Below are 230,686 nucleotides of genomic sequence, written 5' to 3'. Positions count from 1 at the left end.
ATCGGCACGCGAGCCAGGCGTGGATGAGAATCGACAGATGTTCGGGTGTCGCTAGGGCGCTAGCCGTCCGGTTTGAGGATCGAAACGAGCCCCAGTGCCTAAGCGCGGGTCGACGGCGAACTCCGTGGCTTACTTGTACTTGCTGTAGACGACGCCGAAGTAGAACAGCGGGCCGCCGGCGTTGCCGATCAATGGTCCGTCCGGCCGCGGGGCGTGGTCCTTCCCAGGCCGCGACGTCAAAGCCTCTGCTGTGGCACGTCGAGCACGCTCAGGAAGCGCGTGTACGACTCGTCCACCCCGATGCCGGTCGTATCGAGCCGGATCGCGCGCGGGCGTTCGGCCAGATACTCGACGAAGTGACCGCGTATCCTGTCGAGCAAGTCGGAATCGGGATCGTCCAGCATCGTCTGGAGCTGTGCCTCGACATCGTTGGCCGGACGCTTCCCGTGCAGGCGTTGCAGATGTTCGTGGTCGTCGACGAGGAGGGCGACCTCGACGTAAGTGGCTCCGGTGGCGAGGGCTACCGCTTCGAAGGCCGGGTCCGGGTCGCGGTCGTGAACGGTCACAAGTTGCGGGAGGACCACGTCGTGTCCGTCGCGAAGATGACGTGCGGCCATGTCCCGTCCGTGACCGCGGGCGATCTCCAAGGCCCCGAAGAAGTTCTCTTTCCAACCGCCGATCAACCCCGTGAGCACATCCAGATCGAGGGCGAGCGTTCCTGGGTGCTCGTCGGCGTAACGGCGGGCGAGGGTGGACTTTCCCACCCGTGAGAGACCATTGATGTGGATCAGACGCGCCATGAGTCGACCCTATGTCCTGGCTCCGGTCGGTGGCAGGTCGGTCGATCTATGATCACCGCATGCACGTGCTCGGGCCAACCGATCCTCTTCCTCGGCAGCCGGTCCGGCGGGTCGCGGTGGCGGGCCCTGCGGGATCGGGTAAATCGACCCTCGCGCGAACGCTGTGCGAGCGTATGGGCGTGCCGTATGTCGAGTTCGAGTCCTTCTACCACGGTCCTGGTTGGACGGTCCGGGAGACGTGGCAGGCCGACGTTTTGCGGTTCCTCGACAAGGATGTCTGGGCGATCGAGTGGCAGGGCGAACAGGTCCGGGAGTACATGACGGCGAGGCTCGACGTGTTGGTGTGGCTTGATCATCCGCGTGCCTTGGCCACGACTCGCGTCGTCGTTCGCACGCTTCAACGTCGTGTCGGGCGGGGTTCGAAGATCGCCGGGGGAAACGTCGAGGGCCCGCTGCACACGTTCTTCACCGACCCGCAGCACATCGTCAAGATCGCGTGGCGCCACCACCCGATCATGCGCGCGCGGGTCCGCAAGGTGATCGACGAGAATCGCCACCCCGATCTCGTCGTCGTCCGGCTGCGTGGCCAACGGCAGGTCGATCAGTGGCTTCGAGGGCCGTTCGATCAGAGCACAGTGTGAACCGGGAGGTGCTCGATCCCGTCAGCCGTTCAGCGCGGCCTCGTACTCCTTCGCCTGATCCGGCGTCAGGAACCGAGACACCCGCACCAGGACGGGGCCTTTCAGATAGTCGTATTCGCCGACGGCGGGCAGATTCTTGGCTACCGACTGGATGAAGTCCATCCGCGCTTTCGCGCCGGCCTCGTCCGGGAACACCTCCACCGAACCGCCGCGTTCCACCGAATCCGCGCCGAGATACTCGACGTCGGACGGCTTGACCCGGGAATCGCCGAACGCGGTCTTCGACGTGTAGCCGTTCGGGCGGCCGAGGAGGTGATTCGGGTCGTCCTCGGCGGTGTACACCTTGATCAGTTTCGTTGTCGCGATCTTCTCGCCGAGTGTCTTCGTGACGTCTTCGGCGGTCTTCGGCGCGGTGACCGTGGCGGATCCGATCGCCGACGGCGAGCTGTCGCCGCATGCGGCCAGTGAGAGCGTGGCCAGCGTGACGGAAACGGCGGCTACGGTACGGCGGATGATCACGAACCCCTCCAGCGTGGTGACGGTCGACGCCGGTATGTCCCGTGAAACCGATCTTCTGTTACCGGACGAGGCCGGATCGTGATTGTCGTTTCACGGCACGGCGGGCTGAGTTCCGGGGACTCCGGCACTCAGTGCCAAGGCCGCGGCTTCACCCCGCGAGGTGACGTTCAGCTTCTTCAAGAGGCCCGCGACGTGGAATTTGACCGTGCTTTCGGTGATGCCGAGCGCGGCGGCGATGGACTTGTTGCGTTGTCCTTGTGCCACAAGGCGGAGCACTTCGAGTTCGCGCGGGTTGAGGTCCGCCAGCTGAGTTTCGTCGACCCGGCCCGAGGTCGGCTCGAACGGGAGGTCGACGGTGACGCGGCTGCCCCAGCCGGGGACGGCGTCGATCTCGACGGTGGCTCCCAGCGTTTTCGCGCGTCCGTCGAGCTGCGCTCGCAGACCCTGGACGTCGAGGTTCCCGGATTCCTGGTCCCGGATATCGAGGTGCAGCGCGGTGCTGTCGCTCGACCAGGCGATCCGGAGGCGGGTCAAGTCCGGCTGGCCGGTGAAGGCCAGGACCGCCGCACACGTCATCGCCCTGGCGGCATGGGCGACCTCGCCCGGCACCGGCTGCCCGTTCTTCGCCGGGGCCGTGAACTCCAGTTCCGCGTCGTGATGGCGCAGCATCTGCCGGATTTCCCGCCGTAGCCTGCCGAACGCGGCGTGCGCGGGCTCTTCGGATTGCGCGAGATCGGTTTCCCGAGCGGATCGGAGCGCGACCAGCGCGGCCGAGGCGGAGTCGGTCGCCACGAGCCGGGCGCGGTGGTCGTCCAGCCGGGCGGACCGCAGGGTGGTGAGGACCGTGACGAGCGCGGTTTCGTGTGCCGCGGCCATTTCGGCGATCGTCCGGGCGCGTTCGCTGGAGGCCGCGCGGGATTCGGCGAGGTAGTCGGGGCTGGCCTGGGTCACCTGCTGGCGGATCGAGGTCGCGACGATGCCGAAGACCTCGGCCAGCACAGCGGGTTGCGGGAAGCGGGTACGGCTCGACCGGGGGACGAGGACGAGCAGGGTGCCGATCGGATCCTGCACGGCCCAGACCGTCCGGGTGCTACCGCCGAGGGCAGCCGTCGTGGTCAGCTGATGGCCGGCGGGCACACTCGCTTTGAGCGCTTCGAGTTCGGCGATGGTGACCTTGTCGGTGATCTCCCGGGCACCGGTGACCTTGCGAGGCCGCCCGGTGCACTCACGGGTGAAGATGACCAGGGCCTGGTGTGGCCAGCCGTCGGCGAGGAACCGCGAGAACCGGTCGGCGATTTCGCGCAGCGGGCCCTCGATGACGTCGCGCAGTGCGGTCAGGTCGGCGGAGTCGGGCATCGGATGAGCCTAGCCACCGGCTCGCCTGGTCGAAAGGACAGGATCCACTGGACCGATGGCCAGGTCGCTGCCGCCTGCTTCCGGCCTAACCTCACGTGAAGCATGCGCTCAGGTGCATGCCTGTGTCGTCGAACGGTGGAGGAAACAGGGAATGCCACAGCAGGTGCGCGGGGTGATCGCCCGGTCCGAGAACGCTCCGGTGGAGCTGACGGACATCGTGATCCCGGACCCCGGCCCGGGCGAGGTCGTCGTGTCGATCGCGGCCTGCGGGGTCTGCCACACGGATCTGACCTACCGCGAGGGCGGCATCAACGACGAGTTCCCGTTCCTGCTGGGGCACGAGGCCGCGGGCACCGTGGAAAGCGTCGGAGAGGGCGTGGCTTCCGTGCGGCCGGGGGATTTCGTCGTCCTCAACTGGCGCGCGGTCTGCGGACAGTGCCGGGCCTGCAAACGCGGACGTCCGCAGTACTGCTTCGACACCTTCAACGCGACACAGAAGATGACGCTGACCGACGGCACCGAGCTGACGCCTGCCCTGGGCATCGGCGCCTTCGCGGACAAGACACTCGTCCACGCCGGACAGTGCACCAAGGTCGATCCCGCCGCGGACCCCGCCGTCGCGGGCCTGCTCGGTTGCGGCGTGATGGCCGGGCTCGGCGCGGCGGTCAACACCGGCGCCGTCGGCCGTGGCGACTCGGTCGCGGTCATCGGCTGCGGGGGCGTCGGTGACGCCGCCATCGCCGGGGCCCGGCTTGCGGGCGCCGGCACGATCATCGCGGTCGACCGGGACGAACGGAAGCTCACGTGGGCCCGTGAACTCGGCGCGACCCACACCGTCGACGCGAGTTCCACCGACACGGTCGCCGCGATCCAGGAACTGACCGGCGGTTTCGGCGCCGACGTCGTCATCGACGCGGTCGGCCGTCCGGAAACGTGGAAAGCGGCCTTCTACGCCCGCGATCTGGCGGGCACCGTGGTCCTGGTCGGCGTCCCGACCCCGGACATGCGGCTGGAGATGCCGCTGATCGACTTCTTCTCGCGCGGTGGCTCGCTGAAGTCGTCCTGGTACGGCGATTGCCTGCCGGAGCGGGACTTCCCGATGCTGATCGACCTGTACCTCCAGGGTCGGCTGCCGCTGGAGCGGTTCGTGACCGAGCGGATCGCGCTCGACGGTGTCGAGAAGGCCTTCCACGCCATGCACGCCGGTGAAGTGCTGCGTTCGGTGGTGATCCTGTGAGCGGGAACCTGCGGATCGAGCGCGTCGTCACCGCCGGGGTCTTCGAACTCGACGGCGGCAGCTGGGACGTCGACAACAACGTCTGGCTCGTCGGGGACGACGACGAGGTCGTGATCGTGGACGCCGCGCACGACGAGAAGACCATCACCGAGGCCGTGGGCGGTCGCAAGGTCGTCGCCGTCGTCTGCACCCACGGGCACAACGACCACGTCACCGTCGCTCCGCAGCTCGGCGAGCACCTGCACGCGCCTGTCGTTCTGCATCCGGGGGATCGGGAGCTGTGGGAGATGACCCATCCCGGCGTCAGTTTCCGGAGCACGGAGGACGGTGCACGGATCGCCGTCGCCGGTACGGAACTCGAGGTCATCCACACGCCGGGACACTCGCCCGGATCGGTTTGCCTGCATCTTCCCGAGGCCAAGGCGCTCTTCTCCGGGGACACGCTCTTTTCGGGCGGACCTGGCGCGACGGGACGCTCGTTCTCCGACTTCCCGACGATCATCTCCTCGATCAAGGAACGGCTCTTCGCCTTGCCCGAGGACACCAAGGTCCACACCGGGCACGGCGACCCCACCACGATCGGCGCCGAAGCCCCGCACCTGGCCGAATGGATCGCCCGCGGACACTGAACCGCCCGTCGCGCGACATTGATGTTTTCTTTACGGCTGGATCGGCGTTTCTTAGCGCTGGGTCGTTAGTGTCCGCGTCGGTGCGCGGCCGCCCTGTCCCGGGGAGATGGCGTGCGGGTACGTGCACGCGACACGGGGAGGCCAGGAGAATGACCGAGGTGCCGGAATACGCTGTTCCGGATCGGGTGGACAGTCCGGATCGGCAAGTGGCGCCGACGGGCAAGTTCGGCCGGTGGCTGATGGAGCACCGGGTGCAGCCGGTGGGGCCGGAAAGCCACGAGGAGCACACGACACCGCAATCGTGGTGGAAGGTCATGTGCCTGACCGGCGTGGACTATTTCTCCACGTTGTCGTATTTGCCCGGTATCGCGGCGCTGGCCGCGGGTGCGCTGTCGCCCCTGGCGACGTTGCTGATCGTCGCGCTGACCCTGCTGGGGATGTTGCCGATGTACCGGCGGGTGGCGAAGGAGAGCCCGCACGGTCAGGGGTCGGTCGCGATGCTGGAGAACCTGCTGCCGTTCTGGCGCGGAAAGATCTTCGTGCTGGTACTGCTGGGTTTCGTCGCGACGTCGTGGATCATCACGATCACGCTGTCGTCGGCGGACGCCACGGTGCACGCGTTGGAGAACCCCATCACCCCGTCGTTCCTGCACGGGCACGAGGTGCTGATCACGGTGATCCTGCTGCTGATCCTGGGCGGGGTGTTCCTGCTCGGGTTCAGCGAGGCGGTCGGGGTCGCGATCCCGCTGGTCGCGATCTTCCTGGTGCTCAACGCCGTCGTCGTGGTCGCCGGGGTCGGCGAGGTGTTCACCGAACCCGGCGCGTTCGACCGCTGGATCGACGCGCTCACCTCAGGGGGAGGCGGGTTCGGCGGTGTCGTCGGCCCGGCGATCCTGGCGTTCCCGTTGCTGGTGCTCGGATTGTCCGGTTTCGAGACCGGTGTGAGCATGATGCCGCTGGTGGCGGCCAAGGGGGAGAACGCCGAACAGAAACTGGCGAGCCGGATCCGCAACACCCGCAAGCTGCTCACCGCCGCCGCGCTGATCATGTCGGTGTACCTGATCGCGACGAGTTTCGTCACCACGGTCCTGATCCCGGCCGACGCGTTCAAACCGGGTGGTGAGGCGAACGGCCGGGCGCTGGCGTATCTCGCGCACGAGCTGCTGGGCGAATGGGTCGGTACCGCCTACGACATCAGCAGCATCCTGATCCTGTGGTTCGCCGGGGCGTCGGCGATGGCCGGGCTGATCAACATCGTGCCGCGTTATCTTCCCGCGTACGGGATGGCGCCGGACGGGGCCCGCGCGGTCCGTCCGGTGGTGCTGGTCTATACCGCGATCTGCGTCCTGGTGACGATCATCTTCAAGGCCGACGTCAACGCCCAGGCCGGGGCGTACGCCACCGGGATCCTCGCGATGATGGTGTCGGCGTCGGTCGCCGTGGCGATCTCGGCGGCGAAGAAGCGGCAGCGCAAGGCCGCGATCGCGTTCGCCGTGCTGACGCTGATCCTGATCTACGCGTTGGTGGAGAACGTCATCGAGAAGCCCGACGGCCTCACGATCTCCGCGTTCTTCATTCTCGGGATCATCGTGGTGTCGCTGATCTCACGGGTCACGCGCACCACGGAACTACGGGTGGAGCACATCGAATTCGACGAACCCGCCCGCCGGTTCGTCACCGATTCCATCGCCCACGACGGCGCGCTGACCATCATCGCGAACCGCCGCCAGGCCGGGGACGCCGACGAGTACCGGGCGAAGGAGGCCGAGCAGCGCGGCCTGAACCCGGTGCCGGGTGCCGCCGACGTCCTGTTCCTCGAGATCGACGTCATCGACCCGTCCGGGTTCAGCGACGTGCTGAAGGTCCGCGGTGTCGAGATCGAAGGTTTCCGTGTCCTGCGAGTGGAAAGCCCGGCCGCGCCGAACGCGATCGCGGCCGTCCTGCTCGCGTTGCGCGACGCCACCGGTGTGCGGCCGCAGTGTCATTTCGAATGGAGTGAGGGCAATCCGCTCGGGCACCTGTTCCGCTACCTGATCCTCGGCCGCGGCGACACCGCCCCGGTGGTCCGCGAGATCATCCGCACCAGCGAACGCGATCCGGCGCTGCGGCCGGGCATCCACGTCGGCTGACGACGCAGTACTGGTCCGCGCGGCCCGGAAGGGGGCCGCGCGCTCAGTCGTCCGGGCCGCGCAAGGTCAGAACGACGCGGAGCACGTGTTCCACCGCGGCGGGGAACACGGCTCCGCGTAGTTCGCCCCGGCTCGCGAGGGTGTGCCCGGCGAAGTCCAGCATCCGGTCCTCGCCGAGCCGCCGGACGGTCAGTGTGGCCACTTCCTCGAGGTCGAGGCCGGGATTGTCCATCCGGGTCAGCGCGAACTCGATGAGCAGTTGCTCGTCCGTCATTCCGCACCTCCGCCTCGCTTAGAGGATACGGCGGCCGTGATCAGGACAGGACGCGTCCGAGGAAGTCCCGGATGAGGGCGGCGATCTCCGGGCCGTGCGTCTCCAGGGCGAAGTGCCCGGCGTCGAGAAGGTGCAACTCGGCGTCAGGCAGGTCGCGGAGGAAGGCACGGGCTCCGTCGGGGCCGAAGATCTCGTCGTGTTCGCCCCACGTGATGAGCGTCGGCGGCCGGTGCTCGCGGAAGTACTCCTGGACGGCGGGGTAGACGTCGAGGTTGAACTGGTAGTCCCAGAACAACTGCAGTTGCACCTCCTTGTTCCCGGGACGGTCGAGGAGGGCCTGGTCGAGGGTCCAGGTGTCCGGGGAGAGCCGGTCCAGCCGGTCGGCGGGGACGCCGTGGGTGTACTGCCAGCGGGTCGCCGCGGGCTCCAGGAGTTCGCGCACGGCCTCTTCGTGGGTTTCGCGGTCCTTGGCGTGGGCGAACAGGACGTCCCAGAACGGCGTGAAGCCGTCGACATAGGCGTTGCCGGACTGCACCAGCAGCGCGCTGACCCGCTCCGGGTGTCTGCTCGCGATGCGGAGCCCGATGGGCGCGCCGTAATCCTGGATGTAGAGGGCGAAGCGGTCCAAGCCGAGCGCGTCGAGGAGACCGAGGGTGATCGCGGTCAGGTTCTCGAACGAGTACTCGAACCGGTCGACGGGCGGGGCGTCGGAGTGGCCGAAGCCGATGTGGTCGGGGGCGATGACGTGATAGCGGTCGGCCAGCGCGGGGATCAGCGTGCGGAACATCTGAGACGACGTGGGGAAACCGTGCAGCAGGACCACCGTCGGCGCGCTGGGGTCGCCGGCTTCCCGGTAGAAGACGCTCCGGCCGTCGATGGTCGCGGTGCGGTGGAAGACCTCGCCGGCGGACCGGCTGACTTCGGACATGACAGGTGCTCCTTGGCTCTAACCGTCTAAATACTTTTGAACAGTTAGACTCAAGCATGCGGCGACCTAACCTGTCAAGCGGTCGACGGAGGGTAGAATGGCTCACGTGCTGCAACGTCCTCTGACCGGTGAACCCCTCGCGCTGGATCTGCTGAACACCACGTGGCCCGACCGTGGTGAGTGGCGCGACGTCTTCGACGAGCCCGGGGGAGTCGGCGCATGGCTGGCCGAGCGAGGCCTGCCGGAGCCTTCGGGCGCGGAGAAACCTTTGCGCCACACGCGTTCCGTCCTGCGCGAGGTGCTCGAAAACCCCGGTGCTCCCGCCGAGAGTGCGCTGAACGAGGTGCTGGCGCGTGGGCGTCTGCGGCCGGAATTGCGGGAGGGCGGCGTCGAAGAGGTGATCGAGGTCGACGACGCCGCCTGGCGGCCCGCGTGGCTCGCGGCATACGGCTACTTGGGCCTGCTTCGCACGCGTCCGGACCGGATCAAGCGGTGTTCGGCGTATCCGGCGTGCACGCTGTACTTCGACGACGCGACGCGGAACGGCACCAGGCGGTGGTGCTCGATGGAAACCTGCGGCAACCGCGCGAAAGCCGCTCGTCACTATCGTCGCGAACAGTCGGTCTAGCGCCGGCCCGGCCACGAGTATCGAGGGGTAAGGCGAACGGTTCTGATAGGGCGGACCGGTATTTGTTGATCTACGTCTGACTTGTGCGTGGGCGGGATTCGCTCCCGTTCCAGGCCGAGTCGAGCGTTATTGATGAAGGATTTGGGACATTCACTGTCCCAAATCCTTCATCAACGAATCCATGTAGAGGAGCCAGGATGTTCAACGCCCCGAACCCCACTGGCTCGGCCCATGCCGGCGGGTAAGCCGTCGCCGCGGGCGAAGGCCCCCTTCGTCGCATCACACGCGGCGAAGGGAGCCTTCAGTCCACTTGTGGACTGCCACGGTCGCCTTGTCCCACGCATGGAATCCGGCAAAACGGGTAAAAGGCCGGTATGACTGAGGGTCGAGTGGCGGTGTTCGCGCCGTCTCCGCAGCTGACGGTGACGGTGGAGGAACTGGACGGGGCGCCCGACGTCCACGTGCACGCGGGCGGGCAGGGCGTGTGGCAGTCGCGGATGATCGACGCCCTCGGCGCGCGGGCGGTGGTGTGCTGCGCGCTCGGCGGGGAGACCGGGCGGGTGCTGCGGCATCTGATCGGCGTCGACGCGGAGGTCCGCGAGGTCGCGGCGCGCAACGGCGCCTACGTGCACGACCGGCGTGACGGCCGCCGCGACGAGATGGTGCGGATGCCCGCGGACGCGCTGACCCGGCACGAACTCGACGATCTGTACGAGCTGACCCTGGTCCAGGCCTTGCGCGCGGACGTGGCCGTACTCAGCGGACCGGACGGGGACGACGTCCCGGTACCGCATTCGGTGTACGAGCGGCTCGCCCGCGATCTGGGCACGCACGGCACGCCGGTCGTGGTGGACCTCTCCGGGGAACGGCTCGCCAAGGCGCTCGCGGGAAATCCGGCGGTGATCAAGGTCAGCCACGAGGAGATGGTCGAGGACGGGCTGGCCGAGTCGGACTCACTGGCCGATCTCGCGGACGGTTGCCGTGAGCTGGCGTCGGGCGGCGCCCTGGCGGTCGTCGTGTCGCGTGCGGCCGAGGAGACACTCGCCTGCCTGGAAGGGCGGTTCGTCCTGGTGGAGTCGCCCGATCTGACGCCGGTCGACACCAGAGGCGGCGGGGATTCGATGACCGCTGGGCTCGCGGTCGGCCTGGCGCAGGGCCGTTCGCTGGAAGACGCGGTGAAGCTCGGGGCCGCGGCCGGCGCGATCAACGTGACACGACATGGTCTCGGTTCGGGTAGTGACGGCGCCGTGCGGGAACTCACCGGACGCGTACGCCTGAAACCGTGGGAGGCCTCCTGATGCGTGCCCTGATCACCAACGACGACGGCATCGACTCGCCGGGTCTGGCGGCGCTGGCCCAAGGCGCCGTGGACCACGGCTGGACCGTGGTGGTCGCCGCGCCCGCGGCGGAGGCGAGCGGGACCAGCGCGGGCCTGACCGGCGCCGGGGGAGCGGGGCGGGTCGCGATCGAACGACGTGAACTGCCCGGACTGGCCGGTGTCCCCGCCTTCGCCGTGGCCGCGCACCCCGGTCTGATCGCCTTGGCGGCGGCGCAGGGAACGTTCGGCGAAGCGCCGGAGATCGTGTTGTCCGGGGTGAACCACGGGGCGAACGTCGGGCGCGCGATCCTGCACTCGGGCACGGTGGGCGCGGCGCTGACGGCCTCGATCAACGGCGCGAGGGCGCTGGCGGTATCACTCGACGTGGGACTGGACCCCGGCCCGCGACCCCATTGGGACACCGCGGTCGCCGTCGCCGCGACCCTGTTCGACCGGCTGACGGAACTGCCCGCCGGTACGGTCCTGAACCTGAACGTGCCGGATCGCGCCGAGGTGGGACCGCCGAAACGCACCGGGCTGGCCGACTTCGGCGCGGTGCGCAGTCACATCCAGAACGGCGAGGACGGCGCGTTCACCCTGACCGCGGTCACGGTCGAGGGCGAGTTGTCGCCGGGCAGTGACGCCCGCCTGCTGAGCGAAGGCCACGCAACCGTGACCGCGCTGAACTCGGTCGCCGAAGATCCCGATCTGGACTGGTGACGTCCGGCGTTCTCACCGCCGGAACCAGCTCCGCCGCTTCACGGGGGTTTCCGGCCGCAGACCCAGACTTCCGGTCAGGAAGAAGGTCCCGTTCACGATGTTGCCGCGTGCGGGTGGCCGTTCGAGCTCGGTGGTCGCGATGGCGACGTCGAGTTCGATGGCCGCGATGGTGCGGACCCGGATCCGGTGGAATGCCGTGCCGGTGACGGTGTTCACGGGGGTTTCGACTTCGACGACCTCGCCGGCGAACAGCGCGTGGGCCGAGGGCACCCAGCCTGGCGCGGGTTCTCCCGGCGAGAAGGTGCCGGACGGGATGAAATGGTCGGCGGCGAACTCCAGCTCACCGTCCTGCGAGGCCGAGTACGCGTCGGCGTCGGCGTGCACGGTGACTTCCTCGGCCAGTGCCGCCAGCACCAGGGAGCCGGACTCGAGCCGCCCGCCGGAGTGGGCCAGGATCGCTCGGTCCTCCAGTTCGACCGCGATGGGGCAGATCATTTCCCCACCGACACCGTCCAGCAGGTCGAGCATCGCGGTCTCGTCGTCGACGAGGCGAACGCCGCCCACCGGAACCGCGGGCGCTTTGCTTGCCAGACAAGGCAGAAGGAACTCGATCTGACCATTGTGGACCTGCGCGACCAGCCGGGCACCGGACGGGTCGGTCCAGACGTGCTCGCTGATCTTCTTGGTGATCCGGCGGGCGGTGCCCGCGCCGATCAGGGAAACGACCCGTTCCCCGAACTCTTCCTGGCTCGTGACGTCGATCCCGATCGCCCCGAAGTGGCTGGACACGCTGGCTCCCCCTGTTTTCCGGTTCGGGTGGAGACTACTGGCCGGACCGGGCCAAGGTCATCCGGATTTGCCCGGCCGTGGTGAATACTGGCCGCCATGAACCAGACCGCCCGCGAGTTCGCACGGTTGCGGCGCATCATCGAGCGGGAACTGCCCGGCACCGCACCGTTCCTGCCCGGCGCGTCCGAGCCGGAACTCGACCGGCTCGCCACCGAGACCGGGCTCGCCCTACCCGTCGAACTGTGTGACCTCCTGCGCGTGTCGGCGGGTCAAGACGACCCCGACCAACTGAACGGCCCGCTCAACTTCCACCATTTCCTGACCATCGACGAAATCATCGATATGCACCGGATGCTCACCGAGGTGGTCAGCGACATGGCCGAACCCGTCGCGCAACCCGCCTGCCTCCGGTGGACGGTATGGTCGGAATCCTGGTTGCCGTTCCTCGCTTTCCAGGGCGATTGCTACTTCCTGGACCTGGATCCCGGCGAACTCGGCACTCTCGGACAGGTCGTGTCCCGCCCCAACGTGCCGGACCTCGGTGAGCCGATAGCGCCGTCGCTGGCCGCGTTCCTCGCCCGTGCCGCGGATCTCGTCGAAGCCGGACACGTCAAGGTCGAAGAAAGCACGCTCGTCCTTCTCGATCTTTATTGACCGGCTGCCGGGCCCTGTGAAGCCCGCACGGCCACCCGAATGACTGATTCTGTTTCGGACTATCGCTATCTGGCTTCCTGCAAATCAAAATAGGGTCACGGGTCCACAAAGTACGAAACCGACCCAGCCGCCCACCGGAAGGCCCGAAAGCCGTGACCAACCTCCGCACAATGGCCGCCGTTTGCTCGGCGGTACTGGCCGCCGCCCTGCTGACCGCCCAGCCTGCCTCGGCGGTGATCGACTCGCCGATAGTCAGCGCGTTGAACGGCCAATGTCTCGACGCGCACGGCAACGGGCCCAAGGCCACGCCCAAAGGCGCGAAAGCCATCCAGTGGCCTTGTCATGGGGACACCAACCAGCTGTGGCACTTCTCCCAGGACTTCAACCGGGAGAACACCTTTCAACTACAGGTCAGAAGCGGAAACTCCAAGTGCCTCGACGTAACCGACAAGAGCACCGCCGCCGGAGCCGAAATCCACCTCTGGGACTGCCGATCCGATTCCGGCGGCAGCCAGTTGTGGCAGTTCCGCCACATCCGTTCCGAGGGCGGCTGGCACTACCACTACATCCAGAACGTACGGTCGGGTAAGTGCCTGGACATACCTGGCAGCTCCACCACCAGCGGGGTCCAGCTCATCCAGTGGCCGTGCAGCCTCGCGGCGCGCAACCAGGTCTGGCGCAACCGGGCCTGACCGGAGGCGGCCGCCCGGGTGGTGACTAGGTCGGTTCGGGGGAGCGTCTGGGATCCCGTTCGGGCATGGCTGCCTCGACGCGCTCCATCAGCAGCGCGAAGGACATGAGCAGCAGCGGGATCACCAGCACCATCCACATGATCCTTCTAGTACCCGGATCGGCCGAAACGCAATCGCGCCATCGATCTGACGGGAGTCAGTGTCCTGGGGTGGCGAAGCAGGCGCGGACGGTCGTGCCGTGTGGGCCCGTGTGGACTCGGACGAGGTCGCAGAGGTGGTTGATGAGCAGGAGTCCTCGGCCTCGTATCTGCCCAGGGGGAGCGGGCTGCCGTCCGGCGAGCGGGTCGGTCAGGTGGCCGGCGTCGTGGACTTCGCAGACCAGCAGGCCGTCCTCCGGCCAGATCGCGAGCCGTCCTTGCCCGCCGCCGTGGTCGACGCTGTTGGCGACGAGTTCGGCGACCACGAGTTCGACGTCTTCCACTCGCTCGTCGGTGAGACCGGCCCGGCGTGCCTGGTCGCGGGCCATCGCGCGGGCTTGGGCCAGGGAGACGGTGTCGCCGGTGACGGCGTCGAGAGTGGTGTGTCGGGAGGGTTCGATGGGCGCGGGATCGGGCAGAGGGGTGTTGTAGCCGTCGATGATGCGGCCGGGGTCGTAGCCGCTGCTGGCGCGTTCGCCGGTGGAGTCGATCAGGAGCGGGTGGGTGGCTTCGGCGTCGGTGAGTGCGCGGGCGTCGAGGCGGGTAACGTCGTAGGGGCAGAGGATGGTGACCTCGCGGCCGGTGAACGCGAGGTTGATCAGCGCTTCGTGCTGGGCGCAGGCCGGATATTCGAGCTCGGACCGTTCCGCCCAGATGGGCTCGCCGATGATGCGGACGTGCCGGCCGGGATAGGCGTCGGCGAACGCCCGGAGGACGCCGGGGATGATGCGGCCGGGGTTGCGGCCTTCCTCGGTCATGTCCAGCAGCCGCACTCGTTCGGCGTCCTGGCCCAGCGCGGTGCGCAGGAGTTCCAGGTTGGGACCAGGCACGGAGACCGCGACCGGTTCGCCGCGGTCCAGGCCTTGCCGGATGAAGGGGACGGTGCCCGCGAGGTAGTCGTCCTGTCCGCGGTAGAACAGCGCGGGGTGGACGAACGGGTCGGTGCCCGCGGTCTCGGTGGTCGGGCTCATCACGGGCGCATACCCTCGTTCAGGAGTTTCATGTACTCCTCGGCCCAGAAGAGGCGCAGCACTTTCCGTACGGGTTCGGGCGCGTGCCGGACGGTCAGCGAGCGCGGCGGCCGGATCCGGCGGGCGGCGTCGACCAGGGCACTCACTCCTCGCACGTCGGCGAACGCCAGCCGGGACAGGTCGATCGTCCCGCCACCGGCCGCCACCAGCATGTCCAACCTCTGCTCCCACCTCGGCCGGGTCGCCGGATCTATCACTCCGATGACCTGTATCCCGGACGTGCCGGTCAGGTCCACGATCCGCAACCCGGCCCCGTCCGGTCGCTCGTGGCCGCTGACCGTGGTGTGTTCCACGTCCGTGCCCTTCAGCCGATGCCTTCCTTCTTGCCTGAAGCGTAGTGCTCCGCGATTCCGCTTGTTCGTCGAGGAGCTGTGACTGTGTCGAGATCAGACGGAACCGAGTCCGTCTTCGCCGGTCGGGCGCGGTCGCCGTGACCGGCGTTGTGCCTTGGTGATGAGGTCGAGGACCTGGCGATACTGCTCGATGCCGTCGAGTTCGGGCGACGGCGGAGGTTTCGGGGTGCCTGGCGGCGGGTCTTCGTCGACCGAGACGAGCGGTGCGCCCGGTCCGCCGAAGGTGATGGTCCCGGTGCCGTTCTTGTGCTCCTTCACCTGTGGCGGCCCGAGCTCGCCGAGAGAGCGTGAGATGGTCTGCTGTCCGCGGGCCCAGGCGACCACGCGCCTGTCGGTCACCATGTAGGCGCTCGCGCGCATGGCCAGGTAACGGTGCACCCCTTTGACCACGATCATCCCCGCGGTGAGGCCGAAGATGAACCATCCTCCTGGTTTGTCGAAGGTGGGGAAGAGGTAATAGAGCGGCACGATCAGGAACGAGACGACGACGAGATCCTGCTTCCTGGCGATCCGGACGTGTTTCGGCGCGCCTTCCCAGAGCAGGCGTTCGCCGGGAGCGAGGGCGAAGTCGTCGTCGGCAGGCGAGGCGGCCGAACGCGAGTGTTCGTCGCTCGGCGGGACGCGGTCGTAAACGAGAGTGCTCCGTTCTGGAGGCCCGGCAGCGGACATCCGAGCGAGAAACCTGCGAGGGACGGGAAACCCGGCCCTCCTGCACAGACGATATCCGTCACAGGCGTGTGTCGACAGGTGTTTTCGGCTCCGCAGATCCGATCGGCGGTATGGGTGACGATCATTCGTGGATAACGTCGGAGTCGGCGAGAGCTCCGGCCGCAGCGCGCGTGCGGAGCCGATTCGCACACTGGGGAAGCACTGAAACGACTCGGCCGGTTTGCCGCGCCTGGAGGTATCGGAGTGCCCGAAACACTTGCCCGTCTTCCGTTGTCCCAAGACGTCGTATCCGAAAGCAGGTCCCATCGCTGGGCCGTCTGGCGTTCGCCTGCCGATCAGCCGCGCTGGGCCCGGCCGGTATTGCTGGGCATCGCGGCGGTGGCAGCGGTGCTGTACGCGTGGAATCTGCCGACGGTGGACTTCGCGCCGCTGTATTCGGACGCCGTGAAGACCATGTCCGGCAGCTGGAAGGCGTTCCTGTTCGGGGCCGTGGACGAGACGTCCACTTTGGACAAACTGGCCGGTTCCTTCGTGCCACAGGTGGTCTCTGCGAAGATCTTCGGGTTTCACGCCTGGTCGCTGGCGTTGCCGCAGGTGATCGAGGGCGTGGTCTCGGTACTGGTGATGTACCGGGTGGTGCGGCGCTGGGCTGGTGTGGTGCCCGGTCTGCTGGCGGCCGGGATCTTCGCGCTGACGCCGGTCGCCGCGTCGATGTTCGGGCACAGCATGCAGGACGGCGCGCTCGTGATGTGCCTGGTATTGGCTGTCGACGCCTATCAGCGGGCGGTGCTGGAGGGGCGGTTGCGGTCGCTGGTCTGGGCCGGGGTCTGGGTGGGGCTGGGTTTCCAGGCGAAGATGCTGCAGGCGTGGACGATCTTGCCCGCGTTGGCGATCGGTTACCTGCTGAGTGCGCCGGCCGGGTTGCGTCGCCGGGTGAAGCACGTGGTGGTCGCCGGTGCGGTGACGTTGGCGGTATCGCTGTCGTGGATCGCGCTGTACACCTTCACCCCGCCCGATGCCCGGCCGTACGTCGACGGCAGCACGAACAACAGCGCCGTCGCCATGGTGTTCGGCTACAACGGCCTCGGGCATCTGGGCATCCAGTTGCCCGGCGCCAGGAAGTTCGACAACGACGGCGGCGAGATCGACCCGCGGCGGTCGTCCGGGCAACGTGACATCCTTCCCGCCATGCGGGGAAATCCCGATGAGGACCCGACGAAGGCGACGAGCAGACCGGTCCAGAAGGGCTGGGTCAAACTGTTCGACGGGCACCTCGCCGTCGCGGTCGGCTGGCTGTATCCGCTCGCGTTGCTGGCCCTGCTGTGCGGATTGTGGTGGCGGCGCGGGGCCGAGCGCATCGATCCGGTGCGCGGCGGGCTGGTGATGTGGGGAGTGTGGCTGCTGACCTTCGGTCTGGTCTTCAGCGTCGCCGATGTCCCGCACACCGCGTACGTGGCCTCGCTCGCGCCGGCGGTCGCCGCACTCTCCGCCCTGGGCCTCGTATTGTTCTGGCGGGCGTACCGGAAGGGCGGCAAGCAGTCCTGGCTGTTGCCGATCGCGGTGACGGCCGAAGTGGTTTGGGCCGCGTGGCTCTGGTCGCACTACCCGAATTTCCTGCCGTGGGCGAAATGGGGCGCGCTCGCGCTCGGCGTGACCGCTGTCGTCGCACTTGTCCTGGTGCGCGTGGTCAGGACCACCTCGCCCCGTCTGGTCACCGCCGGGCTCGTCGTCGGGGTCGCGGCCGTGGTGGCCGCGCCCGCCACGTACGCGATCTCCGTGCTGGACCCCGATTACTCCGGCATGTCCTTCGACGCCAACGCCGGCCCGGAGTCGGGCCGGATTCCCGCCGCGCCGCCCGCCCCGGCCAACGGAATAGGTGGGTGAGCCGGGCTCCCAGAACGGGAACTGGGCTTGGGTTCACGCGTGGGCCAGGTCCAGGCGTACCGGAGGATGAGGGCGAGAACGATCAATTCCAGCGCGACGCCGAGGCCGTAGAAGTACCTCCAGGATTCGCCGACCGCGTTGAACGCCGCGAAGGGGACCTGTATCGAGGCCACGATGAGGTTCGTGGTGCGGTTCGCCCGGGCGGGCAGGGTCATCGACAGCACGACCATGAGGGTCGGGATCGCCATGAGCGTGAGGAAGACGGTGAACAACGTCTGGCTGATGTCGAACTCGAAGACGACGCCGGCCTCGATGTCTTTGATGACACCGGGTTTGAAGAAGGCGAGGATGTCCACGTAGGCGTACAGGAGCACGAGGCTCGTCCACGCTGTGGCGAGCTTGGCTCTCACCGGGATCCGCTGCTCGTCCAGTGCGGTCGTGGTGGGTCGACGTGTTCTCATCGTGGGCTCCGTTGTCGTGGTGTGGACCGGTGGGCCAACGATCGCCGAGCCGGGCGGCGGGCACATCGTCGTCGAGGCCGGACCCGTCCCGGCCGTGGGGAGGAGCGGCGTCTCGTTCTTTCGGTCGGTCCCCGACGCCTCGGCGGTCCTTAGGCTGGGCGCGTGACCACCAATGCCCTGCGCTCACTGTGGGCCGAGCCGCGCGCCACGGACGCTCCCGAACGGGTTTCGCGCGACTGGGTGCTCGTCGGGGCGTTGATGGTGACGGCGCTGCTCGAAGGAGTCCTCCGGGACGACGTCGCTTGGCGGCCGTTCGCGACGATCGTGGCGGTCGGACTCGCGCCGGTGCTGCTGTGGCGGCGTACCCATCCGTTGGCTTGTGTCGTGGTGGCTTTCGGCACCGCGATGGCGTTGGGACTGGCGAGCCTGCTGGGCGGGATCCCGAGCGTGGGCCTCGACACGATGATCTACGTCCTGGTGTTCGTCTACGCGCTGGTTCGCTGGGGCTCGGGGCGCGAGATCGTCATCGGGCTGGTGGTCGTGGCGGTCGCGGCGGGAATCGGTATGGTCCCCGACCACGTCGGGCCGACCGAGACCTTCGGCGGGTTCGCCATCCTCGCGGCCGCGGCGGCGGGTGGAGCGGCGTTCCGCTACCGCGCCGACAGCCGGCGCCGGGAGGCGGACCAGATCCGCGGCCAGGAGCGGGTCGGTCTCGCGCGCGAGTTGCACGACATCGTCGCCCACCACGTCTCGGCGATCGCTGTGCAGGCGCAGGCGGGCCGGGCGATCGCCGGGCAGCGACCCGAGGCCGCGCTCGAGGTGCTGGCGGCGATCGAAGGGGAAGCGTCGCGGACGCTCGCGGAGATGCGGGCGATGGTCCGCGTGCTGCGCGACGGAGCGCCGGCGGGGTTCGCGCCCCAGCCCGGCGTTGCCGACCTGGTATCCCTCGCCAGACGCGCCCCGGCCCCGATCGTCGACGTGGAGTTGCCGAACGAGCTGGACGAACTTCCGCCCCAGATCGACGCGGCGGTCTACCGGCTGGCGCAGGAGGCGCTGACCAACGCGCTGCGGCACGCCCGCGACGCCTCGCGGGTGGAGATCCGGGTCGTGGACGGCGCGGGAATGCTGCGGCTGCGCGTGACCGACGACGGACGGATCGACCCGGCGCGGTCGGTGAACCACGGTTTCGGGCTGCTGGGGATGACCGAGCGTGCGCAGCTGCTCGGCGGCACGCTGCATGCCGGCCCGGCGCCCGAGGGCGGGTGGACGGTCGACGCCGAACTGCCGACTAAAGTACGCCGATGACGGTGCGCGTGCTGGTGGCCGACGACCAAGATCTGGTGCGCACCGGCCTCTCGATGATCCTTGAAGCGCAGCCCGGCATCGAGGTCGTCGGCCAGGCCGCCGACGGCCACGCCGCCGTCGAACTGGCGCGTCGGCTCCGCCCAGACGTGTGCCTGGTCGACATCCAGATGCCCGGCCTCGACGGCATCGAGGTGACCAAGCTCCTCGCCGGGCGGGGTGTCCCGGACCCGATCGCGGTGGTCGTGATCACGACGTTCGACCTCGACGAGTACGTCCACGGCGCGCTCCGGGCCGGAGCCCGGGGCTTTCTGCTCAAGGACGCCGGGACGGAGCTGCTCGTCCAGGCCGTCCATGCCGCCGCCGTCGGCGATGCCCTGATCGCGCCGAACATCACCCGGCGGCTGCTGGCCACGCTCGCCGGCAGGGAACCGTCGAGCCGACGGATCCAGCCGATCGAGCCGCTCACCGAACGCGAAGAGGAGGTGCTGACGCTGGTCGCCAGTGGCCGCACGAACGCCGAGATCGCCGCCGAGCTGTTCATCGGCTTGACCACCGCCAAGACCCACGTCGCCAGCCTGCTGACCAAAATCGGCGCCCGGAACAGGGTCGAGATCGCGATGTGGGCCTACGACACCGGTCGGGTGGGGGCCTCGTGAGCACGCCCTGGCAAACCGAAGACCCGAAGTAGCCACCCTGGCGAGAAAACAACGGGACAAAGCTGTGGGCGACACGGGGCTGGTGCTGCGAGCCCACAGCGGAGGGCGATGGCACGATCAGGGGACGCCGCCGGTCCCGCTCACAGGAAGTCACGTCAGTCCGATGAGTCAGCCAGTCGCCGAACCCAGCCCGGTACCGGGCATCATCGCCGCCGAGTTGCAGGTCGCCGCGCGTGGCAGTGCCGGCGGATGGTCGGGGCAGATCCGCTCGTGGCCCGGCAAGGTCGTCCCGGGCAACGACCGGCAGATCACCGCGGCGGTCCTGACGCTGATCGGGAACGCTCGCTGGCCCCGGGACCAGGCCCGGGAGCTGACCGCGTTGTTCGCTCCGCTGTATCGGGCGGGCTGGTGCAACGAGGCGATCGTGCGGATGCTGGACACCGACCCGGACGGAACCCGGCGGCCGCCGTGGCTGAGCGATCGCGACACACCGACGATCGGACCGCTGAAGAGCTACCTCGCGCGGCGGCTGCATGCCTGGATCCCGGCCGATCCCGACGAGCAGGACGACACACGCGACATCACCCGCCTACCTTCCGAACTGCCTGATCCGCCCATCGCGGGAACCACCTTCCGATCGTGGGCCGAGCGGATGCGTCTCGTCTACGGCGACGCGGAACGCCGCGCCCCGGCCGCACCCGGGAGTGCCGGGCCGGATCGCCGCGGTGGTCAGGTGACTCCGCTGGAGCGGCGGCGGGAGGCAGTGCGGCGACGGCAGCGCGCGCTCGGTGCGCTGTGGGAGGGTGGCGAACGCGAACGGTACGAGAACGATCCGGCCATCACCGCGGACACCGCGCTCCTGCTCGACCCCGGCGTCTACGACGCGGTGGTGATCGCGGCGCGCACCGGCGACCGTGCGCAGATCGCGCGACTTCGCCGTGCGGTCCGGCTCGCCCGTCTCGACGCCGCCGCCCAGCCGGCGCGGGAGGTCGACGCGGGCAGGGCCGCGGAGATCCGGCAGCTGGCCCAGACGATCACCCGGCGCGACGGAAGCGTGATCCCGTTGGGAAGCTTGGCGTTGCTGCTGGCCGACATGGCGTAGCGCCTGGCCGGAACACGAACGCTCTTCACGGTGCTCGACTACCAGGACTTGGCCTATTCCTTCTGTGGCAACGCTCATCGGGCGGCCAACCGGAAACGCATCCGGCAGACGACGGCGTCCGAGTGGCGGCGCAGGGCACGGGCGAGTACGCCGCCGCGCTGGTTCTGCAGGATCCGCTGCCACCAACGCTCCGGTTCGACCTCGGCGATGAGCACGAAGACGTGCCGGTCGGCGACCGTGCGGAGGTGTTCCACCAGCGGTTCGCCGAGACGGCGTCGTTCGTCGTGGAGTAGGACCAGTGCCACTTCGGGGTGCCACTTCTCCCAAGCGGCGACGAAGTTCCGCGCCGATTGTTCGTCTTCGGGGTGGATGACGTGCACGGCCTCGACGTGGTCGCCGAGCGACAATGCGGCGGCGAGCGCGTCACGGGTCAGGCGGGAGACGGTGTGGACGGGGACGACGACGAGTGAGCGGTGTGGTCGCGGGGGAGCGGGGGTCAGGCCGAGTTCGAGCCGCTCGCCGATCCGGCGGTAGCTTCGTTCCACCCATTCCATGGCCGCGACCAGGACCGGTAAGGCGACGACGATCAGCCAGCCGCCCTCGCCGAATTTGGTCGTCGTGACCACGATCGCCGCGGCTGCGGTGAGCAGAGCGCCGAGGCCGTTGAGCGTGGCCTTTCCCCGCCAGCCGGACGGGCGGTTCCGCCGCCAGTGCCGGACCATCCCGATCTGGGAGAGGGTGAACCCGACGAACACCCCGATCGCGAACAGGGGGACCAGAGTGTTCATGTCGCCGTCGGTGATGACGAGCAGCAGAGCCGCGGTGATCGCGAGGAAGCCGACGCCGTAGCGGTACACCTGGCGTTCGGCGCGCAAGGCGAACACATGTGGCAGTTTGTTGTGCTTGGCGAGCAGCTGGGCCAGTACGGGCAGGCCGCCGAAGGACGTGTTCGCGGCCAGGGCGAGCAGGACCACGGTCGAGAACTGGACCAGGTAGAAACCGAAGCCGTCGCCCAGTGCCGCGGTCGTCACCTGCGAGAGCACGGTGACGCCGTCCACCGGATGGATGGCGAATTTGCCGATCAGTACGGCGATCCCGAGGAGCATCACGCCGAGCAGGCCGCCCAGTGCGATCTCCGCGTGCTGCGCGCGCCGTACCCGGGGCTTGCGAAACGACGGTACGGCGTTGGCGATGGCCTCGACTCCGGTCAGTGCCGCGCAGCCGTTCGCGAAAGCCTTGAGCAGCAACAGAATGCCGACCGTCTGCAGGTTCTGCGCGTGTTCCGGTGCGACGACCGCCGCGGCGGGGCCGGACCGGAACAGGCCGGCGACGATGACGGTCAGGATCGCGCCGACGTAGATCACAGTGGGCACGACGAACATCCGGGCGCTCTCGGCGATGCCGCGCAGGTTCACGCCGGTGACCAACGCCAGCACACCGAGGCACAACCACAGCGTGTACGGCAGGAGCCCGGGGAAGGCCGATGTCAGCGCGGCCACCCCGGCGGCCACCGATACCGCGACGTTGAGCACGTAGTCGACGATCAGCGACGCCGCCGCGACCAGTGAGGCCCGGCGCCCGAGGTAGGTCCGGCTGACCCCGTAGGCGCCGCCACCGTCGGGGAACGCGGCGATCACCTGACGGTAGGACAGCGTCAGCACGCCCAGCAGGACCGCGATCTCGAGCGTGACTGGAACGGTGAAGCCCAGCCCCGCACCACCGGCGACCGCCAGCACGATGACGATGGCCTCGGGTCCGTAGGCGACCGACGCCATCGCGTCCAAGGACAGCGCGGCGAGCCCGCCGACGACGGAAAGGCGGTGGCGTTCGGAGCGGTCGGTCCCGCTCTCGGGGCGGGTGAGTGTCGTGGTCACGCCGTCAGCGTGGGGTTCCGCTGGTCTTCGGTTCGAGGACGTTGACGGGTTCTTGACACCGAATCGGGTGAACCCGATGCCGCGCTGACGCCCCGGGACAGGAACGCGAAACCGGTGGCGCCCAAGGAATTCAGCGCGAACACGAGAGCGGCGTGCCCGGACGGATGCCCCAGTATCAGCCAGGAGTGCAGGAGCCAGCAGATCGTCGCGGTGACGAAAGCGGCCCGTGCGGTGCCGAGCAAGGCGACGGCGTCGATCACCGCGACCATGAGCAACACGGAAACGAGCGGCTGAGGTGAGCCGTCGCCCGCCCGTGCGAGGAAGACCGCGACGAGAGCACCGGCGAAACCCAGAGGACAGCTGATCAAGGCGGAGACCGGTCTCCGGCACACGGTACGCATCCAGATAGCCGAGCCTGACTTAGGCACCGGCTGAAGAGCCGCTTACGTACTTCGCATGCCGGATGGTCCGATTTTGACGTCGCCAGTTCGGTGCAGGGGAAGAACAGGTGATCGTCGGCGGGGTAAACGCGGAAGGTGACATCGGGTCGGCCGGCGAGACCGGCGCGCCAGCCGGGGTGCATGCCGCCGGCAGAAACAGCCAGGCATCGCCGGGCCGGGATCATCGCGTCCAGTTTGGCGTCACGGTGCGGTCGAGACCGCTCAGCGCTTACCTCGAGTACTGAAAACAATTCCATGGTGGGAGTGTTCCGGTAGCCGTGATCGCTGGTTCCGTCGTTGTATTGTCGGAGGTGTGAAGCGGTTCGTCGACGAGACACGACGTCGGCAAGTGATCGACGAGTTGCGGCCGCTTCTCCACCAGGTTTCCCTTCCCGCCGCTGATCTGCGGCTGGATGGAGGCCGGCCTGTGTCGGCTGTGGCGTCCTATCTGGCTGGTCATCCTTACCTGCCTGAAGGTGCGCCGTGGCCGCAATACAATGACGTACCGATGTTCTGTGTTGTTCAGGTCAATTTCGCCGATGTCGGCCCGTTGCCTGGCTTCCCGTCGGCAGGGTTGTTCCAATGGTTCGTCGGCGCCGACAGCCCGAGTTTCGGTCTCACACACGGGGAGACGAAAGGGACGCAAGGGTTCGAGGTTCGCTGGTATCCAGACACTGCTGCGCGCTCGGTGGCGTCGCCGTCGTCGCCGACACCATGGCATATGGCGAGCCAGGATCCCGGTGTGCACGCCCCCTTCATCCCCGTCGAGGCGCGTGGCGTGAGGTTCACAGTCGGCCGGGCGCTTCCGCAGCTGGCCGAGTTCGACCTTGCCGAGGAAGGGGATCTCGCGAGGCTGGTCCGCGAACTGGCCGTGCTGGGCGGTGAACGCAGTGACCACGCACTGGATCTTTTGCATAACGGATGGAACTTCCATGTCCTCGGCCGTCACGGCTCGTTCGGTGACGACTTCGTCCACGGTAGTTCGCTGGGGGGCAGTGCCGGCTTCACCCAGGAAGACCCACGCGGGCGGCGCGCTTATCCTTCGAGCAGTGAGCCTGCCGGTCAGGTCTTGATCACGATCGACGAGGATGTGTACGACACTGGATGGGGCGACCACGGCATCGCGCATCTGTTCGGCGACCCCGCTGCTCTAGCCCGAGGTGATCTGTCGACGGTGCGCTACTACTGGGACGCCACCTAGCGCACCGACGAGACCACAGCGAACCGCTACCCCGGCCGGGATGAGTCAGCGGATCTTGTCGCCCGGTCGATGGCACTGAGGGCGAGATCGGCGTGTGTTCGGGCGTCGGCGGACCAGTGGGGGGCGTTCCACCGGTCGGCGATGGTGGCGGCTTGGGTGAAGTGGGCGGCGGCTTCGTCGGCGCGACCGAGGAGGAGGGCGAGTCGGCCGAGGGTGTGGGCGACCGGACGCAGGGCCAGCGACAGGCTCACGGCGCCGGCAGGGGGGCCGTCGCGGTGGGGGAGCAGTTCTGCGTAGATCTCCTCGGCAGCGTCATGGTCGTTCAGGGCGACGATCGCCATCGCGCGCAGGCTTGTGAGAAAGGTGAAGAAGAAGTCGGGCCGGATCGGGCTCGGTGACGTGCGAGCCCGGCGTGCCTCGTCGCCGCGGCCGGCGGCGTGGAGGGCGAGCGCGAGCAGGTCGGCGACCATCGGGCCGAGCGCCTCGTGGAGAGTGCGCACGTCGTCCAGGTGGTCGCCGAGCGTGCCGTCGTTCAGCCAGATCGCCGCCTGCACGAGAGGGAGGAAGCCCACGTGTACCGATCCGGCACGGTCCATGCGTTCGGTGGCCTCGATGTAGAGGCGCTCGGCGTCGGCGTACCGGCCCTCGATGAGTACAAGGGTCGCCAGCGCGATCTCGGCGGCGCCGATCGCCTCCGGCATCCGGTAGGCGCGGGCGAGGCCGAGTGCCTCCCCGGTCACGCGGCGCATGGTCGCCGGGTCGTTGGCCGTGGCGGCGTTCACGGCCTGGTTGAGCAGCCCGCTCACGCGGTAGACGGGCAGGTCGTGCTCGACGCCGATCTCCACCAGCTCGCGGGCGTAGTCCTCCCGTCCGGGGTCGCGGGCGAGGACCCAGAGCGCCGCGGCCCGGAGGCGGGGATCGGTGGCGAGGTCGAGTGCTTCCCGCGCCGCCGCCATGACCGTCGGGTCGTCCTCGCCCACCAGCTCGTTGGCGTACGCGGTGAGCAGGCGGGACCGCACGTCGGGGGCGAGGTCGGTCCGCCCGAGCAGGTGGCGGAGGCGGCCGACGATGGGACGGTCGATCGTGCCGTACGTGCGGGCCTGCCAGGAGGTGGGCTCGGTCCAGGCGGTGAACGCGGCGATCATCAGGTCGTCGCGGCCGATCGACTCGGCGTACTCCACGGCCTGCTCGCGCGTGTCCCTGGCCGCGGCGACGGCCCCGGCCCTGATCTGCGCGCGCAGCAGCCTGCCGAGCAGTCCGACACGCTCGTCCGGTTCGCTGGAGTTGGTGACGGCGTCGGTGAGGAGCGTGGCGGCCACGTCGTGGGCGTAGCGCGCCTCAGCGAGCTCGGCGGCCCGTACGCAATAGCCGACTGCCTTCGGTGATCCCGCTCGCGCATAGTGATAGGCGAGCGCCGCGACGTCGCCGGTGCTCTCCAGGGCGGCGGCGATCCGGGCGTGCATCCTGGTGGCCCGCAGCCGGCTGACGTCGGCGACGAGCGTGTCCCTGACCAGGGCGTGAACGAACCGGACGCGCCCGGGCGCCGGCTCGTCGAGCAAGCCGGCGATGATGCCCGCGTCCAGCGCGTCCAGCACGCCGTCCTCGTCGGCGTCGGCGGCCTTCACGAGCACGTCCACCGAGCTTTCCCGGCCGGCCACCGCCGCCAGCCGCAGGACGGACACGCCGCTCTCGGGGAGCCTCGCCAGCCGGCGCCGCAGCACATCCCGTACGCCTTCGGGGACCTCGGACAGCGCGACCAGCGCGCCCTCGCCGCTCAGCAGCCGCGCGCTCTCCCGCACGTAGAACGGGTTGCCGCCGGTCCGTTCGGCGATCCCGGCCACGGTCGCGTCGTCGGCCTCGCACTCGGCGCGGACGAGCTCCGCGACGGCGTCGCCGTTCAGCCCGGGCAGATCCAGCCGGAGGGGCGCGCTGCGGGCGAGTGACCCGAGCGTGTCGGTGAGGTGCTCGCTCTCGTCCGCGCGGTAGGCCGCGACGATCAAGATCGGGGCCTGCGCGCCGACACCGCCGCCGAGCAGTTCCAGCGTGGCGGCGTCCGCCCAGTGGAGGTCGTCGAGGACGACGGCGACCGGCCGGTCGGCGGCGACTGCCGCGAGCCAGTTCCACACGGCCTGCCGCAGCCGGAACCGCCCGGCCGCCGCGTCGCCGTCCACCGGCACGGAGTCGGAGAGCAGCGGCGCCAGGTCGTCCGCGAACTCCCCTGGAGGGACGTTCACGGCCACCCTGCGCAGCGCCTCGACCCACGCCCACGCGGGCGGCGCGCTGTCCACCTCGGGACAGCGCCCGGTGGCCACGAGCCACCCGTCCTGTCCGAGTCGCGTGCCGAGGTGCTCCAGCAGCGTCGACTTGCCGAGCCCCGCCTCCCCGGTGACGAGCGCGACGCGCGCTCCCTCGGTGGCGGCCTCCCCAGCGGCCGCCACCAGCGCCGCCAGCTCACCCTCCCGCCCCACGAACGCCGGCGCGCCTGGCCTGTTCGAACGCGTCGGCTCGGTTGCCCGGAGCGGGTCGGCTGGGGATGGGGGGACGGCTGCGCGGAGGACGTCCGTGCGCTGGGTGAGGATCGCCTCTTCCAGGGCCACCAGGTTCGGCCCGGGGTCGAGGCCCAGCTCGTCGGCGAAGGTGGCGCGGGCGCGGCGGAGCGAGGCCAGGGCGTCGGCTTGGCGGCCGCTGCTCCACAGTGCGAGGGCGTGCAGGCGCCAGCCCGCCTCGCGCATTGGATCGTCGCGGGTGAGGCGCTCCGCCTCGGGTACCACCGCCGCGGGGTCGCCGAGCCGCAGTCCCGCCGTGATGTGCAGTTCGCGGGCGATCAGGCGCAGCTCGTTCAGCCGGGCGGTTTCGGCAGTGGCCCACGGCTCATCGGCGACCTCGGCGAACGCTGGTCCCCGCCACAGCGCCAGTGCCTCGTCCAGCCGGGCGCGGGCGGCACGGGGATCGGTGAGCGTGCGGGCCTCGTCGAGCAGCTCCTCGAAGCGCCATGCGTCCACCGCCCCCGGTGGCAGCCGTAGTGCGTAGCCGGGCGCCGCGGTCACCAGCAGGCGGGCCGGGACCCGCGGCGGGCGGCCGGGTTCCAGCAAGCGGCGCAGGTTGGACACGTACGCCTGCAACGACACCAAGGCGCGCGACGGCGGTTCGCCGCGCCACAGGTCCTCGACCATCCGGTCGACCGACACGACCTGCCCACGCGCAGCCACCAGCAGGGCCAGCACGCCACGCTGCCGCGGTCCGCCGAGGGGAACGGACTCGCCGCCGGCCTCGGCCGCGAACGAGCCCAACACCCGGATCAACACCATGACGTGGCACATCGTATGCGCGGCCCGCCTCAGGCGTTCCAAGTCGGCTCCAAATGCCTTCCAAACCCCCGGAAGCAGGCTTGAGCGCGTCGAACAGATGAAGGGCAGGAACAGATGACCGTCAACACCCAGGACATGGAGATCGTCCACCGCGCCTTCCGCCGCGAGTCGCGGCTGCTGAAGGAACTCGTCGCGGCGGTCGCCCCGGGCGACACCGCTCGCGCCAAGGTGATCGCCGACCACTTCCGCGACTACCGGCTGGGACTGAAGAACCACCACGAGGGTGAGGACGAGCTGCTGTGGCCGCCGCTGCTCTCCCGGGTCGATCTGGAGGCGGACATCGTCCTGCGCATGGAAGCCCAGCACGAGCGCATCGCGGCCACGCTGACCAGGCTGGACGCCGCGGTCCCGGCGTGGGAGGCCACCGCCGGCGCCAACGAGCGCGACACCCTCGTGGCGGTCCTCGCCGATCACCAGGCGGTCCTGCTCGAGCACCTCGACGACGAGGAGACCACTCTTCTTCCGCTCGCGGCCAAGCACAGCACCGACGAGGAATGGGCCTCCCTGGGCGATCACATGCTGGCCAACACGCCCAAGCTCACCATGCTCACGCTCTTCGGCCTCGTCCTGGAGGACGCGAACCCGGCCGAGCGCGCCACGCTCCTGGCCGCCCTCCCCGCACCGGTACGCGGCATCTGGCACCTCGTCGGCCGCCCCCGCTACGCCCGCCACATCCGCCGCGTCCGCGCGGCCTGACCCCGCACCTCGCAAGGAGACGACAATGTCGCTGAAGAAGATCAACACCGTCCTGACCGCCGCCTTCGTCCTCTTCATCCTCTGGTTCGGGGCGGAGTTCATCCTGAGCCCGGACACGACGGCGCCGGGCTTCGGCCTGCCGAGCTGGCCGCCCGGCGACGGCGGCGGCTTCCTGATCATCAAGGGAATCCGCGACGTCGTCTTGGCACTGGTCCTCGGCATCCTGCTGGTGACGGGCCACCGCCGGGCGCTGGGCTGGGTGCTGCTGGTGGAGGCCCTCGCCGCGTACGGCGACATGACCACCGTGCTGGCCCACCACGGCTCCGTGGCCACCGCGTTCGGCGTTCACGGCCTGACCGCGACCCTGATGGTGGTCACCGGCCTGCTGATCCTCCGCGAGACCCGCGAGGTCACCGCCGCCCCGGCGGACCGTCAGACGCTCAAGGACAAGCCGACGGTGGAAGGCGGCGATTCACGAGGAGAGGGCGTTGCTCACCCGTACGCGCGCGGTGTCGATCATCGCCCGTGAACGCGGGAAGTCGTGCAGTTCGGCGCGCAGGAGGTCCAGCGCGGGCAGCAGGGAACCGGCCGGGACCCGGCGTGCCGACAGGATTTCCGCGGTCCAGGCGAGGAACTCGGTGAACAGTTCTTCGTCACCCACGTAGAGCGAGACCGCCAGGTATTCGACGATGTGAGCGAGGTCTTCCGCGGTGTGCTGCCGCTGGCGGCTCGTGTACTCGCGCATCGCCGGGAGACGGTCTTCGAGGCCGGCCAGAATCGCCTTCACCAGCGCGCTCGAAGTGCTGGAAACGAGGGTGTACTCCTGATCGGCGAGATGCGGCAGGTCGTCGAGCGGCTGATGCCCGGCACGGGGCCGGGGCAGGGGAGAGGCCAGCAGATCGGCCGCCGCCCGCGCTTCCGGCGCCCAGGCGTCCGCTCCGAGCAGGCGCGCGTACCGGCCGTCCGGCCCGAACGCCGCCCCGCCCGCGATGACCGGGGTCGCGGCCGCTCGACAGGCGGTGATCGTCGCGTGCGCGGCGGGCAGGCGGGTGGCCAGCGAAGCCGACAGTGCCACCGCGTCGGGCCCGGTGCGGTGCAGGTGCGCGACCAGCCGCGGCGCGGGCACCTGGGCGCCGAGATAGTCGACCCGGAAGCCGCGGACCTTCAGCACTTCGGCCAGCAGACGTGCGGGCATGGCGTGCCATTCGCCGTCGACGCACGCCACCGTGATGCGACCCCGGTGCTCCCGCGGCTTGGGGAGCACAGAGCCGAAGCCCGCGAGCACCCGGTCGTTGATCGCGGTCGCGGCGTGTTCCTGCGCCACGGTGAGCCGGTTCGCCGCCCATTCGTGGCCGACCTTGCGCTGGACGGCGCCGACCATGTCCAGCAGCACGGTCTCCGCGTCGAGCCCCGCGCCGAGCGCCTGGACCACGACCTCCCCGGCCGCGTACTCGTCGCCGGTGGTCACCGCCTGCCACAGTCGTTCGAAGTACTCGGCGGTCACGGGGCCGCGGGCCTCGGCGGGAGAGGCGGCGCGGTGATCACCAGCACCGCCATGTCGTCGTGCGACCGGCGGCCGATCCACTGCGCGGCCAGCATGTGCACCCGTTCGGCGACCGCTTCCGCCGTCAGGCCCGCGCATTCGGCCAAGGCCGCGATCAGCCGGTCCTCGCCGAACATCTCGTCGCCCAGCGGGCCACCCCGGGCCTCCACGATGCCGTCCGTGTAGAGCAGGCAGCTTTCGCCGGGCGCGAGCAGGATCTCCGCGGACCTCGTCCGGATCGAGGGAAGTACGCCGATCAGAGTGCCGCCGGTGTCCACCTCTTCGACGGCACCGTCCGAGCGGACGACCAGTGGCGGCGGATGTCCCGCGCAGGTGAGACGAACCCACACCCCGTCGCCCTCTCGCCGGGAAGAGGCGAGGGCGAGCGTGGCGAACCGGCTGCCGTCCTGGCTCATCAGCGAGGCGTTCAGCAGGCTCAGCAGCCGATGGTGGTCTTCGGCGATCGGGAGCAACGCGCGCAGAGTCGTCCGGATCTTCCCGGTCAGGACGGCCGCGTCGAGGCCCTTGCCGCAGACATCGCCGAGTACGGCCAGCGACTCCTTGCCGCCGGTGTCGACAGCGGAATGAACGTCGTAGAAGTCGCCGCCGATGCGATCCTCGTCCTGGGCGGGCCGGTAGCGCCCGGCGAATTCCACGCCACCGAGCTGCTCCAGCCGCGGCGGAAGCAGTTCGCGCATGAGCGTTTCGGTCGTCGACGCCTGGTGGGCGAACATCCGGGCCGCCGAGATCGCGGCCCCCGCGCGGGCCGCGAACAGCCGGGCGAAGACCTCTTCCTGCTCGGTGAACGCCGCCTGGTCACCGGTCCGCAGCAGGATCAGGGCCCCGGCGGGCACACCGTGTCCCGGCAAGGGCGTGACGACGATCGACGTGGCCGGGCCGAAGCCGGCAGGCAGCACCCACGACGGCGCGGCGCCGGGGTCGAGCCAGCGCGAAGGCACCGGCGGGAAGCCGCGCAGTGCCTCGTCCAGACCCGGTAGTTCCGAGGGTTCGATGGTCAGCCTGCACAGCGACACCGCCTCACCGCGGACGCACGCCGCCGCCGGATGAGCACCCTGAACCGGCGGGGCCAGCACCACCGCGGCTCCGGCAAGGTGTTCGGCGGCCAGCCGCGCGGCCACCTCGATGCAGCGTTCGACGTTGAGCGAGCTCAGCAATGCCGCCGAGGCGTCGGTGAGGAACGCGACGCGCTGCCGTTCCTGTCGCAGCAGGTCACGAGCGGCTTCGGCTTCGGTCTGGTCGGTAAGCCACCAGGTGACGACCCCGTCGTGCGGTACCCGCGACGCCGTCCAGCTACGGCCTCCCGTCTCGCCTCGAACGAGCCCGTCGGCGTCCGAAAGCCAGGACGGCACACCGTGCCGGAAAGGGAGCCCTGGCCTCGCCCCGGGAAACAGCGCGCGGGCGGCGTCGTTGAGGTCCCGGAGGTTCCCGTCGCCGTCGACGACCAGGGCGGGGGAAGGAGCGGTGTCCCAGCTCCGCCCGGCGGGGGCGGCGATCACCGGTTCAGTCATCGGCAGGCCCGATGTCCGGCTTCGCCGGACGGGGGTGGGTCCGCGCGACGTCAATCGTCATCGATACTCCTGCTCAGGGGTGGTGCCAAAAGGGCTGGCGCCTCAACCCCTGTCCCGAACCTACCAGTGGTTCAAGGAACGGGCCGATCGGTGGAATGTGCTGGTGCCGACATTCCACTGGCGAGCGAGCACGGCGGTGAACCCGGAAGGTCCTGGCGAATGTCCGGGGCCGGACCGTCTCGATCCGGTCGGTGACCGTGTCGACGCGGATCCCAAGGTCCACCTGTCGTTCACTTCGCTGTGGTGGGCGACACGCGGCAACCTCGGTTCATGACGGCCGCCCCCCGAACCGCCAGTCGTGGACCTCGATGTCGGCGTACCGGTTCTGGGTCAGGACGGCGCGTGCCGTGTCCGGGTCCGGCGCCCGGACCAACGCGGCTGTGCCCAACCACCTTGTGTCGTCGTCGGACATCAGCGGCCCATACGCGATCAGCTCGCCCCGATCGGCCGGGATGGCGAGGTCGGCCGCCCGTCCTGTGCCGAGGCCCAGCACCAGGTATCGGTTGCCACCCGTGCGGCCACCGGGGAAATCCCACATGGTCCGCCCCAGTGTGTTGCGCCACCGGCGCAGCAGCACGTCCCGGTAAACGCCGGCCTGGTAGTTGGGCTCGTCGAAGGCGAACGCGCGGGCGGCGCCGGGATCCGGCAGGTCGACGATGTGCACGCTGCCGGTGGCAGCCTCGCCGGCGAGGGTCGGCCCGCGGGCGATCATCTCCGTCGCGTACCGATCCATGTAGGACCAGTGCTCTTCCGACAGCTCTTCGCGCAGCGCCATGGAGCCGGGCCGGTCGCGGTGGTAGCAGAAGAACTCCATGCGCACAGTTTCCACCCGCCGGGACCGGTAGTGTGCCGGTACTCGCCGAAGACTCTTGGGGAACAAGATGAGCATGGATGACGCCGCCCGCGTGGCCGCCTCGGTGGACAAGGTCTCGGTGGGGCGGGTGTACGACTATCTGCTCGGCGGCACGCACAACTACGCCGTCGATCAGGCTTTCGCGGAGCAGCAGCTCGCGGTGCTGCCGGAGATCCGGGACTTCGCCCGTGCGAACCGCGCGTTCCTCGGTCGTGCCGTCCGTTACATGGTCGGGCAAGGCATCCGGCAGTTCGTGGACATCGGCTCCGGGTTGCCGACACAGGGCAACGTGCACGAGGTCGCCGACGAGGTGGCGCCGGGTGAATGCCGGGTGGTCTACATCGACAACGAACCGATCGCCCGAGCGCATGCGCAGATCCTGCTCGAGCAGACCGCGGACCCGAACCGGCACGCGGCATTGGACGCCGATTTCTTCGACCGGCGCCTGCTGTGGGACCGAGTGCTCGACACGGGCCTGATCGACCGGACCCAGCCGATCGGGCTGCTGCTGGTCGCGTTGCTGCATTTCATGCCCGACGAACAGAACCCGCACGCCGCGCTCGGTTTCCATCGCACGATGCTGCCACCGGGCAGTTTTCTGGCGGTCTCGCATATTCACGTCGCGCCGGAGGATGTCGAGACGCGGAACGCCGGCGAGAAAGTGGCGCGGGAGTACGGGCGCCGGACCAATCACGCCGCGATCATGCGCTCGCGTGAGCAGATCGCCGAGTTCTTCGGAGACCTGGAATTGGTCGAACCCGGTCTGGTGTGGCTGCCGCAATGGCACCCGGACACCGAGGGCGTAGGCAAGGACGCCGCCCGGTCGCGCGGCCTCGCCGGGGTGGCACGCACCCGCTGACCCCGTTTACCGCCAAGGAGTCACCCGGGCAACCGACGATCGTCGTGTCCACGACGAGGCCGGAACCGTTACAGGCAACCGGGTGAATCTTCGTGTTTCCGGTTTTTCCGGGTGCCGTCGATGATCGAAAACCGCCGTTGTGCGCCGGCTTCGCGAGATTGCACGATACGGTGCACGTGCGCATGGTCGTGCTACTCACATGGTGGGAATCCCATTCTCCAAGATCACCTTCTTGTTTTCGCTGTTGGCGGTGCCGTCGGCGCGGCATAAATGATCTTCGAGGTCGATTGTCGCATTTCCATGTTTGAACGGATGGCTCATGGGGAACCAGCAGGCGCCGTCTCGGGATTTTCATCTGTGAAAAGGCGGCTGAGCTGGAAAAAGCGACGAGAGGAGGATGCCTGCGATTGTCCCGCCGGGGGCCAAGCTCGGCGGTCGGAACAGAGGAATTCATTTGTTGTCAACACATCCTTCGACTGGTGGATGTGGCGGTCCGTCCATGCCTTCTTCCGGTGTGCCGCCGGACGCGATTCCACGATGTGCGGTGGATTGACAACCGGTCCGATAAAATGAATGGCAGGTATTGCCACCCTGCGTAGCGCCGGGCGCTTTTCGGTCGAATCGTTGTTCCCACCATCGGCGGTACAGACGATCTCGCGGTCCGGGCAGCGTGTTGTTCCGGCCCGATGCGGACTTCCGGTTCCACGGGTGGGGGAACAAGGAATGCGACGCGGTACGGAACGCGGCAATCAAATCGCGGTTTACTGCTACAGGGGAGGAATCGGTCATGCGCTCTGCGTCGGAACAGTACGGCCACACTGGACGGAATCCGGTGCCGAAACGACGGCTCCAAGAGATACTGGCCCGCTTGGCCGGCGGGCACGGCGTTCCTGGAGCACAGCTCGCGGTGCTCGACGGTGGCGTGACGACAGTGGTCCAGACCGGTGTCGAGCACCAGGACAGAAAGAGACCGATGGGCCCGTCGTCCGCCGTACCGATCGGATCGGTCACCAAAGTGGCCACCGCCACGGTCGTGATGGCGCTGATCGCGGACGACGATCTCGAACTGGATCAGCCGGTCGGCGAAATCTTGGGCGACCCCGGTCTCGCCGAGGGAGTGACACCACGACATCTGCTGAGCCACACCAGCGGTCTGCCCTCCGATCCGGCCGATGTCACCGGGGTGTGCCTGCGTGAGATCCGCGCGGCGGTTTCGGTCTGCCCGCCTGGCACCGCGTTCTCGTATTCGAATCTGGGCTACGCCTTGGCGGGATCGCTGATCGAAGCGGTCACCGGGATGACCTGGCGTGAAGCCGTCGAGGCGATACTCCTGCGGCCATTGAAGATCGAGCCCGCCTACGCCGGAAGTCCGAGAACCGTTCCCGGGCACGGACGCGCCACGGGCCCGGCCGGTGCCCGTCCGGTCGAGCAGGCCCTGCCGCCGATGCTCGAACCCGCCGGTGCGCTGGCGTTGAGCGCCGCGGACCTCGTCGAACTCGGCCGGGTCCATTTGGGAAAGCCGGGTTTGCTCGACGTCGTGACCGCCGCCGACATGCACCGCCGGGTGCCCGATGCCGAGCCGTACGGCCTGGCCGACGGCTGGGGTCTGGGAATCGCGCACTACGAGGACGGCGACGAAGTCTGGCTCGGCCACGACGGCACCGCCGACGGCACCTCGTGCCAGTTGCGGATCGATCAGGCAGGTGCCTGCGTCGTGGCCTTCACCGCGAACGGTGCCGCGGGCACGGACATGTGGCACGACCTCGTCGCCGAGCTCCGCGCGCTCGGCCTCGCGATCCCGGAGCGGCAGCCGCCCGCACCGGCCTGCCCGGTCCCGATCGCGGCCGGCGACTTCGGCACCTATCGCAACGGTGCCATCGATTACACGATCCGTCCCGGCGAACACGGCGGAGCCGAACTGGTCGCCGACGGCGAGGTCTTCCCCGGACTCACCCTCCACGACGACGCCTCGTTCACGGTGCGCGACCCCGTCACCGGGCGCCCGACACCGTGCGGCCGGCTGCGCGGAACGCCCGGAGAGGCGACCGCGATCGAAATCGGCGGCCGTCTCGCGCGGCGTCACTGAGCCGCCTTCTCCCTCCCCGTCCCCCTGGCCCACCTCGGTGGGTTCGCTTGTTGTGCCTGGAAGGTACCGAAAAGATGACCGTGCTCGACACGACGGCCACCCCCGGAGCCGAAAGAGCCGTCGCCCTGCCGGAACTGTTCGCCGCGCGGGTGCGTTCCACCCCGGACGCGGTCGCCGTGGACGGCCATGGTGGACAGCTGACCTACGCCGCACTCGCCGACCGTGCCGCCCGCCTCGCCGCCCGGCTGGTCCGGCTCGGAGTGCGTGCCGAGGACAGGGTCGGGTTGCTGCTCGAAAGGTCCGTCGAACTCGTCGTCGCCGAGCTGGCGATCGTGATGGCGGGCGGGGTCTACGTGCCGCTCGACCGGCGCGCCCCCGACGACCGCTCGCGGCTGGTGCTGGCCACCGCGGGCGTCTCGGTGCTGATCACGGACGAGCCGGAGCGCGCCGCGCGAATCCACAGTGGACGGATCGTCGTCGCGGGACGGTCACTCGCGCCGCCGGACGTGGCGCTTCCGCGAGTCGACGCGGACCAGCTGGCGTATCTCATGCACACGTCGGGCTCGACCGGGACGCCGAAGGGAGTAGCGGTCCGGCATCGGGATGTCGCGGCGCTGGCTTCCGACAGCCGGTTCGCGGGTGGCGCGCACCGCCGGGTCCTGCTGCATTCCCCGGCCGCTTTCGACGCGTCGACCTACGAATTGTGGGTGCCGCTGCTCGGCGGCGGGACGGTGGTGACCGCGCCGCCGGGTGAACCGGACGTGGAGATGCTGCGCGAGATCGTCGGCCGGTACGAGGTCACCTCGCTCTGGCTGACCGCGGGGCTGTTCCGGGTCGTGGCACAGGAGGCGCCGGACTGTTTCCTTGGTGTGGAAGAGGTGTGGACCGGCGGAGACGTCGTCCCAGCGGCCGCCGTCCGCCGGGTGCTGGAGGCATGCCCTGGTCTCACCGTGACCGACGGCTACGGCCCCACCGAAACCACCACCTTCGCCACCTCACGGCCGATGTCCACAAAGGATGATGTACCGGACCCCGTGCCGATCGGCCGCCCACTCGACGGAGTCCGCGCCCGCGTCCTCGACGAGGCGCTGAACGCCGTCCCGGCCGGGCAGGCGGGGGAGCTGCACCTGTCCGGGGCCGGTCTGGCCCGTGGGTACTGGGGCAGACCGGGGGCGACCGCCGACCGCTTCGTGGCCGATCCCGCCGTACCCGGCGGCCGGATGTACCGGACCGGCGATCTGGTGCGGTACAACGGCGACGGCGAACTGGAGTTCCTCGGCCGGACCGACGACCAGGTCAAGGTCCGCGGTTTCCGGGTCGAGCTCGGGGAGATCGAATCGGTGCTGGCCGCCGCGCCGGGTGTGGGCGAGGTGGTGGTCGTCGCCCGTGAGCGAAAGCCGGGCGTCAAGCGGTTGGTCGCCTACGTCGTGACCGCGCCGGACGAGGTGCTCGACGATCTCGCGGAGACGGCCGCGGCGGTGTTGCCGGACTACATGGTGCCGTCGGCGTTCGTCGTCCTCGACGCACTTCCGCTCAACGCCAACGGAAAGGTCGATCGCCGCGCCCTGCCCGCGCCCCCGGAGGAGAGCCGGACGGAAACCGGGCCGCGCTCGGAAACGGAACGTGCCGTCGCCGACGTGCTGGCGGGCGTGCTCGGAATGGACCGCGTCGCGAGCGATGACGATTTCTTCGCCCTGGGCGGCGATTCGCTCCTCGCGGTGCAGGCGTTGTCCCGGCTGCGCCGGACCTTCGGCGTGACCTTGTCGGCTCGTGCCGTGTTCGACGCACCCACCGTGACCGGACTGGCCCGGCTGGTCGACGAGGCACAACCCGCCGGGAACGACGCGCTCCCGGCCGCACCGTCGTCCCAGGTGCTCCCGCTTTCGCCCGCGCAGCGGCGCCTGTGGTTCCTCGACGAGCTGACCGGGGACAGCGCGGAGTACAACACCGCGGTCGGTCTCCGGCTTTCCGGGCCGCTGGACGTCGACGCCCTGCGCGGTGCGCTGGCCGCGCTCTGCGCGCGTCACGAGTCTCTGCGCACGACCTTCGAGGAAGGTTCCCAGCGCATCGCCGACAGGGCCGAAATACCGCTGCGTGTCAAGGGAACCGCCGCCGACGATGCCACCTTGGCGGCGGACCTGAGCGTCCCGTTCGACCTGCGCAGCGGCCCCCTGACGAGGGCCACGCTCTATCGCCAGGGACCGGAGGAGCATCTGCTCGTCCTGTGCCAGCACCACATCGTCACCGACGGCCGGTCGATCGGGATCCTGACCGGCGAGCTGCTCGACTTCTACGCCGGTGTGACCCCGCCGCCGCTGGAGTCGGGTTACCGCGATTACACGCACTGGCGCCGTCAGACCGACAACGACGCCCAGCTCGGCTACTGGCGTGCGGCGCTCGATGGACTCGAACCGCTGGCTTTCCCGACCGACCGCCCGAGGCCTGCCCGGCGCGGTACGGCAGGCGCGGTGCACCGCCACGATCTGCCCTCGGAACTCGTCCGCGGCCTCACGGACGCGGGACGTCCGCACGGGGCGACGTTGTTCATGACCCTGACCGCGGCGGTGCAACTCCTCCTGTCGGCCTACGGCGGTCAGCGCGACATCGCGGTCGGCACCGCGGTCGCCGGGCGCGACCGGCCCGAATGGGAGCCGCTGACGGGGTTCTTCGTGAACACCCTCGTGCTTCGCTCGCAAATCGATCCCGCTCGCCCTTTCCCCGCTTTCCTGGCCGGGTTCCGGGAGACGGCGCTGGAGGCGTTCGCGCACGCCGACGTCCCCTTCGACCGGGTCGTCGAAGCGGTGCAGCCGGAGCGTGATCCGTCGCGGACGCCGCTGGTGCAGGCGGTCGTCGTCCTGCAGAGCCCGCTGGTCCGCCCGCGTGAGGTCGCCGGTCTGCGGGTTTCGGAGTACGACCTGCCCCGGCCGTCGGCCAGGTTCGACCTCGTCGTCGAGTTCTGGCCGAGGGAAGACGGACTGAGGATCACCGTCGAGTACGCCACCGCGCTTTTCGACAGTGCGACGATCGAGCGGCTGACCGCGAGCCTGGAAGCCCTCCTCACCGGGATCGCCGCCGATCCGGATCGCCCGGTGGGCGAGTTGCCGCTGCTCGCCGAGGCCGACCATCGGCTCCTGCCGTCGCCGTACCCCGCTCCGTCGATGACCATCACGCGGCTGTTCGACCATCACGCCGAGCAGCATCCGCAGGCCCCCGCGGTGCTCTTCGGTGCGGACCGCCTCGACTACGGCGAGCTGCGCGCCCGGGCCGACCGCCTGGCGGGACGGCTGATCGAACTCGGGGTGCGCCCGGAAGACCGGGTCGGCGTGCTGATGGACCGCTCGGCGGACCTGGTGGTGGCGCTGCTGGCGATCCTCAAGGCCGGCGCCGCCTACCTGCCGCTGGACCTGCGTGCGCCGGCCGACCGCCTGCGCCTTCTGCTCGACGGCACGTCGCTTCTGCTCACCGACGAGACGTGGCACGGAACCGCCGCCACCGTCCACAACGGACGGATACTGACGCTGCCGTCCACCGGGGACGCGGCCACGGCCACGGTCACGGTCGAACCCGCGAACCTGGCCTATGTCGAGTACACCTCGGGCTCCACCGGCGTACCGAAAGGCGTGGCGGTCCGGCACGCCGACGTGGTCGCGCTGGCCACGGACCCGCGGTTCACCGGCGGAGCGCACGAGCGGGTGCTGCTGCACTCGCCGCTGGCGTTCGACGCCTCCACCTACGAGCTGTGGGTCCCGCTCCTCAACGGCGGCACCGTGGTCGTCGCGCCACCGGGGGACGTCGACGCGGAGGTCGTGCGCGAGCTGACCGAGCGACACGGTGTGACCGCCCTCTGGCTCACCGCCGGGCTCTTCCGGCTCTTCGCCGGTGACACGCCCGAGTGTTTCCGCGGCCTCCGGGAAGTCTGGACCGGCGGCGACGTCGTCCCACCCGAAGCCGTGCGCCGTGTGCTCGGCAGCTGCCCCGGTGTCGCGGTCGTCGACGGCTACGGGCCGACCGAGACCACCACGTTCGCGACCTCGTTCCGCATGACGTCCGCGGACGCGGTCCCCGAAACGATCCCGATCGGGACTCCGCTGACCGGGATGCGCGTCTACCTGCTCGACGACGGACTGCGGCCGGTCCCGCGCGGCGCGCTCGGCGAGATCTGCGTCGCCGGCCCGGGGCTCGCCCGCGGGTACGCGGGCCGGCCGGGCGCGACGGCCGACCGGTTCGTCGCCTGCCCGTACGGTGCTCCCGGCGAACGCATGTACCGCACCGGCGACCGCGGGCGGTGGCGTTCCGACGGGACCCTCGAATTCGCCGGCCGGGCCGACGACCAGCTCAAGATCCGCGGCTTCCGGGTCGAACCCGGTGAGGTGGAACGTGCCCTCACCGCCCGGCCCGAGGTCGCGCAGGCGGTGGTCACGGCGCGCTCCGGGTCCGGCCGCAAACACCTGGTCGCCTACGTCGTGGCCGCGGACGGGTCCACAGTGGACACCGGGACCTTGCGCGAGAGCCTCGGCCGGACCCTGCCGGACTACCTCGTGCCGTCGGCGTTCGTCGTCCTCGACGCGCTTCCCCTCAACGCCAACGGGAAAGTCGATCGGCGCGCGCTGCCGGAGCCGAGCTTCGAGTCCGCGTCGAGCGGGAGAACGGCGCCGCGGACCGAGCGGGAAGCGGTGCTCGCGGGGATCTGGGCCGACGTGCTGGGACTCGACCGGGTCGGGGTCGAGGACAACTTCTTCGCCCTCGGCGGCGACTCGATCCTCGGCATCCAGGTCAGCGCGCGGGCACGGAAGGCGGGGCTGTCGATCACGACGGCGGACCTGTTCCGGTATCAGACCATCGCCGCCCTCGCTCCGGCCTTGACCGACGTCTCCACGGTCCCGGATCGAGGTCCCGTCACCGGGGACATCGTGCCGACGCCGATCCAGCGCTGGTTCTTCGACACGATCTCCGGGCCGGCCCGGTTCGATCAAGAGATCGAGGTCGAGCTGGCGAACGACACCGACGAGGCCGCGCTCGCCGCGGCCATCGGATCGTTGATCGAACACCACGACGCCTTGCGCACGACTTTCACCCGCGACGGAGACCAGTGGCGGCTGCGCATCGCCGGTGCCGAGGACGGGCATTCGCTGCTGCGCTGGAGGTTGTCCGGTCCTCCGGAGCGGCGCGTGCTGCATCTGTCCGCGCATCATCTCGCCGTCGACGGCGTGTCCTGGCGGATCCTGCTCGACGATCTCGACCTGGCCTACCGGAAGGCCGATCTCGGCCCGAGGACGACCTCGTTCCAGGAGTGGGCCGCACGTCTGTCCGCCCATGCGGAAGAGGGGGGCTTCGACGACGAACTGGAGCATTGGCGCTCGATCCCCGAGGTCACGCCGATCCCGGTCGACGGGATCGGGGCGAACACGGTAGGCCGGGCCCGCGCCGTGACGGTGCGGCTGGCCGCCGGGGAGACGCGGTCATTGCTGCGGCAGGTCCCCGAGGTCTACCGGACCCAGGTCAACGACCTCCTGCTCACCGCGCTCGGCCGGACACTGCGGGACTGGACCGGCCGGGTTCCGGTGATCGACCTGGAGGGTCACGGCCGCGAGGACCTGTTCGACGGCGTGGACCTGTCGCGCACGGTGGGCTGGTTCACCAGCCTGTTCCCGGTGGCGCTGGACGTCCCGGACGACTGGGGCGCCGCGATCAAAGCGGTGAAGGAGCGGCTGCGTGCGGTCCCGCGCCGCGGCATCGGCTACGGCGCGCTGCGCTATCTGTCCGGCACCGCGCCCGCCATCGATCCCCAGATCAGCTTCAACTACCTCGGGCAGTTCGAGCTGACCGGTGAGCTCTACACCGGCTCGCCCGGCGAACTGTCCTTGGCCGCCGACCCCGGCGGCGTCCGTCCCCATCTGCTCGACGTGGTGGGCCAGGTCACCGGCGACACGCTGGAGTTCACCTGGCACTACGCGGAAGGCGTGCACGAAGAGGCCACCGTGACCCGGTTGGCCGAAGGCATGCTGGAGAACCTGCGTGGACTCCTCGGGCACTGCGCCGAACCCGGTGCGGGCGGGCGGACGCCGTCGGACTTCCCGCTGGCGGGACTCGACCAGTCCACTGTGGACGAGCTGGTGGGCGACGGCCGGGACGTGGAGGACGTGTACCCGCTGACGCCGATGCAGGCGGGCATGGTGTTCCACAGCCTGGCCCGGCCCGGCGATCGCAACTACTTCGAACAGATCACCTTCACCGTCGACGACGTTCCCGACCCTCGTGCGCTCGTCGCGGCCTGGCGAGGAGTGGTCGAGCGCACCCCGGTCCTGCGCAGCCGGATCATCTGGGAAGGGGTACCGCGTCCGCTGCAGATCGTGCTGCGGACGGCGGAGATCCCGGTGAGCTGCCCGGACTGGTCCACAGTGGACGCCGAGGAGGCGCTGCGGCGGGAGCTGGCCGAAGACCTCGCCGAAGGGCTCGACCTGACCCGCGCCCCGCTGACACGGCTGGTCGTCGCCAAGGAGTCGGCGGCCTCGGTCCGGGTGATCTGGACGTTCCATCACGTGCTGCTGGACGGCTGGAGCGTCTTCGGTGTCCTGTCCGACGTCCTCGCCGTGCTGCGTGGTGAAGAGCCACCGGTGCGTCGTCCGTTCCGCGACTACGCCGGATGGCTCGCCGAGCAGGACGACGAAGCCGCCGAAGCCCACTGGCGGGCCGAACTCGCCGGAGTGACGCCGACCCCGCTACCCGGTGATCGCGGCGCCCGCGCACACGCCGCCAGCTCGTCAGCCCGGGTACCGGTGGACTTCGACGACGCCACGACCGCTCGGATCCACGCGTTCGCGCGACGGCACCACCTGACGCTCAACACGATCGTCCAGGGCGCCTGGGCGGCGCTGCTTTCCCGCTACAGCGGCGAATCCGAGGTGTGTTTCGGCGCGACGGTGTCGGGCAGGCCGGTCGAGCTGCCGGGAGCGGACGACATCGCGGGTCTGTTCATCAACACCCTGCCGGTGCGGGTCCGGCTCGACGCCGGGCGCGGTCTCGTCGGCTGGCTTCGCGAACTGCAGGCGGCGCAGGCGGAATCCCGCCGGTACGGCCATGTCGGCCTGCCGCGGTTGCAGTCCTGGAGCGACACCGGCGGCAGCCTGTTCGACAGCATCGTCGTCTTCGAGAACTATCCGGTGGCGGACGTCGCGGGGATGGCGGACGTCCGGGCGGCCGAACGCACCAACTACCCGCTCGGGGTCGTCGCGTATCCGGGCCGCCGGTTGTCGCTCATGCTGACCCACGACCCTGAGCTGATCGGACCGGATCTCGCCCGGCGGCTCGCCGGCCACCTCGAAACGCTGATCCGTGGCTTCGCGGACGCGCCGTACGAGCCCGTGACACGGGTGCCCATGTTGTCGGAGCGGGAGATCCGGCACCTGCTTCGCGAGCGCGACGCCACCGCCCGGCGGATACCGGAGGGGTCGGTACCGGAGCTGTTCGAGGCTCGCGCACGCCGGGATCCCGGCGCCGTGGCGCTGGTGACCGATGACGAAACCGTCAGCTACGGCGAACTCGAAGTCCGGGCGAACCGCCTGGCGAACCGGCTGCGGGAGCTCGGCGTCCGCGCCGAAAACCGGGTCGCGCTCCTGATGGACCGTTCGCCCGCCCTCGTCGTGGCCGAACTCGCGATCCTGAAGGCGGGCGGCGCCTATCTGCCGTTGGACCTGCGCGCGCCCAGCGAGCGGTTGCGGCTGCTGCTGAGCGAAGCCGGCGCGGACGTCCTCGTCGCCGACGAGGCTTGGCTGTCGACCGCCGAGGAGATCCACGACGGCGTGATCGTCACGGACGCGGGTGACGCACCGGAGGCCGCGCCCGTGGTGCCGGTCGACCCCGAGCAGCTCGCCTACGTCATCTACACCTCCGGATCGACCGGCAAACCGAAGGGTGTCGCCGCCCGGCATCGCGACGTCCTCGCTCTCGCGGCCGAGCAGCGCTTCGCGGCCCATGACCGGGTGCTGCTGCACTCGCCGCAGGCCTTCGACGCGTCCACCTACGAGCTGTGGGTGCCGTTGCTGAACGGTGGCACGGTCGTCCTGGCGCCGCCGGGGGAACTCGACGTCCACACGCTCGGCCGGGTGATCACCGAGCACGCCGTGACGGGGGTCTTCATGACGACCGGGCTGTTCCGGCTCGTCGCGCAGGAGGCACCGGAGATGTTCGCCGGCGTGCGCGAGGTCTGGACCGGCGGCGACGCCGTTCCCGCCGTCGCGCTGCGCCGGGTCCGGGCCGCTTGCCCGCGGACCCTGGTCGCCGACGTCTACGGCCCCACCGAGACCACGACCTTCGCCACCGTGCACCCGCTGCCGGGCGACGTACCCGACGTCGTGCCGATCGGGGCACCGCTGGACAACACCCGTGTCTACGTCCTCGACGACGACTTGTGCCTGGTGCCGCCGGGTGCGCCCGGCGAACTGCATCTCGCCGGGGCAGGGCTCGCGCGGGGCTACCTCGGACGGCCCGGGCTGACCGCGGACCGGTTCGTCGCGGATCCGTTCGGTCCGCCGGGGGAGCGGATGTACCGCACCGGTGACGTGGTGCGCTGGAACGACGAGGAGGCCCTCGAATTCGTCGGCCGGGTGGACGAACAGGTCAAGATCCGCGGCTTCCGTGTCGAACCGAGCGAGATCGAGGCCGCGCTGGGCGAGCACCCCGGCGTCGAGCAGGCGGCTGTGCTGGCCCGCGCGGACGGTGGGGTGAAACGGCTGGTCGCCTACATCGTCGGCGAGACCGAGGGGCTCGGGGAATTCCTGGGGCGGACCCTGCCGGACTACATGGTCCCGGCGGCGTTCGTCCGGCTGGAGGAATTCCCGGTCAACGTCAACGGGAAGCTCGACCGCACCGCCCTGCCCGCCCCGGACTTCGGGGCGCGTGACCACGTCGCGCCACGCACCGATCGCGAGCTCGTGCTCGCCGGGATCTGGGCGGAGGTGCTGGGTGTCGAACGGGTCGGCGCGACCGACGACTTCTTCGAACTGGGCGGCGACTCGATCCTCAGCATCCAGGTGGTGTCGAAGGCCCGGCGTGCCGGGCTGGAACTGCTGCCCGGCGACCTGTTCGCCCATCGGACCCCGGCGGCGCTCGCCGCCGCGGCCCGCAGCGCCACCGAAGCCGTCCGTCGCGGCCCGGTCAGCGGCGAGGTGCCGCTCACCCCGATCCAACGGTGGTTCTTCGCGACCCAGACGGCCGATCCGGAACATTTCCACCAGTTCGTCCATTTAGGACCTGAGCGGATCGACCGCGCCGCCGCGCGCAAGGCCGTGGACGCGCTGCTCGAACACCACGACGCACTGCGGATGCGGTTCACCCGCGGCGACGGCTGGAAGCAGGAGAACGGTCCTGTCGGCGCCGAGACCCCGCTGATCCGCCTCGACCTCTCCGAGCACGGTGTCACCCTCGCCGTGCACCACCTCGTCGTCGACGGTGTCTCGTGGCGGGTGCTCGCGGAGGACTTCGACCGCGGTTACGCCCAGGCGCTGCGGGGCGAGGCGATCGACCTCGGGCCGCGCACCACCTCCTTCCGGGAGTGGGCGATCAGGCTCGCCGAGCACACCGCCGGCGGTGGATTCGACGACGGACTCGACCACTGGCACGGCCTGCCGACGGACACCTCGATCCCGGTCGACGGCGAGGGTGAGGCCACGGTCGCCTCGATGCGCGAGGTCACCGTGCGGCTCCCCGCGGCGGAGACCGAGGCGCTGCTGAGGGAAGTGCCCGCCGCCTATCGCACGCAGGTCAACGACGTGCTGCTCGCCGCGCTGGGCCGGGTGCTGCGGGACTGGACGGGCAAGGTGCCGGTCATCGACCTGGAAGGACACGGGCGCGAAGACCTGTTCGACGACGTCGACCTGTCCCGCACGGTGGGCTGGTTCACCAGCGTCTTCCCGGTCGCGCTGGACGTGCCCGAAGGCTGGGGTACGGCACTGAAGTCGGTGAAGGAGCAGCTCCGGGCCGTGCCACGGCGTGGGATCGGCTACGGCGCCCTGCGTCACCTGGCCGGGACCGTGCCGCCGATCGACCCCGCGGTGAGTTTCAACTACCTCGGCCGTTTCACCTCGGGCAGGCTGGAATCGGACGAGAGCGAGCTTTCGGCGCGAGCGCATCTGCTCGATGTCGTCGGCCGCGTCGAGTCCGGCGAACTCGAACTGACCTGGTACTACACCGAGGGCGTCCATCGCAGGTCCACAGTGGACAGGCTCGCCGAGGCGATGCTGACCGCCCTGCGGGAGATCATCGCGCATTGCACCGAACCGGAGGCCGGTGGGCGCACCCCGTCCGACTTCCCGCTGCTCACGCTCGATCAATCCACAGTGGACGCCCTCGTCGGGGACGGCAGGGCGGTCGAAGACCTCTACCCGCTCACGCCGATGCAGGCGGGGATGGTGTTCCACTCGTTGTCACAGCCGGACGAGCGGCTCTACTTCCAGCAGGTCGGTTTCGTCGTCGAAGGCGTCGAGGACGTCGACGCGCTGGCCGAAGCCTGGCAGCACGTCGTCGATCGCACGCCCGTGCTGCGCACGACGATCGCCTGGGAGGGTGTGCCGGAGCCGGTGCAGGTGGTGCGGCGACGGGTGACCGTCCCGGTCAACCGGCTCGACTGGCGTGCCCACACGGCCGGAGGGCAGGAGCGGTTCTGGCAGGAGGTCTTGGCCGCGGACCGTGCCGAGGGGCTGGACCTGGACGGCGAAGCCTTGCTGCGGCTGACTCTGGCGCGGCTGTCGGACACGGAAGTCCGGGTGCTGTGGACGTTCCACCATGTCCTGCTCGACGGCTGGAGCGTCTTCGGAGTGTTGTCCGACGTCTTCGCCGCCTATGCCGGGGACGAACCGCCCGAACGGCCACCGTTCCGGGATTACGTCGCGTGGCTGGACCGCCAGGACGACACCGAGGCGGAACGCCACTGGCGTCGCGAACTCGGCGACTTCACCGCACGTGGCCGGCTCACGGCGCAGGACCACACGAGCCGATCGGCCGAGTGGCTGCGGGTCCCGGTCGAAAGCTCGGCGCGGCTCGGGGAAGCCGCGCGCAAGGCGGGCCTCACGATGAACACCGTCCTGCAGGGCGCGTGGGCGCTGGTGCTGTCCCGGCTGACCGGGGAGCGTGACGTCTGTTTCGGCACCACCGTTTCCGGTCGTCCGGTCGACCTGACCGGCGCCGACGACATCACCGGGATCTTCATCAACACGCTCCCGGTCCGCGTCACCACCGATCGGTCGCCGGTCGCGCGATGGCTGGCGGCGTTGCAGGACCGGCAAGTGGAGTCCCGCAGGTACGGGCATCTGCCGCTGACGAAGCTGCAGGCGTGGAGCGGGACGGACGGCGGCCTCTTCGACAGCCTCGTCGTCTTCGAGAACTATCCGATCGCTTCGGCAACGCGCGACGGGCTGCGGTTGCGGGATGTCGACGCCGCCGAAACGACGAACTACCCGATCAGCGTCGTCGCGTCGCCGGGGGAGCGGCTGAGCCTCGACGTCGGCTACGACCCCGAGCTGTTCGACGCCGCGACGGCCGAGCGGATCACGGACCAGCTCGTGGGTGTGCTCGACGCCTTCGCCGAGGACCTGAACCGTCCGCTCGACACCATCGACCTGCTCACCGACGCCGAACGTCTCCAGATCCTCGGCGACTGGAACGACACCGCGCGTCCGCTGCCGGAGGGAAGTCTCGCCGAGCTCTTCGGACGGCAGGTCGCGCACACTCCCGGCGCGATCGCCCTCGTCGGCGACGGAGTCCGCCTGACCTACGCGGACCTGGACGAGCGCGCGGACCGGCTCGCCCGCCGTCTGGTGTCACTCGGCGCCGGTCCCGAAACCGTCGTCGGTGTGCTCATGGACCGCTCGCCGGAGCTGGTCGTCGCCGAACTCGCCGTCGTCAAAGCCGGTGCGGCGTACCTCCCGCTGGACACGAGGGCGCCCGGGCCACGGTTGAAGACACTGCTGGACGGTGTGCCGATCCTCGTCACCGACCGGGTCCGCGCCGACTCGTCTGTCTACAGTGGACAGATCGTCGTCCCCGACGGCCGGACCGCGGACGCCGCGCTCCCCGAGGCGGCGCCGGACAACCTCGCGTACGTGATGTACACGTCCGGTTCGACGGGCAGGCCGAAGGGTGTGGCCGTACGTCAGCGTGACGTCGTCGCCCTCGCCGCCGACCGGCGCTTCGCCGCGCACGAGCGGGTGCTGCTGCACGCTTCGCCCGCCTTCGACGCCTCCACCTACGAGCTGTGGGTCCCGCTGCTCAACGGCGGCACCGTCGTCGTGGCCCCTCCGGGAGACCTGGACGTGGACACCCTCCGCCGGATCATCGCCGAGTACGAGGTCCACGGGGCGTTCTTCACCGCCGGGCTGTTCCGGCTGCTCGCGCAGGAAGCTCCGGAGACCTTCCGCGGGATGAGTGAGGTGTGGGCGGGCGGCGACGTCGTCCCGGCCGCCGCGGTCCGCCGGGTACAGGAGGCGTGCCCGGGCACGGTCGTCGTCGACGGCTACGGTCCGACCGAGACGACGACCTTCGCCACCTCGCAGCCGATCCCGGACGACGTCGCCGGTGCCGTCCCGATCGGGAAACCGCTCGACAACATGCGGACCTACGTCCTCGACGCCGAACTGCGGCTCGTGCCGCAAGGAGTGCCTGGTGAGCTGTACATCGCCGGGGCCGGGCTCGCTCGCGGGTATTTCGGTGATCCGGCGCTGACCGCCGACAGGTTCGTGCCCGACCCGTTCGGCCCGCCGGGGGAGCGGATGTACCGCACCGGCGACCTCGTCCGCTGGAACCCGCTCGGCGAACTGGAGTACACCGGGCGCGCCGACGAGCAGGTCAAGGTCCGCGGTTTCCGGATCGAACCGGCCGAGATCGAGGCCGCGCTGACCGCGCATCCGGGCGTCGGCCAGGCCGCGGTGCTGACCAGGGAGGACCACGGCGTCAAACGGCTCGTCGCCTACCACACGGGCGACGCGGACGGCCTCGCCGGATTCCTCGGCCGGACCCTGCCCGACTACATGGTGCCCGCCGCGTTCGTCCGGCTCGACCGCTTCCCGTTGACCGCCAACGGGAAGATCGACCGCCGCGCCCTGCCGGCGCCGGATTTCGGCGACAAGACGGCCCGGACCGCGCCCGCGACCGAGGCCGAACGCGCGCTCGCCGCGATCTGGTCCGACGTGCTCGGCGTCGCGGACGTCGGCGCGGAGGCCAACTTCTTCGCACTGGGCGGCGACTCGATCCTCAGCATCCAGGTCGTGTCGCGCGCCCGCCGCGCCGGGTTGAGCCTGCTGCCCCACGACGTCTTCCGGCATCCGACCCTCGCCGCGCTGGCCGCACACGCCGGTGGCGACGCCGGGCCGCGCGCCGAACAGGGGCCGGTCACCGGGACGGCGCCGCTCACCCCGATCCAGCACTGGTACTTCGACGGCCTGCCGGACCGGTTCGACCAGCGAGTGGTGCTGGAGTTCACCGAGGACGTCGACGAAGCCGCGCTTCGCCGCGCGCTGGAAGCCGTGTGGGCACAGCACGACGGGCTGCGACTGCGGTTCGAGCGTGACGGCGTCCAGCACGGTGAACCGGTGTGGCCGGCCGAACTGCTCACCGATGAGATCGCCTTCGACCTCGGACGAGGTCCCTTGCTGGCCGCGATGCTCGACGGGCGGCGGCTGACCCTGGCCGCGCACCACCTCGTCGTCGACGGCGTTTCCTGGCGGATCCTGCTGGAGGATCTGGAAACCGCCTACCGCGGCGGCGAACTCGGGCCGAAGACGACGTCGTACCTGGAGTGGTCCAGGCGGCTGGCCGAGCACGCCGAATCCGGCGGCTTCGACGACGAACTGGCGTACTGGCGCGGGATCCCGGCGCCGTCGGTCGATCGGGAACCGGCCACGATCGCCGACACGGGCGAGGTGACGGTCCGGCTCACCGCCGAGGAGACCCGGGCACTTCTCCAGGACGTTCCCGAGGTCTACCGCACGCAGGTCAACGACGTGCTGCTCACCGCGCTGGGCCGGGTCCTCCGGGACTGGACCGGGCAGACCCCGGTGATCGACCTGGAGGGCCACGGACGCGAAGACCTGTTCGACGACGTCGACCTGTCCCGCACGGTCGGCTGGTTCACCAGCGTGTTCCCTGTGGCGCTCGACGTCCCGGACGGCTGGGGTGCCGCGCTCAAAGCGGTGAAGGAACAGCTCCGGGCGGTGCCGCGGCGGGGAATCGGGTACGGCGCCCTGCGGTATCTCACCGGTACCGCGCCGGCCATCGATCCCCGGATCGGCTTCAACTACCTCGGCCGGTTCGACGACACCGAGGCGGGCGCGTTCCGGACCGGCGCCCTCGACGCCGACGTCGACCCGGCCGCTCCCGCGAGCCACACGCTCGACATCGTCGGCCGTGTCGTGGCCGGGACACTGGAGCTGACCTGGGCGCACGTGGAGACCCGGCACGATCGCGGCACCGTCGAAGAGCTGGCGGAGCGGATGCTGGCCGCCCTGCGTGAGATCATCGCGCACTGCGCGGCCCCGGAGGCCGGTGGCCGCACGCCGTCGGACTTCCCGCTCGCCACCCTCGATCAGTCCACAGTGGACACATTGGTCGGCGACGGCCGGGCGGTCGAAGACGTCTACCCGGTGACGCCCATGCAGGGCGGGATGCTGTTCCACGGCCTTTCCCAGACGGCGCAAGGCATGTACGTCGAACAGGCGACGTTCGTCCTCGAAGGCGTCACGGACCTCGACCGGCTCGCCGCGGCGTGGCAGCGGGTCGTGGACCGCACGCCGGTCCTGCGGACGGCGTTCGTGTGGGCCGGCGTCGAGGAGCCGCTGCAGGTGGTACACCGCGATGTACGGCTGCCGATCCGCGTGCTGGACGGGACCGGTCACGATCTCCAGCGGCTCCTGGCCGAGGACCGCGAACAAGGGCTCGATCTCGCGGAGGCGCCGCTGATGCGCGTGGCGCTCGTGCGGTTGTCGGCGACCGAAGTCCAGGTGCTGTGGACGTTCCACCACGCACTGCTCGACGGCTGGAGCGTCTTCCACGTCCTGTCCGACGTCTGTGGCGCGTACGCCGGGCAGACGCTGCCCACGAGGCCGCCGTTCCGGGACTACCTCGCATGGCTGGGCGGCCTCGGCCGGGCCGGCGCCGAACGCTTCTGGCGTCGCACGCTTTCCGGGATCGACGGGCCGACACCCGTTCCCGGCGACCGGGCGTCCGCGGCCGGGCATATCGCCTGTTCGTCCGAATGGCTGCCCGTCCGCCTGGACGAGGCGGCGACGAGCGGGCTCGACGAGTTCGTCAAACGCCACGGCCTCACGCACAACGCGGTCCTGCAAGGGGCATGGGCCTTGCTGCTGTCGGCGTACAACGGTCACGACGACGTCGTGTTCGGGTCCACCGTCTCCGGCCGCCCACCCGAGGTGCCCGGCGTGGACGCGATCACCGGCATCTTCATCAACACGCTGCCGGTCAGGGTCGGGATCGACCGGGGTGCCCGCGTCGCCGAGTGGCTCGCGGATCTTCAGGCGGGGCAGGCCGAGGCCCGCCGTCACGGACATCTTCCGCTCGCGCTGGTCCAAGGCTGGGCGGAGCTGCCCGGGGGAGTGAACCTCTGCGAGAGCCTGGTGGTGTTCGAGAACTATCCGATCACCGGCGCCGAGGCCGGGCACGGGTTGACCGTGCACGATCTGTCGGCACGAGAGACGACGAACTTCCCGCTGACGGTCGTCGCGTCGCCCGGGCGTGAGCTGAACGTCGATCTGGGCTATGACCCGGCCTTGTTCGACGAGGAAACGGTGAGCCGGCTGGCCGGTCACCTGCTCACGCTGCTCCGGGAGCTGACCGTGGACGGCGCTCGGGCGATCACCGACGTGCCGATGCTGACTCCGGAGGGCGAACTACTCCTGGCGGAATGGACGGAAACCGGTACGGCGGCCCCCGCCCGGTCGCTGCCGGACCTCTTCGCCGAGCAGATCCGCACCCGGCCCGACGCGGTGGCTGCCGTCCTCGACGGGGAACAGGTCACCTATGCCGAGCTGAACCGGCGGGCGAACCGGCTGGCCAACCGCCTGATCGGGCTCGGCCTGCGCCCGGAGGAACCGGTCGGCCTCGCGACGAGCAGGGCGGGCACCGTGGTGGCGGAACTGGCCGTGGTCAAGGCGGGCGGCGCGTATCTGCCGATCGACACCCGAGCCCCGGCGGAACGACGGCGGGTATTGCTCGAAGGTGTGCGGCTCGTCGTGTCCGACACCGGGTACCCGGACGCCATCCGGCTGTCCTCTGTGGACGAAGAGCCGGACGGTGATCCCGCCCTCGTCGTCGATCCCGACCAGCTGGCGTACGTCATGTACACCTCCGGGTCCACCGGAACGCCGAAGGGCGTCGCCGTGCGGCACCGCGACGTCGCCGCCTTGGCCGGGGACAGCCGGTTCCGGAGCGGGGCACACGAAGTGGTCCTGCTGCATTCCCCGGCGGCCTTCGACGCGACCACCTACGAACTGTGGGTACCGCTGCTCACCGGCGGCCGCGTCGTCACCGCCCCGGACGGCGACCTCGACGCGCACCGGCTGCGGACCTTGATCCGCGAGCACGGGCTGACCGGGATGTGGGTCACGGCGGGCCTGTTCCGGGTGCTGGCGCAGGAAAGCCCGGACTGCTTCGCCGGACTGCGGGAGGTGTGGACCGGCGGTGACGTCGTGCCCGCCGAAGCGGTGCGGCGAGCGCTGAGTGCCTGCCCGGGGCTGCGGGTCGTGGACGGCTACGGCCCCACCGAGACCACGACGTTCGCCACCGCCCATCCGATGGACGAGACGGTTCCGGACCGGATCCCCATCGGCACGCCGCTGGACGGCATGGTCGCCCGCGTCCTCGATCCGGATCTGCGCCCGGTGCCGCCGGGAGTGCCGGGCGAGCTGTACCTCGCCGGCGCCGGGCTCGCCCGCGGCTACCGCGGCCGGCCGGGGCTGACCGCCGACCGGTTCCTCCCGGCACCGGGCGGGCAACGGATGTACCGCACCGGCGACGTCGTCCGCTGGACCGGAACGGGCACCCTCGAATTCCTCGGGCGGGCGGACGATCAGGTGAAGCTGCGCGGATTCCGGGTCGAACCGGGTGAGGTCGAGGCCGTGCTGGCCCGGCATCCCGCCGTGGCGCAGGCCGCGGTCGTCGTCCGCGAGGATCAGCCCGGCCTGAAGCAACTCGTCGCCTACGTCGTGTCGGAAGCCGGGCAGGACACGCTCCGGGACTTCCTGGCCGATCGGCTTCCGGACTATCTGGTGCCGTCGGCGTTCGTCGCGCTGGACCGGATCCCGGTCAGCGCCAACGGAAAGCTCGACCGCAAAGCCTTGCCCGCGCCCGCCGCGCCGGAGACCGGGTACGTCGAGCCGGAAACCGAAACCGAACAGGCGCTGGCCGCGATCTGGGCCGAAGTGCTCGGCGTGGAGCGGATCGGCGTCGAGGACAACTTCTTCGCCCTCGGCGGGGATTCGCTGCGAAGCCTGCACATCGCGGCCAAGGCGGGCGCCTTGTTCGCGGTCCGGCTCACCCCGGCCGACGTCCTGACCGCGCGCACCGTCGCCGGGCTGGCCGGAACGGTCGAAGAACTCATCTTGGGCGAGCTCGAAAGCCTCGCCTCCGAAACGGAAGCGTGAGGACGCCACCATGACCTCGTCCCGACAGGACCGCATCGCGGCACTGCCCGCCCACCTGCGGGAGGCGCTGCGCGCGCGGATGGCGGGGACGGCAGGCCCGGCGCCGGAGATCCCGGCCGCCGCCGACCGTTCCCGCCCGATCCCGCTCTCGTCCGCCCAGCGGCGGCTCTGGTTCCTCAGCAGGCTGCGGCCGGACGATCCCGAGTACAACAGCGCGTTCGCCCTGCGCCTGACCGGACCGCTCGACCGCGCCGCGCTGGCCACCGCGTTGCGGCTGCTGGTCGCTCGCCACGAGCCGTTGCGCACCACCTTCGAGGAGATCGACGGCGAGGGCTTCCAGATCGTCCGGCCGCCCGATGAGGTCGCGTTGCCCGTCGTGGACGTCGGGCCCGGCGACCTCGAGGACGTCCTGCGCGCCGAGTACACCCGGCCTTTCGATCTGGTCCGCGGGCCCCTGCTGCGTGCGGTGCTGCTGCGGCTCACCGGCACCGAGCACGTGCTGCTGGTGTGCGTGCACCACATCGCCACCGACGGCGCGTCGATGGGCGTGCTGACCGGGGAACTCGGCCTGCTCTACCGCGACGGCGATCGCGCCCGGCTGCCCGCCCAGCCGGTGCAGTACGCGGATTTCGCCGTCTGGCAACGAAACCGGCCGCTCCGGGGCGCGGGTCTCGACTACTGGAAATCGCACCTCGACGGCGTCGCCCCGCTTGAGCTGCCCACCGACCGGCCGCGGCCACCCGTCCGGAGCACCGACGGGGCTACACGGGAGTTCACCGTGCCCGCGGAGGTCGCGGGACGGCTGGCCGAGCTGGCGCGCTCGTCGGAGACGACGCTGTTCACGGTGCTCGTCGCCGCGTGCCAGGCGCTGTTCGCCCGCTACACCGGGCAGGAGGACATCGCGCTCGGAACGGTCGTGCAGGGTCGCGAACGGCCGGAACTCGAACGGGTCGTAGGCTTCTTCGTCAACACCGTCGTGTTGCGTTCGGCCGTCGACCGGTCCGTGCCCTTCACCGAGCACCTGACACACGCCCGCCAGACCGTTCTGGACGCCTTCGCGCACGACGACGTGCCGTTCGACGCGGTCGTCGACGCCGTGCGGGCGGACCGCGACGCCGGTCGGAACCCCCTGTTCGACGTCATGGTGCTGCTGCATTCCGCTTCCGGCGACGGTCCCGAATTCCCCGGTCTGACCGTGGAACCGGCGGACGTCGCGCGGGACGCGGCGAACTTCGACCTTTCGATCGAATTCGAGGAATCCCGGGGCGGGCTGGCCGGACTCGTCGAATACAGCACCGAACTGTTCGACGGCACCACGATCGACGGCCTGATCGGCCATCTGCTGCGGCTGCTGGCCGGGATCGCCGCCGAGCCCGGACGCCGGATCGCCGACCTGCCGCTCACCGACGACGCCGAAGAACGCCGCCTGCTGTCGTGGGGGAGCAACGAGCTCGAGGTTCCAGCGACCACCATCGTCGATCTCCTGGACCACCAGGCGAAGACCCGGCCGGACGACACCGCGCTCGTCTGCGGCGACACCCGGCTGACCTTCGCCGAACTCGCCGCCCGCAGCGACGGCCTCGCCGCCGAACTGGCCGCCCGCGGCGCCGGTCCCGACCGGATCGTCGCGGTGCTGCTGCCGCGTTCGGCCGAGGCGATCGTCGCGTTGTTCGCCGTGCTCAAAGCCGGTGCCGTGCACCAGTCGATCGACCCCGGCCTGCCGGCCGAGCGGATCCGGACCTTGCTGGCCGACACCCGGCCGGTCGTCGTCCTCGACGACACCTTCACGGTCACCACCGGTCAGCCGCGACCGGCGCCGCCGCGGCCGTCGGACGCCGCGTACGTCATCCACACCTCGGGTTCGACGGGCACGCCGAAGGGCGTCGTCGTCGGCCACGCGGCCCTGGTCAACCTGCTCGCCGACCATCGCACCGTGTTCGGCCGCGACCGGATGCGCGTCGCGCTGACCGCGACCCTGTCGTTCGACACGTCGTGGGAAGGCCCCCTGCTGCTGGCGGACGGCCACGAACTGCACGTCATCACCGAAGAGACCCGGCTCGATCCGGACAGGCTGACGCGCTACGTGCGGGACGAGCGCGTCGATTTCCTCGATGTCACTCCGTCGTACCTGCGGCAACTGCTGCCCGCCGGACTGCTGGAGGGAGAGCACCGGCCGAAGTTCCTCATGGTCGGCGGCGAGGCCCTCGACAGCGACCTTTGGCGCGCGCTCGCCGCTTCCGGAACGGAGGTCCACAACTACTACGGGCCCACCGAGTCCACTGTGGACGCCACCCGCGCGCCGGTGACCGGTGACCGTCCGGTGATCGGCAGGCCGCTCGGCAACGTGACCGCCTACGTCCTGGACGAACGGTCGAGGCTCGTGCCCGCCGGGGTGCCCGGCGAACTGTGTCTCGCCGGCGCCCAGCTCGCCCGGGGCTATCTGGGCAGGCCGGGACTGACCGCGGACCGCTTCACCGCCGACCCGTTCGGACCGCCCGGCACCCGGCTCTACCGCACCGGCGACCGTGCCCGCTGGACCGCCGACGGGCGGCTGGAACACCTCGGCCGCCTCGACGACCAGATCAAGGTCCGCGGCTTCCGGATCGAGCCCGGCGAGGTCGAGACGGCACTGCGCGCGCAACCGTCGGTCACCGACGCGGCCGTGGACGCGCGGAACGGCAAACTGGTCGCCTACGTCGTCGGCGACGCCGACCCCGCCTCGCTGCGGACGGCGTTGCACCGCGTCCTGCCCGCCCATCTCGTCCCCTCGGCCTTCGTCGGCGTGGACGCACTGCCGTTGACCAGACACGGAAAACTGGACCGGCGCGCCCTGCCCGATCCCGGACACACCACCTCGACGCCGTACGTGGCTCCCCGCGACGACCGTGAGCGGCTGGTGACCGCCATCTGGTCCGACGTCCTCGGTGTCGAACGCGTCGGCGTCGACGACGACTTCTTCGAACTCGGCGGCGACTCCCTCCTCGGCATCCGTGTGCTCGCGCGGCTCCGGGACACGCTCGGTGCCGACGTGCCCGCGCGGCTCGTCCTCACCGCGCCCACCCCGGCGCGGCTCGCCTTGCGGTTGCCCGAGATCACCGCGCCGCAGGCGGCGATTCCGGTGCTGCCCAGGGACGGCGGCCGGTTCGAAGCACCGCTTTCCTTCGCGCAGCAGCGGTTGTGGTTCCTCGACGAATTCGAACCGGGCAGCACCGAATACGTGTCGCCGACGGCCTTGAGGCTGCGCGGTGAGCTGGACACGGACGCGCTGAATCGCGCACTGACCACGTTGGTCGCCCGGCACGAATCCCTGCGGACCACCTTCGCGACCGTCGACGGCCGCGGCGTCCAGGTGATCCACCCGCCCTACGCGGTCGACGTACCCGTCACCGAAGGCGACCTGGACAGCGCCCTCGCCGCCGCGACCGGCCCCGTCGACCTGCACAGTGGGCCGTCGCTGCGGGTCGCGCTGACCCGGCTCGCGCCCGGCGACCACGTGCTCACGCTCGTGCTGCACCACATCGTCACCGACGGATGGTCCTCCGGCGTGCTGCTGGCGGAGCTGGCCACGTGCTACAGCGCGTTCCGCCGCGGCGAAGAGCCGGTCCTTCCACCACTGCCGGCGCAGTACGCGGACTACGCCGTCTGGCAGCGGGAACGGCTGCGCGGTACCGACTTCGACGCCCAGCTCAGCTACTGGCGCAACCGCCTCGACGGCGTGCCCGCGCTCGACCTGCCCACCGACCGGCCCCGGCCGGCCGTGCGCACCAAGAACGGTGCCCTGTACGAATTCAGTGTGCCCGCCGGGACCACGGCGCGGCTCAAGGAGCTGTCCCGGCATCAGGGCGGCACCCTGTTCATGACGTTGCTCGCCGCGAGCGAACTGCTGTTCGCCCGCTGGTCGGGGCAGGACGACATCGCCGTCGGTACCGTCGTGTCCGGCCGCGAGCGGACGGACCTCGAAGGCCTGATCGGGTTCTTCGTCAACACCCTCGTCCTGCGGTCCACAGTGGACTTGAACCTCGGGTTCGACGTCTTCCTCGACGACGTGCGGGACACCGTCCTGGACGCGTTCGCGCACCAGGACGTGCCGTTCGACCGGGTCGTCGACGACCTGAGGCCCGAACGCGACACCAGCCGCACACCGCTGTGCCAGGTGCTGGTGGTACTGCACAACACCCCGGACACCCGGCCGTCGATGGCGGGCCTGGAGGTCGAAGAGCTGGCCCCGCCCGTCGTGACCGCCGGTTTCGACCTCACGATCCACTTCCAGGAGACCGACGGCCGGCTCGACGCGCTCGTCAACTACAACACCGATCTGTTCGATCCCGCCACGATCGAGCGGCTGACCGGCTGGCTTGGCCGTCTGCTCGACGGCATCGCGACGGCTCCGGAACTGCCGCTCGGACAGCAACCCTGGATCAGCCCGGCCGAACGCGGCCGGGTGCTGCTGGAGTGGAACGGCAAGGCGCAGGCGGAACCTTCGCCCGTCCTGCACGAACTCTTCGCCGAACGCGCCGCGCGTACTCCGGACGCCATCGCGGTGACGAGCGGGAGCACCGAGCTGACCTACGGCGAACTGGACCGGCGCGCCAACCGCCTCGCCCACCGGCTGATCGAGCAGGGCGCGGGACCGGAGCGGCTGGTGGCGCTGCGGCTACCGCGTTCGGCGGACCTCGTCGTCGCGGTGCTCGCCGTACTGAAGACGGGCGCCGCGTACCTGCCGATCGACCCGGCGTATCCGGCGGCGCGGATCGAGGCGACGCTGGCGGACGCGCGTCCGGTGTGCGTGGTCGACTCCGTGGAGGCCGACGGCCGCCCGGACACCGCTCCGGAAGTGAGGGTCGAGCCGGACAACACCGCCTACGTCATCTACACCTCCGGCTCCACCGGCGTGCCCAAGGGCGTGCTGATCCCGCATTCCAACGTCACCCGCCTGTTCTCGTCGACCGCGCACTGGTTCGGCTTCGACGAGAACGACGTCTGGACGCTCTTCCACTCCTACGCCTTCGACTTCTCGGTCTGGGAACTGTGGGGAGCACTGCTGCACGGCGGCAGGCTCGTGGTCGTCCCGCAGGACGCGGTCCGCGAACCGGAGGACTTCGTGGCGCTGCTCGCGGAGCAGCGGGTGACGGTCCTGAACCAGACCCCGTCGGCGTTCTACCGGCTGAGCACGCTGCCGACTCCGGAGCTCAGCCTGCGATACGTGATCTTCGGCGGCGAAGCGCTGGATCCGGCGCGGCTGGCGGAGTGGTACCGGCGGCATCCGGACGGCCCGCGGCTGGTGAACATGTACGGCATCACCGAGACCACGGTGCACGTCACGTACCGGGCGCTGGAAGCGGACGGGACGGCCACCGTCGGGGTTCCGATCCCGGACCTGCGGACCTACGTGCTCGACGCCGATCTCGCGCCCGTCCCGCCCGGAGTGACCGGTGAGCTGTACGTCGCCGGAGCGGGCCTGGCTCGCGGCTATCTCAACCGGCCCGGCCTCACCGCCTCTCGGTTCGTCGCGGACCCGTTCGGCGGATCCGGCACCCGGATGTACCGCACGGGCGATCTGCTGCGGTGGACCGGCGACGGCGAACTGGACTACCGCGGCCGCGCCGACCACCAGGTCAAGATCCGCGGATTCCGCATCGAACCCGGTGAGATCGAAGCGGCGCTCATCGCCCATCCCGACGTCGAGGCGGCCGCCGTCGTCGCCCACGGGACCGGCGACGCGCGAAGGCTCGTCGCGTACCTGACCGGACCCGTTCCGGGGACGACGGCACTGCGGGAGTTCCTCGGCCGCTCCCTGCCCGCGCACCTGGTGCCCGCGGTGTTCGTCCCGCTGGAGCGGTTGCCGCTCAACGCCAACGGGAAACTCGACACCCGTGCGCTGCCGGAGCCCGGCGCCCGGACCGAGAACCGTTACGTGGCACCGCGCACCGACGTCGAGGCCGTACTGGCCGGGATCTGGTCCGAGGTGCTCGGCGTCGACCGGGTCGGGGTCGAGGACAACTTCTTCGGTCTCGGTGGAGATTCGATCCTCAGCATCCAGGTCGTCGCGGCGGCCCGGCAGGCGGGGTTGACGCTGTCGTCGAAGGACCTCTTCCGCAACCAGACCATCGCCGAGCTCGGTCTCGTCGTCCGCACCGAAGCGCCGGTGGAACAGGTCGAGGTGGACGACGCCGGACCCGCGCCGCTCGGCCCGATCCAGTCCTGGCTGTTCGAGCGGCTGGACGAGCCGTGGCGGCTGACCATGTCCGTGCACGTCGTCCTGTCCTCTGTGGACATACCTAGGCTGATCTCCGCCCTGAACCGCGTCAGCGAGCACCACGACGCGCTGCGCATGCGCTTCTCCCGCACGGACGAGGGCTGGGTACAGGAACCCGCCACCGCCGAACCGGCCGACCTGCTGAGGCACGTCGATCTGTCCGAAGTGGACGATGTCTCCGCCGCCATGCGGACCGAGGCCATCCGGGCGCAGACGTCGCTCGACGTGGTCACCGGGCCACTGTGGCGCGCGGTGCTGTTCACTTTCCGGGACCGGGCACCGCAGCTGTTCCTCACCGCCCACCATCTCGTCATGGACGGGGTGTCGTGGCGGATCCTGCTGGCCGACCTCGAACGCGCGTACCGGGGCGAAACCCTGACCCCGGTGCGAACAACATTCACGTATTGGGCGCGTTCTCTGCGCGAACACGCGAAAATGGGACAGCTCGACAAGGAAATCGGGTACTGGGAAACTGCGTTCCGCGGAGCTCGGACGGACATTCCGGTTGACCGCCCGGGCCGCAACACCGCGAAGTCGGAGCGCGGTGTCTCGGTGTCACTTGGCCGGGCCGAGACCACCGCGCTCCTCCGCGACGTACCCGGCGCGTACCGCACGGAGGTCAACGACGTGCTGGTGAGCGCGCTCGGCCGGGCGCTCGCCCGGTGGACGGGGCGGTCGCGAGTGGTGATCGCCATGGAGGGCCACGGCCGCGAGGAGATCGCCGGCCCGCTGGATCTTTCGCGCACGATCGGCTGGTTCACCGCGCAATACCCGCTCTCGCTCGCCGTGCCCGAAGGCGATTGGGGCGACGTGCTCAAATCCGTGAAGGAACAACTGCGCGCGGTCCCGTCGAAAGGCGCGGGATTCGGGGCGTTGCGCTACTCGAACGCCGGAGAAACGCCGGGTTCCGCTTTACGAGCGGCCCCCGAACCGCGGATTTCCTTCAATTACCACGGCCGCTGGGACATGGGGAGCCCTGACGGCGGCTGGATCCGGGGCAGAGGCGAGACCCTCGGACACGACAGCGATCCGGAAAGCGTCCGCCCGTATCTGCTCGACGTCGTCGGCGTCGTCGAAAGCGGCGAATTGCATCTCACCTGGCAGTATTCCGACGAGGTGTACGACGAGGACACCGTGCGCGGGATCGCCATCGCCATGCTCGGCGCGTTACGCGGGATCATCGCGCACTGCGCCGAGAACGGTGGGCGCACGCCGTCGGATTTCCCGCTGGCGCGGCTCTCGCAGGCGGACGTCGACCGCTTCGCCGGTGACGGCCGGGACGTCGAAGACATCTACCCGCTCACGCCGTTGCAGACGGGCATGCTGTTCCACAGCCTGGTCGACGCCGGATCGACGGCCTATTTCGACCAGTTCCGGCTTCGGCTGGCCGGGGTGAGCCGTCCGGACGCGCTCGCTGAGGCGTGGCAGCGCGTGGTCGACCGCACGCCGATCCTGCGCAGCAGTACCGCCTGGGAGGGTGTCGACGAGCCGGTCCAGCGGGTCCACCGCGAGGTCGTGGTCCCGGTCCGGCACCACGACTGGCGTGCGCTCACCCCGGACGAGCAGGACCGGGAACTGAAGAAGCTGCTCGCCGAGGACGTGGCGGCGGGAATGGAGCTGACCGAGCCACCCTTGATGCGGCTGGCGATCGCCCGGCTCACCGAGGACGAGGTACAGCTGGTGTGGACCTCGCACCATGTCCTGCTCGACGGCTGGAGCACGGCGCAGGTCTTCGGCGAAGTGTGCGAACAGTACGCGGCCATCGTGGAAGGCCGCCCCGCACGGCTGGTACCGCGACGCCCGTTCCGCGACTATCCGGCCTGGCTCGCCGCGCAGGACCGTGCCGAGGCGGAGGCGCACTGGCGCGCCGTCCTGGACGGGTTCACCACCCCGACCCCGCTGCCCTTCGACCGGAAGCCGACGGAAGCACACCGGGCGGAGTCCGCGGAGGCGGTCCTGGTCGAGCTGTCCCCGGAGGAATCGGCGAAGCTGCACCAGACCGCCAAGGCCGCGGCGCTCACGGTCAACACGATCGTGCAAGGCGCCTGGGCGCTGCTGCTCGCGCGCTACAGCGGGGAAACCGACGTCCTGTTCGGGACGACCGTGTCCGGCCGCCCGGAGGAGATGCCGGGTGTCGAGTCGATGATCGGCATGTTCATCAACACCGTCCCCACCCGGGTGGAGGTCCGCGGCCGGGAACTCGCACTCGACTGGCTGCGCGAAACGCAGGCGGCGCAGGCAGACGCGCGCCGGTACGACTTCCTCGCTTTGTCCGAACTCCAGGCGTTCACGGCCGTTCCGGCCGGTACGGCGCTGTTCGACAGCGTGGTGGTGTTCGAGAACTACCCGATCGAGGACAGCGGACAGGCCGACGTGCGCGTGCTGGACGTCGAATCGCTCGACACGACGAACTTCCCGCTGAACCTCACCGCCTACCTGCACGACAAGCTCGGGCTCGAACTCTCCTACGACCCGCGGCTGTTCGACGCGGACACGGTTCGCCTTCTCGCGGATCGGCTCGCCGGTTTCGTCCGGGCCATCGCCGCGGACCCGAGGTGCCGTCTCGACGCGCTGTCCCCGCCGTCGACGTCCGAACGACGTGAACTGCTGTCCTTCGGCAGCGGCCCGCTGATCGACGTACCGTCCGGCACGGTTCTGGACGTCTTCGAGGCCACGGTCGCCCGGATACCGCACGAGAGCGCGCTGGTCTTCCGCGACACGGTGCTGGACTTCGCCGAGGTCGACGCCCGCGCCACACGGCTGGCGGGACACCTGGCCGCCCGGGGCGCGGGTCCGGAAACCGTGGTCGCCGTCGCGCTTCCCCGTTCGGCCGAAGCGGTCATCGCGATCCTCGCGATCTTCAAGACGGGCGCGACCTACCTGCCGATCGACCCGGGCCTTCCGGAGGAACGCAAACGGTTCCTGCTCCAGGACGCGCGACCGGTCGTCGTGCTGGACGGGACGGACCCCGGCCCCGCGACCTCGGCGGTGACCAGGGCGACCGCGGACACCGCGGCGTACGTCATCTACACCTCCGGCTCGACGGGAACGCCGAAGGGCGTCGTCATCGAACACCGCGGCCTGATGAACATGCTCGCCGCGCACCGCCGCGTCTTCCTCACCGAGGAGCGCCGCAAGGTGGCGCTCACCGCGTCGTTGTCGTTCGACACGTCCTGGGAAGCGCTTCTGGCCTTGATCGACGGGCACGAGCTGCACGTGCTCGACGACGACACCCGGCTCGATCCCCACGCCGTCGTCGGCTACGTCCGCGACCACCGGATCGACCTGATGGACCTGACGCCGGCCTATCTCCGGCAGCTGCTGGAGGCGGGGCTGCTGAGCGGGGAACACCGGCCCGGCACGGTACTCGTCGGCGGTGAGGCGACCGGCGAGCGGCTGTGGCGCGAGCTGGTGGCGTCCGGTGTCACCTCGTACAACTACTACGGCCCCACCGAGGTGACGGTCGACGCCGTCCACACACCGGTCGCGGGGGACCGGCCGCTGATCGGCCGTCCGCTGCCCAACCTGCGGGCCTACGTCCTGGACGCCACGGGCACGCCGGTCCCCGCCGGGGTGCCGGGGGAGCTGTTCCTCGCCGGTGTCCAGCTCGCCCGCGGCTACCGCGGCCGCCCCGGATTGACGGCGGACCGCTTCGTCGCCGATCCGTTCGGCCCGCCGGGCACCCGGATGTACCGCACCGGCGACCGGGTGCGCTGGACCGCCGACGGGCGGCTGGACTACCTGGGCCGCGTCGACGACCAGGTCAAGATCCGCGGGTTCCGGGTCGAACCCGGCGAAGTGGAGGCCGTGCTGCGGCAGCATCCGGCGGTCACCGACACCACGGTCACCGCCCACGACGGACGCCTCGTCGCCTACGTCGTCGGTGACACGCAAGGGCTGCGGGACTGGTTGCGGGACCGCCTGCCGGACCATCTCGTCCCGTCGGCGCTCGTCGCGCTCGACGCCCTTCCCTTGACCCGTAACGGCAAGATCGACAAGCGAGCGCTGCCCGCACCCGCCCGCGACGCCGCGGCCGAGTACGTGGCGCCGCGGACCGAGACCGAACGCCGCCTCGCCGTCATCTGGGCGGAGGTGCTCAAACTCGACCGGGTCGGCGTGACGGACGGCTTCTTCGAACTCGGCGGGGACTCGATCCTCAGCATGCGGATCACGTCGCGGGTGCGCGCGGAACTGGGCGTCGACGTCTCGCCGCGCGCGTTGTTCACCGCACCGACCCTCGGCCGGTTCGCCGCGGCATTGCCGGATCGGCGGGCCGAAACGCGGCCGATCCCGATCGTGGCCCGCGACGGTGCCCTGCCGTTGTCCTTCGCCCAGCAGCGTTTGTGGTTCCTCGACGAGTTCGAGCCCGGTGGCGCCGATTACCTCTCGCCCACGGCGTTGCTGCTTCGCGGCGAACTCGACGTCGCGGTCCTCAAGCGGGCGCTGGATCTCCTGGTGGCTCGCCACGAAGCGCTTCGCACCACGTTCGACGCGATCGACGGCCGCGGCGTCCAGGTCGTGCACGAGCCCTACGACGTCGACCTCCCGGTCGAGGAGTTCGACGAAGACGTGCTGGCACGGGAAGCGTCGCGGCCGTTCGACCTGCGCACCGGACCGCTCCTGCGGGCACGGCTCTTCCGGCGGACGTCCGAAGAGCACGTGCTGCTGCTGGCGCTGCACCACATCGTCACCGACGGCTGGTCGTCGGGCGTGCTGGCCGCCGAACTCGACGAGGTCTACGCCGCCCTCGCGCGTGGCGAGGAGCCGGAACTGCCCGAGCTTCCCGTGCAGTACGCGGATTTCGCCTCCTGGCAACGCGAACTCCTCGACGGTCCCGAGCTCACCGGGCAGCTGGATCACTGGCGGGACCGCCTCGCCGGGCTGGAACCCCTCGAGCTGCCCACCGACCGGCCCCGGCCGGCGGTGCGCACGACGGAGGGCGAATGGCTGGGGTTCGACCTTCCCGCCGACGTCGTCGCGAAGCTCCGGGCGCTGGCCACCGCCCAGGACGGCACCCTGTTCATGACCCTGGTGGCCGCCTGTCAGCTCCTGCTGGCCGGATGGTCGGGCCAGCGGGACGTCGCCGTCGGCACCGTGACCGCCGGACGGGAACGCGCCGAACTGCAACGTCTCGTCGGGTTCTTCGTCAACACCTTGACCCTTCGGTCCACAGTGGACATCGGACGCTCCTTCCGTGAGTTCCTGGCCCAGGTGCGGACCGTGGTGCTCGACGCCTTCGCCCACCAGGACGTCCCGTTCGAGCGCGTGGTGGACGCCGTGCAACCGGCCCGCGACCCGAGCCGGACGCCGTTGTTCCAGGCCATGGTCGTCCTGCAGAACACCGGTGACCGGCCGGGTTCCGGCACGGTCGTCGCGGGCGAGGTCGCGCTGCCCGCGGTGTCGGCCCCCTTCGACCTCCTCGTGCAGTTCGAACAGGACGGCGACACGGTGCACGGGGCGATCAACTACAGCACCGGGCTGTTCGACGCGGAGACCATCGAACGGCTGATCGCGCGGCTGCGGGCGCTCCTGACCGTGCTCGCCGCCGAGCCGGACCAGCCGATGGCGGCCCTGCCGTCGTTGCCGCGCGGTGAACTCGACCGGTTGCGAGCCTGGAACGACACCGCGCGCGAAATCCCGGCGGCGTCCCTGGCCGAACTCGTCGAGGCACAGGCCCGCCGGACACCGGACGCGTCAGCTCTGGTGTCCGACACCGGCTCGCTGACCTTCGCGGAGCTGAACGCGAGGGCGAACCGGCTGGCCCGATGGCTCGCTGAGAGAGGTGCCGGGCCGGAACGGATCGTGGCCGTCCGCCTGCCGCGTTCGGTGGCGCTCGTGGTCACCGAACTGGCCGTGGCCAAGACCGGCGCCGCGTTCCTGCCCGTGGATCCCGGCTATCCGGCCGAACGGATCGAATACATGCTGAAGGACGCCGACCCCGTCCTGGTGGTGGACGGAGAAGTCGACGCGGCCGGGTACGACGACACCGACCTCGGTATTCGGATCGACCCGGCACAGCCCGCTTACGTGATCTACACGTCCGGCTCGACCGGGCGGCCCAAGGGGGTCGCCGTCACCCATTCCGGGCTCGCGTCGTTCTCCGCCGCCGAGATCGAGCACTGCGAGGTGCGGCCGGGTGATCGTGTACTCGCCTTCAGCTCGCCCAGCTTCGACGCCTCGATCCTGGAACTGTGCCTGTCCCTGCCCGCCGGCGCCGCGCTCGTCGTGCCGCCCGAGGGACCGCTGCTCGGTACCGGGCTGGCCGACGTCCTGCGACGGCGGCGGATCACCCACGCGCTGATCCCGCCGATCGCGCTGGCCACCGTGCCCGAGGTGGAACTGCCCGACTTCCGCACGGTGATCGTCGGCGGGGACACCTGCCCGGCGTCGCTGGTGGACCGCTGGGCGCCCGGAAGGCGGATGATCAACGCGTACGGGCCCACGGAGTCCACTGTGGTCACTTCGTGGAGCGAGCCGCTGACCCCGGGCGTGCCACCGCCGATCGGCACCCCCATCCCGAACACCGAGGCCCACGTCCTCGACGCCGCGCTGCGGCCGGTACCGATCGGGGCCACCGGCGAGCTGTTCGTCTCCGGCGACGGCCTCGCCCGCGGCTATCTGCGCCGCCCGGGCCTGACCGCGGACCGGTTCGTGGCGAACCCCTTCGGCGACCGGGGGAGCCGGATGTACCGGACCGGCGACCTGGTCCGCTGGACGGCTCGGGGTGTGCTGGAATTCGTGGGCCGCGTGGACGAACAGGTCAAGATCCGCGGCTTCCGGGTGGAACTCGGCGAGATCGAGACGGCGCTGCGACGTCATCCCGAGGTGCGGGAGGCGGTGGTGGCCGCCCGGGAGATCGGTGGCCACAAACGGCTCGTCGCCTATGTGGTCGGCGAAGTGGCGGGGCTGCGGGCCTTCCTCGGCGAGACGTTGCCCGACTATCTCGTGCCGTCGATCTTCGTACCGGTGGCCGCGATCCCGATCACCGCCAACGGCAAGGCCGACCGTGCGGCGCTCCCGGTGCCGGACCCGTCCTCGGTACAGGGCGCGGACCACGTGGAGCCGCGCACCGAAACGGAAGCGGTGCTCGCGAAGCTGTGGGCCGAAGTCCTCGGCCTGGATCGGGTCGGTGTCACGGACAACTTCTTCGATCTCGGCGGTGACTCGATCCTCGGCATCCAGGTCGTCCACCGTGCCCGGCGGGCCGGGCTGTCGACGCGGTCGAAGGATCTGTTCACCCACCAGACGATCGCCGAGCTGGCGACGGTGGTGAAACCGGTGGACACCGCGGACGCGGACCGCGAGGTCGTCGTCGGAGATGTTCCGCTGACCCCGATCCAGCAGTGGTTCTTCGCCGGCGAACCGGCCAATCCCGCGCATTTCAACCAGTCGGTACTCGTCGAACTCGACGGGCCGGTGGAGGAGGAGTCGCTGCGGCTCGCGCTCGACGCCGTCATCACCCAGCACGACGCGCTGCGCCTGCGCTTCGAGCGGACCGAGGCGGGGTGGACGCAGTACAACGAGCCGCCGGAGCCGAGGCCGGTGCTGAAGAAGGTGCCCGCGGCCGAGTTGGCGGAAGAGGCCGAGTACGCGCAGGCCGATTTCGACCTGGCACGGCCACCGCAGCTACGCGCGGTGCTGACGGAACCGGATGGCGCGGAGAATCCCCGGTTGCTGCTCGCCGCGCATCATCTGGTCGTCGACGCGGTGTCGTGGGGCATCCTGCTCGAAGACCTCGAACGCGCGTATCGGCAGATCGAAGCCGGTGAGAAGACCGACCTCGGGACCAAGACGACGTCCTTCCGGGAGTGGGCGCACCGGCTGCGCGAGTTCGTGGAAGGCGGCGCACTGGACGCTGAACACGGACATTGGTCGCGTGAGCTGCCCGGTCGCACGATCCCGCGCGATCGGACCGGCGTCCCGCCCGCGCCACCGGAATCGGTGACCGTGGAGGTCGATGAAAACGACACCGACGCCCTGCTGCACCTGGCCCCCGGCGCCTACCGGACGCGGATCAACGACGTCCTGCTGACCGCGCTGGCCAGGGCGCTCACCCGCTGGACCGGGGAATCCGCCGTCGCGGTCGATCTGGAAGGCCACGGCCGCGAAGAGATCCTCGACGACGTCGACCTTTCCCGGACCGTCGGCTGGTTCACCACGCTGTTCCCCGTCGGGCTCACGGTCGACGGCTCGGCGGGCTGGCGGCAACTGGTCAAGGCGACCCGGAAGCAGTTGCGTGCCTTGCCCGGCAACGGTTTCGGCTATGGAGCCCTGCGGCATTTCCGGTTCCCGGAGCTCGGTGACACGGCGCCGGAGGTCGCGTTCAACTACCTGGGCCAGGGCGATCACGCGAGCGAGGGGAGCGGGTTCTACCGCCGGGTGCACGCACCACTCGGACGCGAACAGGACCCGGAGAACCGCCCGGCGCACGTCCTCGAAGTGGTCGGTGGTGTGCGGGACGGCCGGCTGGAGTTCTCCTGGTACTACCAGCCACACCTGAACACGCGGGAGACGGTGGCGGCCGTCGCCGCGGACTTCGCCGACGCCTTGCGCGCCATCGCGTCCGACTGCCGGGGTGACGAAACGTGAGCGGGCTGCGGAACAATCGCGACTACCGCCTCCTGTGGACCGGGCAGGTCGTTTCCGAGGCCGGTTTCAGTACCACGATGATCGCCTTTCCCTTGGTGGTGCTGGCGATCACCGGATCCGGCGTCCAATCAGGACTCGTGGTCGGCGCGGTGGCGATCGCCCAGCTGGCCGCCGGGCTACCGGCCGGCGCGTTCGCGGACCGCTGGTCACGCAAGCGGATCATGCTCGGCTGCGAGGCCGCACAGGCGATCGCGGCCACCGTGCTCGTCCTGGCGCTGTGGTCGGACGTGGCCGGAGTGGGGCTCCTGGTCGTCGTCGCGGTGGTGATGGGAGTGTGCCGCGCCTTGTTCGAACCGGCGGAGGAGGCGAGCCTGCCGCTGCTGGTCAAGCCGGACGAAGTACCGTCCGCGGTCTCGCTGAACGCCGCGAGAACGAGCGCGGGCCAGCTCTCGGGTACCGCGCTCGGCGGATTCCTGTTCTCCTTCGGCCGGTTCGTGCCGTTCGTCTTCGACGTCGTGGCGCACCTGTTCGCCTTCGTGTCGTTGTGGTTCGTGCGGCTGCCGGCCCGCCGGGGCGGCGCCCGGCCGCCCGCGCATCTGGGCCGGGAGATCGCGGAAGGACTCGCCTGGGTGTGGCGGCAACCGCGGCTGCGCGTCACGACGTTCTGCGTCGTCAGCCTCAACCTGTTCTTCTCGGCCTACTACCTGGTGATCATCGTGCTGGCAAACGGTCGCGGTATGCCTTCCGGGGAGATCGGCGTCATGGCGGCGATGCTCGGCGCCGGCGGGGTGCTCGGTGCGCTGGCCGCACCCGTCCTGTACCGCAAGGTCAGCCCGTACCTGTTGATCGCCGGGGTGTTCTGGGCGTTGACCGTACTGACACCGCTCGCGATCTTCGTGCACAGCGGATACCTCATGGGCCTGCTGTTCGCGGGGATCGCCTTTCTGCCGCCCGCCGCCAACACCGCCATCGGTACTTACCAGTTGCTCAACACCCCCGACGAACTGCGCGGTCGGCTCGGCGGCGTACTGGGGGTGACCGGCGGCCTGGCCGCCGCGTTCGGTCCCGCGCTGGGCGGCTGGCTGGTCGAGGCCCTGCCCGGCTCGGCCGCGGTGCTCGCGTGCGCGGGCGCCATCGCGGTCGTCACCGTGTTCACCACCCTCAACCCCACTCTGCGCGGGCTCCCCGCCACTTCCGCACCACTCGAAGCCGGAACCCATCAGAAATAAGGAGAGAACCGATGGACGACAACACCACGTTCCAGGTGCTGATCAACGACGAAGAGCAGTACTCCCTGTGGCCGGAGGGAAAAGAGATTCCCGAAGGCTGGCGTCCCGACGGCAAGACCGGGACCCGGCAGGAATGCATGGACCACGTGGACGAGGTCTGGACGGACATGCGTCCCCGAAGCCTCAGGGAGCGTATGGCGGCCGAATGACCCGATCTCGGTGCCCGGGGCGGTTCCGCTGTCCCGGGCACGTCCTGTGGGGTTCTCGTCAGGCCGGCGTCGCAGAGCTGTCTGCGGCGCCGGCCTGATTGTGCTTTTCGCTGTCTGCGAGCCCGCCCGTCGAAACCACCCGCGAGCGGCCGTACCATCGGCTGGAACGTGCTTCCGGCGGCCGATCGAGCTAACTTGGCGGCCACACTGAGCCGTTCGGAGCAAGGCGGCTACTCCAGCCGCCATCGATATTGCACCGGGTTGTCGCGTTTGCTTCTCTTTTTCCCGGCTAACCCCGCTCCATTTCCCATTGTCCCCGAATGGGATGTGTTGCAGCGGTATTGCGGTTGCGGTACAAATAAGTCACCGCAATCGATCAGTAAATGCAATTGAACTCGTTCTCGTCGAGGACGTGGGGGAAATCAATGCAGGAAATGCGTTCATTCGCTCCTTGTGCCCACCTGCTGGACCGTGTCGATTCGGCGTACCTGGACTGTGTTTGGGACACCGTCGCGCTGTTACTGGCGCAGGCCGGGGTCGCCGACGTCCGTACTCCCTTCGCACATCAATGGACTTTCCGCACCATCGAGGACGTCGACACCGGCGTGATGGTCGATCTGCCGCCGAGTGAACGGGTGCGATCGGTCGGGCGGTTCACCGGCTTCCAGCCGGAGTGGCGGCGAATCGGGAGTGTCACCGAAGTGATCGAAGAATGGCGGGAAGAACTGCGCGCGGGTCGTGCCGTGGCGGTCACCGGTGACGCATTCCGGATGCCTTGGCTTCCGTATCATGAAAATGAGCATATGACACATGGATTCGTCGTCGAAGGCGTCGACGAAGGCCGTGAACCGCAAATACACGTCGTCGATCCCTACGAAAACGTGACCAAATGGGGCCGCGCCGAACCCCTGGCCACCAAGATCGCGCTCGGCGATCTCGGGCACGCGCTCGATCAGGGTTCGTGGGCGGCCTTGCGGCCTTCCGGAACCCCCGAGCCGGTCGACCCGGTCCGCGAGGTGCTCGCGAACTGCGAGGCGATCGACGGCGCTCATCGGGAGGGGGCGGTGGCCGCTTTCCTCGGCTCACACCAGACCTCGAGCGCGGAGGCGTTGCGGAGGCTGACGCTCGAAACCTGGCTGCTCACCAGGGACCGGGAACTGCACGCGCTGTGGCTCGCCGACCAGGGGACCGCGGTGGCGGACTTCGCCGCCGCCGTGGCCGAGGAAGTCGTCCCCAGGTGGCGCAAGCTGCGAGAACTGACCTATATCGCCGTCCGCCGTGCCGAAGCGGGCCGTTCCGTGCCCGCCACGGTGACCGACGCGCTGGCGGCGGCGCTCGACGCCGAAGCCCGCACGGCGCGATCCCATCTGAACGCCGACCGAAACCGGAGAGTGACGCAGTGACGGCCATCCATCACCGGTTCTTCACCCGTGCCGCCGAAGCCCCGCACCGACCCGCCCTGACCGACGGAGACGGCGTGGAGCTGACCTACGGCGAACTCGCCCACGCGGCCGGCGTCCTCGCGGCCCGGATCCGTGGTACTCGTGGCCGGATCGCGGTCGTGAGCCGCAAACGCGCCGACACCGTCGTCGCGTTCCTGGCCTGCCTTCGCGCGGGAATTCCCTACGTACCAGTCGATGCCGCGCTACCGGAGGAACGAAGGCAGTTCATCGTGGAGGACGCAGCCTGCGTCCTCGTGCTCGACGACATCGACCTCGTCGCTCTGCTCGGAGCTCCCGGCGAATCCGTCGCGTGGCCTGAACCGGCCTCGGCGGACGAGGCTTATGTGCTCTATACCTCCGGCTCCACCGGAACACCCAAGGGCGTGGTGATCACGCACGGGAACGCCACGGCGTTCGTCTCCTGGGCGGAACGGGCCTTCCCGCTCGATCCGTCCGATCAGGTCGCCGTGCACGCACCGCTGCATTTCGATCTGCCCGTCTACGATCTCTACGCCGGTCTCGGCGCGGGTGCCCGGCTTCATCTCGTTCCCGAGCGCGACGCGTTGTTCCCCCAGGCGTTCGGCCGGTTCCTCCGGGAACGCCGGATCACGCACCTCTACGCGGTGCCGACCGCGCTCAGCGCCTTGGTCCACCGCACGAACCTGCACGAGGAAGGACTGCCGCATCTGCGGCGGGTGCTGTTCGCGGGGGAGGAGTTCCGCGCCGCGCCGCTGGCCGAGCTCATGCGTGCTCTGCCCCATACGCGGATGGCGAACCTGTACGGCCCCATCGAAACCAACGTGGTCACCAGTCACCGGGTCGAAGTCCCACCGGAGCCCGACACCAGGATCCCGATCGGATCACCGGTCGACGGCGTCACGATCGGCCTGTGCACCGAAGACGGTCACCTCAGCCTGGAAGGCGCCGCCGAAGGGGAACTCGTCGTCGCCGGAGACTGCGTCACGCCGGGATACCTGAACCGTCCGGAGCTGACGGAGGCCGCGATACTCCACAAGGGAGGTCACCGGTTCTATCGCACCGGAGATCTCGCCCGCCGCGACGAAGACGGGACACTGCGCCTGCTCGGCCGCAACGACGGATTGGTCAAGACGCGCGGCTACCGCGTCGAACTCGGCGACATCGAGACACACCTCGCCGCCCATCCCGACGTCGACTCCGTCGCCGTGGTGGCCGTACCGGATCCGGCGCTGACCAACGCCCTGCACGCGGCCGTGGTGCCGCGGGGCGCGGTCCGGCCGGAATCCCTGATCCCCGCGTTGCTGCGGCACTGCCGGGATCGCCTCCCGCACTACATGGTGCCCGCCCGCGTCCACGTGCTCGACGGGCTGCCGACCACCGGCACCGGGAAGACGTCCAAACGCGCGCTGATCGGCGCGCTCGACATCGACCGAGGAGCGCAGACCCGATGACTCCGGCCCCTTCACCGACCACCGCGGCGCTGACCGATTCGATCACCGGCACCCTCGCCGACCTGCTCGGCCTCACCACGAAGGACGTACTCGCCGAACGGACGCTGTTCGATCTGCCGGGTTTCGACTCGGTCGCCATCGTCAGCGCGCTGGAACGCCTGGAAGACCACTGGCGCGTCGAGGTTCCCGCCGACCGCATCGTCCCCGAGGCCTTCGAAACCGTGGACTCCCTCGCCCGCCTGCTCGGCGCGGCCGGTGCGAAAGGAGGCCCGGCATGACCGCCCGAGTGCTGCACGACCTGGTCGACCACCGCGCGGCCGCCACGCCGGACGCGCCCGCCGTCGTCCGCGGCGAGCTGAGCTGGACCTACCGCGATCTCGCCCGGCGATCGCGGACGCTCGCGGCCTGGTTGACCGCGCAGGGCGTCGAACGAGGGGACCGCGTCCTCATCGCGGCGCCGCACGACGCGGACACCGTCGCGCTGCTCTACGCGACGTCGCGGATCGGTGCGGTCTATGTCGTGGTGAGCGATCAGACACGGCCTTACCACCTCGAACACATCGTGCGGGACAGCGAACCGAAACTGGTGCTGGCCTCGGCCGAAGCCCAGGAGGCGTTCGCCGAACTCGCCTCCGCCGTCCGGAAAATCGACGAACTGCCCGACGAACACGACGGCGAACCCGCGTCCGTCACGGTGGCGGGCACCGACATCCTCAGCCTGATCTACACCTCGGGCAGCACCGCGAAACCGAAGGCCGTGGTGTCGACGCACCATCAGGCGCTCTTCGCCATCGACGCCATCACGGAGAAACTGGGCTATCTGCCGGAAGACCGGGTGTTCTGCTGCCTGCCGCTGTCCTTCGACTACGGCCTCTACCAGGTGTTCCTGGCCGCGTCGGCCGGCGCCTGCCTGGTACTCGGTGACGACGGCGACGCCGGGCCCGCGCTGCTGCGCACCCTGGAGGCCCGCCGGATCTCGGTCCTCCCGCTGGTCCCCGGCCTCGCCGCGACGCTGCTGCGGCTCGCCGGCCGGGCCGGGAGTCTTCCCGGGACACTCCGGCTGGTCACCAACACCGGAGCGGCGCTTTCCCCGGCGACGTCGGCGAAACTCCGTGAGTACGCGCCCGAACTCCTGGTGATCCCGATGTACGGGCTGACCGAATGCAAGCGGGTCTCCATCGAAAGCCCGAACGCCGACCTCGTCCGCCCCGGTTCGGTGGGGAAACCGTTGCCGGGCACCGAAGTCGTCATCCTCGGCGAAGACGGCGAAGAGCTGCCCGCGGGCGAGGTCGGTCAGCTCGCCGTGCGCGGTCCGAATGTGATGGCCGGGTACTGGCGGGCGCCGGAGCTGACCGCGGCCCGCTTCCCCCGGGACGAATACGGCCGCGCCACCCTCCTCACCGGCGACCGGTGCCGCGTCGACGGCGAAGGCCACATCTATTTCGACGGCCGCGACGACGACATCTACAAGCAGAACGGTTTCCGGGTCAGCGCGATCGAGGTCGAAGGCGCCGCCGCCGACGTCGAGGGCGTCACCGAGGCCGCGGTGCTGCCCCCGCGCGAAGGCCGCCCCGCCGTACTGGCCGTCACCGGATCGCTCGACGAAGCGGAACTGCGCGCCGGGCTCAACCGGCGGCTGGAACCGCACAAGGTGCCCGACCGGCTGCTCGTCCTCGCCCGGATCCCGCACGGGGTCAACGGGAAGATCGACAAGCGGGAGCTGGAGGACGCGCTGTGACCACCTCGCCCGCCGTCGTCGCCGAACGGTTCGGCACGCCCGCCTTCGTCTACGACCTCGAAGCGATCGAACGAGCGCACGCGGACCTCGTGGCCGCGCTGCCTCGACCGTCCACTGTGTACTACTCGGTGAAGGCCAACCCCCATCCGAGGGTGATCGGGCTGCTCCACTCGCTCGGTTGCCGGGCCGAAGTCAGCTCCACCGGCGAAATCGACGCCGCGCTCGGGGCGGGCGTCGCTCCCGAAGCCGTTCTGCTGACCGGCCCGGCGAAGACCGAAGGGACCGTGGACCACGCGCTGCGGCGCGGCGTGCGGCACTTCTCGGTGGAGTCGCCGGAAGATCTGGCGAGGGTGGACCGGCTGGCCGCCGGACACGGAGTCCACACCGAGTGCGCGTTGCGGGTCAACGCCGATCTGGCCGTACCGGGCGCCGGGTTGAGCATGACCGGCACGTCCTCGCAGTTCGGGGCCGACCTCTCCTGGGTGCTCGCCGAGACCCCGCTGTTCGCGGGCAGGCCGCACGCCGCGGTCTCGGGGCTGCATCTGTACATGGGCACGAACCTCACGGAGGAGAAGGATCTGCTCGCCCAGTTCGAGGTCGGCATCGGTATCGCCGCGAAACTGGCGACGGTGTTCCCCGGGCTGACCGAGGTCGACCTCGGTGGCGGGTTCGGCCTGCCGTTCGCCCGCGCCGGAAAGCGCCCGGTGTTCGGCGGGCTGGCCGCCGGCCTCGAAACCCTGCTGGACGACCGGCTCCCCGGCTGGCGTGACGGCTCGCCGTCGATCTCGTTCGAGTCCGGCCGGTACCTCGTCGGCGACTGCGGAGTGCTGGTCAGCCGGGTGGTGGACGTCAAGTCCTCCAAGGGAACGCGATACGCGATGCTCGACACGGGGGTGCACCACCTCGGCGGGATGTCCGGGCTGCGGCGGATCCCGGCCGTCTCGGCGTCCGTGATCGGCGCCGGCGGCGAGACCGGATCCGACGGCGAACCCACCACCGTGGCCGGGCCGCTGTGCACCCCGCTCGACGTCCTCGCCCGCGGCGCGGACCTTCCGCCGCTGGCCACCGGCGATCTGGTCACCATCCCCAACACCGGCGCCTACGGGCCCACGGCCAGCCTGCTGGCCTTCCTCGGCCATCCCGCGCCCGCCGAAATCGTCGTCGCGGGCGGCCGTTTCGAATCCGCGTCCCGCCTGACCGTCGGCCGGGACCCGCTCTGACTGGAGGAACCATGGACACCGAACGCTTCAACCTCGTCCTGCGCAAGCACCTCACGAACCTCGAGCCGGGACAGGACCTGACGGCCGACGCCAAACTCAAGGACCTCGGCCTGAACTCGATGCGCGCCATCGACCTGCTCTTCGATCTCGAAGACGAATTCGGCGTACAGCTTCCCGACGAAGCGATGACCGACAGCACTTTCGCGACGCAGGGCGCGTTGTACGACCGGGTCCGCCAGGCCCACGAGGCGGGGGTGAACAGCTGATGACCGCGACCGCGACGGAACCGGCCACCCTGGCCGAACGGACCGCGGAGGTCGTCCCGGTACTGCGGGAGCACGCCCGCGCGATCGACGAAACGGCGGAATTCCCGGCGGAACAACTGGCGGCACTGCGCCGGTCCGGGCTGATGGGCCTGCTCGTCCCGCGCGAATTCGGCGGGCTCGGCGGCGGCCTGACGGACCTGGCCAGGACGTCGGTGGAACTGGGCGGCGCATGCGTGTCCACCGCGATGATCTGGGCGATGCACTGCCAGCAGGTCGCCGCGGTCGTCGCCCACGGTGGTCGCGAACTGCGCGAGGACCTGCTGCCGAGGATCGCCGCGGGCGAGGTCTACCTCGCGTCGGTGACCAGCGAACGCGGCAAGGGCGGGCATCTGCTCACCGCGGAGGCGCCGCTGACGCCGTCCGGTCCCCGGCTGGCGATCCACCGTGACGCCCCGATCGTCACCGGCGGCGCCGTCGCCGACGGTTTCCTCGTGACGATGCGGAAAGGACCTGACGCGGGCTACGACGACGTCTCCCTGGTCTACGCCGACCGTGCCGATATCGAGGTGACCGTCGGGCGCGGCAGCTGGAATCCGATGGGGATGCGCGGCACGCACAGTGTCCCGCTCACCTTGACCGGCGAGGTCGACCCCCGGAACGTGGTGGGGCGGCCGGGAGAATTCCGCGAGGTCGCGATCCGGACGTTCGTGCCGGCCGGGCATATCGGCTGGGCCGCGTGCTGGCTCGGCGGCGCCCGCGGCGCGCTGGCCGCGGTGCTGGAGATGATCCGCGGGCCCCGTACCCGCGGTCAGTTCGACCCGGCGTCGGAACTGCTTCGCCGCCGGTTGGCGACCGCCCGGCTCGACCTGGACGCCATGTCCGCCCTGCTGGGGCAGGTGATCCGTGACGCCGAGACCGCGTCCGATCCGGAAGCCGTTCCGGTGCAGCTGCGGCTCAACGGCCTGAAGGTCTTCGCCGCCGAGCACGCGCTGGCGGTGGTCGACGGCCTGATCGAGCTCACCGGTCTCCGGCACGGGTACATGCGAGGATCGTCGATCCCGCTGGAACGGGTCTTCCGCGATCTGCGCGCGTCCAGCCTGAACTACGCCAACGACCGGCTGCTCGACGCGAACGGCGCGCTGGCCCTGTTCGACCGCGACGTCACGCTGGGCTGGTGAGGCGGCGATGACCCTTTCCCTCACCGAGGACCAGGCGGGTTTCCGGTCGCTGATGGCCCAATGGCCCACCGGCGTCACCGTGGTCACGACCGCCGGACCGGACGGTCCGGCTGGGTGCACCGTCAACGCGCTCATGTCCTTGTCGGATTCCCCGCCGTTGATCGTGCTCGCGCTCTGCGCGGGGAGTTCGACACTGGGCCACCTCCGGCGCACGGGCCGGTTCGCGATCACCGTGCTCAGCTCCGGCCAGGGCGGCCTGTGCTCGGACTTCTCCGCCTTGCCCGCCGCGCGACGGTTCCACCGGACCGAGGTCCGCGACATCGACGGGCTCCCGGTCCCGGGCGGCGGTGTCGCGGCGCTCACCTGCGACGTCGCGGACGAACTCCCGTACGCCGACCACGTGCTGGTCGTCGGGGCGCCTCGCTGGAGCGAGATCCGGCACGAACTGAGCCCGTTGCTGGTGCATCGCCGGGAACTGAAGGCCGTGTTGTGATCGCGCGGACCGAAGCCGCGGAGGGCGTGCACGTCACCGTCGGCCCGATCGCGGACGTCCTCGACCACCTGCCGGTGCCGGCCCAGGCCGTCACGGAGGCCCGTTCCTTGCCCGCCTGGCGGGCGAAGGAGTACTCGGCCGCGCGAGCCCTGCTGGCCCACGCGTTGTCCACTTTGGACGTCGACGGCACCCGCGTCGGCAAGACCGTGCACGGAAAGCCCGTGCTGCCGGCCCGCCGCGACGTCGGGATCAGCCTGTCCCATTCGGCCGACACGGTCGCCGTCGCGGTCGCTCCCGGCCGGGACGTCGGCGTCGACGTCCAGGAAGCCTGGTTGCCCAGCCCCGGCATGATGCGGCGCTGCTGCGAGCCCCGGCTCGCTTCGGATCTCACCGCGGCCTCGCCGCCGGACCGCGCCCGGCGCTTCGCCCGCATCTGGGCGGCGCAGGAAGCCTGCGTCAAGGCGACCGGAGAGGGTATCGCCGGACGTCCCTGGACCATCCCCGTCCACCCCGCCGACCGCGCGGGTGTGTGGCGTGCCCTGCGATGGCTGCACCTCCGGGACGCCGACAGCGCCGCCGCGGTGTGCTGCGCGTTCACGGAAAGGAGGAACCGATGACGGAGACCGCGCCGGGACTCAGCTGCTACACCGCCAACCTCGCGGCCTACCTCGAAGAAGGCGAGGCGGCGGGCAGCGCAGACTTCCTCGCCGCGTCCGTGCGGCTCGCGGTCGACCTCGACCGGCCCGACGGGCTGATCGCGATGTCGCACCACGACCGCCCGCTCAACCGGCTCGGTGACGGCTCCCGGCTGACCTACGAGGGTTTCGACGACTTCGAAGCGGCCCGGGAGGTGGCCCGGCACGAGATCGGCCGGTTCGGCCGCGCCCTGGTCGTCGGCTACAGCTCGCAGTTGCCGTGGTCGGCGGCTCCGGACGGGGCGGCGGCACCCCATTTCGTGCTCGTCGACGGCCACGAGGGCGGTCGCTGGCATGTCCACGACCGGTTCACCGGGCTGATGACCAGCGGGGCCGAACAGGAACCGTTCGACGGCTGGATCGACGACGCCGGGCTCCGCTCACTCATGCGCCGCGATCACGACGAACCCGCGAAGCACCGGCTGCGCAACACTTTCGCGTTCGGTTTCGAGGTACCGGTTCCTCGAAACCGCTACCTGCTGCTCCGGCGGAGTCTCCCTCGGATCCGGCCGTCCGTACTACCCGGCCGCTGGATCACCGACAGCGCCACCGCACTGGAACGGCTGGGGGAACGCCTGTCCGACGGCGACGCGCTGCTCGGCGATCCCGGCGTCGTCGACGACTGCTGGGCCGCGTCCCGGCACCATCTCTTCCGCTACCGGCGGCTGACCCGGCACATGGGCTACCGCACCACCGGCGCGGCGAGCCGGAAGGCACTCGACTCCGCGGCCGACGGGTGGTCGAAACTGCCGCGCACCCTGCGGTTCGCGGTCGCCTCCGCCCACCGGGGCCGCGCCCGCCCGGCCCTCGTCCGCGGCGCGTTCGCCGAACTGGCCGACCTCGAACACGAGACCGGCCGCCGCGCCGCCGGCGCGCTCGCCGTACTCGACGGCCCCGGCGACTGACCAGAAAGGAGCTGACGGCCATGTCCGATCCCGTACCCGCGATCGCCGCGCTCGTCCGTGGACAACTCGACGAGACGCCCGGCGAAATCACCGCCGACTCCGCGCTCGAGCGCGACCTCCGGATGAACTCCGCGCAGGTGATCGACCTGCTTTCCCTGGTGGAGGACCACTTCGGCTGCACGATCGAGGACGAAGACCTCGGGAACATCCACCGGATCGGTGATCTGGCGTCCATCGTCGAACGGGGTGGCGCGACATGAACGCCCTGTCCGTCGAGCGGACCGACGCCGGCGACCTCGACGTCGTCGTGCGGGGGACCGGCGAGGGCAACGTGCTCGGCGGCGCGTTCTGGACCGAACTCGCCGATTTCACCGGCTCGCTCACCGAGGAACGCGGCTGCGTGTTCCTGCGGGGAGCGGGGGACCTTTTCTCCCGCGGGCTGGACCTGCGGTGGTACCTCACCCGGCTCCGGCGCGCCGCGCGGCGGGGCGACACCACCGAGACGCTGTCGTCCGACATCCGGCGCCTGCAGCGGGCGATCACCGGTGTGGCGTCCTGCGCGCGCCCGGTCGTCGCGATCATCGACGGTGAATGCACCGGCGCCGCGTTCGAGCTGGTCAGCGCGTGCGACGTCCGGTTCGCGACCGAACGCGCCTGGTTCTCCATGCCCGAAGCCGAACTGGGTGTGGTCGCCGATCTCGGTGGCCTGCAACGGCTGCCCCGGCTCGCCGGGGAAGGTGTCGTCCGGGAACTGGCCCTGGGCGGAGGCCGCTTCGAGGCCGCCCGCGCGCTGCGGGCCGGGCTGGTCAACGACGTGGCCGACTCGATGGCCGGGGCGCGGGACGCGGCCCACCGGTTCGCGGATCTCGTCCGGGCCAAACCGCCGTCCGTGCTCGCCGAGGTCAAACGCGTGCTCGACCATCCACACGGACCGGCGCTGACCGCCGGGCTGGACCGGGTCGCGACGTGGAACAGCGAGCACGCCCCAGCCCATCTCGCGAGCGCAATGACCGAACGAATCGAGGCAGTGCGATGACTTCCGTACTCGGTGAACCGTCCGTGCGAGAGGTGACGCTGCGGTCTCCCACCGTGGGGGACGCCGCCGCCGTGCACGATCTCGTCCGCCGGTCCGGGCGGCTCGACGTCAACACGCGGTACGCCTATCTGATCTGGTGCCGCGACTTCGCGTCGACCTCGCTGTTGGCCGAGCACGACGGCAGGATCCTCGGGTTCGTCACCGGGTACCGGCCGCCGCGCGATCCGGCCGTCTATTTCGCCTGGCAATCGGCGATCGACCAGGACCGGCCGGTACCGGGGCTCGCGTTCGCGATGATGGACGAGATCACGCGCCGCGTCCGGGCGGACGGCGCGCGGACCTTCGAAACCACGGTCAACCCCGGTAACCGGGCGATCATCATGCTGATCCGGAAACTCGCCGCGGAATACGCGGGCGAGCTGGAGATCAGCGAATTGTTCGGCGCCGCGGAACTCGGCGACGGGCACGACGTCGAGATGCTGTACCGGTTCTCCATCGAAAACCCTCGGCAGGGCTGAGCCGATGCCGAAACCCTGCTTTCGAGTGACACGGATCCGGGGGCCGCCACCGCGTGATTGGAACGGCCCATGATCGGGAACCCGGGTGAGCGGAAGCGTGCGGAGCGGAGAGGGAGGACGATGAGCGCGGGAACGCTGGCGGTGTTCATCGGCGTGGTCATGGTCGCCTACGTCGTCCCCGGCCCCGACTGGATGGTGATCCTGCGCTTTTCGGCGCGAAGGCGTTCCAGTGGGTTCATCGCGGCGATCGGCGTGCAGTGCGGCCTGGCCGTGCACATGACGGCCGCGGCGCTCGGTGTCTCGACCGCTCTCCTGCACAGCTCGGTGGCGTTCACCGTGCTCAAACTCGTCGGAGCCGCTTACCTGGTCTACCTGGGGGCACAGGCACTCTGGAAGTCCTGGAAGACCGAGCCGGAGAGCGAGAAACCCGGTGCGGATTCCGGCGAACCGGTGACCGGGCGCCCGTCGCGGATCTTCCGCCAGGCGTTCCTGTCCAACGTGCTCAATCCGAAGGCCGCGCTCTTCTTCGTGAGCGTGCTGCCCCAGTTCATCGACCGGGACGCCGCCGTGGCGCCCCAGGTGCTGCTGCTGGGCGGGCTCGACATCGCGCTGGGTGTCCTCTGGTGGGGACTGTTCGTGATGCTCACGGCGCGGTTGTCGGGCCTGATGCGACGCAGCGGGCCGCGCAAGGTGCTCGACCGGGTCACCGGGACGGCGCTCGTCGGCCTCGGCGGCGCGCTGGTGGTCAGCAGCTGAACGACTTTCACGAGGCAGCCGGGGTCCGTGCTGCCCGAAAAGGCTTCATCGCGTTCGATAGGGGAACGAACATGTCGATCGAAGAAAACGGAATCACCGTCGTCACCGGCGGGCTCGGCTTCGTCGGCGGGCATCTGGTGCGGCATCTGCACGACGCCGGCGCCCGGGTGGTCGTCGCCGACATCGCCGATCCGGCGGCGGTGGTGCTGCCGCCGGGAATCGGCTACCGGCGCGCGGATCTGCGCGATCCGGGGCAGGCCGCGGCGGCACTGGCCGGGGCGAGGACGGTGTTCCACCTCGCGGGCAACCCGAGCGGGACCCGGTCGGTGGAGAACCCGCTGTTCGATTTCGGGATCAACGCCCTCGGCACGGCGAATCTGTGCGCGGGCGCGGTCTCGGCAGGCGTCTCCCGGCTCGTCTATCTCTCGTCGGCGATGGTCTACGGCAGGCCGCGTGTGGTACCGATGCCGGAAACCCATGCCACCGAACCGTTTCTGCCCTACGGGGCGTCCAAACTGGCCGGTGAGCACGTGGTTCGCGCGTTCGGCGAGACGTTCGGTCTCGACACGGTCGTCGCCCGCGCGTTCACCCTGTACGGGCCTGGTGAGGATCCCCGGACCGCCGGGGGAGAGGTCTCGCAATACCTTCGCTGGCACCTCAACGGTCTCCCCGTCCAGGCGGCGGGCGACCTCGACCGGAAGACCCGCGACTTCGCCCACATCTCCGACGTGGTGCGCGCGCTGGAACTGGTGGCCCAGCGCGGGGAACGCGGCGCCACCTACAACCTGGGCACCGGGGCGGAGTACAGCCTGCGGCAGCTCGTGGACACGATCTCGTCGGCGACCGGGCGCGAGGTCGAACTCGTCGTGGACGCCTCCGTCACCGAAGACACCTATCGCCACGTTCCCGACATCGACCGCTTGCGAGGGCTGGGTTTCCAGCCGGAGATCTCCCTCGACGAGGGTGTCGCCCGGCTCGCCGCGGAACTGGGGCCGTCCCCGGAACTGCCCGCGGTGCCGACGTACTTCAAACCGGCGCGCCCGATCGCGAGCTGAGGGGAAACCATGACGACGTACCGAATTCCGCAGCACGGGCAGGGCAGTGGAGTGACCGAGGAAGACCTCGCGGCCGTGACGGCCGTGCTCACCTCCGGCGGACATCTCTCCGACGGCGCCGAGGTGGCGCGCTTCGAAGAGGAGTTCGCCCGGCGCACCGGCGCGGCCCACGCGGTGGCGGTGTCGAGCTGCACGATGGCGCTGGAACTGGCCACGCGTGTGCTCGAACTCGAACCGGGCGACGAGGTCGTCACGACACCGCTCACCTTCCAGGCGACCGCCGCGCCACTGCTGGGCCGCGACGTCACCGTCCGGTTCGCGGATATCGACGTGACCACGCTGTGCCTCGATCCGGCGTCCGTGGCCGACGCGCTCACGCCCCGAACGCGCGCGGTGTTCACCACCCACTACGGCGGTCTTTGCGGCGGCGTCGAAGAGCTGCGAGCGCTGACCGAGCGGGCCGGTGTGGCGCTGGTCGAGGACTGCGCGCACGCCATCGGAGCGTCCGCGGGTGGCCGCAGCGCGGGGACCTGGGGTGACATCGGCTGCTGGAGCTTCCACTCGCTGAAGAACATCTCGACCCTCGGCCAAGGTGGGATGCTCACCGTCCGCGACGCCGGGGTGGCCGACCGGCTGCGGGCGCTGCGCGCGATCAACCCGGACGCCGAGTTCGTGCGCAGGGGCAAGCCACTCGAGTTCGGCCGTTACGGAACGGGAACGCTGCCCAGGCCGGTCACCCACGAGAAGAACGCGTACACCCACGACTGCGCCCGGATCAGATCCGGCGGGCTGAACGCGCAACTCGCCGACCCCGCCGCGGCGATGGGCAGGTCCCAGCTGCGGCGGCTGGACAGCCTGATCGCGCGGCGTCACGCCGTGGCCGAGCGGCTCGACGCGGGGCTGCGTGAGCTCGGCGTCCAGGTGCTGGAGACGCCGGAGGGACATGCCCACGCCCACCACCTGTACGCGTTTCTCCTGCGGGACGAGGAGATCGACCGGGACGAACTCGTCCGGGACCTGGAGCGGGAGGGCATCGAGGTCGTGCTGCGGTACTTCCCGGTCCACCTGCTGCCGGAGTGGCGCCGGCGCGGCGGTGTCTTCGGTGCGGTGCCGGTCGCGGAAGACGTCTGGTTCCGGCGCCTGGTGAATCTGCCGCTCTCGCCGCAACTCGGTCTCCACGACGCGGACTACGTCGTCGAGGCCGTCGGACGGGCGCTGGCGCGGCAGCGGGTGGAGGCGGTGGCGTGATGGACGCCGACATCCGAGAGTGCCTGAGCCGGTTCCGCCGCGAGCACGACGTTCCCGGTGTCGCCGTCTGCTCCTTCACCGCGGCCGGACCCGGCGTCGCGGTGGCCGACGGGGTCACCAGCGTCGAGACCGGGCACACGATGACGCCGGACACCGTGTTCCGGATCTACTCGATCACGAAGATGCTCACCGCGACGGTTCTGGTCACCCTGGCCGCCGAGGGCGTACTGGACCTCGATCGGCCGGTCGACGACTACGTTCCCGGCCTCCGCCGCCGCACCGGCGAGGGGACCGGCGGCGCGACCTTGCGGCATCTGCTCAGTCACCGTTCCGGGCTCCTTCCCGATGCTGTGACGCACGAAGGCCTCAGCCGCGACCCGGCGGGCCTCGCCGAGGCGGTCCGTCGCGACTACGCGCGGACGCCCGTGCTCACCGGACCGGGCCAGTTCTACGGCTACAGCAACCTCGGCGTCAGCCTGGCCGGGCTCGTCGCGCAGGAGGTCACCGGCACGCCGTTCGCGGAGTTGATGCGGCAGCGGCTGTTCGAACCGGCGGGGATGACCCGGAGCACGCACGACCCGATGGTCGCGATGACGCATTCCCTCGCCCAGCACCATGTCCGGTCCGGCGCGGCGCTGCGGGTCGAACACGATGCCAGGGCGGGAACGAAACACGAACCTTCGTCGCTGTGCTATTCGACCGTGGTGGACATGGCCCGATTCGGCGCGCTGCACCTGCGCGGGGGACTGGAAACCATGCACACACCGCATTCCGATCCCCGGCTGGACATCGACCTGCGCTACGGCCTCGGCTGCTATCTCACCCCGGAAACCGGAGGTGTCCGGCAGATCGGCCACGAAGGTTTTCTCGGCGGGATGTGGGCCAAGCTGATCCTCGACCCCGCGCGCGGACGCGGCGTGGTGTGGATGGACAACCGGGGAGAGGAACTGCGGGAGCGGCGCTACGAGGTGATGGCGTCGCTGTTCGACGGCCTGGGCCGGATCGAGGAGTCCGACACGGATCCAAGGCCGGATGCCGTCGCCGCGCGCGCCTTGCCCGGCGAGTACGTCCGGGCGGGAGCGCCGACGCTGAACGTGTCCAGGGGCGGCGACGAGGACCTGGAATTGCGGTCACAGGAGGAATGCGCGCGGCTGGCACCGCATCTCGGCGGGGTGTGGCGGAGCCCGGCTCGGTTCGACCCCGGCGCGCCGCCGTGGGGTCCGCACGCCGGTACGCGGCGGATCGCGTTGGGCGCGACGGTGTCCGGCGACGGGAGTGTGCCGGTGGTGCATCTCAACGGCCTGCCCTACGTCCGGCGTGAGTGGCGGGATCGGCTGCGGGATCGCAGGATGGACAGCGTGATGGGGTGATGTGATGCGCGAGCGGGCGGCGGTCCTGCTGCTGTGTGCGGCTCAGTTCGTGGACGTGCTCGGGGTGACGATCGCGGTGATCGGCCTGCCGGAGATCGGCCGCCGGTTCCCCGGCGCGGAGGCCTCCACGCAATGGGTGGTCAGCGGCTACGCGTTGCTGTTCGGGGGTTTCCTGGTGTCGGCGGGGCGGGTCGCGGACCGCTACGGGCACCGGAGGACGTTCGTCTGGGGAATGACCGCGTTCCTGGCCGCGAGCCTCGCGGGTGGCCTGGCGCCCGGGATCGAGGTGCTGATCACCGCTCGCGCGATCCAGGGAATGGCCGCCGCGTTCGTCGTCCCGGCGGCGTTCGCCCTGGTGTTGTCCCTGACCGCCGAAGGCCGGGAGCGGGTGGTCGCGGTCGGCTGGTGGACGGCCACGGCGGCTGCCGGGGGAGCGGCCGGGTTCCTTTTCGGCGGACTGCTGGTGCACTACGCGGGCTGGCGCTCGATCTTCCTGCTCAACGTGCCGATCTGCCTGGCGGTGTTGCTGTTCGCGCGTTCCCTGCTGCCCGCACGTACCGAACGCGCCGGACGCGGTTCGCTGGACCTGCCGGGCGCCATGCTGGTGACCGGTGGGTTGCTCGCCGCGATCTACGGTGTCAGCGCGGCGACCGGAACCGTCCGGGTGGTCGCTCTCGCGGGCGCTGTCGCCTTGCTCGCGGCCTTCGTCATGGTGGAGCGGCGGACCGCCGACCCGCTGGTCCCGGCGCGTCTGGTCGGCACGCCGCGCTTCGACGCCGCGCTCGTGGTGGCGTTCGCGCTGACCTTCGCCACCACCCCGGCCAGTGTGCTGGGGACGGTGTTCTTCCAGCAGCAGCAAGGCTTGTCGGCCGGGACCACCGGATTCCTGTTCGCCCCCTTCAGCATCGGCGTCGTGGGCGGAAGCTGGCTGGGCACCCGGCTGCTGGACCGGCTCAGCGGCCGATGGGTCGCCTTCGGGGCGTTCGGTGTCGTAGCCGCGGCGCTGGTGATCGGGCTGATCGCGCTGCGCACCGGCTCGACGGCTGGCTTCGCGGTGTCGCTCGCGATTTCGGGAACCGGGCTCGGCGCGGCGTCGGTCGCGGCGACGAACGCCGGGACCTCCGTGGTGGGGGAGACGGACCGCGGTATCGCGTCCGGTCTGCTCAACACCGCGCCGCAGCTGGGCTCCGCGCTCGGCACGGCGGTGATCAGTACGGTCGCGCTGGGGAGCGGCGCGACCGATCTGCCGTCCGGGATCTTCGTGGCTTTGGGGGCCGCCGTCCTCGGTACGGCCGCGACCCTCGGACTGGGCGGGCCACGGGTCACAGCGGGGACCCACGGGGTGCGGTGAGCACTTCGCGCGGGCGTTCGAGGCCGCCGGCGAGACCGACATCACCGATCGACTCGTGCGTTGTGGTCTGTTCGACCGACAGCAGGGGAACACGCCTGCCGGTAGCTTGTGGCCGACCCCGATCGGATACTGGAGAAAGCCACCATGACGACTACCCGGCGCGTACTTGCCGTTCTGGCCACCACAGGGCTGGCCGTCTCGGTCCTCGGCACAGGCTCCGCCTCGGCCGCGACCAAGGGCAAGATCTACATCTCGAACAACTGCGGCAGCTCGGTCTCCACGACGATCCACCGCACCGACGGTGCGATGATCGCGGGCACCGGGGCCGCTCCGGCGGGCAGCTACTTCGGATACCCGGTCAATCCGGGCACCTATGAGGTTCGCGTGCCTGCGGGGAACCGGAACGTGAAGATCCTCGACCTCGGCAGCAAGGCGCACTCGGTCATCGTCAAGGCCTGCTGACGACCGTCGACACCATCCGTTGCCCGCCGCGATGTCGCAGCCGAAAAGCGCCACCGGGATCGCTGCCGGGGTTCTCGCGATTCTCGGCGGTCTCGGTTTCCTGGCAGCTGCCGCGCTCCACACCGTCGAATTCGCCTATTCCCTCATCCTGCTCGCCGTCGGAGTCGTCGCGCCCGACATCGATCTCTCCGTCGCCGTTCCCCTCTTCCTGGGGATCGCCGCGGTGATCGATCTGTTCACCACAGCGCTGCTGGTGAGCGGTGGGATCATGCTGCTCCGGCGCAAAAGGCCTGGGCGGGTACTCGCCGCGGCCGGAGCGTCGATCGCCTGCGGATTCGCCGGCCTGGTCCTGCTCGTGCCGTGGGTAGGCTCGCGTTTCGCTGTCTCGTACAGCGGATTCACCCCGCGCATCGGCTCCGGCTGGCCGTTCGCGGTGGTCCTGGTCGCGGCGGCCGCGACGCTCCTGTTGGCGCTGATTCCGCAAACGGCGCGCTGGCTCGGCCGTAGGCCCGATCACGGCTTCTCGCCGTCATCGGAACCCGGACGCCACCGGAGGTAGGGCGACGAGCTCCGTCGTTTGTGGACACGGACGGGAATGGCGACGCCGCGCGACCCGTTCGTCCGCGGAGCTTGGTCGCGAAGCGTCCGGTAGGCCGCCAGGACGGCGGCGAGGCGCTCGGGATCCGGAAACCGGCCATCGGGATGCAGCCTGCGAACGAGACGGCGATACGCCGTCGCGATATCGGCCGGTGTCGCGTCGCGAGCCACCCCGAGCACCGTGTACGGATCGGCCGTCATGCTCCATCACCTGCCCCGAAAACCCGGTCAGTGCCAGGGTTCCCGGTCCGCGAGCGCCGGAACGTCACGTCGCTGGTCGGCCACGTCGGCGGGATCGGCCTCCGGTATCCGATTCGCGTCGAACGCCGTGGCCATTTCCTCGTCGAAGTGTTCGCCGGGATCACCGTCCACCGCGTGGGCGAGCCGGTGCTGGTCGGCCACGTCCGCCACGGGCTTTTCGTCGTCGAGCATCGCGGTACTCCTGCGCTGAGGGGGCGCGGCCCGCACCGCGGAGGGCGGGCCGCGCCGCGTCGAGTGGTGCTCGGGAACGGTCAGGGGTTGATCTGCTTGGCCGTTTCGCCACCGGTGACGGCGATCTTGCGTGGCTTTGCCTGTTCGGCGATCGGGATGCGCAGGGTGAGCACCCCGGCGTCGTAGTCCGCGCTGATGTCGTCGGTCTTCAGCGTGTCTCCCAGGAACAGCTGACGGCTGAACACCCCGCGAGGCCTCTCGGCCACCTGGACCTCGGCGTCCCCGCCCGGTTCGAGGGTGCGTTCGGCCTTGACCGTCAGCACGTTGCGTTCCACGTCGATTTCGATCGAATCCGGCGAGACCCCGGGCAGGTCGAACGCCACCACGTACTCATTGCCGGACCGGTAGGCGTCCATCGGCATCATCACTTGGCGGGAAGCGGTGCCGTTGGCGCCCAGGAACTGCTGGGTGAGCCTGTCCAGCTCACGGAACGGATCGGTTCGCATCAACATCACAATTGCCTCCTTCCTCGTATCGCCACTTCTTCGCGGCGAAAGCGTGTGCCTTCGTTCTTTTCAACGGCGGCTCGCCGCTTCGTGTTCCTGTTCCGCCGCCGTGGCATCGCCGAAAGAGCTGAAGTGGAAACGAATCCGGCCGGCGCCGTCCGCGATCCGGTCGGCCATCGGTTCGATGATCCCGGCCGTGCCCGGCTCGTCGAGACGGGCCAGCAGGCGGGCGAGCTCGTCGGGTGCCTCGACCGGTTCGACGGGTGTCTGGATCAGTGTGCGATGCAGGATGCCGACGTCCCAGCCACTGGTGTTGCCGCTGCCCGCGGGGACCGCGACGGTGGCGTCGAACAGCCAGCGCGGGGATTTGCCGGGAATCGACGGGGTGGCGTGCGCGGTCAGCCCGATGACCTGGTCGGCACGGAGAAGGCCATCGCTGAGCGTGCGTATCCAGACTTTGTTCAACCCCATGAATGCTCCATCGGTTCGTGAGCGGGAATCCGTGGTCAGTCGCGGGTGAGATCGTCCAGGTGGTATCTGCGGGCGGCCACGGTGACCATCGCGACGATGCCCGTGACCACGGTGCTGAAAACGATCACAGCTGCCATGCTTTTCCGTCCTTGTGGAGAGGTGTGGCCCGTTAGCACTCTCGACCCCCGAGTGCTAATTCTCTGATAGCACGTCGGGCGCGGGGCCGCAAGTGTGCGGGCTTGACATCCTCGGCAAGGCGAGTTACATAGTTTTTCAGAGATGACTTGACCTGGCTTCGGTCCCGACGACGTTCCGGGGAGTGATCGAGATGCGGCACGGTATCCGCCGTACAGCGGTGAACGAAGCGTTCGCCGAGCTGGTGTACGCGGACCGGGTGTGGCTGCGCACCGAGTTCGAGTCGATCATCGCGGCCTCTTTCGCCGATGTCTCACGCATTCCCCCTCGGCGTTCGCGGGGCGCGGCCCCGTCCGAGCGATCACGCGCCGCTCGGACCGCACGGCCGGCCCGTTCACCGACAGCGCGACCGTGTCCCGCGGTCCACGTCGGTGAGCGCTGGATGCGGCAGCGTTCACCTCCGGTACCGGTTCGTGGAGTCCGGCACGGCTGAGTGAAAGGCAGGTGATGTCATCGAGCGCGACTTTCAGGACTGTGACACTCCGGCGACCCCGCCGCGCGCCGCGGCGGGGTCCTTACAAGTGGCCGTTGGCCGCTTGTAAGAAGTCCATCCCGCCGCGGGTTGAACCACACGTGCACTCACCGTACGCCGCGGGGACACTCCCGCAGAGCGCGGGACAAGTCGCGAATCGGTCTCCGCAGGTGTGTCCCGGGCGGAACCGGGGTAACCGGCCCCTGATTCATCCGGATCATGGGAAAGGGAATCGACATGAGCCTGAACGACGACGACATCTCCACCACCTCGGACAAGGACAAGGAAGGACCGGCCGACGCCGGGGCGGGCCAGGGGACTTCCGGCGAGCACGACGGTGGGGCGGACGGTGGCGCCGAAGGGCCTGCCGATTCCGGCGCCGGCGAAGGCACCCCCGGCCAGCACGACGGCGGCGCGGACAGTGGCGCGAGCTGATCTGAGCGAGCCGTCCACCGATACCGGGCCAAGGCGTGAAAGCCTCCCGGTGCCGGTGGACGGCCGCGCGTCGAAACCTGCCCTGTCGCGCCTGGTCGGTTCCGACATCGAGGAGTTCGCCGCCCGGCATTGGGGCAGGAAACCGTTGTTGCGGCGAACCGGCGGCGACTTCGGTGATCTGCTCGATCTGGACGGCGTCGACGAAATCCTTTCCCGCCGCGGGCTGCGGACGCCGTTCCTGCGGCTGGCTCGCGACGGCGCGGTGGTCGATTCCCGCTCGTTCACCGGCGGGGGCGGTGTGGGTGCGGAGATCGGCGACCAGGTCCGCGACGACCGGGTCGCCGCTCTTTTCGCCGACGGCAGCACCATCGTGCTCCAGGGGCTGCACCGCATCTGGCCGGCCGTCATCGACTTCACCACGCGCCTGGCCGACGAGCTGGGCCATCCCGCGCAGGTGAACGCCTACGTCACCCCGCCGTCGTCGCAAGGCTTCTCGGCGCATTACGACGTGCACGACGTCTTCGTGCTCCAGGTGGCCGGCCGCAAACGATGGAAGGTGCACGCACCCGTCCACCCGTCGCCGCTGCGTGATCAGCCGTGGAGCGAGCACGCCGATGCCGTGGCCGCGCGGGCCCGTGACGACGCTGCGGTCATCGACGAAGTCCTCGAACCGGGCGACATGATGTATCTGCCCCGCGGCTGGCTCCATTCGGCGACGGCGCTCGGTGACGTTTCCGCGCATCTGACCGTCGGCGTCCACGTGATCACCGCGTTCGCTCTGGTGGAGGCGCTCACCGCGCTCGTCGGTTCCGAGGAAGGGCTGCGCGCGTCGCTCCCGCTCGGGATGGACGTCGGCGACCCGGACCGGCTGGAAGAGCAGGTCGAGTCCGTCCGGGAAATTCTGATCGCCGCGCTGCGGGCGGTACCCGGCGACGCCCTCGCCCGGCATGTCCGGGACAAGGTGTGGCAAGGGAATCGTCCGGAACCGCTGGCACCGGTCGCCACGGCGAGGTTCGTGCTGGGCCTCGGCGACGGGGATGCCGTGCGGCGTCGCGACGGTTTGCGTTTCCGCATCGGCGACACAGCGGACGGCAGGATCGTTCTCGAACTCCCGGATCGTCGCCTTTCGTTGCCGGCAGCCACCTCGACCGCCTTGACGGCGCTACTGGACGGAAGGGTGTGGCGGCTGGGGGAGATCCCGGGAATGGATCGAAGCGATCAGTTCGTGCTCGTGCGCCGCCTGCTCAGGGAAGGCGTGCTGATGGCCGCGACCGCATGATCGCGACCCCGGCGCAACGGTGTGCGGACCTGGCCGAAGCCGCGGGCGATCCCAGGGAGGGAACGGCCCCGCCCGCGGAGCACTGGCTCTTGGTCGAGCATCCGGGCCCCTGGGGCCGCTTCGCGCTCAGGGAATCCGGGATGGATCCGGGTGCGGTCGCCCCGCTTGGTCGCTGGGCGGCGCGGGTCAACGGGCGGATCGCTCTGGTGCGCCGTGTCGCTCGGCGTCCGCCCATCCGCGATCGGCCGTTCCGCTGGTTCCGCGTCGACGCCCGCCCCGGCCACGAGCAGATCCGCACCGGGGAATTCAGCGACGCCGCGGAACTCGGCCGCAGCACCTTCGCCGAGGGACGCGTGTGGCAGGAACCCCTCGCGCTCGTGTGCGTCCATGGCAGACACGACACCTGCTGCGCGGTGCGCGGCCGTTCGCTCGCGACCACGCTGGCCGCGGAGTTCTCCGAGTCCACTTGGGAATGCAGCCATCTCGGCGGCTGCCGGTTCGCTCCCTCGATGGTGTTGCTGCCACACGGCTTCACCTTCGGCGGCCTGCGTCCGGCCGACGCGAGCGGTCTTTTCCGGCGGTACCTTGACGGGGTCATCGACGGCCGGTTCCTGCGTGGCCGTTCCTCGCACCCACCGGTCGTCCAAGCGGCGCACCATCACGCCCGCGCCGCCACCGGCGTCGTCGGCATCGACGATCTCCGGCTGACGAAGACCACACGAACCGGTGATACCGACTGGCAGGTGGTCTTCGCCGAACCCGACTGCATCGTGCGGCTGCGCGAAGGCCGCATCCCGGCAGGCCGACGGCTCACGTGCGCGACCGAGCCCGTGCGGACGATACGGGTGTTCGAACTGCTGGATTTGCGGTACTGATGGTGGGTGACCGTATGGGGGATCAGTGGTGGTGGTGGGGCGCGCTCGGCGCCGTGATGGTCGTCATGTTCGTGATCAAGCCTCTGGTTCCGGCGAATGCCCTCGGCGTCACGATCCGGTCGTGATCGTCCTGGGTGTCCTCGCGGTCAAAGGTGATCGCCCGGCTCGCACGCCCGCTCGCGCTCAGCGCACGCTGCATCGTCGATTCGGGGCGGTCACTTGTCGTCGTCGGAGGAAAGCAGACCCGACTTCTCGGCTCGGGCCACCACTTTTTTGACGAACTCGATCGAACCGCAGTCCTGGTCGAGCAGGGCGTTGCGGCGTTGGGCCCACGCCGTGCCCAGGTCTTGGCGGACCTTCTCGCTCACTTCGGTGCGCGCTGGGTTGAGGATCGTCTGCTCTTCCTCGCCGATGTGGTGCATGAGCGCCTCAGCCAGCTTCTCGACCGCGTCGTCGAATTTCTGTGTGTCGGTGCCTTTGCATTCCAGCAGGTCCAACAGCGCCTGGTTGCCTTCGGCGTGTTCTTCCTCGCCGTGTTCCTGCTCGTGCTTGTCGATGGCGTCCTTGCGCCGCAGGGCGGGGTAGACATCCTGTTCTTCGGCTTCACCGTGCGCTATCAGTGCCGCCGACAACGCGGCTCGGGCACCTTCCCGGTCCGCGGTCGCGTCCCGCAGGTCACGGAGGAGCTGTTCGAACAGGCGGTGGTCGTCCAGGATGAGGTCCACGACGTCACCAGCAACTGGACGGGGAATCGTCACGGCAGTCATATGCCGACAATTCCTGGGCAGCGGCCGTCCTGCAACTCGAAGCACGGCCGAAGGACGAGGCGGCCCGCCCCACGACAAGGGAACGGGCCGCCGGCCAGATCACTGTCAGCCGTCGTACCAGCCGTAGTTGACGATGCGGCCGTGATTGTAGCAGTCGTCGCCCCACAGCCAGGTGCCGGCCTCGGTCGCGCTGGCCGTCCGGGAACGGAGGCAGACACTGGCGCCTTGCTGGTGACCGCGTGCCACTACTTCGGCCGGCTCCTGAGATCAGCCGGTGACGTCCAGATGCGCGGGAACCGGGGTGGGTTTGGGCGCTTTGCCGCTGGGCTGGGGTTTGTCGGCGGCGGGCTTGGTCGTCGGTTCCGGCGAAGTGCCTGCCTTGGCACAGGTGGCCGAAGCGATGTCCACGGTCTGGGTCTGGCCGAGCAGCCTGGCCGATACCGCGGTCACGGTGAGGGTGCCGTCGTTGTTCTTGGTCTGCTTGTTCACCACGAGTTCGATCAGCTGGGCCACCGGGACGGTGGTGTTCGGCGGCACCCGGTCGAGGTCGAGGACCTTGCCGCCGGCCTTCAGCTTCGCGATCGACACCGAACCTTTGCCGTCGCGGCATTCTGCCCTGATCGCTTCAGCGCTCAGCCCGGGTAGCGGGAGCGTGGCGGGTAGGAGGCCGAGGTTGAGCGCGAGGCCGGTGACAACGGACTCGGCTCGCCCGGCTCTCACCTCGGCGGTCAAGGCCTTCGCAGTGAGCAGTGAGGGGCCGGGGGTCGGCAAACCCGCTGACACGAGAGATTCCTTGCTGGTTCCGGAGACGGCTGGGGTGCGGGGAATCTTGACCAGCCCGGACGCGGCGACGGCGAACGCGGAGTCGGCCGGTGCGGCCTGGGCGGGAGTGGCGGTGAAGGTCAGGAGTGCCACCGCCGTACCGGCGAGCGCGCTCGTAGTGCGTGGGAACAAGGGAAAATACCTCCGTGATCGGGTGTCAGGTGATCTGGACGATGGTGCCGAGCGGCAGTTCGACGAGGCGGTTCAACGCCTCGCGGGTGACGCGGATGCAGCCGTCGCTGGTGGCTTTGCCGACGAAGCTGTTGTCCGGCCAGGTGTGCAGGCCGACGGTGCCGGGACCGCCACCGAAGGTTTCGTGTGAAGCGGAATGGCTGCTCAGCGGCAGCACGATCGGGCTGTAGGTGTTCACGCTTTCCTGTATCGACGCGAGAATGAACGCGCGGCCGGTCGGCGTGGGGTGTTCCGGCTTTCCGGTGCCGATGGTCCACGAGCCGGCCGGCTTGCCCGCTTCGTGGATTTCCAGCCGAAAACCCGCGAGATCCACGGTGACGCGGAAATCGTTCTGTGCCGATTCCACGGCATCCGGGGTGGCGTGCAGCCAGCCGGTCGCTCCGTTGGGCCTCGTGGGCAACAGGACCTGTGCCCAGTCGCCCTGCCGGGCGATCACCGGAACCCAGGTCGGCGATCCGATCTGGGTTCGGGGGAGGCGGGCGATCGGCTCACCACCGGGGGCACGGAAGACGACCGCGTCCTCTTTGGGATGCAGTACTTCGCCGCCGGTCGGGGCGGTGGGGGACGGGTCCGCGGGCGCGGAGGCCAGTTCGCCGAAGGTGTTCGCCTCCGGGAGCGCGGCGGCGGCCGCGGGCTCCACCGCCGGCGTGGTCATGGAACCGTCGGTGGCGCCGTTGCCGCCTTTCGTTCCGCAGCCGGTCAGCAAGGCGACCACTGTCAAGGGGAGGAGAAGGAAAGCCATACGAGGGCGCGCACGACCGCTGAAGGTCTGCAGGTTGGTCATCGAGTGCCTTGTCCTTGGGCAGAGTGTTCCACAACGGAATTCGCTTCCGTGGGGAACATTCCTAACATCGGCGCGATGTGTTAATCAATGATCACCATGCGCGCACGGGAGGATCTGCCTGCGGCTTTGCCGTGTTCTCCCAGGTCGCAGATGTTCGGTGAATTCACACGATCGGGGAAAACGGAGGAAAACCGGTAACGACGGGGCGAGCCCACTCAGAGTATGTGCTCGGAATCGTTTCCCGGAGTAGAGGTGATGAATCGCCGCGCGTTGATCACCCGCTGTGGTCAACACCAGACCCATTCGGCCGACGGAGTGCGATCGGCCTTCCCGTGGAACGGGATCGGTCAGCCGTTCGTCGTCCGGTGACCGAGATATTCGATGCTGCATCCGTCCAGTCGCCGCGCGGCGTCCGACGCATGCGCGGAGCAGAGCGAGCCGGTCACACCGTCGCGATCGGTGGCGATCGCCGCGGCCGGTTCCGTGCAGGGGGTGTGCAGCCGGTCGTAATCCCAGGAGTTGTCACAGCCCGTCGCGGTGCACCAGGCCCGGTCGCCGAGCGAGTGCAAGGTGACACCGTGGTCAGGGCAGACACCCCAGGGCACGTCGCACAGATGAGGATCGCGGGACACCCGGACACGGGCCAGGGACTCGGCGGTTCTGGCGATCTCGCCGGTGTAGCCGGCCAGATCGTCGGTGGCCTTGTTCATCGGCTGCGCGAGCCGTTGCAGGTGCCCGTCGTCCGTGGCCGCCAGCCGAGCGGCCATTTCCGCGGTCCGCTCGGCGAGGGCGTCGGCCTCGGCGGCCAGTGCCCGTAGTTCGGCCGGGAGGGGTTCCGGCGTGGTCGGCTCAGGCATCGTGGTCCTCGCAGGTGCGGTGGAGAAGAAAGTGCCGAGAGGGAAGAACGTGGCCCCGGTCCGGGTGAAACGTGGACCGGGGCCGTCGGTTCGAACGAGTGGCTCAGAACCAGTGGGCGCGGCCGCCCACCTTGCGTCCCGTGCTGCCGAGGATCGCCAGAACCACGCCCACGACGGCGACGACGGCGCCGATGGTGGTCAACACGGGAATGTCGACGATCAGGCCGATCACGAGAATGATGACTCCGAGCACGATCATGGTGACTCACTTTCCTGGAGCGGCCGAAACGAACCGCCGCCACGATGGGGACTGGCTGGTGGTGCCCGCATCGGCGTCTCGTCAAACACCGTCCGGCCAGGGTTTCTTTCACAGAATTCCCTGGTTTGAATCCGCGGATCGTGGGTAAACGCCTTGAGTCGTCGTGAAGTGCCGCCGGAGGAAAACGCAGTGTTGTTTCGCAGGAAAGCGATCGTGCCCGTTGGAGATGTCGAGCGGGCGGAGGCCATTCTGGTCGCTCGAGGCGTCAGCCGTGAACGGGCTGGTGGCGAACTGAGGGAGATGGCGCGCCGTCGCCACATCTCGTTGTCGCGGTGCGCGGCTTTGGTGGCGTCGACCGGCCGGGTGCGGCGGTCGGCGTGAGTTCGCCCCCGGACGAGATGCCCGCCGACCTCACGCCGGAACAACGCAAGGTTTGGCTCGGTGAAGCTTTGCTTCCTCGCGTGCAGAGGCATCAGCCCGTTCTGGCGGCGCAGGTCAGCGGAATGCTGCTGAAGCTGAGCGCTGACGAGATTCTCGCCTTGCTCGCCGACGAGCCGAGTTTGGAACGGAAGATCGCCGAAGCGACGGCGGAACTGGCGCGGAAGCATCACCACGACTGAACTCCCGCGTGGCCCGAACGCGCGGTCGGGTGCAGTAGCTCCGCCCACCACGCCATCACCGACAGCATCGCCGAAGTCCTTGCGCAGCAACCTGAACACGCGCGGCCCGCAGCCGCTGGGCTAGAAGTCCGTGCTGCGTGAAAGCTTCTCGTTGGCGCGTAGCTCCACGAGGGCGTTCTCGTGCATCGCGGTGACGACGTCGTAGCCGGAGTTGCCGAGCACGATCCGGCGCGGCGGAACGGGTGCGCTCATCGCGCTGAGCACGGCCCGCACTCCTCGAACGGGATCGCCTTCTTGCTTGCCGTTGTGGTCCACGAACGCCGCCTTGACGCTCTCGACCATCGGTACGTAAGCGTCGACGACCTCGTTGACGGGTTGGTCCTGGAAGCCGGCGAAGGCCTTGGTGCGGGTTGCGCCCGGCTCTACGACGAGCACCCGCACACCGAACGGCTCGACCTCGAGCCGCAGCGTCTCCGACAGTCCTTCGACCGCGAACTTCGCCGCCGAGTAATAGCCGAACCCCTGTGCGGTGACGAGGCCCGCCACCGACGACATGTTCACGATCCAACCGCCGCCGCGTGCGCGCATACCCGGCAGGACCGCACGCACCACGTCGACCACGGCGAACAGGTTGAGGTCGAACGTGCGGCGGATCGTCTCGTCAGGGGCCCCTTCGATCGAGCCGAACCAGCCGCGGCCCGCGTTGTTGACGAGCACGTCGATTCCGCCGAACCGCTCCTCCGCCGCCTTGACCGCCGCACGCACCTGCTGGGCATCGGTGACGTCGAGCTCGAGAACCAGCACGCGGTCGCCGTAAGGTTCAGCCCATTCCCGTAGCTCGGCAGGCCGACGCACGGTCACCGCGACTCGATCGCCCTGCTCCAGTGCGGCCTCGGCGTAGACCAGACCGAACCCTCCGGGCGTCCCACCGGTGATGAACCAAGTCTTCATGATTTTCTCCATTCAAGATCGACGTGCGCGGGTTCGGTCAGGCCGCGTGGTTGGCGATGACGATTTCGGCGATGCGGTCGTCCCGGAGCGTGAACCGGTAGTCGAGCTCGGCGAGGCCGCCGGGGAAGTTGCCTTCGAGCCGCACGGTCACGACCCAGTGGTTGTCGTCGGCGCGGTGGGCGCCGATCTGTTCGGTCGTGTACTCGAACTCGGTCCCGGCGTCCCGCAGGAACGCGTGGGTCTTCTCTCGGCCGTGGAAGGTCTCGTCCTGGTCGATGATCACCGCGTCCTCGGTGAGGAACGACGAGGCGGTGTCGGCGTCGTGGACGACGTGGGCGGCGAAGAACTCCCGGACGGTGGTCGGGAGCAGATCGGACGGGAGGTCGGTGTGCGGTGTCATGAGTCGATCGTGTGGCCTCGCGGCGTGGGAGGGTCAAGCCGTGGACTCTCTCCCAGGGGGAGGGTCCAGGATGAGGGGATGCTGAGCATCGGGGAGTTTTCGCGGCTGACCCACCTGAGCGTGCGGACACTGCGCCGGTATCACGAGGCGGCCCTGCTGGAGCCCGCCGTGGTGGACGAAACCACCGGTTACCGCTACTACGGTGTCGACCAGATCCCGACCGCGCAGGTCATCCACCGGCTCCGCGAACTCGACGTCCCCTTGAACGATGTGCAGCGCATCCTGCGGACCCCCGATCCCGGTGTCCGGGCGGCTCTGGTCACGGATCACCTGCAACGCCTCGAGGACGTGCTCGACCGCACCCGGGCCGCGGTCGTGTCGTTGCGGCGCTTGCTCCGGCCCGATCCCGCGCCGATCGACGTCGAGCTGCGCGCGGAGCCCGCCCGGACGGTCGCGGCGGTGGAGGCCGTGATCGGGCATCGCGATGTCGAGGCCTGGTTCGCGGGCGCGGTGGCCGAACTCGAGGCGGCCGTCGGCGCCGCCGCGACCGGCCCCCTGGGTGGCAACTACGACAACGCCCTGTTCGAGCAGGAGCACGGTCACGCGCTCCTCTACCTGCCGACCGCCGCGCCACCTCACACCGGACGCGTGCATCCCGTGACTCTTCCGGCCGCGGAACTGGCCGTCACCACCCACGTCGGTGAGCACGACGGCATCGAGGTCACTTACGGCGAGCTCGGGACCTGGGTGGTGGAGAACGCGATGTCGGTGGCCGGGCCGGTGCGGGAGGTCTACCTCGTCGGCCCGCGTGACACCGGCGATCCCGCTGCGTGGCGCACCGAGATCGGCTGGCCGGTCTTTCGCGTCACCTGAAGCGGTCGGCGCGAAGCCGGGCCTGGGAACAAGACAGGGTCGCCGACAGCCACGGCGTCACCGCAAGGAGCTTTGCGCAACCTCGGCATGACCCTCCTGCCCCTACTGTCCCCGTCCGGTCTGGTTCTGGAGGCGGTCGATCAGCTCTGACGCCTCCGCCTTGGTCAAGCCCTCCGGAACCGTCTCGCCCGCCTCCTGGGCGAGGGTGCCGAGGTAGGAGCGCTGGGGCCCGGTCATCGGCTCGTCGCCGGTCGCCCAGTCTTCGCGGGGTTTCTCCGGGCTCGGAGTGTCGCTCGGCTGCGTGTTGTCGCTCATCTGACGTCCTTCGGCTGGGCACATGATCAGGCGGCGAATACCCCACCAGGCGGGAAGCCACACCTTCCCGCATCGGGGCGAACCGGTCCCGAGTTCGTGCAGGCGGAGGAAATTCTCGCCGGGATTCATCGCGCGGGACGAACGGGCCGCCCGCGGCTCGACCTAGTGTCGTCGCCAACGAGGCTAGGAGGGCAGGTATGCGCACGCTCTTGCGCGGCGGTCGCGTCGTCGATCCGGCCACCGGGTTCGACGGCACCGCCGACGTGCTGGTCGATCACGGCAGGGTGGTCGCCGTCGGGCCGGGTCTGCCGGAGACCGACGACCAGATCGCCATCGACGTCGCCGGATACCTCGTGGGGCCGGGTTTCGTCGATCTCCACAGCCACGTGCATTCGATCGCGGGCCACCGGTTGCAGGCGATGGACGGGGTCACCACGGCGCTCGATCTGGAGGCCGGGATGATGCCGGTCGGCCGGGCGTACGCGGAGGCGGCCTCGGCGGGGCGGCCGCTGCACTACGGTTTCTCCGCTTCCTGGGGTTCCGCCCGGGCGAAGGTGCTGGCCGGGGTCGAGCCGGACGCGAACTTCGCCACCGCGCTTTCGGTGCTGGGCGATCCGGCCTGGCAGCGGTCTTCGTCGAAACCCGAACTGGCTTCCTGGCTGTCCCTGCTGGAAGACGAGCTGGCGGCGGGTGCGCTCGGCGTCGGCGTGCTCCTCGGGTACGCGCCCGCCAGCGACCCGGCCGAGTTCCTGGCCCTGGCGAGGCTTGCCAAGCGGGCCGGAGCGCCTACGTACACGCACGTCCGCGAGCTGGTCGAGGTCGACCCGGACACGCCGGTCGACGGTTCGGAGGAGATCGCGATCGCCGCGGCCGAGACCGGGGCGGCGATGCACCATTGTCACGTCAACAGCACGTCGGGGTACCACATCGACCGGGTGCTCGCCGCGCTGGAGGCCGCCCGCTCCGCCGGGTCGCGGGTGACGGTGGAGGCCTATCCCTACGGGGCGGGCTGCACCGCGGTCGGTGCGTTCTTCCTCGCCCCGGAGCGGCTGCGGATGAACGGTCTCGATCCGACACGGGTGGTCCTGCTGGAGACCGGTGAGCGGATCGCCGACGAGGCGCGGTTGCGGCAGGTCCGGAGCGAGACGCCGGGAGCGCCGTGCCTTCTCGAGTCGCTCGACGAGCAGGATCCGGGCGAACGGGCCCTGCTGCACAGATCGCTCGCTTTCCCCGATTCGATCGTCGCGAGCGACGCGATGCCGGTGTACTGGCCCGACGGCGCCGGCGACAGCACCCGATGGCCGCTTCCCCCGGGCGGGGTGACACATCCGCGCACGGCGGGGACGTTCTCGAAAGCGCTTCGCCTGATGGTGCGCGAAACCGGCACCTGGACCTGGCTGGAGGCGTTCCGCCGCTGTTCCTATCTGCCCGCGCGGGTGCTGGACGAGGTCGCGCCGGCCGCGCGGGCGAAGGGCAGGCTGGACGTCGGCGCGGACGCCGACATCGTCGTCCTCGACCCGGCCACCATCACCGACACCGCCTCGTACTTCGACCCGACCCGGCCTTCGCTCGGCGTCCGGCACCTCTTCGTCTCGGGCACTCCGGTGGTCCGCGACGGGCGACTGCTCACCGACGCGTTCCCCGGCAGACCGCTGCGCGGTGAACCGCGGTGAACGCGAAACCGCATACGAGTCTGAACCGCGTCATCGAAGCACTCGGGGACGTGCTCCTCGAACCGCTCGCGGTCGGCCGGGACACCCGGCGTCCCCTCGGCGGCGTGGTGATCCACGACCCGTACGACGACGCCGAGTTCCCCGACCGGGCCGTGGTGCTCGGGGTCGGGGTGCGCGAATCCGGTGACATCGTGAGGCTCTTGCACGAACTCGGCGGACGCGGCGCGTCCGCGCTGGTCGTGCGCTCGCCGGTCTCCGCCCCGGCCGAGCTGGCGCGAGCGGCCGCGGCATCCGGGGTGGCGTTGGTCGGTCTGGCGAGCAGGGCGTCGTGGACGCAGCTGGCCGCGATGCTCCGTACGTTGCTGGCCGAGGGCGACGTCGGCGACGTCTCTCCGCAGGCACTCGGCGGAATTCCGACCGGTGACCTGTTCGCGCTCGCCAACGCGATCGCCGCGTTGCTCGACGCGCCGATCACCATCGAGGACCGTGACTCGCGGGTGCTCGCCTTCTCCGGCCGCCAGGACGAAACCGATCCGCCGCGGGTCGAAACGATCCTCGGCCGCCAGGTGCCGGAGCGGTACACCCGGGGCTTGGCCGAGAGTGGCTTCTTCGACCGCCTCTATCACGAGACGGGACCGGTCTATTTCCATCCGGACGACGATGGCGAGAACCGTCCCAGGGTGGTGGCCGCCGTCCGGGCCGGCGATGAGGTGCTCGGCTCGATCTGGGCTGTGGTCGATCACGCGCTGAGCGACGAACGTGAGGCGGCGCTGGTGGACGCCACGAAGATCGTGGCGTTGCATCTTCTCCGGCTGCGCGCCGGAGAAGATGTCGAACGCCGGCTGCGAGCCGATCTGGTGAGTACCGCCCTCGAAGGCGGGCGCGGGGCCCCGGAAGCCGTCGCGCGCCTCGGCCTGCTCGGCCGGCCCGCCGTCGTGCTCGCGATGGGGCTGCTCGACTCGGCTGACGACGACCCCCGGCTCGCCACCGAACGCCATCGCGTCGCCGACGCGCTCGCCCTTCATCTGAGCGCGGTCCAGCCGCGATCGGCGGTCGCGCTCATCGGTGAGGTCGTGTACGGGATCGTGCCGGGGAACCACGGTGATCAGCAGGAACGCTCGGTGCGTGTCGCGGCCGCGTTCCTGGAACGAATCGGGCACCGGGTCTCCGCGACGATCGGCGTCGGACCGACGGCGCTCGACAGTTCGGGCCTGTACGACTCTCGCGTCGGGGCGGACCGGGCGTTGCGGGTGCTGCTCGCCAACGGCGGCGCCAAGCGGGTGCTCACGGCGGAGGACGCGCACATCGACGCGCTGATGCTCGAACTGGCGGACCTTTCCGCGGCCCGCGGCGACGTCGCGAGCGGGCCGATCGCGAGGTTGCTGGCCTACGACCGGGAACACCAGTCCCAGTTCGTGCACACGCTGCGGTGCTGGCTCGATTCGTTCGGGGACACCAACGCCGCGTCGGCGGCGGCCTATGTGCATCCGAGCACCTTCCGCTACCGGTTGCGACGGCTGGCCGAGATAGGCGGCATCGACCTCGACGACCCCAGGGACCGGTTCGCGGCGATGGTGCAACTGCATCTGCTGCTCCACGGCACGCGGCCCGAAACGGCCTGAGGCTCTCCCGATCCCGGGGTTCCTCCGCGCGGACGAACTTCCCCCTCGGCTCTCCTCGATCCGGACGAACAACCGGCGCCTCCGCCGGACCTAGCATTCCCGCAACGCCGGACCATCCACACCGGACAAGAGGTGCACATGTCGAAGATTTCCGAAATCGATACCTGGCTCCGGGAGAGTTTCGCCGTCCTGCTGGACCGGCACCGGGTTCCCGGTGCCGCGATCGCGGTGCTCGCCGACGGCGAGATCGTCGAGCACGCGGCGGGTGTCCTGAACACGAGCACCGGGGTGGAGTCCACAAAGGACTCGGTATTCCAGGTCGGGTCGATCACCAAGGTCTGGACGATCACGCTGATCATGCAGCTGGTCGACGAGGGCCTGGTCGACCTCGACCGTCCCGTGCGCGACTACCTGCCGGAGTTCCGGCTCGCCGACGAGCAGGCCGCCGCCACGATCACCGTCCGGCAGCTGGCGTGTCACACCGGCGGGTTCGAAGGTGACGTCTTCGCCGACACCGGAACCGGTGAGGACGCGGTGGCGAAGCTCATCCCGTTGCTGGCGGACGTGCCGCAGCTGTTCCCGCCGGGCGAGCGGTTCTCCTACAGCAACGCCGGCTACTGCGTGCTCGGCCGCATCGTCGAGGTGCTGCGAGGCGAGTACTGGGACGACTGCGTGCGCGAGCGGCTGATCGGCCCGCTCGGCCTGACCCACGCCGGCTGCGGCGCCGAGGACGCCGTCCGCCATCGCGCCGCGGTCGGTCACGACCTGCCGGAAACGGGTGGCGGGCCGGTACCCACGAAGGTCTGGTCGCTCGCCCGCTCCAACGCCCCCGCCGGGGCGACGCTGGTCATGTGCCCGCGCGATCTGCTGACCTTCGCCCGCATGCACTTGAACGAAGGCAAGGCCGACAACGGTGCCCAGGTGCTGTCGCCGGAGTCGGTGCGCGCCATGCGCGAGCGGCAGATCGCCGTGCCGGATCTCGGCGTCATGGGCGCGTACTGGGGCCTCGGCTGGGCGGACTTCGGCTGGCAGGGCGGCACGGTGATCGGCCACGACGGCGGCACGATCGGCCAGTCCGCCTTCCTGCGCGTAGCGCCGGAGCGCGACGTCGCGTTCGCGTTGCTGACCAACGGAGGGGCCGCGCTGCGCGCTTACCACGAGGTCGCCACCAAGCTGATGCACGAACTCGCCGGTATCACGGTTCCGCCGCTGCCCGAGCCGGATCCCGCGGCGGCGCCGGCCGATCTTTCCCGGTACGTGGGCGAATACTCGTCGAGGGTCGTCTCCACCGTCGTCACCGAGGAGGGCGGCAGGCTCTGGCTGCGGCGCACCCCGAAGGGGGAGTTCGCCGAACTCGACGAGCCCTCGGGCACGGTCGAACTGCTGCCGTGGCACGGCGAAACCTTCGTCGCCGTCGTCCCGGAACTCCCGGGCGCCTACATGCCCCACCAGTTCGTCGGCGACGACGGCGCCGGCCGGGCCCGGTTCCTCCACACCGGACGCGCGGACCGGCGGGTGACCCGGTGAACGACATCCGCGAACGGATCGAAGCCGTGTTCGCCGCCGCGGGCGCCGAAGGTTCGCTGCACGCCAGGGAAATCGGCGTGCCGGACGGTGCCGAGGTGTCGGTCGGCGCCGACGATCAAGTGGTCCTCGCCTCGGTCTTCAAGATCCCGATCGCGCTCGCCTACGCCCGGGAAGTGGTGGCCGGACGGCTCGACGAGACCGAGTACACGAAGGTGACCGCGCGGTACCGGATCGGCGGCATCGGCACCGCGGGCTGCGCCGACGACGTCGAGATGACCTGGCGCGACCTCGCCTGGTTCATGCTCACGATGAGCGACAACGCGGCGACCGACCTGATCTGGAACCGGATCGGCCAGGAGACGATCTGCCGGGTGGTCGCCGACCTCGGGCTGACCCGTACCCGCCTGATCGGCTCCTGCGAGGACTCGTTCCGCATCGGGCTCGCCGAACTCGGCGGGACCGACCTCGCCGAAATCGACGCGCTGCTGGCCGAAGCCACCGACGAACAGCTACGGAACCTGTCGATGTGCGACCCGGAAAGGGAAACCTCGTCGACACCGCGCGAGACGACCGAACTGCTGGACGCGATCTGGACCGACCGGGCAGGCGAACCCGAGGCCTGCCAACGCGTTCGGGCGATCATGGCCCAGCAGATCTGGCCGCACCGGCTGTCCGCCGGATTCCCCTCCGATGTGCGGATAGCCGCGAAAACCGGGACGTTGCCGGGCATCCGCAACGAAGCGGGAGTGGTGACCCTGCCCGAGGGCCGCCGTTTCGCGGTCGCGGTGTTCACCCGCGCCCATTCCTTCGAGGACCGCCTTCCCGAGGTCGACGCGTCCATCGGCGCCGCCGCCCGGCTGGCGCTCGACCACCTCGCCGCCGAGAACGTGACACCGTAGGAGAACTCCCATGAAAACTGCCCGGCACACCGCCGTGACGGCGGTCGTGGTCGCGTTGACCGTGAGCGCGTGCTCCGCACCGGCGCCCTCCGGCACGGACCCGGACGCGAACCGACCACTGGCCGACGGCAAGACTTTCACGTATGCCGTCGGCTCGGATCCGGGGACGCTCGACCCGGCGCTCACCGTGCTCTCGATCGCCGGCGAGATCGGCCGCTACCTCTATGACGGGTTGCTCGGCGTGGACGGCAAGGGACAACCCGAGGCCGGCCTCGCGGCGCGGTGGGAGGCCACCACGACCACCGCGTCCTTCACCCTGCGCGAAGGCATCACCTGTCCCGACGGGAGCCCGCTCACCGCGAAGGACGTCGCGGCGAACATCGACTTCATCGGCGACCCGGCGAACAAGTCGCCGATCGCGGGCAACACGGTGAAGGTGGGCACGAAAGCGGTCGCCGACGATTCCGCGGGCACGGTGAAGGTCACCAGCGGGGCACCGGACGCGTTCCTGCTGCGCGACATCGGCAACATCCCGATCGTCTGCGCGAAGGGCCTCGCCGACCGCGCGACGCTGGCCAGGGGCGAGAACGGTACCGGTATGTTCACCGTGTCCGAGATCGTCCCGAACGACCACTACACGCTGACCCGGCGCAAGGACTACCACTGGGGCCCCGGCGCCTTCGATCCGCGGCAGAAGGGCTTGCCGGACAAGGTGATCATCCGGGTCATCCCCAACATGACCACCGTCACGAACCTGCTGCTGTCCGGCGAGCTCAACGCCGCCCAGGTGGTCGGGCCGGACCAGCAGCGGCTGCGGGCACGCGGGCTGTTCCACGCCGACACGACCGTGGCACTCGGCGAGTTGTGGTTCAACCAGGCACCCGGCCGGTTCGGCGCGGACCAGACGATGCGCCGCGCACTGGTGCAGGCACTCGACCTCGCCCAGGTCGCCAAGGTGCTGACCAGGGACGCCGGCGCGCCGGTCCGGAGTCTGATCACCATGGAACCGGCGGCGTGCACCGGCGACTCCGCCACCGGGCACATCCCCGGCTTCGATCTCGCCGCGGCCAAGGCCGCGCTCGAGGCGGCGGGCTGGAAGCCGGGACCGGACGGCATCCGGACGAAGGACGGCAAACGTCTCGCGCTGACCGCCATCTACGGCACGCAGATCGGAGCGACCATGACACCGGCCGCCGAGCTGATGCAGCGGGGCTGGAAGGAGGCGGGCGTCGACGTGACACTCAAGGGCCTGGACAGCCCGGCGACCAGCCAGACGCTGTTCGCCTCCGGCGACTGGGACCTCTCGATGGCGCCGGTCAGCCTGAACCTGCCGAGCCAGCTGACCCCGTTCGTCTCCGGCAGCCGCCCGCCCGAGGGCACGAACTTCGCGCATATCGACAACCCGCGGTACGACGCGCTGGTCGCGAAGGCGGCCACCCAGGTCGGGACCGCGGGCTGCCCGGACTGGCTGGCCGCGGAGACGGCGCTGTTCGAGGACCAGGACGTCGCACAGTTCGCGAACTCGGTACTCCCGACCTTCGGGAACAAGGCGCGGTTCGAGATCTCGAACACCTTCCTCCAACCGTCGTCGATCCGGATGTATGCCTGATGAAGTTCTTCGGATGCACACTGCTCGCGCCGGTCGGCTCGGAAATCGAGAAGCCGAGGTCTAGCGAAGCGAGATCGGGGTACCTGGCTTTGAGTGGAGAGCAGTGCCGATCGTGGGCTGAGGTGCAGCGCAGTGGAGCGACGACGAGTGCGGCAGGGTGGCGTCACCGGGAATCGGACGGGGGAGGACGAGCCCGAGGGTCCGACGGATCTGTCGAAGCGTTCGTGGTGGCAGGTGTTGAAACGGACGGTCAAGCAGTTCCAGCGGGACAACTTGACCGACTGGGCTGCCACGTTGACCTACTTCAGCGTGTTGTCGATCTTCCCGGCGATCGTGGTGCTCACCGCGATGCTGGGTTTGCTGGGCCCGGCGGCGACGCAGACGCTGATCGACAACATCAACACGCTGGTTCCCGGACAGGGCCGGGAGATCTTGGTCAACGCGATCCGGGAAGTGGGCCGGTCTCAAGGGCTGGCGGGACCGGTCGCCATCGTGGGTATCGCGGGGGCGCTGTGGACGGCGTCCGGGTATGTGGGTGCGTTCATGCGAGCCTCGAACGCGATCTACGAGATGCCCGAAGGGCGGCCGATATGGAAAACGGTGCCGCTGCGCCTGGTTTTGACCCTGGCTGTGGTGGTGCTGCTGGCGGTGTGCGCGGTGGGTGTGGTGGCGACCGGTGGGGTGGCCGAGCGAGTCGGGCGACTGCTGGGCGTCGGGTCGGCCGGGGTGCTGGTGTGGGACATCGCGAAATGGCCGGTGATCGCGCTCTTGGTGAGTTTGGCGTTCGCCTTGTTGTACTGGGCCGCACCCAACGTGAAACACCCGGGATTCCGGTGGCTGAGCCCCGGCGGTGTGCTGGCGGTGGTGGTATGGGTGCTGGCCTCGGCCGGATTCGCTTTCTACGTGGGGAATTTCGGCTCCTACAACAAGACCTACGGCACGCTGGCCGGGGTGATCGTGTTCCTGGTGTGGCTGTGGATCTCCAATATCGCCGTGCTGCTGGGGGCGGAGTTCGACGCCGAACTCGCCCGGGGGCAGCGCATCGAGACCGGGCAACCCTCCGAGCGGGAGCCTTTCCTGCCACCGCGGGATACCAGCGCATTCGATGACGACGACACCGCGCAGGTGACATCGGAGCCTCCGGGGACCGTCGCGGAGGGCCGCGGCACTGCCGGCTGACCCGGCCGGTCGCTACAGCTCGAACTCGCCCGGCGCGAGGCTGCGCGCGAGGCAGAACTCGTTGCCCTCCGGGTCTGCCAGTACGACCCATGAGCGGTTCTCGCCCTGGCCGAGGTCCACGGTCGACGCACCGAGCGCGAGCAGCCGGTCCAGCTCGGAGCGCTGGTCGCCGTCGATCGGGGTGATCTCGAAGTGCACCCGGTTCTTGCCGCTCTTGCCGTCGGGCACTCGGACGAACGACATGCTCGGTACGGACGGCCCGCGGCGCAGATCGGCGAGCCGCTCCGCGTCCGGGACCTCGGGGGCGGGCCCGATCTCGACGACCTCACCCCTGTCCTCGTAGACGACGTACCCGAGGACACCGCACCAGAACTCGGCCAGCCGCCGCGGATCCACGCTGTCGATCGTCGTCCATTCCAGCCTGCTCGTCATATACCAACGCCCTTGTCCTTCGGAACCCCTTCAAGTTCGGACACCTTCTCATGGGCCTCACCCTGGTTTCAGGTGAATTGTTGGTCCATTCGAGTGGGTAGGCGGTCGGTTTGTGATGCCGCACGTTCGTATTCCGATGGAATGTCAGTGAAAAGACGACAGGGTTTGCCGGTCGGCCTCGGCCTGCTTGCCGTGGCGCTGGTGTGGTGGGTTGTCCAGGTCGCCGTACTGCCTCCGGATGCCCGGAGTGCCGCTGCCACATACGGGCAATTCGTCCTGGCCGCTGCGGGCCTGGTTGTCAGTGTCGTCGCGTTGTGGAGGACGGTTCTCCCACCGCCTTCGGTGGGACTCGACGAGTTGTCGGATCGGTTCGCGGTGGCGATGCGAACCCAAGGCATGGCGGCGGCGTTGGAGCGTGGCCTGATGCAGCCGTCTCCGTTGCCGATCCGATGGACGGGTGTGTCGAAAGGAATCGCCGGGAGCGTCGCGTCCGCGACGGCACCTCGCGGCGCGGGAGCGTGGTTCCCGCCCTTGCCGGGCCTTGACACCATCACTTCGGCGGACCTGCGGTCGGGCAACCGCGAGAAGCTGCACAGGATCTATGGTGCTCTTCCGTCAGGACGCTTGATCCTCGTCGGTCCACCGGGGGCGGGTAAGAGCTCGGCCGCTGTGCTGCTGCAGCTCGACGCCTTGCAGTATCGCGAATCCACGTCCGATGCCGAGGCCCGGCGGCGAATTCCGGTGCCGGTGATCCTCACTCTGCACGGCTGGGATCCGGAGACCACTCCGGTCGTGGACTGGCTGGTGGGCAGGCTGACGCTGGTCCCTCTGCTCCGCGGCAGAGCGGGCGCGCGTCATGCGCGGGCTTTGCTGGAGCGGCACGTCACCGTCATCCTCGACGGGCTCGACGAGATCCCCGAGAACTTGCGGCCGATCGCGCTGCGAGCGCTCAGCGAGCAGGCGACGTGCCGCGTGATACTGCTCAGCCGCACGGAGGAGATGGCCGACGCCGCGCGGCAGCACCTGTTCGTCGGCGCGGTGGCGGTACGGCTGAAACCGTTGACGCCCGCTGCAACGGTCCGTTATCTGCTCGGCCCACTGCCCTCGCCGGCTCCCTCCGCGTGGAGATCGATCGCCGAAACAGTCAAGGACAACCGTTCCGGCGCCCTGGCGTCGGTGTTGAGCAGCCCGTTGTGGGTGAGTCTTCTGCACGACATCTACCCACCGCTGGGGAATCTGGACGCCACCGTCGACGAATTGCTCGGCGACCGGTTCACCGACCCCCGTGCCATCACGCAGCACCTCCTCGAGAAAGCGGTCGCGGCCGCCTACACGACGCGCCCCGGGCAGAAGCCGTCTCGATACAGCCCCGCCACGGTCCGGCGCACCCTCGGTGTCATCGCCGGCGGACTTCATCGAGACCGCACCCGCGACTTCACCTGGTGGGGGATGACCGCGTGGTCGCCGTGGTCCGGCCGCCTCGCCTCCGCGATACCGCTGGCGCTGCTCACGATTCCCGCCGCGCTGACCGCGGCGGCCCTGATCACCGCCCTGGCAGGCGACTTGTTCTGGGTCACCCTCGGTTCCGCCGCCGGCATCGGCATCGCCATCAAGTTCCTGGCGCCCGCCGCCAGGTACCCGCTCACACTCGGTGGCTCGTTCCGGTCAAGGAACCTCAGGCGCGGTGTCCTGCTGGGGCTTTCCCTCGGACTCGGCTTCGGAGTCGGCGCGGGTTCTCAAGGAGGATTCGCCGGCGGTTTCGCCACTGGATACGCGGGAGGCCTCGCGGTATGCCTGCCCGTCGGCCTCGTCGGCGGCCTGACGGTCGGTCTTCTCGATCACCTCGCCCAGCAAGGGCGAAACGACGTCAACCCGCCCACCCCGGTGAACCTCTGGCGCGCCGAACTGGCGACCGTGCCCCTGCTTCTCGTGACCTTCACGTTGGCGGGCGCGCTTGTCTTCGGGTTGATCGGCGGGGTGATCGGCGGCATCGGAAGCGGGCTGGAAGAAGCCGTCATGGGCGCGTTGATCGGGGCCGCGATCGCGGTCGCGGTGTGGACCGCGCTGTCGAAGACGATACGAGCGGCCTGCGGTCAGCTCTATCTCACCGTCCGGTACCGGACACCGTTCCGGCTCCTGCGGTTCCTCGAGGACGCACGTCAACGGCACATCCTCAGGACGGTCGGCCCCGTCTACCAATTCCGTCACGCCACACTGCAAGACCACCTCGCGGCGCCGTCGTCACGGCGCGGGGCTGAGGGCGGTTATGCCCTCCCCGTCCGCACTCGCTGTCCCTAGGCTGCGGCGATGCTGGTGATCCGGCTCTTCGCAACACTGCTGTGGTTCGGTGTGTCGGCCGGCCTGCTCACCTACGCCGTCCACGACCTGAACGTGCGGGACGCGCCGACCTCCAGTATCGAGGGCACGGTCATCGCGCACCGGCAAGAGTCCCACATGTCGTCACAGGACCCTGAGCCGCACTTCACCTATTTCATCACCGTCCGCGGCGCGGCCGGGGACTTCGAGTTCGGCAACGGCCGGCAGGCGCTCGATACCGAGCCGGGTACTCCGGTGGTGGTGCAGGTTTCGACGGCGACCGGCGAGATCGTGTTCCTGCGCAAGGGCACCACGGTCGTGGATCTGCGCAATACCGTGACCACGGACGTGGTCCTCATCGTGTTCGGCGCGGTCGGCCTGCTCATCGCCTTGGTGCGAGAACTCGTCATCGACGACTACACCTGCCCGAGGTGGCTGGGATTCGTCGTCGGCGCGCTCGCCGCGGCCTGCGGGGGATGGCTTGCCCTGATGCTGCCGTAGACGTGTGCCGCTGCGGCGGTGGCGGTCCTGTGATGCTTCCCGAAGCAGTCGGTCGCGCACCTCTTTGACATGCTGCCGGTATGGCGACGACGGAATCCGAGCCCGTCCAGACGTCCGCGGGCAAGGGCGGAGGGCTGGTCCTGGTGTGCCTGGCCGGCATGCTCTGGGGAACGATCGGTCCGGCCATCCCCGTGGTCCACGACGCTTCAGGTCTCTCCCCGCTCACCATCGGCGGCTACCGCGCGTTCTTCGCCGTCGTCGTCCTGGTGATCGCGGCCGCCGCGATGCGGCGGTTGCGCGCCTGCGCGCGGCTCGGCAGGCTGCATTGGCGGCGGGTGACCGTGGTCGGGGTCGCGACGGCGACCTTCCAGTTGTTCTTCTTCGTGGCGGTCCTGTGGACCGGGGTGAGCATCACCACTGTGGTGTGCCTCGGGTTCGCGCCGGTGTTGTTGCTGATCACCGGCAGTGTCCGGCGTCGCCGCCCGCCTTCCGCCGGCCAGTTCCTCACCGTCGCGGTCGCGGTGTCAGGGCTTCTGCTGGTCAGTGTGTTCGGAAGTCCGGCAGGCGAAGCGCAGTACCCGGTCTTGGGTGTGTTCGCCGCACTCGTGTCAGGAGCCGCTTACGCCCTCTCCGCCGAGGCGGCCGCGCCGCTGTCCCTGCGGCTCGACACGCTGACCATGACCACGACGACCACCTGCGTCGCCGCGATGGTCCTCGTTCCCGCCGGACTGGTCATACCGTTGTCGAGCGGCGACGGGATCTGGACGACCGACATCGGGTCGTGGGCCGTGATCGGCTACCTGGGGGCCGTGACGATGGCGCTCGCCTACGCGCTGCTGTTCACCGGCCTGAGGACCACCCCCAGCGGTGCCGCTGTGGTGGCGACGCTGCTCGAGCCGGTGACGGCCGTCCTCATCGCCGTGGTCTTCCTGCGGGAGAGGCTGACGGTGGCCGGTGTCGTGGGTGTCGTGCTGATCATGGCCGCGATCGGCAGCCTGGGACGTCACTCGAAGGAACCGGCGCCACAGTGATCTGCCAGGGCCGGCGAGATGACCGGATCGAGTGATCATCGAAGTGCGCGGCACTCGGGGCCTGTCTTACGTTGAGTGCCCGACGTGAGGGAGGCTCGATGACCACGACCGCCGAGGTCGGCGGGCCGGACGCCGCCCCACCGGTCCTGAGCCGCAAACGCAGGAACGCGGTGTTCGCGGCGGTCATGCTCGGGATGTTGCTCGCGGCGCTCGACCAGACGATCGTGGGGACCGCGCTGCCGACGATCGTCGGGGATCTCGGCGGGGCAGGGCATCTGTCGTGGGTGATCACCTCCTATCTGCTCGCCGAGACGATCATGACCGTCGTCGTCGGAAAGCTCGGCGATCTGTTCGGCCGCAAGCTGATGTTCCAGCTGTCGGTGATCGTGTTCACGGTGGGCTCGTTCTTCTGCGGGTTCGCCGGCGACATGATCTGGCTCATCGTGGCCCGCGCGGTGCAGGGCCTGGGCGCGGGCGGCCTGATGGTCACGGCGACCGCGCTCGTGGCCGACGTCGTGCCCCTGCGCGAGCGGGGCAAGTACCAGGGCGTCCTGGGTTCGGTCTTCGGTGTGGTCACGGTGCTCGGCCCGATGCTGGGCGGGCTGTTCGTGGACCACCTTTCGTGGCGATGGGCCTTCTACGTCAACGTTCCGATCGCGGTCCTGGTACTGATCGTGGCGGCGAGCGCGATGCCGAGCGTCAAGGCCGCGGCGAGGCCGGTGATCGACTATCTCGGTATCCTGCTGATCGGACTGGCCGCGACCGGCCTGACACTGGTCACCAGCTGGGGCGGTACCCAGTACGCGTGGGACTCGCCGACGATCATCGGGATGTCGATCGGCTCGGTGATCTTGCTGGTGCTGTTCGTCTTCGCGGAAAAGCGCGCGAAGGAACCGACCTTGCCGATGCGGCTGTTCCGGAATCCCGTGTTCACCGTTTCGGCGATCCTGAGCTTCGTCGTGGGTTTCGCGATGCTCGGTGCGCTGTCGTACTTGCCGACCTATCTGCAGTACGTCCACGGCATCTCGGCGACCAGTTCGGGCGTGCGGATGCTGCCGATGGTGATCGCGCTGCTGGTGGCCGGCGTGTTCGCGGGCAACGTGGTCGGCCGGACGGGGCGGTACAAGATCTTCCCGATCGCCGGCGGGATCGGGCTGACGCTCGGCCTGTACCTGCTTTCGCGGCTGACCCCGACGAGCGGTTTCTGGGAGATGTCCCTCTACTTCGCCGTGCTGGGTCTGGGAATCGGCCTGAGCATGCAGGTGCTGGTCATCGTCGTGCAGAACACCGCGGACTACCGCGATCTGGGCGTCGCGACATCCGGGGTGACCTTCCTCCGGTCCTTGGGTTCTTCGTTCGGTGCGGCCGTCTTCGGCACGATCTACGCCAACCAGTTGGCGCCGAACATGGCCGGGGCGGGTGCGGAACATCCGCTGCCGCCCGGGACCGACCCCAAGGCCGTCCAGGTCCCGAGCGCGCTCCACGCCTTGCCGGATTCGGTTTCGGCGCCCTACATCCAGGCGTACGGCGATTCCCTGCACACGGTTTTCCTTTATGCCGCACCGGTCGGGCTCGTCGCGCTGGTTTTGGCGTTCTTCCTCAAGGAGGTTCCGCTGCGGGACACCTCGCGGGCGGCCGCGCCGGACCTCGGCGACGGTTTCGCGATGCCGGAGCCGGGCAACGGGGATCAGGATCTCGAGCGTGCCGTCGGCCGCCTGCTGGCGCGCGACGGGAAGGCGGCCTCGGCGGGTGTCATCATGAAGTCCGGCTGCGAACTCGACGCCGGCGGATTGTGGTGCCTTGGGCAGGTTCGCCTGCGGGAACGCCGGAACAAGCCGACGTCCCTGTCCGTGATCGGCGATCGTTACGGCGTTCCGCCAGAGGTGTTCGAAGCCGCCTTCGCGCGCCTCGAATTCACAGGCCACCTGACGTTCAAATCCGGGGGATGGGCCACCACGGAGGCAGGACGCGCCGAACTCGAAAAGCTCATCCGCGCTTGGAAAGCCTGGCTGGCCGAACGGCTGCGGGACTGGGGCCTGGAAGGACAAGACGAACTGGACGCGGCGCTCGGCCGGGTCGCGAACCGCATCCTGGACCAGGCCGCCGAAGACCAGCCCAGCGGGAAACACGCCGCGTCGCGATAGGGTGAGCGCGGTTCAGGGCGCGGAACCCTTCCGGACATGACGTGAAGGGGACTTTCGCCGCATGCGATGCGACGAAAGTCCCCTTCACCCCCACGGACAAGACACCTTTGCGACGGGCGAGATTGACCCGCGGCGGGGGTTACCGGGCCGCTTGCGGGGCCAGCAGATCGTTCAGCCAGGGCAGGACCGCGGACCGTGGATCGACCGGCCGGGGCAGGAGTCCGTTGGCCGCCAGTAGTTCCGCGGCGTGGTGCTGTTCGGTGAGGAATTCGTCGGTCACCGGGTTGAGCCCGAACGGGCGGCCGCGCAAGGCGTGTTCCCAGCGATCCACGTCGGCTGTGGAGGTCGTCCCGGCGTCTTCGGCGAAATAGCGGGCGGCTTCCCTGGGATTGGCCGCGATCCACGCGTCCGACTCCTGCAGCGATCGGACGATTTCGGTGAGTTCGTCGCGGTGGTTCTCGGCGAAATCGCGGCGGGTGAACCACAGTGAGGGATGGCTGAAAAGACCTTCGGTGTCGATCAGTGTCCGGACAGGACTCTCCTGCTCGACCGCGGCCAACGCCGGGTACGCCCCGACCCAGGCGTCCAGGTCGCCGGACCGGAACGCGGACGGCCCGTCGTGCACCGAGGTGTCCACCGGTTCGATATCGGACCAGGTCAGCCCGGCCCGTTCGAGCGCGAACAGCACGAGCGTGGTCTGCCAGGACCCGTGCGCGATGCCGACCCGGCGCCCGCGGAGGTCGGCGACGGACCGGATGGGCGACTCCGGCTTGACCACCAGCCTGCCGTTTTCCACCCGTGGCCCGGAAATGCCGACGTAGACGAGGTCACGCCCGTGGGCGAGGCCGGTCACCGGCGGGGTGAACCCGGTGCCGATGAAGTCGTACCCGCCCGGTTCGAACAGCCAATCCGAGTGCAGGGTCGGCAGTGCGGTCTTCGGGTCGACGGGCGGTTTCGCGGGCAGGGTGCGGAGGTCGACCCACTCGACGCCGGGCAGCCGCCGTTCCAGGATGCCGCGGTGACGAAGGACGAACAGGGAATTGTTGTGCGGGAAGAACCCGACTCGAACGGTCATGGTGTGTGTGCTCCTCAGTGTTCGGGGATCAGGCCGAGGCGGCGTGCCTCGTCGACGAGTCCGCTGCGGCTCCACTGCGCGACCAGGTTGGTCGGGTCGAACTCGACCGATCCGCCCAGCCCTTCGGCGATCGCCTGGAACTGCGCGCCTTCTTCGAGCAGCACGATGAACTTCGCGGTTTCCAGCAGGCCGTCGCGGCCGAGCACGTTGACGCCGCCGTTGGCCTCGAAGATCGCGACCAGATGCGGGTCCTCCCGCAGCCGGTCCAAAATGAACTCGCTCGCGGGACGGCTGCGGTCGATATGCGGCGGGATCTCCCTCGACAGCGTGAGCCGCTGGGACGCGGCGTAGCGGATGGGCAGGGTGCGGTGGGTCTGGGCCCATCCGCCGAGCCATGGCGTGTGGACGTGCACCACCGTCGTGATCTCCGGGTGCTCGCGGAAGACCTTGCTGTAGCCGCCGATGAAGCCCGCGCGGCCGCTTCCGGACAGCACGGTGCCGTCGAACGTGGCGACCACGGGTTCCACCGCGCGGTCGTCGGCCCAGGGGCCGGGTTCGTTGAGGGCCACGGCGATCTCTTCGCCGGGCACCCGCTCCACGAAGTTCACGGTGCCGTTCGCCGAGGTGGTGCCGGTTTCCCGGAAGACCCGGAACGCCTTCTCGGCGTCCTTGCGTGCTTTCTCCACGAATTCGGAGACGGTCGAATCGAGTGTGCTGGTCATCATTTCTCCTGGTCAGGCGACGAACGCGGGTTCGCGCGGGGAGGTGGGGCTGGTGAAGCGGGAACGGCCGAGCAGGGGGAGGACCTCCTCGCCGACGCGGTAGGCCTCCTCCAGATGCGGGTTTCCGGCGAGGATGAACGCGTCGACGCCGAGGTCGAGCAGCTGGTCGAGGCGTTCGGCGACCTGCTCGTAGCTGCCGACGAGGCCGAACGCGGGTCCGCCGCGGAGCAGGGAGAATCCGGCCCAGACGTTCGGCTGGACCTCGACGTCGCGGTAGCCGGTGATGGTGGACGGCACCCAGCCCTTGATGCGGCCCGCGCCGACGGAGTCGCCTTGGGCCTGCCGGTTGGCGATCTCCGGGTCGACGTACCGCCAGCCCTTCTCGATCTCGGCCCACGCGGCTTCCTCGGTGTGCCGGGCGAGGATGTCGATGCGTACCGCGAATTTCGGGGTGCGGCCGAGTTTCGCGGCGTGCTCGCGGACTCCGTCGAACTTCCGCTTGAGATCGGCGAACGGCTCCAGCCATGACAGGTAGTAGTCGGAGTGCAGGCCCGCCGCGTTCACGGCCGCCGCCGACGAGCCGGAGAAGTAGATCTCCGGGAAGGGTTCGCCGGCGAGGTGTTCGGGCAGCGCGGCACCGCGGGTGGCGAAGAACCGGCCGTCGAAGTCGTACGGCTCGCCCCGCCACACTCCTTTGAGGACATGCAGGAACTCCGAAGTGCGGGCATAGCGGTCGTCGTGGTCCACCTTGTCGCCCCACCACAGCTGCGCGGGTCCGCCACCGCCGGAGATGATGTTGTAGACGAGGCGGCCGCCGGTGGCGCGTTGCAGGCTCGCCGACATGCGTGCCGCCTGCAACGGGTGCAGGAACCCTGGCTGGAACGCGACCATGAAACGGTAGGTGCTGGTCTCCTTGGCGAGCGCGGCCGACAACGCCCACGGGTCTTCGGTGCCGGGGAACGAGGGCAACAGCCCGCCGAGGAATCCCGCCGCTTCCGACGCTTTGGCCACGGCCGCGGCGTGGTCGACGTAGGCGTACCCGTCGGGCTCGCCGTCGCGCAGGGCCGGTGCGATGTTGCCGGGGCCGATGCCGCCCCAGTCGCCGCGGTTGCGGATCTTCGGGGTGCGCAGCGAGGCGTGGTCGCCGCCCATGCCGATACGCCAGTAGACGTCCACGGTCATGCCTTCGCTCCTGTCGGTGTCCGGCTCGCCGGGTCGGCGAGGTGAAGGAGGTGTTCGCCCGTCCGGTGGATTTCCTCGATACCCGGGTGTCCACTGAGGACGAAAGTGGTGATACCGGCGCGCTCGTACCAGGCGAGCCGGTCCGCCACCTGCCGGTAGCTGCCGACCAGCCCGACCGGGGTGCGGTATCCGATGCGGTCGAAACCGTCGAACGTCGTCCCGTCCGGCGTGCGGGAGCGGATGTCCCGTTCGGTGGCGGCCGGGTGGATCTCGCGCCACAGGCGCAGGACCCGGGCCCACGCCTCGTGCTCGTCCTCCCTGGCGATGATCGGCAGCACCAGCCCGGCCCGTACCGTCCGGCCGTGTCCCGCGGCTGCGGTGTGGAGTGCGCGGACGGCCGAGGCCGGATCCACTGTGGACGCGGAGAACAAGTGCACGTCTCCGTGCGCGGCCGACAAGGCGATCGCCTCCGGTGACGCCCCGGAAAGGTGGACCACCGGGAACGGGTGGCCGTCGACCGCTTCGTCGAAGCCACCCGACCGGACATGGAAGTACGCACCGTCGTGGTCGAACTCCCCGCCGTCGAATCCGCCGGGTGAGGCGCCGCGTCCGGACCACACACCGCGGGCGACGGTGAGGAACTCGGCCGCGCGTTCGTAGCGTTCGGCGGTGCCGAGGCGGTCGCCACGCTGCCGGTCGTCTTCCGGATCGGTGTCGACGCGCACCAGCCAGTCGAGCCGGTCGGCGCCGAGGCGCTGCAAGGTCAGCGACATCTTCGCCGCGTATACCGGGGTGGCGAAGGACGGCGTGAACTCCACGGTCACCCTGGCCCGGCGGGTGTGGCGCAGTGCGCCGCCCGCCACGATCCAGGATTCCTCGCCGTGCGGGTCGTATGCGGCGACCACACCGTCCAATCCGGACAGTTCTGCCGCGTCGATCACCTGGTGCAGATGTGCGAAGCCGGCGCGCTGCCACTGATTCGGGTCCGCGCGGCGACCGTCGCCGCGGGTGGGCAGCTCCCACAGGAACCTGGTCATGCCGCCTGCTCGCCGGCGATCAACGCCTTCGCCCGCGCCAGAGGCTCGTGCTCCACCCAAGCGCCGAGGTCGAAGTCGGCGGCGAGGAATCCGTGGGTGTAAAGGAATTGCTTCTGCACCCCCAGCAGTTCGATCCGCTCGGCGGACAGGTCGGGGTGCAGGGTGCGATGGAACCCGTCGCCGTAGGCCGCGACGACACCCTCCGGTCCGGAGAACGTTTCGCCGGCGAGCACGGTACGGACCTCGTCGAGGTGAGTGGCGGCCCAATCCGCGGCGCGCAGGCTCGCCGCGAGGAAGCCCACCACCAGTTCGGGACGGTGCTCCAGCAGATCGGCGTGCACGGTGATGGGGCGGGGTGTGCCGTTGTTGACCCGGCCCCGGCGGGTGGTGGCGGTGTCGAGATCGACCGCGACCCGTAGCCCGTGTTCCCGCGCCACCTCGGCCGCCCGTGCGCCCTTCACGTAGATCGCGTCGACCTCACCGGCCAGGAGTTCGGCCACGCCCCAGGTGGTGCCGCCGGTGGCGCGGCCGCGTACCTGAGGGTCGCGGTTCACGTCGACCTCGGTCACCGTGACGTCGGCGAGGGTGCGGCCCGCCAGGCGCAGCGCGTTCGTGAACCCGTGCAGGGCCATCGCCCTCGGGAAGCTGCGGGCCTGATCCGCGGCCCAGGCCGGGATGCCGATCCGCGCGCCGGCGAGCCCGGCGGCGTCCGCGATGGGGGAGTCGCCCGCGACGAGGATGGCCTGTGCCTCGTCGATCCAGGTCAGCCCGATGAGCCGGGTGGGTGAGCCTTGAGCGCGGGCGGCGATGGCCGGCACGTTGCCGCCTTCACGGATCAGCCCGCGGAGGCGGTGGTCGTAGTGATGGACGGCGATCTCCGGTGCGGCGTCCTGGAGGATCGCCAGCGGAAGGCCGTGCTCGCGCGCGTTGCCGGAAAGCCAGCCGAGGCTGTTGGCGAGACCACTGGCGGTGGGTACCGGGCAGCGCGTGTACCAGAGCCGGTCGATCGGTTGTTCATCGGTGATGGTCATGGCGGTCCTCCGAAGGGGTCGGGCCGACGCCGAGTTCGGCGAGGAAGGCGGCGCGATAGTCGAGTGCCGCGGGGTCGGTGCGGTCACGGGGGCGGGGAAGGTCGATGACGACGTCGTGCCCGAACCGTCCTTTGTGGAGGACGAGCACCCGGTCGGCGAGCCGGATCGCCTCGTCGACGTCGTGGGTCACGAGCAGGACGGCGGGCCGGTGGAGGGCGACGAGGTCACCGACGAGATCCTGCATGCGCAACCGGGTCAGCGCGTCGAGTGCGGCGAACGGCTCGTCGAGCAACAGCAGTTCGGGTTCGCGTACCAGCGCCCTGGCGAGCGCGACGCGCTGCGCTTCACCGCCGGACAGGGTCGCGGGCCAGGCGCGGTGCTTGTCGGCGAGATCCACCTCGGCGAGCGCGCGGCGCCCGCTGTCCTTGGTCTGCCTGCCGTGCGGCTGACCGATGACCACATTGGACAGTACGCGTTTGGACGGGATCAGCCGCGGCTCCTGGTAGACGACGGTCCGCTTCCGGGGAACCAGGATCTCTCCGGCGTCCGGCCGTTCGAGCCCGAGCAGCAGCCGCAGGAGGGTGGTCTTGCCGGTACCGCTGGGGCCGAGCAGCACGACGAACTCGCCCCGCCTGATCTCCAGGTCGACGCCGTCCAGCACGGTCTTGTCGCCGAAGCTCTTGCTCACACCCGACAGCGACACCGCGAGGTCGGTGGTGGTGGCCGTCATCGCGCCGCCACCCCCGCTCGCCACGGCATCGCGAACCGCTCCAGCACCCGAACCGCCGCGTCGAACACCAGGCCCAGTACGGCGTAGAGCACCACGCACAGCACCATGTAGTCGGTGCGGTTGTACTCCTGAGCCAGGCTGACCAGGTAGCCGATGCCTTCCCGGGTGCCGACCTGCTCGGCCGCGATGAGCCCGGTGACGCTGATCGACAGGCAGATCCGCAGGGCCATCAGCACGGCGGGAAGCGCCGAGGGAAGGATGGTCCCGAACACCAGCCGCGGTCCGCGCAGCCCGAAACTCCTCGCCGCCTCCAGCATCTTCCGGTCGACGTTGCGGACACCGAGATAGGTGTAGGCGTACATCGGCGCGACGGTGGCGACAGCGATCAGCAGCACCTTGAACGTCTCGTCGATGCCGAACCACGCGATGAACAGCGGCACGAGCGCGAGGAACGGGATGGCGCGGTTGATCTGCATGGTGGCGTCGATCAGTTCCTCGCCGAGCGCGGAAAGCCCGGACAGGACGCCGAAAAGGAGTCCGAACGCGACACCGAGGGCCACTCCCGCCGCCGCGCGCTGCAGGGACGCGAGCGTGAAGTCCACCAGCTGGCCGGTCTGGAACAGCTCGATGAACGCGTTCCACACCTTCGGCGGTCCGGGCAGGATCTGCTCGGAGATACCTCCCGTGGCCGAGCCGGTCCACCACAGTCCGACGAGCAGCAGTGGAACGGCGAAGCGCAGCGGGATCGACGACCAGCGGCGACGGCGTCCGCGTCCCCGGTATTCGGGCCGGACGAGGCCCGGCGGCTCGGTGCGCACCGGCCCGGGCGCGGTGATGGTGCTCATTTCGCCGCCTCCCGGTATGCGGTGAGTTTGGCCGGCAGGTCGTAGATCACGTCCGCGGCGGTGATCGTCCGTGTGGTCACCTTGTTGGCCGAGAACAGGTTCGCGACCGATTCGAGGTCACGCAGGTCCTTTTCGTCGGGGTACCGGGGAACTGCGGCCTGTGCGCCCAGCGCCAGCGCACGCCGCAGCCGGTCGCCCGACAGCGCGCGCGGACCAGCCTTCTCGAAGACGTTTTCGAAGTCCGCGGGATTCTCCCGTTGTTGCCGGGTCAGTTGCTGCAACGTCTCCAGATACTTCGCCGCGACGTCCGGCCGCGAGTCCAGCACCTCGGTGCGGAAGGCGACGATCGTGTTGTCGACCGAGCCGATGCTCTGCTCGGTGGCGATCTCCACACCGCCGTTGGCTTTCGCCTCCTGGTAAGGCTCGTTGAACGACGCCCACGCGTCGACCTGCCCGGTGGCGAACGCGGAGGTCGCGTCGGCCTGCTGCAACGGCACGCGTTCGACCTGGTCGACGGGAACACCGGCCTGAGCCAAGGCCAGCAGCGTGATGTACTCGCCTTTCCCAGCCGGGTTCACGGCTATCCGCTTGCCTGCCAGATCGCGTACCGACTTGATCCCCGACTTCGGTGTGGCCAGGATGCCGTTCTGGTCCTTGCCGACCGGATCTGCGACGGCGACGATCCGGACGCCGACGTCCTTGGACAGCGCGCCGATCACCGGGCTGTACGCGCCACCGGAGACGTCGAGTTGCTTGGTGTTGAACAGTTTCAGGTTCGAGCTGAAGCCCGGTGTGCTGGGGACCCATGCGATGCGGGCGCCCAGTGGTGCCAAGGCTTTGTCGAACGTCCCGTCGCGTTTGCCGACCGCGAGCGGACCGGAGTTGCCGGGATCGGTGACCTTGAGCGTGAAGGTGCCGCCGGTGTCCGTGCCGGCGCCGGCACACGCGGTGGTCAGCGCGAGGAGGGCGGCGAGTGCGAGCGTGAGTCTGGAATTCCGGCTGCGGGGCATGGAGGTGACTCCTGGGGAGAGGGGACCCGGTTCGGATGGCCCGGTCGAGATGGGCGCAACGCTAACCACGCCGCCTCAGGGGATCCAGGTGTTCCACAGAATGGAAAACAGGTTCGGGATTCCTGGCACAACTGGCGCCAGCGGCGAAAGTCCTACCACTATCTGGAATGCTGTTACGCTGGGCCGTATGGCGCGAGAAAGTGGTGACGGCGTCCAGACCGTGGCGAGGGCGCTGGCGGTCCTCGGCTGTTTTCGTGGTGGCGGAGAGCTGGGGATCACCGAGCTGTCCCGGCGGGTGCAGCTCCCGGCCAGTACCACTCATCGTCTGGTGACCGCGCTCATCGGCGCGGGTTTCTTGGAGAAGAGCCCGACTTCGAACCGGTACCGGATCGGGGGCGCGCTCGCGGAGTACGGGCAGATCGCCTACCGGCAGCACCGGATTTATCTTGTCGAGCCTCATCTCGAACAGCTCGCGACCACCACCGGGGCTTCCGCGTCGATCGCGGTCCGGCACGGCAACGACATGGTGCTGCTGGGCACCAGCCGCTGGCGGGAGGCGGACGGGCACGATCTCCAGGGGCTCCGGATCCCGCTCCACGCGAGTGCGCTGGGCCGGGCGCTGCTCGCCTGGTCCGAGGTGTCGGAAGACGAGCTGGCGCGACTGCCGTTCACCGACGGAACCGAACGCGCCCCGGCGGATCCGGCCGAGCTGGCCAAGGAACTCGCGCTGACCCGTGAACGTGGATGGGCCTTCAACGACGAGGAACTGGCCGCCGGTTTCCGCACGATCGGCATTCCGCTCCGCGACCGGGAAGGCCGTGCTCGCTTCGCCCTCGGCCTGCGCGGCTCGACGACCCTGATGATCCCCGAACGGTTGCCCTTCTTCGTGGACCTGGCCAAGGTCACGGCCGGCGAGATCGCCGCCGTGCTCTTCGAGAGCTGACGAGGCGGTGACCGGGGGGAGTGCGGGCTCTGAGTCCAAAGAGGACTCGTGGGGTGCCGGATAGCTCACAGTCCAGCTGGTGAGACGGCGGCGCCAAAGCTGGGTGGGACGGTTTTCTTTCCTTAGGGTCCCTGATCGTCACCCGATCAGATGAACCCGAGTAGGTGCTGTGCCCGATCCCTTGCTGCTGCCCGAAGGCATCCCGCCGACGGCGGCGCGTTCCCTGCCGTCCGCGGTGTGGCACGCGGTCCGGTCCAGTGGCTGGACGCTCACCTGCGCGATCGCCGTGGTGCTGGTCCTGGTCATGGCGGCCGCCGCGGACCTGCTCGTCCTCGTCGAAGGACAGAGCCTCGACCCGGACATCGCCAACCTCGGGCCGACCGGGCTGCCCGCCGGCCCCCTGGGCGGGGTCAGCGGATCCCACTGGTTCGGGGTGGAACCGTTGACCGGTGTCGACCTGTTCGCACTGGTCGCCCACGGCGCCAGGACGTCGTTGCTGGTCGGACTCGGCGCGACCGCGCTGGCCACCGCGCTCGGTGTGGTGATCGGGGCCAGTGCGGGCTATCTCGGCGGCTGGTGGGACCGGGTGGTCACCTGGACCGCCGACGTGCTCCTGGGCTTCCCGTACCTGATCTTCATGATCGCGCTCGGTGCGATGGCACCACCCGATTTCCCGCGTCAGCCCTTGCTGATCGTCGTATTGGGCGTTTTCGGCTGGCCCCGGGTCGCGCGGATCGTCCGCGCGCAGACGCTTTCGCTGAGTGGCCGCGATTTCGTGTCGGCGGCCAAGGCGATGGGCGGGGGACCCTGGCATGTCTTCACCCGAGAACTGCTGCCGAATCTGTGGGCACCGGTGATCGTCGTGGCGAGCCTGTCGATCCCGTCGATGATCGGCAGCGAGGCGGCGCTTTCCTTCCTGGGGGTCGGTGTCCTGCCGCCGACCCCCAGCTGGGGCCGGACGATCAGCGCCGCGATCGACTTCTTCGAGACCGACCCGCTGTACCTGGTGTTCCCGGGACTGCTGCTGTTCGTGGTCACTTTGGCGTTCAACGTCGTCGGCGACGCCGTGCGCGACACGCTCGACCCGCGGTCGGGAGGCCGGGACTGATGCGTGCCCTGCGCTTCGTGCTCGGCCGGTTCGCCGGCATGGTCCTCGTCCTGCTGATCGTCACCTTCGTGACCTTCGTGGTGTTCTACCTGCTGCCCGCCGACCCGGCGCGGATGGCCTGCGGTCGTCCCTGTTCCCCGGAAAGCCTCGCGCTGGCACGGGAGTTCATGGGTTACGACGCACCTTGGTACCGGCAGTTCGCCGAATTCCTCGGCGGGATCTTCGCCGGGCGGACGTTCGGTACCGGTGTCACCGCGATTCACTGCGGTGCCCCGTGTTTCGGCTACGACTTCCAGAACAACGTCGAGGTGCTGACGGAGATCGGCGAGCGGATCGAGGTGAGTTTCTCGGTGGCGCTCGGCGCCGCGATCCTCTGGCTCGTCATCGGCGTCGGCCTCGGCGTGCTCTCGGCGCTGCGCCGGGGGAGCGCGGCCGACCGGATCACGATGGCGGTCGCGATGGCCGGGGTCTCCCTGCCCGCCTACCTCGCCGGGATGATCGGCATCACGATCTTCGCGTTCGCGCTGGATGTCGTGCCCAAGAACGGCTACGTGCCGTTCGGCGACGATCCGGTCCAATGGGCCTGGCACCTCGTCCTGCCTTGGCTCGTGCTGGCCTTCCTGCACGCCGCGATCTACGCGCGGCTGACGCGGAGCCAGATGCTGGAGACCCTCGGCGAGGACTTCATTCGCACCGCCCGGGCCAAGGGGCTCAGCGAGCGGAAGGTGGTCGGCAAGCACGCGTTGCGCAATGTGCTCCTGCCGGTGGTCACCGTGTTCGGTGTCGACCTCGGCGCCCTGCTCGCCGGGACCGTGATCACCGAACGAATCTTCGGGATGGCCGGGGTCGGCAGGCTGCTGGTCGACGGCATCGCCTCGATGAACCTGCCCGTGCTGCTCGGCGTGACCTTGTTCTCGGCGGTCCTCGTGACGGTCGTGAACTTCCTGGTCGACCTGTGCTACGGCGCGCTCGATCCGCGAGCCCGCCTGATCTGAAGGGGAAACGATGAAACGCAAGGCTTTGCTGAGGGCGGTGGCCGGGGTGGTCGCCGCCACCACGGTGCTGACCGCCTGCGGCGCCAACGACAAACCGGCGCAGACCGGGGGCGAGGTCAAACCCGGCGGCACCGTCCGGCTGCTGAACGACAGCGCCACCCAGCAGTACGACCCGGCCAAGAGCGGAAGCCTCGTGGTCACGGCGCTCGGCCTGGTGCACCGCAGATTGACCTCGTGGAAGGTCGCGCCAGGGCAGGACACCACGATCATCCCCGACCTCGCGACCGACACGGGCAGGCCTACCGAGGGCGGTAAGACCTGGACCTTCACGTTGAAGGACAACGTCAAGTACAGCGACGGCTCCCCGATCAAATCGCAGGACATCAAATGGGGACTGGAGCGGACGTACGCGGCCGCCTTCTCCGGTGGCCTGACCTACCACAAGGACCTGCTGTCCCCGGGCCTGGCGTACAAGGGGCCGTTCGAGGGCGGCAAGGAGCTGGACTCGATCGAGACACCCGACGACAAGACCATCGTGTTCCATCTCGCCCGCCCTTACGGTGACTGGAACTGGATCGCGAGCACACCCGCGTTCTCCCCGGTGCCCAAGGGAAAGGGGCAAGAGGCGGACTACGGCAACCATCCGGTGGCGTCCGGCCCGTACGTGCTGGAGAAGTACGAGCGTGGCAAGGAGGCGAGGCTCGTCCGGAACCCGCACTGGGACCGGGCGACCGATGACACCCGCAAGGCCAACCCGGACACCATCGTCTTCCAGCTCGGCCAGGACACCAGCGTCATCTCGAAGCGGCTGATCGACGACAGCGGTGACGACCAGAGCGCGTTCAGCATCCCGTTCGCCTCTCCCGCGCAGCTGGCCCAGATCCAGGCGAACCCTTCGGCGAAGTCGCGGGTCGTCACCTCGGAATCGGGAGCGCTCGCGTACCTCACGCTGAACACCCAGCGCGGCAAACTCGTCGACCCCAAGGTGCGCCAGGCGTTCCAGTACGCGGTGGACAAGGCCGCGTACCAGGTCGCCAGTGCCGGAAACGCCCAGCTCGCCGGGGACATCGCGACCACACTGATCACGCCGGGCCTGCAGGGGCGCGAACAGTTCGACCTGTACCCGGCTCCGCCGAGCGGTGACCCGGAGAAGGCGAAGAAGCTGTTGGCCGAGGCAGGTCTGCCGAACGGTCTCGACGGCCTGGTCCTGGCCACCCGCAACGAGAACAGCTACCCGGAGAAGGCCGCGGCGATCCAGGCCGCGCTGGCCAGGGCGAACATCAAGATCACCATCAAGGCGCTCGACGAGGACACCTACACGTCCGAAGTGGACACCAAGGGGATCTCGGACTACGACCTGACGCTGACCTCGTGGCAGCCGGACATCCCGTCCGCCAACGCGAACATCCAGCCGCTGTTCCAGTCGACCGAGATCGGCAACGGCGGGGTCAACGAGTCGCGGTACGCCAATCCCGAGGTCGACCGGCTGATCACCGAGGCACAGGCGACGCTGGACCCCGCCGAAGCGGGGAAGAAGTGGGCGGCGCTGGACAAGAAGATCCTCAGCGACTCGCCGGTGGTCCCGCTGATCTACACGCGGAACTCGTTCCTGCACGGATCGAAATTCGGCAACGTCGTGATCGGGCGGTTCCCGGCGTATCCGGACTACCGCCAGTTCGGGCTGATCCAGTGACGGGGGCCTCGCCGTCCGGTGGGCAGGCGGAGCCGGACGGCGAGGCCGCCCTGCTGGCCTTGCGTGACGTCAGTGTCTCTTTTGGACAGACCAGGGCGGCGCGTTCGGTCTCCTGGTCGGTCTCGGCAGGGGAAGTCGTCGCGGTGGTCGGCGAATCAGGCTCGGGCAAATCGGTCACCGCGTTGTCCCTGCTCGGATTGCTGTCGCCGGACGCGGAGGTCTCCGGCCAGGCGCTGCTGTCCGGCCGCGATCTCTACACGCTGACGCCGGACGAACTGCGCGCCGTCCGGGGCAACGAGATCGGCATGGTGTTCCAGGAACCGATGAGCGCGCTGAATCCGGTGTTCCCCATCGGAGACCAACTGATCGAAGCGATCCGCACTCATCAGGACCTGACACCAAAGGCCGCCCGGCGGCGGGCGATCGAACTGCTCGGCCTGGTGGGACTGCCCGCTCCCGAGCAACGGTTCGGGTCGTATCCGCACGAACTGTCGGGCGGTCAGCTGCAGCGGATCGTGATCGCCATGGCGGTCGCCAACGAACCGAAACTGCTGATCGCCGACGAACCGACCACGGCGCTCGACGTCACCGTGCAGGCCGAGATCCTCGAGCTGCTGCGGGATCTGCGCGACCGGCTCGGCACGGCGATCCTGCTGATCACCCACGACATGGGCGTGGTCGCCGACATCGCCGACCGGGTCGTGGTGATGTACGACGGCGGCGTCGTGGAGCAGGACGCCGTGGAAGCGGTGTTCACCTCGCCACGCGAGGACTACACCCGGCGGCTGCTCGGCTCGGTGGTCTCGCTCGGTGCCGCGGCGACGGAAGGAGTCGAGCGGGTGCTCGTGGCGGAGCCGGTCGTGTCCGCTCGTCATCACGCCGCGACCGACCATCCCGCCACCCGGTCGGTGCCGGACGCCCCGGCGGATGCACCCTTGCTGGTGGTGGAAGACCTGTCCGTCACCTATCGCGGCCGCTTCCGGGCGATGGCGGTCCGGGCGGCGGACGGGGTGAGCCTCCACGTCGAACCCGGTGAGATCCTCGGTCTGGTCGGGGAATCGGGGTCGGGGAAGAGCACCGTGGCCGGTGCGGTCACGGGATTGATCCCGCCCACCTCGGGCTCGGTCCGGATCGGTGGGACCGACATCGCCCGGACGAAGGGCAAGACCGCCAAGGCGCTGCGCCGCCGGATCGGCGTGGTCTTCCAGGATCCGTTGTCCTCGCTCAATCCCCGGATCACCGTGGGGGAGAGTGTGGCTACCCCGATCCGGCTGCATCGAACGCATCGCGGGACCCAGGTGGACGAGCGGGTCGCCGGGCTCTTCGAGTCGGTGCGGCTTTCCCCCGATCTGCGCGGTCGCTATCCGCACCAGCTGTCCGGCGGACAGCGGCAGCGCGTGTGTGTCGCCAGAGCGCTGGCGCTCGATCCGGACCTGCTGGTGGCCGACGAGCCGACCAGCGCGCTCGACGTCACCATCCAGGCCCGGATCCTCGATCTCCTGCGGACCTTGCAGGACGAATTCGGTTTCGCCTGCCTGTTCATCAGCCACGACCTCGCCGTCGTCGAGCGGCTCGCCGACCGGGTCGCGGTGATGCATCGCGGCCACATCGTGGAGCAAGGTCCGACGAAGGAGGTGCTCACCGATCCGGTGCACCCCTACACTCACCGCCTGCTGTCGGCCGCGCCGGTCGCCGACCCCGCGGCACAACGGCGGCGGCGTGAAGCCTGGCGACGGCTCCGGGCAGGCGATCCCCTCCCGCCGAGCAGAAGTTCTTCGCCCGCTTAGGGCTTGAGCATTCCGTCGATGGTGTAGGCGACAAGTCGTGCCGCCTGTTCGGCGGAGGCGTGCTCTCGCGTCCAGGCGCCGGCGTTCATCAAGGCGAAGATGTCCGCTCCGGTCACGTCCGCGCGGACCACTCCGGCGGTGACCGCGCGGTTGATCAGCCGCGCGCCGATGTCGGCCATCCGTGCGCAGGACGCGTACAGCTCCGAGGCTTCGTCATCGGCACCGTCCGCCAGCATGGCCGCGAGCCCCCGGTAGGTGGCGGCGTGGGCGACGACCAGGTCGACCCACCGGCGCAGCGCCTCGCCCGGAGCCTGGTCCCGCAAGGTGTCGCCCGCCTCGAACAGCGCCTCGTTCCGTTCACGGAGCAGCGCGCCGACCAGTGCCCTGCGGGTCGGGAAATGCCCGTAGAGCGTGCCGATCGCCACCCCGGCGCGGCGCGCGACGCTTTCGAGTGGAGCGTCCGTGCCGTGTTCGCGGAACACCGCGTCCGCCTCGGCCAGCAGCCGCTCGCGGTTACGGAGCGCGTCGGCCCGTGGCCGGCGTCCGGCGGCTGGACTCACTCTTGCCTCCCGCTTATATCGAGGTACCCTCGACTTAGTAAGTCGAGTCGCCCTCAGTTTAATGGAGATCGTGATGATCCTGATCACCGGCGCGTCCGGGAGTATCGGCCGCCATCTTGTGCACCACCTGCGCGGCGAGGAGATCACCGCGTTCGTACGTGATCCGGCCGTAGGTGACGAACTCGGTTGCCCGTACGTCGTCGGCGATTTCGACGACCCGGAGTCGGTGGCGACGGCGATGACGGGGGTGGACCGGGTGTTCCTCAACGCCGGCGGGGCCCAGCCCGTGACAGGGGAGCAACCGATGGTCCGCCAGCAGCGCGTCGCGATCGACGCCGCCATCGAGGCCGGGGTCGAGCACATCGTGAAGGTGTCGGTCTGGCATGCGCGTGAGGGCGCCAAGCTGGCCGAAGGCGCGCACTGGGTCATCGAGGAGCATCTGAAGAAGTCCGGCCTGGCCTGGAGCATCCTGCAGCCGAGCGGGTTCATGCAGAACTTCCGTACCGGTGCCGCGGTCTTCACCGAGAACGGGGATATTCTCGGCGCGTACGGCGACAGCCGGGTGTCCTATGTGGATTGTTCGGATATCGCCGCGTGCGCTGCCGCCTTGCTGACCGTGAGCCCCCGGGCGGGGGAGACGTTCGTCCTCACCGGACCGGAAGCCCTCACGCACACCGAGATCGCCGCGAAGTTGTCGGCTGTCGCCGGCAGGGAGATCGGCTACGTCGACCTGCCCGCGCAAGCCTGCGCCGCCCGGCTCGCCTCGAACGGTTTGCCCGCCCGATTCGCCCAGGATGTCGCCGCGCTGTTCGCCGAAGTCGCCGAAGGCAGGCTCGCCCCGACCACGGACGCGGTCGCCGACCTCACCGGGCGCCCGCCCCGAACCTTCGACGACTTCCTTCGCGAGAACGCCGAAACGATCCGCGAATCGTGGTCGGGGTCAGCGGCGCGCGTTTCGCATTGAGTCCGCCCAGGCTCATCGCGGTAGCTCGGCGAGGAGCCTCTCGGTGGTTTCGTGCAGTCTGACCGCGTCGCCGCGGCCGAACCATTTCGGTGCCAGCGGTACGAATGCGCCCTCCACTACCGCGGTGAGCCCGTTCCGGCCCGGAGGGTCGAGGTGGGGGAGGATCTGCCCGACGCTGGTCGCCACGCTCTTCCCGGTCGCCCGTAGATGTGACACCTGGGCCGAGGTGGCTCGGTCGTACTCGCCGGCGAAGCTCGTGGCAACGACGCCGGGGTGGTTGAGGACGTACCGGATATCCGGGTGTTGTGCCACGAAATGCACGCCGAGCAGGTCGTTGAGTCGTGCGGCGTGGCCCATCGCGCCGACCCCGTGGTAGTCCTGCTCGAGTTGCAGGTCGTGCCATCGGACGGGAACCTGGCTGCCCGCACCGCCGAAGTTCAGCACGACCGGGGCTTCCGCGCGGCCGAGCGCGGAGGCCAGGCCGTGGCTGAACAAGAACCGGCTCAGGTAGAACAGCGCGAAGTTGCTCTCGAATCCATCCGGGGTCACGAGGCGGGCCGAGCGGTGATAGCGGGCGCCGAGCACCAGCACGTCGATCACCGGGAACCGATCCGCGAGGTGGGCGACCAAACGTTCGTTGTCGCTCACCCGGCTGAGGTCGGCAGCGAGGAAGTGGGCCCGCTCGGCGCTCCTGGCGAACATCCCGCCTTTCGTCTTGCTCGTGCCGACGACCAGGACTTCGTACCCGCGCCGGAGGTACTCCTCGGCGAGGCCTCGCCCGATCCCGTCGGTGCCGCCGGTGATCACTGCCGTGCTCATGGTCGTGTTCCCTTCGTGGGACTCGGGTGGCACTTTATTGCTTTGAGCAATCAAAGCATTGGTGCGCGAGGGCGGCAAGCTCGTCCGAAGGGCGAGGTGTCAGTCCGCGGTGGTGAGCCCGAGCAGTTCGCGCATCCCGGCGAGCATGTGATCCTGCACCAGCAGCAGCACCTCGGCGGTGCGGTCGAGATCGGCCGTGGGCACCTGATCGAGTACCTCCGCGAGCAGGTCGCGGCGGGCGGCGCGGACCCTGGCCATCGTCGCGCGGCCGCTCGGTGTGATCGCGATCCGGGTGATCCTGCGGTCGCGCTCGTCCGGGATCGCCGCCACCAGTCCGTCTCGGCGAATTTGGCGAAGCTGCAAGGAGACCGTCGAGACTTCGATCTGCAGGCACTCGGCGATATCCGAGATGCGCATCGGTTCGGACAGGTCGAAATGCTCGAGCAGGCGCAGTTCGCTGGCGGGCAGATCGCAGTGCGAGCGGCGGGCCACCTCTGCCCGGATGTGCTTGCTTTCGCTCCACCTGACCAGTGCCGACACGCCGGCTTCCAAACGCCCCAACGGGCTCTGGTTCGCGTCTTCGGCTGCGCTCACCCCCACAGGGTAACGAACGACCGCAGGGAAACCCGGTGACCGCGATGTGGGAACACCCGTTCAAGCTCAGGGAGAAGCCTAATCTGCGAGGGTGACGACGTTTGAGGCGGCCGAAGGGGCCACCGCCTTGCCGGCGATCGACATCTCGCGCTTTCGCGATCCCGCCGCGGATCGCGAGGAGTTCCTGACCGGGTTGCGCCGCGCAGCGCACGAGGTCGGCTTCTTCTATGTGGTCGGCCACGGCGTGCCCGAGCGGCTGACCGCCGGGATCTTCCAGAAGGCGAAGGATTTCTTCGCATTGCCGGTCGAGGAACGGCTGGCGATCGAGAACATCCACTCCCCGCAGTTCCGCGGCTATACGCGGACCGGTCACGAGTACACCGGCGGCACTCCCGATTGGCGGGAGCAGATCGACATCGGCCCGGAACGCGCGCCCGTGCCGCCGGGCGGCCCCGCCTGGCAGCGGCTCATCGGCCCCAACCAATGGCCTGAAACGCTTCCCGGGCTCCGGGATACGACACTGGCGTGGCAGGCGGAGGCGTTGCGGGTCAGCCGTGAAGTACTGCGCGCGCTCGCGGCGGCGCTGGGACAGGACGAGGGCTACTTCGACGCCTGGTTCGACGACGAGGCCACCACCCACGTCAAGATCATCCGCTATCCCGGCCGTCCCACGGCCGAGCGGGAACAGGGCGTCGGGGCGCACAAGGACTACGGCTACCTCGCCTTGTTGCAGCAGGACGAGATCGGCGGTCTGCAAGTCCAGTCGGCCGACGGTGGCTGGATCGACGCGACCCCGATCCCGGGCAGTTTCGTGTTCAACATCGGCGAAATGCTGGAGATCGCGACGCAGGGCTATCTGAAGGCGACACGCCACCGCGTGGTCAGCCCACCCGCCGGCGTGGAGCGGTTTTCGGTGCCGTTCTTCCTCGGGCCGCGCCTGGACGCCATCGTCGAACCCCTGCGGCTTCCGCCGGAACTGGCGGCGGAGGCGCACGGGATCAGCCAGGACGCGGACAATCCGCTGCACGCGGCGTTCGGGGAGAACGCGCTCGTCGGCTGGCTGCGTTCGCATCCGAAAGTCGCCGAGCGCTGGTGGAGCGACGTCCTGGCGGAGCGCGGATGACCTCCCTGCCTTCCTCCGAAATTCGGCAGATCCACGCCGACGCGCACCACGGCGAGCAACCGGACCAGTAGTAGGTCCGCGAGGGACGCTATCGAATCGCTCAATATGATGGCGCGGTATTCGGCGCTTCGAGAGCGCGCTCAAACTGTTCGTGAAAGCGGACACGCCCGAACTCGTGATGGTGTCGCCGAAGATCACGGCATATCGAGGTCAGGCCCGGTTGGACGGTGAGCAGGTAGCGCACTTCGCCGATGACCGCCTCCGAACTGCCCTCCGTGGAGCGGCATGATTTTCCGGCCGTTCTTCGGCAGTCAAGTGTCCCTTCAAAGTGACCCGTCCGGATGGCGTCTGCCCGACAGGGAAGCCGAAGGTGCCCATTGTGACGCCCTGGCAGATCGGCGAGCCTCGAACAGTGTGACGGTATCGTGCTGTTCTGCGGGAAAGTGCGTGAAGTTCGATCTCCGGCAATTCACGTTGGCGAGGTGTCGCATTCATGAATGAGCGCGAAGTCGACAGGCGACGACTCGGGTCGTCCGGTCCGGCCCGCGACCGGAGTACTCGTCCCCGGGCCACGGAAGACAAGCTCCCGCCCGGTGTACCGCCGGGCGTGGCGAACGTGGCGAACCTGCAACGCCTCGCCGGGAACAAAGCCGTCACCGCCTATCTCGGGGCGAAGAAGCCCGGGCTTCCCGTCCAGCGCGACGTCAACAAGCGAGGTACCTTCGCCGGCTGGGGCGGGACGAACGACAGCAGCGTGATGGTCAACGCCAACGCGTCCGTCGACGTCGCCGACGGGAACCGCTCGGTCAGCCATCCGGCCTGGTTCCTCAGCAACGCCACGGAGACGGTCGAGGTCGATCCCGGAGCGACGGGAACCGTGCTGCTCCGGCTGCCCTGGTATTGGCACCACCACGGCATCGTCCAGGAACTCGGCCTGGTCTACGGCACGAACGAACGGCACATCCACGCTGGTGGTGGTCCCATCGACTATTGGGTTTCGGCGCCCTTCACGGTGACACCCGAAGGCCGAGTGGCTTTCGTCAACACCACTCCCGGCGGCACGCTCGGTGCCGCCGGGTACCTCGAAGGGGTTCCGACCATCACTTCACGAGACGGCGAGAATTCCGGCACCCTGACGGTCAGCGTCGTCTTCCGGGCGCTCCAGACCACCACCACGACGGACACCGGAACGAGGACGACGACCACCACGCTCACCGGATCGGGAACCGGGGCCGCCAGCCCGGGCGGAGTGGGGGGATCGGTGACCACGGGCGGCAGCTATGGGGTGAGCGAGGCCAATTCGCATGCGGTCGGAGTGACGGTGAGCGGTACCACCTCGGTCACGTGCAGCTTCGCGGTCAACATCCGGGTGCGGATCCCGCCGAAGATCACGAAGATGAAGACCATCTTCTATTCCGCCGAGGGCAGGTTCAGGTCCGGAAACGACGGCATTCTGGGGGTGAACGAGTGGTGGGCGTCCCTCCCGGCGCCGGTGCGTGAATTAATCGTTTCCGGGCGGAAACCGGTGCGGATCACTGGCCGCGCGAGCCAGACCGGCAGCCCGGAGCGGAACGAGCGGGTGATCGCCGGCCGCATCGACGACGTCACCAGGCGCCTGCACAACGTCGCGGGCCGGATGGAAGTCGTGCCCGACAGCGAGTTCACCGTGCCCAACGAGCGGTCGGTCGTGATCAGGGTCGAGTACACGGCCGCCGAGGCGCGGGCCGGGGGAGCGGGATCGCCGTGAGCCTCGCCGTGCCGTCTTGAACGACTGAAGCCCCGCCCCTCCGAGGAGGAGCAGGGCTTCTGACCTGCGACAACAGATGGTGCGCGATACTGGGATTGAACCAGTGACCTCTTCCGTGTCAGGGAAGCGCTCTCCCGCTGAGCTAATCGCGCGAGGTGGAGACGGGATTCGAACCCGTGTACACGGCTTTGCAGGCCGTTGCCTCGCCTCTCGGCCACTCCACCGTGTCAGGCCCGAGAGGGCCTTCCGAGCGGATGACGGGATTCGAACCCGCGACCCTCACCTTGGCAAGGTGATGCGCTACCAGCTGCGCTACATCCGCACATCCTCGGTCTGGATGGGAGTTCAGAGCCTCGCGGTTCTGTCTCTCACCCCGTCGCCGTGGTGTGTGTGAACACTATCCGATCCCGAAAACGGCTCTGCAACCGGGGTGCCACTTGCTGTTCGCAAGGCCGTCATCAGGCCAGATCGTTGGGAATCAGGTGCGTCAGGGCGTCGTCGACGTCGACCCACAGATGCTCGTTGCCCGGGAGCACGACGTCGTAGGTCCGGTCGAGGAAGTCGGCCAGCTCCTGAGCGGACGCCTCGAACATGGCGTGCCCGGACGGCGAGTTCAGTTCGATGAGGACGGACTCGGGGTCTTCGACGGAGGGGCGGATGCGTACGTCGCCGTCGCCCGCGTCGGCCAGGAGGCCGTCGGCGAGGAGATCGCGCGCGTAGACCCACTCGACCCAGCCGGCGCGGCCGGTGCGGAAGGCGGCCACGACCGCGTACGGGTCGCGGGTGTCGTATCGCAGTTCCACCTTCACCGGGACCGCGGGGGTCCGCGGCGCCAGGAGGTCGAACACCGCCGTCGAGCGGAGCGTCACGTGATCGTTGCGCATCGTCCTACCCTTCGTCTCCTTCCCGGCCCGGTCGAACCGAGTGGCGATGATGTGACGTTTCGGCCGGCTGATCGGAACGCGGTTTTGCCGCAGATCACCCGGACGGGGTCATCGGACCCCGGGTCCATACTCCGTCACCCCATCATCACCCGCGCGACGCGCAGCCCTCCATGCGCCCTGCAGGCAGTCCACATGTACATACTGCGCGGTTTAGTCGTCACGCGATAGCACCGTCGCACGAATGTCGAAACGCGTCGCGGGCGGCCCCCGGCCGGGACAACCCCGACTAGCTCGTGGTTGTTCGCTCCGTATTTGCTGGTGAGCGGAGTGTGGTCGGAGGGAACCACCCGTTTGCAGGCCCCCTAAAGTCGTGGGGTAGAGTCTGCCGGACACCGCGAGCGGGCGATTAGCTCAGCGGGAGAGCGCTTCGTTCACACCGAAGAGGTCACTGGTTCGATCCCAGTATCGCCCACCGGATGAAGGCCCTGGACCATCGGTCCGGGGCCTTGATTCGTTTTCGGCCACGGTCGGCGGTGAGCCGTCCGGAGGTATTCGATCCCCAGGTCGGACGCGGGTTGTGTGGGGGCGGTACTTCTGCCGTCGCGGGCGGCCCGGCCGATGCGGGCGAATCCACTCGGGGCGATCGCGGGCGCGGAGTACCGCCGGTTCGAAGATCCCCGAAGTCGGCCCCTCCGGCCGGTGTGGACATTCGCCGGAGATCTCGTGTCGCGACGCGAAAATGTCGCATGATCCGACCATTGAGACTTCTTTGTGATCCTCGGCACGAAACGTCCGTGCAAAGGTCCAGACCATGAAGAAAGTGATGTGGGGCATGGCCGGGCGGCTCACTCGTCCGGCTCCGGCCGAGGGGTCGCCGTGACGCTGACGTGATGTGACGAAACGCCACGCCGGTGACCGATTGACAAGGTAGGTCGGCGCGCGGTGGGCGCACCCGCCGGGCCGTGGTCCTCGCGGGGTGTGAAATCCACAGTGGACCGGCTTGAGATCGACTCGCGCGAACCGTCCATTGTGGAGTTTTCCGGGCTGTTCGGCCGATCGGGGAACCGGTGCTCCAAGTGGCCGCGAGTCATGGGAATTCGTGACTACTTTGAGTAGTTGTTCGGAGGATACGGTCTATTACGCATCGTCATCATCTTGTTATCAACACGGCATTCATTTGCCGGATGCTCGCCCAGGGTGTGGCTGGAAATCCTTGTAACGATGGCCGGAGAGTGGCCGATACCTTGGCGTGTGTCGCCCCATCGGCCGCTGAGAGACCGTGAGAATCGATCACTCTTCGAGATCAGTCTCATTTACTCAGCGTGTTGATCCGGCGTTCGGGAATCCCCACTCCGGGAGGTCTGATGGAAGAGTCGGTGCGGCCGTCGTCCACCGTCAACGGGACGCCGCAGCACATCGACCTCCAGTCGATTCCGCTTCCCCCGCAACGGGGCGCGGGGGATGCCGCCGCGGTCGGCACCACGTCCGCGCGGCCCCCGTACGCGGCTTGGGAATCGCGCTACCGCGCCTGGGTCATCGGTAGTGACGTTTTCACCGCGTTCGTGCTCATCGTGATGAGCGCCTTCTTGATCGATCGATCCGATCCGCACGACATGCACGCGCTCGGTACCGCCGCGGCCTTCCTGTTCGGGTTGTCGGTCTGCCGTGCCTGGAGTCCGCGTGTACTGGGCGAGGGCGCGGAGGAATACCGGACGCTCGGGCGCGGCCTCGTGGCCACCGCCGTCCTCGTCGCGTTGGGCGGCCTGCTCTTCGGCGCGCTCGCCGTGCAGCCGTGGGTCTTCATCGTCGTCCCGATGATCTCGGTCTTCATGTTCCTGCAGCGGTACGCGCTGAGACAGGTGCTGCACCGGCGCAGGCGGCTCGGTGAATGCCTGCTCCCGGTGCTCGCGGCGGGAAGTCCCGACACGGTCGCCGATCTGATCGCCCGCACGAAGGCCGATCCTCATGTCGGCTGGCGCGTGGAGGCCGTCTGCACGTATTCCGGTGCCGGCGCGGAGCGGGGGAGCGGCGAGGTGGAAGGCGTCCCGATCGTCGGGAAGCTCGACGACCTCGCGGGCCACGTCCGCCGCGGCGGTTACCGGGTGGTCGCCGTGACCGCCGATCAACACTGGAACCCGAAGCGCCTCCAGCGGCTCGCCTGGGACCTCGAAGGAACGTCGGCCGAGATGGTGGTCGCGCCGATGCTCATGGAGGTGGCCGGCCCCCGGCTGAACGTCTCCGGTGTGCTCGGTATGCCACTGCTGCGGGTGACCGCGCCGATGTTCACCGGCGGCCGTCGTCTGGTCAAGGAAGCGCTCGACCGGTTCGGCTCCGCCTTGCTCCTCACCTTCTTTTCCCCGCTGCTGCTGGCGATCGCGGTCGCGATCAAACTGGACGACCACGGCCCGGTGATCTACCGGCAGCGTCGCGTCGGCCGCGACGGGCACACCTTCACGATGCTGAAGTTCCGCACGATGGTCACGAACGCCGACAAGCTCAAGCAGGATCTCCAGTCTGACAACGAAGGCGCGGGCCCGCTGTTCAAGATGCGCAAGGACCCGCGGGTGACCCGGGTCGGCGGCCTTCTCCGCCGGTACTCCCTCGACGAGCTGCCGCAGTTGCTCAACGTCGTGAGCGGCCGGATGTCGCTCGTCGGCCCCCGTCCGCCGCTGCCCGAGGAGACCGCGAAGTACGCTCCCGACGCGCGCCGCCGTCTCCTGGTCAAGCCGGGGCTGACCGGCCTCTGGCAGGTCAGCGGCCGCAGTGACCTCAGCTGGGCCGAGAGCATCCGCCTCGACCTGCGTTACGTCGAGGACTGGTCGCTGGCCCTCGACCTGGTGATCCTCTGGAAGACCTTCCGCGCGGTGGTGCAGGGACGAGGTGCCTACTGACGCTTTCCTGTGACCGGACCCACACGCAGAGATAGTTGAGCGAGAAATAGTTCAGCGCTCAACTAGGTTGGGACGGGTACAGGACGCGTACGGAAGGAAGATCCACCCATGACCACCAGCGTTGAGCCGACCGAAGCCTTGAACCTCCCGCAGGACGTTCAGGACCTGTTGTTCCGCGAGGCCCGCACCGCGAACAACTTCAGCGACGAGCCGGTGACCGACGAGCAGATCCGCGCGATCTACGAGCTGGTCAAATGGGCCCCGACGTCGATGAACAACCAGCCGCTGCGCGCGCTGGTGATCCGCACCGAAGAGGGCAAGAAGCGGCTGTCCCCGCTGATGTCCGAGGGCAACCGCGCCAAGACCGAGGCCGCGCCGGTGACCGTCGTGCTGGCCGCCGACACCGAGTTCCACGAGAACCTGCCGCGCACCTTCCCGCACTTCCCTGGCGCGAAGGACCTGTTCGCCGATGAGGCGGCTCGCGTCGAGACCGCCAAGCTCAACGCGCTGCTGCAGGTCGGTTACTTCATCATCGGCGTCCGCGCCGCCGGGCTGGCCGCCGGCCCGATGACCGGCTTCGACGCCGAGGGCATCGACAAGGAGTTCTTCGCGGACAAGCCGTGGAAGTCCCTCGTCGTGATCAACGTCGGCAAGCCGGGCGAGAACCCCTGGTTCGACCGCCTGCCGCGGCTGGACTTCGACGAGGTCGTCGAGACCGTCTGACCTCGTTCCTCGATACGCGAAGGCCTTCTTCCGATGGGAAGGAGGCCTTCGTGGTGTTAGGGGTAATGCGCGTGAGCCGCGCCGCACCTGACGACTAACATCACGGGAACCATCCGCTTTAACCGCGAGGAGTCCATCGTGTCCCAGCCGTCGTCAGTAGCAGCCGCAACCGCCCCGCGCGTGGTGGTACCGGCGGGCACTACGGCGGGCACCGCGGTCCGCGAAGCCGGGCTGCCGACCAAGGGGCCGGACACGATCGTCGTCGTGCGCGACGCCGAGGGGAACCTCCGCGACCTCTCCTGGGCCCCGGAGGCCGAAGTCGAGGTCGAAGCCGTCGCGGCGAACACCGAGGACGGCCGCAGCGTCATCCGCCACTCGGCCGCCCACGTGCTCGCCCAGGCCGTGCAGCAGCAGTTCCCGCAGGCCAAACTGGGCATCGGCCCGCCGGTCAAGGACGGCTTCTACTACGACTTCGCCGTCGACACCCCGTTCACCCCGGAAGACCTGCAGGCGCTCGAGAAGCGCATGAAGCAGATCGTGAAGGGCGCGCAGCAGTTCTCCCGCCGCGTCTTCGACTCGGTCGACGAGGCCAAGAAGGAACTGGCCGACGAACCGTTCAAGCTGGAACTCGTCGACATCAAGTCCGATGTGGACACCTCCGAGGTGATGGAGGTCGGCGGCGGCGAGCTGACCATCTACGACAACCTCGACCCGCGCACCAAGGAACGCGTGTGGAGCGACCTCTGCCGCGGCCCGCACGTGCCGACCACCAAGTTCATCCCGGCGTTCAAGCTCACCAGGGTCGCCGCCGCCTACTGGCGCGGTGACGACAAGAACCCGCAGTTGCAGCGGATCTACGGCACCGCCTGGGAATCCACCGAGGCGCAGGACGTCTACCTGAAGCGCCTGGCCGAGGCCGAGCGGCGCGACCACCGCAAACTCGGGGTCGAGCTGGACCTGTTCTCCTTCCCCGACGAGATCGGCTCGGGGCTGCCGGTGTTCCACCCCAAGGGTGGGATCATCCGGCAGGAGATGGAGAACTACTCGCGCCAGCGGCACGTCGAGGCCGGGTACGACTTCGTCTACTCGCCGCACATCACCAAGGGCGCGCTGTTCGAGACCTCCGGTCACCTCGACTGGTACCGCGACGGCATGTACCCGGCGATGCACCTCGACGCCGAGCACAACGAGGACGGTTCGGTCCGCAAACCCGGCCAGGACTACTACCTCAAGCCGATGAACTGCCCGTTCCACGACCTGATCTTCCGTTCGCGCGGGCGTTCCTACCGGGAACTGCCGCTGCGGATGTTCGAGTTCGGTTCCGTGTACCGCTACGAGAAGTCCGGCGTGATCCACGGCCTGACCCGCGTACGCGGCATGACGCAGGACGACGCGCACATCTTCTGCACCCTGGAGCAGGTCCCCGGTGAGCTGAAGTCCCTTTTGGACTTCGTGCTGAACCTGTTGCGCGACTACGGTCTCGACGACTTCTACCTCGAACTGTCCACTCGGAACGACGAGAAGTACATCGGTTCGGACGAGGTGTGGGACGAGGCGACCGAGGTCCTCCGCACCGCCGCCGTGGACTCCGGGCTGGAATTGGTGCCGGATCCGGGGGGCGCTGCGTTCTACGGGCCCAAGATCTCCGTGCAGGCGAAGGACGCACTGGGCCGCACCTGGCAGATGTCGACCATCCAGCTGGACTTCATGCTGCCCGAGAAGTTCGAACTGGAGTACACCGCGGGCGACGGCAGCCGTCAGCGCCCGGTGATGATCCACCGCGCGCTGTTCGGCTCGATCGAGCGGTTCTTCGGCGTGCTGACCGAGCACTACGCGGGCGCTTTCCCGGCGTGGCTGTCGCCGGTCCAGGTGGTCGGCATCCCGATCACCGAGGACCAGGTCGAGCACCTGCGCGGGGTCGAGAAGGCGCTGCGGGCCAAGGGGATCCGGGTCGACGTCGACGCGAGCGGCGACCGGATGCAGAAGAAGATCCGCACCCACACCACGCAGAAGGTGCCCTTCATGCTCCTGGCGGGCGCGAAGGACGTCGAGGCGGGCGCGGTGTCGTTCCGGTTCCGTGACGGCGGCCAGATCAACGGCGTCTCGGTGGACGACGCCGTCGAGGCGATCGCCGGCTGGGTTCAGCGCCGTGAGAACGCTTCGCCGACCGTGGCGGGCTTGGAGGCGGTACTCCGGTGACGGGCCTCGATGGCCCTGACGTCGTCGGACAGGACGGTGTGGGGGTCCCGGACGCGTTGCAGCGCCTGTGGACCCCGCATCGGCTCGCCTACGTGCAGGGGTCGAAGCGACCCGACGAAGGCTGCCCGTTCTGCCATCTCCCCGAGAAGAGTGACGAGGACGCGCTGATCCTCGCGCGCGGGAAGACGGTGTACGCGGTACTGAACCTGTACCCGTACAACCCGGGGCACCTGATGGCCGTGCCGTACCGCCATGTCGCGGACTACACGGACCTGACGCCGGAGGAGACCGTCGAGGTGGCGGAGTTCACCCAGCACGCGATGCGGGTGATCCGGGAGGTGTCGTCGGCGCACGGGTTCAACATCGGGATGAACCAGGGTGTGATCGCCGGGGCGGGCATCGCCGCGCATCTGCACCAGCACGTGGTGCCGAGGTGGGGTGGCGACGCGAACTTCATGCCGGTGATCGGGCACACGAAGGTGTTGCCGCAGTTGCTGGGGGAGACGCGGCAGTTGCTGGCGGACGCCTGGTAGTTCAGGCCCTCGCGCCCCTGTTCCGCTCCGGAATGCAATGAACGGTCCTTTCCTTGCAAAATTAGCAAGGAAAGGACCGTTCCTAGCGCGCGCCGGTGGTCACCCAGGGCCGGGGTCCGGCCGCTGGCTGATGTCATGAAAGGGCCGTTCAGGACGAAAAACGTCCTGAACGGCCCTTTCATGACACTCAGGGGGGCCTCAGGCGTTGAGCGCGGCCTGCAGCTCGATGTCGATCTTGACCTTCTCGGACAGGAAGGCGTTGCCCTCCGGGCCGATGCCGAAGTCGCGGCGGTTCACCGTGGCGGTGGCCGAGACACCGAGGGTGGTGGCGTTGTCGTTGGCCGGGTTGGTGCCGATGCCGTTGAACTCCGCCTCGAGCGAGACCGGGACGGTCTTGCCGCGCCAGGTGAGCTCGCCGTCGATGACGTAGTCGCCGCCGTCCTCGCGGATGCCGGTCGAGCGGAAGGTGATGACCGGGTGCTCGTCGACGTGGAAGAAGTCCTCGGACTTGAGGTGCGTGTCACGACCGTCGACGCCGCTGGCGACCGACGAGGCGTCGATCTCGACGGTGACCGACGAGTCGAGGATGTTGTCGGCGGTGACGACCTCACCGGTGAAGGCGGTGAAGTTGCCCCGGGACTTCGCCAGGCCGAGGTGCTTCACGGTGTAGGCGATGTCGGAGTGGGCGGTGTCGATCGTCCACTTGCCTGCGACGTAGCCCGGGATCTCGGTGGTGGTCATGTGAGTCGATCTCCAAAAAGTCTGTGTGCGTTCGTGGTGAACCCTCGTCTGGTTGAGCGCTCAACAACGACTGTAGCGCAATTTGGTTGAGCGCTCAACCAGGGGTAGAATGGGCGTCATGTCCGAACCCCGATGGCTCTCCGACGAGGAGCAAAAAGTCTGGCGCGACTTTTCCGCCGCCACGCGGATGCTGCAAGCGCACCTGGAGGGCCAGCTTCAGCACGAGGCGGGCATGCCTCACACCTACTACGAAGTGCTCGTCGCCCTTTCCGAGGCGCCGGAGCGGCGGCTGCGGATGAGCGAGCTCGCCGACGCGCGCAAGGCGTCGCGCAGCAGGCTCTCGCACGCGGTCGCGCGCCTGGAGGCGAACGGCTGGGTGCGTCGTGAGTCCTGTCCCACCGACAAACGCGGTTCCTGGGCGGTGCTCACCGCCGACGGTTTCGCCGCGCTGGAGGAGGCCGCGCCCGGGCACGTCGCGGCGGTCCGTGAGAGCCTCTTCGACCCGCTGACCCCCGAACAGGTGAAGGCGCTCGGCGAGATCAGCGCCGCCGTACTGGAGCGGCTGTCGCCGAAATGCGCCGCCGCCGAGGCGGAATTGGCGCTGCGGGAAGAGGGTCTCGCGGACCTCGCCGACTCGGCCGAACTGGCCAAAGCGGACTGACCTGGAGCCGGTCCAGGGGCGGGCGCGACGACGAGTGTCGGTGCGGGTGGATAGGCTTCGGGCGGCCACCCGACCCTGCTGCTTTAGGTGCACCTGAAGAACCGATGCTCAACATTTTCGCGCGCGCCTCCGTTTCCCGCGTCACCGACCCGATGGGGAAGGTGCTCGTGCGCGCCGGTCTGACCCCCAACGCGATGACCGTCATCGGCACGGCCGGGGCGGTGCTGTGCGCGCTCGGGTTCTTTCCCAACGACATGCTGCTGTGGGGCACCTTCACGGTCTGGGGCTTCGCGATGCTGGACCTGCTCGACGGCGCGATGGCCCGCGCCCGCGGGTACGGCACGGCGTTCGGCGCCGTCCTCGACGCGACCTGCGACAGGCTGGTCGACGGCGCGTTGTTCGCGGCGATCGCCTGGTGGTGCTTCGTCCACGACGACAACCGCCCGGCCGCGGCCGCCGCGCTGATCTGCCTGGTGCTCGCGCAGGTCATCTCGTACGTCAAGGCCCGCGCCGAGGCCTCCGGGCTGGAGGCGGACGGCGGCCTCGTCGAACGCGCGGAACGCCTGATCATCGCCCTCGTGGGAACCGGATTGCACGGTCTGGGCGTTCCGTACACCGTGGACATCACGCTCTGGCTCCTCGCGGTGCTTTCGGTGATCACCCTCCTGCAGCGGACGGCCGCGGTGGCCAAGGCGGCGAGGGCCGCCAAGGCGGCGGGGCCACCCGCCGCGGAGGGCGGGGCATGAGCGGGTTCTCCCAGCGGCTCAGTGACTTCGGCTACGCGACGGGCTGGCGGCTCGCGCGCTGGCTGCCGGAGTCGATGGGCTCGGTGACCTTCGGCCTGGGCGCCGATCTGGCCGTCCGGCGGGACGGCGGCGGGGTGCGCCAGCTTCGGCGCAATCTCGCGAGGGTCGTGCCGCAGGCGGACGGCGTCGAACTCGACGAACTGACCCGCCGCGCGATGCGGTCGTACGCCCGCTACTGGCACGAGATGTTCCGGCTGCCCTCGATGGACCACAAGGAGGTCAGCCGCAAGGTCGCCCAGTCGATCACCGGCGTGGAGAACCTCGACGCCGCTCTCGCCGAGGGCAACGGCGCGGTGATGGCGCTGCCGCACAGCGGGAACTGGGACGCCGCCGGCGTCTGGCTCGCCGACTATCTCGGTGGTTTCACCACGGTCGCGGAGCGGCTGAAACCCGAGTCGCTGTACCAGCGGTTCGTGTCCTACCGGGAATCGCTCGGTTTCGAGATCGTCCCGCTGAGCGGCGACAGCTCCGCGATGCGCGTACTGCTCAAGCGGCTGCGCGAGAACAAGGCGATCTGCCTGGTGGGGGATCGGGACCTGACGAACTCCGGCGTGCCGGTCAAGTTCTTCGGCGAGCAGACCCGCATGCCGGGCGGGCCGGCCAGGCTCGCCGCCACCACCGGCGCCGCGCTGATCCCGGCCGGCTGCTGGTTCACCGAGGACGGCTGGCAGATCCGCCTCCACCCGCGGATCCGGGTTACGAACCGCTCCGAGGTCCCGGCGGCCACCCAGGCGCTGGCGGACATCTTCGCCGGGGACATCGCCGCGCATCCGGCCGACTGGCACATGATGCAGAAGTTCTGGATCTCCGATTTCGAAGCCGGGGAACAGGCCGAACTCGGCGAAGCGAGCTGAGCGGATGGCTCAGTCGCGGGTCATGAAGATCGGGATCGTCTGCCCCTATTCGTTCGACGTGCCGGGCGGCGTGCAGGGACACGTCATCGATCTCGCGAAGGCGCTGCTGGCGCGCGGGCATCAGGTCTCGGTGCTCGCACCGGCGGACGAGGACTCCGACGTCCCGGATTTCGTGGTCCCCGCCGGGAAAGCGCTCGGCATCCCGTACAACGGCTCGGTCGCGCGGCTGCAGTTCGGCCCGGTGTCCTACGCCCGCGTACGGCGATGGATCCGCGACGGTGATTTCGACGTCCTGCACCTGCACGAGCCCGCCGCGCCGAGTCTTTCGTTGCTGGCGCTGAAGGTCGCGGACGGTCCGATCGTGGCGACCTTCCACACCGCGACGACGCGTTCGCGCACACTGGCGGCGTTCCAGCCGGTGCTGCGCCCGCTGCTGGAGAAGATCACCGCGCGGATCGCGGTTTCGGCGCTGGCCCGCCGGGTCCAGGTCGAGCACGCCGGGGGTGACGCGGTCGAGGTGCCCAACGGCGTCGACGTCGACTTCTTCTCGCGCGCGCTCCCGCTGGACGGCTACCCGCGAGCAGGCGGCACGGTCGGTTTCGTCGGGCGGTACACCGAGCCCCGCAAGGGGATGGGGGTGCTGCTGGAGGCGTTGCGGATGCTGTTGCCGGAGTTCGAGGAGCTGCGGCTGCTGGTCGTCGGCCGCGGCGACGCGGATCAGCTCCGGCGCGAGGCCGGTCCGGAGCTGGCGCCGCATATCGATCTGCTCGGCCAGGTCGACGACGCGACGAAGGCGCGGGCGCTGCGCAGTGTCGACGTCTACTGCGCGCCGAACACGGGCGGCGAGAGTTTCGGGATGATCCTCACCGAGGCGATGGCGGCGGGAACGCCCGTCCTGGCGAGCGGCCTCGACTCGTTCCGCCGGGTCCTCGACGACGGCAAGGCCGGGATGCTGACCGAGACCGGCGACGCGGCGGCGCTGGCCGACGGGCTACGTGAGCTGCTCGGAGACCCGGCCCGACGGGCATCGCTGGCGGCGGCCGCGGGGGAGCGCGTCGCGATGTTCGACTGGTCCGTGGTCACGACGCAGGTCCTGCGGGTGTACGAGACGGCGATCGCCGCCGACCCCCGGCGGGTCGGCGCGGGCGAACGCGAGTTCAGCCGGTGACGACCTGGGTGTGGATCGGCGGACTGGTGGCCGCGATCGTGGTACTGGGCGGGTTGTTCCTGCTCGCGACGGCGAACCGGCTCGACCGGCTGCACGTCCGCACGGACGCGGGCTGGGCGGCCCTCGACGCCGCCCTCGCGCGCCGCGCCGTCGTCGCTAGGGCGGCCGCCGCGATCCTCGGTGATGAGGAGCTGCGCACGCTGGGCGAGCGCGCCGAGCGCGCGCCGAGACCGGATCGCGAAGCCGAGGAAAGCGAACTGACGCTGCGGCTGGCGCGCGTCGATCGCGCGGCCTTGCCGTCGACGCTGGCCGAAGAGCTGACCGACGCCGAGCACCGCGTCGTCATCGCGCGCCGCGTGCACAACGACGCCGTCCGGGACACTTTGCACCTGAGGCGGCGCCGGAAGGTCCGGTACTTCGGCCTCGCCGGGACCGCCCGGCTTCCGGAATACTTCGAGATCGCCGAGCCAGAACTTTAGGAGGATGGACCGATGAGCGATCGGCTGCTGGTGGCGGTGTTCGCGACGCCGGTCGCGTCGTTCCTCCTGCGCTATGGCAAGGATCTCGGCTACAGGGCCGTCTTGTTCGAGCCGGACGGCGCACGCGTCACGGACGTCGAGCCCGGACTGGAGGCCGTCACGACGCTGCCGGAACTCGGCGCGGACGCCGACGTCGTCGTCACCGATCACGACCGGCCCGAGCTCGGCGACGTGCTCAAGGCCGTGCTGGACCGCCCGGCGCGGTGGGTCGGGGTGCTCGGCAATCCGCGCCACGCGGGCCCGCACGTCGCCGCGCTCAAGGCTTTGGACGTTCCGGACCACGAGATCGCGCGCGTCCACCGCCCGGTCGGGCTGAACATCGGCTCACGCACGCCGCCCGAGATCGCCGTCGCCACCCTGGCCGGTCTGGTGGCGGACCGGAACGGCCGTCCGGGCGGCTTCGAGTTCAAGTAGGCCCGCGTTTAGTCCTCTGAATGCGATCCTTGCGCACGCAAGCATCGCATTCAGAGGACTAAACGCGGTGTCAGTAGGCCACCGCCCCTTCCGGCATCGGCTCGAACCGGGCATGCCTGCGGGTGAACGTCGCGGTGCCCGACGTCAGGGAACGTAGGTCGATCGCGTAGCGCAGCAATTCCACGGCCGGCACCTCGGCGCGGATGATCGTGCGGCCGCCTTCACCCGATTCAGTGCCGAGTACGCGGCCGCGCCGGGACGAGAGATCGCCCAGCACGGTGCCCAGGTGCTCGTCCGGAAGCCGTACGGCCACCTCTTCGAGTGGTTCGAGCAGCGCGATCTTGCCCGCCGCGGCGGCCTCCTTCAACGCCAGCGCGCCCGCCGTCTGGAACGCGGCGTCCGACGAGTCGACGCTGTGCGCCTTGCCGTCGACCAGGGTCACCCGGATGTCGATCAGCGGATGACCATCGACGAGTCCTCGCTGGGCTTGTGCCCGGACTCCCTTCTCCACGCTCGGGATGAACTGGTGCGGCACCGAACCGCCGACGACCTTGTCCACGAACTCGAAGCCCGACCCCCTCGGCAGCGGCTGGACCTCGATATCGCAGACGGCGAACTGGCCGTGCCCGCCGGATTGCTTGACGTGCCGTCCGTGCCCGCGAGCCGGCCCGGCGAACGTCGAGCGCAGGCTGATGCGGACGGGTTCGGTGCCCACGTCGGCGCCTCCCGCGCGCAGCCGCGACAGCACGACGTCGGCGTGCGCCTCGCCCATGCACCACAGCACGAGTTGGTTGGTCTCGGCGTTGCGGTCCAGCCGGAGCGTGGGGTCGCCCGCGACCAGCCGCGACAGATTGCGCGCCAGCGTGTCCTCGTCGCTGCGGGTCTTCGCGACGACGGCGACCGGCAGCAACGGCTCCGGCATCGCCCACGGCTTCATGATCAGCGGGTCTTCCGGTGAGGAAACGGTGTCGCCGGTTTCCGCCGAGCCGACCTTGGTGAGCGCGCAGAGGTCGCCCGCGACGCAATACGGGACTTCGCGCAGGTTCGCCCCGAGCGGGGAGTACAGATGCGCGACCCGCTCGTCGGCGTCGTGATCCTCGTGGCCGCGTTCGGCGAGGCCGTGGCCCGAGACGTGCACCGGCCGTTCCGGGCGAAGTGTCCCGGAGAACACCCGCACCAGCGAGACCCTGCCGACGTAGGAGTCGACGGCGGTCCGGACCACCTCGGCCGCCAGCGGGCCGTCGGGGTCGGCGCGGAGCCCGGCGTGCGGCTCCCCGGTGGGCGAGGTGACCTCCGGCGGGACGTGCTCCAACGGCGACGGGAAGGCGCGCACGATCCCGTCGAGGACTTCGGCCAGCCCGACCCCGGTCGTCGCGCACACCGGGATCACCGGATGGAAGGAACCACGCGCGACGGCGGTTTCGAGGTCGGCGATCAGCGTGTCCTCGGGGATCTCCTCGCCGGAGAGGTACCGGTCCATCAGGGACTCGTCTTCGCTCTCGGCGATGACCCCTTCGATAAGCTCGTTGCGGGCCTCGGTCATCCGGCTGAGTTCGGCCTCGTCCGGCTCGCCGATTTCGGGCGGGAAGCCCTGGGAGTAGTCGAAATAGCGGCGCGTGATGAGCCCGACGAGCCCGTCGCGCGCGGGCAGGTACAGCGGCAGGACGCCGGCGCCGAAGGCCTCCTGGCAGGCCGCGATCTCGCCTTCGGGGTCGGCGCGGTGATGGTCCAGCCGGGAGACGACCACCGCCCTCGGCATCCCGACCGCGGCGCACTCCTCCCAGACCGCGACCGTGGCCGCGTCGACGCCTTCCGCCGCGCAGACCACGAACAACGCCGCGTCGGCGGCGCGGAGTCCGGCCCGCAGCTCACCGACGAAATCGGCGTACCCGGGGGTGTCGATGAGGTTGATCTTGTGGTCTTGGTGCAACACCGGCGCGACCGAAAGGCCGACCGACCGTTGCTGCCGGACCGCGGCGGGATCGTGATCGCACACCGTGGTCCCTTCCACCACCGAGCCTGCCCGCGTCACCGTGCCGGACGCGGCGAGCAAGGCCTCGGCGAGTGTCGTCTTGCCCGATCCCGAGGGGCCGACCAGGACGACGTTGCGGACCTTCGCCGGGTCGTCCACAGCGACGGCGGCCCCGGAGTCTCCGTTCTTGCTCTGTTTGTCGGCCATGCCGATCTCCTCACCACACGATGCCGCGTACAGGTGTGTCCTCGATCACACACCCGCGACGGGCGTCGCGGCAAGGCGACCGGCGAGGGACCGCCCGAATGTCGACGCGCCGTTATGCTCGATGGCGGACACCCGGAGGCGGATCCGACGGTGGGGATGAGCGATGGAGCTCGACAGACGCACGGTGTTACGGCTGGCAGGGGCGGTCCCGATGATGGCGGCGGTGCCCGCCGCGATCCCCGAGGGCGGTGGTCCATGGGAACGGCTGCGGGCCCGGTTGGCGGGGGAGCTGTTCCGGCCGGGCGACCCCGGCTACGACGAAAAGCGGCTCGGGTTCTTCAGCCTCTACGACCATCGGCTGCCCGCCGGTGTCGTGGTCTGCGCGAACGAGGACGACGTCCGCCGGTGCGTCGATTTCGCTGCCAGGCAGCGGATTCCGATCGCGGCCCGGTCGGGCGGGCACAGTTACGCCGGTTATTCCATAGTGGACGAAGGGCTCGTCGTCGATCTGTCCCGGCTGAACGCGATCCGGATCCTGCCCGGTGGCCGGGCGGAGATCGGGGCGGGCGCGCAGCTCGGCCGGGTCTACGAGGCCCTGGCGGCGGCGGGCCGCGCGCTGCCCGCCGGCAGCTGCCCTCAGGTCGGCATCGCCGGGCTGACCCTCGGCGGCGGGATCGGGGTTCTGGCCCGAAAGTATGGCCTGACCTGCGACAACGTCGAGTCGGTGCGGTTCGTCGGCGCGGACGGGAAGGCTTGCCTGGTGTCGGAGGAGACGGCGCCGGACCTGCTGTGGGCGTTGCGCGGCGGTGGTGGCGGCAACTTCGGCATCGTCACGTCTTTCACCTTCCGCACGGCGGCGGCCAGGACGCTGACGAACTTCAACCTGGTCTTCCCGCCCGCCGCGCTGGCGGCTCTCGTGGCGGCCTGGCAGGAGTGGCAGTCCGCGATGCCGGACGAGTTGTGGTCGGGGATGGGCCTCGGCGCCGCGGCCGCGAACTGTGGTGGGTGTTTCGTGGGCTTCGCCGCGCAGGTGAACCCGTTGCTGGACGATCTGGTCCGCCGCGTCGGCGTCCAGCCGCTCCGACGCGAAGTGACCGAACAAGGCCACTTGGCCACGATGCGCACCTTCGCGCAGGAATCCGCCTTCCCCGCCGCGGTCGCGCAGCGCGGCGAGTACGTGGCCACTTCGCGGATGCTGACCCACCCGGTGCCCGATCCGGACGCGCTGGCGGCGTTGCTGGCGAGCGATCCACAGCTGTACTCGATCGTGGACGGGTACGGCGGCGCGATCGCGCGGGTGCCAGCGAGCGAGTCGTGCTTCCCGCACCGGTCCGCGCTGGGCAGTGTCCAGGTCATCCGTGGGCTGGAAGGCGGCGAGGCGTACGCGCGCCAGGTGATCGGCGGGGTCCGGGACGAACTCGGCCGGGAGTACGGGCAGGCGGGGTACATCAACTACATCGACCCGGAGATGCCTGAGTGGGCGAAGGCGTACTACGGCGAAAGCCTGCCGCGACTGCGCCGAGTCGCGCTGAAGTACGACCCGGACGGCCTGTTCGCCTTCGAACAGGGCCTGGCCCGCTGACGCGTTTCGTCCTCTGGATGCGGTGGTTCGCTGTCGAACTACCGCATCCAGAGGACGAAACGCGGGGGAGAGATGCGGGCCAGATCACCCAGTGGACTGCTGAAATCGCCGCGAACTGGCCTGCTTCAGAGGTCCAAAAGCGGCCTACCCTCGGAGGCGTCACCCTCACTCGTGCGCTTTCCGAAAGGTCCAGCAGTGTCTGACGACTCCACGAACACGGCCACCACCTCGCTCACCGGCACCGCCCGGGTCAAGCGCGGGATGGCGGAGATGCTCAAGGGCGGTGTGATCATGGACGTGGTCACCGCCGAGCAGGCGAAGATCGCCGAGGACGCCGGCGCCGTCGCGGTGATGGCGCTCGAGCGGGTCCCCGCGGACATCCGCGCGCAGGGCGGCGTCGCCCGGATGAGCGACCCGGACCTGATCGACGGCATCATCGAGGCCGTCTCGATCCCTGTCATGGCGAAGGCCCGCATCGGCCACTTCGTCGAGGCTCAGCTGCTCCAGTCGCTCGGCGTCGACTACATCGACGAGTCCGAAGTGCTGACCCCGGCCGACTACGAAAACCACATCGACAAGTGGGCCTTCACCGTGCCCTTCGTCTGTGGTGCCACCAACCTCGGCGAGGCGCTGCGCCGGATCAACGAGGGTGCGGCGATGATCCGGTCCAAGGGCGAGGCCGGCACTGGCGACGTCTCGAACGCGACCACGCACATGCGCAAGATCCGCGCGGAACTGCGCCGCCTCTCCTCGCTGCCCGAGGACGAGCTTTACGTTGCGGCGAAAGAACTCCAGGCGCCGTACGAGCTCGTCAAGGAGGTCGCCGCGAAGGGCAAGCTCCCCGTCGTGCTGTTCACCGCGGGCGGTATCGCGACCCCGGCCGACGCCGCGATGATGATGCAGCTCGGTGCCGAAGGCGTGTTCGTCGGCTCCGGCATCTTCAAGTCCGGCAACCCGGCGCAGCGTGCCGAGGCGATCGTCAAGGCCACCACGTTCTACGACGACCCGGACGTCATCGCGAAGGTTTCGCGCGGCCTCGGTGAAGCGATGGTCGGGATCAACGTCGACGACGTGCCCGAGCCGCACCGGCTGGCCGAGCGCGGCTGGTAGACAACTTGATCGGCTCACCTTTCGTTGGGCATCGGCGCCACCGTGAGCGATGGTGCCCCGCGCCCATGCGGGAGGCTGGTCAATTCGCGTCGTGTCAGTCGTAGACCATGGCATCCCGGCGCAGACATGTCTGCGCCGGGATCCTCAAGATCGGTGACATGCAGGTGCGTGACATCTCTGACAGGGAAGTCCTACCGGGTGGTCGCCATACGTATCACGCCATCCGGATGCGCACATCACCCCGCATATGCTCAGCTCAGCGTTTGAGAGCTCCCACGTAGTGCGGAGCGTCTCGGCCCTCGCGTCATTGAGATCGCCGCGCTCGATCCTGGACACCAGGCATTGCCCGACCGGACGCGCTGGGTCAGCTGTTCCACGCCCTGTGCGCCCCGGCCAGGAGGTCGTCTATGTTGGCGAGCTTGCTGACAATCATCATGCAGAGTTCGCCAGCTGCATGGGGGCGAGAGGATACTGCATCCCAGACAGTGGTGGAGGCCCCAGTGAGGAACTGGCCGCCGGGGGCGGCTCGGCTCGGCTGAGCGTCGCGGGCCTCACATCGATCGGGTAGGCCATTGCGACCACGGCAACGCCAGACGAGGCGCGCCATCGCCAGTCACCAGGGTGCTAGGCCCGTCTGCCAGTCGTCGATGACGGGACCATCGACCTCCGCATGCGCCGAGTCGTCGTCATCCCGCCTGAACGAGACCGAGAAGCGCCCATGGGCGGCAGTGTCGCCCTGAAGAAGGTTGGTACCGGAATCGTTCTGGCTGTGAACCAGGACACCCGCGGACATGTCGGCCTCGAACGTTCCTTGGATCGTGAAGTCGTCGGGGTGCTCGAACGAGAAGCTGCTGACCTCGATCAGTAATCGCCCCTCCGGGTCTCCTATATCCGGGTAGAAGTGGCCCTCCTTGCGGAGATCGGCGGCGATGTCCTCCTGGAGGCGCTCGATGATCCCTCTCTGCAGCGCTGTGGTCGCGTCGATCAGCGTGCCGTCGAAGTCCATGCCGTACACGTCTTCGAGAATCACTCGTGTCCGTCGTCCTGCCTCGTTCAAGACGACCTGAACACGAGGCGGGCTGTGCTCGTCCGGGTTCTGGATCTCATGCATAGTCGAGTACTGAGTGAGTAGTTCGGGCGCGTTGATGCTGAGTGTGTGCGCAACAGAAGGCCAAGTTTCGTTCAGCGCTTTCTTGGAATTTATGTCGGAAAAATCGGCGGTCGACATTGTGATCAGAGCTCTTGACACCTTGTTTGAGGAGTTGAATGACCGAACGTACTGCTCGACGCTGTGGCGCCGACGACTCGCGTTGGTCAGGGCGATGCTGACTGCTAACACCCCCGTCAAGATAAGTGAGCTCTTCTTGTTGTTGCATTGTCTGCATATGGGGGCGAGATTGCTGGCGGCGTGCAAGTCGAAGGTACCGTGATCATCAGGGCGCCCATGTTCGATTAGTAGCCGTTTCTGCTCGGCTTCTGTGATTGTGTGCGGGATGATGTGGTCAATCTCGGCGTGCATGAAATCCAGCGGGGTGAGGCACGAATAGCATCGGCGACCCCAGGTCTCAAGAAGTGCGAGACGTAGTATCGCGTTCCCGTTGGTGTCGCTTTTTCGATATCTGATGTCGTTGCTCATGCGCCAAAGCCTACCGTTTGGACGAGTCGTAAAACTGTACGACGGGTTGGTGTATCGGAAACTCAGAAAAATTTCTGAGAACCGCCCGTCTCTGAGGTGTCTGGACGGGGAGCTGGAACGGTGCTGGACTCCGCTACGCGGCTCACCGCACGTTCCGCAGATCCGGCTTCGGGGAGTCAGTTCGGCATCTCCCAGTGCGCTCCCACGTCATCTCATCTGGATCGGTAAACCTGATCGTGATGACCAGCCGTGCCGGGACGCTCGTGACCTACTGCCGATCCTCGATGTGAAGGTGCTGGCCCGAACCGCGTAACGACGTGCACCGATGCAGCGACCCTGGGGGGCATGCAAACCATTTCGCGCCGCCACGTAGGCACGGGAGGCACGTTGAGCCACGCCAGATCGTCCCGCTCGGCATTCGCGGTACTGGCCGTTGTCGCCTCAAGCCTGCTGGCTGGGTGCGGCAGCGACCCTGCGCCGACGACGGATTCGGGCTCGCAGAATTCCGTCGCGAGCCCGCCGGTGAACGAATCGCCGACGCTTGCCAGCCCGGCGCCTGCTGCAGACGGTGTGCCACCAGGGATCGTCGTGGCGAGCTGCGACGCGGCGACCGCGAACGGCAGTACCTTGACAGTGACCAGCTTTCAACCCGATGGTCGGGAGAAAGGCACGCCGAGTACTTTCCGGCTCGATATCCTCGGCGCTCCTGGACCGCAGCCGAGAGTCAGCTGCTCGAGCATCGCGTCGTCTCCCGATATCTTCCCGCGGAACGGAGTTCGCCACCGCGACGCCTTCGACCGGAAGTTCACTCGTATTCTGGCAGTCAGCCAGGACGCGAGTACCCAGAACAGCGTGTTCGGCTGGCTGGGCATGACAGGCGAGTTCCAGCCGCTGTCACCTAAAAGGACAGAAGAGGATCTCGTGTTCAAGAATGACGAGAATCCCATGTATCACGATGCGTCGGAACGCATCTTCTTCTGGCAGGTAGTCAAGGACAAGTACACGATGAAATCCTGCCGCCCGGACGGCAGTGACCTACGAGACGAAGGCGAGTTGGCTAAAAAATATGACTTCGAAGGCCTCTCCACCGTTGGCATGGGTGGGCATGGCACCTCCCAGGTGCACATGCCGAATACGACGGCCCCGGTGATCACCGAACGCCGAGTGATCAACAAAGCAGGAACGCTCAGCGCGAATATCACCACAACTCCAGGAATAAGGGTGGCGTCACCGGTCGAGTTGGGCAAGTCCGACAGCTCGACCACTGGATCTTTGCCGTTTACCGGTGACATTCCTACCGGCTCGATAACACCACCCACCATCCCTGTCGCGTTCGTCACGGACGAGGCGCTCATGGTTCTGCAGGGGAAGCAGCTCTACCGAGTCGACATCTCGGACCGCAAGGTCGCGAAGACAACCCTAATGTTCGAAAACGACAAGCTCGAGATCGCCGACGTCACGACCTCCCCCGACAGCGGCACCATCGCGTTTCTTGGCCATCGGGATCGCCAGGTCGCGCTCTATACCGTGCCGTCGACGGGTGGCAATCCAACCAAGGTGAAGACCTTCGACCACGCTGCGGCCATCCTGGACTACTCCGGATCGGCGATCCCGTGAACGACCGCGGAGGGGCAACGAATGCCGGTCCTGGCTGCCCTGCCTTCCATTTGGCTCGGTATCGTGCTGGAGATCTCGTCCCTGGAGCCTCCGCTCAAGTGCCGCGGCCCGGCGTGACGGTGCAGCTCGGTCTCGGTCCAGCCGGACGTTGACGCACCGCTCGGAGTAGGCGGAACTGGTCATATTGGAGCGATCGCAGCTCGGTGCAGGAAATTTGCCACAATTGTTCAGGGAGCCAGGACCAACCTCGACCAGCGGGCGGCGCACCGGCGAAGCACATGGGGCGTGCTCGTGAGGTGTATCGGTCGAGGGCGTGTGCAGTCTGGTGGCGGCTCGTGGGACTGTCGCTGGCCCCAGCCATATTCGGAGCCCGTGTAGCGATCGTCCGTCGCCGTTTTGCTTTTCCTGGGCACCAGCCCGCCTAGAGGAAACCAATCAGGTGCACCTCGCGGTGAGAGAAGAACGGAGCAAGATGACAAGCGATCCCGCCGCTGAGATCGAGAGAGACGACTATCTCTTCGCCCAGGTTCGCGAGTCGTTCGGCCGAGTGGTCTACAGCCAGAAGACCCATGAGAAGCAGTCGGATTTGTGTTTCCGGAAGCATAGGCGTCAGCAGGCGGCTTTGGTCGCCTTCACTGCGATCAGCACGGGGACCTTCCTGGCGTCGTTGCTCGGAAACTTCGTGAGTCCCCAGATCGCTGGTCTGGCGACGTCCTTCATTGCGATCGTCGTCACGGTGCTTAGCCTCGGTGCGAAGAACTTCAAGTTCGGTGAGGAGTCCGAGGCGCACCGCGACGTCGCGTCGCGGCTCTGGGACGTCCGCGAGTCTTATCTGTCTTTGATCTCTGACCTGATGTCGGGTGCAACCTCGGACGACGAAGCCCGTGCTCGTAGGGCCGCGCTACAGGAGGCTGCGCGCGCCGCATACTCGGCGGCTCCCAGGACTTCGAATAAGGCCTTCAAAAAAGCGAGCGAAGGGCTCAAGCGCAATGAGGAGATGACGTTTACGTCGCGCGAGATCGACCTCTTCTTGCCGGAAGCACTTCGACTCAAAGAAAGTGAGGCGTGAGCATGGGGACCTCGGAGATCTTCGACGGCCTGCTTGAGAACTTGAAGGTCGGTGACAGCGCCGTCGTGATCGCGTCGCGCAGGGACGAGATCACGAAGGCGCTGAACAAGGACTTCAGAGCCAAGGTCGGCTCAACCGAGCACCGGCTGATGGTGGGCTCTTACGGTCGTCACACGGCTATCCGTGGAGTCTCTGACCTGGACATGCTCTACATCCTCCCGGCCGTCCTTCGATCAAGTTACGACAGTGACTCTGGACCGCGAAGGATCCTGACCAGGGTCAAGGACGTCCTGAAGGCGCGGTACAAGAACACAGAGGTCCGCGTCGACCAGTGCGTTGTTCGAGTACAGTTCACCAGCAACAAGTTCAAGTTTGAGGTGCAGCCGGTCTTCGAGAACGGCGACGGTAGCTTCGATTATCCGGATACGGTCGCCGAGGGCTGGAAGGTCACCAAACCGCGCGAAGAGATCCGTGCCACGAAGGATCGTAACGACCGCACATCGAATAACATGCGCCACCTTGCCAGAATGACTCGGGCGTGGAAGAACGCGAACGGCGTGAACATGGGCGGCTTGCTCATTGACACGCTCGTCCATCGGTTTTTCACGACGACGGATGCCTATGACGCGGCGGGGACCGGAAAGTTCTCGCTCATGGTTCGGGACTTCTTCGAGTTCCTCGCGGACGAGCCCGACAGAAGCTACTACCTCGCACTCGGCAGCAACCAACAGGTGAAGGTGAAGAAGCGGTTCCAGGCGAAGGCGAAAAAGGCGTACAACCGCTGCATCGAGGCGATCGAGGCTGAAGGCGAGGCATCCGCCAACAAGAAGTGGCGGGTCGTGTTCGGCACTGCCGTTCCGCTGAAGGCCAGCGAGTCCGCCCGCGCGTTCCATGACACCGAGGAGTTCATCGAGAGCCAGTTCCCTGTCGACATCGGTCACTCGCTAACGATCGACTGCAAGGTTACCCAGAACGGATGGCGCCCGGCTTACTTACGGGTCATGCTTCGCGAGAAGACCTTACTCCGCGTGGGCAAGGATCTCGACTTCACTATCATCGAGTGCAGCGCAGAGCAGCCGTACGACGTGAAGTGGAAGGTGCTGAACCGCGGTGAGGAGGCCGAGCACCGAAACATGATCCGCGGGGGGATCATCACGTCCACTCGCCCGAGCGTGAGGCGCGAGCGGACCAGCTTCCGGGGCGAGCACGTCGTTGAATGCTACATCGTGAAAGATGGGATCGTCGTCGCGCGAGACCGCATCGATGTGCCGATTGGCAACACAAGCAGTCCGTGATGGCACTCCCGGAACTCGGAGTCGCGTCCCCGTCCATCGACGATGTGGTCGAGTTGCCGTCGACTGCCACGAACAGACTCCGCCCCGCCGGTTCCCTGGCTGTGCGCGGGATCCCTTGTGAACACGCATGCGCACCCGGCACCGCCTGCGGCAGAATCGAGGATCGTCAGTTCTGGACCACGGAATCAACGTCGACGACGTGCCCGAGCCGCACCGTCTCTCCGAGCGCAGCTGGTAAAGCCGACTCGGTCGATCGAGAGGCCCCGTGGACATCCGTCCGCGGGGCCTCTGCCGCGTTCTGGACACTCCAGGGGACACCGCTAGGGCAACGACTGTCGCCTCAGGACCGCGGGAACGATGGGGGAGTGCCGGTATGCCTGGCTGACTTTGACCAGCCAGGCAGTCTCTGCGTCGAAGTTCTCTTCCCGCCGCAGCCGCGGTGCAGGGGGCGCGGTGATCGAGGCAGATCCACTGTGGGAATGCGCCGACACCGCGGCGGCGATGAGCGCCGCCTCGGCGACCGCCTGCGCGTCGTCGTCGGTCAGCCCGGACCGCATCGCTTCCCTCTTGGCGAGGTGGATCGTGTTCTCGTCGAGGTGGTCGCGCAGCGGACCGACCAGTGCGTCGCGGATGCCGATGACTCGGTGGCGCAGCCGGGCATGAGGGCCGCGCGGGGCCGCGACCGGAATGGCCGTGCGTGCCGGTGCGAGTGCTTCCCACAGCGGGGTCAGATGGCGGTAGGCACGACGCTGGTGCCGGTACCGGGCGACTCGCGGTCCCCAGGACGGGATGGTCATACCGATCACCAGGAAGCAGACCCCTGGAGCGGAGAACAAGAACTGGATGCCGTGTACGCCGTTCTCTTCGTACGGCAAGTCGTACCCCAAGCCGACGATTGTCTGGTAAGCCACCTTGTGGATCAGCATGACCAGCCAGATCAGACAGCCGAGCCCCATGAAGCGCACCCCGATCCGCAGATAGGTGCTCTCGATGGTCATCCCACGCCACCGGACGAGCAAGACGTCGACCAGGACGATGATGTTGTGGGTCTCCCAGATCAGGTCGTAGACGAGCACCCCTGGATCATGGGTGCCGCTCGGCCCGACGATCGGCAATCCGATGCGCAGCGGTCCGATCACATAGCCGATCAGCAGCAACGGGAGAGCGGCCCCGAACAATGCCCTGCCGAAACGCAGACGTCGTCGTAACTGCCTCGCCGGGGCGGAGACCCGGATGACGAAGATGTGGGCGTAGAAGGACATGGCCATCCACACGACGTGCTGGATGACCTGCGGCAAGCTGGGAACACGGCCGAGCAGGTCGTAGGCCAGCCAGTAGGCCGGAGCCCAGCCCAGGAGATAGAGGGCGAAGAGGTTCACCATCGTCAAGGACAAGGCCCGGCCGGCGGGGGCCTTGTTGTCTTCACGCCAGGTCGTGGCCCGGTAAACGACGGCAGCGGCGATGGCTGTCAGTGCGATGAAATGAACAACGCTGGCCACCGGCATCCAGGCATCCCCCAGGGTCCGTCATCGTTCCAGCGCCTGACTCAACCGGGCACTCATCTCGGTCGGTTCCCGGCACGGACGACGCGGGCGCGTCTCGATGATCTCGGAAATCAGATAGGCCACGGTCTCCGCTTCGGCCTCGTCCTGAGTGGTGAAACCCGCGTGCTGCCGGGCCAGCATGATCTTGAGCGTGGTGCCGCTCAGGTCGGGAAAGATGCCCGCAAGCACCGACTCGGGGCGCTCAGCGCCGGGATGCTCACAGAGGATGTGGCCCAGTTCGTGGAGGACGATATGCGCCTGGTGCACGGGCGTGGTGTCGCGCTCGTAGCAGACGTAGTCAGTCGAGGATCCCGACATCCAAAGCCCGCAGGCGCCCGAGGCCGCCATCGGCAGCGGCAGAAGCGCGATCGGCCTGCCCCGTTGTTCCCCCACTTGAGCGCACAATTGCAGGACGTCGCACGAGTCCGGTACCACGAGTTGACCCACCACCTGCCGACACCGTCGTTCGATCCCGCGGGATCCGCGACGCCACCTCAAGTTCGACGCCCCCCAGCGTTGTCGGAGTCGAGTCCTTCCAGCTTTCGTAGCTGTTCGGTCATGGCCGTGACGGTTTCCAGACTCCCATCGGACAGACCGACCATCCTAGCGGCCACCCGGGCGATTCCGGCGTCCCGCAACAGTGCGGCCAACGCGATCTGAGCGCTCACCTGTTCGGACGGCTCGTCGTCCAGGAAATAGACGGCCGAGACGCCGAAGAACTTGCCCAGCTTCTCCAAGGTGTCCTTGGTGGGGTTGACGTTCTTCCCGGATCGCAGCGCGGAAAGCAGTCCAGTGGAGAGACCGGTGGCCTTCGCCACCTCGGGATGGGTGAAGGGTTTCCGGTCGCGTGGGTGGACCTCCCGGAACAGGTAGTCCACTTTCTCGGCCAGGGTCCGCGGGACCAGCTGCTCGTTGTCCACGGACAACCTCCCGCTCCACGTGGATCAGTAGACTGATCTGCCTTCAAGGACGATATCAGTCGGGTCGATCGCCGCAGATCGTTCTGGTAAAGCACTGTTGCCCCGATGCGGGCGGGCAGTCGGCTCGTGAGAACCACTGAAATGACTGAGCAGTGTAGGCCAGTCAGCTTATTGACCACGGTGGAACCGGGTCACTACAGTCGATCGTGTCATCAAAGTGATCGAGGATGGCGTTCCAGTCATATTATCCGCCGCTTGGGGCTGTCCGGAAATCGATCGCGCTGTGCGTCCACTCGTTCTCGTGGAGGTTGATCATGAACGGATCGGGAAGAACACGTTCGAGGAGTGCATGGGGCCTCGCCATGATGGTGGGGGTGACGCTGCTCGCCGGCGCTCCGGCCGCCACGGCCTCGTCGGGGGACTCGGCCGAGGGATCCTCGGTGTCGCAGGGAATCCGGCAGGCGGCAGGCTGGAACGACTGTTACAACGGGGAGATGTGCCTGTTCCAGCACGCCAACGGCGAAGGAACCATCGTCTACTGGCTCCCGAACCAGTACAACGGCGACTTCCGGACCATCTCGTGCAGCGCGTGCGGTGGGACCTTCGACAATCAGGCGACCTCGTGGTGGAACCGTACGGGCCAGAACTTCTGTGTCTCCGACGGCTACTGGGGAGGCAACCCGGACAACACCATGCCCGCCGGCACCAGCGGCAACTTCACCCCCGACTGGAACGACCGCGCCTCGTCGATCGGCTACCAGGGCTGTCCCTAGTGGACGGTTCTCTTCGTCTCACGTGGTGAGGGCGCTTTCCCCGCATCGTATGCGGGGAAAGTCCCCTTCACGACGGCCGCGGTCAGTTCCCGCTAGTCCGATCGGCGGGCTTCGCGGGTCTTCTTGGTGAGCGACTTGCTGACGTAGATCAGTCCGCCGGTCAGGACCACGATGTCGTCGAAGTAGACCGGGTCGGGCAGCAGGTCGAATGGGAACACCGTGTAGGCAAGGGAAAGCCAGTAGGTGACCTTGGTCGGCACCGGCGTGTCAGGCCGATGGACCTGGCGATGTTTCCTGACCAGTTTGACCAAGAGGAACAGTGTGATCAGGACGAAGGCGATGATCACCACAACGGCCACGACACCGAGCGTCGTCCACAGAGACTCCACGCGATCCCCTCTCGCCATGACGACAACCGGAGCACGGCGCCGACTACACGGTAGTGGACCGCGTGTCGGCTCGCGGACACGATGCTTTCCGCCGGACTCCGCGTCCCCGCCTGGTCGGCTGGGCGAAGTTGCACCTGCTGCGCGGGGACCGGTGAAGCGCGACGTCGTGTCGAGGTTCGCGGTAATCAGTTCGCCGTTGTTGTCGGCCTCACCGTCCCGCGTCGATCAGCGAGTGGGACCGTTCCGCGTCAGCACGCTTCCCTGCGCCGCGGCACTGAGCGTCATGGTCCCGTCTTCGCCGACCACGTACAGGTCGCAGCGGCAAGTCGCCTGACGCCGTCCGCTGTGCAGGACCCGCGCCTCCGCCACGAGCCGGATTCCCTGTGCCGGCCGCAGGTAGTTGATGCTGAAGCCGCCGGTGAGGACGTCCGGGCCCAGTGTCGTCCCGGCCGCGAAGGTGATCGCGTTGTCCGCGGCGTAGGCGAGCACGCCACCGTGGAGATATCCGTTCTGCTGCAACAGATCTTCGCGGATGTCGAGTTCCAGGGTCGCGGCACCGTTCCCGAACGAGGCCACCCTGGCCCCGAGCAGAACACTGAACGGTTGCGAGGCGAGGCCCTTCCGGGCATCTTCGAGAGTCAGTTCGGTCATCAGGCCACCATCCTGCCATCGGACCACTTTTCCGGATCCGGAACCATCCGGAGAAGTCGCGCTATAAGGTCCGGGCATGAGCCAGACGATCCAGTTCACCGACTTCAACTTCAAGCTCGCGGTGGTCCAAGAGCTGATGTACAACCAGGAACTCCTCCCGAAGTTCGACCTGCGGGAGTACGCCGCCGAGAAGGGCTTCACCTACGACGCCGGAAGTGTCGAGGCGGTCCCGGAGGCGGCGGCCTACTTCGAGGCGCTCGAGGTCCCCGCCGAGCTCGCGGAGAAGATCACCGAGATCGAGATGGACGGCGGCAACGAGATCTACCTCGAGATCGCGCCGAACTGGGACGGCGAGGACTCCCTGTTCGACGTCGACGAGTTCGCCGACGTCGAACACTTTCCCAACCTGAAGTCGATGACCTTGCTCTTCACGGGTAACGACGCGGCGCTGGAGTCGTTGCGCGCCCGCGGTATCGAGGCGGACTGGCTCTGATCGGCGGCGAGCGTCAGGACCTGGTCCAGTGTCCGGTCGGCAGCGCGGGAACCCGGTGCCCGCGGTGACCGGTCATCTCCTCGTTCGCGAACAGCGCGTTGAGCACCGCCTCCTCGGTCGCCTGCACAACGGCCTCGAAGAAGGGATCGAGCCTGCCCCACGGGACGAATCGCATGGTTTCGTACTCGGCTTCCTCCGTGCGTGGGAACCGGCTGGTGAGCGCACCCGGATTCGCCGTGCTGAACGCCAGGAAGAGGTCGCCGGAAAAGTGCGAACCCGCGGTTCCCGTGCGGGCGAGGCCGAGCGGGACCCGGCGGGCGAGCGACGTGCACTGGCCGGGCAGCAGGGGAGCGTCGGTGCCGATGATCACGATCACCGACCCGGCACCCGACGGCGCCGTCCAGGCATCCTCCATCGGGTTGTCGGCGCCGAGTTCGGCTCCGACGCGCTCGCCCGCGACGGTGAGCTCGCGGCGTGAGCCGAAGTTGGCCTGTACCAACGCTCCCACGGTGTACTCGTCGTCCCCATAGGACACGACGCGGGAGGCCGTACCGGTGCCGCCCTTGAAGCCGTAACAGGTCATCCCGGTGCCGCCGCCGACGGACCCTTCACTGACCGGGCCCGGCCGTGCGGCGTCGATCGCGGCGATGGCGTGTCCACTGTGGATGGTCGGCGCGGTGCTGTCGTTCAGGTAGCCGTCCCAGGTCTCGGCGACCACCGGCAGCAGCCATTCGGCCGCGACGTCGGGGCGCTCGCGGACGACCCAGTCGATCGTGCCGCGGTGGCACGCGCCGACGGCGTGCGTCGAGGTGATCAGCACCGGCAGGGTCAGCGACCCGGTCTCGGCCAGCCACGCGGTGCCGGTCATCTCGCCGTTGCCGTTGAGGGCGTACGTCCCGGCCGCGCACGGTACGGCGAAGTCCTCGCGTCCGCGCGGCAGGACGGCGGTGACGCCGGTGCGCACCGACTCGCCCTCGACGAGGGTCGTGAAACCGATCTCGACGCCGGGGACGTCGGTGAGCGCGTTGTGCTCGCCGGTCCGGCCGGGCAGCGGGACACCCAGGTCGCGGGCGCGGGTCATGAACGGTCCTCCAAGGAGTTCGAGGTCGCTGTGCGGGCGTAGGAGAGCAACATCGCTTCGGCGGTGGCGGTTTCCATCGTCGGCACGGCCTGGGTGAGGTGCAGGCCGTAGCCGTCTTCCAGCGCGACGAGGTTCCGCGCGATCGACACCGGCTCCGTGGTCAGGGTGAACTCGCCGGTGGCCGCGCCCGCTTCGAGAATGCCGGTGTAGATCCGGACCTGCTGCTCGTAGAGCGTGATGTGCCGGGCGGCGTACGCGGGATCGCGGCGGGCGATCGTGCCGAGTTCGTAGAGCAGCACGCAGAGTTCGTCGTCGGGACCGGTCGGCAGACCGCTGCGGATCATCGCCAGCAGCCGGTCGGACGGCTTCGTCTTCGCGCCCGCGGCCCGCTCCCTCGCCGAGCAGAACCGCGCCACCGCCTCGCGCTGCACCTCTTGGAGCAGATCCGCGAGGGTGGGGAAGTAGTACAGGACCGAACCCGGCGACAGGCCCGCGCCCTCGGCGACGTCCCTCAGCCGCAGGTTCAGCACGCCGCGTTCGAGGACGGCCCGTCTGGCCACCTCGATCAGTTCGGCCCGTCGCTCCGGTGCCTTGCTCGGTCTCGCCATGCCCCTCATTCTTCGAATCTTGTTCGAAAAACGCAAGAGCTGCGCGCGATCAGCTCTTGACGTCACACCGTGGAGGGCCTTTGATGCGTGCTCAACAGTTCTTCGAAGGAGATTCAAGGAACCCACCTTGTAGGAGGTCGGCCGTGTCCACTCCCGCCCTGCGCCGCGGTCTGCGCACCCTCGGCACGCTGCTCATCACGCTCTCCGCGATCAGTCCCGCTTCGTCGGTCTTCATCATCGCGCCGGGGGTGCTCTCCGGCGCCGGGACGGGCGCCTTCTACAGCTTCGTGGCCGCCGCGGTGGTCGGTGTGTTCATGGCCTTCGTCTACGCCGAACTCGCTTCGGCCTTCCCGCTGGCGGGTGGCGAGTACGCGATCGTCACCCGAACGCTCGGCCGCCTGCCCGGCTTCGCGGTACTCGGACTCATGATCATCACGCAGGTGCTCATCGTCGCGGTGATCGCGCTCGGCGTCGGCACCTATCTCGGCGTGCTCCTGCCCGGGGTGCCCGGCTCGGTGATCGCCGCCGTGACCTGCGTGGTCGCGGCCGTCGTCGGGGTGTTCGACATCAAGCTCAACGCCTGGGTCACCGGGATCTTCCTGGCGATCGAGATCCTCGCGCTGATCGTGGTCAGCGCTCTCGGCCTGCTGAACCCGGCGCGCTCGTTCACCGAACTGCTGGCCCATCCGGTCGCCTCGGACGGCGGCCCGGCCACGGTCGGCGCCATCGCGATCGCCACCTCGGTCGCGATCTTCGCCTACAACGGCTACGGCTCGGCGGTGTACTTCGGCGAGGAGACGCAGGACGCCTCACGCGGCATCGCCCGCGCGATCCTGATGGCCCTCGGCATCACGGTGCTCGCCGAACTGATCCCGGTGACCGCGGTCCTGCTCGGCGCGCCCGATCTGAACGCGCTGTTCACCTCGGAGAACATGCTGTCCTACTTCATCGGCTCGCGCGGCGGCGGCACCCTCGACACCGTGATCGGCCTGGCGGTGGCGCTCGCGATCATCAACGCCGTGCTGGCGATCGTGCTGATCAGCTCACGGATGCTGTTCAGCAGCGGCCGCGACCGCGCGTGGCCGTCGCCGGTCAACCGGGCGCTCGCCTCGGTGCACCCGAAGTTCGGGACGCCGTGGGTCGCCACCGTCGGCACCGGGCTGGTCGCCGCGCTGCTCTGCTTCGTCGACCCGAAACTGCTGCTGGTGGTGACCAGCACGTCGATCGTGGCCGTCTACGCGGCGCTCTGTCTCGGCGCGATCGTCGGACGGCGCACCGGAGCCACCGCGCACGCGAAGTACCGGATGCCGTGGTTCCCGGTCGCGCCGGTCCTGGCGCTGGGCGTCCTGGTGTTCGTCGTCTACCAGAACGTGCTCGACCCGGCGGTCGGACGGCCGAGCCTGATCGTCACCGCCTGCGTCGCCCTGCTGTCGATCGCGTACTACGTCCTGGTGCTGCGGCGGAAGGGCGGCTGGAAGCTCGCCGACGTCACCGAGGAGAAGGCGGAGGAGCCGGCCTGATCAGGTGTACTCGGCGATCTCCACGCCGTACGTGCCCGGTTCGAGCGCCTCGAAGATGTGCGGCACGTCGCCGGGGTAGCAGATGTAGTCGCCGGGCAGCAGTTCGATCGGCTCGTCCAGCGGCCCGACCTTGGCGCGGCCCGCGCTGAGGACGATGTGCTCCACGATGCCGCTCATATGCGGGTCCGAAAGCCGCGGTTTCCCGGGCTCGGCGCGAATCAGGTACACGTCGCGCCGGGCGCCAGGAGGGCAGGAGCTGAGCAGCGTGCACGCGTAATCGGCGTGTTCGGCGAACACCGTCGGGCCGCTGCCCGAGCGGATGACCTGCACGCGAGGGCGTTCGGGCTCGACTACCCGCGAGAACGGGACGTCGAGCGCGACGCACAACGCCCAGATCGTCTCGACGCTCGGGTTCCCGGTGCCGGACTCCAGCTGCGAGAGCGTGGATTTCGCGATGCCGGCGCGTTTGGCGACCTCGGTGAGGGACAGCCCGGTGCGGGCACGTTCCCGGCGCAGGGACATGGCGATGACGTCCAGTGGGGCACCGTCGGACGCGGTCGGGGACATGCGTTCGCTCCATCGGTCGTTGCGTTCGCCTTGACGAACACGGCTGCGTTCGTTCATCGTATGACGCTATGCGTTCGATATGGCGAACAACCACTCGTGTCCTGGGGCGCGATCTTCTCCGTGACATCGGGCTGGTCTGCCTCGCCGACACCATTGTCGGCATCTCCTACGGCGCCATCGCGGTGGGCTCCGGCTTTCCCATCTGGGCGCCGATGCTGCTCTCGGTGCTGGTCTTCGCCGGTGCCTCGCAGTTCATGTTCGTCGGCATCATCGCCGCGGGCGGCAGCCCGGTCGCGGCCGTCGCGGCGGGGCTGCTGGCCAACGCGCGGCATCTGCCCTTCGGCTTCGCGATCGGTGACGTCCTAGGGAAGCGGTGGTCGTCAAGGGTGGTCGGCAGCCACCTGATGATCGACGAATCCGTCGCGTTCGCGCTGGCCCAGCGCGACGAAGAGCGGCGTAAGGCCGCGTACTGGGTGTGCGGGATCGGGCTGTTCGTCTGCTGGAACGTCGGCGTCCTCGCCGGGGCCTACGCCGGGACGGCGATCAGCGACACCGACGCGTTCGGGCTCGACGCGGCCTTCCCGGCGGTCCTGCTCGCGCTGGTCCTGCCGTCGCTGCGCGACCGCGCCGCCCGGCTGCCGGTACTCGTCGGCGTCGCCGTCGCGCTGGCCACGACGCCGTTCCTGCCCGCCGGGCTGCCGGTGCTGCTCGCGCTGGTCGGCGTGCTGGCCGGGGTGGCGGCCAAGGAACCCGCCGAACGCGAACCCGAGGGAGTGCACTGATGGATCCGCTGGAACTGATCATCGCCGGCGGTGTGCTCGCCGCCGGGACCTTCGCCTTCCGGTTCGCCGGACCGGTGCTGAAGGCGCGGTTCACCGTGTCGCCCAAGGCCGAGAAGCTGATGGCGCGCTCGGCCGTCGTCCTGCTGGCCGCCCTCGTCGCGGTCGCCGCGCTCACCGAGGGACACGAGTTCGCCGGTTACGCCCGGCCCGCCGGAGTGCTGGTCGGCGGCGTGCTCGCCTGGCGCAAGGCGCCGTTCGCGCTGGTCGTCGTCGCGGCGGCCGCGACCGCCGCCCTGCTGCGGCTGGCCGGGGTCCCCTGACCTGGCCCTTCCCCGAGGCGCCTAAGCTAAGGGGAAGGTCTTTCGGGAGGTCGGGTGGCGATCGCGACGGGGGCACGGCCGGTGGTCGGCGTGCTCGCACTGCAGGGCGACGTGCGGGAGCACGCCGCGATGGTGGAACGCGCGGGTGCGCGGGCGCTGCCGGTCCGTCGTGCGAGCGAACTGTCCGAAGTGGACGGTCTGGTGCTGCCGGGTGGCGAGTCGACCACCATGTCGAGGCTCCTGGAGACCTTCGAACTGCTGGAACCGCTGCGCGAGCGCATCGCGGACGGGATGCCCGCGTTCGGCTCCTGCGCCGGGATGATCCTGCTCGCCCGCCAGGCTCTCGACGGACGGCCTGACCAGCGGCAACTCGGCGGGCTCGACGTCGTCGTCCGGCGCAACGCGTTCGGGCGGCAGGTGGACTCCTTCGAAGCCGACCTCGACTTCACCGGTATCGAAGGCGGCCCGGTGCACGCTGTGTTCATCCGCGCCCCGTGGGTCGAAAAAGCGGGCGACGGGGTCGAGGTACTCGCCAGTGTCCCCGAAATGCCGGGCTCCGAGGACGCGGCCGCTAGGATCGTCGCGGTCCGGCAGGGGGCGGTACTCGCCACGTCGTTCCACCCCGAACTCACCGGGGACGAACGCGTGCACAGGCTGTTCGTCGACCTCGTGCGGCAGGCTTAAGCAAAACCGACACTGTGCTCAGCGGCGGGCACAGGAGTAGATGGAGGAGAGATGAGCGGCCACTCCAAGTGGGCCACCACGAAGCACAAGAAGGCCAACCTGGACGCGAAGCGCGGCAAGCTCTTCGCCCGGTTGATCAAGAACATCGAGGTGGCGGCCCGGACCGGCGGTGGCGACCCGGACGGCAACCCGACGCTCTACGACGCCATCCAGAAGGCCAAGAAGAACTCGGTCCCGCAGGACAACATCGAGCGCGCCCGCAAACGCGGCGCCGGTGAAGAGGCCGGTGGCGCCGACTGGCAGACCATCACCTACGAAGGCTACGGCCCGAACGGTGTGGCCGTGCTGATCGAATGCCTCACCGACAACAAGAACCGCGCCGCCATGGAGGTGCGCACCGCGCTCACCCGGAACAACGGCTCGCTCGCCGACCCGGGCTCGGTCGCCTACATGTTCAACCGCAAGGGCGTCGTGATCATGCCCAAGGGTGACGCCGGCGAGGACGACGTCCTCATGGCCGTCCTCGACGCGGGCGCCGAAGAGGTCAACGACCTCGACGAGAACTTCGAGATCGTTTCGGAGGCCACCGACCTCGTCCCGGTCCGGAAAGCCTTGCAGGAAGCCGGTTTCGAGTACGAGTCCGCGGATCTCACGTTCCTCCCGTCGGTCAGTGTTCCGCTGGACGTCGAAGGCGCGAAGAAGGTCTTCAAGCTCATCGACGCGCTCGAGGATTGCGACGACGTGCAGAACGTGTACGCGAACTTCGATGTGTCCGACGAGGTCATGGCCGAGGTCGGCTGATCGATTTTCCCGCCATGCCGCGGAAAATCGGTCCCGGGACTAGGTGCGGGCGCTCGCGTGGGGCACAATGTCGCGCGTGACGACCTCCGAAGCCGATGCCCTCACCGCCGAAGAAGCCGAACTCATCCAGTGGATCGAGGCGCAGGCGAAGGCGAGAGGGAACGCGGTCATCGCGGTCGAAGGCGACGAGGAGGAAGCGAACTTCTGCTTCACCGCGTGCGCCTGGGCGTTGCACAACGTCGCGGAAGCGGTCGTGATCGGACTGCCCGAGCACATGGGGCCGGTCCTTCTCGACGCCTACGTCGACCGTGCGGCCGCCGGGGAGATCTTCGAGGTCGGCAAGCGCTACGACGATTTCTTCGAGGGCGCGCCGGTGGTCTTCGAACGGGTCGCGAAGGGGCACTATCCCGAGTACTTCGGGAGCGCGTTCCTGATCTACCCGGACGGGGACTTCCCGGCGCTGCAGTTGATCGTCGCCACGCCGGACGGGCATTTCCCGTGGCATCCGGACGCGCCCGAGGGTTTCGCGCGGTACCAGCCGGTGCTGACCGAATCCGGTGACCCGGAAAGCTGGACCCCGGGCGTCGACGGTCCCTGAACCGCAGCCGAGCGTGCTAGGAACGGTCCTTTCCTTGCGAAATTTGCAAGGAAAGGACCGTTCCTAGCGTTCGGGGCACCTGCGTCCCCGCATTCAGAGGACTAAATGCGGCGTCATCGGAGCCAGGGCGCCAGGTCTTCCGTCGCGTCGGGCCACTCGGCGGCCAACGCGGCCGCCGACCGGAACTCCACGCTGTCGTCCGTATAAGGCGGCACGACCACGGTCCCGACCAGGCTCCACTCACCGGTACTCACCGACGCCTGCCAGACCCCGGCGGGCACCACCACCTGCGGACGTTGGCCGGCCGCGACGTCGGGTCCCAGCACCGGCCGCGAAACCCGGCCGTCGGGGAACAACAGCAGCATCCGCACCGGCGCGCCGGCGTGGTGGGCGTAGATCTCCAGGCGGTCCAGCCGGTGCGGCGCCGAGGTTTCCGGCGGCGCGAGCAGGTAGTAGATCGCGGACGCGGTATCGTCGCGCCAGCTCTGCGCCCAGCGGCCGCCCTCCACTGGCAGCGGCTGAAGACCCAGATGGGCGGTGAACTCGTCGGGACTCGGCATGTCCTCATCTTGCCCGGACCCTGCGCCGGGTAGCCTCGGATCTCGAACTGATGTTCGCCGGAGCGGAGGAAAACGCGTGCGGGTACTCGGGGTCGACCCCGGTCTGACCAGGTGCGGGCTCGGGGTGGTCGACGGCGGTACGGGCCGCACCGTCCGCCCGGTGGCCGTCGACGTCGTGCGGACCCCGCCGGACGCCGATCTCGCCGTGCGCCTGCTGGGGATCTCCGACGCGGTCGAGCGCTGGATGGATCGCTACAAACCCGAGGCCGTCGCCGTGGAGCGGGTTTTCGCGCAGCACAACGTGCGCACCGCGATGGGCACCGCGCAGGCGGGCGGCGTCGTCGCGCTCGCCGCGGCCCGGCGCGGGCTGCCGGTCGTGTTCCACACCCCGAGTGAGGTCAAGGCCGCCGTCACGGGCTCCGGTCGTGCGGACAAGGCACAGGTCACCGGTATGGTCATGCGGTTGCTCGGCCTCGAGGTCAAACCGCATCCGGCGGACGCCGCGGACGCGCTCGCCCTCGCCATCTGCCACCTGTGGCGCGAGCCGATGCGGGTCCGGCTCGCCGAAGCCGAGGCCAGGGCGGCCGAGATCGCCAAGAACCACAAGGCCAGGCTCGCCGCCGCGGCCAAACAAGCAAAGACGCAGGGAGCGCCTCGATGATCTCGTCGGTACGCGGTGAAATCCTCTCCATCGGTCTCGACCACGTCGTGATCGAGGTCGGGGGAGTGGGCTTCGCCGTGCAGGCCACCCCCGCCACCCTCGCGACGCTTCGCCGCGGAGAGCAGGCGATGCTGCACACCGCGCTCGTGGTCCGTGAGGATTCCTTGACGCTGTTCGGTTTCGCCGACGCGGACGCCCGCGAACTGTTCGGTCTGCTGCAGACGGTCTCCGGGATCGGCCCGCGGCTCGCGCTGGCGACCCTCGCCGTCCTCGATCCCGACAAGCTGCGCTCCGCGCTGGTCGAAGGCAACATCACCGTGCTCACCCAGGTTCCCGGCATCGGCCGCAAGGGCGCCGAGCGGCTCACGCTCGAACTGCGCGACAAGGTCACCGCGCTCGCGGGCCCGACCGACGGTTCGCCGTCGGTCGTCGCGCCCGGCGCGCTGCGGGGTGAGGTCGTCGAGGCGCTCGCGGGCCTCGGCTTCCCGGCCAAACAGGCCGAACAGGCCGTCGACAAGGTGCTCGGCGAGGGCGACGGCCACACGACGTCGTCCGTGCTGCGCGCCGCGTTGGCCACCCTCGGGCGTAAGCGGTAACCGGCCACATGGACTATGAGGCCGTGACGGAGTTCGAAACCGACGAGACGCTCTCGGCGCTGCCGCAGACGGGCGAACGCGAGGTCGAGACCACGCTGCGCCCGCGCAAGCTCGACGAGTTCGTCGGCCAGCCGCGGGTGCGTGAACAGCTCGAACTCGTCCTGGAAAGCGCGCGGCGCCGTGGTGTCCCGCCGGACCACGTCCTGCTCTCGGGCCCGCCGGGACTGGGCAAGACGAGTATGGCGATGATCGTCGCCGCCGAACTCAACGCCGCCATCCGCATCACCTCCGGTCCCGCGCTGGAACGCGCGGGCGATCTGGCCGCGATGCTGTCCAACCTGGCGCCCGGCGACGTCCTGTTCATCGACGAGATCCACCGGATCGCCCGCCCCGCCGAAGAGATGCTGTACCTCGCGATGGAGGACTTCCGCGTCGACGTCGTCGTCGGCAAGGGGCCCGGTGCCACCAGCATCCCGTTGGAGATCGCGCCGTTCACGCTGGTCGGGGCCACGACGCGGTCCGGTTCGCTGACCGGTCCGCTGCGTGACCGGTTCGGCTTCACCGGCCAGATGGAGTTCTACAGCGACGCGGAACTGGAACTCGTCGCCCGCCGCGCCGCCACGATCCTCGACATCGAGATCGACCGGGACGGCTGCGCGGAGATCGCCCGCCGGTCCCGCGGCACACCCCGGATCGCGAACCGGCTGCTGCGCCGGGTGCGCGACTACGCCGAGGTCCGGGCGGACGGCAAGGTCACGCGCAAGATCGCGCGTGCCGCGCTGGAGGTCTACGACGTCGACGAACTCGGCCTCGACCGGCTCGACCGCGCGGTGCTGACCGCGCTGGTCCGTTCCTTCGGCGGCGGCCCGGTCGGCGTGTCGACGCTGGCCGTCGCGGTGGGGGAAGAACCGACCACCGTCGAAGAGGTGTGTGAGCCTTACCTGGTCCGCGCCGGTATGCTCGCCCGCACTCCTCGCGGCCGGGTCGCCACAGCGGCCGCGTGGGAGCACCTCGGCCTGCCGGCCCCGGCCGGTGCCACGCGCGGCGATCAGGGCGGCCCGAACCTGTTCGACCAGGACTGAACGGACCGTTCACACGGTTCGAGGCCCGTGGTGACGACGGGTGGTGGTGGAGTTTCCGCTGGCACCTGGCACACTCGGGGAGAGCACACCCCGCCAAACCGGACAAAACAGCGCACCGCGCGGCGTCCGCTCGAAATGGAGAATCATGAACCAGTTATTGCTGCCGCTGCTCCTGATGCTCGTTGTGGCGATTCCGCTCGTCATGGGCACCCGTAAGCAGAAGAAGGCGGCGGCAGCGCAGCAGGAGCTGCTCTCGAGCCTGGCTCCCGGTGACCGGGTGATGACCACCTCCGGTCTCTACGCGACTGTCGCCGACGCTTCCGCCGACACCACGATCGACCTCGAGATCGCCGAGGGCGTCGTGACCACCTGGCTGCGCCAGGCCGTCCGCGAGAAGGTCGAGCCGGTCGTCGAGACGGACGAAGACGCCGTCGACACCGACGAGGTCGTCGAGGCGCCGGTCGTCGAGTCGAAGGACGACGAGCGCGTCGAGGAGAAGTCGGGCGCGCAGATCGCTCCTCCGCTGGAGCACGGCAAGAAGTAGCGGTTGTAAGGCCATCCCCGACACCAGACTTTCGTAGGTGCGGGGCCAACGCCGGGCTCACGCAGCACCGAGTAGTGTCTCGGTGCTGCGTGCGTGTCCGTCGTCATAGTCGTGCTCGTTCGCGGTACCACCGGGCTCCCGCCCGGATGAGTGAACAGCCAAGTCCATTGGGGAAAAACCCAGTCCGTCCGAGGAGACCGAAGCACAGTGGCCGCACCGGCCGGGCATCTCCGCCCGGGACGCTATCTCGCCTTCTTCGCCCTGATCGTGGTCGCGCTGTACGCCCTGGTGTTCTTCACCGGTAGCGGCAAGCCGACGCCGAAGCTCGGCATCGATCTGCAAGGCGGCACGAGGGTCACCCTTTCCGCCCGAAACCCCGACGGCGGCGACCCTCCGCGAGAGTCCCTCGAACAGGCCCGCTCGATCATCGAGCGCCGGGTCAACGGTATCGGCGTCAGCGGTACCGAGGTCGTCCTCGACGGCAGCAACGTCGTCATCACCGTCCCCGGTGAGCAGGGAGACCAGGCCAAGACCCTGGGCAAGACCGCGAAGCTGGGCTTCCGGAAGGTCGTGACGTCGCAGCCGGTGACCCCGGTCCAGCAGCCGACGGCCCCGCCCGCTTCCGGCACGCCGTCTTCGGCGCCGCCGTCCTCGCCGGGTGTGAGCGCCCCGCCGACCAGCCCGGCCAACGGTGGCGGTGGCGCCGCCGGCGCGCCGCAGCAGCAGCCGGGCGCGGACTCCGACGAGAAGACGAAGAAGGAGATCGAAGAGGCCCGGAACCTCCGGCAGAACCCCGATCTGCTTTCGACGGACCAGGCGAAGCAGGCCGCAGCCGCCGAGAAGGCCTTCGCGGCCCTCAACTGCGACCCCAAGGTGTCGGACCCGCTGGTCGGCAACGACCTCACCGACAAGCCGCTGGTCGCCTGCGGTGACAAGAACACCATGAAGTACCTGCTTGAGCCGGAGTTCCTCCCCGGAACGGAGATCTCCGACGCCTCCTCGGGTTACGACACGCAGAACTCGCAGTGGGTCGTCAACCTGAACTTCAAGGGTGAGGGTTCCCGGATCTGGGGCGACTTCACCTCGAAGAACGTCCAGAAGCAGGCGGCGTTCGTTCTCGACACGCAGGTCGTCTCCGCGCCGACCATCCAGTCCGCGATCCTGGGCGGTCAGACCCAGATCACCGGCCGGTTCAGCCAGTCCGAGGCGAAGGACCTGGCGGACGTGCTGAAGTACGGCTCGCTGCCGCTGTCGTTCGAGTCTTCGGACGCGACGACGGTGTCCGCGACGCTGGGTCTCGCGTCGCTGCAGGCGGGCCTGATCGCCGGTGGCCTCGGCCTCCTGATCGTGTTCATCTACTGCTTGTTCTATTACCGGCTGCTCGGCGTGCTGACGATCCTGTCGCTCGCCTTGTCGTTCTCACTGGTCTACGCGGTGCTGGTGCTGCTGGGGCGGTGGATCGGGTACACCCTCGACCTCGCCGGCGTGGCGGGCCTGATCATCGCGATCGGTATCACCGCCGACTCGTTCGTCATCTACTTCGAACGGTTGAAGGACGAGATCCGGGAAGGCAGGACGTTCCGCTCCGCGGTGCCGCGAGGCTGGTCTCGGGCCCAGCGCACGATTCTGGCGTCGGACGCGGTCAGCTTCCTCGCCGCGGCCATCCTGTACTGGCTGGCCGTCGGTGAGGTCAAGGGCTTCGCGTTCACGCTCGGCATGTCGACGGTCCTCGACCTCGTCGTGGTCTACCTCGTGACCCACCCGCTGGTCGCGATGGTCTCGCGCTCGAAGTCGAAGTTCCTGTCCAACCCCAAGAACCTCGGCCTCGGTGCCGTTCAGCAGGTGGGCTCGGAGCGCAAGGCGGCCCGTCCGGCCGCCGGCCGCCCGAACGTCAAGGAGGCGTGACCGTGGTCGACGACAACACCACCACCGCGGGCAAGCGCGACAGCATCTTCCGCCGCCTCTACGTGGGCACGGGCGCGTTCGACGTGGTCGGCAAGCGCAAGCGCTGGTACATCTTCTTCGGCGCGCTGGTGCTGGTCTGCATCGCGTCGATGGGGATCAAGGGCTTCAACTTCGGGATCGACTTCGAAGGCGGCACCCAGATCCAGCTGCCCGCCAACGGCAAGAACGGGCAGATCAGCGAGCAGCAGGCCAAGGACGTCTTCTCCGAGGCGCTCGGCCGTCCGGCCGACGAGGCGCAGAAGGTCGGCAGCGGCGCTTCGTCGACCATCCAGCTCCGGTCGGACACCCTGGACGCCGCCGAGGTCGCCAAGATCAAGGAAGCGCTGTTCCGCGACCTCGGCCCCATCGGGTCCAACGGGCAGCCGAGTGTCCAGGCCATCAGTGACAGCGCGGTCAGCGCGTCCTGGGGCGGGGAGATCTCGCGGCAGGCGTTGATCGCGCTCGGGGTGTTCCTCCTGGCGGTCACGCTGTTCCTGGCGTTGTACTTCGACACCAGGATGGCCGCCGCGGCGCTGATTTCGCTCCTGCACGACATCGTGGTGACGGCGGGTGTGTACTCGCTGATCGGCTTCGAGGTCACGCCGGCGACGGTGATCGGTCTGCTGACGATCCTCGGGTTCTCGCTGTACGACACGGTGGTGGTGTTCGACAAGGTCCGCGAGAACACGCGTGGCCTGCTCGGGCTCACCCGCCGTACCTTCGGCGAGGCCGCCAACCTGGCGCTGAACCAGACGCTGATGCGGTCGTTCAACACGGCGCTGATCGCGATGCTGCCGATTCTCGGTCTGCTCGTCGTCGGGTACATCCTGCTCGGCTCGGGCACGCTGCAGGACCTCGCGCTGGTGCAGCTCACCGGCACCCTGGTCGGCGTGCTGTCCTCGGTCGCGCTGGCCACCCCGCTGCTGGTGGACCTGAAGATGCGTGACCCGAAGTTCCGTCAGCAGGCCGACCGGGTGGCCGCGCGGCGTGCGAACCAGGCCCGCAAGGCCGCCGAGCGTGACGACGACTTCGACCCGAACGACGAGGACGCGCTGGCCGCCGAGCTCCGCAAGGAGAAGGCGTACGCCGCGGCGGCGAGTGTTCCCGCGCGGAACCAGAAGGCCCACAAGGGCCGTCCGTCGGGTAAGCGCAAGAGGTAATCCCGGCCGTCGAACGCTAGGAAAGGTCCTTTCATTGCAAAATTTGCAATGAAAGGACCTTTCCTAGCGTTCAGGGACCCGGAAGCACGACTGGAGAGCAGGAAGTACATGGAGCTGGCCAAGGCACTCGACCTCATCGCCGACGTACCGGACTTCCCGGAACCCGGCGTGCTGTTCCGGGACCTGAGTCCGCTGTTCGCCGACGCGGCGGGTTTCAAGGCCGTCACCGACGGGCTGGCCGCCACCGTCGACCCCGAGGTCGATCTGCTGGCCGGGGTGGAGGCGCGGGGATTCCTGCTGGCCGCCGCCGTCGGATACGCCCGCGGCCTCGGTGTCGCGCTGATCCGCAAGCCGGGCAAGCTGCCCCGCGTCGCGGGCAGGGTCGGTTACACGCTGGAGTACGGCACCGCGACCGTCGAACTGCCCGAAGGTGTCGTCGAGCCCGGCCAGCGTGTCGCGATCCTCGACGACGTGCTCGCCACCGGTGGCACGGTCGCGGCGACCTGCAAACTGCTGGAAGACGCGAAGGCGCAGGTCACGGGCGTTTCGGTGGTCATGGAACTCGGCGCGCTCGGCGGTCGTTCCGTGCTCGAGGGGCGTCGTGTGGAGGCCCTCCGGGTGTGTTGACCGGGCGCACCAAGTGAGCCGCGAGGGGGAGCGGTTACCCTTGATGTCCGAAGGCCGCACGAAGCGCAGGAGGTGCGGGTGAGCCAAGAGCTCGATGCCGCGGTGTCCTCGAAGGACGGCACCGAGCAGAACGGTGCGGCGCGACAGGGGGCGGCGCCGACACCGTCCGCGACGCGCCGCGTGCGCGCCCGTCTCGCCCGCCGCATCACCGCGCAGCGCGCCGCGCCGGTCAAGCAGGTTCTCGAACCGCTCGCCGTCATCCACCGCGAACTGCATCCCAACGCGGACCTCGCGCAGCTCCAGCGCGCGTACGACGTCGCCGAAGAGCTGCACCGCGAGCAGCGACGCAAATCCGGCGACCCGTACATCACGCATCCGCTCGCCGTCGCGACCATCCTCGCCGAACTCGGCATGGACACCACGACGCTGGTCGCGGCGCTGCTGCACGACACCGTCGAAGACACCGGCTACTCGCTGGAGAGCCTGAAGGCCGACTTCGGTGAGAAGGTCGGCGAGCTCGTCGACGGCGTCACCAAACTGGACAAGGTCAAACTCGGCACGGCCGCCGAGGCCGAGACCATCCGCAAGATGGTCATCGCGATGGCGCGCGACCCGCGCGTGCTGGTCATCAAGCTGGCCGACCGGCTGCACAACATGCGCACGATGCGCTTCCTGCCGCCGGAGAAGCAGGCCCGCAAGGCGCGCGAGACCCTGGAGGTCCTCGCCCCGCTGGCGCACCGGCTCGGCATGGCGACGGTCAAATGGGAGCTGGAGGACCTGGCCTTCGCCATCCTGCAGCCGAAGAAGTACGACGAGATCGTCCGCCTGGTCGCCGATCGCGCGCCTTCGCGCGACACGTACCTGCGGTCGGTGATCACGGATCTGACCAGTCACCTCGAAGGTTCGCGGATCACCGCCAAGGTCGAGGGCCGCCCGAAGCACTACTACTCGATCCACCAGAAGATGATCGTCCGTGGCCGCGACCTCGACGACATCCACGACCTGGTGGGCGTGCGGATCCTGGTCGAGGACGTCCGTGACTGCTACGCCGCGATGGGTGTCGTCCACGCGCTGTGGCAGCCGGTCCCGGGCCGGTTCAAGGACTACATCGCGCAGCCTCGCTTCGGCGTCTACCAGTCGTTGCACACCACCGTGATCGGCCCGGACGGCAAACCGCTCGAAGTCCAGATCCGTACCTACGAGATGCACCGCACCGCCGAGTACGGCATCGCCGCGCACTGGCGGTACAAGGAGACCAAGGGCACCCACAACGGGAACGCCATGGACGTCGACGAGATGGCGTGGATGCGCCAGCTCCTCGACTGGCAGCGGGAAGCGGCGGACCCGGGCGACTTCCTGGAGTCGCTGCGCTACGAACTCGCGTCGCGCGAGATCTTCGTGTTCACGCCCAAGGGCGACGTGATCACGCTGCCGGTCGATTCGACGCCGGTGGACTTCGCCTACGCCGTGCACACCGAGGTCGGCCACCGGTGCATCGGGGCCCGCGTCAACGGCAGGCTCGTCGCGCTCGAGCGCAAGCTGGAGAACGGCGAGGTCATCGAGATCTTCACCTCGAAGGCCGAGACGGCGGGCCCGAGCCGCGACTGGCTGCAGTTCGCCGGTTCGCCCAAGGCGCGCGCGAAGATCCGGCAGTGGTTCGCCAAGGAACGCCGTGACGAGGCGATCGAGGGCGGCAAGGAGGCCATCACCAAGGAGGTCCGCAAGGTCGGCCTCCCGATCCAGCGGCTGGTCTCCGCCGAGTCGATGGGCGCGGTCGCCACCGAACTGCGGCACCCGGACATCAGCTCCCTGTACGCGGCCGTCGGCGAGGGGCACACCAGCGCGAAGCATGTCGTGCAGCGGCTCGTCGCGCTCATCGGCGGCGTCGACGAGGCGGAGGAGGAGCTCGCCGAGCGCGCGACCCCGTCCACCGTCACCCGCCGCCGCGGCTCGAACGACGTCGGCGTCGTGGTGAAGGGCGCCAGCGACATCTGGGCCAAACTCGCCCGCTGCTGCACGCCGGTGCCGGGCGACGAGATCCTCGGTTTCGTCACGCGCGGCGGTGGTGTCAGCGTCCACCGGACCGACTGCACCAACGCCGACGACCTGCGGGCCCAGCCCGAAAGGCTGGTCGAGGTCGAATGGGCGCCGTCGGCGTCTTCGGTGTTCCTCGTCGCGATCCAGGTCGAGGCGCTGGACCGGCACCGCCTGCTCTCCGACGTCACCAAGGTGCTCGCGGACGAGAAGGTCAACATCCTGTCCGCGTCGGTGACCACGTCGCGCGACCGGGTCGCGGTCAGCCGGTTCTCGTTCGAGATGGGCGACCCGAAGCACCTCGGACACGTGCTGAAGGTGGTCCGGGGCGTCGAAGGCGTTTACGACGTGTATCGGGTCACTTCGGCTTCGTGACCGCCGGTGGGGCCCGGCTAGAGTCCGAGGATGACTGACGGGTTCGAATTCACTCGCGACGGCGAGGTCGCACGGCTGACGTTCACCAGGCCGGAGAAGATGAACGCGATCACCTACGGGATGTGGTCGGCGATCCCGGACGTGGTGGCACGGGTGGAGGCGGACCCGGCGATCAAGGTCCTCGTGCTGACCGGCGCGGGCGCGCATTTCTCGGCGGGCGCGGACATCAGCGAGTTCCAGGACCTGCGGTCGACCGCCGACGCGGCCGAGACCTACGACAAGGCCGTCGACGGTGCCGTGGCGGCGCTGACGGCGTCGCGGAAGCCGACGGTCGCGATGATCCAGGGAAACTGCATCGGCGGCGGATGCCAGATCTCGGTCGCGTGCGACTTCCGGTTCGCGGCGGAGGGTTCGCGCTTCGGCATCACGCCGGCGAAGCTCGGGATCGTCTACCACTTCGACTCGACACGGCAGCTCGTTTCACTCGTCGGCGCCGCGAACGCGAAGTACTTCCTCCTCTCGGGCGAGCTCGTCGATGCGCGGCGGGCACGGGAGATCGGGCTGCTCAACGACGTCTTCCCGGCGGACGAACTGGAAGCCTCGACGGCGAAATTCGTCGAGACGCTGGCTTCGCGTTCGCAGGCATCGGTGCGCGGGATGAACCGGATCATCGAGAAGATCGTGGCGGGGCAACAGGAATCCGACGCCGAAGTGGACGAGATCCGGCTCGGTGCGCTGCACGGCGAGGACTATGCCGAAGGGGTGGCGGCATTCCTGGCGCGGCGGCCGCCGAAGTTCACTTATCGCTGAGGCTCGCGCTTCAGCGGTGTTCCGTGTGGACAGTCGCGGTGGCACCATTACTGCCTCGATTCTCGCCCCGGAAACCCTTGTGGTATGGCACCTTCTATGCCTCCGCAGGTCGTTCGCCTTGTTGCGCGAAAAAGTTTTTTATGGCTTGAGCCAGAGGTGTTTATGGTCGTTTCATGGAGTGGAAATTTCAATCGGCCGAAGAGCTCACGACCGCTTTGCGTGCCGGTGAGGTGACGTCGGCGGAACTGACCGACGAGGCGATCGCCCGGATCGAACAGGACGACAAGCCGATCAACGCGATCTGCGTGCCGGACTTCGACCGGGCGCGGGCCGCCGCGCGTGATGCCGACCAGGCGCGCGCCCGCGGCGAGGACCGGCCGCTGCTCGGGATCCCGGTGACGGTCAAAGAGTCCTTCAACATGACCGGTCTGCCCACGACCTGGGGAATGCCGCAGCACCAGGACTTCATGCCCGCCGAAGACGCGGTGCAGGTGTCGAGGCTCAAGGCCGCCGGGGCGGTGGTGCTCGGGAAGACCAACGTGCCGTTGGGGCTGCAGGACATCCAGACGTTCAACGAGTTCTACGGCACCACGAACAACCCGTGGGATCACGATCGCACCTCGGGCGGGTCGTCCGGCGGGTCGGCGGCGGCACTGGCGTCCGGCTTCGGCGCGCTGTCCATCGGCTCCGACCTCGCCGGCTCGTTGCGCACCCCCGCGCATTTCTGCGGGATCTACGCGCACAAGCCGACGGTCGGGCTCGCGGCGACCCGCGGCATGGTCCCGCCGCCGGCACCCGCCTTGCCGGTCGACCTCGACCTGGCCGTCGCCGGACCGATGGCGCGTACCGCCCGCGACCTCACGCTCCTGCTCGACGTCATGGCCGGGCCGGACCCGTTGACACACGGGATGGCGTACGAGGTGAAGCTGCCGCCCGCGCGCCATGAGCGGCTCGGCGACTTCCGGGTCTTGGTGATCGAGGACCATCCGCTCATCCCGACCGGGGCCGCTGTGCGGGCCGGCGTGAACCGGGTGGCCGACGCGCTGGTCGACGGCGGCGCCCGCGTCGAACGGTACAGCCCGTTGTTCCCCGATCTGACAGAGTCCGCGACGCTCTACACGCAACTGCTGTTCTCGAGCACGGTCGCGCGTTTCCCCGTCGAGGCGTACGAGCAACTGCAGGCCAACGCGGCCGGGCTGAGCACGGACGACCGGAGTCTCGACGCGGCGCGGCTACGCGCCATGGTGTTCACCCACCGCGACTGGCTGGCGGTGTACGACCACCGCGAACGGCACCGTCACGGCTGGCGGCAGCTGTTCGCCGAGTTCGACGCGGTGGTCTGCCCGATCACGCCGACCCCCGCGTTCCCGCATGATCACGATCCCGATCTGCTGGGACGCAAGCTCGACATCGACGGTGTGGGGTATCCGTACTTCGACCAGCTCGTCTGGGCGGGCGTGGCGACCATGCCCGGTCTGCCCGCCACCGCGGTGCCGACCGGCCTGTCCGCCCAGGGCCTTCCAGTGGGAGTGCAGCTCATCGGTCCGGCGTTCGAGGACCGCACCCCGCTGCGGCTGGCCGAACTGCTCGAGCAGACGATCGGCGGCTTCCAGGCGCCGAGCTAGATCTCGTCCCAGGGATTGCTGTCGTACGCTTCGGCGAGGATCCGGCCCGTTTCCGGAGCGTACGACAGCTCGACGTCGTCCACCGACGCCACCGGCCAGCCGACCGACTCCGAATTGGTCAGGAACATGGCGTCGAATCCCGGCAGGTCGGTGGGGCGGACGTCGCGGATCTCCTGTGGGATCCCGTTCCGCTCCAGGCCGCGTCGCACGAGTTGCTGGGTGATGCCGTCGAGGACCGGAGCCTGCGGCCAGACCACCGTGCCGCCGTCGAGGAACCCGACGTTCCAGATCGACGCTTCGCTGACCCGGCCGTCGTAGTCGATGAACAAAGCGTCGTCGTATCCAGCCAGCTTCGCCTCACGCATGTGGTGGAGGAGTCCGAACGTGCCGACGTGCTTGACCTCCGGAAGCACTCGTTCGTACCGCACCGACCGCAGGCGGAGCGGCGTCATCTCGTGCTCGCGGGGCGGCCCGGTCCGGACGAGGACGTCCGGTGCCGCGGGCGCGCCGGGATCGGACCAGTCCATCGCGCGGGAGAAGATCAGCACCCGCACCGACAGCGCGTCCTCACCTCGCACGGCCTGCCGTACGTACGCGCGCACCGCGTCGGTGTCGAGGTCGCTGCCGAACATCCGCCGCGTGCTCGTCACGAGGCGGCGAAGGTGGACGTCCAGGCCGCGGACCTTGCCGTCGCGGACCTGCATCGCGGTGAAATGGCCGTAACCGAACGCGCCCGCCAGGTCTTCCGGCCGGGCGGGCGCGCCGTTGATCTCCAGCTTCACGTCAGGCGTTGACCGTGACGCCGGTGAACTTGACCTCGGTGTTGGGCGGGCCGGTGCCGTCGCCGTTGCCCGCTTGCGCGTTCGCGCCCGCCTTGGCGACCTTGTCGAGCACCTTCAGGCCCTCGTCGGAGATGCTGCCGAAGACCGAATAGTCCGCGGGCAGTTCGGCCTCGCCGTAGACCATGAAGAACTGGCTTCCGCCGGAGTTCGGCTGCTGCGTCTTCGCCATCGCGAGGATGCCGCGGCCGTACTTGATCTCCTTGAACGCCTCGTCCGGCATCGTGTAGCCCGGGCCGCCCATGCCGGTGGCCTCGGGGTCACCGCACTGCAGCATCTGCAGGCCGCTGGTGCCGAGCCGGTGGCATTTGGTGTCGTTGAAGTAGCCCTGCTGGGAAAGGCTGATGAAGCTCTGCACCGCGCACGGGGCGAGCGCCCGGTCCAGCGTCAGCGGGATGTCGCCCGCGGTGCTCTTCAGTACGACGTTCACCGTGCCGTTCGAAGAGACGTCCTTGCCTTCCGGCTTGTTCACCTTCTTCGAAGCCTGCTTGCCGGCGTCGTCCTTGTAGTCGCAAGCCACCGGGTTCGCCAGCGGCGTCGGCCGCTTCGGCATCGGAGCGCGCTCCGTGGGGATGGTGACCTCGGGGGTCGGAGGAGCCGAGCTCGGGGAAGCGTCGGAGGCGGCATCGTCACCACTGTTACTGCTGACGATCCACCACACCGCGCCCGCCACGATGGCGACGACGCCGACGACCGCCACCGAGCCGACGATCCTGCGCCGCTTGGCCTTCTCGGCCCGTCGCACGATCTGTCGCTCGAGCTTGCGCTTCGCGGCTTCGCGGCGCTGCTGGTTGGTCGGCACCCGCCCTCCCGGTTTCCACTCGATGTCACACGTCTGAGGTAGCGGGAGTCTATTGGCACAGCCTGTGAGGCCCCCGTACAGGGGCCGCTAGGCTTACTTGATCGTGATCAGGGCCATCCTGTCACCTGTTCGGCGGAAGATCTGAGGAGGCGTTTCGTGCTGGTTGTCGGTTTTCCGGCAGGCCCCCTCGAAGCCAACTGCTACCTGCTCGCCCCGGACGGCGGGGGCGAGTGCGTGATCGTCGATCCCGGCGAGGAAGCCGTCGAGCCGCTGGAGGCCGCGCTCACCGAGCACGGTCTGACGCCGGTCGCGATGCTCGCCACCCACGGCCACCCCGATCACGTCGCTTCGGCGGGCGAGGTCGGCGCGCGCCACGGGATACCTCTCTATCTGCACGAGGCGGACCGGCCACTGCTCGGCCAGGACGCCGGTCAACGGAAGGACGGCATCGTGCCACTCGTCGATGGCCCGCTGCGGCTGGCCGGGCTGGAGATCACGGTGTCCGGCACACCGGGTCACACCGCCGGTTCGGTGGTCTTCGGGCTGACCGCGGCCGAAGGCGGGCGGATCGCGCTCACCGGGGACAGCCTGTTCGCCGGTTCGATCGGACGGTCTTCCGGTGACGGCGGTGAGCTCGTGCGTTCCCTCGGCGCCAAGGTGATGACGCTGCCCGACGACACCGTCGTCCTGCCGGGCCACGGTCCGGCCACCACGATCGGCCGCGAGCGGGCCGGGAACCCGTTCCTGGCCGGGACGGGCGCGTGATGACCGAGCCCACCGGGACCCCGGAAACCCCCGAACGTCTCCCGCTGTTCCACGACGACCCCAAGCTCCGCCGCAAGCGCGGCTGCTCCAGCGTCGCCGGTGTCGTGATCTTCGCGGCCGCGTTCGGCGGGATCGCCGGGCTGATCGGCGGTGAGATCGTCGGGCTGGTGGTCGCCGGGGTGATCGCGCTGCCGCTGCTGTACGTCATGTTCTACAACCTGCGCCGCCGGGTGTGGCTCGAAGGCGACACGCTCATCGTGCGGACGTGGGGTGTGCGGCGGATCGAGCTGACCGCGGCCGAGCGCATCGATCTGGTGATCAGCGACGTGCGCGGGACCCGGACGGTCAGCCTGCTGGTGAACGCGGGCAAGCGCCGCAAGGTCGCGAAGGTCGATCTGGCCGTCTACTCGGGCGCGGGTGGCAGGGAACTGGGCATCCTGCAGCTGCGCAAGCTGGCGAACGCGCTGCTGAACAACACCGAAGCGAACGGTCTCGTATTCTCGGAACTGCTGGTGGCGCAACTGAAATCGGAGGCACGCGGCGACGCGGCGGCGGAGCGGCCGCTCTACCGGCTGGCCTCGGCGGCGCCCGCCGGGAAGTACATCCAGCGGTTCACGATGGAGGCGGTCAGCCGTTTCGTGGCGACCCTGGACTGAGCCGGGCGAGACCGCGCCGTGTGTCATGAAAGGGCCGTTCAGGACATTTTTCGTCCTGAACGGCCCTTTCATGACACCCGATCCGGCCGGGTGCCCGAGGTCTCCAGCTTCTCCAGCCGGGCCTTGATCTCCTCCAGCTGGTAGACGATCTCCGGCAACTCGCCCGCGGCGAACGTCGCCAGCCGCTCCGAGTGCTTGAGCGTCGCCCGGACGTCGTCGAGCGCGGCGGCGATCTTGGGGACCGCCTCGACGGCTTCGAGCGTCGAGACGAGCACACGCCGCGCGACCGCGGTCAGTTGTCTCGGGACGGCGAACACGGCGAACATGGCCCCTCCGAACCTCGGGTGCGGCCTCTTCGTACCCGACTCCGGCCCGTGATCGCGTGGTGGGCTCGCGCTTTGGGGCGCTTGTTGCTACAGGGACTCTTGGGGCTCCCGCGAGGCGATCAGCGCGGCCAGGACGGTGGTGACCGGGACCGCCGCGACGATACCGACGCTTCCGGCCAGCGTCCGCACGATCTCCTGGGCGATGTTTTCCGCGCCGAGGATCGAGCCGAGCCCGACCCCGGAGAGCGACGTGTACAGCAGCACCGGCAGCGCCGCGCCCGCGTACGCCATCACGAGCGTGTTGACCGCTGAGCCGACGTGATCGCGCCCGATCCGCAGGCCGGCGCCGTACAGCTCACGCCAGCCGAGCGCCGGGTTCGCCCGCCGGAGTTCCCATACCGCGCTCGTCTGCGTCACCGTGACGTCGTCGAGCACACCGAGCGCGCCGATCACGACACCCGCCAGCAGCAGCCCCCGCGCGTCGATCCCGTGCCCGAGCGAGCCGATCAGCTGGGAGGTGCTGTCGTCGAGACCGGTGAGTGACGCCGCGGCCGAGAAGATCGCCGACAGGACGCCGATCAGGACCAGGCTCACCAGGGTGCCGAGCACCGCCACCGAGGTTCTCGCGGACAGCCCGTGCGTCAGGTACAGCGCGACGAACATGATCGCGCCCGCGCCCGCGATCGCCACCAGCAGCGGACTTTCGCCGGCGAGGATCGAAGGCAGTACGAAGAGCGCCAGCACCAGGAAGCTCAGCCCGAGCGCGATCAGCGCGGCGACACCTTGCCACCGCCCGAGGACGATCACCGCGAGCGCGAACAACCCGGCGAGCAGCAGCAGCGGCGTACCACGCTGGAAGTCGACGATCTGGAAGGACGCGGGGTTCGCGACGTCGCCGCCGTTGTAGGACAGCACCACCTCGTCGCCCGCGGCGAACCGCGGCGTGCTCGGCTCGATGGGCAGCGTGAGCTTCAACGGCTTTCCGGACGCGGGACCGTCGGTCATCGTGAGCTCGCTGGTGAGACACGGCTTCGCGTCCGGTGGCGGTTCGCCGACCTGCACCTGTCCTTCGGCGAGGCACGGTCCGGTGATCGTCCCGGTGACCGTCGCGTTCACCGGGGTCCCCTGCGGGAAGACGCTTTTCGCCGGATCCTTGCCCCACGGGTAGAGGAAGACCATCCCGGCGACGGTCGCGACGGCGAGCGGGATCAGCAGCCACATCAGCAGCAACCGGACCCGGCGCGAGGCGGGCGCCGCCGGTCCGTGACCGTGCGAGTGCCCGTGACCGACCGGCTCGGGTTCGGGCTTCGGTTCGGCGGCGCGACGTCTGCCCGGTTCCGCCGGTCGCGGCCGCTGGGCCGGTGGGCGCGGGCGCCGCGTGCCCTCGGGCGGCGGCGTCCGGCGCGGCGAACGGGACGTTCCGGGCGAACGATCGGACGGGGTGTCCGTTACCCGGCGAATCGGGCCGGTGTCGTCGTCGGAGATGTCGCGGCGGTTCACCCGCACATCCTCCACAGTGCGCGCCAGGTGCCGCACTCGGCCTAGCCGAATGCCTGCCGAAGGTGGACACGGCGATACGCCGAAGGCGGGGTGTCGAAGTGGTCGAGGAAGGCTTGTCGAAGCGTCTCAGTCGAGCCGAAACCGCATCGCCTCGCGATCGAGGACAGCGGAAGTTCGGTGCCGCACAACAGTTTCGCCGCGTTCTCGGTCCTCGCGGCGCGCACGTACCTGCTGGGTGTGGTGCTCAGGTGCGCGTCGAACAATCTGGTCAGCTGCCGGGTGCTGATCCCGGCCCGCTCCGCGAGGACCGCGGTGCCGAGATCACCGGCGAGGTGTTCGGCGACGTACGCCGTGATGTCGCGGACCAGCCGGTTCTCCGGCGGCGGACCGGACAGGAACATGCTCACCTGCGCCTGATTGCCCGGCCGCTGCAGATAGGTCACGAGCATGCGGGCGACCTCCCTGGCGACACTCGGGCCGTGATCCTCTTCGACGAACGCGAGGGTGAGGTCGATCCCGCTGGTGACCCCCGCCGCCGTGTAGACGTTGCCGTCGCGCACGTACAGCGGCACCGGATCGACGTTCACCTGGGGATAGTTCGTCGCGAGCCGGTTCGCGAACCGCCAGTGGGTGGTGGCGCGGCGGCCGTTGAGCAGTCCGCACGCGGCGAGCACGGTGGCGCCGGTGCACACCGAGGCGACCCGGCGGCTCTGCTGCGCGAGCCTGCGGACGTGGGTGACGAACCGCGTGTCCGCGGCGGCGGCCTCGTGTCCGGTGCCGCCCGCGACGATCAGCGTGTCCAGCCCGCCGGTGATCTGGTCGAGCCGATGCTGTGCCTGCAGGGTCAGCCCGGACTCGCAGCGGATGCCGCGTCCGTCGACGCTGGCGAGCATGATCTCGTACCCCGGCTTGCCGCCGAGTTTGGTCGCGGCGTCCAGGACGTCCGACGGACCGGCGATGTCGAGCAACTCGGCGTTGCTGTAGCCGACGATCAACACTCGTCTGGGTGAACCCGGCATGATCGAACGCTACCAGTAGTGCCCGGCCGTCGGACGTTGTTCGCAGGAATCCGGACATCCGGGCCACCGAAGGCCCGCCGCTCCGCCAGCGTTGTCCCCATGACAGACGACAAGAAGACCATCGCGTTCGTGGTGTACCCGGGGATGACCCCGCTCGACATGGTCGGACCGCTGACCGTGCTGGAGGGGATGGCGAGCACGGCGCAGGAATACCGGACCGTCGTGGTCGGCGAGACGAAGGACCCGGTCACCACCGACAACCCGTTGAAGCTCGTGGCGACCCACACCTACGACGAGGTCCCGTCGCCGTACGCGCTGCTCGTGCCCGGTGGCGCCGCGCCGACGCTGAAGGCGCTCGCCGACGAGAAACTGGTGGGATATCTGCGTGGCGCCGCGGCGAACGCCGAGCTCGTGACGTCGGTGTGCACGGGATCGCTGCTGCTGGGGCAGGCCGGGCTGTTGAAGGGGCGAAAGGCCGCGACGCACTGGATGTTCCGTGAACTGCTGGGCGCGTTCGGCGCGGAACCGGTCGCGGAGCGCTGGGTCGAGGACGGGAACGTGATCACCGCCGCCGGGGTGTCGGCGGGGATCGACCTCGCGCTGCACCTGGTCGAGCGGCTCGTCGGCGCCGAGATCGCCCGGACGATCCAGTTCGTCATCGAGTACGACCCGGAGCCGCCGCAGGGTCCGCTGGACTGGTCGAAGCGTCCGTACGGGGATCTCAAGCCCTTGCTGGAGCACACGGTGAACGAGGCGCTCGCGGACGAACCCGCGTTGCGGGACAGGCTCCTCGCGCACACCGGGAAGTAAGGGGGGACGGCCATCCGGGTGAGAAAGCAACATCTGGGGGACAGCACCGGGTTACATTCGGGTCATCCGTCCAGGTGATAGGTGGTTCGTGGAGTTCAAGGTGCTCGGCCCGCTCGCGGCCTCGGTCCCGCTGCCGTCGGCGGCTCAGCCCCGTCGGGTACTCGCGGTGCTCCTGACCCGGCCGAACGAGTTCGTCCACCGGGACACCCTGGTGGACGAACTCTGGCCGCAGGGACCGCCGTCGAGTGCGGCGGCGGTCGTGCAGATGGCGGTTTCCAAGCTGCGCAAGGCGTTGTCGCCCGGCATACCGGTGGACGACGAGCGGCAACGGCTGCGGTCCGGCCGGAGCGGCTACCGGCTGACGGTGGCGGACGGCGAGCTGGACGTCGCCGGTTTCTCGGAGCTGACTGCCGCGGCCGCGAGTGCGACCGGTGACGAACGCAAGGCGCTGCTCGAACGGGCGCTGGGGTTGTGGCGTGGCAGGGCCTTCGCCGACGTGCCGGTCGGTCCGCTGGTGGAGGCGCACCGGTTGTGGCTCGAAGACCGGCGTTGTTCGGTGCTGGGCAAGCTCGTGGAGCTGGAACTGGCCGCCGGTGACCACAAGTCGGTCGCGGACCGGCTGGGACCGGAGCTGGCCGCCCGGCCCGGCGACGAGCGCCTCGCCGGGTGGCTGGCCGAGGCGCTGCACGGTCTCGGGCGGCGGGACGCGGCGCTGGCCGTCCTCGACCGCTGCCGCCAGGCGCTGTGGGAACACGCCGGAGTCTCACCGGGGGACGACCTGCTCGCGGTCCACCGCCGGATCTCCGGAACCGGCTGGTCGGCGGGCGGCGCGCCATGCCGTCTGCCTGCCGCGACGCCGGATTTCACCGGCAGGGCGGCAGAGCTGACGGAAGTCGCACGCGCGGTGCGGTCTCCCGCGCCGATCGTGCTGCACGGGGCGGCAGGAGCGGGGAAGAGCGCGCTGGCCGTCCAAGCCGCGTGGCGGGTGCGCAAGCGGTTCCCGGACGGTCAGCTCGTCGCCGATCTGCGGGAACCCGGTGACGTCCTCGCCGGGTTCCTTCGCGCGCTCGGGCTTGCGGAAACGGAACTCCCCGCGGACCGGGCCGGGCTGCTCTCGTTGTGGCAGAGCCATTCCGCCGACCGGCGGCTGCTGGTGATCCTCGAGAACGCCCGGTCCGAAGCCGAGGTGCGGCCGTTGCTGCCGAGTGGTCCCGGCTGCGCGACGATCGTCACGACACGGCGGCGGCTGGCCGGTCTCGCCGGCGCCAGGCCGGTCGAAGTCGGGGCGATGTCCTACGAGGACGCGCGGATGCTGCTCGGTGAGATCGCCGGTGAAGCCCGGACGTCCGCCGAACCCGACGCCGTCCGCCGGGTGCTGGCCTGCTGTGACGGTCTTCCACTGGCGGTGCGGGCGGCGGGGACGAAACTGCTGCAGCGGCCTCGGCTGAGTGTCGCCGAGTTCGCGACCCGCCTGGAGAACGAGCGGCTGCGTCTCGACGAACTCGCCGCCGGTGACCTGGCCGTCCGCCCGGTGCTCGCCGAAGCCCTCGCCGAGCTGTCGGCGCGCCAACGGAATTGCCTGCGGCTGCTCGGTTTTCCTGGTGCGACCGAGATCGCCGACTGGTTCGCGACGGCCATGCTGGGCCGTCCGTCGCGCGAGGCGGCGGAACTGCTCGACGGACTCGTGGACGACCACCTGCTCCATGCCGAACCGGATCAGGCGGGGTTCCTCCGGTACCGGCTGCCGGCGCTGACTCGGCTCGCGCTCCGGGAACCGCCGGATCCCGGCGCCCTCAAACGCGGGCTGACGGTGATGGCGGCGGTGGCCGAACACGCTTCCGCCGCACTCGGCGCCGAGTACCCGCCCGCACGGCGCGCGGACGTCCCGGCCGCGGTCGCGGACCGCGTCGCGGCCGACCCGATCGGCTGGCGGGTCGCGGAAACCGCGAACCTCGCGCTCGCCGTCCGTACCGCGAAGAACCATGGCTGGACCGAGCTGGCCATGCGGTTGGCCGACGCCTACAGCGATCTCGTCGGCCCCCGGAAAGGCGGTTCCTCCGCCTGGCTCGGATTCGGCATCGTCCGTGATCGGCTCGATGTCCCCGCGGAGGCGGAGAAGCTGCTCAAGCTCGGTCACGCCCACGCCGACGCGGGGGATCTGGCCCGGGCGAGGACCTGTTTCTCGTTGGCGGAGAACAGGTTCCGCTCCGTCGGTGATCAGCCGGGCACCGGGGCCGCGCTCATCGCGCTCGCCGACGTCGACGCGGATTCCGGCCGGGCAGGCGCGGCGGTCCACGCGCTGCGGGAGGCGCTGGACCTGTTGCGGGACTGCGGTGACCTCGCCGGACAGGCGATGGCGTCGGCGCAGTTCGGCTCGCTGTGGGACGACCTCGGCGACTTCCGCCGGGCGAAGGAATGCTTCGACGCGAGCCTGCTGCTTTCGCTCCATTGCGAAGACGGGCACCAGCACGACAGGTCCGCCAAGCGGTACGCCGACGTCCTGCGACGGAACGGCCGCCTGGACGAGGCCGGCGCGCTGCTGACGAGCGCCCTGATCGGCACGCGCAGTTCGCGTGAACGTCACTGGGAGGCGCACGTCCTCCGGAGCCTCGGTGACCTCCATGCCAAAACCGGTGACGCGGGGGAGAGCGAACGATGCCTTTCGCGGTCGCTGGAACTGTTCGAAGACGTCGGGCATCGGCACGCCGCCGCCTATACGCATCGAAGCTTCGGCGAGTCCTTGCGCCTGGCGGGTGAACACGGCCGTGCCGCCGAGCACCTGAGCCTGGCGATGAGCACTTTCCGCGAGCTCGGAGACCGCCGAGGCGGCGGATACGCCCTGCTCAGCTTCGGACGTCTACGGGCCGACGAAGGCATCGCGACCGAAGCCGCCGAAGGGCTCCGAACCGCGGCTGGCCTGTTCCGGGAACTGGGATTCCCGGTGTGGGAACTACGTGCCCTCCAGGGCCTTTCCGCCGTCGACGAGAGCGGACGTCAGCGGGATCGGGCTCGTGAAGCCTTGACGAAGATCCGCTTCGGGGTGACTCCGGCCTAGCCCGGCGGAGGCTTCACGGTCACGGCGTTTGGCGAAGTTATGGCGCCGGTGTGTTGACTGCTGCTCATGTGAGCGGACTTCGCGCCGCCCCGAATTCGCGGAACTGGGGGTGGCGGCGCGTGCTCGTGGCCGGGTGACGCCTTCAGAGGGCAGGAGGCGTCACCCGGTTCGCAGAGCTGGGGTGTGTCTCAATCCGGAGTCGGCTGATCAGGTGAGGACACGCGCGCGCGTTTCTTTTCGGCCGGAGGCCTCGGAGTCACGAAGGCGGGCCGCTGACACGGCTGAGTGAGTGGCCGGCTGATGCCGCGGCCCGGCTGCGGGACTCCGAAAGCGCGCCTGAGAGACACTGCCTAGCCGCGGACGTGCAGGATCGCGTCCGCGTCGTTCAGCATCCCTTGGTCGAGCGGGAAGTAACCCTGCCGTTGGGTGGGGTCGGTCCGGACACTCGCGGGCGGGACGTCGGAGGCGGGGAGAAGCCCCCACGCCGTGGTGACGTGCTTCTGCAGGAACCCCTCGTAGGTGTCGGGCTCCGGCTCCGCGAGGGCGATGTCCTCGCTTGCGCCGAGGCTGGTCGCGACGAACGTGTAGCGATCGCCGAGCAGCGGCGCCACCAGTGCGCCGGCGGGGAACCAGCTGGTCTCGGTGTCGGCGACCCGCATCGTGCTCGCCTGGCGCCGCAGATGGAGGTTGTGGGCGAAGACCAGCGTCCGGCCGCGACCCGCTTCGGCGGCGCGGATGTCCAGTAGGTTCCGCGCCATGAAAGAGTCTCTGGCCGCGATGAGGGGCGCGTAGCGCTCGTGCGGTTCGAGAGGCTCGGCGCATTGCCGGTGGTAACGCAGCAGGTCGATCCCCGCCATGAGATGGATCTCCGCGCGCGACCACGCGTCCGATTCCGGCTTCCGGGAGCGAAGCGCGGTGAGCAGATCGGCCGCGATCGCGCGGAGGCGGTAGGCATCGGCCGTGGCGCCGGGCGAGGAAGCCGCGTCCATGACGGCTTCCGTGCGGCTCCACCGTTCGTCGTCGCCCGCCGGACCGGCGATGTCCACGTCGAGCCCGAGGAAGTCGCGGGCGTACTCGAGGTAGCGCCGTGGGCTGGGCGCGGACGTGTTCTCGGTCTGGGTGTCGAAGCCGTGGAACGAAAGGCGCTCCTCGGGAGGCCGGGTTTCGTTGTACTCGCGCATCCACGCGATCAGTCGCCTGTTCGCCTCGACGCCACCGAAGACGTGTGAGAAGCCCTCGCTCATCGCGAGGTCGAGGGTTCCGGTGCCGTCTTGGACGTAGTCGTTCGCGACGAGGGCGGCCACGCGATCGGTTTCGAGGGCGATCGAGCGGAAGCCGCGCTCGACGAGCTGGGCGAACAGTTCGTTGCGGATCTCCGCGAAGATCGGGGTCGCGTGCGTCGGTTCGCCCAGGGCCAGCAGGTCGCAGGAGGGGGTGACGAAGTCTCGGATGTCTTGACTCATGAGGTTTAAGCATATCGTTGATGTTCCGGTTGAAACTCGGGTCGCTTCGGCCTGCGGAGTGCATGCGAAAGCTTCAAACCGCACGGTAGGTGGCGATCTTGATTTGCTGCCTCCCAGGTCCGTGAAGGCCTCCTTCACTACCTTCAGGGTAGGCAAGGAGGCCTTCACGGACCCGCACCGAAGGCTGCGACACCGCAAGAAAACCACGTACGAATAACTGGATCCCTTTCCGCAATTCCGCTATAAAGCTTTAAGAACCCTTCGCGCGCGAAGGCGCTTCGCTCGCGAAGCAGCGTTTAAGATACGTGCGGGAGCGCAAGTGATCAGCACTTGAGGTGAATTGCCGCGTGGCAATCACCGCGCGGCCGGAGTTCGGCCCTAGTTTGTCCCGCATGGTTGAGAAGGATTCGACGGCGCGGACCCGGGAACTGGGCCACCGCATGAAGGCGTTCCGGCAGCGCAGGCATTTCAGCGGAGCCGACGTCAGCCGCCGTAACGGCTGGTTGCAGAGCAAGGTCACGAGGTGGGAACAAGGGCTGCGCGAGCTGTCCGTGGTGGACGCGGCGCTGTATCTCGCGACCTGCGGCGAGGCGGAGCCCGAACGCGATCTGCTGCTGGAACTGACCCAGCCCGGCGGCGACCTGTACTGGGTCCGGCCGTACTTCGACGAGCTCGTCGACCCGATGAAATCCCTGGAGATCCAAGAAAACCTCGCGCATACGCTGGTGCGCTACGAGTCGTTGACGCTCCCCGGACTGCTGCAGACCGAACCGTACGCCCGCACCGCCTTCGAACTGATCGGCAACCGCGACCAGGCCCAGCTGGACAAGATCGTGAGCGCCCGGATGGAACGGCAGCGGTTGCTTCAGCGGGATCGTCCGCCGCGCTGCCGGTTCTTCGTGCACGAGCGCGCGCTGCGGTCGGTCGTCGGCGGTCCCCGGATCATGCACGAGCAACTGCTCCACCTCGTCCTGTCGGCGAATCTGCCTTATTGCTCCATTCGCATCGTCCCCGAAAGCGGCGAAGTGGGCAGGGTGCTCGAGAATTCCTTCACCATCATGGAATTCACGGAACATCCGGCGGTGGTGTACACGGATTCCTACGCGGCCGGGGTGTTCATCGACGACCGGGTGGCGGTCGAGGCCTATTATTCGCTCGTCGCGAGGTTGGAAAGCGATACCCTGACCGAGGAGCGATCACGGCAAATGCTCGCCGAATGGGCGGACCGGTACGACCGGATGGAGGAATGATCCGTCCGGGGTTTCCCGCCGCCTCCGCAGGGGGTAATCCTTCCGGGTAGCCGAGGAGAAGGAGTTCGTGGTGACGAAGACGCAGGGTGGTGCCCCGGTCGCCGAGGCGGAGATCGAGCGGAAGTACGACCTGGCGGCCGACCGGCCCATCCCGCCGCTGGTCCCGGCCGGTCCGGTGACGAACCAGGCCGATCCGAGGGTCGACGTCCTCGATGCCACGTACTTCGACACCGCCGATTTCCGGCTCGCGCAGGCGGGCATCACGCTGCGGCGGAGGCTCGGCGGAAGCGACGAGGGCTGGCATCTCAAACTCCCGGTCGGCGAGGACCGGCGAGAGGAACTCCGCCTCCCGCTGGCGGGGAAGCCGGACAAGGTGCCCGGCGCGCTGGCGAAGCTGGTCCGGGCGCATACGCTCGGCGCCAAACTCGTCCAGGCCGCGCATCTGCGTACCGAGCGCACTTCGTACGCCTTGCTCGACGCCGACGGGCGCGAGCTCGCGACGCTGACCGACGACGTCGTCACCGGCGAGGCGGGCGGGGACAAGGCGCACCTCGACCGCTGGCGGGAGATCGAGATCGAACTCTCGCCCGGTGCCGACCCCGACCTGCTCCAAAGCCTGGAGCAGGCGGTCCTGGAAGGAGGTGCCGAGCGGTCGAGGTGGCCGTCGAAGCTCCGGCGGCTGACCGACGAGCTCGTGCCCTCGGCCAGGGGAGCTTCGGGCTCGGTACTGGCGGACTATCTCGCCGAGCAGCTGGACGCGCTGCGACGCCATGACATCGGGGTCCGCCGGGACGTCGAGGACGCGGTACACCAGATGCGCGTCGCGACCAGGCGGCTGCGGAGCGCCTTGAAAACCTTCCGCCGCTCGCTGGACGCCGACGTCGCGGCCGGGCTCGCCGAGGAACTCCGCTGGCTCGGCGGAGAACTCGGGCCGGCGAGGGACAGCGAGGTCATGGCCGCGCGCCTGCACGACGAGGTGAAGGCGCTCCCGGCCGAGCTGGTGCTGGGGAACGTCGAGCAGCTGATGACGCGCCACTTCGCTCGCGAGGCCGAAGAGGCCAAGGCGCGCGCCATCCGTGCGCTCGACAGCAAGCGGTACACGAAGCTGTTGCAAGCGCTGGAAAAGCTCGCCGGCAAACCGCGGAAGATCAAGGATGGCAAGAAGGAGCTGCGTAAGGCCGTCGCACGGTCGAGCCGGAAGCTGAGCAAGGCCGTGGCCGCGGCGAGTGTGCTCGAGCCCGGCGCGGAGCAGGACGCCGCCCTGCACGAGGCACGCAAGAAGGCCAAGCGAGCACGCTACGCGGCGGACGCGGTCCGGCCGGTGACCGGCAAGAAGCTTCGAAAATGGCGAAAGAACGTCAAGGCGGTGCAGAGCACGCTCGGCGAGCATCACGACATCGTGGTCAGCCGGGAGGTCCTGCGCCTCCTCGGCCTCCGCGCCTACGCCGAGAACGAAAACGCTTTCACCTATGGGCTGTTGCATGGTCGTTCGGTCGCCGAAGCCGACGCCGCGCACCGGCGCTTCGCGGGGGAATGGCAAAAGGCGGGTAAAGGTTCTCGTCCGAAATGGCTCAAATGAGGTAGCCCGGGTTGACCTGCCGCCGTCGCTGAGTAACGTCGAGGGAACTTGGTGGTCTGGAGAGAGGCGCCCCCAATGTTGCCTGGCCAGCGCGTACCCGGCGAACAGCCGGACCTGGCCGTGACCACCTGCCGCCGCAAGGACGGCGTTCTCATCCTCACCGCGGTGGGGGAAATCGACGCGGCGACCGTCGGGCGCTTCCGCACCGAGCTCAGTGGCGCCTGCGTCAAAGGGAGGCACGTGATCCTCGACCTCTCCGGCGTCGGTTTCCTCAGCTGTGCCGGGTTGCAGGCACTCGAGGAGGCCAATGCGGCGTCGCCCCGGTTCTCGGTGATCGTGAAGACCGCTTTGGTGTCAAGGATTCTCGATGTCAGCGGAGTCGGAGCGGACCTCGACGTCCGGTGGGACGTCGAGGACGTGCGGATCTAGTCGAGTTCGACCTCGTCGGCGGAGACGTCCGGCAGCAGGCCACGCCACCGCGGATTGCGCAGGCAACCAGCGTCGGTCCAGCCGCCGAAGACGACCTCACCGACGATGGTCGGCCGCGACCAGCGTGCGTCCCGCGCCTGTTTATCCGGAACGGAGTGGAACGGGGATGTCTTGCGCTCCAAGCGGAACAGCTGCTTGGAGAGGGTCTCCAACTCGTCGCCCGCGAAGCCGACACCGCAGTTTCCGATGTACCGCAAGCCGTCTTCGTGCGGGACGCCGAGCAACAGCGAGCTGAACGTGCCCGCCCGGCTGCCGCCACCCGGCCGCCAGCCGCCCAGAACCACTTGCTGCACCAGAGTTCCCGTGATGGAAAGCCATTCCCCGGTGCGCTTTCCCGGGTGATACGCGGAGTCGGCCCGTTTGGCGACGATACCGGCGAGACCGTGCTCGCGAGCCGCCCTGGCGACCGCGCCGCCGTCTCCAAGGTAGTACCGCGGGACTTGCCAATGCGGACCGGCGAGCCCGAGTTCGTCGAGCAGTTCCCGCCGTTCGACGTACGGCGTCCCGACACAGGCGCGGCCGTCCAGATGCAGGAGATCGTTCACCAGGTAGAACGCCGGATACCGTGAGGTGAGCCGCTTGGCTGAGTTCTTCGTCGCCCGCGCGCGGTGCCCGAGCCCTTCCGCGCTCGGCTTCCCGCCGTCGAAGACGACGATTTCCCCGTCGAGAAAGGCTTCCGTGGCCCCGAGTTGTTCGCCGAGGCCGCGGAATTCGGGATACAGGCCGGTGACGTCGTCGCCTGAATCGTCGTAGGCGGTGATCCGGCCCCCGGATACGCGGATCAGCGTGCGGCGCCCGGACCAGTCGAATTCGTAAGCCCATTCCGGGTCTTCGCCGGTCGAGGGGAGACGGCCCGGTTTGGTCAGCATCGGGGCGAGGAAAGAGGGGAGTTCCTTCCGGCCGGGGTCGGCGGGGTCGAGCCGTTTGAGCAGCCAGCCGTTGTCCCGTCCGTCCTTCTTCACGTTGAGGAACAGGTATTTCCCGCGTGCCCGTGCGCCGTGGAAGACGACTTCGACCTTGTGGTCGTTGAAGTGCAGCGTTTCGTACCGGCCGGTGTCCCAGATGGTCATCGTGCCGCCGCCGTATTCGCCCGCCGGGATCTCGCCTTCGAAGGTGAGGTATTCCATCGGGTGGTCTTCGGTGTGCACGGCCAGACGCTCTTGGTCCGGCGCCATCGGCAGGCCCTTCGGCACCGCCCAGGAGACGAGGACCCCGTCCCGTTCGAGGCGGATGTCCCAGTGCAGGCTGCTCGCGTGATGTTCCTGGATGACGAAGAGATCGTCGGCCCCGGTCTTCCCGTCGCGATCCGGCAGGGGTTCGGGAGTTCGCCCAGGTCTGCGCTTACGGCGGTATTCGCCGAGTTTCTCCGCCATGGTCGGCCGGCGCACCCCTTTCCGGATCGGGTCACGCAAGCCTAGCGCCGTTCACCGTCCTTCCGTGCGCCGAAGGTCCCTTTTCCCACGGTAAAAGGAGGAAAAGGGACCTTCGGCGCCGATGTGGTTCAGTCGGTCTCGGCCAGCGCCTCCGCGAACTGGGCGGCGTAGAGCCGGGAGTACGCACCACCGGTGAGCAGCAGCGTTTCGTGGTCGCCCTGTTCGACGATCGACCCGTTCTCCATCACCAGGATGACGTCAGCGTCGCGGATGGTGGAGAGCCGGTGCGCGATGACGAAACTCGTCCGCCCCTCGCGCAGCGAATTCATCGCCCGCTGGATCAGCACCTCGGTCCGGGTGTCGACCGAACTGGTGGCCTCGTCGAGGATGAGGATCGCGGGCTTCGCCAGGAACGCCCGCGCGACGGTGATCAGCTGTTTCTCGCCCGCGCTGACCGTGCCGCCCTCGTCGTCGATCACCGTGTCGTAGCCGTCCGGAAGGGTGCGGACGAACCGGTCGACGTGGGTCGCCTTGGCCGCCGCCACGATCTCGTCCTGCGTGGCGCCCGCGGAACCGTAGGCGATGTTCTCCGCGATCGTGCCGCCGAACAACCACGCGTCCTGCAGCACCATGCCGGTCTTCGCGCGCAGGTCTTCGCGGTCCATCCCGGCGATGTCGACGCCGTCGAGGGTGATCCTGCCGCCGTCGAGTTCGTAGAACCGCATGAGCAGGTTGACCAGCGTGGTCTTCCCCGCTCCGGTCGGGCCGACGATGGCGACGGTGTGCCCCGGTTCGACGGTGAGCGACAGGTCCTCGATCAGCGGCGTGTCTTCGGCGTACCGGAAGGACACGTGCTCGAACTCGACCCGGCCCCGCACCTGCTCGACCCGCGCGGGTTCGGTGGGCTCCGGGTCCTGCTCGTCGGCGTCGAGAAGCGCGAAGACCCGCTCCGCGGACGCGATACCGGACTGCAGCAGGTTCGCCATGCTGGCGATCTGGGTGACCGGCTGGCTGAACTGCCGTGAATACTGGATGAACGCCTGGACATCACCGAGCGACAGTGTCCCGGACGCCACCCGCAGCGCGCCGATCACGGCCACCAGCACGTAGCTCAGGTTGCCGATGAACATCATCGCGGGCTGGATGGTGCCCGAGATGAACTGCGCCTTGAAGCTCGCGCCGTAGAGCGTGTCGTTGTGCTCCCGGAAGACCTCCTCGGCCTCCTGACGGCGGCCGAACACCTTGACCAGCGAGTGCCCGGTGTACATCTCCTCGATATGCGCGTTGAGCCGTCCGGTGGTGGACCACTGCTTGATGAACTGCGGCTGCGCCTTCTTGCCGATCTTGGCCGCGACGATCACCGACGCGGGCACCGACAGCAGCGCGACCAGCGCGAGCACCGGCGAGATGACGAACATCATCACGAGCACGCCGACGACCATCAGCAGCGACGACACGATCTGCGCGAGGGTCTGTTGCAGTGACAGCGCGAGGTTGTCGATGTCGTTGGTCGCCCGGCTCAGCACCTCGCCGCGGGGCTGGCGGTCGAAGTAGCTCAGCGGGAGCTTGGCGAACTTCTCCTCGATCCGTTCCCGCAGATCGAACACGGCCCGCTGGACCAGGTTCGTGGTCAGCCTCGCCTGCAGCAGCGAGAAGAACGACGCCACGATGTAGAGCAGCAGCACCCACAGCAGGACCTGGCCGACGGCGTCGAGGTCGATGCGCTGGCCCGGGACGAAGTCGATCCCCGAGAAGAGATCGGCGAGGGTGTTGTTGCCTTCAGCCCGCAGGCCGGCGATCACCTGCTCCTTGCTCACCCCCGCGGGCATGTCCTTCGCGACGACGCCCGCGAAGATGAGGTCCGTCGCCATGCCGAGGATCTTCGGCCCGATGACGCTCAGCGCGACGCTGGCGACGCCGAACAGCAGGATGCCGTACAGCATGGCGCGTTGCGGTTGGAGCAGCCGCAGCAGCCGTTTCAAGGATCCCTTGAAGTCCAAGGCCTTCTCGGCGGACTGCCCGCCCATGAAGGCGGCGGGGCCGCGGCCGAGACCGCCTCCGCCGGGGCCGGGTCCCCGTGCCGCGCTCGCGCGCTCGCCCAGGGGTTTGGCCTTCGTCGTGGATTCGGGCGCGCTCATCAGGCGGCCTCCTGCTCGGTCAGCTGGGACAGCACGATCTCGCGATAGGTTTCGTTGCCGTCCATGAGTTCGGTATGCGTGCCGGTGCCGACGACGCGGCCTTCGTCGAGCACGACGATGCGGTCCGCGTGGCGGATCGTGCTGACCCGCTGCGCGACGATGACGACGGTCGCTTCGGCGGTCTCGGCCACGAGCGCCCGCCGTAGCGCGGCGTCGGTCGCGTAGTCGAGCGCGGAGAACGAGTCGTCGAAGAGATAGATCTCGGGGCGCCGCACCAGCATCCTGGCGATCGCGAGCCGCTGCCGCTGCCCGCCCGAGACGTTCGTTCCGCCCTGTGCGATGGGGGAGTCGAGCCCCTCGGGCATCCGTTCGACGAAGTCCTTGCCCTGCGCCACCTCCAGCGCGTGCCAGAGTTCCTCGTCGGTGGCGTCGGCCTTGCCGTAACGCAGGTTGCTCGCGACCGTCCCGGCGAACAGGTACGGCTTCTGCGGCACCAGTCCGACGGCGTCGGAAAGCACGGTCGCGTCCAGTTCGCGGACGTCGACGCCGTCGACGCGCACCGAGCCGTCGGTGGCGTCCATCAGCCGGGGGATCAGGTTGAGCAGAGTGGTCTTCCCGCTGCCCGTGCTGCCGATGATCGCGGTGGTCTCACCGGGCAGGGCCAGCAGCGAGATGTCCTGCAGCACCGGTTTCTCCGCGCCGGGGTAGCGGAATTCCACATCGGACAGTTCGAGCCGTCCGTGCACCTCGCCGGGGCTCACCGGGTTGGCCGGGAGGACGACGCTGGTGTGCGTGTCCAGCACCTCGGTGATGCGCTCGGCGCTGACCTCGGCACGGGGCACCATCATGAACATGAAGGTGGCCATCATGACCGCCATCAGGATCTGCATCAGGTACGACAGGAACGCGGTGAGCGCGCCGATCTGCATGCTGCCGTCGTCGATGCGCAGCCCGCCGAACCACAGCACGGCGACGCTGGACGCGTTCATCACGAGCATCACGATGGGGAACATCAGGGCCATCAGCCTGCCGACGACCAGCGAGACGTCGAGCAGTTCGGTGTCGGCCTTCGTGAACCGCCGCCGCTCGTGGGTGTCCTTGACGAACGCGCGGATCACGCGGATACCCATGATCTGCTCGCGCAGGATCTGGTTGATCTTGTCGATGCGCTCCTGCATCAGCCGGAACGCCGGCCGCATCTTCGCGATGATGATCCCGACCGAGACACCGAGGATCGGCACCGCGAGCACCAGCAGCCACGAGAGCGTGACGTCCTGGTTCAGCGCCATGATGATGCCGCCGAAGCACATGATGGGCGCCGACACCATCAGGGTGAACGCCATCAACGTCAGCATCTGCACCTGCTGGACGTCGTTGGTCGTGCGGGTGATCAGGGACGGTGTCCCGAACTGGCCGACCTCGCGGGCGGAGAAATCCTGGACCCGGTGGAAGATCGCGCCGCGGACGTCGCGGCCGACCGCCATCGCGGTGCGGGCGCCGTAGTAGACGGCGCCGATCGAACAGGCGATCTGCACCAGCGACACCAGCAGCATGACGCCGCCGACACCGAGGATGTAGTCGATGTCGCCCTTGACGACGCCGGAGTCGATGATGTCGGCGTTCAAGGTGGGGAGATAGAGCCCGGCGAGGGTCTGGACGAACTGCAGCAGCACGATCAGCCACAGGTCTCGCCGGTACGGGCGCAGGTGAATGCGCAACAACTTCGTCAGCACAACGGTTTCTCCCCAGTGGTGGGTAGGGTGTTACTGCTTGTTCGGTTTCTTCACCGGTTCGGGTCCGGTGAGGGACGGGACGCCCGCGGCGGCCTCGTGCAGGAGGGCGGAGACCGTCTCCAGGAACGGCTCGGTGCCCTCGTTCATCAGCCAGTGGAAGAACGCCGTCTTCACCGCGGACTCCACGATGGCCGCCATCAGCCTGGCGTTCAACGCGTTTTCCGGGCCCGCCCCCGCCCGTTCGAGGATGCCCTCCGCCAGCACCCGTTCGACGGTGGCGTGGGCCTTGAGGAACTCGCCGTGCACCGACGGGTGGAGGATCATCGACCGCGCGAGCTTCACCGAGTCGCGGTTCGGCTCGCCCTCGCGGCCGTAGGTCTCCAGAGTCGCGGCGCTGACCGCTTCCCACAAGGACTCCTCTGGCGGCCTTTCGCGCAAGGCCTCCAGGACCCGTTCCTGCCGTTCGACGATGAACGAGCAGATCGCCTCCTCCTTGCTGGAGAAGTAGTTGTTGAACGTGCGCGACGAGACGCCCACGGCACTGGCGATGTCCTCGACGCGGACCTGCTCGACGCCCTTCTCCGCGGCGAGCCTGAGCGCTGCCTCGCTCATGGCGCGCCGGGCGGCGCGCTTCTTGCGTTCGCGCAGTCCCAAGGGCGCGTTCGGGTCCAGGGCCATGCCGCCAGGGTAGGCAAAACTTGCGTGGCACGCAAATTCCTGCGCAGTCCGCACTTTTCGGACATCCCCCGTGGCGTGCAACACGCAAGATGCAGCCGAATGGCCTAGCGCGCCGCGCTCACCAGCCGTAACGCGTTCGTGACCAGGTCACTGCCAGCGGTTGAACGGAAACCGACTGTGGACACGGATAGTGACTTCTGCTTGCATGGCCGTCGTTGTGCTGGGGAGTGCGACACGGGTCCGGGTATGCGAAGAGAAAGAAGTGGAAGCACATGGTGACGCGGGCTCGAGGCTTGCTTGACCGCTCACGGGTTCTTCTGGACCGTTCCAGGGTCGCCGCGGCGCAGTTCCTCGCCGCACCGCCCCGGCACGCTCCGTCGGCTCCACCGGTCGAACCGGAAGTGGAGCAGCGGCCTGCCGTGGAAGCGCCGGACGCCGGCGCGCTCGCGGGTGTCTGCTCCAACGTCGCGTTGCGCGACCTCAATCTGCTCGACCAGTTGCTCGCGCAGCTGGAGACGATGGAGGCGGGGGAGGAGAACTCCGACCGCCTCGCCGAGCTCTACCGGCTCGACCACCTCGCCACCCGGTTGCGGCGCAACGCGGAGAACCTGCGCGTGCTCGCGGGTCGGGACGCCGACGACACAACGGCCGGGATCTCTTCCGTGCTCGACGTGATGCGGGCGGCGATGTCGTCGATCGACCACTACTCGCGGATCACGATCGGCCGCGTCGTTTCGCTCGGTGTCGTCGGCTTCGCCGCCGAGGACGTCAGCCGGATCCTCGCGGAACTGTTCGACAACGCGGCGAACCAGTCGTCACCGAGTTCTCCGGTCAGCGTCAGCGCGCACCTCACCGAACAGGGGAGCGTGCTGATCCGGATCGAGGACGAGGGCATCGGCATGCCGCCCGAACGGCTCGCGGTGCTGAACGAACGGCTCGCGGCCGGCCCGGTGCTCGACGACGATTCCGTGCGGCACATGGGACTCGCGGTCGTCGGCAGGCTCGCCGACCGCCACGAGATCACCGTCAAACTCGACCGCCGCACCCCGCACGGCACGGTCGCCACCGTGCTGTTGCCGGTCCCGGTGGTTTCGGAACTGGCCGAGAAGCAGTGGTCCGGTTCGCAGACGGTCGTGCTGCCGCAGGCCAGGATCACCAACGGCGCGCCCGTTGGCGGGCCGGTCGCGACGCCGTCCGGGCTGCCGAGGCGCCGCCCGGCCCCCTCGGCGGAGCCGGAACCCGAACGGAAGCCCAGCCCGCGTCCGCGCTCGGCCTTCCAGCCGCCCGCCGACGGTGGCACCACGGCCAGCGGTCTTCCGCGCCGGGTTTCCCGCAGTATCAGGACTTTGCCCGACGAACCGGCCCCGCCGACCACCCCGCCCGCCGACGCGGCGGACGGGCACGAGGCGCTGCTGGCCGACCTCGATGCCTTCACCGACGGCGAGCGTGCCGCTCTCGACGACCGGCACGAGCGTGAGACCGGAGGAAACACCCAGTGACCGCCCAGGACGCGACCACGGATTTCACGTGGCTGCTCGACGACTTCGTGCGCAAGGTGCACGGCGCCAGCCACGCGCTGATCATGTCCGTCGACGGTTTCCCTTTGACCGCGTCGGAATCGGTGTCCAGTGACGACGCCGAGCAGCTCGCCGCGATCGCGAGCGGCCTGCTCAGCCTCGCGGGCAACAGCGCCGCGCTGTTCGGCAAGGGCAACTGCGAGCAGATCATCATCCGGCTGACCCGCGGGTACTTCCTGTTCATGGGGATCGGTGCCGAAGCCGGCCTCGCGGTGCTCACCGAACCGGACTGCGACATGAAGGTCGTCGCCTACGAGATGACCCAGTTCATCACCAACGCCGGTCACGCGCTCACCCCCGAGGTGCGAGCGGGGCTCCGGCAGGTCCTGACCGCCCGACGGCCGCAGGCCTGAGAATCCGGAGAAGGAAGGGATGACCGTGTCCAGCGACCAATCTCCGGACCGGCCCGTCAAGATGCGCAGCCGCAGAATCCGGCCGTACGCGCTGACCGGCGGCCGGACCAAGAGCAGCCAGCTGCTGCTGGTGGAGACCCTGATCTCGGTCCCGCGTTACGACCCGTCGCTGGCCGAGGCGCTGATGCCCGAATCGCGCTCGCTGTACGAGCGCGCCCGCGAACGCTCGTCGATCGCCGAGCTTTCGGTGGGACTGGATCTGCCACTGGGCGTGGTCCGGGTGCTCATCGGCGACCTCGCCACCCAGGGCGCCGTCTTCGTGCACCCGACGGCCCACGCCTACAACCACGATACGAACGTGCTCGAGAGGATCCTCGATGGACTCAAGCGCCTCCCGGTCTGACTCTGGCGGAGCGGCGGAGCCTTCGGGTCACTGGCCGCATGAGTACCCAGTTCGAACCCGCCCCGGCCGGCAGGCCCCGCTTTCGGGGTGTCAGGGCGCCATTCAGGAAGGGCGTGAGTGACGTCGTGAAAGAGCGCCCTGGCGACACGAATGCGGTCGCGGGTTCCGAATCGAACACAGATCTGCTGGCGATCTCCGCCAAGATCGTGGTCGCCGGTGGATTCGGCGTGGGCAAGACGACGTTCGTCGGCTCCGTCTCCGAGGTCCCGCCCCTGAGCAACGAAGCCTGGATGACCGAGGCCGGGGCCGGGGTCGACGAGCTGGTGCCGCCCGGAACCAAATCCACCACCACGGTCGCGATGGACTTCGGCCGGATCACCCTGCGTGAAGACCTGCTCCTGTACCTGTTCGGCACACCCGGTCAGGCCCGGTTCTGGTTCCTCTGGGACGACCTGTCGCGCGGCGCGCTCGGTGCCGTCGTACTGGTCGACACCAGCCGGATCGACCAGTCGTTCGCCGCGATCAACTACTTCGAGAACGACTCGGAGCTGCCGTTCATCGTCGCGGTCAACCAGTTCGAGGGGATGCCGGTGCACGACCTCGAAGAGGTCCGCGACGCGCTGGCGCTCTCCCCGGACATCCCGCTGGTCACCTGCGACGCCCGCGACCCGAAGTCGGCGGTCGCGACGCTGCAGGAACTGGTGTCGCACACGTTGTCCCTCGCGGTGGTCTCCGGGCCAGGCCGCGAGTTCGCTTCACTTGGCTGAACGGTTCTGGGAGGAACGCAGAGGATGCGCAAGGTTCTGATCGTCGGTGCCGGGCAGTCGGGGTTGCAGCTGGCCTTGAGCCTGCTGTCCCACGACTACGACGTCACGGTGATGTCGGCGCGGACGCCGGACGAGATCCGCTCCGGCAAGGTGATGTCGACCCAGTGCATGTTCCATTCGGCTTTGCAGCACGAGCGGGACCACAAGCTGAACCTGTGGGAGGACGAGACCGTCAAGGTCGAGGGACTCGGCGTTTCCATCGCCGGCCCCGATTCCAGCCGGGTGCTGGACTGGTTCGGGCCGCTGGAGCACTACGCGCAGTCGGTGGACCAGCGGGTCAAGATGGCGGCCTGGCTGGAGCTGGTGGAGGACCGCGGCGGCAAGGTCGTCATCCACGGCGTCACCACCTCGGATCTGGCCCCGCTGGCGAAGCTGTACGACCTGGTGGTCATCGCGGCGGGCAAGGGCGAACTGGTCCAGCTGTTCGACCGGATCCCGGAGCGTTCGCCGTACACCGAACCCCAGCGCGCGCTTTCGCTGGCGTACGTGCACGGGCTCGAGCGCCGGCCCGAGCATCCGGACAAGGCGGCGGTGCGGTTCAACATCATCCCCGGTGTGGGTGAACTGTTCATGATCCCCGCGTACACGCTGAGCGGGAACTGCGACATCCTGTTCTTCGAGGGGATTCCCGGCGGCCCGCTCGACTGCTGGGACGACCGGCCGACGCCGCAGCAGCATCTCGACCGGATCCTGTCGCTGATGAAGCAGTTCCTCCCGTGGGAGTACGAACGATCACGGAACGCGGTGCTGACCGACGACAAGGCGACGCTGGCCGGCGGGTACACCCCGGTCGTGCGGAACGCGGTCGGCAAACTGGGCTCGGGGACCGCGGTGCTCGGCATGGCCGACGTCGTGGTGGCCAACGACCCGATCACCGGCCAGGGCTCGAACAACGCGAGTCACTGCGCGGCGTCCTATCTGGACTCGATCCTCGAACGCGGGGACAAGCCGTTCGACGAAGAGTGGATGACCGCGTCGTTCGAGAAGTACTGGGAGTACGCCCAGCACGTCACGACCTGGACGAACGCGATGCTGCAGCCGCCGCCCCCGCACGTGCTCCAGATCATCGCGGCGGGGGAGAATCCCGCCGTGGCGAAGCGGTTCGCGAACGGGTTCTCCGATCCGACCGATTTCCAGCACTGGTTCCTCGATCCGGCGAAGGCGGAGAAGTACCTGGCCGAGGCCTGATTCCGGTAGTGCGACAGTCCCGCGTCCGAGTGTGCGGGACTGTCGCGGTGCGCCGTTTCGGGCTACCGTTGTCACCGTGCGTGAGTACGGTCGGTGACGGCAGCGGAGGTGCGGCTCGATGCGTTCGATGTGGAAGGGCTCGGTGTCCTTCGGGCTGGTGAGCATCCCGATCCAGCTCTACGCGGCCACCGAGAACAAGAACGTCTCGCTGCGCCAGGTGCACGAGGCCGATGGCGGTCGCATCCAGTACAAGCGGTTCTGCACGATCGACGGCGAGGAAGTGCCCTACGCCGAGATCGCCAAGGGGTACGAACTGCCCGACGGCGAGATGGTCGTGCTCACCGACGAGGACATGTCCGAACTGCCGCTGGCGTCGTCACGGGCGATCGACGTGCTCGAGTTCGTACCGCTGGAGTCCATCGACCCGATCCAGTTCGACAAGACCTACTACCTCGAACCACAGAAGAACGCCGTCAAACCGTACGTGGTCCTGCGTGACGCGCTGCAGAAGGCGAGCCACGTGGCGGTCGCGAAGGTCGCCATCCGGCAGCGGGAGACGCTCGCGATCCTGCGGGTGCACAGCGACGTCCTGACGATGACGACGATGCTGTGGCCCGACGAGGTCCGCGTCCCGGATTTCGGTTTCCTGCACGACGATCCGCCGCAGGTGCGGCCGCAGGAACTGACAATGGCCGGCTCGCTGATCGACTCGCTGTCGGAGCCGGTGTTCGAGCAGGACAAGTACACGGACTCCTACCGCGAGGCGCTGGAGGCCATGATCGAGGCCAAGGCCGCGGGGAACGAGACGACCAAGCCGAAGGCCGTCGGCGCGAAGGCCGACGTCGTCGACCTCATGGAGGCCTTGCAGGCCAGCGTGAGCGAGGCGAAGAAGAGCCGGAAGCCGTCGACGGCCAAGAAGGCCACCGCGGCGAAGAAACCCGCGTCCGGCAAGCGAACCCCGAAGAGCGCCTGACCATCCTTTGTGGACTGTTGTGCCCGGCGTCACCCCGCCGGGTGCCGCGACACGCCGCGCGTATGCCAGGATCTGTCGTCCCTCGGTGGTAGTAAGGCAATCGAGGAGAACTTTCCTGAACGCGGGAGGCGGTATGAGCATGGAGTGCGCGTTCTGCGCCGTCGGACTCGACCACTGCCACGGCACCCTGGTGGTCCACCTCGACGGTGGCTTCACCGAATGCAGCGAAGACGGCTGCGTCGACTTCGACTTCGCGCGGCACACGCTGACGATCGACTGTTTCGACGTCGACGGCGGCTGCTCGTGCGCGGAGGTTTCGGCCCAGGTACTGCTGCGGGCTTCTTGACCGACGGCCAATACACCAATCCGGCCCGATCCGGGTGATCGCGACCGATTGCCACTCGAAGGTGTAGGCGTTCGTGTACATCGCGGCCGGGAATGTGTTAACTATGACGGGGTCCTCCGGCTCTCCCTCCCCCTCGGAGCCGGGGGACCCCTTCATGTCACGGTTTTCCTGTCACGGCGCTTCCTTCGCGGTGTCGTGGATCGAAGCGCCGTCGCAGGCGCACACCGCGTCCCAGACCCCGTCTCCGTCCGCGTAGTCACGCGCGGGAAGGGCGCCCAGCGGCCCGAGCACCTCGTCGCCCGCTCCGGCCGCCGCGGCGGCCCGCAGGAGTTCGTCACGTCCGCACGGATAACGCGCCTCCGTCAAGTACGGGCGCGGGTCTGTTCCTGCCATCGGCTCTCCCTCCTTCTCCTCGTCCGGGGCGGATACCCGGTGGACGGAGAACGGAAACAGCCCGGGCACCCGGCGTGAGGGGAACGCCGGGTGCCCGGGCTGTTTCAGGACCGGCACCGGGGGGCTCGGTACCGGTTTCGGTCCGGTGCTCAGTACCAGTGGGCGCGACCGCCGATGGCCTTCCCGGTGTTCCCGAGAACGGCCAGGATGATGCCGATGACCGCCAGCGCGATCCCGATCGAGTACAGGACGGGAATGCTGGCGATGACACCGACGACAATCAGGATGACGCCGAGAATGATCACGGGAACACCTTCTCCTTCGTAGTCGCCCGGCCCGAGTGCTGCCGGGGTGTGGCTACGCAAGGGATTCCCGCCTCGAAAACGCGAGAAACAGGTCCATCCGGCCGAAGTTTTCACGCATTCGGCCTAACGGTGGCTTGTGCGCCGCGCGCCAGGCGTGTGCCAGGTCTCTCAAGGAGGGCCGGATTTGTTCATCTACGTCTGCCCTGTGCGTGAGCGGGATCCGCTCCGTTCCACACTGGCCCGAGCGTTGTCGATGAAGGATTTGGGACGTTCACTGTCCCGAATCCTTCATCAACGAATCCAAACGTGGAGAAGCCAGGACGTACAACGCCCGAGCCCTCAGGTTCGACCCGCACCAGTGGGTAAGCAAACAGGTCCGTGAAGGCCTCCTTGAGGGACCCTGGGTCCCTCAAGGAGGCCTTCACGGACCTGTGGGTCACCACAAGCGCCCCATCGGTGTCAGTGGTCACAGCGGCGGCGCGTGAAGGCCCCCTTTCCTCGGCTCAGCCGAGGAAAGGGGGCCTTCACGCCTCCTAAGTACATGAAGGCCCCCTTCACTGCGTCTAGCGCAAGGAAGGGGGCCTTCATGTACTGCCACTCACGAAGCGTGAAGGGCTCAGTACCGGTAGTGGTCCAGCTTGTACGGACCTTCGACGTCCACGCCGATGTACTCGGCCTGGCGCTTGGTCAGCTTGGTCAGCCGGACACCCAGCGCGTCCAGGTGCAGGCGGGCCACCTTCTCGTCGAGGTGCTTCGGCAGCACGTGGACGTCGGTGGCGTACTCGCCGGGCTTCGTGAACAGCTCGATCTGCGCGATCGTCTGGTTGGTGAAGGAGTTCGACATCACGAAGCTCGGGTGGCCGGTCGCGTTGCCGAGGTTCATCAGCCTGCCCTCGGAGAGCACGATGATCGAGTGCGCCTCGCGGTCCGCCGTCGCGGGGAAGACCCACTCGTGCACCTGCGGCTTGACCTCGATCTTCTGGATGCCCGGGATCTTCGCGAGCCCCGCCATGTCGATCTCGTTGTCGAAGTGGCCGACGTTCGCGACGATCGCGTTGTGCTTCATCTTGGCCATCTGGTCGGCCATGATGATGTCGAAGTTGCCGGTGGTGGTGATGAAGATGTCGCCGCGCTCGACGACGTCGTCGAGTTCCACGACGTCGAGGCCCTCCATCGCCGCCTGCAGCGCGCAGATCGGGTCGATCTCGGTGACGACCACGCGGGCGCCTTGGCCGCGCAGCGATTCCACCGCGCCCTTACCGACGTCGCCGTAGCCGCAGACGACCGCGACCTTGCCCGCGATCATCACGTCGGTGCCGCGGTTGAGACCGTCGATGAGCGAGTGGCGGATGCCGTACTTGTTGTCGAACTTCGACTTCGTCACCGAGTCGTTCACGTTCATCGCCGGGAAGAGCAGCTCGCCTTCCTTGGCGAGCTTGTAGAGCCGCTTGACGCCGTTGGTGGTCTCCTCGGTGACGCCGCGGACCTCCTTGGCGATCCGGGTGAACCGGCCGGTGTCGCGGCTGAGGCTTTCGCGCAGGGTCTCCAGGACGAGGCCGTACTCCTCGCCGTCCTCCTCGGTCGCCTGCGGGACGGCGCCCGCCGCCTCGAACTCGACGCCCTTGTGGATCAGCAGGGTCGCGTCGCCGCCGTCGTCCAGGACCATGTTCGGGACGCGGCCGTCACCGAAGTCGAAGAGCTGGTCGGTGCACCACCAGTATTCGGCGAGCGTCTCGCCCTTCCACGCGAACACCGAGGAACCCGAGGGGTTCTCGACGGTGCCGTTCGGGCCGACGACGACGGCCGCGGCGGCCTCGTCCTGCGTGGAGAAGATGTTGCAGGACACCCAGCGCACCTCGGCGCCCAGTGCGACGAGCGTCTCGATCAGCACGGCGGTCTGGACGGTCATGTGCAGCGAACCCGCGACCCGGGCGCCCTTCAGCGGCTGCGAGTCGGCGTATTCGCGGCGCAGCGCCATCAAGCCGGGCATCTCGACCTCGGCGAGGCGCAGCTGCTTGCGGCCGGCCTCGGCGAGGGAAAGGTCGGCGACGGCGAATTCGATCCCGTTGACCTTGGACAGGGTGGGGCTCACTGGTTCTCCATTCATCGAGGAAGGCAGGGCGGAGCGGTCCTTCGCGCCGGTGGCGGGAAAGACGGTGTCAGTACGGGGGTTCAGCGCACGGCCTCGACGACGAAGGCCGGAAAAGGGTTCTGACGCAAGAAAGGCACCTCCACAGTGGGAGGCGCCCTTACGTCTGTCGCGGCGGGCCGAGCGTGGCGGAAGAATTCCGTCGCAGCGCCTCTCGACCCGGAACCAGAATGGCAAAGCGCCGCGAGAGCTGTCAAGGTGACGCGGGCGTGCCGAATTCGGCGCGGACGCCGAGCAGCCGGACCGGCCTGCCGAGGTCGAACATGCCGAGCACGGCCAGCGCCGCCTTTTCGATTTCGACTGGGTCGGAGGTCGGTGCGGGCAAGGTCACGCTGTGCGTATGGGTCTGGAACGGGGCGAACCGGACCTTGACCGCGACCCGCGCGGCGGGCCTGCTTTCCTCGGCGACGTCCTGTGAGACCCGTTTCGCGAGTGCGGCGACCTCGGCGGCCATGACCTCGGAATCGGTGAGATTCCGCTGAAAAGTCGTCTCGCGGCTACGGGACCGTGCGACATAGGGCGTCGCGGTGACTTCGGCGTCGCCGAGCCCGCCGGCGAGGATCCGGTACCACGGGCCGAGCTTCGGGCCGAACCGGGCCGCGAGGTCCGCCGGATCGGCGCCCGCCAGTTCCAGCACGGTGTGATAGCCGGCCTCGGCGAGCTTCTTCGTGGTCTTGCCGCCGATGCCCCAGAGCGCGTCCGTCGGCTTTTCGGCCATGACCTCCCACCAGTTGTCCTGGACCAGACGGAAGATCCCCGCCGGTTTGGCGAAGCCGGTGGCGAGTTTGGCGCGCAGCTTGTTGTCCCCGATGCCGACCGAGCAGGAGAGCCCGGTCTCGTCGGCCACTTCCCGGCGGATGTCGGCGGCGAGTGCTTCGGGATCGGCGGTGGTGACGCCGAGGAACGCTTCGTCCCAGCCGAGCACCTCGACGACCACAGGGAATTCCCGCAGTGTCGCCATCACCCGATCGGAGACTTCTTGGTACGCGGGCGCGTCCGTGGCGAGGAAGATCGCGTCAGGACAGCGTTTCGCGGCGGTTCGCAACGGCATCCCGGACCGGATGCCGAACTCCCGCGCCTCGTACGACGCCGTCGCCACCACGGCCCGTTCGGTCGGATCGCCCGTGCCGCCGACGACCACGGGCTTGCCGCGCAGCTCAGGCCGCCGGGAGACCTCGACCGCCGCGATGAACTGGTCGAGGTCGACGTGAAGGACCCACTCCCGGCCGGCCATGAGCCGACCTTAGGCCCGTTCTGCGATCTCGTCGCGCATCCGCTGCTCGTTCTCCTGCAGTTCGGGCGTGAAGTTCTCACCGAAATCCTCGGCTTCGAGGATCTTGCGGACCTCGAGCACGGTGTCGCCGGTCGGGGGAGTGGGGCAGCGCTTCGCCCACTCGATCGCTTCGGCGCGCGACGGGACATCGACGATCCAGAAGCCGCCGACGAGTTCCTTGGCTTCGGTGAACGGGCCGTCGGTGACGGTGGCCCCGGTGGCGCTGAGCGTGACCCGCGCGCCCTTCGAGCTCTCCTGCAGACCCTCGCCGCCTACCAGCACCCCGGCGTCGAGCATCTCCTGGTTGAACTTCGCCATGGCGGTCAAAGCCTCCATCGGCGGCATTTTCCCGGCTTCGGAATCTTCGTCCGCCTTGATGATGATCATGAACCGCATACGTCTTCCTCCCAGTGAACCGGACGTTTCGCCCGGACTCTACCGGCGGCGGGGAAGACGGTCAGTCGCGCCCGAACCGGGACAGATGCGCGATCACCGCCGCGGTCACGGTGATCATCCCGGTCAGCAGCAGGGCCGGGCTGTTCAGCATCAAGCCCAGCAACATCAACAGGCCCGCGGTGATGTCGAGGCTCAGGAGGACGGCGAGCCGGAGGAGCGGGGGCCGGGCGGGCCTGCCGGCGCGGAGCCGGGCGGCCAGCGCCGGTTCGGTGAGCTCGAACCAGCGCTCGATCTTCTCCAGCTCTTGCCGATCATGATGGCTCAGCATCGGTTTCTCCTTCGGCGCGCCCCGGCCGTCGACAACCACGGAATACCCAGGAGCGGGGCTGGATAAGCATCGAATTTCGCTCCCATTCGTATAACGACCTATACGCGAGGGCTAAAGAAGATCGATTTCGATCGAATGGTTGCGCCATTAGGGGTTTCGGCACGGGAAAAGATCGTCACGGAAGGGAGATCTCGGTAGCTTCTGCGCCTGTGGCCAGGGTGGCCGCGGTTGCGCCATCTGGGAGGACCCGAGCGATGACGATGCCCACCGAACCGATCGGCAGTATTCCCCGGCCCGGCTATCTCATCGAGGCGCTCGGTGAGCACGCGGCGGGGCGGCTCGACGCCGACGGGCTCGGCGAATTGCGCGAAAAAGCCCTCGTGGACACCATCAAGCGCCTGGAGGAGACCGGTTCCCCGGTCATCACCGACGGGGAACAGGGCAAGCCGAGCTTCGCCACGTATCCCTTGGCGGGCCTCACTTCGCTGGCGCCGGACGGCGTCGTGATCCCGTTCGCCGACGGGCACACCCGGCAGCTTCCGAGGCTCACCGCCGGGCCGTTCCGTTATCAGGCCTACGCCGACACGTATCTGCGTGAGGCGAAAAAGTATGCGACCAAACCGGTGAAGCAGGCGGTGATCGCGGCTTCGGCGATCAGTCTCGTCTACCCCGGTGAGGAATTGTCGGGATATGACAAAGAACAGTTCATCGCCGACCTGGTGAACGAAGCGGAGGCCGATATCCGCCGCAGTCTCGACGCGGGCGCGGACAGCGTGCAGATCGACTTCACCGAGGGCAGGTTGTCGCTGAAGCTCGATCCGTCGGGCGGCCTGCTCCAGTCCTTTGTGGACCTGAACAACGCGGTGTTGGACCGGTTCTCGGACGAGGAGCGGAAGAAGATCGGCGTGCACACCTGTCCCGGTGGGGACCAGGACTCCGTGCACAGCCTCGACGTCGATTACGCCGGACTGCTGCCGACGCTGTTCCAGCTGAAGGTCGGCAACGTCTACGTCCAGCTCGCCAGTGAGGCGGATCCCGAACGGGCGTTGCGCGTGATCGCCGAGCACGCGGGGCCGGACCAGCGGGTCTTCGTCGGCGTGACCGACCCGATCGACCCGAGGGTCGAAACCGCCGAGGAGGTCCGGGACCGGGTTCTGCAGGCGGCGCGATACCTCCCGCCGGAGCGGCTGGGCACCTGTGACGACTGCGGGTTCTCCCCGTTCGCCGACGACACCTCGACGTCACGGGACATCGCGTTCGCCAAGATCGCCGCCCGCGTCGAAGGGACGCGCCTCGCCGCCGAAGCGCTCTGACGCCGCGTGATGGGCGCCTTCGTCAGTTCTGGACCGCGACCCGGATGCCGAGTCCGACCAGGAAGGTGCCCATCACCGCGTCCATCATGCGCCGGACACGGCCGGAGCTGAAGAACCTCCGCAGCGAACCGACCAGCGTCGCGAGGACGAACGTCCAGACGACGGCCACCGTGGTGGCGAGGACGGCGAGCTGCAGGGTCTGCGCGGTCGAGGCCGAATGCGGGAGGAACTGGGGGATGAGCGCGAGGAAGAACATCGCGACCTTCGGGTTGAGCAGGTTGGTGAGCAGTCCCTGCCGGAACGCCTCCTTGGGCGCGATGACCGGGGCGACCTTGTCCTTGAGTTCGCTGTAGTCGCCGCGGCGTACCGCCAGCCAAGCCTTGACGCCGAGGAAGATCAGGTACGCGGCGCCGATCAGCTTCACCACGGTGAACGCGATCGCCGAAGCGGTGAGGATCGCCGCGACCCCGAGCGCGATCGCGACCACCCAGACGAAGACGCCGAGCGCGATGCCGAGTCCGGCGGAGATGCCGGCCTTGCGCCCGCCGAGGATCGCGCTGCGGGTCACCACCAGGAAATCCGGGCCCGGTGCCATCGCGCCGAGCAGGCAGATCAGGACGAACGAGAGTGCGGTGGCCCCGGAGATCATGCTTCGATGCTATCCGGCTCGTCGATGTCCCTGGCCATCACGGCGCCCGGCACGTCCACGCCGTCGGGCGTCGTCACGGTCACCCGTTCGACCTCGGTGAAGCCGAACGCGAGGTACAGCGGGACGCCGGGCAGCGTCGCCGTGAGGGTGAGCGAGCTGAAGCCCTCGGCCTTCGCCGCGAGACGGCAGGACTCGAGGATCGCGCGCCCGAGCCCGCGCCGGGTCCAGTCGGCGCGGACGAACATGGCGCGCACCCGCGCCGGTTCGGTGGCCGGATCGAGGGGGCGGTCGTCGTCCGCCGCGTCACCCGCGCCGGCGTGCGTTCGGTTGCGCCTGCTCCAACCCCCGCAGGCGACGATCTCGCCGTCGGCCTCGTGGACGAAGTAGGTGCCGTCTTCGATCAACCGCAGATCGAGGCTCGCGATATGTTCGGCCGCGCTCAAGGTCTGCCGCTCGTCGTAGAACCGGGGGAACAACTCCAGCACCGAGGCCCGCATCAGCGCCGAGATGGCGGGCGCGTCGGCGAGGGTGGCCGCCCGCTGCGGTGGCGTGTACGTCGTCATCCCGCGGAAGATAGCCAACGAAGGCGTCGTCGCCTATCGGATAATCCCGTGATGATCACCGACGACGGACGTCAGCTGTGGACCTCGGCGACCGGCCGGGGCGAACCGATCCTGTGCTGTCACGGCGGTCCCGGCCTGTGGGACATGTTCGGCACCCTCGACCTCGGTCCGCGATTCCGGTTGATCCGATGGGATCAGCGCGGTGCCGGGCGTTCGGAAGCACGCGGCCCTTACACACTCGAACGGATGGTCGCCGACGTCGACGCCGTCCGCGAAGGGCATGGCCTCGACCGTGTTCCGGTGCTCGGGCATTCGTGGGGTGCGCACCTCGGTCTCCTGTACGCGCTCGCGCACCCGGAACGAGTGAGCGCGCTCGTTTACGTGTCGGGGGTCGGCCTCGGGCACGAATGGCACGCGGAGTTCCAGCGGAATTTCGAGCGGGTGCTGGGGGAGGAGCTCCGTGGGGAAGGCCGTGAACGCGCGGTACGGCAATGGGCCGCCGATTTCGTCACCGATGGCAAGCGCCATGCCGAAGCGATGGCGACGCCTTGGTTCCCGGTCAACTACGAGGCGAACGCGGCGCTGACCGAGGAGATGCGGACGGTGCCGGAGGCGGAACTCGTCGCGGCCTGCCGGTCGCTGCGGGTGCCGACGCTGATCGTGGACGGGATCGCGGACAACCGGCCCCGGTGGGCCGTCGACTCGCTGGAGCAGGCGCTGCCTTCGGTGACCAGGGTGCGGTTCGACGGGGTCGGGCACGTTCCTTGGCTTGAGGCGCCTGGCGAGTTCCGGGCCGCCGTGACCGATTTCCTCGCCGGCCTCGTGAGTGGTAAGGGCGGTTAGAACCGTCCTTACCACTCACGAGACGCGGGCAATTCCCGTCCTGGTCAGGCCTTGGTGATCGGCTGCTGCAGTTCGGTGACCCACTGGTCCCCGTCGTCCGGGCACTCGAGGTAGAACTCCCGCGCCGGGCCGTTCGCGCGGTAGCCGTGCGCGTCGACCCATTTCGCCAGTGCCTGGTAGCTGGAAAGCACGGTCTCCATCGAGCCGCGGTGCAAAATCGTCGCCGCGGTTTCGACCGCGGCGAGGCGGACGGTCGAGAATCCTTCGGTGCCGTCGGTTTCGGCCGAGATCGGGACGGCGGCGTGGATCAGCACCCGCTCGCCGTCGGCGTCGTCTTCGTAGTAGGCGATGAGCGGTCCGGACGGCGTGATCGGGCCGAGCGCGCCGAACAGGTCCTTGTAGAGCCCTTGCACGACAGGCCCGATCTCCGCGTTCACGTATCCGCCCGCCGTCCCGGTGAGCTCGGCGACGCGCACCGCGGGGAGGCTTTTGACGACGACGTCTTCGGAAGGCATGGTTCCCTCGCTTTCGATCGACCGGAGCCTCGCTTCGACGGCCTTGAGCCGCGCCTCGTCGGCCGCGATGGCCGCTTCGAGTTCCGCACGCCGCAGCCGCAGCATTCCGCGCAACTCTTCGACGCCGATCTCCGCGTCGAGGATCTCCTGCACCTGGGTGAGCGTGAAGCCGAGGTCCTTGAGTGCGATCACCCGGTTGAGCCGGGCCAGCTGGTCGCCGGTGTAGGACCGGTAGCCGCTGAACGGGTCGACGTGGGCGGGCCGCAGCAGCCCGATGGCGTCGTAGTGACGCAGCATCCGGACCGACACCCGGCCGTGCTTGGCGAAGTCTCCGATACTGAACATGGTCCTCCCACCAGACAGCCTGACACGGTGTCACAGTCAACGGTCACCGCACGAGCCGGAAGAACGAACGCACCTCCTCGGTGAACATGCCCGGCTGCTCGAACGCCCCGAAGTGGCCGCCCCGGTCCAGTTCGTTCCAGTACCGGATGTCGGTGAACCGGCGTTCCGCCCACCGGCGCGACGGACGCGGGATCTCGCGCGGGAAGACCGAACAGCCCGTCGGCACGGCGATGGTGTCCACAGTGGATTCGGAGAACCAGCCCGACACCTCGGCGAAACTCTCCCAGTACAGGCGGGCGGACGAGGCGCCGGTGCCGGTCAGCCAGTACAGCGTGATGTCGTCGAGCATCGCGTCCCGGCTCAGCGCGTTCTCCGGATGACCGTCGCAATCGGTCCACGCCTGGAATTTCTCGACGATCCACGCGCACAACGCCACTGGCGAGTCGGCCAGGGCGTAACCGATCGTCTGCGGCCTCGTCGCCTGTTGGATCGCGTAACCCGAACCGTCCGCCTTGGCGCCCTCGAGGTCGTCGAGCGATTTCCGTTCCGACTCCGTCAGGTCGTCGAACGTCGCCGGATCCGGCGCGGCCAGCGGCGGGGTGAGGTGGATTCCCGCCAGCCGTTCCGGCGCCTTCCGCCCCATGAGCGTGGTGATGCTGGTGCCCCAATCGCCGCCCTGGGCGCCGAAGCGCTCGTAGCCCAGGCCGTCCATGAGGTGGATCCACGCGTCGGCGATGCGCTGGATCGACCAGCCGGCGCGGGCGGGTTTGTCGCTGAAGCCGTACCCGGGTAGCGACGGGACGACGACGTGGAAGGCGTCCGCCGCGTCCCCGCCGTGGGCGACCGGATCGGTGAGCGGGCCGAGCACGTCGAGGAACTCGAAGACCGAACCCGGCCAGCCGTGGGTGAGGATCAGCGGCAGCGCGCCGGGATGCGGGGAGCGGACGTGCAGACAGTGGATGCCGAGTCCGTCGATCTCGGCTCGGAACTGGGGGAACGCGTTGAGCCGGGACTCCGCGGCCCGCCAGTCGTACGTATCGGCCCAGTACGAGCACAGCTCGCGCAGGTACGCGGCGGGAACGCCTTGCGACCAGTCGTCGACGGTCTCGTCCTCGGGCCAGCGGGCGCGACGGAGCCGGTCGCGGAGGTCTTCGAGATCGGCCTCCGGGATCCGGGCTCGGAAGGGCGTGGTGTCCATGACGGCCGACGCTAACGAGGGGGTCCGACAGTTCGTGGACTTCCGGCGGGACGAGTAGCCCCGAACGGCCACCTGCCCGCTGCCGGTATACCGCCCGTTGACCTGGACAGGCCAGCGGGCTATTCTCGATATACGAAAGAAAGTTTCCGCAGAGCGAAATTGCAGAGGTTTCGATGGCTGATCTTGCCGGTTCGCGTCACGCACTGCCCTACGTGCTGAACCTGTCGCTCGTCTTCACCGAGTTGCCGCTGCTCGACCGTGCGGAGGCGGCGCGCGCCGCGGGCTTCACCGCGGTCGAGTACTGGTGGCCGTTCGAAACGCCGGAGCCGGCCGCCGCCGAGGTCGACGCGTTCGTGGCGTCGGTCGAGCGGGCGGGTGTCGCGGTGACCGGGCTGAACTTCTTTCCCGGCGACATGGCGGGTGGTGATCGTGGCCTGGTCACCTGGCCCGGTCGCGAGGACGAGTTCGCCCGCGGCATCGCCTCCGCGATCGACCTCGGCGAGCGGCTCGGCTGCCGCCGGTTCAACGCGCTCTACGGCAACCGGATCGACGGCGCGGATCCGGCCGCGCAGGACAAGCTCGGCTTGTCGAATCTGGCGCTCGCGTCGGACGCGGCCGCGCGGATCGGCGCGGAGATCGTCCTCGAGCCGTTGTCGGGAGCGGAGAAGTACCCGCTCAAGACCGCGGACGACGTACTGAAGGTGCTCGACGAACTCGGGCGGGACAACGTGAAGCTGCTGGCCGACCTGTACCACCTGGCGGTCAACGGTGACGACCTCGACACGGTCACGACCGTCCACACCGGACGGATCGGCCATGTGCAGATCGCCGATGCCCCAGGGCGCCACCAGCCGGGGACCGGAACGCTGGACATCGAGGGATACCTGGAAAAGCTGCAGACGGCGGGCTACCGCGGGCAGGTCGGCGTGGAGTACAAACCCGACGGGCCGAGCGCGGATTCGCTGTCGTGGCTGCCTTTCGAACGAAGGGGACTGGCATGACCAAGCTGGGATTCATCGGCCTGGGGATCATGGGCGGGCCGATGGCGGGACATCTCGTCGCCGCCGGCCACGAGGTGAGCGGATTCGACACGAACGCCGACGCGCTCGCGCGGCTGGAGGCCGCGGGCGGCCGGGCCGCGAACGGGGTGACCGACGCCGTGGCGGACGCGGAAGTCGTCATCACCATGCTGCCGAACCACCCGCAGGTCGAGGCGGTCGTGCTGGCGGCGGGCGGGGTGCTGGAATCGGCGAAACCGGGCACGCTGCTGATCGACATGAGCACCATCCGCCCGGAGACCTCCATCGAGGTGGCCGAGCGGGCCGGGGAACGCGAGATCCGGGTGCTCGACGCGCCCGTTTCCGGCGGCCAGGCCGGGGCCGAACAGGCTTCACTGTCCATTATGGTCGGTGGCGAGCCCGACGACTTCGCCGCCGGGCTCCCGATCCTGGAGGCGGTCGGCAAGACGATCGTGCACGTCGGGCCACACGGTGCCGGTCAGGTCGTGAAGGCCGCGAACCAGCTGGTCGTCGGCGGCACGTACGCGCTGATCGCCGAAGCCATCGTGCTGCTCGAAGCCTCGGGTGTGGACGCCGGTGTCGGCCTGGACGTCCTCGCGGGCGGCCTGGCGGGCAGCCGGATCCTCGAACTCAAGCGGAAGTCCATGGTGGCGCGGGAATTCGCGCCGGGCTTCCGGATCGATCTGCACCACAAGGACATGGGCATCGCGCTCGCCGCCGCCAGGCAGGCCGACGTCGCGCTGCCCCTCACCGGGCTGGTCGCCCAGCTCGTCGCCGCCGGACGGGCGATGGGCCACGGCTCGCTCGATCACTCCGCCCTGCTGAAGGTCGTCGAATCGCTGTCCGGCGCGGAAAACAAGGAGTGAGGAATGCCCAGAATCCCCGCCATGCAGGCCGTCGTCGACGTCCTGGTCAGTGAGGGCGTCGACACCGCTTTCGGGTGTCCGGGCGCCGCGATCCTCCCGCTGTACCACGCGATGCAGGACAGCGGCATCGAGCATCTGATCGTGCGCCACGAGGAGGGCGCGACCCATATGGCCGACGGCTGGGCGAGGACCACCGGCAACGTCGGCGTCGCGATCGGCACCTCCGGGCCCGCCGGGACGAACATGATCACCGGCCTTTACACCGCGCAGGCCGACTCGATCCCGATCCTGTGCATCACCGGGCAGGCCGACTCACGGAAGCTGCACACCGAGGCGTTCCAGGCCGTCGACATCGTCGAGATCGCCAAGCCGGTGACCAAATGGGCGGTGCAGGTCAAGGAGGCCGCCCAGCTGCCGTGGGTGTTCCGGGAGGCGTTCCGCATCGCGCGGTCCGGCCGTCCCGGCCCGGTGCTGATCGACCTGCCGATCGACGTCCAGCGGCAGGAGATCGAGTGGGATTCCAGCATCGACTCGCCGCTCCCGGTCATCAGGGCGACGCCGTCCCCGGCCAGGGTCGAGCGGGCGCTGGACCTGCTCCTCGCCGCCGAGCGGCCGCTGATCCTCGCGGGCGGTGGCGTCGTGCTCGGCGACGCGAGCGACCGGCTGCGGACCGCGGCGGAACTACTCGGCGTCCCGGTCGGCGTGACGTTGATGGGCAAGGGGAGTTTCCCCGAGGACCACGAACTGTTCGCCGGCATGGCGGGTATCCAGACCTCGCAGCGCTGGGCGAACGCGGCCTTCCTCGAGGCGGATCTGGTGCTGGCGCTCGGTGCGCGGTTCGGTGACCGGCACACCGGTGACCTCGACGTCTACCGGGGGAACCGGAAGTTCATCCACGTCGACATCGAGCCGACCCAGCTGGGCAAGGTGTTCGGACCGGACCTCGGCATCGTGTCGGATACGGGTGCCTTCCTGGACGCGCTGATCGAGGCGGCGTCGAAGCGTTCCCCGGCGCGGGATCGCGTGTGGCCGCGGCGCATCGGCGAACTCAGGCAGAGCCTGCCGCGGCGCGAGGACTTCGAGGACACGCCGATCAAGGCGCCCCGGGTGTTCAAGGAGATCAACGAGTTCTACGGCGAGGACGCCTACTTCGTCACCGCGATCGGGCTCTACCAGATCTGGTCCGGGCAGTTCCAGCGCGCGCACAAGCCGCGGCACTACCAGGTGTGCGGCCAGGCCGGCCCGCTCGGCTGGGAGATCCCGGCGGCGATCGGCGTCAAGAAGGCGAAACCGGAGGCCGAGGTCGTCGGCGTCGTCGGGGACTACTCGTTCCAGTTCCTGGTCGAGGAGCTGGCGGTGGCCGCGCAGTACGACGTCGGGTTCGTGCTGATCATGCTGAACAACGAGTACCTCGGGCTCATCCGGCAGGCCGAAACCGGCTACGAGATGAACTTCGAGGTCGACATCCACTACGACAAGATCGGCACGGACAACGTGAAGGTCATGGAGGCCTACGGCTGCTCCGGCACTCGCGTCACCGAGCCGGGCGAGATCCGGGCTTCGCTGGAGTGGGCGCGCAAGGAGGCCGAGCGGACCTCGCGGCCGGTGCTGGTGGAGATCATGATCGAACGCGAAGGGAACGCCGCGATGGGCAAGGCGCTCGACAGCGTCGTCGAGTTCGAGCCGATCGCGGGCTGAACGACGGTGTCCCGGCGGCTCGTCCGCCGGGACACCGTCGTGCGGTCAGGCCTTGCCCTGGTCGTTGCTCAGCCACTTCTCCGGCCGGACACGGACCAGTACGGAGTTGTCGCTGAGCGCGCCGTCGACGTACTTCGTGCCCTCGTCCTCCGGCAGGTAGCGCTGCGCGATCTTCAGCGCCTGCTCCCTGGTCGGCGGCGTGTCGTTCGCGATGACCGGACCCTCGGCCGTCACGTATTTGTACGGCAGCGTCTCCGACTGCGCGACCAGGCTCAGCCTGCCCGCCTTCTTGATCGCCTTGTCCTTGACCGAACCGCCGTCCATCCAGATCAGCAGTTCGCCGCCGGGCTCGTAGTCGTACCAGACCGGCACGGCCAGCGGGGCCCGCCCTTCCCGCTCCACGGCCAGGACCCCGATGTGGACCTCGCTCAGAAAGGCTTCGCGTTCCTCGGCGGTCATGACGAAAGACGACATCCGTGTCTCGCTTCTCTCGTAGGTGGGCTACGAGAAGCGACAACGCGGTCCGACTTCAGGGCATTCCGGGCTACGGAGCCGGGCGATCGCCGAGTCCGTGAAGGCCTCCTTGAGGGACTCTGGGTCCCTCAAGGAGGCCTTCACGGACCGGGCCTGGCATCAAGCCGCAGTCGGAAGCCGCGTTACGGCGTGGGCGAGGTGCTGCTGGTCGGGGACGTCTCACCGGTGTTCCCCGCCGGGGTCGAGGACGGCGCCGCGGAGGACGTGCTGGTCGGCGAAGGCGTCGTCGAGGACGGAGGGGTGCTCGAAGGCGGTGTGGAGGAAGGTGGGGTCGACGAGGGAGGCGTCGACGAAGGCGGTGTGCTGGTCGGCTTCGAGGGCGAAGAGCTGCTCGGCGGCGTGCTGCTGCTCGGCGGGACGGACGTGCCGGGCAACGGGGTCGGCCCCGGCGTGGTCGTGCCGGGCGGGGGAGTGCCGGGCAGGGTCGGCACCGGGACCTGGCCGTCGGGCGTACCGGCGGCGACGTCCTGGGAGTCGGGCGCGCCGACGGGGACCTGGCTGTCCGGCATCGTCGCGACACCACCGCGGTAGGCGACCGCCCAGCGGATCACGGTGTCCACATAGGACAGAGAGTGGTTGTAGCGGTACACGGCCACGCGCTGGGTCTGCTCCGACGTCAGGTCGACCCCGCCGGAGCAGAGGTAGCGGCCCGAGCCGAGCGTCGCGTCGTAGATGTTGTTCGGGTTCGACTCGCCGTCGCCGTTGCCGTCGGAGGCGTAGCCCTTCCACGTGGACGGGATGAACTGCGTCGGGCCGACGGCGCGGTCCCAGACCGTGTCACCGTCGTACTTGCCGCCGTCGGTGTCCGGGATGGCCGCGAACGGCCCGGCGCCGTTGAGCTGCGGGCCGAGGATCGGCTCCAGCGTGTTGCCCTTGGCGTCCACGTAACCACCGCGCGCGTGGTTCGATTCGATCCGGCCGATGCTGGCGATCAGTGCCCAGTCGATGTGGCAGCCGGGCAGTTCCTTCGCGAGGATGTCGGCGGCGTTCTTGTACGCCTTCATCATGCTGGCGGGGATGCCGAGCGCGCCCGACGGCGCGAACGCGCCGCCGATGTTGCCGGAATGCCCGGGGACGGTCAGCGGATCCGGGGTGGGCGGCTCGGGGAGGCTGCCGTCGACGGCGATCTCCGGGACCGCGCCCGCCGGCGGCTGCCAGGCCGCGGCCTGGTTCTGCGGCACGGGCGGCTTCGGTGCGGCGATCGGGGCGTCGGGGCCCGCGGACGCGGTGACCGCGGGCAGCACGGCGAGCGCGCCGCCGGCGAGCGCGAAGGCCGTCCGGTGCCGGGCGGACAACTTGTCCGTCTGTCGAGGGCGGTGCTTCGGCATGTTCTCTCCCGCAAGGTCGACTCCGCGCAAAACTATCCGATAGAGCCGGTTTTCGGGGACGACGCAACGAAAAACCCGCGATCCTGTCGAGTTTTCGTCCTGGCGGCACAAGACCTTCGTAGTGAAGTTGTCAATTTCACGCTGAGTTCACCGAATCGTCAGCAGAATCCGCGGCCGCCGCGTGGAGTGGTCTGAACCGCGTGCAAAGAGACCTTTGCACAATCTCCTTTGCACGGCTACCTTGGTGTCATGACCGGTCCGCCGCCACCCGAAGAGATCGCCGACGCCGCCGTGCTGAAGGCGGTGATGCACCCGTTGCGCCGCCGCATCATGGAGGCGTTGGGCCGCGGCCCCGCGACGGCGACGAAGCTGGCCAAGGAGCTGGGGGAGAGTTCGGGCGCGACCAGCTATCACCTGCGGGAACTGGCGAAATACGACTTCGTCGACGAGGCGCCGGAGCTCGCGCACGGCAAGGAGCGCTGGTGGCGCGCCCGCCAACGCGACATCCGCTGGCCGCGGCACAGCGAGCAGAACGACGAGATGCGCGCCGTGTTCGACGAGGCGCAGCGGGCGGCGTTCACCGAAGACCTCGAACAGCTGGCGACCTTCCTAGAGCGTCGCGGTGAGCTGGGCGAATGGGGTGACGCGCTGGTGTTCTCGCGCGGCTCGGTCTACGTGAACCTCGAAGAGCTCAAGGAGTTCTTCGACGAATACCTGGAGCTGTTACGCCGCTATTGGCGGCCGGAGCCGGGCCCGGACGCGCGGAAGGTGCTCGTGCGATGGACGGCGTTCCCGGACGCGGACGGGGAGGTGCGGGAAGGGAACTGAAAAACCGGTGGGAGAGCGGCCACTCGACCACCGGAATCGCGTCACCACGCCGGACGGCGTGTCTTCACGAACAACTCCACACACAAAGGGGGAGCAGCATGCTGCTCTGGAAGAGAATCGCGGCCGTGTGCGCCGCGGCGAGCCTGCTCGCGGCGGGGACCGCGGCGGCCGCGCAACCGCCGGATGGGCGATCCCGGTCGGACGCCACCATCCGCTACACCGAATACGGCATCCCGCATATCGTCGCGAACGACTGGGCGAGCCTGGGCTTCGGGCAGGGATTCGCCGCGGCCAAGGACAACATCTGCGCGATCGCGGACGTCGCGGTCACGACGCGGGCCGAGCGTTCCCGCTGGCTCGGACCGGACGCGCCACCGACGAGCGGGGTGAGCCAGGCGAGCACGAATCTCGCGAGCGACCTGTACTTCCAAGGTCTCAACGAGAGCGGCGCCGTCGAGCGGCTCCTGTCGGCGCCCGCGCCGCGCGGGCCGTACCGCGAGGTCCGAGAACTGATCCGCGGTTACGTCGAGGGGGTCAACAAGTACCTGCGCACCGGCGAGATCACCGATCCGGCCTGCCGGGGCGCGGGCTGGCTGAAGCCGCTCACCGAACTCGACGTCCACCGGCACGCCCACGCGATCGGCATGATCTTCGGCCAGGGCGGCGTCGCCGACTCGATCACCGCGTCGCTGCCGGGGGCCCCGCCCGCGGGACGCGGTACCGAACAGATGCTCGGGGAGACCGGAATCGGCAGCAACGCGATCTCGATCGGCTCCGCCGCGTCGGCGAACGGACGTGGTGTCTCGCTGGCCAACCCGCATCTGCCGTGGCAGCTGAGCGGGACCAGGCTTTGGCAGTCGCAGGTGACGTTGCCCGGCAAGCTCGACGTCAGCGGTGCGGGCATCCCCGGGATTCCGCTGATGTGGCTGGGGCACAACGAAACCGCGGCCTGGAGCGGAACCGCCACCGATACCACGCGCACGTACACGCTGTTCGAGCTCAAGCTCGTGCCCGGCTCGCCGACGACGTATCTGGTCGACGGGAAGCCCGAGCGGATGCGCCGTTCCGACGTGAGTGTGCTGTCGCGTAAGGCGGACGGCAGCCTGGAGAGGGTCGTGCGTCCACAGTGGACGACCAGGTACGGCCCGGTGACGACCCGGCTCGGGCAGCGCGAGCTGCCGTGGACGGCGTCGAGCGCGTTCGCCATCGCGGACGCCAACGCCACGAACCTCGGCATGACGAACGCGATGTTCTCGATCGCCCGCGCCAGGACGGCGGGGGAGATGATCGGCGCGGTCCGCGAGACCCAAGGGTTGCCGTGGATGAACATCCTCGCCACCGACGACCGGGGCCGGGTGGAGTTCAGCCAGATCCACGGGGTTCCGCACGTCACCGACGAGAAGGCTGCGCGCTGCAACACACCGCTGGGCAAGGAACTGTTCGACGCCAACGGGGTCGCGGTGCTCGACGGCTCCAAGACGGCGTGCGCCTGGGGCCGAGACCGGGACGCGCTGCGGCCGGGTACTTTCGGGCCGTCCAGCCTGCCGAGCCTGAGCCGGTCGGACTACGTGGCGAACTCGAACGACAGCTCTTGGCTGGTCAACCCCGCCGAGCCGAAGACCGGTCACCCCAGGATCGTGGGCCCGGTCCGTTACGAGCAGAACATGCGGACGCGCGCCGGTCTCGTCGAGATCGCCGACCAGCTGAAGAAGGGCGGCTTCACGGGGCAAGCGATGCGGGAGCTGATGTTCTCGAACCGGGACCACGCCGCCGAACTCGTGCGCGCCGACGTCGCCGCGATGTGCCGCACGATGCCGGGGCTGGACGACGCTTGCGCGGCGCTGGCGGGCTGGGACGGTCGTTCGGACGCCGGCAGCCGGGGCGCGTTGCTCTTCGACCGGTTCTGGGCCGCGGTGGACCGGATGGGGCCGGAGATCTGGAAGAACCCGTTCGACGTCAAGGATCCGGTCCACACGCCGAACACGCTCGACACGGCGAACGCGGCGATCCGCAAGGCGCTCTCCGACGTCGTTTCGGAGCTGCGGGCGGCGAAGATCCCGCTCGACGCGCCGTACGGTGACAACCACTACGTCGTCCGCGACGGCCGGAAGATCCCGCTGGGTGGCGGAACCGCGGGGCGCGGGGTCTACAACACCGTCGGCGGGCCTTGGGATCCGGCCCGCGGGTACACCGAGTTCACGCACGGCGGGACGTATCTGCACGTCGTGGCGTTCAACGGGACCGGATGCCCGGACACGACGACGTTGATGACCTACTCGCAGTCCGCGAACCCGAAGTCGGCGCATCACAGCGACCAGACGGAGCTGTACTCGCGCAAGCAGTGGGTCACCGAACGGTACTGCGAGAAGGACATCCTCGCGTCGCCGTCGCTCGAGGTGGTCCGGGTGAGCAGGCGATGATCGCGGCCATGCTCGCGGCCGTCGTGGCGGTCTCGTCACCGCTGCCCGCGGCGGCGCCGGACGGCGAAGTCTCGTTCACCAGCCACGGGGTCACCCTGAGGGGAACGGTGGTCGCACCGGAGGGCGGCGGTCCGGCGCCGGGCATCGTCATGGTGCACGGGTCCGGCGAACACGACCGGGACGATTACCGTGCCGAGGCGGAAGCCTTCGCCAAGGCGGGAATCGCGACCCTGATCTACGACAAGCGGACCGAGGGCTATTCGCTGTTCGAGCGGGACTACTCGGTCTTGGCCGACGACGCGCTCGCCGCCGTGCAGGCCCTGCGCTCGCGTCCCGGCGTGGATCCGTCCCGCGTCGGGGTGTGGGGCTTGAGCGAAGGGGGCTGGGTCGCGCCCTTGGCTGCGTCGAAGTCGAAGGACGTCGCGTTCGCGGTCACCGTCGGCGCCAACGGGGTCTCGCCCGATCGTCAGCAGGCGTGGGCGCTCGAGACCTATCTACGGCGGGGCGGGGTCACCGGCTCGATGGTGGACATGGTGGCTTCGACGAACATGCGGACCCTCTCGGGTGCGGGTGCCTTCCCGGAGGCCGGGTACGACCCGGTGCCGGTGCTGGAGAAGGTGCGGCAGCCGGTGCTCGGCCTGTGGGGTGAACTGGACCGGCTCACCCCGCCCGGCGAGGCCGTCCGGATCTTCCGGGAAACGCTGGACCGGTCGGGGAACCGGCAGTACACGCTGAAGGTGTTCCCCCAGGCCCAGCACGGGCTCCGGCGGACCACCGACGGTTTCGACAAGCTCGACGGTTTCGCGCCCGGTTACCTCGAACTCGTGGCGAATTGGGTGAACGGGACAAAGGGCGGGCCGTCGGCCGACCCGCCTCCGGTCCAGGCGAGCCAGAGCGTCGCCCTCGCACCGCTCGCCTGGTACGAGACGCCGTGGGTGCAGATCGGGGTCTGGGCGCTGGCTTTGCTCGCGTTCGCGGCCTATCCGGTGACGGCGTTGTTCCGTCGCCGGGAAAGCGTTCCGCTCGCCGGGCCCGCACGCTGGCTCGCGTCGACCGGGACGCTCGCCACGGCGGGGTTCCTCGCCTATTACATCGCCCTGTCGACGGGGGCGGCGATGGCGCCGGGTCCGGTCCTTTTCGGACGGACGTTGCCCTGGCTCGCGTTGCAGCTGATCGCGGTCGGTGTCGTCGCCGCCGGTGCGGTGACCGCGGTTTCGTGGTGGCGCGGCAAGGAACGCGGGGGAGTCCGGGTCGGCCTGCTGCTGGCGGGCGCGGCGTTGTTCGTCCCGTGGGCCGTCCACTGGGGACTGTTGGTGCCGTGAAATGAGCCTGGGTGCCGGGCGGCCACCCGGCACCCAGGCGTACGGAAGCCGCGTCACCACGCCCGAGGGCGTGTCTTCACGAACGGACCTCCGGGTCAGAAGATACTCAGGACTTCGGGGTGACGGCGAACCGGCGCAGTTCCAGTGCCGGGTTCTTGGCGCGTACCTCGGAGATCCGCTCGGCCGAGACCTCGCCGGTCGCCGTCCCCGTGCGTTCGCCGAGCGAGGCGACGACCACGCCCATCGGGTCGACGATCATGCTGTGCCCCGAACCGGCGGGCGCGGCCTGTCCCGCCGCGACGAGGTAGATCGTGTTCTCGATCGCCCTGGCCCGGACCAGCGTGGTCCAGTGGTCCTCCTTGAGCGGTCCGGGCATCCACTCCGCGGGCAGGAGCACCGCGTCCGCGCCGGCGTCGACCAGGCGGCGGGTGACCTCCGGGAACCTGAGGTCGTAGCAGGTCTGGAGGCCGAAGGTGATCCCGTCGACCTCCAACGTCTCCGGCGCTTCGATGTCGCCGGGCCGGACCAGCTCCGATTCGCGGAAACCGAAGGCGTCGTAAAGGTGCAGCTTGCGGTAGAGCGCGGCGATGGCCCCGTCGGGACCGGCCGCGACGAGGGTGTTCGAGATCCGCTCGCCGCCGGGGAGCGCCTCGTTGATGCCCGCGACGACGGTGATCTGCCGGTCTTTCGCCAGTCCGCGCAGTTCGGTGACGAACGGGCCGTCGAGTTCCTCGGCCGAGGTCACGAATTCCCGGCTCATCGTCGGTACGGTGAACAACGAGTACTCGGGCAGTACGACCACTCGCGCCCCGCGATCGGCCGCTTCGCCGACGAGGGCGGCGACGCGGGCGAGGTTGGCCTCTTTGTCGTTGCCGGGCGCGAACTGCGCCACCGCGACGTGCACCATGGGACCCCTTCCGATAGGTGGAACTCTTGTATACATGATGGATACTTGGCTGGTCCAGGTGTAGGCTCAGTCGCGGAAAGTGACGGCATAGAGGGGGAACGAGATGACTGTGACCGCCGAAGGGGGCGGCCCGGCGCGTGAGCGGGTCTACACGTGGCTACGCGACGGAATCATCTCGGGTGAGCTGGAAGGCGGCCGCTTCCTCGACGAGATGTGGGTTTCCGGCGTCGTCGGCGTGTCGAGGACGCCGGTGCGCGAGGCGTTCCACCGGCTGGCCGCTGAGCGGTTCATCAGCCTGTTGCCGCGCAAGGGCGCGCAGGTGCGCACCGTCACCGCCAGGGAGCTCGAAGAGGTCTACCAGAGCAGGCGCCTGATCGAAGGGCACGCCATCGCGACGCTCTGCGCGAACCGCGCGGGGGCGCCGGCCGAACTGCCGGAACTCATCGAGGCGATGGCGAACTCCGGCGCCGAACGCGACTGGTTCGCCGTCTCGGGCTTCGACCGCCGCTTCCACCGCGCCATCGTGAACGCCGCGGGCAACACCGTCCTGACCGAGCTGTACGACACCCTGCGTTCGCGGCAACAACGCGTCACGGTCCGCGCGCTGGAGGCGCGGCCGGAACGGCTGACCGTGATCAACGAGGAACACCGGGCGCTCGTCGCCGCCCTGAACGACCACGATGCCAAGGAAGCGTCGCGGTTGCTGGAAGAGCATCTGCGCCCGGTGTCCGAAGTGATGTCGGTGCTGCCTCAGGAAGGCTGACCCGGCTGGTCGTGCGTCGAGCAGTGGATCCCGCCGCCGCCCGAGGCGATGGTCGGGATCTTCACCGGCACGATCTCGCGGCCGGGGAAGTGCTCGCGCAAGACCTGCTGGGCACGCTCGTCCGCCTCGGCGTCGCCGAACTTCGGCACGAAGACCGACTTGTTCGCGACGTAGAAGTTGGCGTACGAGATCACGCTGTCTTCGCCGTACCCCTCGACCTTGTCCGGATCCGGCTGGACGAGGTCGACCACCTTGAAGGGTTTGCCGTCGGCGTCGGTGGCGCTCGCGAGTACCGACCTCGCCTGATCGGCCGCGCGGGACCACGAATCGGGCGGGGTACCGGGCGCAGCCTTGTCCAGGAGGACGACGCCGGGCGCGGTGAACCGGGCCAGGCAATCGACGTGCGCGTCGGTGATGTCCTCGCCGCGTACACCGGCGAACCAGATGACCTTCCGGACGCCGAGCAGTTTCTTCAGTTCGTCTTCGATCTCCTGGCGGGTCCTTCCCTTGTTGCGGTTGTCGTTGACGAGTGAGCTTTCGGTGACCATCAACGTGCCGGCCCCGTCGGTCTCGAACGAGCCGCCCTCGGCGGTGATCCAGGTTTCCGTGCGGGCCAGGCCGTATTTGCCCAGCACGGACCTCGCGACGGCGTTGTCCTTGTCGTGCGGCTTCTGTTTGCCGCCCCAGCCGTTGAAGTTGAAATCGACCCCGGCGACCTTGCCGCCCTCCTCGACGAACACCGGGACGGTGTCGCGTGCCCACAGGTCGTCGACCGGGATCGGGACGACCTCGACGGTGTCCCCGCAAGCCTGCTGAGCGGCGTCGGCGTGCTCGGGCCGGGCGAGGAGCACCACCGGTTCGTAGTCGGCGATCGCCTTGGCCAGACCGGCGATCTCCTCGCGGACGGCGGGCAGATCCTCCGCCCAGATGGACTTCGACGCGGGCCACGACAGGTAGGTGCGCGCGTGACTCTCCCATTCGGCGCCCAGCCTGCGAGCCGCCGCGGCGGCGGGCTCGGGCGAGCCGGCCGCCGGAGCGGGCGCGGCCGGATTCTCCGAACATCCCGCGCTCCCGACGGCGACCGCGCCGACCGCTGTCAGGGCGCGCAGGATCGTGCGACGGGGAAGGGACGAATCGAACACTCTGCACTCCTTGGTCGGACCGGTGTGGACACGATAGCATCCTGACTGAAAATTCAGTCAGGATGAAACCGCTAGGGTGATCACCCGTGGTCGAACGTCAGCAGAAGATCTTGGAAGCGGCCGTGCGGGTGATCGCGCGCAGCGGTGTGCGGGGCCTGCGGGTCGAGAAGATCGCGGCCGAGGCCGGGATCTCGACGTCGCTGATCTACTACCACTTCACCAACCGCGCCGGGCTGCTGCGCAAGACGCTGGAATTCGTCAGTGACCGCGCCGCGGCGTACACCGAAGAGGCCGCGGCCGAGGCGGCGGATCCCCGGGCCGAGCTCGAACTCCTGCTGTTCGGGGAACTTCAGGACACACAGGCGGTGCGGGAGAACAGCACCGCCTGGGGCGAGTTGCGGGCCAGTGCCGTGTTCACCCCGGAACTGCGCGAACCGCTGGCCGAGTCGACCCGGATCTGGGTGGACGAGGTCGCCGAAGTGATCCGGAGTGTCGACGGCGCCGGCGTCCGGGCCGAGGACGCCGCCGAACGGCTCACCGGCCTGGTCGAAGGGCTCAGCGAGCGATGGCTTTCTGGTTCGATGGAGCTGGACCGGGCGCGGGAGCTCCTGCGGGGCGCGATCGCGCTGGAACTGGACAGGGCGGGGACCTGATGGGACTCGAGAAGATCGTCGGTGTCATGCGTGACAACCTCACCGTCCGGCGTGTCTACGGCGAACCGGTGGAGAAGGACGGCGTCGTGATCATCCCGGCCGCGAGTGTCATCGGCGGTGGCGGCGGCGGGCACGGCAGCGAGCAGGGCAAGGAAGGTGAGGGCGGCGGGTTCATCCTCGCCGCGCGTCCAGTCGGGGCCTATGTGGTCAAGGGCGGTGACGTGCGCTGGGTGCCTTCGGTGGACGTGACCTTCCTCGGCGCGGTGTTCGCGGTCATGGTCGCCGCGATCCACCGGTCATCCCGGCGAGGATCAGCTCGATCCCGGTGAGGAACTGCTCCCGGTCGTCGTGCTCGCGGACCTCGTCGGCGATGGACCGGAGGAAGGGGAATTCGGCGGGGTCGAGGTCTTCCCACGCGTTCGCCGCGGCACGGAGGAATTCGGCGCGGTCCACCCCGGGCCCGAGCACCCGGGAGTTCGCCGCGTTCTGGCCCGCGGCGCCGAAGACGTAGTGCACCAGCGCCGAGGTTGCCGTGAACCAGGTGGTTTCGGGGATGCCCAGCGCGCTGACCC

The 230,686-nt window shown here is 68.9% G+C and carries 203 protein-coding genes and 4 tRNA genes (2 of these 207 cut by a window edge); 125 read left to right on the top strand and 82 right to left on the bottom strand.

What is annotated here, in order from left to right:
• Positions 1–55 carry the 3' portion of a hypothetical protein gene (locus tag AB8M46_RS22875; protein WP_394361496.1) on the top strand. Its footprint begins 359 nt before the window's first position, so the window shows 55 of its 414 coding nt (coding positions 360–414); its start codon lies beyond the left edge, outside the window; it ends in the stop codon at positions 53–55.
• 181 nt (positions 56–236) lie between these two features.
• Here the strand turns inward: AB8M46_RS22875 and AB8M46_RS22870 are convergent, their stop codons facing one another.
• Entirely contained in the window at positions 237–800 is a 564-nt protein-coding gene (locus tag AB8M46_RS22870; RefSeq protein ID WP_394361495.1) for an AAA family ATPase, read from the bottom strand.
• A gap of 59 nt (positions 801–859) precedes the next feature.
• Between AB8M46_RS22870 and AB8M46_RS22865 the strand changes: the two genes are divergently transcribed.
• Entirely contained in the window at positions 860–1,441 is a 582-nt protein-coding gene (locus tag AB8M46_RS22865) for a (d)CMP kinase (protein WP_394361745.1), read from the top strand.
• A 21-nt stretch (positions 1,442–1,462) separates the two neighbouring features.
• On the opposite strand, the gene AB8M46_RS22860 is transcribed toward AB8M46_RS22865, so the two are convergent.
• On the bottom strand, positions 1,463–1,960 hold the full coding sequence (locus tag AB8M46_RS22860) for a hypothetical protein (RefSeq protein ID WP_394361494.1): 498 nt from the start codon (positions 1,958–1,960) through the stop codon (positions 1,463–1,465).
• A 90-nt stretch (positions 1,961–2,050) separates the two neighbouring features.
• Positions 2,051–3,316 carry a LuxR C-terminal-related transcriptional regulator gene (locus tag AB8M46_RS22855; protein ID WP_394361493.1) on the bottom strand — a complete coding sequence of 422 codons (1,266 nt, stop codon included), beginning with the start codon at positions 3,314–3,316 and terminating at the stop codon, positions 2,051–2,053.
• A 151-nt stretch (positions 3,317–3,467) separates the two neighbouring features.
• Between AB8M46_RS22855 and AB8M46_RS22850 the strand changes: the two genes are divergently transcribed.
• The 3 genes from AB8M46_RS22850 (at position 3,468) to AB8M46_RS22840 (ending at position 7,311) form a co-directional block, all read left to right on the top strand.
• The gene (locus AB8M46_RS22850; protein WP_394361492.1) at positions 3,468–4,553 is read left to right on the top strand and encodes an S-(hydroxymethyl)mycothiol dehydrogenase; all 1,086 of its coding nucleotides are present in this window, start codon (positions 3,468–3,470) and stop codon (positions 4,551–4,553) included.
• Positions 4,550–5,182, top strand: a complete 633-nt coding sequence (locus tag AB8M46_RS22845) for an MBL fold metallo-hydrolase (protein ID WP_394361491.1) — start codon at positions 4,550–4,552, stop codon at positions 5,180–5,182. Before AB8M46_RS22850 ends, AB8M46_RS22845 begins: the two co-directional genes overlap by 4 nt.
• A 149-nt stretch (positions 5,183–5,331) precedes the next feature.
• The gene (locus AB8M46_RS22840; RefSeq protein ID WP_394361490.1) at positions 5,332–7,311 is read left to right on the top strand and encodes an amino acid transporter; all 1,980 of its coding nucleotides are present in this window, start codon (positions 5,332–5,334) and stop codon (positions 7,309–7,311) included.
• Positions 7,312–7,354: 43 nt separating this feature from the next.
• Here the strand turns inward: AB8M46_RS22840 and AB8M46_RS22835 are convergent, their stop codons facing one another.
• Entirely contained in the window at positions 7,355–7,585 is a 231-nt protein-coding gene (locus AB8M46_RS22835) for a hypothetical protein (protein ID WP_037339177.1), read from the bottom strand.
• Between the two features lie 40 nt (positions 7,586–7,625).
• Positions 7,626–8,513, bottom strand: coding sequence for an alpha/beta fold hydrolase (locus AB8M46_RS22830; protein WP_378420786.1), 888 nt, complete (start codon positions 8,511–8,513; stop codon positions 7,626–7,628).
• 97 nt (positions 8,514–8,610) lie between these two features.
• Here AB8M46_RS22830 and AB8M46_RS22825 point away from each other — a divergent pair, with 97 nt between their 5' ends.
• From AB8M46_RS22825 to surE, 3 genes are all read left to right on the top strand, one after another.
• The gene (locus AB8M46_RS22825) at positions 8,611–9,141 is read left to right on the top strand and encodes a CGNR zinc finger domain-containing protein (RefSeq protein ID WP_394361489.1); all 531 of its coding nucleotides are present in this window, start codon (positions 8,611–8,613) and stop codon (positions 9,139–9,141) included.
• Positions 9,142–9,515: 374 nt separating this feature from the next.
• Positions 9,516–10,439 (top strand): 1-phosphofructokinase family hexose kinase, encoded by a 924-nt coding sequence (locus AB8M46_RS22820; RefSeq protein ID WP_394361488.1) that lies wholly within the window; start codon positions 9,516–9,518, stop codon positions 10,437–10,439.
• A complete protein-coding gene (gene surE / locus AB8M46_RS22815) occupies positions 10,439–11,179 on the top strand; it encodes a 5'/3'-nucleotidase SurE (protein ID WP_394361487.1) in 741 nt (246 codons plus the stop codon). The genes AB8M46_RS22820 and surE overlap by 1 nt, the downstream gene beginning before the upstream one ends.
• Positions 11,180–11,191: 12 nt before the next feature.
• Here the strand turns inward: surE and AB8M46_RS22810 are convergent, their stop codons facing one another.
• Entirely contained in the window at positions 11,192–11,968 is a 777-nt protein-coding gene (locus AB8M46_RS22810) for a hypothetical protein (protein ID WP_394361486.1), read from the bottom strand.
• Positions 11,969–12,064: 96 nt separating this feature from the next.
• On the opposite strand from AB8M46_RS22810, the gene AB8M46_RS22805 reads away from it, so the two are divergent.
• Positions 12,065–12,622 (top strand): SMI1/KNR4 family protein, encoded by a 558-nt coding sequence (locus AB8M46_RS22805; protein ID WP_394361485.1) that lies wholly within the window; start codon positions 12,065–12,067, stop codon positions 12,620–12,622.
• 170 nt (positions 12,623–12,792) lie between these two features.
• Positions 12,793–13,314 (top strand): RICIN domain-containing protein, encoded by a 522-nt coding sequence (locus AB8M46_RS22800; RefSeq protein ID WP_394361484.1) that lies wholly within the window; start codon positions 12,793–12,795, stop codon positions 13,312–13,314.
• A 196-nt stretch (positions 13,315–13,510) separates the two neighbouring features.
• Here the strand turns inward: AB8M46_RS22800 and AB8M46_RS22795 are convergent, their stop codons facing one another.
• The 3 genes from AB8M46_RS22795 to AB8M46_RS22785 form a co-directional block, all read right to left on the bottom strand.
• Positions 13,511–14,482, bottom strand: coding sequence for an anti-sigma factor RsbA family regulatory protein (locus tag AB8M46_RS22795; protein ID WP_394361483.1), 972 nt, complete (start codon positions 14,480–14,482; stop codon positions 13,511–13,513).
• The gene (locus AB8M46_RS22790; RefSeq protein WP_052120638.1) at positions 14,482–14,835 is read right to left on the bottom strand and encodes an STAS domain-containing protein; all 354 of its coding nucleotides are present in this window, start codon (positions 14,833–14,835) and stop codon (positions 14,482–14,484) included. The genes AB8M46_RS22795 and AB8M46_RS22790 overlap by 1 nt, the downstream gene beginning before the upstream one ends.
• A 93-nt stretch (positions 14,836–14,928) precedes the next feature.
• Positions 14,929–15,564: a hypothetical protein gene (locus tag AB8M46_RS22785; protein WP_394361482.1), complete on the bottom strand. Its 636-nt coding sequence runs from the start codon at positions 15,562–15,564 to the stop codon at positions 14,929–14,931.
• 243 nt (positions 15,565–15,807) lie between these two features.
• Here AB8M46_RS22785 and AB8M46_RS22780 point away from each other — a divergent pair, with 243 nt between their 5' ends.
• Positions 15,808–17,448: an ArnT family glycosyltransferase gene (locus AB8M46_RS22780; protein WP_394361481.1), complete on the top strand. Its 1,641-nt coding sequence runs from the start codon at positions 15,808–15,810 to the stop codon at positions 17,446–17,448.
• Here the strand turns inward: AB8M46_RS22780 and AB8M46_RS22775 are convergent.
• Positions 17,355–17,909 carry a DUF6326 family protein gene (locus AB8M46_RS22775; protein WP_394361480.1) on the bottom strand — a complete coding sequence of 185 codons (555 nt, stop codon included), beginning with the start codon at positions 17,907–17,909 and terminating at the stop codon, positions 17,355–17,357. The two genes, AB8M46_RS22780 and AB8M46_RS22775, sit on opposite strands and share 94 nt — an antisense overlap.
• A 162-nt stretch (positions 17,910–18,071) precedes the next feature.
• Here AB8M46_RS22775 and AB8M46_RS22770 point away from each other — a divergent pair, with 162 nt between their 5' ends.
• From AB8M46_RS22770 to AB8M46_RS22760, 3 genes are all read left to right on the top strand, one after another.
• Complete coding sequence (locus AB8M46_RS22770; RefSeq protein WP_394361479.1) at positions 18,072–19,214, top strand: sensor histidine kinase; 1,143 nt, start codon at positions 18,072–18,074, stop codon at positions 19,212–19,214.
• On the top strand, positions 19,211–19,870 hold the full coding sequence (locus AB8M46_RS22765; RefSeq protein WP_394361478.1) for a response regulator: 660 nt from the start codon (positions 19,211–19,213) through the stop codon (positions 19,868–19,870). The genes AB8M46_RS22770 and AB8M46_RS22765 overlap by 4 nt, the downstream gene beginning before the upstream one ends.
• Before the next feature lie 163 nt (positions 19,871–20,033).
• Positions 20,034–20,972 carry a hypothetical protein gene (locus AB8M46_RS22760; protein ID WP_394361477.1) on the top strand — a complete coding sequence of 313 codons (939 nt, stop codon included), beginning with the start codon at positions 20,034–20,036 and terminating at the stop codon, positions 20,970–20,972.
• 74 nt (positions 20,973–21,046) lie between these two features.
• Here the strand turns inward: AB8M46_RS22760 and AB8M46_RS22755 are convergent, their stop codons facing one another.
• Positions 21,047–22,846, bottom strand: coding sequence for an APC family permease (locus tag AB8M46_RS22755; RefSeq protein WP_394361476.1), 1,800 nt, complete (start codon positions 22,844–22,846; stop codon positions 21,047–21,049).
• Complete coding sequence (locus AB8M46_RS22750; protein ID WP_394361475.1) at positions 22,843–23,247, bottom strand: hypothetical protein; 405 nt, start codon at positions 23,245–23,247, stop codon at positions 22,843–22,845. The genes AB8M46_RS22755 and AB8M46_RS22750 overlap by 4 nt, the downstream gene beginning before the upstream one ends.
• Before the next feature lie 352 nt (positions 23,248–23,599).
• On the opposite strand from AB8M46_RS22750, the gene AB8M46_RS22745 reads away from it, so the two are divergent.
• Entirely contained in the window at positions 23,600–24,487 is an 888-nt protein-coding gene (locus tag AB8M46_RS22745) for a DUF1963 domain-containing protein (protein WP_394361474.1), read from the top strand.
• A gap of 26 nt (positions 24,488–24,513) precedes the next feature.
• Here the strand turns inward: AB8M46_RS22745 and AB8M46_RS22740 are convergent, their stop codons facing one another.
• Complete coding sequence (locus AB8M46_RS22740) at positions 24,514–27,795, bottom strand: BTAD domain-containing putative transcriptional regulator (protein WP_394361473.1); 3,282 nt, start codon at positions 27,793–27,795, stop codon at positions 24,514–24,516.
• Positions 27,796–27,909: 114 nt separating this feature from the next.
• On the opposite strand from AB8M46_RS22740, the gene AB8M46_RS22735 reads away from it, so the two are divergent.
• Positions 27,910–28,551, top strand: a complete 642-nt coding sequence (locus AB8M46_RS22735; protein WP_394361472.1) for a hemerythrin domain-containing protein — start codon at positions 27,910–27,912, stop codon at positions 28,549–28,551.
• Between the two features lie 25 nt (positions 28,552–28,576).
• On the top strand, positions 28,577–29,080 hold the full coding sequence (locus AB8M46_RS22730; RefSeq protein WP_394361471.1) for a DUF4267 domain-containing protein: 504 nt from the start codon (positions 28,577–28,579) through the stop codon (positions 29,078–29,080).
• On the opposite strand, the gene AB8M46_RS22725 is transcribed toward AB8M46_RS22730, so the two are convergent.
• The 3 genes from AB8M46_RS22725 to AB8M46_RS22715 form a co-directional block, all read right to left on the bottom strand.
• Entirely contained in the window at positions 29,024–30,055 is a 1,032-nt protein-coding gene (locus tag AB8M46_RS22725) for a B12-binding domain-containing protein (RefSeq protein ID WP_394361470.1), read from the bottom strand. The two genes, AB8M46_RS22730 and AB8M46_RS22725, sit on opposite strands and share 57 nt — an antisense overlap.
• Positions 30,052–31,623 (bottom strand): SpoIIE family protein phosphatase, encoded by a 1,572-nt coding sequence (locus AB8M46_RS22720; protein ID WP_394361469.1) that lies wholly within the window; start codon positions 31,621–31,623, stop codon positions 30,052–30,054. The genes AB8M46_RS22725 and AB8M46_RS22720 overlap by 4 nt, the downstream gene beginning before the upstream one ends.
• Before the next feature lie 328 nt (positions 31,624–31,951).
• Positions 31,952–32,497: a YciI family protein gene (locus AB8M46_RS22715; protein ID WP_037339136.1), complete on the bottom strand. Its 546-nt coding sequence runs from the start codon at positions 32,495–32,497 to the stop codon at positions 31,952–31,954.
• A gap of 73 nt (positions 32,498–32,570) precedes the next feature.
• On the opposite strand from AB8M46_RS22715, the gene AB8M46_RS22710 reads away from it, so the two are divergent.
• The 26 genes from AB8M46_RS22710 to AB8M46_RS22585 all read left to right on the top strand — a co-directional run bounded on the left by AB8M46_RS22710 (position 32,571) and on the right by AB8M46_RS22585 (position 87,131).
• Entirely contained in the window at positions 32,571–33,395 is an 825-nt protein-coding gene (locus tag AB8M46_RS22710; RefSeq protein ID WP_394361744.1) for an SAM-dependent methyltransferase, read from the top strand.
• 787 nt (positions 33,396–34,182) lie between these two features.
• Positions 34,183–35,481 (top strand): serine hydrolase domain-containing protein, encoded by a 1,299-nt coding sequence (locus tag AB8M46_RS22705; protein ID WP_394361468.1) that lies wholly within the window; start codon positions 34,183–34,185, stop codon positions 35,479–35,481.
• On the top strand, positions 35,406–53,126 hold the full coding sequence (locus AB8M46_RS22700) for a non-ribosomal peptide synthase/polyketide synthase (protein WP_394361467.1): 17,721 nt from the start codon (positions 35,406–35,408) through the stop codon (positions 53,124–53,126). Before AB8M46_RS22705 ends, AB8M46_RS22700 begins: the two co-directional genes overlap by 76 nt.
• Before the next feature lie 10 nt (positions 53,127–53,136).
• Positions 53,137–67,971: a non-ribosomal peptide synthase/polyketide synthase gene (locus AB8M46_RS22695; RefSeq protein WP_394361466.1), complete on the top strand. Its 14,835-nt coding sequence runs from the start codon at positions 53,137–53,139 to the stop codon at positions 67,969–67,971.
• Entirely contained in the window at positions 67,968–69,200 is a 1,233-nt protein-coding gene (locus AB8M46_RS22690; RefSeq protein WP_394361465.1) for an MFS transporter, read from the top strand. The genes AB8M46_RS22695 and AB8M46_RS22690 overlap by 4 nt, the downstream gene beginning before the upstream one ends.
• An 11-nt stretch (positions 69,201–69,211) precedes the next feature.
• Positions 69,212–69,409, top strand: a complete 198-nt coding sequence (locus AB8M46_RS22685) for an MbtH family NRPS accessory protein (RefSeq protein ID WP_037339126.1) — start codon at positions 69,212–69,214, stop codon at positions 69,407–69,409.
• A 425-nt stretch (positions 69,410–69,834) separates the two neighbouring features.
• On the top strand, positions 69,835–70,812 hold the full coding sequence (locus tag AB8M46_RS22680; protein WP_394361464.1) for a hypothetical protein: 978 nt from the start codon (positions 69,835–69,837) through the stop codon (positions 70,810–70,812).
• Positions 70,809–72,281 (top strand): amino acid adenylation domain-containing protein, encoded by a 1,473-nt coding sequence (locus AB8M46_RS22675; protein ID WP_394361463.1) that lies wholly within the window; start codon positions 70,809–70,811, stop codon positions 72,279–72,281. Before AB8M46_RS22680 ends, AB8M46_RS22675 begins: the two co-directional genes overlap by 4 nt.
• Positions 72,278–72,559 carry an acyl carrier protein gene (locus AB8M46_RS22670; RefSeq protein ID WP_394361462.1) on the top strand — a complete coding sequence of 94 codons (282 nt, stop codon included), beginning with the start codon at positions 72,278–72,280 and terminating at the stop codon, positions 72,557–72,559. The genes AB8M46_RS22675 and AB8M46_RS22670 overlap by 4 nt, the downstream gene beginning before the upstream one ends.
• Positions 72,556–74,019, top strand: a complete 1,464-nt coding sequence (locus AB8M46_RS22665) for a class I adenylate-forming enzyme family protein (RefSeq protein WP_394361461.1) — start codon at positions 72,556–72,558, stop codon at positions 74,017–74,019. The genes AB8M46_RS22670 and AB8M46_RS22665 overlap by 4 nt, the downstream gene beginning before the upstream one ends.
• Entirely contained in the window at positions 74,016–75,239 is a 1,224-nt protein-coding gene (locus AB8M46_RS22660; RefSeq protein ID WP_394361460.1) for a type III PLP-dependent enzyme, read from the top strand. The genes AB8M46_RS22665 and AB8M46_RS22660 overlap by 4 nt, the downstream gene beginning before the upstream one ends.
• An 11-nt stretch (positions 75,240–75,250) precedes the next feature.
• Complete coding sequence (locus AB8M46_RS22655; protein ID WP_037339114.1) at positions 75,251–75,505, top strand: phosphopantetheine-binding protein; 255 nt, start codon at positions 75,251–75,253, stop codon at positions 75,503–75,505.
• The gene (locus AB8M46_RS22650) at positions 75,505–76,683 is read left to right on the top strand and encodes an acyl-CoA dehydrogenase family protein (protein WP_394361459.1); all 1,179 of its coding nucleotides are present in this window, start codon (positions 75,505–75,507) and stop codon (positions 76,681–76,683) included. Before AB8M46_RS22655 ends, AB8M46_RS22650 begins: the two co-directional genes overlap by 1 nt.
• Before the next feature lie 7 nt (positions 76,684–76,690).
• Positions 76,691–77,176, top strand: a complete 486-nt coding sequence (locus tag AB8M46_RS22645) for a flavin reductase family protein (protein WP_052120627.1) — start codon at positions 76,691–76,693, stop codon at positions 77,174–77,176.
• On the top strand, positions 77,173–77,793 hold the full coding sequence (locus AB8M46_RS22640; protein ID WP_394361458.1) for a 4'-phosphopantetheinyl transferase family protein: 621 nt from the start codon (positions 77,173–77,175) through the stop codon (positions 77,791–77,793). Before AB8M46_RS22645 ends, AB8M46_RS22640 begins: the two co-directional genes overlap by 4 nt.
• On the top strand, positions 77,790–78,776 hold the full coding sequence (locus tag AB8M46_RS22635) for a hypothetical protein (RefSeq protein WP_394361457.1): 987 nt from the start codon (positions 77,790–77,792) through the stop codon (positions 78,774–78,776). The genes AB8M46_RS22640 and AB8M46_RS22635 overlap by 4 nt, the downstream gene beginning before the upstream one ends.
• Positions 78,777–78,796: 20 nt before the next feature.
• Positions 78,797–79,036, top strand: coding sequence for an acyl carrier protein (locus tag AB8M46_RS22630; protein ID WP_394361456.1), 240 nt, complete (start codon positions 78,797–78,799; stop codon positions 79,034–79,036).
• Complete coding sequence (locus AB8M46_RS22625; protein WP_394361455.1) at positions 79,033–79,812, top strand: enoyl-CoA hydratase-related protein; 780 nt, start codon at positions 79,033–79,035, stop codon at positions 79,810–79,812. Before AB8M46_RS22630 ends, AB8M46_RS22625 begins: the two co-directional genes overlap by 4 nt.
• The gene (gene ectA, locus AB8M46_RS22620; protein ID WP_394361454.1) at positions 79,809–80,330 is read left to right on the top strand and encodes a diaminobutyrate acetyltransferase; all 522 of its coding nucleotides are present in this window, start codon (positions 79,809–79,811) and stop codon (positions 80,328–80,330) included. Before AB8M46_RS22625 ends, ectA begins: the two co-directional genes overlap by 4 nt.
• Positions 80,331–80,450: 120 nt before the next feature.
• On the top strand, positions 80,451–81,086 hold the full coding sequence (locus tag AB8M46_RS22615) for a LysE family translocator (RefSeq protein WP_037339102.1): 636 nt from the start codon (positions 80,451–80,453) through the stop codon (positions 81,084–81,086).
• 71 nt (positions 81,087–81,157) lie between these two features.
• The gene (locus AB8M46_RS22610) at positions 81,158–82,141 is read left to right on the top strand and encodes an NAD-dependent epimerase/dehydratase family protein (RefSeq protein ID WP_394361453.1); all 984 of its coding nucleotides are present in this window, start codon (positions 81,158–81,160) and stop codon (positions 82,139–82,141) included.
• 9 nt (positions 82,142–82,150) lie between these two features.
• Entirely contained in the window at positions 82,151–83,389 is a 1,239-nt protein-coding gene (locus tag AB8M46_RS22605; RefSeq protein WP_394361452.1) for a DegT/DnrJ/EryC1/StrS family aminotransferase, read from the top strand.
• Entirely contained in the window at positions 83,389–84,759 is a 1,371-nt protein-coding gene (locus tag AB8M46_RS22600; RefSeq protein ID WP_394361451.1) for a serine hydrolase domain-containing protein, read from the top strand. Before AB8M46_RS22605 ends, AB8M46_RS22600 begins: the two co-directional genes overlap by 1 nt.
• 4 nt (positions 84,760–84,763) lie before the next feature.
• Positions 84,764–86,110 carry an MFS transporter gene (locus AB8M46_RS22595; RefSeq protein ID WP_394361449.1) on the top strand — a complete coding sequence of 449 codons (1,347 nt, stop codon included), beginning with the start codon at positions 84,764–84,766 and terminating at the stop codon, positions 86,108–86,110.
• A 144-nt stretch (positions 86,111–86,254) separates the two neighbouring features.
• Positions 86,255–86,572, top strand: coding sequence for a hypothetical protein (locus AB8M46_RS22590; protein WP_394361448.1), 318 nt, complete (start codon positions 86,255–86,257; stop codon positions 86,570–86,572).
• Positions 86,573–86,603: 31 nt separating this feature from the next.
• Positions 86,604–87,131, top strand: coding sequence for a hypothetical protein (locus AB8M46_RS22585; RefSeq protein ID WP_394361447.1), 528 nt, complete (start codon positions 86,604–86,606; stop codon positions 87,129–87,131).
• Here AB8M46_RS22585 and AB8M46_RS22580 read toward each other — a convergent pair.
• The 4 genes from AB8M46_RS22580 to AB8M46_RS22565 all read right to left on the bottom strand — a co-directional run bounded on the left by AB8M46_RS22580 (position 87,086) and on the right by AB8M46_RS22565 (position 88,578).
• Positions 87,086–87,370: a J domain-containing protein gene (locus tag AB8M46_RS22580; RefSeq protein WP_394361446.1), complete on the bottom strand. Its 285-nt coding sequence runs from the start codon at positions 87,368–87,370 to the stop codon at positions 87,086–87,088. The genes AB8M46_RS22585 and AB8M46_RS22580 overlap by 46 nt on opposite strands.
• Positions 87,371–87,397: 27 nt before the next feature.
• A complete protein-coding gene (locus tag AB8M46_RS22575; protein WP_037339096.1) occupies positions 87,398–87,601 on the bottom strand; it encodes a hypothetical protein in 204 nt (67 codons plus the stop codon).
• 80 nt (positions 87,602–87,681) lie between these two features.
• The gene (locus AB8M46_RS22570) at positions 87,682–88,113 is read right to left on the bottom strand and encodes an Hsp20/alpha crystallin family protein (RefSeq protein WP_394361445.1); all 432 of its coding nucleotides are present in this window, start codon (positions 88,111–88,113) and stop codon (positions 87,682–87,684) included.
• Between the two features lie 63 nt (positions 88,114–88,176).
• Positions 88,177–88,578: a hypothetical protein gene (locus AB8M46_RS22565; RefSeq protein WP_394361444.1), complete on the bottom strand. Its 402-nt coding sequence runs from the start codon at positions 88,576–88,578 to the stop codon at positions 88,177–88,179.
• Positions 88,579–89,482: 904 nt separating this feature from the next.
• Here AB8M46_RS22565 and AB8M46_RS22560 point away from each other — a divergent pair.
• Genes AB8M46_RS22560 through AB8M46_RS22550 form a run of 3 tightly spaced genes read left to right on the top strand, consistent with a single transcriptional unit; the run spans position 89,483 to position 91,834 of the window.
• On the top strand, positions 89,483–89,680 hold the full coding sequence (locus AB8M46_RS22560) for a hypothetical protein (RefSeq protein WP_394361443.1): 198 nt from the start codon (positions 89,483–89,485) through the stop codon (positions 89,678–89,680).
• Between the two features lie 49 nt (positions 89,681–89,729).
• A complete protein-coding gene (locus AB8M46_RS22555; protein WP_394361442.1) occupies positions 89,730–90,959 on the top strand; it encodes a cupin domain-containing protein in 1,230 nt (409 codons plus the stop codon).
• A complete protein-coding gene (locus tag AB8M46_RS22550; protein ID WP_394361441.1) occupies positions 90,956–91,834 on the top strand; it encodes a sucrase ferredoxin in 879 nt (292 codons plus the stop codon). The genes AB8M46_RS22555 and AB8M46_RS22550 overlap by 4 nt, the downstream gene beginning before the upstream one ends.
• Before the next feature lie 215 nt (positions 91,835–92,049).
• On the opposite strand, the gene AB8M46_RS22545 is transcribed toward AB8M46_RS22550, so the two are convergent.
• The 6 genes from AB8M46_RS22545 to AB8M46_RS22520 form a co-directional block, all read right to left on the bottom strand.
• On the bottom strand, positions 92,050–92,559 hold the full coding sequence (locus AB8M46_RS22545; RefSeq protein WP_394361440.1) for a hemerythrin domain-containing protein: 510 nt from the start codon (positions 92,557–92,559) through the stop codon (positions 92,050–92,052).
• 147 nt (positions 92,560–92,706) lie between these two features.
• Positions 92,707–92,847 (bottom strand): hypothetical protein, encoded by a 141-nt coding sequence (locus AB8M46_RS22540; RefSeq protein WP_394361439.1) that lies wholly within the window; start codon positions 92,845–92,847, stop codon positions 92,707–92,709.
• Positions 92,848–92,868: 21 nt separating this feature from the next.
• Positions 92,869–93,555, bottom strand: a complete 687-nt coding sequence (locus AB8M46_RS22535; protein WP_394361438.1) for a choice-of-anchor P family protein — start codon at positions 93,553–93,555, stop codon at positions 92,869–92,871.
• 25 nt (positions 93,556–93,580) lie between these two features.
• A complete protein-coding gene (locus AB8M46_RS22530; RefSeq protein ID WP_394361437.1) occupies positions 93,581–94,399 on the bottom strand; it encodes a L,D-transpeptidase family protein in 819 nt (272 codons plus the stop codon).
• Positions 94,400–94,746: 347 nt separating this feature from the next.
• On the bottom strand, positions 94,747–95,256 hold the full coding sequence (locus AB8M46_RS22525; protein ID WP_394361436.1) for a hypothetical protein: 510 nt from the start codon (positions 95,254–95,256) through the stop codon (positions 94,747–94,749).
• A 103-nt stretch (positions 95,257–95,359) separates the two neighbouring features.
• A complete protein-coding gene (locus AB8M46_RS22520; RefSeq protein ID WP_162836892.1) occupies positions 95,360–95,515 on the bottom strand; it encodes a hypothetical protein in 156 nt (51 codons plus the stop codon).
• 332 nt (positions 95,516–95,847) lie between these two features.
• Here AB8M46_RS22520 and AB8M46_RS22515 point away from each other — a divergent pair, with 332 nt between their 5' ends.
• On the top strand, positions 95,848–96,135 hold the full coding sequence (locus AB8M46_RS22515; RefSeq protein WP_394361435.1) for a hypothetical protein: 288 nt from the start codon (positions 95,848–95,850) through the stop codon (positions 96,133–96,135).
• A 120-nt stretch (positions 96,136–96,255) separates the two neighbouring features.
• On the opposite strand, the gene AB8M46_RS22510 is transcribed toward AB8M46_RS22515, so the two are convergent.
• On the bottom strand, positions 96,256–97,086 hold the full coding sequence (locus AB8M46_RS22510) for an SDR family NAD(P)-dependent oxidoreductase (protein ID WP_394361434.1): 831 nt from the start codon (positions 97,084–97,086) through the stop codon (positions 96,256–96,258).
• A 37-nt stretch (positions 97,087–97,123) separates the two neighbouring features.
• Positions 97,124–97,486: a nuclear transport factor 2 family protein gene (locus AB8M46_RS22505; protein WP_394361433.1), complete on the bottom strand. Its 363-nt coding sequence runs from the start codon at positions 97,484–97,486 to the stop codon at positions 97,124–97,126.
• 78 nt (positions 97,487–97,564) lie between these two features.
• On the opposite strand from AB8M46_RS22505, the gene AB8M46_RS22500 reads away from it, so the two are divergent.
• Positions 97,565–98,359, top strand: coding sequence for a MerR family transcriptional regulator (locus AB8M46_RS22500; RefSeq protein ID WP_394361432.1), 795 nt, complete (start codon positions 97,565–97,567; stop codon positions 98,357–98,359).
• A gap of 102 nt (positions 98,360–98,461) precedes the next feature.
• Here AB8M46_RS22500 and AB8M46_RS22495 read toward each other — a convergent pair whose 3' ends face one another.
• Positions 98,462–98,674: a DUF3072 domain-containing protein gene (locus AB8M46_RS22495; RefSeq protein WP_037339074.1), complete on the bottom strand. Its 213-nt coding sequence runs from the start codon at positions 98,672–98,674 to the stop codon at positions 98,462–98,464.
• 197 nt (positions 98,675–98,871) lie between these two features.
• On the opposite strand from AB8M46_RS22495, the gene AB8M46_RS22490 reads away from it, so the two are divergent.
• The 6 genes from AB8M46_RS22490 (at position 98,872) to AB8M46_RS22465 (ending at position 107,183) form a co-directional block, all read left to right on the top strand.
• On the top strand, positions 98,872–100,347 hold the full coding sequence (locus AB8M46_RS22490) for an amidohydrolase family protein (RefSeq protein WP_394361431.1): 1,476 nt from the start codon (positions 98,872–98,874) through the stop codon (positions 100,345–100,347).
• On the top strand, positions 100,344–101,969 hold the full coding sequence (locus AB8M46_RS22485) for a PucR family transcriptional regulator (RefSeq protein WP_394361430.1): 1,626 nt from the start codon (positions 100,344–100,346) through the stop codon (positions 101,967–101,969). Before AB8M46_RS22490 ends, AB8M46_RS22485 begins: the two co-directional genes overlap by 4 nt.
• 138 nt (positions 101,970–102,107) lie before the next feature.
• The gene (locus AB8M46_RS22480; protein WP_394361429.1) at positions 102,108–103,496 is read left to right on the top strand and encodes a serine hydrolase; all 1,389 of its coding nucleotides are present in this window, start codon (positions 102,108–102,110) and stop codon (positions 103,494–103,496) included.
• Positions 103,493–104,395 carry a serine hydrolase gene (locus AB8M46_RS22475; RefSeq protein ID WP_394361428.1) on the top strand — a complete coding sequence of 301 codons (903 nt, stop codon included), beginning with the start codon at positions 103,493–103,495 and terminating at the stop codon, positions 104,393–104,395. The genes AB8M46_RS22480 and AB8M46_RS22475 overlap by 4 nt, the downstream gene beginning before the upstream one ends.
• Positions 104,396–104,405: 10 nt before the next feature.
• Positions 104,406–106,004, top strand: coding sequence for an ABC transporter substrate-binding protein (locus tag AB8M46_RS22470; RefSeq protein WP_394361427.1), 1,599 nt, complete (start codon positions 104,406–104,408; stop codon positions 106,002–106,004).
• A 147-nt stretch (positions 106,005–106,151) separates the two neighbouring features.
• Positions 106,152–107,183, top strand: coding sequence for a YihY/virulence factor BrkB family protein (locus AB8M46_RS22465; RefSeq protein ID WP_394361743.1), 1,032 nt, complete (start codon positions 106,152–106,154; stop codon positions 107,181–107,183).
• A 12-nt stretch (positions 107,184–107,195) separates the two neighbouring features.
• On the opposite strand, the gene AB8M46_RS22460 is transcribed toward AB8M46_RS22465, so the two are convergent.
• Positions 107,196–107,615 (bottom strand): VOC family protein, encoded by a 420-nt coding sequence (locus tag AB8M46_RS22460; RefSeq protein WP_394361426.1) that lies wholly within the window; start codon positions 107,613–107,615, stop codon positions 107,196–107,198.
• A 624-nt stretch (positions 107,616–108,239) separates the two neighbouring features.
• Here AB8M46_RS22460 and AB8M46_RS22455 point away from each other — a divergent pair.
• The 4 genes from AB8M46_RS22455 (at position 108,240) to AB8M46_RS22440 (ending at position 113,607) form a co-directional block, all read left to right on the top strand.
• Complete coding sequence (locus tag AB8M46_RS22455; RefSeq protein WP_394361425.1) at positions 108,240–109,913, top strand: hypothetical protein; 1,674 nt, start codon at positions 108,240–108,242, stop codon at positions 109,911–109,913.
• Positions 109,914–109,922: 9 nt separating this feature from the next.
• On the top strand, positions 109,923–110,432 hold the full coding sequence (locus AB8M46_RS22450) for a hypothetical protein (RefSeq protein ID WP_394361424.1): 510 nt from the start codon (positions 109,923–109,925) through the stop codon (positions 110,430–110,432).
• 80 nt (positions 110,433–110,512) lie between these two features.
• Positions 110,513–111,463, top strand: coding sequence for a DMT family transporter (locus tag AB8M46_RS22445; protein ID WP_394361423.1), 951 nt, complete (start codon positions 110,513–110,515; stop codon positions 111,461–111,463).
• A gap of 98 nt (positions 111,464–111,561) precedes the next feature.
• Positions 111,562–113,607, top strand: a complete 2,046-nt coding sequence (locus AB8M46_RS22440) for a DHA2 family efflux MFS transporter permease subunit (RefSeq protein ID WP_394361422.1) — start codon at positions 111,562–111,564, stop codon at positions 113,605–113,607.
• Positions 113,608–113,746: 139 nt separating this feature from the next.
• On the opposite strand, the gene AB8M46_RS22435 is transcribed toward AB8M46_RS22440, so the two are convergent.
• From AB8M46_RS22435 to AB8M46_RS22400, 8 genes are read right to left on the bottom strand one after another with little or no spacing between them, the layout of a single operon-like run.
• Entirely contained in the window at positions 113,747–114,682 is a 936-nt protein-coding gene (locus tag AB8M46_RS22435; protein ID WP_378420658.1) for an ABC transporter substrate-binding protein, read from the bottom strand.
• 14 nt (positions 114,683–114,696) lie between these two features.
• The gene (locus AB8M46_RS22430) at positions 114,697–115,404 is read right to left on the bottom strand and encodes a class II aldolase/adducin family protein (protein ID WP_125735922.1); all 708 of its coding nucleotides are present in this window, start codon (positions 115,402–115,404) and stop codon (positions 114,697–114,699) included.
• Between the two features lie 12 nt (positions 115,405–115,416).
• Positions 115,417–116,586 carry an LLM class flavin-dependent oxidoreductase gene (locus tag AB8M46_RS22425; protein WP_394361421.1) on the bottom strand — a complete coding sequence of 390 codons (1,170 nt, stop codon included), beginning with the start codon at positions 116,584–116,586 and terminating at the stop codon, positions 115,417–115,419.
• Positions 116,583–117,623, bottom strand: a complete 1,041-nt coding sequence (locus AB8M46_RS22420) for an LLM class flavin-dependent oxidoreductase (protein WP_394361420.1) — start codon at positions 117,621–117,623, stop codon at positions 116,583–116,585. The genes AB8M46_RS22425 and AB8M46_RS22420 overlap by 4 nt, the downstream gene beginning before the upstream one ends.
• Positions 117,620–118,654 carry an ABC transporter substrate-binding protein gene (locus tag AB8M46_RS22415; protein ID WP_378420652.1) on the bottom strand — a complete coding sequence of 345 codons (1,035 nt, stop codon included), beginning with the start codon at positions 118,652–118,654 and terminating at the stop codon, positions 117,620–117,622. Before AB8M46_RS22415 ends, AB8M46_RS22420 begins: the two co-directional genes overlap by 4 nt.
• Positions 118,638–119,384 (bottom strand): ABC transporter ATP-binding protein, encoded by a 747-nt coding sequence (locus AB8M46_RS22410; RefSeq protein ID WP_378420650.1) that lies wholly within the window; start codon positions 119,382–119,384, stop codon positions 118,638–118,640. The genes AB8M46_RS22415 and AB8M46_RS22410 overlap by 17 nt, the downstream gene beginning before the upstream one ends.
• Positions 119,381–120,229 carry an ABC transporter permease gene (locus AB8M46_RS22405; RefSeq protein ID WP_037339038.1) on the bottom strand — a complete coding sequence of 283 codons (849 nt, stop codon included), beginning with the start codon at positions 120,227–120,229 and terminating at the stop codon, positions 119,381–119,383. The genes AB8M46_RS22410 and AB8M46_RS22405 overlap by 4 nt, the downstream gene beginning before the upstream one ends.
• Positions 120,226–121,239, bottom strand: a complete 1,014-nt coding sequence (locus tag AB8M46_RS22400; RefSeq protein ID WP_394361419.1) for an NrtA/SsuA/CpmA family ABC transporter substrate-binding protein — start codon at positions 121,237–121,239, stop codon at positions 120,226–120,228. The genes AB8M46_RS22405 and AB8M46_RS22400 overlap by 4 nt, the downstream gene beginning before the upstream one ends.
• Positions 121,240–121,426: 187 nt before the next feature.
• Between AB8M46_RS22400 and AB8M46_RS22395 the strand changes: the two genes are divergently transcribed.
• The 5 genes from AB8M46_RS22395 (at position 121,427) to AB8M46_RS22375 (ending at position 127,765) form a co-directional block, all read left to right on the top strand.
• A complete protein-coding gene (locus AB8M46_RS22395) occupies positions 121,427–122,182 on the top strand; it encodes an IclR family transcriptional regulator (protein ID WP_394361418.1) in 756 nt (251 codons plus the stop codon).
• 169 nt (positions 122,183–122,351) lie between these two features.
• Complete coding sequence (locus AB8M46_RS22390) at positions 122,352–123,290, top strand: ABC transporter permease (protein ID WP_394361417.1); 939 nt, start codon at positions 122,352–122,354, stop codon at positions 123,288–123,290.
• Entirely contained in the window at positions 123,290–124,285 is a 996-nt protein-coding gene (locus AB8M46_RS22385; RefSeq protein WP_394361416.1) for an ABC transporter permease, read from the top strand. Before AB8M46_RS22390 ends, AB8M46_RS22385 begins: the two co-directional genes overlap by 1 nt.
• 10 nt (positions 124,286–124,295) lie before the next feature.
• Complete coding sequence (locus tag AB8M46_RS22380) at positions 124,296–125,978, top strand: ABC transporter substrate-binding protein (RefSeq protein WP_037339027.1); 1,683 nt, start codon at positions 124,296–124,298, stop codon at positions 125,976–125,978.
• Positions 125,975–127,765: an ABC transporter ATP-binding protein gene (locus AB8M46_RS22375; protein ID WP_394361415.1), complete on the top strand. Its 1,791-nt coding sequence runs from the start codon at positions 125,975–125,977 to the stop codon at positions 127,763–127,765. The genes AB8M46_RS22380 and AB8M46_RS22375 overlap by 4 nt, the downstream gene beginning before the upstream one ends.
• Here AB8M46_RS22375 and AB8M46_RS22370 read toward each other — a convergent pair.
• Positions 127,762–128,325, bottom strand: coding sequence for a TetR/AcrR family transcriptional regulator (locus tag AB8M46_RS22370; RefSeq protein WP_394361414.1), 564 nt, complete (start codon positions 128,323–128,325; stop codon positions 127,762–127,764). The genes AB8M46_RS22375 and AB8M46_RS22370 overlap by 4 nt on opposite strands.
• A gap of 73 nt (positions 128,326–128,398) precedes the next feature.
• On the opposite strand from AB8M46_RS22370, the gene AB8M46_RS22365 reads away from it, so the two are divergent.
• Positions 128,399–129,289, top strand: coding sequence for an SDR family oxidoreductase (locus tag AB8M46_RS22365; RefSeq protein WP_394361413.1), 891 nt, complete (start codon positions 128,399–128,401; stop codon positions 129,287–129,289).
• Between the two features lie 12 nt (positions 129,290–129,301).
• On the opposite strand, the gene AB8M46_RS22360 is transcribed toward AB8M46_RS22365, so the two are convergent.
• The gene (locus AB8M46_RS22360) at positions 129,302–130,108 is read right to left on the bottom strand and encodes an SDR family NAD(P)-dependent oxidoreductase (protein ID WP_394361412.1); all 807 of its coding nucleotides are present in this window, start codon (positions 130,106–130,108) and stop codon (positions 129,302–129,304) included.
• A gap of 99 nt (positions 130,109–130,207) precedes the next feature.
• Positions 130,208–130,702, bottom strand: coding sequence for a MarR family winged helix-turn-helix transcriptional regulator (locus AB8M46_RS22355; RefSeq protein WP_394361411.1), 495 nt, complete (start codon positions 130,700–130,702; stop codon positions 130,208–130,210).
• Between the two features lie 91 nt (positions 130,703–130,793).
• Between AB8M46_RS22355 and AB8M46_RS22350 the strand changes: the two genes are divergently transcribed.
• A complete protein-coding gene (locus AB8M46_RS22350; RefSeq protein WP_394361410.1) occupies positions 130,794–131,825 on the top strand; it encodes an isopenicillin N synthase family dioxygenase in 1,032 nt (343 codons plus the stop codon).
• A 493-nt stretch (positions 131,826–132,318) separates the two neighbouring features.
• Positions 132,319–133,572 (top strand): hypothetical protein, encoded by a 1,254-nt coding sequence (locus AB8M46_RS22345; RefSeq protein WP_394361409.1) that lies wholly within the window; start codon positions 132,319–132,321, stop codon positions 133,570–133,572.
• Between the two features lie 77 nt (positions 133,573–133,649).
• On the opposite strand, the gene AB8M46_RS22340 is transcribed toward AB8M46_RS22345, so the two are convergent.
• The 4 genes from AB8M46_RS22340 to AB8M46_RS22325 form a co-directional block, all read right to left on the bottom strand.
• Positions 133,650–133,724, bottom strand: a tRNA-Val gene (locus AB8M46_RS22340).
• 1 nt (position 133,725) lies between these two features.
• Positions 133,726–133,796: transfer RNA gene (locus AB8M46_RS22335), tRNA-Cys, on the bottom strand.
• 25 nt (positions 133,797–133,821) lie between these two features.
• Positions 133,822–133,894: transfer RNA gene (locus tag AB8M46_RS22330), tRNA-Gly, on the bottom strand.
• 136 nt (positions 133,895–134,030) lie between these two features.
• Positions 134,031–134,456, bottom strand: a complete 426-nt coding sequence (locus AB8M46_RS22325) for an SsgA family sporulation/cell division regulator (protein ID WP_005159130.1) — start codon at positions 134,454–134,456, stop codon at positions 134,031–134,033.
• 400 nt (positions 134,457–134,856) lie between these two features.
• Between AB8M46_RS22325 and AB8M46_RS22320 the strand changes: the two genes are divergently transcribed.
• The 5 genes from AB8M46_RS22320 to AB8M46_RS22300 all read left to right on the top strand — a co-directional run bounded on the left by AB8M46_RS22320 (position 134,857) and on the right by AB8M46_RS22300 (position 140,802).
• Positions 134,857–134,928 (top strand) — tRNA-Val (locus tag AB8M46_RS22320).
• Between the two features lie 892 nt (positions 134,929–135,820).
• Positions 135,821–137,347: a sugar transferase gene (locus AB8M46_RS22315; protein ID WP_394361408.1), complete on the top strand. Its 1,527-nt coding sequence runs from the start codon at positions 135,821–135,823 to the stop codon at positions 137,345–137,347.
• Positions 137,348–137,455: 108 nt separating this feature from the next.
• Complete coding sequence (locus AB8M46_RS22310) at positions 137,456–138,070, top strand: malonic semialdehyde reductase (protein WP_037339000.1); 615 nt, start codon at positions 137,456–137,458, stop codon at positions 138,068–138,070.
• A 138-nt stretch (positions 138,071–138,208) separates the two neighbouring features.
• Positions 138,209–140,269, top strand: coding sequence for a threonine--tRNA ligase (thrS, locus tag AB8M46_RS22305; RefSeq protein ID WP_394361407.1), 2,061 nt, complete (start codon positions 138,209–138,211; stop codon positions 140,267–140,269).
• Entirely contained in the window at positions 140,266–140,802 is a 537-nt protein-coding gene (locus AB8M46_RS22300; protein WP_037338994.1) for an HIT domain-containing protein, read from the top strand. Before thrS ends, AB8M46_RS22300 begins: the two co-directional genes overlap by 4 nt.
• A gap of 198 nt (positions 140,803–141,000) precedes the next feature.
• On the opposite strand, the gene AB8M46_RS22295 is transcribed toward AB8M46_RS22300, so the two are convergent.
• On the bottom strand, positions 141,001–141,543 hold the full coding sequence (locus AB8M46_RS22295; RefSeq protein ID WP_034307837.1) for a YceI family protein: 543 nt from the start codon (positions 141,541–141,543) through the stop codon (positions 141,001–141,003).
• A gap of 118 nt (positions 141,544–141,661) precedes the next feature.
• Between AB8M46_RS22295 and AB8M46_RS22290 the strand changes: the two genes are divergently transcribed.
• From AB8M46_RS22290 to AB8M46_RS22265, 6 genes are all read left to right on the top strand, one after another.
• Positions 141,662–142,204, top strand: a complete 543-nt coding sequence (locus AB8M46_RS22290; protein WP_037340157.1) for a MarR family winged helix-turn-helix transcriptional regulator — start codon at positions 141,662–141,664, stop codon at positions 142,202–142,204.
• Positions 142,205–142,308: 104 nt separating this feature from the next.
• Positions 142,309–142,950, top strand: coding sequence for a phosphatidylinositol phosphate synthase (gene pgsA, locus AB8M46_RS22285; protein ID WP_016334780.1), 642 nt, complete (start codon positions 142,309–142,311; stop codon positions 142,948–142,950).
• Positions 142,947–143,864, top strand: coding sequence for a phosphatidylinositol mannoside acyltransferase (locus AB8M46_RS22280; protein WP_394361406.1), 918 nt, complete (start codon positions 142,947–142,949; stop codon positions 143,862–143,864). The genes pgsA and AB8M46_RS22280 overlap by 4 nt, the downstream gene beginning before the upstream one ends.
• Positions 143,865–143,886: 22 nt before the next feature.
• Complete coding sequence (locus AB8M46_RS22275) at positions 143,887–145,032, top strand: glycosyltransferase family 4 protein (RefSeq protein WP_394361742.1); 1,146 nt, start codon at positions 143,887–143,889, stop codon at positions 145,030–145,032.
• A complete protein-coding gene (locus AB8M46_RS22270) occupies positions 145,029–145,511 on the top strand; it encodes an NUDIX hydrolase (protein WP_125735904.1) in 483 nt (160 codons plus the stop codon). The genes AB8M46_RS22275 and AB8M46_RS22270 overlap by 4 nt, the downstream gene beginning before the upstream one ends.
• A gap of 12 nt (positions 145,512–145,523) precedes the next feature.
• Entirely contained in the window at positions 145,524–145,985 is a 462-nt protein-coding gene (locus tag AB8M46_RS22265; protein ID WP_394361405.1) for an XdhC family protein, read from the top strand.
• A 70-nt stretch (positions 145,986–146,055) separates the two neighbouring features.
• Here AB8M46_RS22265 and AB8M46_RS22260 read toward each other — a convergent pair whose 3' ends face one another.
• Positions 146,056–148,164 (bottom strand): elongation factor G-like protein EF-G2, encoded by a 2,109-nt coding sequence (locus tag AB8M46_RS22260; RefSeq protein WP_037338979.1) that lies wholly within the window; start codon positions 148,162–148,164, stop codon positions 146,056–146,058.
• A gap of 163 nt (positions 148,165–148,327) precedes the next feature.
• On the opposite strand from AB8M46_RS22260, the gene AB8M46_RS22255 reads away from it, so the two are divergent.
• Entirely contained in the window at positions 148,328–149,746 is a 1,419-nt protein-coding gene (locus tag AB8M46_RS22255) for an FAD-binding oxidoreductase (RefSeq protein WP_394361404.1), read from the top strand.
• Positions 149,747–149,941: 195 nt separating this feature from the next.
• A complete protein-coding gene (gene pdxS, locus AB8M46_RS22250) occupies positions 149,942–150,856 on the top strand; it encodes a pyridoxal 5'-phosphate synthase lyase subunit PdxS (RefSeq protein WP_394361403.1) in 915 nt (304 codons plus the stop codon).
• Positions 150,857–151,469: 613 nt separating this feature from the next.
• Here pdxS and AB8M46_RS22245 read toward each other — a convergent pair.
• A complete protein-coding gene (locus tag AB8M46_RS22245) occupies positions 151,470–152,492 on the bottom strand; it encodes an HNH endonuclease (RefSeq protein WP_394361402.1) in 1,023 nt (340 codons plus the stop codon).
• 345 nt (positions 152,493–152,837) lie between these two features.
• Here AB8M46_RS22245 and AB8M46_RS22240 point away from each other — a divergent pair, with 345 nt between their 5' ends.
• The 3 genes from AB8M46_RS22240 (at position 152,838) to AB8M46_RS22230 (ending at position 156,473) form a co-directional block, all read left to right on the top strand.
• The gene (locus tag AB8M46_RS22240) at positions 152,838–154,109 is read left to right on the top strand and encodes a hypothetical protein (RefSeq protein WP_394361401.1); all 1,272 of its coding nucleotides are present in this window, start codon (positions 152,838–152,840) and stop codon (positions 154,107–154,109) included.
• Between the two features lie 472 nt (positions 154,110–154,581).
• Positions 154,582–155,178, top strand: coding sequence for an SLATT domain-containing protein (locus tag AB8M46_RS22235; protein WP_394361400.1), 597 nt, complete (start codon positions 154,582–154,584; stop codon positions 155,176–155,178).
• Between the two features lie 2 nt (positions 155,179–155,180).
• Positions 155,181–156,473: a nucleotidyltransferase gene (locus AB8M46_RS22230; protein WP_394361741.1), complete on the top strand. Its 1,293-nt coding sequence runs from the start codon at positions 155,181–155,183 to the stop codon at positions 156,471–156,473.
• A 320-nt stretch (positions 156,474–156,793) separates the two neighbouring features.
• Here the strand turns inward: AB8M46_RS22230 and AB8M46_RS22225 are convergent, their stop codons facing one another.
• Genes AB8M46_RS22225 through AB8M46_RS22215 form a run of 3 tightly spaced genes read right to left on the bottom strand, consistent with a single transcriptional unit; the run spans position 156,794 to position 158,937 of the window.
• A complete protein-coding gene (locus AB8M46_RS22225; protein ID WP_394361399.1) occupies positions 156,794–157,978 on the bottom strand; it encodes an MAB_1171c family putative transporter in 1,185 nt (394 codons plus the stop codon).
• 21 nt (positions 157,979–157,999) lie between these two features.
• The gene (locus tag AB8M46_RS22220; protein ID WP_052120600.1) at positions 158,000–158,467 is read right to left on the bottom strand and encodes a hypothetical protein; all 468 of its coding nucleotides are present in this window, start codon (positions 158,465–158,467) and stop codon (positions 158,000–158,002) included.
• Positions 158,468–158,511: 44 nt separating this feature from the next.
• Positions 158,512–158,937: a helix-turn-helix domain-containing protein gene (locus AB8M46_RS22215; protein ID WP_052120599.1), complete on the bottom strand. Its 426-nt coding sequence runs from the start codon at positions 158,935–158,937 to the stop codon at positions 158,512–158,514.
• 374 nt (positions 158,938–159,311) lie between these two features.
• On the opposite strand from AB8M46_RS22215, the gene AB8M46_RS22210 reads away from it, so the two are divergent.
• Entirely contained in the window at positions 159,312–159,710 is a 399-nt protein-coding gene (locus tag AB8M46_RS22210; RefSeq protein WP_158634259.1) for a peptidase inhibitor family I36 protein, read from the top strand.
• Between the two features lie 92 nt (positions 159,711–159,802).
• Here the strand turns inward: AB8M46_RS22210 and AB8M46_RS22205 are convergent, their stop codons facing one another.
• Together AB8M46_RS22205 and AB8M46_RS22200 are read right to left on the bottom strand one after the other, a co-directional pair.
• A complete protein-coding gene (locus AB8M46_RS22205; RefSeq protein WP_037338967.1) occupies positions 159,803–160,099 on the bottom strand; it encodes a YkvA family protein in 297 nt (98 codons plus the stop codon).
• A 225-nt stretch (positions 160,100–160,324) separates the two neighbouring features.
• A complete protein-coding gene (locus AB8M46_RS22200) occupies positions 160,325–160,750 on the bottom strand; it encodes a PaaI family thioesterase (RefSeq protein WP_394361398.1) in 426 nt (141 codons plus the stop codon).
• A 76-nt stretch (positions 160,751–160,826) separates the two neighbouring features.
• Here AB8M46_RS22200 and AB8M46_RS22195 point away from each other — a divergent pair, with 76 nt between their 5' ends.
• Positions 160,827–161,243, top strand: a complete 417-nt coding sequence (locus AB8M46_RS22195; protein WP_378428713.1) for a DUF6892 domain-containing protein — start codon at positions 160,827–160,829, stop codon at positions 161,241–161,243.
• Positions 161,244–161,256: 13 nt separating this feature from the next.
• Here AB8M46_RS22195 and AB8M46_RS22190 read toward each other — a convergent pair whose 3' ends face one another.
• Together AB8M46_RS22190 and AB8M46_RS22185 are read right to left on the bottom strand one after the other, a co-directional pair.
• Positions 161,257–162,324, bottom strand: coding sequence for a P1 family peptidase (locus AB8M46_RS22190; protein ID WP_394361397.1), 1,068 nt, complete (start codon positions 162,322–162,324; stop codon positions 161,257–161,259).
• Positions 162,321–162,932, bottom strand: coding sequence for a TetR/AcrR family transcriptional regulator (locus AB8M46_RS22185; protein WP_394361396.1), 612 nt, complete (start codon positions 162,930–162,932; stop codon positions 162,321–162,323). Before AB8M46_RS22185 ends, AB8M46_RS22190 begins: the two co-directional genes overlap by 4 nt.
• 143 nt (positions 162,933–163,075) lie before the next feature.
• Here AB8M46_RS22185 and AB8M46_RS22180 point away from each other — a divergent pair, with 143 nt between their 5' ends.
• Positions 163,076–164,452, top strand: coding sequence for an APC family permease (locus AB8M46_RS22180; RefSeq protein ID WP_037338956.1), 1,377 nt, complete (start codon positions 163,076–163,078; stop codon positions 164,450–164,452).
• On the opposite strand, the gene AB8M46_RS22175 is transcribed toward AB8M46_RS22180, so the two are convergent.
• Positions 164,453–165,019, bottom strand: a complete 567-nt coding sequence (locus tag AB8M46_RS22175; protein WP_037338954.1) for a helix-turn-helix domain-containing protein — start codon at positions 165,017–165,019, stop codon at positions 164,453–164,455.
• Between the two features lie 68 nt (positions 165,020–165,087).
• Between AB8M46_RS22175 and AB8M46_RS22170 the strand changes: the two genes are divergently transcribed.
• The 5 genes from AB8M46_RS22170 to AB8M46_RS22150 all read left to right on the top strand — a co-directional run bounded on the left by AB8M46_RS22170 (position 165,088) and on the right by AB8M46_RS22150 (position 168,204).
• Positions 165,088–165,801, top strand: a complete 714-nt coding sequence (locus AB8M46_RS22170) for an AzlC family ABC transporter permease (protein ID WP_037338952.1) — start codon at positions 165,088–165,090, stop codon at positions 165,799–165,801.
• Positions 165,801–166,121 (top strand): AzlD domain-containing protein, encoded by a 321-nt coding sequence (locus AB8M46_RS22165; RefSeq protein ID WP_007034928.1) that lies wholly within the window; start codon positions 165,801–165,803, stop codon positions 166,119–166,121. Before AB8M46_RS22170 ends, AB8M46_RS22165 begins: the two co-directional genes overlap by 1 nt.
• 54 nt (positions 166,122–166,175) lie before the next feature.
• Complete coding sequence (pdxT, locus tag AB8M46_RS22160; RefSeq protein WP_038512501.1) at positions 166,176–166,805, top strand: pyridoxal 5'-phosphate synthase glutaminase subunit PdxT; 630 nt, start codon at positions 166,176–166,178, stop codon at positions 166,803–166,805.
• 51 nt (positions 166,806–166,856) lie between these two features.
• The gene (locus AB8M46_RS22155) at positions 166,857–167,606 is read left to right on the top strand and encodes a YebC/PmpR family DNA-binding transcriptional regulator (RefSeq protein ID WP_016334762.1); all 750 of its coding nucleotides are present in this window, start codon (positions 166,857–166,859) and stop codon (positions 167,604–167,606) included.
• A 67-nt stretch (positions 167,607–167,673) separates the two neighbouring features.
• Positions 167,674–168,204, top strand: a complete 531-nt coding sequence (locus AB8M46_RS22150; protein ID WP_394361395.1) for a DUF4262 domain-containing protein — start codon at positions 167,674–167,676, stop codon at positions 168,202–168,204.
• A gap of 113 nt (positions 168,205–168,317) precedes the next feature.
• On the opposite strand, the gene AB8M46_RS22145 is transcribed toward AB8M46_RS22150, so the two are convergent.
• On the bottom strand, positions 168,318–168,764 hold the full coding sequence (locus AB8M46_RS22145; protein ID WP_394361394.1) for a cupin domain-containing protein: 447 nt from the start codon (positions 168,762–168,764) through the stop codon (positions 168,318–168,320).
• A gap of 76 nt (positions 168,765–168,840) precedes the next feature.
• Between AB8M46_RS22145 and ruvC the strand changes: the two genes are divergently transcribed.
• The 10 genes from ruvC to AB8M46_RS22095 all read left to right on the top strand — a co-directional run bounded on the left by ruvC (position 168,841) and on the right by AB8M46_RS22095 (position 180,222).
• Complete coding sequence (ruvC, locus tag AB8M46_RS22140) at positions 168,841–169,425, top strand: crossover junction endodeoxyribonuclease RuvC (protein WP_037338943.1); 585 nt, start codon at positions 168,841–168,843, stop codon at positions 169,423–169,425.
• A complete protein-coding gene (ruvA, locus tag AB8M46_RS22135; protein ID WP_037338940.1) occupies positions 169,422–170,021 on the top strand; it encodes a Holliday junction branch migration protein RuvA in 600 nt (199 codons plus the stop codon). The genes ruvC and ruvA overlap by 4 nt, the downstream gene beginning before the upstream one ends.
• An 8-nt stretch (positions 170,022–170,029) precedes the next feature.
• Positions 170,030–171,103: a Holliday junction branch migration DNA helicase RuvB gene (gene ruvB / locus AB8M46_RS22130; RefSeq protein ID WP_037338937.1), complete on the top strand. Its 1,074-nt coding sequence runs from the start codon at positions 170,030–170,032 to the stop codon at positions 171,101–171,103.
• 145 nt (positions 171,104–171,248) lie between these two features.
• Positions 171,249–171,647, top strand: coding sequence for a preprotein translocase subunit YajC (gene yajC, locus AB8M46_RS22125; protein WP_037338934.1), 399 nt, complete (start codon positions 171,249–171,251; stop codon positions 171,645–171,647).
• Positions 171,648–171,854: 207 nt separating this feature from the next.
• Complete coding sequence (gene secD / locus AB8M46_RS22120; RefSeq protein WP_037338931.1) at positions 171,855–173,552, top strand: protein translocase subunit SecD; 1,698 nt, start codon at positions 171,855–171,857, stop codon at positions 173,550–173,552.
• Positions 173,549–174,751 (top strand): protein translocase subunit SecF, encoded by a 1,203-nt coding sequence (secF, locus tag AB8M46_RS22115; RefSeq protein WP_350596740.1) that lies wholly within the window; start codon positions 173,549–173,551, stop codon positions 174,749–174,751. Before secD ends, secF begins: the two co-directional genes overlap by 4 nt.
• A gap of 108 nt (positions 174,752–174,859) precedes the next feature.
• On the top strand, positions 174,860–175,378 hold the full coding sequence (locus AB8M46_RS22110; protein ID WP_125735888.1) for an adenine phosphoribosyltransferase: 519 nt from the start codon (positions 174,860–174,862) through the stop codon (positions 175,376–175,378).
• A gap of 78 nt (positions 175,379–175,456) precedes the next feature.
• Positions 175,457–177,787, top strand: coding sequence for a bifunctional (p)ppGpp synthetase/guanosine-3',5'-bis(diphosphate) 3'-pyrophosphohydrolase (locus tag AB8M46_RS22105; protein ID WP_037338923.1), 2,331 nt, complete (start codon positions 175,457–175,459; stop codon positions 177,785–177,787).
• A gap of 30 nt (positions 177,788–177,817) precedes the next feature.
• Positions 177,818–178,597 carry an enoyl-CoA hydratase/isomerase family protein gene (locus AB8M46_RS22100; protein WP_394361393.1) on the top strand — a complete coding sequence of 260 codons (780 nt, stop codon included), beginning with the start codon at positions 177,818–177,820 and terminating at the stop codon, positions 178,595–178,597.
• A gap of 173 nt (positions 178,598–178,770) precedes the next feature.
• Positions 178,771–180,222, top strand: coding sequence for an amidase (locus AB8M46_RS22095; protein ID WP_394361392.1), 1,452 nt, complete (start codon positions 178,771–178,773; stop codon positions 180,220–180,222).
• Here AB8M46_RS22095 and AB8M46_RS22090 read toward each other — a convergent pair.
• Both AB8M46_RS22090 and AB8M46_RS22085 read right to left on the bottom strand, forming a co-directional pair.
• Positions 180,219–181,004: an aminotransferase class IV family protein gene (locus AB8M46_RS22090; protein WP_394361391.1), complete on the bottom strand. Its 786-nt coding sequence runs from the start codon at positions 181,002–181,004 to the stop codon at positions 180,219–180,221. The two genes, AB8M46_RS22095 and AB8M46_RS22090, sit on opposite strands and share 4 nt — an antisense overlap.
• A 1-nt stretch (position 181,005) precedes the next feature.
• Positions 181,006–181,863, bottom strand: coding sequence for a peptidylprolyl isomerase (locus AB8M46_RS22085; protein ID WP_037338911.1), 858 nt, complete (start codon positions 181,861–181,863; stop codon positions 181,006–181,008).
• A gap of 156 nt (positions 181,864–182,019) precedes the next feature.
• Here AB8M46_RS22085 and AB8M46_RS22080 point away from each other — a divergent pair, with 156 nt between their 5' ends.
• Positions 182,020–182,628, top strand: a complete 609-nt coding sequence (locus AB8M46_RS22080; RefSeq protein WP_394361390.1) for an MBL fold metallo-hydrolase — start codon at positions 182,020–182,022, stop codon at positions 182,626–182,628.
• Positions 182,628–183,284 (top strand): hypothetical protein, encoded by a 657-nt coding sequence (locus tag AB8M46_RS22075; protein ID WP_394361389.1) that lies wholly within the window; start codon positions 182,628–182,630, stop codon positions 183,282–183,284. Before AB8M46_RS22080 ends, AB8M46_RS22075 begins: the two co-directional genes overlap by 1 nt.
• A 68-nt stretch (positions 183,285–183,352) precedes the next feature.
• Here AB8M46_RS22075 and AB8M46_RS22070 read toward each other — a convergent pair whose 3' ends face one another.
• The 3 genes from AB8M46_RS22070 to AB8M46_RS22060 form a co-directional block, all read right to left on the bottom strand.
• Positions 183,353–183,610: a hypothetical protein gene (locus AB8M46_RS22070; protein WP_125735883.1), complete on the bottom strand. Its 258-nt coding sequence runs from the start codon at positions 183,608–183,610 to the stop codon at positions 183,353–183,355.
• 87 nt (positions 183,611–183,697) lie between these two features.
• Complete coding sequence (locus AB8M46_RS22065; RefSeq protein WP_125735882.1) at positions 183,698–185,110, bottom strand: YibE/F family protein; 1,413 nt, start codon at positions 185,108–185,110, stop codon at positions 183,698–183,700.
• A 41-nt stretch (positions 185,111–185,151) separates the two neighbouring features.
• On the bottom strand, positions 185,152–186,129 hold the full coding sequence (locus tag AB8M46_RS22060; protein ID WP_394361388.1) for a GlxA family transcriptional regulator: 978 nt from the start codon (positions 186,127–186,129) through the stop codon (positions 185,152–185,154).
• A 99-nt stretch (positions 186,130–186,228) separates the two neighbouring features.
• On the opposite strand from AB8M46_RS22060, the gene AB8M46_RS22055 reads away from it, so the two are divergent.
• Entirely contained in the window at positions 186,229–186,939 is a 711-nt protein-coding gene (locus tag AB8M46_RS22055) for a DJ-1/PfpI family protein (protein ID WP_394361387.1), read from the top strand.
• Positions 186,940–187,027: 88 nt separating this feature from the next.
• Entirely contained in the window at positions 187,028–189,994 is a 2,967-nt protein-coding gene (locus AB8M46_RS22050) for a BTAD domain-containing putative transcriptional regulator (RefSeq protein WP_394361386.1), read from the top strand.
• A 350-nt stretch (positions 189,995–190,344) separates the two neighbouring features.
• Here AB8M46_RS22050 and AB8M46_RS22045 read toward each other — a convergent pair whose 3' ends face one another.
• Positions 190,345–191,457 (bottom strand): erythromycin esterase family protein, encoded by a 1,113-nt coding sequence (locus AB8M46_RS22045; RefSeq protein ID WP_394361385.1) that lies wholly within the window; start codon positions 191,455–191,457, stop codon positions 190,345–190,347.
• A 392-nt stretch (positions 191,458–191,849) separates the two neighbouring features.
• Here AB8M46_RS22045 and AB8M46_RS22040 point away from each other — a divergent pair, with 392 nt between their 5' ends.
• The 3 genes from AB8M46_RS22040 (at position 191,850) to AB8M46_RS22030 (ending at position 194,715) form a co-directional block, all read left to right on the top strand.
• Positions 191,850–192,707, top strand: coding sequence for a helix-turn-helix transcriptional regulator (locus tag AB8M46_RS22040; RefSeq protein ID WP_037338891.1), 858 nt, complete (start codon positions 191,850–191,852; stop codon positions 192,705–192,707).
• Between the two features lie 67 nt (positions 192,708–192,774).
• Positions 192,775–194,286 (top strand): CHAD domain-containing protein, encoded by a 1,512-nt coding sequence (locus tag AB8M46_RS22035; RefSeq protein ID WP_394361384.1) that lies wholly within the window; start codon positions 192,775–192,777, stop codon positions 194,284–194,286.
• Positions 194,287–194,361: 75 nt separating this feature from the next.
• Positions 194,362–194,715: an STAS domain-containing protein gene (locus AB8M46_RS22030; RefSeq protein ID WP_037338886.1), complete on the top strand. Its 354-nt coding sequence runs from the start codon at positions 194,362–194,364 to the stop codon at positions 194,713–194,715.
• On the opposite strand, the gene AB8M46_RS22025 is transcribed toward AB8M46_RS22030, so the two are convergent.
• The 4 genes from AB8M46_RS22025 to AB8M46_RS22010 all read right to left on the bottom strand — a co-directional run bounded on the left by AB8M46_RS22025 (position 194,712) and on the right by AB8M46_RS22010 (position 200,697).
• Entirely contained in the window at positions 194,712–196,148 is a 1,437-nt protein-coding gene (locus AB8M46_RS22025; protein WP_378427914.1) for a DNA polymerase ligase N-terminal domain-containing protein, read from the bottom strand. The two genes, AB8M46_RS22030 and AB8M46_RS22025, sit on opposite strands and share 4 nt — an antisense overlap.
• 128 nt (positions 196,149–196,276) lie before the next feature.
• The gene (locus AB8M46_RS22020) at positions 196,277–198,286 is read right to left on the bottom strand and encodes an ABC transporter ATP-binding protein (RefSeq protein ID WP_394361383.1); all 2,010 of its coding nucleotides are present in this window, start codon (positions 198,284–198,286) and stop codon (positions 196,277–196,279) included.
• Positions 198,286–200,019, bottom strand: coding sequence for an ABC transporter ATP-binding protein (locus tag AB8M46_RS22015; RefSeq protein WP_125735876.1), 1,734 nt, complete (start codon positions 200,017–200,019; stop codon positions 198,286–198,288). The genes AB8M46_RS22020 and AB8M46_RS22015 overlap by 1 nt, the downstream gene beginning before the upstream one ends.
• A 30-nt stretch (positions 200,020–200,049) precedes the next feature.
• Positions 200,050–200,697, bottom strand: coding sequence for a TetR/AcrR family transcriptional regulator (locus AB8M46_RS22010; RefSeq protein ID WP_350596761.1), 648 nt, complete (start codon positions 200,695–200,697; stop codon positions 200,050–200,052).
• Between the two features lie 272 nt (positions 200,698–200,969).
• On the opposite strand from AB8M46_RS22010, the gene AB8M46_RS22005 reads away from it, so the two are divergent.
• The 7 genes from AB8M46_RS22005 (at position 200,970) to AB8M46_RS21975 (ending at position 206,364) form a co-directional block, all read left to right on the top strand.
• Complete coding sequence (locus AB8M46_RS22005; RefSeq protein ID WP_378427910.1) at positions 200,970–202,196, top strand: sensor histidine kinase; 1,227 nt, start codon at positions 200,970–200,972, stop codon at positions 202,194–202,196.
• The gene (locus tag AB8M46_RS22000; protein WP_005159022.1) at positions 202,193–202,627 is read left to right on the top strand and encodes a roadblock/LC7 domain-containing protein; all 435 of its coding nucleotides are present in this window, start codon (positions 202,193–202,195) and stop codon (positions 202,625–202,627) included. The genes AB8M46_RS22005 and AB8M46_RS22000 overlap by 4 nt, the downstream gene beginning before the upstream one ends.
• A 19-nt stretch (positions 202,628–202,646) precedes the next feature.
• Positions 202,647–203,030: a DUF742 domain-containing protein gene (locus AB8M46_RS21995; protein ID WP_016334731.1), complete on the top strand. Its 384-nt coding sequence runs from the start codon at positions 202,647–202,649 to the stop codon at positions 203,028–203,030.
• A 125-nt stretch (positions 203,031–203,155) separates the two neighbouring features.
• Positions 203,156–203,797, top strand: a complete 642-nt coding sequence (locus AB8M46_RS21990) for an ATP/GTP-binding protein (RefSeq protein ID WP_394361740.1) — start codon at positions 203,156–203,158, stop codon at positions 203,795–203,797.
• A 24-nt stretch (positions 203,798–203,821) separates the two neighbouring features.
• The gene (locus AB8M46_RS21985; RefSeq protein ID WP_394361382.1) at positions 203,822–205,045 is read left to right on the top strand and encodes a styrene monooxygenase/indole monooxygenase family protein; all 1,224 of its coding nucleotides are present in this window, start codon (positions 203,822–203,824) and stop codon (positions 205,043–205,045) included.
• Positions 205,046–205,163: 118 nt separating this feature from the next.
• The gene (locus AB8M46_RS21980) at positions 205,164–206,018 is read left to right on the top strand and encodes a Ku protein (protein WP_016334728.1); all 855 of its coding nucleotides are present in this window, start codon (positions 205,164–205,166) and stop codon (positions 206,016–206,018) included.
• A 133-nt stretch (positions 206,019–206,151) separates the two neighbouring features.
• Positions 206,152–206,364, top strand: a complete 213-nt coding sequence (locus AB8M46_RS21975) for a hypothetical protein (RefSeq protein ID WP_016334727.1) — start codon at positions 206,152–206,154, stop codon at positions 206,362–206,364.
• 171 nt (positions 206,365–206,535) lie between these two features.
• Here AB8M46_RS21975 and AB8M46_RS21970 read toward each other — a convergent pair whose 3' ends face one another.
• The 6 genes from AB8M46_RS21970 to AB8M46_RS21945 form a co-directional block, all read right to left on the bottom strand.
• Positions 206,536–206,757 (bottom strand): DUF2795 domain-containing protein, encoded by a 222-nt coding sequence (locus tag AB8M46_RS21970; RefSeq protein WP_037340145.1) that lies wholly within the window; start codon positions 206,755–206,757, stop codon positions 206,536–206,538.
• 149 nt (positions 206,758–206,906) lie between these two features.
• Entirely contained in the window at positions 206,907–207,062 is a 156-nt protein-coding gene (locus AB8M46_RS21965; RefSeq protein ID WP_007034891.1) for a DUF6131 family protein, read from the bottom strand.
• 616 nt (positions 207,063–207,678) lie between these two features.
• Positions 207,679–209,154, bottom strand: coding sequence for an adenosylhomocysteinase (gene ahcY / locus AB8M46_RS21960; protein WP_199755113.1), 1,476 nt, complete (start codon positions 209,152–209,154; stop codon positions 207,679–207,681).
• Positions 209,155–209,404: 250 nt separating this feature from the next.
• A complete protein-coding gene (locus AB8M46_RS21955) occupies positions 209,405–210,445 on the bottom strand; it encodes a DNA polymerase IV (RefSeq protein WP_394361381.1) in 1,041 nt (346 codons plus the stop codon).
• Between the two features lie 9 nt (positions 210,446–210,454).
• A complete protein-coding gene (locus tag AB8M46_RS21950; RefSeq protein ID WP_037338865.1) occupies positions 210,455–210,880 on the bottom strand; it encodes a YciI family protein in 426 nt (141 codons plus the stop codon).
• Positions 210,881–210,941: 61 nt separating this feature from the next.
• Positions 210,942–211,208, bottom strand: a complete 267-nt coding sequence (locus AB8M46_RS21945) for a DUF3040 domain-containing protein (RefSeq protein ID WP_125735870.1) — start codon at positions 211,206–211,208, stop codon at positions 210,942–210,944.
• Between the two features lie 254 nt (positions 211,209–211,462).
• Here AB8M46_RS21945 and AB8M46_RS21940 point away from each other — a divergent pair, with 254 nt between their 5' ends.
• Positions 211,463–212,521, top strand: a complete 1,059-nt coding sequence (locus AB8M46_RS21940; RefSeq protein ID WP_125735869.1) for a cobalamin-independent methionine synthase II family protein — start codon at positions 211,463–211,465, stop codon at positions 212,519–212,521.
• Positions 212,522–212,543: 22 nt separating this feature from the next.
• Here AB8M46_RS21940 and AB8M46_RS21935 read toward each other — a convergent pair whose 3' ends face one another.
• Both AB8M46_RS21935 and AB8M46_RS21930 read right to left on the bottom strand, forming a co-directional pair.
• Positions 212,544–213,170 (bottom strand): LysE family translocator, encoded by a 627-nt coding sequence (locus tag AB8M46_RS21935; RefSeq protein WP_037338861.1) that lies wholly within the window; start codon positions 213,168–213,170, stop codon positions 212,544–212,546.
• Entirely contained in the window at positions 213,167–213,733 is a 567-nt protein-coding gene (locus AB8M46_RS21930) for a GNAT family N-acetyltransferase (protein ID WP_037338858.1), read from the bottom strand. Before AB8M46_RS21930 ends, AB8M46_RS21935 begins: the two co-directional genes overlap by 4 nt.
• A 51-nt stretch (positions 213,734–213,784) precedes the next feature.
• On the opposite strand from AB8M46_RS21930, the gene AB8M46_RS21925 reads away from it, so the two are divergent.
• A complete protein-coding gene (locus tag AB8M46_RS21925) occupies positions 213,785–214,576 on the top strand; it encodes an alpha/beta fold hydrolase (RefSeq protein ID WP_394361380.1) in 792 nt (263 codons plus the stop codon).
• Positions 214,577–214,620: 44 nt separating this feature from the next.
• Here the strand turns inward: AB8M46_RS21925 and AB8M46_RS21920 are convergent, their stop codons facing one another.
• Together AB8M46_RS21920 and AB8M46_RS21915 are read right to left on the bottom strand one after the other, a co-directional pair.
• Entirely contained in the window at positions 214,621–215,436 is an 816-nt protein-coding gene (locus tag AB8M46_RS21920; protein ID WP_394361379.1) for a MerR family transcriptional regulator, read from the bottom strand.
• A 43-nt stretch (positions 215,437–215,479) separates the two neighbouring features.
• Positions 215,480–216,634 (bottom strand): epoxide hydrolase family protein, encoded by a 1,155-nt coding sequence (locus tag AB8M46_RS21915; protein WP_394361378.1) that lies wholly within the window; start codon positions 216,632–216,634, stop codon positions 215,480–215,482.
• A 173-nt stretch (positions 216,635–216,807) separates the two neighbouring features.
• Here AB8M46_RS21915 and AB8M46_RS21910 point away from each other — a divergent pair, with 173 nt between their 5' ends.
• Genes AB8M46_RS21910 through gcl form a run of 3 tightly spaced genes read left to right on the top strand, consistent with a single transcriptional unit; the run spans position 216,808 to position 220,217 of the window.
• On the top strand, positions 216,808–217,635 hold the full coding sequence (locus AB8M46_RS21910) for a hydroxypyruvate isomerase family protein (protein WP_378426451.1): 828 nt from the start codon (positions 216,808–216,810) through the stop codon (positions 217,633–217,635).
• Positions 217,632–218,519: a 2-hydroxy-3-oxopropionate reductase gene (locus AB8M46_RS21905; protein WP_394361377.1), complete on the top strand. Its 888-nt coding sequence runs from the start codon at positions 217,632–217,634 to the stop codon at positions 218,517–218,519. Before AB8M46_RS21910 ends, AB8M46_RS21905 begins: the two co-directional genes overlap by 4 nt.
• Before the next feature lie 3 nt (positions 218,520–218,522).
• Positions 218,523–220,217 carry a glyoxylate carboligase gene (gene gcl, locus AB8M46_RS21900; RefSeq protein WP_378426455.1) on the top strand — a complete coding sequence of 565 codons (1,695 nt, stop codon included), beginning with the start codon at positions 218,523–218,525 and terminating at the stop codon, positions 220,215–220,217.
• Between the two features lie 45 nt (positions 220,218–220,262).
• Here the strand turns inward: gcl and AB8M46_RS21895 are convergent, their stop codons facing one another.
• Positions 220,263–220,691, bottom strand: a complete 429-nt coding sequence (locus AB8M46_RS21895; protein WP_037338837.1) for a pyridoxamine 5'-phosphate oxidase family protein — start codon at positions 220,689–220,691, stop codon at positions 220,263–220,265.
• Between the two features lie 182 nt (positions 220,692–220,873).
• Positions 220,874–222,079 (bottom strand): lytic transglycosylase domain-containing protein, encoded by a 1,206-nt coding sequence (locus tag AB8M46_RS21890; RefSeq protein WP_394361376.1) that lies wholly within the window; start codon positions 222,077–222,079, stop codon positions 220,874–220,876.
• 249 nt (positions 222,080–222,328) lie between these two features.
• On the opposite strand from AB8M46_RS21890, the gene AB8M46_RS21885 reads away from it, so the two are divergent.
• The 3 genes from AB8M46_RS21885 (at position 222,329) to AB8M46_RS21875 (ending at position 226,649) form a co-directional block, all read left to right on the top strand.
• A complete protein-coding gene (locus AB8M46_RS21885) occupies positions 222,329–222,907 on the top strand; it encodes a helix-turn-helix transcriptional regulator (RefSeq protein ID WP_037338831.1) in 579 nt (192 codons plus the stop codon).
• Positions 222,908–223,005: 98 nt separating this feature from the next.
• On the top strand, positions 223,006–225,327 hold the full coding sequence (locus AB8M46_RS21880) for a penicillin acylase family protein (RefSeq protein ID WP_394361375.1): 2,322 nt from the start codon (positions 223,006–223,008) through the stop codon (positions 225,325–225,327).
• The gene (locus AB8M46_RS21875) at positions 225,324–226,649 is read left to right on the top strand and encodes an alpha/beta hydrolase family protein (RefSeq protein ID WP_394361374.1); all 1,326 of its coding nucleotides are present in this window, start codon (positions 225,324–225,326) and stop codon (positions 226,647–226,649) included. Before AB8M46_RS21880 ends, AB8M46_RS21875 begins: the two co-directional genes overlap by 4 nt.
• A 106-nt stretch (positions 226,650–226,755) precedes the next feature.
• Here the strand turns inward: AB8M46_RS21875 and AB8M46_RS21870 are convergent, their stop codons facing one another.
• Positions 226,756–227,556 (bottom strand): carbon-nitrogen hydrolase family protein, encoded by an 801-nt coding sequence (locus tag AB8M46_RS21870; RefSeq protein WP_037338825.1) that lies wholly within the window; start codon positions 227,554–227,556, stop codon positions 226,756–226,758.
• Between the two features lie 103 nt (positions 227,557–227,659).
• On the opposite strand from AB8M46_RS21870, the gene AB8M46_RS21865 reads away from it, so the two are divergent.
• Positions 227,660–228,319, top strand: coding sequence for a GntR family transcriptional regulator (locus tag AB8M46_RS21865; protein ID WP_198941635.1), 660 nt, complete (start codon positions 227,660–227,662; stop codon positions 228,317–228,319).
• On the opposite strand, the gene AB8M46_RS21860 is transcribed toward AB8M46_RS21865, so the two are convergent.
• Positions 228,307–229,461, bottom strand: a complete 1,155-nt coding sequence (locus tag AB8M46_RS21860) for an agmatine/peptidylarginine deiminase (RefSeq protein ID WP_394361373.1) — start codon at positions 229,459–229,461, stop codon at positions 228,307–228,309. The genes AB8M46_RS21865 and AB8M46_RS21860 overlap by 13 nt on opposite strands.
• Positions 229,462–229,547: 86 nt before the next feature.
• Here AB8M46_RS21860 and AB8M46_RS21855 point away from each other — a divergent pair, with 86 nt between their 5' ends.
• The gene (locus AB8M46_RS21855) at positions 229,548–230,114 is read left to right on the top strand and encodes a TetR/AcrR family transcriptional regulator (protein ID WP_125735855.1); all 567 of its coding nucleotides are present in this window, start codon (positions 229,548–229,550) and stop codon (positions 230,112–230,114) included.
• Positions 230,114–230,443, top strand: a complete 330-nt coding sequence (locus tag AB8M46_RS21850) for a sporulation protein (RefSeq protein WP_037338814.1) — start codon at positions 230,114–230,116, stop codon at positions 230,441–230,443. The genes AB8M46_RS21855 and AB8M46_RS21850 overlap by 1 nt, the downstream gene beginning before the upstream one ends.
• Here AB8M46_RS21850 and AB8M46_RS21845 read toward each other — a convergent pair.
• Positions 230,388–230,686, bottom strand: partial view of a TetR/AcrR family transcriptional regulator gene (locus AB8M46_RS21845; RefSeq protein WP_037338812.1) — the end only. Its footprint extends 376 nt past the window's final position; only the last 299 of its 675 coding nucleotides appear in the window; its start codon lies beyond the right edge, outside the window; it ends in the stop codon at positions 230,388–230,390. The genes AB8M46_RS21850 and AB8M46_RS21845 overlap by 56 nt on opposite strands.

The sequence above is a fragment of the Amycolatopsis sp. SB7-3 genome (assembly GCF_041021335.1).
Classification (GTDB): Bacteria; Actinomycetota; Actinomycetes; order Mycobacteriales; family Pseudonocardiaceae; genus Amycolatopsis; species Amycolatopsis japonica.
This window is presented reverse-complemented; position numbering and strand designations above follow the sequence as displayed.

Coding starts and splice junctions, on each gene's coding strand:
- AB8M46_RS21940 (WP_125735869.1), top strand. CDS start 211,463: ATGACGATGCCCACCGAACCGATCGGCAGTATTCCCCGGCCCGGCTAT.
- AB8M46_RS22520 (WP_162836892.1), bottom strand. CDS start 95,515: ATGATCGTGCTCGGAGTCATCATTCTCGTGATCGGCCTGATCGTCGAC.
- AB8M46_RS22405 (WP_037339038.1), bottom strand. CDS start 120,229: ATGAGCACCATCACCGCGCCCGGGCCGGTGCGCACCGAGCCGCCGGGC.
- AB8M46_RS21885 (WP_037338831.1), top strand. CDS start 222,329: ATGACCGGTCCGCCGCCACCCGAAGAGATCGCCGACGCCGCCGTGCTG.
- AB8M46_RS22830 (WP_378420786.1), bottom strand. CDS start 8,513: ATGTCCGAAGTCAGCCGGTCCGCCGGCGAGGTCTTCCACCGCACCGCG.
- AB8M46_RS22420 (WP_394361420.1), bottom strand. CDS start 117,623: ATGACCAGGTTCCTGTGGGAGCTGCCCACCCGCGGCGACGGTCGCCGC.
- AB8M46_RS22450 (WP_394361424.1), top strand. CDS start 109,923: ATGCTGGTGATCCGGCTCTTCGCAACACTGCTGTGGTTCGGTGTGTCG.
- AB8M46_RS22380 (WP_037339027.1), top strand. CDS start 124,296: ATGAAACGCAAGGCTTTGCTGAGGGCGGTGGCCGGGGTGGTCGCCGCC.
- AB8M46_RS22225 (WP_394361399.1), bottom strand. CDS start 157,978: ATGCCGGTGGCCAGCGTTGTTCATTTCATCGCACTGACAGCCATCGCC.
- AB8M46_RS22425 (WP_394361421.1), bottom strand. CDS start 116,586: ATGACCGTGGACGTCTACTGGCGTATCGGCATGGGCGGCGACCACGCC.
- AB8M46_RS22490 (WP_394361431.1), top strand. CDS start 98,872: ATGCGCACGCTCTTGCGCGGCGGTCGCGTCGTCGATCCGGCCACCGGG.
- AB8M46_RS22615 (WP_037339102.1), top strand. CDS start 80,451: ATGAGCGCGGGAACGCTGGCGGTGTTCATCGGCGTGGTCATGGTCGCC.
- AB8M46_RS22010 (WP_350596761.1), bottom strand. CDS start 200,697: ATGGCCCTGGACCCGAACGCGCCCTTGGGACTGCGCGAACGCAAGAAG.
- AB8M46_RS22310 (WP_037339000.1), top strand. CDS start 137,456: ATGACCACCAGCGTTGAGCCGACCGAAGCCTTGAACCTCCCGCAGGAC.
- pgsA (WP_016334780.1), top strand. CDS start 142,309: ATGCTCAACATTTTCGCGCGCGCCTCCGTTTCCCGCGTCACCGACCCG.
- AB8M46_RS22710 (WP_394361744.1), top strand. CDS start 32,571: ATGGATGACGCCGCCCGCGTGGCCGCCTCGGTGGACAAGGTCTCGGTG.
- AB8M46_RS22600 (WP_394361451.1), top strand. CDS start 83,389: ATGGACGCCGACATCCGAGAGTGCCTGAGCCGGTTCCGCCGCGAGCAC.
- AB8M46_RS22550 (WP_394361441.1), top strand. CDS start 90,956: ATGATCGCGACCCCGGCGCAACGGTGTGCGGACCTGGCCGAAGCCGCG.
- AB8M46_RS22825 (WP_394361489.1), top strand. CDS start 8,611: ATGGCTCACGTGCTGCAACGTCCTCTGACCGGTGAACCCCTCGCGCTG.
- AB8M46_RS22835 (WP_037339177.1), bottom strand. CDS start 7,585: ATGACGGACGAGCAACTGCTCATCGAGTTCGCGCTGACCCGGATGGAC.
- AB8M46_RS22075 (WP_394361389.1), top strand. CDS start 182,628: ATGACCGAGCCCACCGGGACCCCGGAAACCCCCGAACGTCTCCCGCTG.
- AB8M46_RS22750 (WP_394361475.1), bottom strand. CDS start 23,247: ATGCGTACCGTGTGCCGGAGACCGGTCTCCGCCTTGATCAGCTGTCCT.
- AB8M46_RS21930 (WP_037338858.1), bottom strand. CDS start 213,733: ATGACGACGTACACGCCACCGCAGCGGGCGGCCACCCTCGCCGACGCG.
- AB8M46_RS21980 (WP_016334728.1), top strand. CDS start 205,164: ATGCGTTCGATGTGGAAGGGCTCGGTGTCCTTCGGGCTGGTGAGCATC.
- AB8M46_RS22070 (WP_125735883.1), bottom strand. CDS start 183,610: ATGTTCGCCGTGTTCGCCGTCCCGAGACAACTGACCGCGGTCGCGCGG.
- AB8M46_RS22195 (WP_378428713.1), top strand. CDS start 160,827: ATGAGCCAGACGATCCAGTTCACCGACTTCAACTTCAAGCTCGCGGTG.
- AB8M46_RS22565 (WP_394361444.1), bottom strand. CDS start 88,578: ATGGGGTTGAACAAAGTCTGGATACGCACGCTCAGCGATGGCCTTCTC.
- AB8M46_RS22100 (WP_394361393.1), top strand. CDS start 177,818: ATGACTGACGGGTTCGAATTCACTCGCGACGGCGAGGTCGCACGGCTG.
- AB8M46_RS21905 (WP_394361377.1), top strand. CDS start 217,632: ATGACCAAGCTGGGATTCATCGGCCTGGGGATCATGGGCGGGCCGATG.
- AB8M46_RS21975 (WP_016334727.1), top strand. CDS start 206,152: ATGAGCATGGAGTGCGCGTTCTGCGCCGTCGGACTCGACCACTGCCAC.
- AB8M46_RS22730 (WP_394361471.1), top strand. CDS start 28,577: ATGTCGCTGAAGAAGATCAACACCGTCCTGACCGCCGCCTTCGTCCTC.
- AB8M46_RS22870 (WP_394361495.1), bottom strand. CDS start 800: ATGGCGCGTCTGATCCACATCAATGGTCTCTCACGGGTGGGAAAGTCC.
- AB8M46_RS22280 (WP_394361406.1), top strand. CDS start 142,947: ATGAGCGGGTTCTCCCAGCGGCTCAGTGACTTCGGCTACGCGACGGGC.
- AB8M46_RS22840 (WP_394361490.1), top strand. CDS start 5,332: ATGACCGAGGTGCCGGAATACGCTGTTCCGGATCGGGTGGACAGTCCG.
- AB8M46_RS22045 (WP_394361385.1), bottom strand. CDS start 191,457: ATGAGTCAAGACATCCGAGACTTCGTCACCCCCTCCTGCGACCTGCTG.
- AB8M46_RS22295 (WP_034307837.1), bottom strand. CDS start 141,543: ATGACCACCACCGAGATCCCGGGCTACGTCGCAGGCAAGTGGACGATC.
- AB8M46_RS22150 (WP_394361395.1), top strand. CDS start 167,674: ATGTCGCGCGTGACGACCTCCGAAGCCGATGCCCTCACCGCCGAAGAA.
- AB8M46_RS22185 (WP_394361396.1), bottom strand. CDS start 162,932: ATGGCGAGACCGAGCAAGGCACCGGAGCGACGGGCCGAACTGATCGAG.
- AB8M46_RS22445 (WP_394361423.1), top strand. CDS start 110,513: ATGGCGACGACGGAATCCGAGCCCGTCCAGACGTCCGCGGGCAAGGGC.
- AB8M46_RS21920 (WP_394361379.1), bottom strand. CDS start 215,436: ATGTTCAGTATCGGAGACTTCGCCAAGCACGGCCGGGTGTCGGTCCGG.
- AB8M46_RS22110 (WP_125735888.1), top strand. CDS start 174,860: ATGGAGCTGGCCAAGGCACTCGACCTCATCGCCGACGTACCGGACTTC.
- AB8M46_RS21895 (WP_037338837.1), bottom strand. CDS start 220,691: ATGTCGTCTTTCGTCATGACCGCCGAGGAACGCGAAGCCTTTCTGAGC.
- AB8M46_RS22740 (WP_394361473.1), bottom strand. CDS start 27,795: ATGGTGTTGATCCGGGTGTTGGGCTCGTTCGCGGCCGAGGCCGGCGGC.
- AB8M46_RS22680 (WP_394361464.1), top strand. CDS start 69,835: ATGCAGGAAATGCGTTCATTCGCTCCTTGTGCCCACCTGCTGGACCGT.
- AB8M46_RS22260 (WP_037338979.1), bottom strand. CDS start 148,164: ATGGCCGACAAACAGAGCAAGAACGGAGACTCCGGGGCCGCCGTCGCT.
- AB8M46_RS22775 (WP_394361480.1), bottom strand. CDS start 17,909: ATGAGAACACGTCGACCCACCACGACCGCACTGGACGAGCAGCGGATC.
- AB8M46_RS22580 (WP_394361446.1), bottom strand. CDS start 87,370: ATGACGGCCGATCCGTACACGGTGCTCGGGGTGGCTCGCGACGCGACA.
- AB8M46_RS22470 (WP_394361427.1), top strand. CDS start 104,406: ATGAAAACTGCCCGGCACACCGCCGTGACGGCGGTCGTGGTCGCGTTG.
- AB8M46_RS22855 (WP_394361493.1), bottom strand. CDS start 3,316: ATGCCCGACTCCGCCGACCTGACCGCACTGCGCGACGTCATCGAGGGC.
- surE (WP_394361487.1), top strand. CDS start 10,439: ATGCGTGCCCTGATCACCAACGACGACGGCATCGACTCGCCGGGTCTG.
- AB8M46_RS22850 (WP_394361492.1), top strand. CDS start 3,468: ATGCCACAGCAGGTGCGCGGGGTGATCGCCCGGTCCGAGAACGCTCCG.
- AB8M46_RS22325 (WP_005159130.1), bottom strand. CDS start 134,456: ATGCGCAACGATCACGTGACGCTCCGCTCGACGGCGGTGTTCGACCTC.
- AB8M46_RS22030 (WP_037338886.1), top strand. CDS start 194,362: ATGTTGCCTGGCCAGCGCGTACCCGGCGAACAGCCGGACCTGGCCGTG.
- AB8M46_RS21890 (WP_394361376.1), bottom strand. CDS start 222,079: ATGCCGAAGCACCGCCCTCGACAGACGGACAAGTTGTCCGCCCGGCAC.
- AB8M46_RS22495 (WP_037339074.1), bottom strand. CDS start 98,674: ATGAGCGACAACACGCAGCCGAGCGACACTCCGAGCCCGGAGAAACCC.
- yajC (WP_037338934.1), top strand. CDS start 171,249: ATGAACCAGTTATTGCTGCCGCTGCTCCTGATGCTCGTTGTGGCGATT.
- AB8M46_RS22415 (WP_378420652.1), bottom strand. CDS start 118,654: ATGACCATCACCGATGAACAACCGATCGACCGGCTCTGGTACACGCGC.
- AB8M46_RS21925 (WP_394361380.1), top strand. CDS start 213,785: ATGATCACCGACGACGGACGTCAGCTGTGGACCTCGGCGACCGGCCGG.
- AB8M46_RS22605 (WP_394361452.1), top strand. CDS start 82,151: ATGACGACGTACCGAATTCCGCAGCACGGGCAGGGCAGTGGAGTGACC.
- AB8M46_RS22025 (WP_378427914.1), bottom strand. CDS start 196,148: ATGGCGGAGAAACTCGGCGAATACCGCCGTAAGCGCAGACCTGGGCGA.
- AB8M46_RS22170 (WP_037338952.1), top strand. CDS start 165,088: ATGCGTTCGATATGGCGAACAACCACTCGTGTCCTGGGGCGCGATCTT.
- AB8M46_RS22820 (WP_394361488.1), top strand. CDS start 9,516: ATGACTGAGGGTCGAGTGGCGGTGTTCGCGCCGTCTCCGCAGCTGACG.
- AB8M46_RS22760 (WP_394361477.1), top strand. CDS start 20,034: ATGAGTCAGCCAGTCGCCGAACCCAGCCCGGTACCGGGCATCATCGCC.
- AB8M46_RS22315 (WP_394361408.1), top strand. CDS start 135,821: ATGGAAGAGTCGGTGCGGCCGTCGTCCACCGTCAACGGGACGCCGCAG.
- AB8M46_RS22585 (WP_394361447.1), top strand. CDS start 86,604: ATGTCGCAGCCGAAAAGCGCCACCGGGATCGCTGCCGGGGTTCTCGCG.
- AB8M46_RS22020 (WP_394361383.1), bottom strand. CDS start 198,286: ATGAGCGCGCCCGAATCCACGACGAAGGCCAAACCCCTGGGCGAGCGC.
- AB8M46_RS22360 (WP_394361412.1), bottom strand. CDS start 130,108: ATGAGCACGGCAGTGATCACCGGCGGCACCGACGGGATCGGGCGAGGC.
- AB8M46_RS21870 (WP_037338825.1), bottom strand. CDS start 227,556: ATGGTGCACGTCGCGGTGGCGCAGTTCGCGCCCGGCAACGACAAAGAG.
- AB8M46_RS21945 (WP_125735870.1), bottom strand. CDS start 211,208: ATGCTGAGCCATCATGATCGGCAAGAGCTGGAGAAGATCGAGCGCTGG.
- AB8M46_RS22865 (WP_394361745.1), top strand. CDS start 860: ATGCACGTGCTCGGGCCAACCGATCCTCTTCCTCGGCAGCCGGTCCGG.
- AB8M46_RS21955 (WP_394361381.1), bottom strand. CDS start 210,445: ATGGCCGGCCGGGAGTGGGTCCTTCACGTCGACCTCGACCAGTTCATC.
- AB8M46_RS22385 (WP_394361416.1), top strand. CDS start 123,290: ATGCGTGCCCTGCGCTTCGTGCTCGGCCGGTTCGCCGGCATGGTCCTC.
- AB8M46_RS22705 (WP_394361468.1), top strand. CDS start 34,183: ATGCGCTCTGCGTCGGAACAGTACGGCCACACTGGACGGAATCCGGTG.
- AB8M46_RS22460 (WP_394361426.1), bottom strand. CDS start 107,615: ATGACGAGCAGGCTGGAATGGACGACGATCGACAGCGTGGATCCGCGG.
- AB8M46_RS21875 (WP_394361374.1), top strand. CDS start 225,324: ATGATCGCGGCCATGCTCGCGGCCGTCGTGGCGGTCTCGTCACCGCTG.
- AB8M46_RS21950 (WP_037338865.1), bottom strand. CDS start 210,880: ATGCGGTTCATGATCATCATCAAGGCGGACGAAGATTCCGAAGCCGGG.
- AB8M46_RS22095 (WP_394361392.1), top strand. CDS start 178,771: ATGGAGTGGAAATTTCAATCGGCCGAAGAGCTCACGACCGCTTTGCGT.
- AB8M46_RS22145 (WP_394361394.1), bottom strand. CDS start 168,764: ATGCCGAGTCCCGACGAGTTCACCGCCCATCTGGGTCTTCAGCCGCTG.
- AB8M46_RS22685 (WP_037339126.1), top strand. CDS start 69,212: ATGGACGACAACACCACGTTCCAGGTGCTGATCAACGACGAAGAGCAG.
- AB8M46_RS22230 (WP_394361741.1), top strand. CDS start 155,181: ATGGGGACCTCGGAGATCTTCGACGGCCTGCTTGAGAACTTGAAGGTC.
- AB8M46_RS22795 (WP_394361483.1), bottom strand. CDS start 14,482: ATGAGCCCGACCACCGAGACCGCGGGCACCGACCCGTTCGTCCACCCC.
- AB8M46_RS22275 (WP_394361742.1), top strand. CDS start 143,887: ATGAAGATCGGGATCGTCTGCCCCTATTCGTTCGACGTGCCGGGCGGC.
- AB8M46_RS22265 (WP_394361405.1), top strand. CDS start 145,524: ATGAGCGATCGGCTGCTGGTGGCGGTGTTCGCGACGCCGGTCGCGTCG.
- AB8M46_RS21850 (WP_037338814.1), top strand. CDS start 230,114: ATGGGACTCGAGAAGATCGTCGGTGTCATGCGTGACAACCTCACCGTC.
- AB8M46_RS21910 (WP_378426451.1), top strand. CDS start 216,808: ATGGCTGATCTTGCCGGTTCGCGTCACGCACTGCCCTACGTGCTGAAC.
- AB8M46_RS22735 (WP_394361472.1), top strand. CDS start 27,910: ATGACCGTCAACACCCAGGACATGGAGATCGTCCACCGCGCCTTCCGC.
- AB8M46_RS22645 (WP_052120627.1), top strand. CDS start 76,691: ATGACCCTTTCCCTCACCGAGGACCAGGCGGGTTTCCGGTCGCTGATG.
- AB8M46_RS22765 (WP_394361478.1), top strand. CDS start 19,211: ATGACGGTGCGCGTGCTGGTGGCCGACGACCAAGATCTGGTGCGCACC.
- AB8M46_RS22560 (WP_394361443.1), top strand. CDS start 89,483: ATGAGCCTGAACGACGACGACATCTCCACCACCTCGGACAAGGACAAG.
- AB8M46_RS22670 (WP_394361462.1), top strand. CDS start 72,278: ATGACTCCGGCCCCTTCACCGACCACCGCGGCGCTGACCGATTCGATC.
- gcl (WP_378426455.1), top strand. CDS start 218,523: ATGCCCAGAATCCCCGCCATGCAGGCCGTCGTCGACGTCCTGGTCAGT.
- AB8M46_RS22245 (WP_394361402.1), bottom strand. CDS start 152,492: ATGAGCAACGACATCAGATATCGAAAAAGCGACACCAACGGGAACGCG.
- AB8M46_RS22665 (WP_394361461.1), top strand. CDS start 72,556: ATGACCGCCCGAGTGCTGCACGACCTGGTCGACCACCGCGCGGCCGCC.
- ruvA (WP_037338940.1), top strand. CDS start 169,422: ATGATCTCGTCGGTACGCGGTGAAATCCTCTCCATCGGTCTCGACCAC.
- AB8M46_RS21995 (WP_016334731.1), top strand. CDS start 202,647: ATGACCGTGTCCAGCGACCAATCTCCGGACCGGCCCGTCAAGATGCGC.
- AB8M46_RS22635 (WP_394361457.1), top strand. CDS start 77,790: ATGACGGAGACCGCGCCGGGACTCAGCTGCTACACCGCCAACCTCGCG.
- AB8M46_RS22530 (WP_394361437.1), bottom strand. CDS start 94,399: ATGACCAACCTGCAGACCTTCAGCGGTCGTGCGCGCCCTCGTATGGCT.
- AB8M46_RS22255 (WP_394361404.1), top strand. CDS start 148,328: ATGGAGCTCGACAGACGCACGGTGTTACGGCTGGCAGGGGCGGTCCCG.
- AB8M46_RS22400 (WP_394361419.1), bottom strand. CDS start 121,239: ATGCCCCGCAGCCGGAATTCCAGACTCACGCTCGCACTCGCCGCCCTC.
- ruvB (WP_037338937.1), top strand. CDS start 170,030: ATGGACTATGAGGCCGTGACGGAGTTCGAAACCGACGAGACGCTCTCG.
- AB8M46_RS21865 (WP_198941635.1), top strand. CDS start 227,660: ATGACTGTGACCGCCGAAGGGGGCGGCCCGGCGCGTGAGCGGGTCTAC.
- AB8M46_RS22055 (WP_394361387.1), top strand. CDS start 186,229: ATGACAGACGACAAGAAGACCATCGCGTTCGTGGTGTACCCGGGGATG.
- AB8M46_RS22630 (WP_394361456.1), top strand. CDS start 78,797: ATGTCCGATCCCGTACCCGCGATCGCCGCGCTCGTCCGTGGACAACTC.
- AB8M46_RS22805 (WP_394361485.1), top strand. CDS start 12,065: ATGAACCAGACCGCCCGCGAGTTCGCACGGTTGCGGCGCATCATCGAG.
- AB8M46_RS22240 (WP_394361401.1), top strand. CDS start 152,838: ATGCAAACCATTTCGCGCCGCCACGTAGGCACGGGAGGCACGTTGAGC.
- AB8M46_RS22235 (WP_394361400.1), top strand. CDS start 154,582: ATGACAAGCGATCCCGCCGCTGAGATCGAGAGAGACGACTATCTCTTC.
- AB8M46_RS22595 (WP_394361449.1), top strand. CDS start 84,764: ATGCGCGAGCGGGCGGCGGTCCTGCTGCTGTGTGCGGCTCAGTTCGTG.
- AB8M46_RS21970 (WP_037340145.1), bottom strand. CDS start 206,757: ATGGCAGGAACAGACCCGCGCCCGTACTTGACGGAGGCGCGTTATCCG.
- AB8M46_RS22440 (WP_394361422.1), top strand. CDS start 111,562: ATGACCACGACCGCCGAGGTCGGCGGGCCGGACGCCGCCCCACCGGTC.
- AB8M46_RS22510 (WP_394361434.1), bottom strand. CDS start 97,086: ATGAAGACTTGGTTCATCACCGGTGGGACGCCCGGAGGGTTCGGTCTG.
- AB8M46_RS22715 (WP_037339136.1), bottom strand. CDS start 32,497: ATGGAGTTCTTCTGCTACCACCGCGACCGGCCCGGCTCCATGGCGCTG.
- AB8M46_RS22655 (WP_037339114.1), top strand. CDS start 75,251: ATGGACACCGAACGCTTCAACCTCGTCCTGCGCAAGCACCTCACGAAC.
- AB8M46_RS22480 (WP_394361429.1), top strand. CDS start 102,108: ATGTCGAAGATTTCCGAAATCGATACCTGGCTCCGGGAGAGTTTCGCC.
- AB8M46_RS22410 (WP_378420650.1), bottom strand. CDS start 119,384: ATGACGGCCACCACCACCGACCTCGCGGTGTCGCTGTCGGGTGTGAGC.
- AB8M46_RS22785 (WP_394361482.1), bottom strand. CDS start 15,564: ATGTCCGCTGCCGGGCCTCCAGAACGGAGCACTCTCGTTTACGACCGC.
- AB8M46_RS21915 (WP_394361378.1), bottom strand. CDS start 216,634: ATGGACACCACGCCCTTCCGAGCCCGGATCCCGGAGGCCGATCTCGAA.
- ectA (WP_394361454.1), top strand. CDS start 79,809: ATGACTTCCGTACTCGGTGAACCGTCCGTGCGAGAGGTGACGCTGCGG.
- AB8M46_RS22610 (WP_394361453.1), top strand. CDS start 81,158: ATGTCGATCGAAGAAAACGGAATCACCGTCGTCACCGGCGGGCTCGGC.
- AB8M46_RS22190 (WP_394361397.1), bottom strand. CDS start 162,324: ATGACCCGCGCCCGCGACCTGGGTGTCCCGCTGCCCGGCCGGACCGGC.
- AB8M46_RS22500 (WP_394361432.1), top strand. CDS start 97,565: ATGCTGAGCATCGGGGAGTTTTCGCGGCTGACCCACCTGAGCGTGCGG.
- AB8M46_RS22505 (WP_394361433.1), bottom strand. CDS start 97,486: ATGACACCGCACACCGACCTCCCGTCCGATCTGCTCCCGACCACCGTC.
- AB8M46_RS22720 (WP_394361469.1), bottom strand. CDS start 31,623: ATGACTGAACCGGTGATCGCCGCCCCCGCCGGGCGGAGCTGGGACACC.
- AB8M46_RS21935 (WP_037338861.1), bottom strand. CDS start 213,170: ATGATCTCCGGGGCCACCGCACTCTCGTTCGTCCTGATCTGCCTGCTC.
- AB8M46_RS22435 (WP_378420658.1), bottom strand. CDS start 114,682: ATGACCGTTCGAGTCGGGTTCTTCCCGCACAACAATTCCCTGTTCGTC.
- AB8M46_RS22155 (WP_016334762.1), top strand. CDS start 166,857: ATGAGCGGCCACTCCAAGTGGGCCACCACGAAGCACAAGAAGGCCAAC.
- AB8M46_RS22430 (WP_125735922.1), bottom strand. CDS start 115,404: ATGACCAGCACACTCGATTCGACCGTCTCCGAATTCGTGGAGAAAGCA.
- AB8M46_RS22290 (WP_037340157.1), top strand. CDS start 141,662: ATGTCCGAACCCCGATGGCTCTCCGACGAGGAGCAAAAAGTCTGGCGC.
- AB8M46_RS22525 (WP_394361436.1), bottom strand. CDS start 95,256: ATGCCTGAGCCGACCACGCCGGAACCCCTCCCGGCCGAACTACGGGCA.
- AB8M46_RS22200 (WP_394361398.1), bottom strand. CDS start 160,750: ATGACCGAACTGACTCTCGAAGATGCCCGGAAGGGCCTCGCCTCGCAA.
- AB8M46_RS22695 (WP_394361466.1), top strand. CDS start 53,137: ATGACCTCGTCCCGACAGGACCGCATCGCGGCACTGCCCGCCCACCTG.
- AB8M46_RS22590 (WP_394361448.1), top strand. CDS start 86,255: ATGACGACTACCCGGCGCGTACTTGCCGTTCTGGCCACCACAGGGCTG.
- AB8M46_RS21880 (WP_394361375.1), top strand. CDS start 223,006: ATGCTGCTCTGGAAGAGAATCGCGGCCGTGTGCGCCGCGGCGAGCCTG.
- AB8M46_RS22575 (WP_037339096.1), bottom strand. CDS start 87,601: ATGCTCGACGACGAAAAGCCCGTGGCGGACGTGGCCGACCAGCACCGG.
- AB8M46_RS21985 (WP_394361382.1), top strand. CDS start 203,822: ATGCGCAAGGTTCTGATCGTCGGTGCCGGGCAGTCGGGGTTGCAGCTG.
- AB8M46_RS22345 (WP_394361409.1), top strand. CDS start 132,319: ATGAATGAGCGCGAAGTCGACAGGCGACGACTCGGGTCGTCCGGTCCG.
- AB8M46_RS22165 (WP_007034928.1), top strand. CDS start 165,801: ATGGATCCGCTGGAACTGATCATCGCCGGCGGTGTGCTCGCCGCCGGG.
- AB8M46_RS22175 (WP_037338954.1), bottom strand. CDS start 165,019: ATGTCCCCGACCGCGTCCGACGGTGCCCCACTGGACGTCATCGCCATG.
- AB8M46_RS22625 (WP_394361455.1), top strand. CDS start 79,033: ATGAACGCCCTGTCCGTCGAGCGGACCGACGCCGGCGACCTCGACGTC.
- AB8M46_RS22395 (WP_394361418.1), top strand. CDS start 121,427: ATGGCGCGAGAAAGTGGTGACGGCGTCCAGACCGTGGCGAGGGCGCTG.
- AB8M46_RS22060 (WP_394361388.1), bottom strand. CDS start 186,129: ATGCCGGGTTCACCCAGACGAGTGTTGATCGTCGGCTACAGCAACGCC.
- AB8M46_RS22800 (WP_394361484.1), top strand. CDS start 12,793: ATGGCCGCCGTTTGCTCGGCGGTACTGGCCGCCGCCCTGCTGACCGCC.
- AB8M46_RS22005 (WP_378427910.1), top strand. CDS start 200,970: ATGGTGACGCGGGCTCGAGGCTTGCTTGACCGCTCACGGGTTCTTCTG.
- AB8M46_RS22040 (WP_037338891.1), top strand. CDS start 191,850: ATGGTTGAGAAGGATTCGACGGCGCGGACCCGGGAACTGGGCCACCGC.
- AB8M46_RS22570 (WP_394361445.1), bottom strand. CDS start 88,113: ATGTTGATGCGAACCGATCCGTTCCGTGAGCTGGACAGGCTCACCCAG.
- AB8M46_RS22650 (WP_394361459.1), top strand. CDS start 75,505: ATGACCGCGACCGCGACGGAACCGGCCACCCTGGCCGAACGGACCGCG.
- AB8M46_RS22365 (WP_394361413.1), top strand. CDS start 128,399: ATGATCCTGATCACCGGCGCGTCCGGGAGTATCGGCCGCCATCTTGTG.